Source organism: Lysinibacillus sp. YS11, assembly GCF_002896375.1.
GTDB lineage: Bacteria > Bacillota > Bacilli > Bacillales_A > Planococcaceae > Lysinibacillus > Lysinibacillus capsici.
The window spans coordinates 1870828-2094724 of sequence record NZ_CP026007.1 but is presented as its reverse complement, the minus strand read 5'-3'; the positions used below and the strand labels follow the sequence as shown (position 1 = coordinate 2094724).

General features: G+C 37.5%; 278 protein-coding genes, 1 pseudogene and 2 other annotated features (1 of these 281 cut by a window edge). Of the genes and pseudogenes, 91 read left to right on the top strand and 188 right to left on the bottom strand.

The features are described 5' to 3' along the window. Both LBYS11_RS10325 and LBYS11_RS10320 read right to left on the bottom strand, forming a co-directional pair. Window positions 1-446, bottom strand: partial view of a thymidylate synthase gene (locus tag LBYS11_RS10325; protein ID WP_048394494.1) — the start only. It extends 532 nt beyond the left edge of the window; the window shows 446 of its 978 coding nt (coding positions 1-446); its start codon is at window positions 444-446; the stop codon falls past the left edge of the window. 47 nt (window positions 447-493) lie between these two features. Then, entirely contained in the window at window positions 494-1402 is a 909-nt protein-coding gene (locus LBYS11_RS10320) for a hypothetical protein (RefSeq protein WP_048394496.1), read from the bottom strand. Window positions 1403-1592: 190 nt separating this feature from the next. Between LBYS11_RS10320 and LBYS11_RS10315 the strand changes: the two genes are divergently transcribed. The 3 genes from LBYS11_RS10315 (at window position 1593) to LBYS11_RS10305 (ending at window position 4816) form a co-directional block, all read left to right on the top strand. Beyond that, the gene (locus LBYS11_RS10315; RefSeq protein ID WP_103118056.1) at window positions 1593-3785 is read left to right on the top strand and encodes an ATP-binding protein; all 2193 of its coding nucleotides are present in this window, start codon (window positions 1593-1595) and stop codon (window positions 3783-3785) included. Further along, window positions 3760-4386 (top strand): response regulator transcription factor, encoded by a 627-nt coding sequence (locus tag LBYS11_RS10310; protein ID WP_048394499.1) that lies wholly within the window; start codon window positions 3760-3762, stop codon window positions 4384-4386. Before LBYS11_RS10315 ends, LBYS11_RS10310 begins: the two co-directional genes overlap by 26 nt. Window positions 4387-4615: 229 nt before the next feature. After that, window positions 4616-4816, top strand: coding sequence for a cold-shock protein (locus tag LBYS11_RS10305; RefSeq protein ID WP_004230248.1), 201 nt, complete (start codon window positions 4616-4618; stop codon window positions 4814-4816). 130 nt (window positions 4817-4946) lie between these two features. Here the strand turns inward: LBYS11_RS10305 and LBYS11_RS10300 are convergent, their stop codons facing one another. Further along, window positions 4947-6245, bottom strand: coding sequence for a hypothetical protein (locus LBYS11_RS10300; protein ID WP_103118055.1), 1299 nt, complete (start codon window positions 6243-6245; stop codon window positions 4947-4949). A 150-nt stretch (window positions 6246-6395) separates the two neighbouring features. Between LBYS11_RS10300 and LBYS11_RS10295 the strand changes: the two genes are divergently transcribed. Both LBYS11_RS10295 and LBYS11_RS10290 read left to right on the top strand, forming a co-directional pair. After that, window positions 6396-7925, top strand: coding sequence for an AbgT family transporter (locus tag LBYS11_RS10295; RefSeq protein WP_103118054.1), 1530 nt, complete (start codon window positions 6396-6398; stop codon window positions 7923-7925). A 13-nt stretch (window positions 7926-7938) separates the two neighbouring features. Then, window positions 7939-9129, top strand: coding sequence for an amidohydrolase (locus tag LBYS11_RS10290; protein WP_103118053.1), 1191 nt, complete (start codon window positions 7939-7941; stop codon window positions 9127-9129). 209 nt (window positions 9130-9338) lie between these two features. Here the strand turns inward: LBYS11_RS10290 and ccsB are convergent, their stop codons facing one another. After that, window positions 9339-10508 (bottom strand): c-type cytochrome biogenesis protein CcsB, encoded by a 1170-nt coding sequence (ccsB, locus tag LBYS11_RS10285; protein ID WP_103118052.1) that lies wholly within the window; start codon window positions 10506-10508, stop codon window positions 9339-9341. A 343-nt stretch (window positions 10509-10851) separates the two neighbouring features. On the opposite strand from ccsB, the gene LBYS11_RS10280 reads away from it, so the two are divergent. Then, on the top strand, window positions 10852-11589 hold the full coding sequence (locus LBYS11_RS10280; protein ID WP_103118051.1) for a class I SAM-dependent methyltransferase: 738 nt from the start codon (window positions 10852-10854) through the stop codon (window positions 11587-11589). Window positions 11590-11603: 14 nt separating this feature from the next. Here the strand turns inward: LBYS11_RS10280 and LBYS11_RS10275 are convergent, their stop codons facing one another. The 3 genes from LBYS11_RS10275 to LBYS11_RS10265 are packed head-to-tail and all read right to left on the bottom strand — an operon-like array spanning window position 11604 to window position 13107. Then, window positions 11604-12038 carry a GNAT family N-acetyltransferase gene (locus tag LBYS11_RS10275; RefSeq protein WP_054549263.1) on the bottom strand — a complete coding sequence of 145 codons (435 nt, stop codon included), beginning with the start codon at window positions 12036-12038 and terminating at the stop codon, window positions 11604-11606. After that, window positions 12035-12517: a GNAT family N-acetyltransferase gene (locus LBYS11_RS10270; protein WP_369823987.1), complete on the bottom strand. Its 483-nt coding sequence runs from the start codon at window positions 12515-12517 to the stop codon at window positions 12035-12037. Before LBYS11_RS10270 ends, LBYS11_RS10275 begins: the two co-directional genes overlap by 4 nt. 2 nt (window positions 12518-12519) lie before the next feature. After that, the gene (locus tag LBYS11_RS10265; protein WP_103118049.1) at window positions 12520-13107 is read right to left on the bottom strand and encodes an SMI1/KNR4 family protein; all 588 of its coding nucleotides are present in this window, start codon (window positions 13105-13107) and stop codon (window positions 12520-12522) included. Window positions 13108-13307: 200 nt separating this feature from the next. Here LBYS11_RS10265 and LBYS11_RS10260 point away from each other — a divergent pair, with 200 nt between their 5' ends. After that, complete coding sequence (locus tag LBYS11_RS10260; RefSeq protein ID WP_103118048.1) at window positions 13308-13859, top strand: GNAT family N-acetyltransferase; 552 nt, start codon at window positions 13308-13310, stop codon at window positions 13857-13859. Window positions 13860-13910: 51 nt separating this feature from the next. Here LBYS11_RS10260 and LBYS11_RS10255 read toward each other — a convergent pair whose 3' ends face one another. Further along, window positions 13911-14468 (bottom strand): histidine phosphatase family protein, encoded by a 558-nt coding sequence (locus LBYS11_RS10255; RefSeq protein ID WP_103118047.1) that lies wholly within the window; start codon window positions 14466-14468, stop codon window positions 13911-13913. Continuing rightward, window positions 14461-15015 (bottom strand): hypothetical protein, encoded by a 555-nt coding sequence (locus LBYS11_RS10250; RefSeq protein WP_233732687.1) that lies wholly within the window; start codon window positions 15013-15015, stop codon window positions 14461-14463. The genes LBYS11_RS10255 and LBYS11_RS10250 overlap by 8 nt, the downstream gene beginning before the upstream one ends. 518 nt (window positions 15016-15533) lie before the next feature. On the opposite strand from LBYS11_RS10250, the gene LBYS11_RS10245 reads away from it, so the two are divergent. Together LBYS11_RS10245 and LBYS11_RS10240 are read left to right on the top strand one after the other, a co-directional pair. After that, complete coding sequence (locus LBYS11_RS10245; RefSeq protein WP_004230265.1) at window positions 15534-15704, top strand: aspartyl-phosphate phosphatase Spo0E family protein; 171 nt, start codon at window positions 15534-15536, stop codon at window positions 15702-15704. Between the two features lie 172 nt (window positions 15705-15876). Further along, window positions 15877-16347, top strand: coding sequence for a hypothetical protein (locus tag LBYS11_RS10240; RefSeq protein ID WP_048394519.1), 471 nt, complete (start codon window positions 15877-15879; stop codon window positions 16345-16347). A 124-nt stretch (window positions 16348-16471) separates the two neighbouring features. Here LBYS11_RS10240 and thrS read toward each other — a convergent pair whose 3' ends face one another. The 10 genes from thrS to LBYS11_RS10190 all read right to left on the bottom strand — a co-directional run bounded on the left by thrS (window position 16472) and on the right by LBYS11_RS10190 (window position 23055). After that, complete coding sequence (gene thrS, locus LBYS11_RS10235) at window positions 16472-18388, bottom strand: threonine--tRNA ligase (RefSeq protein WP_103118045.1); 1917 nt, start codon at window positions 18386-18388, stop codon at window positions 16472-16474. Window positions 18389-18766: 378 nt separating this feature from the next. Continuing rightward, window positions 18767-18997 (bottom strand): hypothetical protein, encoded by a 231-nt coding sequence (locus LBYS11_RS10230; protein WP_048394522.1) that lies wholly within the window; start codon window positions 18995-18997, stop codon window positions 18767-18769. A gap of 14 nt (window positions 18998-19011) precedes the next feature. Further along, window positions 19012-19368 carry a hypothetical protein gene (locus LBYS11_RS10225; protein WP_103118044.1) on the bottom strand — a complete coding sequence of 119 codons (357 nt, stop codon included), beginning with the start codon at window positions 19366-19368 and terminating at the stop codon, window positions 19012-19014. An 11-nt stretch (window positions 19369-19379) separates the two neighbouring features. Continuing rightward, window positions 19380-19976 (bottom strand): hypothetical protein, encoded by a 597-nt coding sequence (locus tag LBYS11_RS10220; RefSeq protein WP_103118043.1) that lies wholly within the window; start codon window positions 19974-19976, stop codon window positions 19380-19382. A gap of 121 nt (window positions 19977-20097) precedes the next feature. After that, entirely contained in the window at window positions 20098-20604 is a 507-nt protein-coding gene (locus LBYS11_RS10215) for a hypothetical protein (protein WP_054549270.1), read from the bottom strand. 123 nt (window positions 20605-20727) lie between these two features. Beyond that, window positions 20728-21192, bottom strand: a complete 465-nt coding sequence (locus LBYS11_RS10210; RefSeq protein WP_054549271.1) for a hypothetical protein — start codon at window positions 21190-21192, stop codon at window positions 20728-20730. A gap of 47 nt (window positions 21193-21239) precedes the next feature. Continuing rightward, window positions 21240-21725: a GNAT family N-acetyltransferase gene (locus tag LBYS11_RS10205; RefSeq protein WP_103118042.1), complete on the bottom strand. Its 486-nt coding sequence runs from the start codon at window positions 21723-21725 to the stop codon at window positions 21240-21242. Between the two features lie 15 nt (window positions 21726-21740). Next, entirely contained in the window at window positions 21741-22088 is a 348-nt protein-coding gene (locus LBYS11_RS10200) for a DUF3147 family protein (RefSeq protein WP_016993931.1), read from the bottom strand. Continuing rightward, on the bottom strand, window positions 22088-22486 hold the full coding sequence (locus LBYS11_RS10195) for a MarR family winged helix-turn-helix transcriptional regulator (protein WP_036219134.1): 399 nt from the start codon (window positions 22484-22486) through the stop codon (window positions 22088-22090). The genes LBYS11_RS10200 and LBYS11_RS10195 overlap by 1 nt, the downstream gene beginning before the upstream one ends. 86 nt (window positions 22487-22572) lie before the next feature. Beyond that, window positions 22573-23055, bottom strand: a complete 483-nt coding sequence (locus tag LBYS11_RS10190) for a hypothetical protein (RefSeq protein ID WP_103118041.1) — start codon at window positions 23053-23055, stop codon at window positions 22573-22575. Between the two features lie 185 nt (window positions 23056-23240). Here LBYS11_RS10190 and LBYS11_RS10185 point away from each other — a divergent pair, with 185 nt between their 5' ends. Beyond that, entirely contained in the window at window positions 23241-23537 is a 297-nt protein-coding gene (locus LBYS11_RS10185) for a hypothetical protein (protein WP_103118040.1), read from the top strand. Between the two features lie 14 nt (window positions 23538-23551). Here LBYS11_RS10185 and LBYS11_RS10180 read toward each other — a convergent pair whose 3' ends face one another. The 7 genes from LBYS11_RS10180 to LBYS11_RS10150 form a co-directional block, all read right to left on the bottom strand. Continuing rightward, on the bottom strand, window positions 23552-24535 hold the full coding sequence (locus LBYS11_RS10180) for an HD domain-containing protein (RefSeq protein ID WP_103118039.1): 984 nt from the start codon (window positions 24533-24535) through the stop codon (window positions 23552-23554). Beyond that, window positions 24525-25172, bottom strand: coding sequence for a class I SAM-dependent methyltransferase (locus LBYS11_RS10175; RefSeq protein WP_103118038.1), 648 nt, complete (start codon window positions 25170-25172; stop codon window positions 24525-24527). Before LBYS11_RS10175 ends, LBYS11_RS10180 begins: the two co-directional genes overlap by 11 nt. Before the next feature lie 1167 nt (window positions 25173-26339). Further along, window positions 26340-27608: a saccharopine dehydrogenase NADP-binding domain-containing protein gene (locus LBYS11_RS10165; RefSeq protein ID WP_103118037.1), complete on the bottom strand. Its 1269-nt coding sequence runs from the start codon at window positions 27606-27608 to the stop codon at window positions 26340-26342. 467 nt (window positions 27609-28075) lie between these two features. Next, window positions 28076-28753: a DUF2642 domain-containing protein gene (locus LBYS11_RS10160; RefSeq protein ID WP_103118036.1), complete on the bottom strand. Its 678-nt coding sequence runs from the start codon at window positions 28751-28753 to the stop codon at window positions 28076-28078. A 13-nt stretch (window positions 28754-28766) separates the two neighbouring features. Then, window positions 28767-30119 (bottom strand): arsenic transporter, encoded by a 1353-nt coding sequence (locus LBYS11_RS10155; RefSeq protein ID WP_103118035.1) that lies wholly within the window; start codon window positions 30117-30119, stop codon window positions 28767-28769. After that, a complete protein-coding gene (locus LBYS11_RS23065; RefSeq protein ID WP_158651947.1) occupies window positions 30109-30258 on the bottom strand; it encodes a hypothetical protein in 150 nt (49 codons plus the stop codon). Before LBYS11_RS23065 ends, LBYS11_RS10155 begins: the two co-directional genes overlap by 11 nt. A gap of 116 nt (window positions 30259-30374) precedes the next feature. Continuing rightward, entirely contained in the window at window positions 30375-30854 is a 480-nt protein-coding gene (locus LBYS11_RS10150; protein WP_199768311.1) for a hypothetical protein, read from the bottom strand. Between the two features lie 822 nt (window positions 30855-31676). Between LBYS11_RS10150 and LBYS11_RS23600 the strand changes: the two genes are divergently transcribed. After that, the gene (locus tag LBYS11_RS23600; RefSeq protein ID WP_233732686.1) at window positions 31677-31853 is read left to right on the top strand and encodes a hypothetical protein; all 177 of its coding nucleotides are present in this window, start codon (window positions 31677-31679) and stop codon (window positions 31851-31853) included. Between the two features lie 493 nt (window positions 31854-32346). Continuing rightward, entirely contained in the window at window positions 32347-33000 is a 654-nt protein-coding gene (locus tag LBYS11_RS10140) for a FusB/FusC family EF-G-binding protein (RefSeq protein WP_103118033.1), read from the top strand. A gap of 82 nt (window positions 33001-33082) precedes the next feature. On the opposite strand, the gene LBYS11_RS10135 is transcribed toward LBYS11_RS10140, so the two are convergent. The 4 genes from LBYS11_RS10135 to LBYS11_RS10120 form a co-directional block, all read right to left on the bottom strand. Further along, on the bottom strand, window positions 33083-33460 hold the full coding sequence (locus LBYS11_RS10135; protein ID WP_103118032.1) for a hypothetical protein: 378 nt from the start codon (window positions 33458-33460) through the stop codon (window positions 33083-33085). Window positions 33461-33617: 157 nt separating this feature from the next. Continuing rightward, window positions 33618-34064 carry an HTH domain-containing protein gene (locus LBYS11_RS10130; RefSeq protein WP_103118031.1) on the bottom strand — a complete coding sequence of 149 codons (447 nt, stop codon included), beginning with the start codon at window positions 34062-34064 and terminating at the stop codon, window positions 33618-33620. 49 nt (window positions 34065-34113) lie between these two features. After that, the gene (locus tag LBYS11_RS10125) at window positions 34114-34452 is read right to left on the bottom strand and encodes a hypothetical protein (RefSeq protein WP_233732682.1); all 339 of its coding nucleotides are present in this window, start codon (window positions 34450-34452) and stop codon (window positions 34114-34116) included. Window positions 34453-34806: 354 nt separating this feature from the next. Continuing rightward, a complete protein-coding gene (locus LBYS11_RS10120; RefSeq protein WP_103118030.1) occupies window positions 34807-35703 on the bottom strand; it encodes a TetR/AcrR family transcriptional regulator in 897 nt (298 codons plus the stop codon). 194 nt (window positions 35704-35897) lie between these two features. Here LBYS11_RS10120 and LBYS11_RS10115 point away from each other — a divergent pair, with 194 nt between their 5' ends. Next, a complete protein-coding gene (locus LBYS11_RS10115; RefSeq protein ID WP_066036862.1) occupies window positions 35898-36311 on the top strand; it encodes a gamma-type small acid-soluble spore protein in 414 nt (137 codons plus the stop codon). Window positions 36312-36458: 147 nt separating this feature from the next. Here LBYS11_RS10115 and LBYS11_RS10110 read toward each other — a convergent pair whose 3' ends face one another. Then, window positions 36459-36959 carry an RrF2 family transcriptional regulator gene (locus tag LBYS11_RS10110; protein ID WP_103118029.1) on the bottom strand — a complete coding sequence of 167 codons (501 nt, stop codon included), beginning with the start codon at window positions 36957-36959 and terminating at the stop codon, window positions 36459-36461. Window positions 36960-37129: 170 nt separating this feature from the next. Here LBYS11_RS10110 and LBYS11_RS10105 point away from each other — a divergent pair, with 170 nt between their 5' ends. After that, window positions 37130-37771, top strand: a complete 642-nt coding sequence (locus tag LBYS11_RS10105; protein ID WP_103118028.1) for an FMN-dependent NADH-azoreductase — start codon at window positions 37130-37132, stop codon at window positions 37769-37771. Between the two features lie 14 nt (window positions 37772-37785). Beyond that, window positions 37786-38223, top strand: coding sequence for a carboxymuconolactone decarboxylase family protein (locus tag LBYS11_RS10100; protein WP_103118027.1), 438 nt, complete (start codon window positions 37786-37788; stop codon window positions 38221-38223). Window positions 38224-38855: 632 nt separating this feature from the next. On the opposite strand, the gene LBYS11_RS10095 is transcribed toward LBYS11_RS10100, so the two are convergent. Continuing rightward, the gene (locus LBYS11_RS10095; RefSeq protein ID WP_103118026.1) at window positions 38856-39401 is read right to left on the bottom strand and encodes a hypothetical protein; all 546 of its coding nucleotides are present in this window, start codon (window positions 39399-39401) and stop codon (window positions 38856-38858) included. Between the two features lie 302 nt (window positions 39402-39703). Then, complete coding sequence (locus LBYS11_RS10090) at window positions 39704-40105, bottom strand: hypothetical protein (protein ID WP_233732680.1); 402 nt, start codon at window positions 40103-40105, stop codon at window positions 39704-39706. A gap of 399 nt (window positions 40106-40504) precedes the next feature. Here LBYS11_RS10090 and LBYS11_RS10085 point away from each other — a divergent pair, with 399 nt between their 5' ends. Beyond that, complete coding sequence (locus LBYS11_RS10085; protein WP_103118025.1) at window positions 40505-42016, top strand: SH3 domain-containing protein; 1512 nt, start codon at window positions 40505-40507, stop codon at window positions 42014-42016. 360 nt (window positions 42017-42376) lie between these two features. Here LBYS11_RS10085 and LBYS11_RS10080 read toward each other — a convergent pair whose 3' ends face one another. Next, window positions 42377-42985, bottom strand: a complete 609-nt coding sequence (locus LBYS11_RS10080; RefSeq protein WP_036080766.1) for a YpjP family protein — start codon at window positions 42983-42985, stop codon at window positions 42377-42379. 776 nt (window positions 42986-43761) lie between these two features. On the opposite strand from LBYS11_RS10080, the gene LBYS11_RS10075 reads away from it, so the two are divergent. Genes LBYS11_RS10075 through LBYS11_RS10065 form a run of 3 tightly spaced genes read left to right on the top strand, consistent with a single transcriptional unit; the run spans window position 43762 to window position 45505 of the window. Beyond that, window positions 43762-43971 (top strand): hypothetical protein, encoded by a 210-nt coding sequence (locus LBYS11_RS10075; protein WP_016993944.1) that lies wholly within the window; start codon window positions 43762-43764, stop codon window positions 43969-43971. A 12-nt stretch (window positions 43972-43983) separates the two neighbouring features. Next, window positions 43984-44346: a spore coat protein gene (locus LBYS11_RS10070; RefSeq protein ID WP_054549298.1), complete on the top strand. Its 363-nt coding sequence runs from the start codon at window positions 43984-43986 to the stop codon at window positions 44344-44346. Window positions 44347-44368: 22 nt separating this feature from the next. Continuing rightward, complete coding sequence (locus LBYS11_RS10065; protein WP_103118024.1) at window positions 44369-45505, top strand: zinc-dependent alcohol dehydrogenase; 1137 nt, start codon at window positions 44369-44371, stop codon at window positions 45503-45505. A gap of 349 nt (window positions 45506-45854) precedes the next feature. On the opposite strand, the gene LBYS11_RS10060 is transcribed toward LBYS11_RS10065, so the two are convergent. The 4 genes from LBYS11_RS10060 to LBYS11_RS10045 form a co-directional block, all read right to left on the bottom strand. Further along, window positions 45855-46589 carry an SDR family NAD(P)-dependent oxidoreductase gene (locus LBYS11_RS10060; RefSeq protein ID WP_103119076.1) on the bottom strand — a complete coding sequence of 245 codons (735 nt, stop codon included), beginning with the start codon at window positions 46587-46589 and terminating at the stop codon, window positions 45855-45857. 386 nt (window positions 46590-46975) lie between these two features. Then, window positions 46976-47335: a DUF1304 domain-containing protein gene (locus LBYS11_RS10055; protein ID WP_048394575.1), complete on the bottom strand. Its 360-nt coding sequence runs from the start codon at window positions 47333-47335 to the stop codon at window positions 46976-46978. Window positions 47336-47402: 67 nt separating this feature from the next. After that, window positions 47403-48029: a nitroreductase family protein gene (locus tag LBYS11_RS10050; RefSeq protein WP_016995324.1), complete on the bottom strand. Its 627-nt coding sequence runs from the start codon at window positions 48027-48029 to the stop codon at window positions 47403-47405. 22 nt (window positions 48030-48051) lie between these two features. After that, window positions 48052-48456, bottom strand: coding sequence for an Ohr family peroxiredoxin (locus tag LBYS11_RS10045; RefSeq protein WP_004228436.1), 405 nt, complete (start codon window positions 48454-48456; stop codon window positions 48052-48054). Between the two features lie 150 nt (window positions 48457-48606). Here LBYS11_RS10045 and LBYS11_RS10040 point away from each other — a divergent pair, with 150 nt between their 5' ends. Both LBYS11_RS10040 and LBYS11_RS10035 read left to right on the top strand, forming a co-directional pair. After that, entirely contained in the window at window positions 48607-49044 is a 438-nt protein-coding gene (locus LBYS11_RS10040) for a MarR family winged helix-turn-helix transcriptional regulator (RefSeq protein WP_054549302.1), read from the top strand. A 204-nt stretch (window positions 49045-49248) separates the two neighbouring features. Then, complete coding sequence (locus tag LBYS11_RS10035; RefSeq protein WP_103118023.1) at window positions 49249-49698, top strand: SRPBCC family protein; 450 nt, start codon at window positions 49249-49251, stop codon at window positions 49696-49698. 59 nt (window positions 49699-49757) lie between these two features. Here LBYS11_RS10035 and LBYS11_RS10030 read toward each other — a convergent pair whose 3' ends face one another. The 9 genes from LBYS11_RS10030 to LBYS11_RS09985 all read right to left on the bottom strand — a co-directional run bounded on the left by LBYS11_RS10030 (window position 49758) and on the right by LBYS11_RS09985 (window position 56440). Next, complete coding sequence (locus LBYS11_RS10030; protein WP_004228443.1) at window positions 49758-50534, bottom strand: basic amino acid ABC transporter substrate-binding protein; 777 nt, start codon at window positions 50532-50534, stop codon at window positions 49758-49760. A gap of 250 nt (window positions 50535-50784) precedes the next feature. Then, the gene (locus LBYS11_RS10025) at window positions 50785-51294 is read right to left on the bottom strand and encodes a hypothetical protein (RefSeq protein ID WP_066037867.1); all 510 of its coding nucleotides are present in this window, start codon (window positions 51292-51294) and stop codon (window positions 50785-50787) included. After that, window positions 51291-51770, bottom strand: coding sequence for an RNA polymerase sigma factor (locus tag LBYS11_RS10020; protein WP_004228445.1), 480 nt, complete (start codon window positions 51768-51770; stop codon window positions 51291-51293). Before LBYS11_RS10020 ends, LBYS11_RS10025 begins: the two co-directional genes overlap by 4 nt. A 193-nt stretch (window positions 51771-51963) precedes the next feature. Beyond that, window positions 51964-52758, bottom strand: coding sequence for a nucleotidyl transferase AbiEii/AbiGii toxin family protein (locus LBYS11_RS10015; RefSeq protein ID WP_103118022.1), 795 nt, complete (start codon window positions 52756-52758; stop codon window positions 51964-51966). A 495-nt stretch (window positions 52759-53253) separates the two neighbouring features. After that, complete coding sequence (locus LBYS11_RS10005; protein ID WP_103118020.1) at window positions 53254-54015, bottom strand: ANT(4')-I family aminoglycoside nucleotidyltransferase; 762 nt, start codon at window positions 54013-54015, stop codon at window positions 53254-53256. Between the two features lie 103 nt (window positions 54016-54118). Further along, a complete protein-coding gene (locus LBYS11_RS10000) occupies window positions 54119-54610 on the bottom strand; it encodes an immunity 22 family protein (protein ID WP_103118019.1) in 492 nt (163 codons plus the stop codon). Window positions 54611-54614: 4 nt separating this feature from the next. Then, window positions 54615-55169 carry a hypothetical protein gene (locus tag LBYS11_RS09995; protein WP_103118018.1) on the bottom strand — a complete coding sequence of 185 codons (555 nt, stop codon included), beginning with the start codon at window positions 55167-55169 and terminating at the stop codon, window positions 54615-54617. Window positions 55170-55232: 63 nt separating this feature from the next. After that, window positions 55233-56021: a class I SAM-dependent methyltransferase gene (locus LBYS11_RS09990; protein ID WP_103118017.1), complete on the bottom strand. Its 789-nt coding sequence runs from the start codon at window positions 56019-56021 to the stop codon at window positions 55233-55235. Beyond that, window positions 56009-56440, bottom strand: coding sequence for a BrxA/BrxB family bacilliredoxin (locus tag LBYS11_RS09985; protein WP_004228455.1), 432 nt, complete (start codon window positions 56438-56440; stop codon window positions 56009-56011). Before LBYS11_RS09985 ends, LBYS11_RS09990 begins: the two co-directional genes overlap by 13 nt. Window positions 56441-57318: 878 nt before the next feature. On the opposite strand from LBYS11_RS09985, the gene LBYS11_RS09975 reads away from it, so the two are divergent. After that, the gene (locus tag LBYS11_RS09975; RefSeq protein WP_158539211.1) at window positions 57319-57894 is read left to right on the top strand and encodes a hypothetical protein; all 576 of its coding nucleotides are present in this window, start codon (window positions 57319-57321) and stop codon (window positions 57892-57894) included. Window positions 57895-58177: 283 nt separating this feature from the next. Here LBYS11_RS09975 and LBYS11_RS23960 read toward each other — a convergent pair whose 3' ends face one another. Then, window positions 58178-58423, bottom strand: coding sequence for a terminase gpA endonuclease subunit (locus LBYS11_RS23960; RefSeq protein WP_199768309.1), 246 nt, complete (start codon window positions 58421-58423; stop codon window positions 58178-58180). Between the two features lie 13 nt (window positions 58424-58436). Then, window positions 58437-58598, bottom strand: coding sequence for a terminase gpA endonuclease subunit (locus tag LBYS11_RS24115; RefSeq protein ID WP_115674642.1), 162 nt, complete (start codon window positions 58596-58598; stop codon window positions 58437-58439). Between the two features lie 231 nt (window positions 58599-58829). Here LBYS11_RS24115 and LBYS11_RS09965 point away from each other — a divergent pair, with 231 nt between their 5' ends. After that, window positions 58830-59573 carry a site-specific integrase gene (locus LBYS11_RS09965; RefSeq protein ID WP_103118014.1) on the top strand — a complete coding sequence of 248 codons (744 nt, stop codon included), beginning with the start codon at window positions 58830-58832 and terminating at the stop codon, window positions 59571-59573. Window positions 59574-59775: 202 nt separating this feature from the next. Here the strand turns inward: LBYS11_RS09965 and LBYS11_RS09960 are convergent, their stop codons facing one another. From LBYS11_RS09960 to LBYS11_RS09940, 3 genes are all read right to left on the bottom strand, one after another. Then, window positions 59776-60282, bottom strand: coding sequence for a hypothetical protein (locus LBYS11_RS09960; protein ID WP_103118013.1), 507 nt, complete (start codon window positions 60280-60282; stop codon window positions 59776-59778). A 1267-nt stretch (window positions 60283-61549) separates the two neighbouring features. Next, a complete protein-coding gene (locus LBYS11_RS09945) occupies window positions 61550-61951 on the bottom strand; it encodes a hypothetical protein (RefSeq protein ID WP_103118011.1) in 402 nt (133 codons plus the stop codon). Between the two features lie 668 nt (window positions 61952-62619). Beyond that, window positions 62620-64722 carry an Ig-like domain-containing protein gene (locus LBYS11_RS09940; protein WP_158651946.1) on the bottom strand — a complete coding sequence of 701 codons (2103 nt, stop codon included), beginning with the start codon at window positions 64720-64722 and terminating at the stop codon, window positions 62620-62622. Between the two features lie 649 nt (window positions 64723-65371). Here LBYS11_RS09940 and LBYS11_RS09935 point away from each other — a divergent pair. Continuing rightward, a complete protein-coding gene (locus LBYS11_RS09935; RefSeq protein ID WP_233732672.1) occupies window positions 65372-65629 on the top strand; it encodes a hypothetical protein in 258 nt (85 codons plus the stop codon). Window positions 65630-65801: 172 nt separating this feature from the next. Here LBYS11_RS09935 and LBYS11_RS09930 read toward each other — a convergent pair whose 3' ends face one another. After that, window positions 65802-66002: a hypothetical protein gene (locus tag LBYS11_RS09930; RefSeq protein ID WP_103118008.1), complete on the bottom strand. Its 201-nt coding sequence runs from the start codon at window positions 66000-66002 to the stop codon at window positions 65802-65804. A 266-nt stretch (window positions 66003-66268) separates the two neighbouring features. Here LBYS11_RS09930 and LBYS11_RS23955 point away from each other — a divergent pair, with 266 nt between their 5' ends. Next, window positions 66269-66403 carry a hypothetical protein gene (locus LBYS11_RS23955; protein WP_255409663.1) on the top strand — a complete coding sequence of 45 codons (135 nt, stop codon included), beginning with the start codon at window positions 66269-66271 and terminating at the stop codon, window positions 66401-66403. A gap of 15 nt (window positions 66404-66418) precedes the next feature. Here LBYS11_RS23955 and LBYS11_RS23590 read toward each other — a convergent pair whose 3' ends face one another. Beyond that, window positions 66419-66559 (bottom strand): DUF3953 domain-containing protein, encoded by a 141-nt coding sequence (locus LBYS11_RS23590; protein WP_255409669.1) that lies wholly within the window; start codon window positions 66557-66559, stop codon window positions 66419-66421. A gap of 233 nt (window positions 66560-66792) precedes the next feature. Here LBYS11_RS23590 and LBYS11_RS09915 point away from each other — a divergent pair, with 233 nt between their 5' ends. Next, entirely contained in the window at window positions 66793-67689 is an 897-nt protein-coding gene (locus LBYS11_RS09915; RefSeq protein ID WP_103118006.1) for a hypothetical protein, read from the top strand. A gap of 49 nt (window positions 67690-67738) precedes the next feature. After that, window positions 67739-67948 (top strand): hypothetical protein, encoded by a 210-nt coding sequence (locus tag LBYS11_RS09910; RefSeq protein ID WP_048393776.1) that lies wholly within the window; start codon window positions 67739-67741, stop codon window positions 67946-67948. A gap of 58 nt (window positions 67949-68006) precedes the next feature. Here LBYS11_RS09910 and LBYS11_RS09905 read toward each other — a convergent pair whose 3' ends face one another. The 3 genes from LBYS11_RS09905 to LBYS11_RS09895 all read right to left on the bottom strand — a co-directional run bounded on the left by LBYS11_RS09905 (window position 68007) and on the right by LBYS11_RS09895 (window position 69382). Beyond that, entirely contained in the window at window positions 68007-68567 is a 561-nt protein-coding gene (locus LBYS11_RS09905) for a DUF4256 domain-containing protein (RefSeq protein ID WP_103118005.1), read from the bottom strand. Window positions 68568-68585: 18 nt separating this feature from the next. Beyond that, the gene (locus LBYS11_RS09900) at window positions 68586-68876 is read right to left on the bottom strand and encodes an RNA polymerase alpha subunit C-terminal domain-containing protein (RefSeq protein WP_103118004.1); all 291 of its coding nucleotides are present in this window, start codon (window positions 68874-68876) and stop codon (window positions 68586-68588) included. 281 nt (window positions 68877-69157) lie between these two features. Next, on the bottom strand, window positions 69158-69382 hold the full coding sequence (locus tag LBYS11_RS09895) for a hypothetical protein (protein ID WP_103118003.1): 225 nt from the start codon (window positions 69380-69382) through the stop codon (window positions 69158-69160). Between the two features lie 306 nt (window positions 69383-69688). On the opposite strand from LBYS11_RS09895, the gene LBYS11_RS09890 reads away from it, so the two are divergent. Both LBYS11_RS09890 and LBYS11_RS09885 read left to right on the top strand, forming a co-directional pair. Then, window positions 69689-70093 carry an Rrf2 family transcriptional regulator gene (locus LBYS11_RS09890; protein ID WP_103118002.1) on the top strand — a complete coding sequence of 135 codons (405 nt, stop codon included), beginning with the start codon at window positions 69689-69691 and terminating at the stop codon, window positions 70091-70093. Window positions 70094-70169: 76 nt separating this feature from the next. Continuing rightward, window positions 70170-71075, top strand: coding sequence for an NAD(P)/FAD-dependent oxidoreductase (locus LBYS11_RS09885; protein ID WP_103118001.1), 906 nt, complete (start codon window positions 70170-70172; stop codon window positions 71073-71075). Window positions 71076-71285: 210 nt separating this feature from the next. Here the strand turns inward: LBYS11_RS09885 and LBYS11_RS09880 are convergent, their stop codons facing one another. The 12 genes from LBYS11_RS09880 to LBYS11_RS09830 all read right to left on the bottom strand — a co-directional run bounded on the left by LBYS11_RS09880 (window position 71286) and on the right by LBYS11_RS09830 (window position 84849). Continuing rightward, window positions 71286-71807 (bottom strand): GNAT family N-acetyltransferase, encoded by a 522-nt coding sequence (locus LBYS11_RS09880; RefSeq protein ID WP_103118000.1) that lies wholly within the window; start codon window positions 71805-71807, stop codon window positions 71286-71288. A gap of 510 nt (window positions 71808-72317) precedes the next feature. Further along, window positions 72318-73304: a DMT family transporter gene (locus LBYS11_RS09875; RefSeq protein WP_103117999.1), complete on the bottom strand. Its 987-nt coding sequence runs from the start codon at window positions 73302-73304 to the stop codon at window positions 72318-72320. A gap of 599 nt (window positions 73305-73903) precedes the next feature. Next, window positions 73904-76132, bottom strand: a complete 2229-nt coding sequence (locus LBYS11_RS09870; protein ID WP_103117998.1) for an MMPL family transporter — start codon at window positions 76130-76132, stop codon at window positions 73904-73906. Between the two features lie 108 nt (window positions 76133-76240). Then, the gene (locus tag LBYS11_RS09865) at window positions 76241-76894 is read right to left on the bottom strand and encodes a response regulator (RefSeq protein WP_103117997.1); all 654 of its coding nucleotides are present in this window, start codon (window positions 76892-76894) and stop codon (window positions 76241-76243) included. 13 nt (window positions 76895-76907) lie between these two features. After that, entirely contained in the window at window positions 76908-78107 is a 1200-nt protein-coding gene (locus LBYS11_RS09860; RefSeq protein ID WP_103117996.1) for a sensor histidine kinase, read from the bottom strand. A gap of 401 nt (window positions 78108-78508) precedes the next feature. After that, window positions 78509-78679, bottom strand: a complete 171-nt coding sequence (locus tag LBYS11_RS23585) for a hypothetical protein (protein ID WP_233732670.1) — start codon at window positions 78677-78679, stop codon at window positions 78509-78511. Then, complete coding sequence (locus tag LBYS11_RS23580; protein ID WP_233732667.1) at window positions 78676-78813, bottom strand: hypothetical protein; 138 nt, start codon at window positions 78811-78813, stop codon at window positions 78676-78678. Before LBYS11_RS23580 ends, LBYS11_RS23585 begins: the two co-directional genes overlap by 4 nt. A gap of 619 nt (window positions 78814-79432) precedes the next feature. Then, window positions 79433-79903, bottom strand: a complete 471-nt coding sequence (locus LBYS11_RS09850) for a peptide-methionine (S)-S-oxide reductase (RefSeq protein WP_103117995.1) — start codon at window positions 79901-79903, stop codon at window positions 79433-79435. A gap of 189 nt (window positions 79904-80092) precedes the next feature. After that, entirely contained in the window at window positions 80093-81454 is a 1362-nt protein-coding gene (locus LBYS11_RS09845) for an amino acid permease (RefSeq protein WP_103117994.1), read from the bottom strand. A 78-nt stretch (window positions 81455-81532) separates the two neighbouring features. Then, window positions 81533-81784 (bottom strand) — a binding site (T-box leader). Window positions 81785-81940: 156 nt separating this feature from the next. After that, entirely contained in the window at window positions 81941-82438 is a 498-nt protein-coding gene (locus LBYS11_RS09840; protein ID WP_103117993.1) for a P-loop nucleotide/nucleoside kinase family protein, read from the bottom strand. 200 nt (window positions 82439-82638) lie between these two features. Beyond that, complete coding sequence (locus tag LBYS11_RS09835) at window positions 82639-83544, bottom strand: NAD(P)/FAD-dependent oxidoreductase (protein ID WP_048393913.1); 906 nt, start codon at window positions 83542-83544, stop codon at window positions 82639-82641. Between the two features lie 363 nt (window positions 83545-83907). Further along, complete coding sequence (locus LBYS11_RS09830; RefSeq protein WP_103117992.1) at window positions 83908-84849, bottom strand: YolC/YozM family protein; 942 nt, start codon at window positions 84847-84849, stop codon at window positions 83908-83910. 186 nt (window positions 84850-85035) lie between these two features. On the opposite strand from LBYS11_RS09830, the gene LBYS11_RS09825 reads away from it, so the two are divergent. Beyond that, complete coding sequence (locus LBYS11_RS09825) at window positions 85036-85158, top strand: YjcZ family sporulation protein (protein ID WP_081010967.1); 123 nt, start codon at window positions 85036-85038, stop codon at window positions 85156-85158. A gap of 373 nt (window positions 85159-85531) precedes the next feature. Here LBYS11_RS09825 and LBYS11_RS09815 read toward each other — a convergent pair whose 3' ends face one another. Continuing rightward, complete coding sequence (locus LBYS11_RS09815; protein WP_103117990.1) at window positions 85532-86416, bottom strand: gluzincin family metallopeptidase; 885 nt, start codon at window positions 86414-86416, stop codon at window positions 85532-85534. A 134-nt stretch (window positions 86417-86550) separates the two neighbouring features. Between LBYS11_RS09815 and LBYS11_RS09810 the strand changes: the two genes are divergently transcribed. Next, window positions 86551-87189: a hypothetical protein gene (locus LBYS11_RS09810; RefSeq protein WP_103117989.1), complete on the top strand. Its 639-nt coding sequence runs from the start codon at window positions 86551-86553 to the stop codon at window positions 87187-87189. Between the two features lie 472 nt (window positions 87190-87661). Then, window positions 87662-88072, top strand: a complete 411-nt coding sequence (locus LBYS11_RS09805) for a DUF3888 domain-containing protein (protein ID WP_103117988.1) — start codon at window positions 87662-87664, stop codon at window positions 88070-88072. A 152-nt stretch (window positions 88073-88224) separates the two neighbouring features. Here LBYS11_RS09805 and LBYS11_RS23225 read toward each other — a convergent pair whose 3' ends face one another. From LBYS11_RS23225 to LBYS11_RS09795, 3 genes are all read right to left on the bottom strand, one after another. Then, window positions 88225-88362 (bottom strand): hypothetical protein, encoded by a 138-nt coding sequence (locus LBYS11_RS23225; RefSeq protein ID WP_199768307.1) that lies wholly within the window; start codon window positions 88360-88362, stop codon window positions 88225-88227. A gap of 139 nt (window positions 88363-88501) precedes the next feature. Beyond that, entirely contained in the window at window positions 88502-89500 is a 999-nt protein-coding gene (locus LBYS11_RS09800) for an HAAS signaling domain-containing protein (protein ID WP_103117987.1), read from the bottom strand. Continuing rightward, window positions 89487-89837: a PadR family transcriptional regulator gene (locus LBYS11_RS09795; RefSeq protein ID WP_048393791.1), complete on the bottom strand. Its 351-nt coding sequence runs from the start codon at window positions 89835-89837 to the stop codon at window positions 89487-89489. Before LBYS11_RS09795 ends, LBYS11_RS09800 begins: the two co-directional genes overlap by 14 nt. 587 nt (window positions 89838-90424) lie before the next feature. Here LBYS11_RS09795 and LBYS11_RS09790 point away from each other — a divergent pair. Both LBYS11_RS09790 and LBYS11_RS09785 read left to right on the top strand, forming a co-directional pair. Then, window positions 90425-90934 carry a YwhD family protein gene (locus LBYS11_RS09790; RefSeq protein WP_103117986.1) on the top strand — a complete coding sequence of 170 codons (510 nt, stop codon included), beginning with the start codon at window positions 90425-90427 and terminating at the stop codon, window positions 90932-90934. 11 nt (window positions 90935-90945) lie between these two features. Continuing rightward, window positions 90946-91182: a DUF362 domain-containing protein gene (locus LBYS11_RS09785; RefSeq protein ID WP_103117985.1), complete on the top strand. Its 237-nt coding sequence runs from the start codon at window positions 90946-90948 to the stop codon at window positions 91180-91182. A gap of 102 nt (window positions 91183-91284) precedes the next feature. Here LBYS11_RS09785 and LBYS11_RS09780 read toward each other — a convergent pair whose 3' ends face one another. From LBYS11_RS09780 to LBYS11_RS23575, 6 genes are all read right to left on the bottom strand, one after another. Continuing rightward, window positions 91285-92034: an ABC transporter permease gene (locus LBYS11_RS09780; protein WP_066038269.1), complete on the bottom strand. Its 750-nt coding sequence runs from the start codon at window positions 92032-92034 to the stop codon at window positions 91285-91287. Then, window positions 92024-92794 (bottom strand): ABC transporter ATP-binding protein, encoded by a 771-nt coding sequence (locus tag LBYS11_RS09775; RefSeq protein WP_103117984.1) that lies wholly within the window; start codon window positions 92792-92794, stop codon window positions 92024-92026. The genes LBYS11_RS09780 and LBYS11_RS09775 overlap by 11 nt, the downstream gene beginning before the upstream one ends. 164 nt (window positions 92795-92958) lie before the next feature. After that, window positions 92959-93300: a DUF1048 domain-containing protein gene (locus tag LBYS11_RS09770; RefSeq protein WP_036080890.1), complete on the bottom strand. Its 342-nt coding sequence runs from the start codon at window positions 93298-93300 to the stop codon at window positions 92959-92961. Window positions 93301-93356: 56 nt separating this feature from the next. Continuing rightward, window positions 93357-93677: a PadR family transcriptional regulator gene (locus LBYS11_RS09765; RefSeq protein ID WP_004228545.1), complete on the bottom strand. Its 321-nt coding sequence runs from the start codon at window positions 93675-93677 to the stop codon at window positions 93357-93359. A gap of 417 nt (window positions 93678-94094) precedes the next feature. Next, entirely contained in the window at window positions 94095-94718 is a 624-nt protein-coding gene (locus LBYS11_RS09760) for an HAD family hydrolase (protein ID WP_103117983.1), read from the bottom strand. A gap of 164 nt (window positions 94719-94882) precedes the next feature. Next, window positions 94883-95128, bottom strand: a complete 246-nt coding sequence (locus tag LBYS11_RS23575) for a pyrimidine dimer DNA glycosylase/endonuclease V (RefSeq protein WP_233732664.1) — start codon at window positions 95126-95128, stop codon at window positions 94883-94885. A 77-nt stretch (window positions 95129-95205) separates the two neighbouring features. On the opposite strand from LBYS11_RS23575, the gene LBYS11_RS09750 reads away from it, so the two are divergent. After that, the gene (locus tag LBYS11_RS09750) at window positions 95206-95667 is read left to right on the top strand and encodes a GNAT family N-acetyltransferase (protein WP_103117982.1); all 462 of its coding nucleotides are present in this window, start codon (window positions 95206-95208) and stop codon (window positions 95665-95667) included. Window positions 95668-95853: 186 nt separating this feature from the next. Here LBYS11_RS09750 and LBYS11_RS09745 read toward each other — a convergent pair whose 3' ends face one another. Further along, window positions 95854-97626: an oleate hydratase gene (locus LBYS11_RS09745; protein WP_066038265.1), complete on the bottom strand. Its 1773-nt coding sequence runs from the start codon at window positions 97624-97626 to the stop codon at window positions 95854-95856. Between the two features lie 276 nt (window positions 97627-97902). Then, window positions 97903-98163, bottom strand: coding sequence for a hypothetical protein (locus LBYS11_RS09740; RefSeq protein ID WP_103117981.1), 261 nt, complete (start codon window positions 98161-98163; stop codon window positions 97903-97905). A 151-nt stretch (window positions 98164-98314) separates the two neighbouring features. Between LBYS11_RS09740 and LBYS11_RS09735 the strand changes: the two genes are divergently transcribed. The 4 genes from LBYS11_RS09735 (at window position 98315) to LBYS11_RS09720 (ending at window position 100840) form a co-directional block, all read left to right on the top strand. Beyond that, window positions 98315-98848 (top strand): HXXEE domain-containing protein, encoded by a 534-nt coding sequence (locus LBYS11_RS09735; RefSeq protein WP_103117980.1) that lies wholly within the window; start codon window positions 98315-98317, stop codon window positions 98846-98848. Between the two features lie 37 nt (window positions 98849-98885). Continuing rightward, on the top strand, window positions 98886-99077 hold the full coding sequence (locus LBYS11_RS09730) for a hypothetical protein (protein WP_054549391.1): 192 nt from the start codon (window positions 98886-98888) through the stop codon (window positions 99075-99077). An 89-nt stretch (window positions 99078-99166) separates the two neighbouring features. After that, on the top strand, window positions 99167-100117 hold the full coding sequence (locus tag LBYS11_RS09725) for a bile acid:sodium symporter family protein (protein WP_103117979.1): 951 nt from the start codon (window positions 99167-99169) through the stop codon (window positions 100115-100117). 75 nt (window positions 100118-100192) lie between these two features. Continuing rightward, window positions 100193-100840 carry a pentapeptide repeat-containing protein gene (locus LBYS11_RS09720; protein ID WP_103117978.1) on the top strand — a complete coding sequence of 216 codons (648 nt, stop codon included), beginning with the start codon at window positions 100193-100195 and terminating at the stop codon, window positions 100838-100840. Between the two features lie 735 nt (window positions 100841-101575). On the opposite strand, the gene LBYS11_RS09715 is transcribed toward LBYS11_RS09720, so the two are convergent. Both LBYS11_RS09715 and LBYS11_RS09710 read right to left on the bottom strand, forming a co-directional pair. Beyond that, entirely contained in the window at window positions 101576-102022 is a 447-nt protein-coding gene (locus LBYS11_RS09715; RefSeq protein WP_103117977.1) for a GNAT family N-acetyltransferase, read from the bottom strand. Between the two features lie 212 nt (window positions 102023-102234). Beyond that, the gene (locus LBYS11_RS09710; RefSeq protein ID WP_103117976.1) at window positions 102235-102720 is read right to left on the bottom strand and encodes a DUF2975 domain-containing protein; all 486 of its coding nucleotides are present in this window, start codon (window positions 102718-102720) and stop codon (window positions 102235-102237) included. A 239-nt stretch (window positions 102721-102959) separates the two neighbouring features. Here LBYS11_RS09710 and LBYS11_RS09705 point away from each other — a divergent pair, with 239 nt between their 5' ends. The 5 genes from LBYS11_RS09705 (at window position 102960) to LBYS11_RS09685 (ending at window position 106970) form a co-directional block, all read left to right on the top strand. Continuing rightward, entirely contained in the window at window positions 102960-103778 is an 819-nt protein-coding gene (locus tag LBYS11_RS09705) for a MerR family transcriptional regulator (RefSeq protein ID WP_066038467.1), read from the top strand. Window positions 103779-103795: 17 nt separating this feature from the next. Continuing rightward, a complete protein-coding gene (locus tag LBYS11_RS09700; protein ID WP_103117975.1) occupies window positions 103796-104980 on the top strand; it encodes an MFS transporter in 1185 nt (394 codons plus the stop codon). A 345-nt stretch (window positions 104981-105325) separates the two neighbouring features. Then, complete coding sequence (locus LBYS11_RS09695) at window positions 105326-105871, top strand: DUF7010 family protein (protein WP_048393824.1); 546 nt, start codon at window positions 105326-105328, stop codon at window positions 105869-105871. A gap of 127 nt (window positions 105872-105998) precedes the next feature. Further along, window positions 105999-106448, top strand: a complete 450-nt coding sequence (locus tag LBYS11_RS09690) for a DinB family protein (RefSeq protein ID WP_103117974.1) — start codon at window positions 105999-106001, stop codon at window positions 106446-106448. Window positions 106449-106499: 51 nt separating this feature from the next. Continuing rightward, complete coding sequence (locus tag LBYS11_RS09685; RefSeq protein WP_054549403.1) at window positions 106500-106970, top strand: hypothetical protein; 471 nt, start codon at window positions 106500-106502, stop codon at window positions 106968-106970. 36 nt (window positions 106971-107006) lie between these two features. Here the strand turns inward: LBYS11_RS09685 and LBYS11_RS09680 are convergent, their stop codons facing one another. Further along, window positions 107007-107423 carry a GNAT family N-acetyltransferase gene (locus tag LBYS11_RS09680; protein WP_048393829.1) on the bottom strand — a complete coding sequence of 139 codons (417 nt, stop codon included), beginning with the start codon at window positions 107421-107423 and terminating at the stop codon, window positions 107007-107009. A 213-nt stretch (window positions 107424-107636) separates the two neighbouring features. On the opposite strand from LBYS11_RS09680, the gene LBYS11_RS09675 reads away from it, so the two are divergent. The 3 genes from LBYS11_RS09675 (at window position 107637) to LBYS11_RS09665 (ending at window position 109362) form a co-directional block, all read left to right on the top strand. Continuing rightward, complete coding sequence (locus LBYS11_RS09675; protein WP_103117973.1) at window positions 107637-108509, top strand: DMT family transporter; 873 nt, start codon at window positions 107637-107639, stop codon at window positions 108507-108509. 92 nt (window positions 108510-108601) lie between these two features. Next, window positions 108602-108820, top strand: a complete 219-nt coding sequence (locus LBYS11_RS23570) for a hypothetical protein (protein WP_103119075.1) — start codon at window positions 108602-108604, stop codon at window positions 108818-108820. 38 nt (window positions 108821-108858) lie between these two features. Continuing rightward, the gene (locus LBYS11_RS09665) at window positions 108859-109362 is read left to right on the top strand and encodes a DinB family protein (RefSeq protein WP_048393832.1); all 504 of its coding nucleotides are present in this window, start codon (window positions 108859-108861) and stop codon (window positions 109360-109362) included. 62 nt (window positions 109363-109424) lie between these two features. On the opposite strand, the gene LBYS11_RS09660 is transcribed toward LBYS11_RS09665, so the two are convergent. Next, window positions 109425-110225, bottom strand: coding sequence for an SDR family NAD(P)-dependent oxidoreductase (locus LBYS11_RS09660; RefSeq protein WP_048393834.1), 801 nt, complete (start codon window positions 110223-110225; stop codon window positions 109425-109427). A gap of 519 nt (window positions 110226-110744) precedes the next feature. On the opposite strand from LBYS11_RS09660, the gene LBYS11_RS09650 reads away from it, so the two are divergent. Next, entirely contained in the window at window positions 110745-110936 is a 192-nt protein-coding gene (locus LBYS11_RS09650) for a hypothetical protein (protein ID WP_048393836.1), read from the top strand. A gap of 44 nt (window positions 110937-110980) precedes the next feature. Here the strand turns inward: LBYS11_RS09650 and LBYS11_RS09645 are convergent, their stop codons facing one another. The 7 genes from LBYS11_RS09645 to LBYS11_RS09620 all read right to left on the bottom strand — a co-directional run bounded on the left by LBYS11_RS09645 (window position 110981) and on the right by LBYS11_RS09620 (window position 114896). Beyond that, window positions 110981-111193, bottom strand: a complete 213-nt coding sequence (locus tag LBYS11_RS09645) for a hypothetical protein (protein WP_048393837.1) — start codon at window positions 111191-111193, stop codon at window positions 110981-110983. A gap of 35 nt (window positions 111194-111228) precedes the next feature. After that, a complete protein-coding gene (locus LBYS11_RS09640) occupies window positions 111229-111780 on the bottom strand; it encodes a DUF1697 domain-containing protein (protein WP_103117972.1) in 552 nt (183 codons plus the stop codon). Between the two features lie 94 nt (window positions 111781-111874). Continuing rightward, a complete protein-coding gene (locus LBYS11_RS09635) occupies window positions 111875-112912 on the bottom strand; it encodes a threonine aldolase family protein (RefSeq protein WP_103117971.1) in 1038 nt (345 codons plus the stop codon). A gap of 261 nt (window positions 112913-113173) precedes the next feature. Further along, on the bottom strand, window positions 113174-113392 hold the full coding sequence (locus tag LBYS11_RS09630; RefSeq protein ID WP_054549407.1) for a hypothetical protein: 219 nt from the start codon (window positions 113390-113392) through the stop codon (window positions 113174-113176). A gap of 126 nt (window positions 113393-113518) precedes the next feature. After that, a complete protein-coding gene (locus LBYS11_RS23220; protein ID WP_227744851.1) occupies window positions 113519-113701 on the bottom strand; it encodes a hypothetical protein in 183 nt (60 codons plus the stop codon). 71 nt (window positions 113702-113772) lie between these two features. Then, window positions 113773-114327 (bottom strand): integrase, encoded by a 555-nt coding sequence (locus LBYS11_RS09625; protein ID WP_103117970.1) that lies wholly within the window; start codon window positions 114325-114327, stop codon window positions 113773-113775. 179 nt (window positions 114328-114506) lie between these two features. Then, on the bottom strand, window positions 114507-114896 hold the full coding sequence (locus LBYS11_RS09620) for a KGG domain-containing protein (protein ID WP_066038479.1): 390 nt from the start codon (window positions 114894-114896) through the stop codon (window positions 114507-114509). Window positions 114897-115122: 226 nt separating this feature from the next. Here LBYS11_RS09620 and LBYS11_RS09615 point away from each other — a divergent pair, with 226 nt between their 5' ends. The 5 genes from LBYS11_RS09615 to LBYS11_RS09600 all read left to right on the top strand — a co-directional run bounded on the left by LBYS11_RS09615 (window position 115123) and on the right by LBYS11_RS09600 (window position 117995). Further along, entirely contained in the window at window positions 115123-115743 is a 621-nt protein-coding gene (locus LBYS11_RS09615) for a hypothetical protein (protein ID WP_103117969.1), read from the top strand. Between the two features lie 165 nt (window positions 115744-115908). Next, window positions 115909-116616, top strand: coding sequence for a DNA alkylation repair protein (locus LBYS11_RS09610; protein ID WP_103117968.1), 708 nt, complete (start codon window positions 115909-115911; stop codon window positions 116614-116616). 140 nt (window positions 116617-116756) lie between these two features. Next, a complete protein-coding gene (locus tag LBYS11_RS23565) occupies window positions 116757-116966 on the top strand; it encodes a hypothetical protein (RefSeq protein WP_233732660.1) in 210 nt (69 codons plus the stop codon). A 9-nt stretch (window positions 116967-116975) separates the two neighbouring features. Further along, window positions 116976-117248 (top strand): DUF2975 domain-containing protein, encoded by a 273-nt coding sequence (locus tag LBYS11_RS23560; protein ID WP_233732656.1) that lies wholly within the window; start codon window positions 116976-116978, stop codon window positions 117246-117248. Window positions 117249-117377: 129 nt separating this feature from the next. After that, window positions 117378-117995, top strand: coding sequence for a copper amine oxidase N-terminal domain-containing protein (locus LBYS11_RS09600; RefSeq protein WP_103117967.1), 618 nt, complete (start codon window positions 117378-117380; stop codon window positions 117993-117995). A gap of 44 nt (window positions 117996-118039) precedes the next feature. On the opposite strand, the gene LBYS11_RS09595 is transcribed toward LBYS11_RS09600, so the two are convergent. Then, complete coding sequence (locus LBYS11_RS09595; protein WP_048393855.1) at window positions 118040-118324, bottom strand: hypothetical protein; 285 nt, start codon at window positions 118322-118324, stop codon at window positions 118040-118042. 106 nt (window positions 118325-118430) lie between these two features. Then, window positions 118431-119207 carry an N-acetylmuramoyl-L-alanine amidase gene (locus tag LBYS11_RS09590; RefSeq protein ID WP_103117966.1) on the bottom strand — a complete coding sequence of 259 codons (777 nt, stop codon included), beginning with the start codon at window positions 119205-119207 and terminating at the stop codon, window positions 118431-118433. Window positions 119208-119576: 369 nt separating this feature from the next. On the opposite strand from LBYS11_RS09590, the gene LBYS11_RS09585 reads away from it, so the two are divergent. Next, window positions 119577-120497, top strand: a complete 921-nt coding sequence (locus LBYS11_RS09585) for a phosphotransferase family protein (RefSeq protein ID WP_103117965.1) — start codon at window positions 119577-119579, stop codon at window positions 120495-120497. Here LBYS11_RS09585 and LBYS11_RS09580 read toward each other — a convergent pair. Continuing rightward, window positions 120483-121295, bottom strand: coding sequence for a DnaD domain protein (locus tag LBYS11_RS09580; protein ID WP_103117964.1), 813 nt, complete (start codon window positions 121293-121295; stop codon window positions 120483-120485). The two genes, LBYS11_RS09585 and LBYS11_RS09580, sit on opposite strands and share 15 nt — an antisense overlap. A gap of 162 nt (window positions 121296-121457) precedes the next feature. Here LBYS11_RS09580 and LBYS11_RS09575 point away from each other — a divergent pair, with 162 nt between their 5' ends. Beyond that, window positions 121458-121841: a VOC family protein gene (locus tag LBYS11_RS09575; protein ID WP_103117963.1), complete on the top strand. Its 384-nt coding sequence runs from the start codon at window positions 121458-121460 to the stop codon at window positions 121839-121841. A 38-nt stretch (window positions 121842-121879) separates the two neighbouring features. Here LBYS11_RS09575 and LBYS11_RS09570 read toward each other — a convergent pair whose 3' ends face one another. The 3 genes from LBYS11_RS09570 to LBYS11_RS09560 all read right to left on the bottom strand — a co-directional run bounded on the left by LBYS11_RS09570 (window position 121880) and on the right by LBYS11_RS09560 (window position 123767). Continuing rightward, window positions 121880-122299, bottom strand: coding sequence for a hypothetical protein (locus LBYS11_RS09570; RefSeq protein WP_048393864.1), 420 nt, complete (start codon window positions 122297-122299; stop codon window positions 121880-121882). 106 nt (window positions 122300-122405) lie between these two features. After that, window positions 122406-122714 (bottom strand): hypothetical protein, encoded by a 309-nt coding sequence (locus LBYS11_RS09565; RefSeq protein WP_103117962.1) that lies wholly within the window; start codon window positions 122712-122714, stop codon window positions 122406-122408. 768 nt (window positions 122715-123482) lie between these two features. Continuing rightward, complete coding sequence (locus tag LBYS11_RS09560) at window positions 123483-123767, bottom strand: DUF5316 domain-containing protein (RefSeq protein ID WP_048393866.1); 285 nt, start codon at window positions 123765-123767, stop codon at window positions 123483-123485. Window positions 123768-123883: 116 nt separating this feature from the next. On the opposite strand from LBYS11_RS09560, the gene LBYS11_RS09555 reads away from it, so the two are divergent. From LBYS11_RS09555 to csaA, 3 genes are all read left to right on the top strand, one after another. Continuing rightward, a complete protein-coding gene (locus tag LBYS11_RS09555) occupies window positions 123884-124225 on the top strand; it encodes a DUF7668 domain-containing protein (protein WP_066038486.1) in 342 nt (113 codons plus the stop codon). Between the two features lie 77 nt (window positions 124226-124302). Beyond that, on the top strand, window positions 124303-124479 hold the full coding sequence (locus tag LBYS11_RS09550) for a hypothetical protein (protein WP_004228639.1): 177 nt from the start codon (window positions 124303-124305) through the stop codon (window positions 124477-124479). 88 nt (window positions 124480-124567) lie between these two features. Next, the gene (csaA, locus tag LBYS11_RS09545; RefSeq protein WP_004228641.1) at window positions 124568-124900 is read left to right on the top strand and encodes a chaperone CsaA; all 333 of its coding nucleotides are present in this window, start codon (window positions 124568-124570) and stop codon (window positions 124898-124900) included. A 12-nt stretch (window positions 124901-124912) separates the two neighbouring features. On the opposite strand, the gene LBYS11_RS09540 is transcribed toward csaA, so the two are convergent. After that, window positions 124913-125794, bottom strand: a complete 882-nt coding sequence (locus LBYS11_RS09540; RefSeq protein ID WP_103117961.1) for an AraC family transcriptional regulator — start codon at window positions 125792-125794, stop codon at window positions 124913-124915. Window positions 125795-126091: 297 nt separating this feature from the next. On the opposite strand from LBYS11_RS09540, the gene LBYS11_RS09535 reads away from it, so the two are divergent. Together LBYS11_RS09535 and LBYS11_RS09530 are read left to right on the top strand one after the other, a co-directional pair. After that, window positions 126092-126439: a hypothetical protein gene (locus LBYS11_RS09535; protein WP_103117960.1), complete on the top strand. Its 348-nt coding sequence runs from the start codon at window positions 126092-126094 to the stop codon at window positions 126437-126439. Next, window positions 126440-126652, top strand: a complete 213-nt coding sequence (locus LBYS11_RS09530) for a hypothetical protein (protein ID WP_103117959.1) — start codon at window positions 126440-126442, stop codon at window positions 126650-126652. A gap of 37 nt (window positions 126653-126689) precedes the next feature. Here the strand turns inward: LBYS11_RS09530 and LBYS11_RS09525 are convergent, their stop codons facing one another. The 3 genes from LBYS11_RS09525 to LBYS11_RS09515 all read right to left on the bottom strand — a co-directional run bounded on the left by LBYS11_RS09525 (window position 126690) and on the right by LBYS11_RS09515 (window position 128263). After that, window positions 126690-127247, bottom strand: coding sequence for an isochorismatase family protein (locus LBYS11_RS09525; protein WP_103117958.1), 558 nt, complete (start codon window positions 127245-127247; stop codon window positions 126690-126692). Window positions 127248-127311: 64 nt separating this feature from the next. Continuing rightward, window positions 127312-127950 carry an O-methyltransferase gene (locus tag LBYS11_RS09520; protein WP_103117957.1) on the bottom strand — a complete coding sequence of 213 codons (639 nt, stop codon included), beginning with the start codon at window positions 127948-127950 and terminating at the stop codon, window positions 127312-127314. Further along, window positions 127934-128263 (bottom strand): hypothetical protein, encoded by a 330-nt coding sequence (locus LBYS11_RS09515; protein WP_048393875.1) that lies wholly within the window; start codon window positions 128261-128263, stop codon window positions 127934-127936. The genes LBYS11_RS09520 and LBYS11_RS09515 overlap by 17 nt, the downstream gene beginning before the upstream one ends. A 150-nt stretch (window positions 128264-128413) precedes the next feature. Between LBYS11_RS09515 and LBYS11_RS09510 the strand changes: the two genes are divergently transcribed. Next, window positions 128414-128614: a hypothetical protein gene (locus LBYS11_RS09510; protein ID WP_016993987.1), complete on the top strand. Its 201-nt coding sequence runs from the start codon at window positions 128414-128416 to the stop codon at window positions 128612-128614. Window positions 128615-128811: 197 nt separating this feature from the next. Here the strand turns inward: LBYS11_RS09510 and LBYS11_RS23215 are convergent, their stop codons facing one another. The 3 genes from LBYS11_RS23215 to LBYS11_RS09495 form a co-directional block, all read right to left on the bottom strand. After that, complete coding sequence (locus tag LBYS11_RS23215) at window positions 128812-128967, bottom strand: hypothetical protein (protein ID WP_016993988.1); 156 nt, start codon at window positions 128965-128967, stop codon at window positions 128812-128814. 357 nt (window positions 128968-129324) lie between these two features. Further along, window positions 129325-129945, bottom strand: a complete 621-nt coding sequence (locus LBYS11_RS09500) for an NAD(P)-dependent oxidoreductase (RefSeq protein WP_103117955.1) — start codon at window positions 129943-129945, stop codon at window positions 129325-129327. Window positions 129946-130021: 76 nt separating this feature from the next. Then, window positions 130022-130408 (bottom strand): hypothetical protein, encoded by a 387-nt coding sequence (locus tag LBYS11_RS09495; protein ID WP_103117954.1) that lies wholly within the window; start codon window positions 130406-130408, stop codon window positions 130022-130024. 339 nt (window positions 130409-130747) lie between these two features. Between LBYS11_RS09495 and LBYS11_RS23555 the strand changes: the two genes are divergently transcribed. Both LBYS11_RS23555 and LBYS11_RS23550 read left to right on the top strand, forming a co-directional pair. Further along, the gene (locus tag LBYS11_RS23555) at window positions 130748-130966 is read left to right on the top strand and encodes a hypothetical protein (protein WP_233732651.1); all 219 of its coding nucleotides are present in this window, start codon (window positions 130748-130750) and stop codon (window positions 130964-130966) included. A 20-nt stretch (window positions 130967-130986) separates the two neighbouring features. Beyond that, window positions 130987-131148, top strand: coding sequence for a hypothetical protein (locus tag LBYS11_RS23550; protein ID WP_233732648.1), 162 nt, complete (start codon window positions 130987-130989; stop codon window positions 131146-131148). 117 nt (window positions 131149-131265) lie between these two features. On the opposite strand, the gene LBYS11_RS09485 is transcribed toward LBYS11_RS23550, so the two are convergent. Together LBYS11_RS09485 and LBYS11_RS09480 are read right to left on the bottom strand one after the other, a co-directional pair. After that, entirely contained in the window at window positions 131266-131565 is a 300-nt protein-coding gene (locus LBYS11_RS09485; protein WP_048393880.1) for a GPW/gp25 family protein, read from the bottom strand. 158 nt (window positions 131566-131723) lie between these two features. Further along, window positions 131724-131924 (bottom strand): hypothetical protein, encoded by a 201-nt coding sequence (locus LBYS11_RS09480; protein WP_048393883.1) that lies wholly within the window; start codon window positions 131922-131924, stop codon window positions 131724-131726. Between the two features lie 75 nt (window positions 131925-131999). On the opposite strand from LBYS11_RS09480, the gene LBYS11_RS09475 reads away from it, so the two are divergent. Continuing rightward, entirely contained in the window at window positions 132000-132305 is a 306-nt protein-coding gene (locus LBYS11_RS09475; protein ID WP_054548743.1) for a hypothetical protein, read from the top strand. Here the strand turns inward: LBYS11_RS09475 and LBYS11_RS09470 are convergent. From LBYS11_RS09470 to LBYS11_RS09460, 3 genes are read right to left on the bottom strand one after another with little or no spacing between them, the layout of a single operon-like run. Further along, window positions 132302-132985, bottom strand: coding sequence for a DUF1963 domain-containing protein (locus LBYS11_RS09470; RefSeq protein WP_054548744.1), 684 nt, complete (start codon window positions 132983-132985; stop codon window positions 132302-132304). The genes LBYS11_RS09475 and LBYS11_RS09470 overlap by 4 nt on opposite strands. Continuing rightward, complete coding sequence (locus tag LBYS11_RS09465; RefSeq protein WP_048393888.1) at window positions 132975-133550, bottom strand: DNA-3-methyladenine glycosylase I; 576 nt, start codon at window positions 133548-133550, stop codon at window positions 132975-132977. Before LBYS11_RS09465 ends, LBYS11_RS09470 begins: the two co-directional genes overlap by 11 nt. Window positions 133551-133577: 27 nt before the next feature. After that, window positions 133578-134174, bottom strand: a complete 597-nt coding sequence (locus tag LBYS11_RS09460) for a class I SAM-dependent methyltransferase (protein WP_054548745.1) — start codon at window positions 134172-134174, stop codon at window positions 133578-133580. A 122-nt stretch (window positions 134175-134296) separates the two neighbouring features. Between LBYS11_RS09460 and aac(6') the strand changes: the two genes are divergently transcribed. Next, complete coding sequence (aac(6'), locus tag LBYS11_RS09455) at window positions 134297-134731, top strand: aminoglycoside 6'-N-acetyltransferase (protein WP_103117952.1); 435 nt, start codon at window positions 134297-134299, stop codon at window positions 134729-134731. Window positions 134732-134794: 63 nt separating this feature from the next. On the opposite strand, the gene LBYS11_RS09450 is transcribed toward aac(6'), so the two are convergent. The 8 genes from LBYS11_RS09450 to LBYS11_RS09415 form a co-directional block, all read right to left on the bottom strand. After that, window positions 134795-134986, bottom strand: coding sequence for a hypothetical protein (locus LBYS11_RS09450; protein ID WP_048393895.1), 192 nt, complete (start codon window positions 134984-134986; stop codon window positions 134795-134797). A gap of 460 nt (window positions 134987-135446) precedes the next feature. After that, a complete protein-coding gene (locus LBYS11_RS09445; protein WP_233732644.1) occupies window positions 135447-136952 on the bottom strand; it encodes a right-handed parallel beta-helix repeat-containing protein in 1506 nt (501 codons plus the stop codon). Between the two features lie 227 nt (window positions 136953-137179). Further along, entirely contained in the window at window positions 137180-138139 is a 960-nt protein-coding gene (locus LBYS11_RS09440; protein ID WP_103117950.1) for a hypothetical protein, read from the bottom strand. Window positions 138140-138210: 71 nt separating this feature from the next. After that, window positions 138211-139893 (bottom strand): methyl-accepting chemotaxis protein, encoded by a 1683-nt coding sequence (locus LBYS11_RS09435; RefSeq protein WP_103117949.1) that lies wholly within the window; start codon window positions 139891-139893, stop codon window positions 138211-138213. Between the two features lie 162 nt (window positions 139894-140055). Continuing rightward, window positions 140056-140499, bottom strand: a complete 444-nt coding sequence (locus tag LBYS11_RS09430; protein WP_103117948.1) for a hypothetical protein — start codon at window positions 140497-140499, stop codon at window positions 140056-140058. Between the two features lie 63 nt (window positions 140500-140562). Further along, the gene (locus tag LBYS11_RS09425; protein WP_103117947.1) at window positions 140563-142119 is read right to left on the bottom strand and encodes a YndJ family protein; all 1557 of its coding nucleotides are present in this window, start codon (window positions 142117-142119) and stop codon (window positions 140563-140565) included. Further along, the gene (locus LBYS11_RS09420; protein ID WP_103117946.1) at window positions 142088-142699 is read right to left on the bottom strand and encodes a DUF4166 domain-containing protein; all 612 of its coding nucleotides are present in this window, start codon (window positions 142697-142699) and stop codon (window positions 142088-142090) included. Before LBYS11_RS09420 ends, LBYS11_RS09425 begins: the two co-directional genes overlap by 32 nt. Before the next feature lie 5 nt (window positions 142700-142704). Continuing rightward, window positions 142705-143598 carry a DoxX-like family protein gene (locus tag LBYS11_RS09415; RefSeq protein WP_048390669.1) on the bottom strand — a complete coding sequence of 298 codons (894 nt, stop codon included), beginning with the start codon at window positions 143596-143598 and terminating at the stop codon, window positions 142705-142707. Window positions 143599-143702: 104 nt separating this feature from the next. On the opposite strand from LBYS11_RS09415, the gene LBYS11_RS09410 reads away from it, so the two are divergent. Genes LBYS11_RS09410 through LBYS11_RS09400 form a run of 3 tightly spaced genes read left to right on the top strand, consistent with a single transcriptional unit; the run spans window position 143703 to window position 147572 of the window. Next, window positions 143703-144317 carry a sigma-70 family RNA polymerase sigma factor gene (locus LBYS11_RS09410; protein ID WP_369823974.1) on the top strand — a complete coding sequence of 205 codons (615 nt, stop codon included), beginning with the start codon at window positions 143703-143705 and terminating at the stop codon, window positions 144315-144317. A gap of 52 nt (window positions 144318-144369) precedes the next feature. Continuing rightward, window positions 144370-145098, top strand: coding sequence for an ABC transporter ATP-binding protein (locus LBYS11_RS09405; protein WP_369823986.1), 729 nt, complete (start codon window positions 144370-144372; stop codon window positions 145096-145098). Beyond that, window positions 145098-147572 (top strand): ABC transporter permease, encoded by a 2475-nt coding sequence (locus tag LBYS11_RS09400; protein ID WP_103117943.1) that lies wholly within the window; start codon window positions 145098-145100, stop codon window positions 147570-147572. The genes LBYS11_RS09405 and LBYS11_RS09400 overlap by 1 nt, the downstream gene beginning before the upstream one ends. 124 nt (window positions 147573-147696) lie before the next feature. On the opposite strand, the gene LBYS11_RS09395 is transcribed toward LBYS11_RS09400, so the two are convergent. From LBYS11_RS09395 to LBYS11_RS09375, 5 genes are all read right to left on the bottom strand, one after another. Next, complete coding sequence (locus LBYS11_RS09395; protein ID WP_103117942.1) at window positions 147697-148428, bottom strand: alpha/beta hydrolase; 732 nt, start codon at window positions 148426-148428, stop codon at window positions 147697-147699. A 32-nt stretch (window positions 148429-148460) separates the two neighbouring features. Further along, entirely contained in the window at window positions 148461-148985 is a 525-nt protein-coding gene (locus LBYS11_RS09390; RefSeq protein ID WP_054548756.1) for a tubby C-terminal domain-like protein, read from the bottom strand. A gap of 127 nt (window positions 148986-149112) precedes the next feature. Next, window positions 149113-149829 carry a toast rack family protein gene (locus LBYS11_RS09385; RefSeq protein WP_103117941.1) on the bottom strand — a complete coding sequence of 239 codons (717 nt, stop codon included), beginning with the start codon at window positions 149827-149829 and terminating at the stop codon, window positions 149113-149115. 112 nt (window positions 149830-149941) lie between these two features. Further along, on the bottom strand, window positions 149942-150322 hold the full coding sequence (locus LBYS11_RS09380; RefSeq protein ID WP_048390658.1) for an SRPBCC domain-containing protein: 381 nt from the start codon (window positions 150320-150322) through the stop codon (window positions 149942-149944). Window positions 150323-150351: 29 nt separating this feature from the next. Continuing rightward, window positions 150352-151560 carry an MFS transporter gene (locus tag LBYS11_RS09375; RefSeq protein WP_103117940.1) on the bottom strand — a complete coding sequence of 403 codons (1209 nt, stop codon included), beginning with the start codon at window positions 151558-151560 and terminating at the stop codon, window positions 150352-150354. A 136-nt stretch (window positions 151561-151696) separates the two neighbouring features. Here LBYS11_RS09375 and LBYS11_RS09370 point away from each other — a divergent pair, with 136 nt between their 5' ends. Together LBYS11_RS09370 and LBYS11_RS09365 are read left to right on the top strand one after the other, a co-directional pair. Beyond that, on the top strand, window positions 151697-152554 hold the full coding sequence (locus LBYS11_RS09370) for a LysR family transcriptional regulator (protein WP_103117939.1): 858 nt from the start codon (window positions 151697-151699) through the stop codon (window positions 152552-152554). A gap of 109 nt (window positions 152555-152663) precedes the next feature. Next, window positions 152664-153533: a DMT family transporter gene (locus tag LBYS11_RS09365; RefSeq protein ID WP_103117938.1), complete on the top strand. Its 870-nt coding sequence runs from the start codon at window positions 152664-152666 to the stop codon at window positions 153531-153533. A 34-nt stretch (window positions 153534-153567) separates the two neighbouring features. Here the strand turns inward: LBYS11_RS09365 and LBYS11_RS09360 are convergent, their stop codons facing one another. The 19 genes and pseudogenes from LBYS11_RS09360 to LBYS11_RS09270 all read right to left on the bottom strand — a co-directional run bounded on the left by LBYS11_RS09360 (window position 153568) and on the right by LBYS11_RS09270 (window position 170673). Further along, window positions 153568-154557 carry a sensor histidine kinase gene (locus LBYS11_RS09360; protein WP_103117937.1) on the bottom strand — a complete coding sequence of 330 codons (990 nt, stop codon included), beginning with the start codon at window positions 154555-154557 and terminating at the stop codon, window positions 153568-153570. Further along, a complete protein-coding gene (locus LBYS11_RS09355; RefSeq protein WP_066038510.1) occupies window positions 154554-155225 on the bottom strand; it encodes a response regulator transcription factor in 672 nt (223 codons plus the stop codon). Before LBYS11_RS09355 ends, LBYS11_RS09360 begins: the two co-directional genes overlap by 4 nt. Window positions 155226-155227: 2 nt before the next feature. Beyond that, complete coding sequence (locus LBYS11_RS09350; RefSeq protein WP_103117936.1) at window positions 155228-156211, bottom strand: alpha/beta hydrolase; 984 nt, start codon at window positions 156209-156211, stop codon at window positions 155228-155230. 126 nt (window positions 156212-156337) lie between these two features. Next, window positions 156338-156757: a DUF1801 domain-containing protein gene (locus LBYS11_RS09345; protein WP_004228761.1), complete on the bottom strand. Its 420-nt coding sequence runs from the start codon at window positions 156755-156757 to the stop codon at window positions 156338-156340. Between the two features lie 41 nt (window positions 156758-156798). Next, the gene (locus LBYS11_RS09340; RefSeq protein ID WP_103117935.1) at window positions 156799-158610 is read right to left on the bottom strand and encodes an ABC transporter ATP-binding protein; all 1812 of its coding nucleotides are present in this window, start codon (window positions 158608-158610) and stop codon (window positions 156799-156801) included. Continuing rightward, the gene (locus LBYS11_RS09335) at window positions 158607-160340 is read right to left on the bottom strand and encodes an ABC transporter ATP-binding protein (RefSeq protein ID WP_103117934.1); all 1734 of its coding nucleotides are present in this window, start codon (window positions 160338-160340) and stop codon (window positions 158607-158609) included. Before LBYS11_RS09335 ends, LBYS11_RS09340 begins: the two co-directional genes overlap by 4 nt. Window positions 160341-160775: 435 nt before the next feature. Continuing rightward, window positions 160776-161462 (bottom strand): hypothetical protein, encoded by a 687-nt coding sequence (locus LBYS11_RS09330; protein ID WP_233732640.1) that lies wholly within the window; start codon window positions 161460-161462, stop codon window positions 160776-160778. Further along, window positions 161459-161953, bottom strand: a complete 495-nt coding sequence (locus tag LBYS11_RS09325; protein WP_103117933.1) for an ECF transporter S component — start codon at window positions 161951-161953, stop codon at window positions 161459-161461. Before LBYS11_RS09325 ends, LBYS11_RS09330 begins: the two co-directional genes overlap by 4 nt. A gap of 31 nt (window positions 161954-161984) precedes the next feature. Next, the gene (locus LBYS11_RS09320) at window positions 161985-162377 is read right to left on the bottom strand and encodes a bifunctional adenosylcobinamide kinase/adenosylcobinamide-phosphate guanylyltransferase (protein ID WP_103117932.1); all 393 of its coding nucleotides are present in this window, start codon (window positions 162375-162377) and stop codon (window positions 161985-161987) included. Further along, window positions 162329-162925, bottom strand: coding sequence for a histidine phosphatase family protein (locus LBYS11_RS09315; RefSeq protein WP_103117931.1), 597 nt, complete (start codon window positions 162923-162925; stop codon window positions 162329-162331). Before LBYS11_RS09315 ends, LBYS11_RS09320 begins: the two co-directional genes overlap by 49 nt. Next, window positions 162898-163674, bottom strand: coding sequence for an adenosylcobinamide-GDP ribazoletransferase (cobS, locus tag LBYS11_RS09310; protein ID WP_103119072.1), 777 nt, complete (start codon window positions 163672-163674; stop codon window positions 162898-162900). The genes LBYS11_RS09315 and cobS overlap by 28 nt, the downstream gene beginning before the upstream one ends. A 20-nt stretch (window positions 163675-163694) precedes the next feature. Further along, window positions 163695-164270 (bottom strand): bifunctional adenosylcobinamide kinase/adenosylcobinamide-phosphate guanylyltransferase, encoded by a 576-nt coding sequence (locus LBYS11_RS09305; protein WP_048390634.1) that lies wholly within the window; start codon window positions 164268-164270, stop codon window positions 163695-163697. Between the two features lie 12 nt (window positions 164271-164282). Next, window positions 164283-164890: pseudogene (locus tag LBYS11_RS09300) on the bottom strand (histidine phosphatase family protein). Further along, window positions 164887-165981, bottom strand: a complete 1095-nt coding sequence (locus LBYS11_RS09295) for a pyridoxal phosphate-dependent aminotransferase (RefSeq protein ID WP_103117930.1) — start codon at window positions 165979-165981, stop codon at window positions 164887-164889. Before LBYS11_RS09295 ends, LBYS11_RS09300 begins: the two are co-directional and overlap by 4 nt. Next, entirely contained in the window at window positions 165968-166924 is a 957-nt protein-coding gene (cbiB, locus tag LBYS11_RS09290; protein ID WP_103117929.1) for an adenosylcobinamide-phosphate synthase CbiB, read from the bottom strand. Before cbiB ends, LBYS11_RS09295 begins: the two co-directional genes overlap by 14 nt. Continuing rightward, a complete protein-coding gene (locus tag LBYS11_RS09285) occupies window positions 166921-167604 on the bottom strand; it encodes an adenosylcobinamide amidohydrolase (RefSeq protein ID WP_103117928.1) in 684 nt (227 codons plus the stop codon). Before LBYS11_RS09285 ends, cbiB begins: the two co-directional genes overlap by 4 nt. A 204-nt stretch (window positions 167605-167808) precedes the next feature. Then, entirely contained in the window at window positions 167809-167994 is a 186-nt protein-coding gene (locus LBYS11_RS09280) for a hypothetical protein (RefSeq protein ID WP_048390624.1), read from the bottom strand. 104 nt (window positions 167995-168098) lie between these two features. Then, window positions 168099-169457, bottom strand: coding sequence for an aspartate kinase (locus LBYS11_RS09275; RefSeq protein WP_048390622.1), 1359 nt, complete (start codon window positions 169455-169457; stop codon window positions 168099-168101). 463 nt (window positions 169458-169920) lie between these two features. Continuing rightward, window positions 169921-170673, bottom strand: coding sequence for a glucose 1-dehydrogenase (locus tag LBYS11_RS09270; protein WP_004228793.1), 753 nt, complete (start codon window positions 170671-170673; stop codon window positions 169921-169923). Window positions 170674-170875: 202 nt separating this feature from the next. Between LBYS11_RS09270 and LBYS11_RS09265 the strand changes: the two genes are divergently transcribed. Next, window positions 170876-171487, top strand: coding sequence for a TetR/AcrR family transcriptional regulator (locus LBYS11_RS09265; protein WP_103117927.1), 612 nt, complete (start codon window positions 170876-170878; stop codon window positions 171485-171487). A gap of 80 nt (window positions 171488-171567) precedes the next feature. Here the strand turns inward: LBYS11_RS09265 and LBYS11_RS09260 are convergent, their stop codons facing one another. The 4 genes from LBYS11_RS09260 to LBYS11_RS09250 all read right to left on the bottom strand — a co-directional run bounded on the left by LBYS11_RS09260 (window position 171568) and on the right by LBYS11_RS09250 (window position 175569). Further along, window positions 171568-172413: a nucleotidyltransferase gene (locus LBYS11_RS09260; RefSeq protein WP_103117926.1), complete on the bottom strand. Its 846-nt coding sequence runs from the start codon at window positions 172411-172413 to the stop codon at window positions 171568-171570. Window positions 172414-172519: 106 nt separating this feature from the next. Then, window positions 172520-174649, bottom strand: coding sequence for a type IA DNA topoisomerase (topB, locus tag LBYS11_RS09255; RefSeq protein WP_103117925.1), 2130 nt, complete (start codon window positions 174647-174649; stop codon window positions 172520-172522). A gap of 419 nt (window positions 174650-175068) precedes the next feature. Then, window positions 175069-175245: a hypothetical protein gene (locus LBYS11_RS23050; RefSeq protein WP_158651945.1), complete on the bottom strand. Its 177-nt coding sequence runs from the start codon at window positions 175243-175245 to the stop codon at window positions 175069-175071. Between the two features lie 153 nt (window positions 175246-175398). Beyond that, complete coding sequence (locus LBYS11_RS09250) at window positions 175399-175569, bottom strand: hypothetical protein (protein WP_233732624.1); 171 nt, start codon at window positions 175567-175569, stop codon at window positions 175399-175401. 251 nt (window positions 175570-175820) lie between these two features. On the opposite strand from LBYS11_RS09250, the gene LBYS11_RS09245 reads away from it, so the two are divergent. Continuing rightward, window positions 175821-176396 carry a sigma-70 family RNA polymerase sigma factor gene (locus LBYS11_RS09245; RefSeq protein ID WP_103117924.1) on the top strand — a complete coding sequence of 192 codons (576 nt, stop codon included), beginning with the start codon at window positions 175821-175823 and terminating at the stop codon, window positions 176394-176396. Continuing rightward, a complete protein-coding gene (locus LBYS11_RS09240; RefSeq protein WP_181574663.1) occupies window positions 176386-177435 on the top strand; it encodes a hypothetical protein in 1050 nt (349 codons plus the stop codon). Before LBYS11_RS09245 ends, LBYS11_RS09240 begins: the two co-directional genes overlap by 11 nt. Before the next feature lie 569 nt (window positions 177436-178004). On the opposite strand, the gene LBYS11_RS23545 is transcribed toward LBYS11_RS09240, so the two are convergent. From LBYS11_RS23545 to LBYS11_RS09180, 13 genes are all read right to left on the bottom strand, one after another. Then, on the bottom strand, window positions 178005-178208 hold the full coding sequence (locus LBYS11_RS23545; RefSeq protein WP_103117923.1) for a hypothetical protein: 204 nt from the start codon (window positions 178206-178208) through the stop codon (window positions 178005-178007). Between the two features lie 95 nt (window positions 178209-178303). Next, on the bottom strand, window positions 178304-179404 hold the full coding sequence (locus LBYS11_RS09230) for an alpha/beta hydrolase (RefSeq protein WP_103117922.1): 1101 nt from the start codon (window positions 179402-179404) through the stop codon (window positions 178304-178306). Window positions 179405-179939: 535 nt separating this feature from the next. After that, window positions 179940-180764: a copper amine oxidase N-terminal domain-containing protein gene (locus LBYS11_RS09225; RefSeq protein ID WP_103117921.1), complete on the bottom strand. Its 825-nt coding sequence runs from the start codon at window positions 180762-180764 to the stop codon at window positions 179940-179942. Window positions 180765-180976: 212 nt separating this feature from the next. Further along, window positions 180977-182092, bottom strand: a complete 1116-nt coding sequence (locus tag LBYS11_RS09220) for a hypothetical protein (protein WP_103117920.1) — start codon at window positions 182090-182092, stop codon at window positions 180977-180979. Then, window positions 182079-182576, bottom strand: coding sequence for an RNA polymerase sigma factor (locus LBYS11_RS09215; protein WP_016994968.1), 498 nt, complete (start codon window positions 182574-182576; stop codon window positions 182079-182081). The genes LBYS11_RS09220 and LBYS11_RS09215 overlap by 14 nt, the downstream gene beginning before the upstream one ends. A gap of 242 nt (window positions 182577-182818) precedes the next feature. Further along, window positions 182819-183322 carry a hypothetical protein gene (locus tag LBYS11_RS09210; RefSeq protein WP_103117919.1) on the bottom strand — a complete coding sequence of 168 codons (504 nt, stop codon included), beginning with the start codon at window positions 183320-183322 and terminating at the stop codon, window positions 182819-182821. A gap of 131 nt (window positions 183323-183453) precedes the next feature. After that, window positions 183454-183960: a GNAT family N-acetyltransferase gene (locus tag LBYS11_RS09205; protein ID WP_103117918.1), complete on the bottom strand. Its 507-nt coding sequence runs from the start codon at window positions 183958-183960 to the stop codon at window positions 183454-183456. Window positions 183961-184050: 90 nt separating this feature from the next. After that, on the bottom strand, window positions 184051-184281 hold the full coding sequence (locus LBYS11_RS09200) for a hypothetical protein (RefSeq protein ID WP_103117917.1): 231 nt from the start codon (window positions 184279-184281) through the stop codon (window positions 184051-184053). Window positions 184282-184679: 398 nt separating this feature from the next. Next, window positions 184680-184829, bottom strand: a complete 150-nt coding sequence (locus LBYS11_RS23045; protein WP_158651944.1) for a hypothetical protein — start codon at window positions 184827-184829, stop codon at window positions 184680-184682. A 78-nt stretch (window positions 184830-184907) separates the two neighbouring features. After that, window positions 184908-185158 (bottom strand) — a binding site (T-box leader). A gap of 140 nt (window positions 185159-185298) precedes the next feature. Continuing rightward, on the bottom strand, window positions 185299-185610 hold the full coding sequence (locus tag LBYS11_RS09195) for a hypothetical protein (protein WP_103117916.1): 312 nt from the start codon (window positions 185608-185610) through the stop codon (window positions 185299-185301). 155 nt (window positions 185611-185765) lie between these two features. Next, entirely contained in the window at window positions 185766-186359 is a 594-nt protein-coding gene (locus LBYS11_RS09190) for a VanZ family protein (protein ID WP_103117915.1), read from the bottom strand. A gap of 164 nt (window positions 186360-186523) precedes the next feature. Continuing rightward, window positions 186524-187018: a hypothetical protein gene (locus LBYS11_RS09185; protein ID WP_233732617.1), complete on the bottom strand. Its 495-nt coding sequence runs from the start codon at window positions 187016-187018 to the stop codon at window positions 186524-186526. Further along, window positions 187005-187220, bottom strand: a complete 216-nt coding sequence (locus LBYS11_RS09180) for a helix-turn-helix transcriptional regulator (protein WP_054548780.1) — start codon at window positions 187218-187220, stop codon at window positions 187005-187007. The genes LBYS11_RS09185 and LBYS11_RS09180 overlap by 14 nt, the downstream gene beginning before the upstream one ends. 227 nt (window positions 187221-187447) lie before the next feature. Between LBYS11_RS09180 and LBYS11_RS09175 the strand changes: the two genes are divergently transcribed. Next, complete coding sequence (locus LBYS11_RS09175) at window positions 187448-187939, top strand: DinB family protein (protein WP_048390596.1); 492 nt, start codon at window positions 187448-187450, stop codon at window positions 187937-187939. Window positions 187940-188106: 167 nt separating this feature from the next. Here LBYS11_RS09175 and LBYS11_RS09170 read toward each other — a convergent pair whose 3' ends face one another. From LBYS11_RS09170 to nagZ, 7 genes are all read right to left on the bottom strand, one after another. Further along, window positions 188107-189000 carry an SDR family oxidoreductase gene (locus tag LBYS11_RS09170; protein ID WP_054548781.1) on the bottom strand — a complete coding sequence of 298 codons (894 nt, stop codon included), beginning with the start codon at window positions 188998-189000 and terminating at the stop codon, window positions 188107-188109. A gap of 287 nt (window positions 189001-189287) precedes the next feature. Continuing rightward, on the bottom strand, window positions 189288-190226 hold the full coding sequence (locus LBYS11_RS09165) for an oxygen-dependent tRNA uridine(34) hydroxylase TrhO (protein WP_054548782.1): 939 nt from the start codon (window positions 190224-190226) through the stop codon (window positions 189288-189290). A 314-nt stretch (window positions 190227-190540) separates the two neighbouring features. After that, a complete protein-coding gene (locus tag LBYS11_RS09160) occupies window positions 190541-190819 on the bottom strand; it encodes a hypothetical protein (RefSeq protein WP_233732614.1) in 279 nt (92 codons plus the stop codon). A gap of 169 nt (window positions 190820-190988) precedes the next feature. Beyond that, window positions 190989-192170 (bottom strand): NupC/NupG family nucleoside CNT transporter, encoded by a 1182-nt coding sequence (locus LBYS11_RS09155; protein ID WP_048390691.1) that lies wholly within the window; start codon window positions 192168-192170, stop codon window positions 190989-190991. A 62-nt stretch (window positions 192171-192232) separates the two neighbouring features. Next, window positions 192233-192940 carry a purine-nucleoside phosphorylase gene (deoD, locus tag LBYS11_RS09150; RefSeq protein ID WP_103117914.1) on the bottom strand — a complete coding sequence of 236 codons (708 nt, stop codon included), beginning with the start codon at window positions 192938-192940 and terminating at the stop codon, window positions 192233-192235. 203 nt (window positions 192941-193143) lie between these two features. Further along, entirely contained in the window at window positions 193144-194580 is a 1437-nt protein-coding gene (locus LBYS11_RS09145) for an AcpB/EbpR/MafR family transcriptional regulator (RefSeq protein WP_158651943.1), read from the bottom strand. A gap of 66 nt (window positions 194581-194646) precedes the next feature. Further along, window positions 194647-196335, bottom strand: coding sequence for a beta-N-acetylhexosaminidase (gene nagZ, locus LBYS11_RS09140; protein ID WP_103117913.1), 1689 nt, complete (start codon window positions 196333-196335; stop codon window positions 194647-194649). A 192-nt stretch (window positions 196336-196527) separates the two neighbouring features. On the opposite strand from nagZ, the gene LBYS11_RS09135 reads away from it, so the two are divergent. Further along, a complete protein-coding gene (locus tag LBYS11_RS09135; RefSeq protein ID WP_048390581.1) occupies window positions 196528-196923 on the top strand; it encodes a hypothetical protein in 396 nt (131 codons plus the stop codon). Between the two features lie 209 nt (window positions 196924-197132). Here the strand turns inward: LBYS11_RS09135 and LBYS11_RS09130 are convergent, their stop codons facing one another. The 4 genes from LBYS11_RS09130 to LBYS11_RS09115 form a co-directional block, all read right to left on the bottom strand. Beyond that, on the bottom strand, window positions 197133-197912 hold the full coding sequence (locus LBYS11_RS09130; RefSeq protein WP_103117912.1) for a class I SAM-dependent methyltransferase: 780 nt from the start codon (window positions 197910-197912) through the stop codon (window positions 197133-197135). A 136-nt stretch (window positions 197913-198048) separates the two neighbouring features. Further along, window positions 198049-198264 (bottom strand): hypothetical protein, encoded by a 216-nt coding sequence (locus LBYS11_RS09125; RefSeq protein ID WP_004228847.1) that lies wholly within the window; start codon window positions 198262-198264, stop codon window positions 198049-198051. Between the two features lie 160 nt (window positions 198265-198424). Further along, window positions 198425-198958, bottom strand: coding sequence for a GNAT family N-acetyltransferase (locus LBYS11_RS09120; protein ID WP_103117911.1), 534 nt, complete (start codon window positions 198956-198958; stop codon window positions 198425-198427). Window positions 198959-199060: 102 nt separating this feature from the next. Further along, entirely contained in the window at window positions 199061-199912 is an 852-nt protein-coding gene (locus tag LBYS11_RS09115; protein WP_103117910.1) for a GNAT family N-acetyltransferase, read from the bottom strand. A 276-nt stretch (window positions 199913-200188) separates the two neighbouring features. On the opposite strand from LBYS11_RS09115, the gene LBYS11_RS09110 reads away from it, so the two are divergent. The 3 genes from LBYS11_RS09110 to LBYS11_RS09100 all read left to right on the top strand — a co-directional run bounded on the left by LBYS11_RS09110 (window position 200189) and on the right by LBYS11_RS09100 (window position 202559). After that, complete coding sequence (locus LBYS11_RS09110; RefSeq protein WP_181574682.1) at window positions 200189-201361, top strand: multidrug effflux MFS transporter; 1173 nt, start codon at window positions 200189-200191, stop codon at window positions 201359-201361. Between the two features lie 304 nt (window positions 201362-201665). After that, window positions 201666-201851 (top strand): antitoxin VbhA family protein, encoded by a 186-nt coding sequence (locus tag LBYS11_RS09105; protein WP_048390572.1) that lies wholly within the window; start codon window positions 201666-201668, stop codon window positions 201849-201851. 3 nt (window positions 201852-201854) lie between these two features. After that, window positions 201855-202559 carry a Fic/DOC family protein gene (locus LBYS11_RS09100; RefSeq protein ID WP_048390571.1) on the top strand — a complete coding sequence of 235 codons (705 nt, stop codon included), beginning with the start codon at window positions 201855-201857 and terminating at the stop codon, window positions 202557-202559. Window positions 202560-202829: 270 nt separating this feature from the next. On the opposite strand, the gene LBYS11_RS09095 is transcribed toward LBYS11_RS09100, so the two are convergent. After that, window positions 202830-203330 carry a hypothetical protein gene (locus LBYS11_RS09095; protein WP_227744841.1) on the bottom strand — a complete coding sequence of 167 codons (501 nt, stop codon included), beginning with the start codon at window positions 203328-203330 and terminating at the stop codon, window positions 202830-202832. A 95-nt stretch (window positions 203331-203425) separates the two neighbouring features. Here LBYS11_RS09095 and LBYS11_RS09090 point away from each other — a divergent pair, with 95 nt between their 5' ends. After that, on the top strand, window positions 203426-203878 hold the full coding sequence (locus tag LBYS11_RS09090) for an NUDIX domain-containing protein (protein WP_103117908.1): 453 nt from the start codon (window positions 203426-203428) through the stop codon (window positions 203876-203878). 33 nt (window positions 203879-203911) lie between these two features. On the opposite strand, the gene LBYS11_RS09085 is transcribed toward LBYS11_RS09090, so the two are convergent. Together LBYS11_RS09085 and LBYS11_RS09080 are read right to left on the bottom strand one after the other, a co-directional pair. After that, entirely contained in the window at window positions 203912-204355 is a 444-nt protein-coding gene (locus tag LBYS11_RS09085; protein ID WP_103117907.1) for a GNAT family N-acetyltransferase, read from the bottom strand. A 10-nt stretch (window positions 204356-204365) separates the two neighbouring features. Then, window positions 204366-204683: a MazG nucleotide pyrophosphohydrolase domain-containing protein gene (locus LBYS11_RS09080; protein ID WP_054548807.1), complete on the bottom strand. Its 318-nt coding sequence runs from the start codon at window positions 204681-204683 to the stop codon at window positions 204366-204368. A 79-nt stretch (window positions 204684-204762) separates the two neighbouring features. On the opposite strand from LBYS11_RS09080, the gene LBYS11_RS09075 reads away from it, so the two are divergent. After that, window positions 204763-205338 carry an LOG family protein gene (locus LBYS11_RS09075; RefSeq protein ID WP_103117906.1) on the top strand — a complete coding sequence of 192 codons (576 nt, stop codon included), beginning with the start codon at window positions 204763-204765 and terminating at the stop codon, window positions 205336-205338. A 43-nt stretch (window positions 205339-205381) separates the two neighbouring features. On the opposite strand, the gene LBYS11_RS09070 is transcribed toward LBYS11_RS09075, so the two are convergent. After that, window positions 205382-205579, bottom strand: a complete 198-nt coding sequence (locus LBYS11_RS09070; protein ID WP_054548795.1) for a transmembrane Fragile-X-F protein — start codon at window positions 205577-205579, stop codon at window positions 205382-205384. Between the two features lie 118 nt (window positions 205580-205697). Here LBYS11_RS09070 and LBYS11_RS09065 point away from each other — a divergent pair, with 118 nt between their 5' ends. The 4 genes from LBYS11_RS09065 to LBYS11_RS09050 all read left to right on the top strand — a co-directional run bounded on the left by LBYS11_RS09065 (window position 205698) and on the right by LBYS11_RS09050 (window position 208754). Next, window positions 205698-206675, top strand: coding sequence for a dimethylarginine dimethylaminohydrolase family protein (locus tag LBYS11_RS09065; protein WP_054548796.1), 978 nt, complete (start codon window positions 205698-205700; stop codon window positions 206673-206675). Between the two features lie 81 nt (window positions 206676-206756). Beyond that, the gene (locus tag LBYS11_RS09060) at window positions 206757-207002 is read left to right on the top strand and encodes a YkuS family protein (RefSeq protein WP_004228871.1); all 246 of its coding nucleotides are present in this window, start codon (window positions 206757-206759) and stop codon (window positions 207000-207002) included. 130 nt (window positions 207003-207132) lie between these two features. Then, on the top strand, window positions 207133-208299 hold the full coding sequence (locus LBYS11_RS09055) for a Ger(x)C family spore germination protein (protein WP_054548797.1): 1167 nt from the start codon (window positions 207133-207135) through the stop codon (window positions 208297-208299). Window positions 208300-208406: 107 nt separating this feature from the next. Next, complete coding sequence (locus tag LBYS11_RS09050) at window positions 208407-208754, top strand: VOC family protein (protein WP_054548798.1); 348 nt, start codon at window positions 208407-208409, stop codon at window positions 208752-208754. Between the two features lie 68 nt (window positions 208755-208822). Here LBYS11_RS09050 and LBYS11_RS09045 read toward each other — a convergent pair whose 3' ends face one another. The 3 genes from LBYS11_RS09045 to LBYS11_RS09040 all read right to left on the bottom strand — a co-directional run bounded on the left by LBYS11_RS09045 (window position 208823) and on the right by LBYS11_RS09040 (window position 211095). Continuing rightward, entirely contained in the window at window positions 208823-209983 is a 1161-nt protein-coding gene (locus LBYS11_RS09045; protein WP_103117905.1) for an MFS transporter, read from the bottom strand. 179 nt (window positions 209984-210162) lie between these two features. Beyond that, complete coding sequence (locus LBYS11_RS23210) at window positions 210163-210315, bottom strand: hypothetical protein (protein ID WP_167444836.1); 153 nt, start codon at window positions 210313-210315, stop codon at window positions 210163-210165. A gap of 126 nt (window positions 210316-210441) precedes the next feature. Continuing rightward, window positions 210442-211095, bottom strand: coding sequence for a hypothetical protein (locus LBYS11_RS09040; RefSeq protein WP_054548800.1), 654 nt, complete (start codon window positions 211093-211095; stop codon window positions 210442-210444). 199 nt (window positions 211096-211294) lie between these two features. On the opposite strand from LBYS11_RS09040, the gene LBYS11_RS09035 reads away from it, so the two are divergent. Further along, complete coding sequence (locus LBYS11_RS09035) at window positions 211295-211600, top strand: DUF3923 family protein (protein ID WP_233732611.1); 306 nt, start codon at window positions 211295-211297, stop codon at window positions 211598-211600. Window positions 211601-211907: 307 nt separating this feature from the next. Here LBYS11_RS09035 and LBYS11_RS09030 read toward each other — a convergent pair whose 3' ends face one another. The 3 genes from LBYS11_RS09030 to LBYS11_RS09025 all read right to left on the bottom strand — a co-directional run bounded on the left by LBYS11_RS09030 (window position 211908) and on the right by LBYS11_RS09025 (window position 213631). Continuing rightward, window positions 211908-212303: a hypothetical protein gene (locus LBYS11_RS09030; RefSeq protein ID WP_054548470.1), complete on the bottom strand. Its 396-nt coding sequence runs from the start codon at window positions 212301-212303 to the stop codon at window positions 211908-211910. Between the two features lie 255 nt (window positions 212304-212558). Beyond that, window positions 212559-212729, bottom strand: a complete 171-nt coding sequence (locus tag LBYS11_RS23040; protein WP_155483362.1) for a hypothetical protein — start codon at window positions 212727-212729, stop codon at window positions 212559-212561. Window positions 212730-212743: 14 nt separating this feature from the next. Further along, window positions 212744-213631: a helix-turn-helix domain-containing protein gene (locus LBYS11_RS09025; RefSeq protein WP_054548471.1), complete on the bottom strand. Its 888-nt coding sequence runs from the start codon at window positions 213629-213631 to the stop codon at window positions 212744-212746. A gap of 195 nt (window positions 213632-213826) precedes the next feature. Between LBYS11_RS09025 and LBYS11_RS09020 the strand changes: the two genes are divergently transcribed. The 3 genes from LBYS11_RS09020 to LBYS11_RS09010 all read left to right on the top strand — a co-directional run bounded on the left by LBYS11_RS09020 (window position 213827) and on the right by LBYS11_RS09010 (window position 216203). Next, window positions 213827-214048, top strand: a complete 222-nt coding sequence (locus LBYS11_RS09020) for a helix-turn-helix domain-containing protein (RefSeq protein ID WP_054548472.1) — start codon at window positions 213827-213829, stop codon at window positions 214046-214048. Window positions 214049-214122: 74 nt separating this feature from the next. Next, window positions 214123-214752, top strand: coding sequence for a hypothetical protein (locus LBYS11_RS09015; protein WP_054548473.1), 630 nt, complete (start codon window positions 214123-214125; stop codon window positions 214750-214752). Window positions 214753-214931: 179 nt separating this feature from the next. Continuing rightward, complete coding sequence (locus tag LBYS11_RS09010; protein ID WP_233732608.1) at window positions 214932-216203, top strand: Ig-like domain-containing protein; 1272 nt, start codon at window positions 214932-214934, stop codon at window positions 216201-216203. 78 nt (window positions 216204-216281) lie between these two features. On the opposite strand, the gene LBYS11_RS09005 is transcribed toward LBYS11_RS09010, so the two are convergent. The 6 genes from LBYS11_RS09005 to LBYS11_RS08980 form a co-directional block, all read right to left on the bottom strand. After that, complete coding sequence (locus tag LBYS11_RS09005; RefSeq protein ID WP_103117903.1) at window positions 216282-216719, bottom strand: hypothetical protein; 438 nt, start codon at window positions 216717-216719, stop codon at window positions 216282-216284. Window positions 216720-216742: 23 nt separating this feature from the next. Beyond that, the gene (locus LBYS11_RS23540) at window positions 216743-217408 is read right to left on the bottom strand and encodes a hypothetical protein (protein WP_233732606.1); all 666 of its coding nucleotides are present in this window, start codon (window positions 217406-217408) and stop codon (window positions 216743-216745) included. Between the two features lie 388 nt (window positions 217409-217796). Beyond that, the gene (locus tag LBYS11_RS08995) at window positions 217797-218465 is read right to left on the bottom strand and encodes a M15 family metallopeptidase (RefSeq protein ID WP_054548478.1); all 669 of its coding nucleotides are present in this window, start codon (window positions 218463-218465) and stop codon (window positions 217797-217799) included. After that, window positions 218462-218722: a phage holin gene (locus LBYS11_RS08990; RefSeq protein ID WP_054548479.1), complete on the bottom strand. Its 261-nt coding sequence runs from the start codon at window positions 218720-218722 to the stop codon at window positions 218462-218464. The genes LBYS11_RS08995 and LBYS11_RS08990 overlap by 4 nt, the downstream gene beginning before the upstream one ends. Window positions 218723-218734: 12 nt before the next feature. After that, window positions 218735-218983 (bottom strand): hypothetical protein, encoded by a 249-nt coding sequence (locus LBYS11_RS08985; RefSeq protein ID WP_054548480.1) that lies wholly within the window; start codon window positions 218981-218983, stop codon window positions 218735-218737. 62 nt (window positions 218984-219045) lie between these two features. Then, entirely contained in the window at window positions 219046-219591 is a 546-nt protein-coding gene (locus tag LBYS11_RS08980) for a hypothetical protein (protein ID WP_054548481.1), read from the bottom strand. Window positions 219592-219787: 196 nt separating this feature from the next. Here LBYS11_RS08980 and LBYS11_RS08975 point away from each other — a divergent pair, with 196 nt between their 5' ends. Together LBYS11_RS08975 and LBYS11_RS08970 are read left to right on the top strand one after the other, a co-directional pair. Continuing rightward, window positions 219788-220282, top strand: a complete 495-nt coding sequence (locus LBYS11_RS08975) for an ImmA/IrrE family metallo-endopeptidase (protein WP_054548482.1) — start codon at window positions 219788-219790, stop codon at window positions 220280-220282. Between the two features lie 99 nt (window positions 220283-220381). Further along, window positions 220382-221554, top strand: coding sequence for a tyrosine-type recombinase/integrase (locus LBYS11_RS08970; protein WP_103117902.1), 1173 nt, complete (start codon window positions 220382-220384; stop codon window positions 221552-221554). A gap of 20 nt (window positions 221555-221574) precedes the next feature. Here LBYS11_RS08970 and LBYS11_RS08965 read toward each other — a convergent pair whose 3' ends face one another. Together LBYS11_RS08965 and LBYS11_RS08960 are read right to left on the bottom strand one after the other, a co-directional pair. Next, a complete protein-coding gene (locus tag LBYS11_RS08965; protein WP_103119067.1) occupies window positions 221575-222531 on the bottom strand; it encodes a PD-(D/E)XK nuclease family protein in 957 nt (318 codons plus the stop codon). Window positions 222532-222543: 12 nt separating this feature from the next. Then, window positions 222544-223284, bottom strand: coding sequence for a sulfite exporter TauE/SafE family protein (locus tag LBYS11_RS08960; RefSeq protein ID WP_004228897.1), 741 nt, complete (start codon window positions 223282-223284; stop codon window positions 222544-222546). A gap of 93 nt (window positions 223285-223377) precedes the next feature. Between LBYS11_RS08960 and LBYS11_RS08955 the strand changes: the two genes are divergently transcribed. After that, window positions 223378-223875 (top strand): hypothetical protein, encoded by a 498-nt coding sequence (locus tag LBYS11_RS08955; protein ID WP_066037492.1) that lies wholly within the window; start codon window positions 223378-223380, stop codon window positions 223873-223875. The last annotated feature ends 22 nt before the right edge of the window (window positions 223876-223897 follow it).

The window sequence follows — 223897 nt, the reverse complement described above, 5'->3', positions numbered from 1 at the left end:
CCATAGACATTTCCGAGATCTCCATATTGCTGTGCAAAGTCATCATCTGTTAAGACACGTTCACAAAATGAGGCAAGTTCTTTTTGATACAATGCGTTAAATGACTCGTCTACTAAACAGCGTCGACCAAAATCTGTCATATCAGGACCTTTATACTCATTAGATTCCACCCATTTTTTAAATGCCCATTCATCCCAGATGTGGTTATTATGCTGCAATAGGTAACGGATATTGGTATCCCCTTTAATGAACCATAATAATTCACTTGCTACAAGCTTAAAGGGCACACGCTTTGTCGTTAGAAGAGGAAAACCTTTGCTTAAATCAAAACGCATTTGATACCCAAAGACACTGTATGTACCTGTCCCCGTTCGATCCTCTTTCTTTGTGCCATTTTCTAATATATGTTGTAGTAAATTTAAGTACGCGAATTCTGGATGCGTCATTTTTCTTCAACAGCTCCTTCAAGTTTGCTGTTGATCATTATACCATTTCACAACGAATTATTGTTGAGCTCCCTTGAAATTTCACTCTCTGTTGTGACGAAAAAAGTGGGCAGCAGGATGATATTTAATAAAACAGGTCCAACAATCACTAATAAATCAATGCCAGGACTAAAGTATAATCCAAATGCTGTAATCAGACCCGATAATACAAGGAACACGATTTGTGCGACAATGATCAAAATCGGCACCAATTGATACAGGTAATTGAGTTTACGGAACTGATGCATATTGTCTGGGTTTTTAATGATTTTCCTTTTTAACCGTCTGGATAAAATAAGACAAGCAAGCAGTTGGATAGCCATAAAGCAAAAATAAATGACACTGTATAAAAGCAACTGACTTTTTTGAATGGTGCCATCAAAATGGCCCACTCTTTGGTTTAATAACTCTTGGACTGCTCCCTCATAGACATATTCACGTTCACTTAAAAAAGTAAAGGGCTCCATAAAGCCAAGCGCTGTCCAATCCTTTGTATTGACAGTCCACTTGGATAATTTACTTGCTAAAATACGCAATTGAATAGGATCTTGCTCGCCAAACATCCCTACTAGATGACGATAGGGAATGGCTACTTTTAGCTGACCATCCTGCTTTTCTTGAAATAAATCCTGAATATAAAAGGTATAGGCAACATCGGATTTATTGGCCTCATAACGCGTCTCACCAATTTTCCAATGATTAGCTAAGGAAGCTTGAATGCCATTTTTCATTTCTGTATAGGGCATATCCTTATGTAAATGCTTCGGAATCTTATAGACAAAATGATGATCACTACCTATGAGACCAATTTCTACCTCGACTTTATCCTGATTCACCGTTTTGGCCTTCGTGGTCAATGGAATGGTGATCATAGCGATGAGAAAAAAAAGTAAAAGTGTTAAAATGCCTTTTTTCACGCAGAAGTCCCCCTATTCGTCACTAATGATTAAATTTACCCTATCATAGCCATGTCCGAAAACACTATTTCGTTATTCCGAAAAAACAATAGTGGTTTTCCGAAACTCGTTATTTCGGTATTCCAAATTTATCAATAATTAGCGATAATATATAGGAGATTATGATCATAAGCAAATTAGAGGTTTAACAATGAAAAAATGTACTTATTGTATTTTTCTTACATACTTAATACTCGGTATTTATGTGTTAGGTATTACCATCAAAACACCCTTTGTGAGTCTCACTCTCGATACGACAAACGGTCAGCCTGTTTTTGTGGATAGCTATTACCCTCTATGGGCAGAACAAAAAAATATTGAAAAAGGGGATATTATTGTGGCTATCGATGGGCAGCCAGCCATGGAGAATCGCTACGTTCAACAGCAAATGATCGTTAGAAGCGCCAATGCATTAACGATCCAAAAGGCTGATAAGAGTATTCAAACCATTGCTGTCAAACATCGAGACATGCCAGAAGAATTATATTTGCAAATTTTGTTCCCTATCTTTTATTTTTTCCTAGCTTTTGGTGTCGCACTTTATGTTTGGCGACGCAATCAAAATAATCTTTCAACGTTTTTATTGATCCTATTTTTATTAACTTGTTCGACCGCCTATATCAGTACTGGCGCATCAGCTAGAGGAAATATGATTGGGATGTTTGTCATTAGTAGCTGTATTATTTTATGCATGGTTCTCTTTATTCACTTTTTACAACACTTTTTCAAATACCTACAAATTAAGTGGACCTACCCTCACAGCAAATGGCTGTACTTATTAATACTGTTCATCCCTGGCTTTTATCTAATGGAGGAAGTTAAGCCATCATTACGTGAGTTCACACCTATATTGAACCTAAGTTTATTTGCTGTCCTGGTAGTCTATGCAATTTTTATTTTAGTAACGAGTTATTTACGTACTAAATTGGCCAAAATTCGTTTAATTGCGCTTGCCTTTATCGTGCCGTTTTTACCCTTTTTATTATTCTTCGTTACACCTGAAATATTAGGACATAAGCCGATATTACACGCTGAAATCGCCGCATTATTTTTATTATTTATTCCGTTCTCTTTTCTGTTCATTCAGGTGAACGAACGATTATTCGATATTGAATACCAATTATCACGATTACGCTATTATTCAACGCTAGCCTTTTTCAGTGCGCTTCTGTTGACAGCAGGGATTGCCCTGTTATTCATGGGGGAGCTATCCATCGTCCATGTCACAAGTATTTTTTTACTTGTCTTTATGGTGATCATTGCAAGCTTTTATATAAAAGAACGCATTGATTTTAAGTATCGAAAAATTATCTTCTCTTCTACTGGAAATTATGTACATAATTTATATGCAGCCGTTCAGCGTATGGGCAAAGCAAAAAACCAACAAGAATTATTGGATCGTTTTAAATATGAAATCACCGAGAAGCTTGGAACCACAGCGTTTCATATCCGGACAATAACAGACGATTCTCCACAGCATGTAAGCTACTATCCGCAATTACTGTTACATGATGCTGGTGAGGAAAAGATTATGTTAGAAATACGCCATGCTCTGCAAAAGGAAGAGCTGCTTTGGTTAGAATTGCTTGCACTGTATGTGTCCATGTTTATCAATAACTTACAGCAAATTGAGGATTTAGTGCGTGAAATTCAGCATATAAAAAATACCAGCGATACACCGCTTCCTTGGCTCGATAAATTGCTATGGAATATTATTGAGAAGGAAAAGAGTATTTTAGCACAGGAATTACATGATACCATTTTGCAGGAGCAGCTTCATTTAGCCAGAGAGCTTGATGTCCTAGCTGGCTCCCCTACTATTCAGAAGGAGACCGTGCTAGCTATACGCGAGCAGCTATTGAATGCAACGAAGGACTTACGAGAATATTGCGAGAACTTAAGTCCCCCACTATTGGATACCTTTGGTTTACAAATGGCATTAAAAAAACTCATTCAAAAGGTTAAAATAAGGGCTGATTTTTTATTAAGCGCCCAAATTGATCGTGTAGAATTTCAGGATGTCACCCTGCATCTCGTAGTCTATCGTCTTGTTCAGGAGCTGTTAAATAATGCAATCAAGCATGCCGAAGCAACAGAGGTTTCGCTTCAATTACAAGCAATTCCTCAAGGCTTTATCCTTCGATACGATGATAATGGTATAGGCTGCGACATTGACGATTTAATACAGTCCTCTGCATCAATGGGCATTAATGGCATTCGCGAACGTGTCCGTGCTTTTAATGGTGACATTACCATTCAATCGGGCCTTAACGAGGGCATGCATATTTATATACAAATACAAGAGGACGGGGATTCATATGATGAACATACTTATTATAGATGACCATCCTGTCGTTTTAGATGGTACGAAAACATTGTTGCAGGATTTAGCCAATGTTCAAATCGAAACAGAACAGGATTGCGCAGCCGTTTTATCAAGAATGGATACAGCTACCTTTCAGTTGTTTCTCATTGATATCAATATGAAGCCAATCAACGGCATTCAACTATCAGAGATGATTAAGAAAAAACAAGCAGATGCATTGATTATTCTTTACACAGGCTACGAACTTTCCGATTATTATGAGCTATTGATTGAGAAAAAAATTGACGGTCTATTATCAAAGCTAGCGACAAAGGAGCAAGTGATCCAAACCATTCAAGCAGCCATAAGAGGTGAGATTTTACTAGCAGCCGATTTTTTAGACTTTGTTCAGCAACGCACCAACCTGCCGAATGTGCAGCAGGAGGTTCTACTGAGCGATAAGGAACAGGAAATACTACAGCTCGTTGCCCAAGGCTGTACAAATAAAGCCATCGCCTCTGCAATTGGTGTCACCCAGCGCACGGTGGAGAACTATTTATCGAAGCTATTCGTCAAGCTGAATGTAGAATCGCGGGCAGAGGCTGTCATTGTTGCGAAGGAAAAAGCATGGATTAAATAATGAGGAAATAGCGTTTCTTTACTATTAGATTACAAATGTAAATTTTTCCTTACTAAAAACGGAATTTACTGGATATACAAACAATTCTGTACTATAATAAGGGTAATAATTACATTACTTCATTGCTATGATTAAAAACACGTATTCAAAAGTAATACGAGCTTTTGAATACGTTTTTTATATGTGATAGAAGCAATTGATTGTTGAATTTTTTTGGGAGGGTGTTTACATGACACAAGGTACAGTAAAATGGTTTAACGCAGAAAAAGGTTTTGGCTTCATCGCAGTTGAAGGTGGCAATGATGTATTCGTACATTTCTCAGCTATCCAATCTGATGGCTTCAAAACTTTAGAAGAGGGCCAAAAAGTTGAATTCGGCGTAGAAGAAGGCAGCCGTGGACCTCAAGCAACGAATGTAGTGAAACTATAATCTTCACTTAACATAGACGTGCATATAAAAAGAGACATTCGTAAATGGATGTCTCTTTTTCCTGTGTCAGGATTTATTCATCCTATCAGCTTGCACAGGTAGCCCCACCGTATGAGCCATTCCATCCTGACTAATATAAATGAATTTGATAATACTTTTTTGGACGTCCACGTGTGGTGGACGTGTTGCTTGGTAATTCGTGTGCTAAATTTTTCTCATGGAGCTGCTTTAAAATGCGGTTTGCAGAGCGTACCGTAATGCCGAGATGTGTGCTGAGCAGTTCCCCACTAACAATCGTTGTCGTTAGTTTTTCCAGCATCGCTTCTATTTTTTGTAATTGTAATAAGGGAATATCATATGTCGTACTTAAATTTTTTAGATGCTGTTGTTTTTCATCGTCAAACTGTAGCATCGTTCCATATAGTAAAGGCCCAATTTCTCGTGAATTTTCAATAATGTATCCCTGTGTTTCCTTTGAAGAGCAGAGGGTTGCGGCTTTTTTAGCAAACTCCTGACTTTCAATTAGAGAGTCACCAATTCCCCACCCTATTCTGACAGGAAACGATAGCTTCTCATTTAAAAAATCAACTAAATGACAATGTGAATAACGATTCGTTGTACTTAAAAATTGCTTATACGTCGTGATAATTGCAATAAACGATGCCTCACGATGTACGATAAATGAGCTAGCATACAGTTGTTTGAAATCTAATATAGTTTTATATAAGGCAATTTGCCGATATTCTAGGTCTTCTATATTCGATTTATCTATCGGAATTAAAATATGCACTACCACTACTTTATTTTGGTTAAGCTGTCGAATTTGCAGTTGATTGAGAAAATGATCTAATGTTAATTGCATGGCATATTGAGACGGGTAAAAAGCGATAAAGGGTATATTTTGATCAGCTAAGCGCTCACGTATTTCTGCAATGCGGGTAAAGCTCAAATCAACCTTGTTTTCCTTATGCAATTGTAGATGCCATTCAGCAGCTTTATGGACAATATCGCTACTTGCGTACTCGCTCATCGTTTGGCTAAAAAGATAAGGTTTTTTTCCTATCGACCATTCATGAATGCCCAAATAGCCGTTTTCCTCATAGCAAAAGTCGATGGCAATGCGATTCATAGCAATCTTTTTCTCATAAAAAAGCTCCGTAACGGTACGGTAAAAATCACGCTCTGAAATATCAAAATAATGCATGGGTACCGTTGCTTCTTGAAAATGCGTTTGAGCATAAAAATATGGAATTTGTCCGCTAAAAAGCGCTCCATCTCCCCCTTCCAAATACTTTTCTAAAAGCTCATTCAAATGTTCAAAATCAGTATAAGCATAGTAATGAAATTCACAAAAAGAGGGTTTAATTTTTTCAAGCTGTTGAACCCATGAAAGTGAGCGTTTAGCGGTAAAAACATTAATTTTATACATACATATAGCTCCTTAATAAAAAATAAATATTGAAAATAGTCAGAAAATATGGTTTCTTTGTATAAAGGACATAGATTTTCGATGTCTTAAAATAGAGACATTGGATTTTTAAAGGTTAAGTCTAATAAAGTATAAAAGGAGATGAAATTTATGCAAGGGAATTCACAAACAATTAAGAAAAAATCTTGGATTGACAATATGTTAGATAAAATCGAGCGTGCAGGTAATAAGCTACCAGACCCTATCACGTTATTTATTATTCTAGCAGGTATAGTACTAGTTTTATCATGGGTTTTATCCATGCTCGGTATTTCAGCAGTTCAACCTGGGACCGAAGATGTCATTCAAGTAAAAAATCTGCTAAGTCAAGAAGGACTTATCTTAATTTTAACGCAGATGGTTTCAACATTTACAGGCTTCGCTCCATTAGGGCTAGTAATCGTGACAATGATTGGTATTGGCTTAGCTGAGCAAACAGGCTTAATTTCAGCTGTCATGAAGAAAATTGTAATGTCAGCACCTACAAAATTAATTGTACCTTTTATCATTTTTACAGGTTTAGTTGGTAACTTAGCGGCTGACGCGGCATTTATCATTTTACCACCGATTGCAGCCATGATTTTTATGAGTATTGGTCGAAATCCATTAGCAGGCTTAATTATTACATATGCAGCTGTAGCTGGGGGCTTCAGTGCGAACATATTAATTAGCTCTCTAGATGTATTATTATTAGGGATTACAGAATCAGCAGCACAAATAGCAGACCCCGCGTACACTGGTCGTGCAACGATGAACTACTATTTCTTAATTGCTTCGACGTTTTTATTAGTCATTATTGGTACATGGGTTGCAAAGAAGTTTACAGAGCCTCGCTTTGGTTCGTTTCACGGTGAAATTGAAAAGCTAGAGCCATTGACAGCTTTAGAAAAGAGAGGATTAAAATGGGCTGGAATCGTAACGCTAGTTTATATTTTAGTCATTGCTTTTACAGTCATACCGTCGAACGGTCTTTTACGCGATCCTGCAACAGGTGGCTTTTTAAACTCACCTTTCATGGCAGGCATTGTACCTATCATGTTATTCTTCTTCCTATTACCTGGGCTTGCCTATGGGATAGCAGCGAAGGAGGTTAAAAACGATAAGGAAGTTGCAGAGAAAATTTTTAAATCCATTGCAGATATGGCACCATTTATTGTATTAGCGTTTGCCGCTTCACAAATGATTGCCTTTTTCAACTGGAGCAATATTGGTTCTATTTTAGCCATTAAAGGTGCAGAGCTTTTACAAGCATTGAATTTTACAGGTTTACCAATGATGATAGGTTTTGTTTTAATATGTGCCTTTGTCAACCTATTAATCGCCAGTGCTTCTGCAAAATGGGCTTTACTTGCACCAATTTTCGTACCAATGTTCTTATATTTAGACTATTCCCCAGCGGTTACGCAGATGGCCTATCGTGTAGGGGATTCGATTACAAATCCAATTACCCCTATGTTACCGTATTTCGCGATTTTACTATCTTTTGCAAAGCGCTATGATAAAAATATCGGAATTGGTACGCTTATCTCTTCTTTATTACCGTTCTCGGTGTTTTTCGCAATCGGTTGGATTATCCTCTTCGCCATTTGGTTCCTACTAGGTTTACCGCTTGGCCCTGGAGATTATATTTACTTAAAATAAGGAGTGTTAGAGAATGACAACATTACAACAACAGTTAGCAGATTTATTAAAACATTATGAAGAAGAGACAATACGGCTTCGTCGTCATTTCCATGAAAATCCTGAGCTTTCCTTTGAGGAAGTTGAAACGCCAAAAACCATTGCTGCCTTTCATCGTGCCTTAGGTCATGAGGTTCGTGAAGGTGTAGGTGGCAATGGAGTTGTGGCAAAGCTAGTTGGTGGAAAACCAGGGAAAACAGTAGCGTTACGAGCAGACTTTGATGCTTTAGCCATTACGGAAGAGACCGGCTTACCTTTCCAATCGAAAATTAAAGGGCGTATGCATGCTTGTGGCCATGATGGACACACAGCTTCCCTCTTAATCTTAGCGAAGGCGTTTAATCAAATGAAGGATGATTTAGAAGGAACAATCGTCTTTATTCATCAGCATGCTGAGGAGCTTGCGCCAGGTGGAGCTATTTCGATGATTAGGGATGGCTGCTTAGAAGGTGTAGATGTTATTTTTGGGACACATTTATGGGCACCCACTGATCTTGGCAAAGTGCAAACAGCTAAAGGACCATTAATGGCTGCAGCAGATGGTATTTATATAACGATAAAAGGCAAGGGCGGCCATGGTTCAAACCCAAGTGACACCAAGGACTCCATTGTCCTTGCAGCTCAGTTTATTACAAATTTACAGCAGCTTGTGGCACGTCGCATCAACCCATTACGTCCAGCAGTAGTATCAATTGGCCATATTGAGGCATTAAATCCATTCAACGTCATTGCTGATCAAGTGTACATGAAGGGTACGGTGCGCACTTTCCACGAGGAGGAGCGTAGTTTGTTAGAGCATGAAATCGAAGAGCTTTTAAAGGCAACTTGTTATTTAACAAAAGCCGATTACGAGTATGAATATGTGCGAGGCTATCCGCCTGTTGTGAACCATGATGCAGAGACTGAGCATATAATGGCGTCCGCAGAGAAAATTGCAGATGTTGAGACTGTTGAAATAGTTGATCCCAATATGGGCGGTGAGGACTTTGCCTATTTCTTAGAGGAAATCCCCGGTGCGTTTTTCTTCACAGGGGCGAAAAACCCTGATTGGGAGGAAGTCTATCCACACCATCATCCGAAATTCGATATCGACGAGCGCTCCTTACGAATTGCCGCCAACGTTTTAGGTCAAGCAACGCTAGACTATTTCGCAAAAAATAATTAATAAAAGGCATTACGAAGTGCTACATGCATTTCGTAATGCTTTTTTCGGTTGAATATTTTAATAAGAAGAAAAGGATGGCCAAAGCTAAGAGGTTCTCTCACTAGTTGGAGCAGTTACCTGACTAGCTTGAGCGCTCTCTCCTCACTTTAGAGCGGGCTCCTCCTCACTCAGTCAGGATCACTTAGGAGTCAAGACCCCCCTACCTTTAACTAGGCATAGGAATGTAAGCCGGCAATGACTAGATTGACAAATACTTGGTTGAACACAATAATGCCGAAGCCGATGATGGCCAACCAGGCTGTTTTTTCTCCTTCCCAGCCTTTGGATAAGCGGAAATGGAGGAAGGCTGCGTAGAATAAAAAGGTAATTAATGCCCACACCTCTTTCGGGTCCCAGCCCCAATAGCGACTCCAGGCAATTTGCGCCCAAATCATGGCGAATAGCAGGCCACCTAATGCAAATAATGGGAAGCCGATAACCACTGCGCGATAGGAAATCTCATCCATTAATTGTGGCTGTACGCGGCTTGTCCATGGCTTTAATAAGGCACTCACTGATTTTCTTGTGATGAATCGAATGACACCATATAAAATAGTACCCACGATAAATGCCCAGACAATCGAGTTTAATTTCTTGGCATCTATTTTATTTGTGATTTCGACACCACCGATTGCTTCACCATTCTCGGTGACGGCTCCTTTACTTACAATCAGGGGCATCATGGAGTAAGTGGCTTTTTCTTGCTGTCCCTGTGCATTATCGAATTGTACCTGCACCTCTTCTGTGGCAAGGCTGAAAAACGTCGATACGCCAATAAAGCCAATGACAACCACCAAACAATACAACACAAACTCAAGACCGTATGTACTGATAGTTTTTTTGGAAACATCCAGCGTTCTTAATAAGTAAATTAAACCTGTAGCAAAGGATACAGATAAAATGGCACTAGAAAAGGCCACAGTCATGACATGAATTGTTAACCAGTTACTTTGTAATGATGGAACAAGCGGCGATACTTCCTTCGCGAAAACGCTTCCATAACCAAGGATGATTAAGGATACAGGAATCGTGAATAAGCCAACCACGATTTGCTTATATAAGAAATGGATAATTAAGTAACTTCCTGTAAGCATGATGCCAAAGAACGTCATAAATTCATACATATTACTGACAGGTGCATGGTCAACCGCCACCCATCTGACAACAAAGTACACGAGCTGTAGGGCAAAGGCTATATAAGTGAGCAATAGTCCTAGCTTACCGAATGTTTTTCTCTTTGATTTGACTGCTAGCCCTAATGGCACAATAGCAATGAGTAGTAGAATAAAGGCAATAAATAAGGCATTGCTACTAATGGATAATAAACTTTCTTGATTCAATAGAATCCCTCCAACGTTTCTTTTTCGGAATATGCTTCCAAATAGTAAGAACGTTAAAGCGTGTAAGAAGTGCCATGTTTTCCCTTTAAATATTTTTATTTTTTCAAATTGTTACATTTTTATGACATGGAAATGGGGATGTGCTTGGTAGGTTCAATCATTATGTAGAGGGAACGAGAAAATATCCCATTAAATGGAAGATGACTGTATCAAAAAATGGTATGCCTCTATCTACATCTTACAAAAAATTGTAATAAAAGTCTATTTCTTTTTCTAACTACATGGGACAATAATGATGCGCACAAATAACATAACGTTATGTTTCATAAACTGGAGGCTTTTAATGAAACAAAATATTTATGATAATCCGATATTTTTTCATCAATACAAGACATTGAGACAAAAAGCATCTAATTATAACCGTCTTTTGGAGCAGCCCACGATGAAGGCTTTACTTCCTCCGTTGACAAATTTACAGGTACTCGATATTGGCTGTGGTATGGGGGATTTCGCCAAGTATTGTATCGACCATCAAGCCAAGCACGTAACCGCATTAGATGTTTCGAGCAATATGCTGTCCGTCGCTAAACAGGAGCATGCCCACTCACAAATTGACTATCAGCTACAGGCAATAGAGGATTATGAAGCTCCTTCGGCTAGCTTTGATTGTATAACCAGCTCCCTATCTCTTCATTATGTCAAAGATTTCGATGCGGTCATTGGTCAAATTGCTCACATGCTACGTCCTAACGGTGTATTTATTTTCTCTGTAGAGCATCCTATTGCTACAGCTCGTCATACAACAGATGATAATTGGGTATATGATGACAATCATCAACGTCTGCACTATGCTGTGGATCATTACCAGGAAGAAGGCTTGCGTGAGCAAACCTGGTTGGTGGATGGTGTTGTCAAATATCATCGCACTATAGCGACACTGGTCAATACATTGATTACCCATGGGTTAACCATTGATAAAATCGTAGAACCAATTCCAAGCACAGCAGCCATTCAACAGCTTCCTTCTATTGAAAAGGAGCTACGCAGACCATCCTTTTTATTCATCAAAGCAAAAAAATAAACGAAAGCCTCACCCTATGTTTGTGGTGAGGCTTGTTTCATATAAATAATTTCTGGGTCTCCCTCATCCAAGTTGTCGATAAAACCGCTTTTGACAAAGCCTAGATTATGAAAAAGCTGGTGCATACGCCTATTGGACTGATTTGTAGAGGAGAAAACCTTTGCTGTTTTAGCCATTTGGATATAAGCGGTCATTAAGGCAGATGCGATTCCCTTTCTGCGCTCGGACGGCTTGACAATGACTAAGGAAATAAAGCTATAGCCAAAAAAGTCATTGCTAAATAGCAAAAACCCCCCAATGGTATCAGCGGATTGGTATAGCAAACAGCGTTTCTCTTTGATAGCTTGCTGAATTTCTTCCGCTCTGGATGAATCTCCAATTACTTCTTGATCGATTGTACAAAGTGCTTGTAAATGCTCCATTCTTGCTTCAATTATATGATGGCTCAATTTTCAACCTCCTTCATATAATAGCTCATCACCTTTAGCTCATCTCGAAGTCCCATTGCCTGTCTGCCTTCATCGACAAAGCCACATCGCTTATAAAGTTCTTGAGCAGCTCTATTTGGTACATTGACCCCGAGCACCAGCTCATTGATGTATGGGAAATGCTTGCGAACAAAGTCAGGCAATAATTGAAGTGCTGTCTTGGCATAGCCTTTGCCCTGCTCATAAAAATCAGTGGAAAAGGAACGGATTAATAGCGCCTGTTCATTAGAGGAGTAAGGCGTCACCCCCTCTTTTTCATGTAAGACAAAGAACGTGACTAGCTTGTTACCGTCCATTGCTAAAATGGCATGTCGACTATTATCCTGCTTAGCAAGTGCAATGCTATCTTTTGGAGACTTTGTATAGCGTAGCTGCTCTTCTGTTAGGGTATATTGTTCTACTAAATTTTTTGCTTTGTCCTCATAGAACATGAGCTGCATAGTCACTCGAATTCCTCCTCGTAAATAGCGGTGAATTCATAGTCTCCCTCTATAAGTTGCTGTAAATAATCCTCAAACGAAGCTGCAATCACCTCAAAGCTATCAGGATCATGGACATAACGAACCACCTGGCCAACTTGTCCCGCTTCATTTGGCGTAAAATCAATATATAGGCTTGATGTGCCCCCATTATTCATACAATCAGCAAAGCAGAGCCGTTCATTTAACGGGACATGCATATTAATCTTTTCATCTACTTCCACATACGCTAAAAATTCCTGATAGCGCTCATAAATTGTTTCACGTTTATCATGATAATCTTTCACGATTTGCTCCACCGATTTTAAATAATACGGATAATCCCCTAAATCAGAGCCTAGGACTAAAACACAGATCGTTTCTTGCCCATGCTGACAATAATATGTACCATTGACATCCTGTAATAGCTCCACCAAAGCTTGTGGGCAGTTCGGAAATACTTCTAACAAGGCCTGAATTTGTGCCTCTGAAGCACCAAAAGCCTGTTGTAATTGTTGCTGCTCTTCTTGTGGTAAGTATTGTAATAAATTCGCAAAATATGTTGTGCGCATCTTAATCCCTCTCTCTCTCTAACTATGACATATTTTAACATAATTTCTTCCATTCTCTTAGTCCCTCATGCTACTATGGAAGTATGCACAAAAAAGGGGTGGGTTTATGAGTGTAAAAGATGCAGTAGACGTGAAAATATTACCAACAATCGTAGGGTTGTAACGCTACTTGCAGCCCTTCTATAAGGGAGAATACAATAATGGAACATTATTTGAAAACATTTTTAACAGGTCAATCGATCACTTTACAACAAATGACTACTGCTGACCTAGAGGCTTTTATAGCAATCGAAAGCGAAATCACCTCTTTGCTACTTGCTAATGATGAGATTCCCTTTCCACAAACTGTAGAGGATCACACAGCTTTCTTTAACAGTATCAGCGGAAAGAAGGAGGAATACTTTTTCGGTATCTATGAAAAAGCGTCACATCAGTTAATAGGCTCCTGTGGCGTTTATGCAGTGAATTGGCAAAATAGCACTTGCTCAGTGGGCATTTCAATTGGGAAAGAGTGGCACGGCAAGGGCTATGGCACGGATGCAATGAAAACGCTTATTGATTTTATCTTCCAATATATAGCTGTTCAGAAAATCAAGCTTCAGGTTTTTAGCTTTAACCCAGCAGCTATTCGCTCCTATGAAAAATGTGGCTTCACAAAAGAAGGCATTTTACGCCAAGAAATTTTCCGCTTCGGTACATTCCATGACGTAGTTTTATTTGGCCTCTTACGCTCCGATTGGGAGAGGGATTAACAGAATAGCACAAGAGAGATACTATGATTGCTGTAGTATCTCTTTTTTTGTTCAGTCCTCTTGCCACACGCGTGTTACTTCCTGTAAGGATAGACCTTGAAATGCTAATCGATAGATATCTGGCATACTTAACGCTTGCCAAAATGCATAATCGTACTGGGCATCAAAATATTGCATCATCAATGCCATGATATTGCCATGTGTACCGATAACGACAGACTGCTGTGGATGCGTGAGAAGGATGTTTCGCAAACTTGGAATAGCGCGAGCCATTGCCTGTTGATTGGACTCCCCACCTGCCCATGCAAAGCTTGGCTCCTGCCACACCCGTTGAACTGCTGCATGAAAATCCTCCAACTTCCCAGTAGCAAGTTGTCTTTCTTTTAAAGCATCTATCGTTTGGATGGGTAAATGACGCGCCTGTGCAATCCCCTCCACTGTTTGAATAGCTCTTCGATAGGGACTAGCATAAACGGCATCGATTCGATAATGCTTCAAAAGATTTGTGACACACTCTGCATCCCTTTGTCCCTGAGCAGATAGTGGACGATGATATTCATCCTCTGAATAATGAGCATGTGCGTGTCTAACAAAATAAATTTCAGTCATCTGTTTCTCCTCTTTGATCTTTAGCTAAATGAACCTTCCAAATCCCCTCTTGCTGTTGCAGAGCGTATGTTTTTATGTAGAGCTGACTCCCAACGGAAATTTCCAGTTGAACGACCTGTAAATCAGGGGTGCTCGATTCATTAATCACTATTCGATCATAAAATCTATACATGAAATAGGTAACAAGCAAATCACCTGCAAGTGAATCGGTATAGTATTGCTCAAACAATTCTTTTGTGGGGAATGCATCATTGCTGTAAGTAATCGCATACAATGCATCCATACGAGGTTCCTCCACTAAATCAAACATAATTAGCAGCATTTCCTCTGGCGAAAAGGTCTGCAAATGACGAATTTCTCCATCGTTTAAAAATGCTTGATAGGCCTCTCTATTTTCCAAAGATAAATCCGCTACATAGCTAAATTCAGTGGATGTCGATGTCGTATCCATGTCATACACAATGGTCGGTTCCTGTAAGGGCTTCTCCCTTTCACATGCCGTTAGTAAACTTAAAAAAGCAATGATGGAAACCAGTTTTTTCATCATGCGCTGCATCACCTCATCTACTATCCATTATTCCATTAATTTCAAAAATTCTCAACATTTCACCATAGACAATGAAATGTCCCCATTTCTAAACAACAAAAAAGGGAATTTGCTAAAATGTGACAAGATATGAATTCTGCGCTTAATTATCGGAAAATTCAATCTCTAATCACAACTTTTTTCTTAGTATAAAAGACTTAAGACTTCTCCATTTTCCCCTTAATATTTTCTAAAACAAAGAACGTGAATAACCCTATCCAGTACATGAATAGGGTTTTAAGTCATATATTAAGTTCTATAAAAGGGGAATTTTACAGTAATTTTTATCTATAATATATAAAAATTTTCAACCAGGCTAAATAGGATGAAGTACCCTATCTATGACTAAATTACGAATTTAAGAAACGATACACAATGTGACATTTTTTTTAATATAAGTGATATACAATGAAAAAGTTGAATCGAGGTCATAAAAATTTATTTCAAGAATATGGATAAAAAATTAGGAGGAAAATATCTTGGTTAACTTATTACTTAAACAATTCTTGAAGGCGGAAATTGAGATCAAACGAAGAATTATGTATAAAAAAGCAAAGGATCTTGGTTTCACCCACCCTATTGTAGTAGATTACAGTCAAGAATTGGATGTCTTACTTAATAGATATTTAAAACAAGCACAAGCTTCCTAATCATAACGAGGCATATAATAGAAGAAAGTATAGATATGATAAAGCCAGGCCATGTTTTATTGGCTGGTTTTATCGGGGATGATACATGCATTCACCTAGCCATTTCTCAGAATGTATAGAGAATGAAAAAGTAGGCGATGTTTTTGATAAGAAAACATTTGGAGGTTGAATGATGCACGTATTCATCTTAACTTTTATGGTTGTTTCCAAAATATTATTGCCACCTCAACATTCAGTAGACCATACATCACCCACACTTTGCACACCAACTGAAATAAATACACTATATCAATACCCAAACAACCAATTTCAATCGTTTCGTGATGAGGACACATTTTATCAGCAGCTTAATCGTGCGATTTATGAGGAATATACCAATGCTTCATTGAATATTCGTCAAAAGATGGCTTTTAAAGATGTAGCAAATGCGACAAAACGTTTTTATTTACAAACAGATGGTAAACAGGAAACAATAGACCTCTCTCAACATACTTTTATTCATCCCAATCGACAAGTTTATTTTTTAGCATCCTTTCAGCACAATACCGATGAATCCTATCGCAAATTTCTTGTCATCGACGCTGAAACACAAGAAGTAATACTGGGACATTCGCTTTTTCAAGAAAGTTCCAAGCACCTTTAATTCATTGTATGCACACCATGTAGATTCTAGTAGTCATTTCAAAAAAATAGAAGTAAAAATTTCTTAACAATTAAAAAGCTTGCGATGAATGACGAACATTCATCGCAAGCTTTCTTTACTTAAATTAAGCTAAACTTTTTTGTTGAATGGCTGCTGTGACTTCTTCTATTAATTGCTGTAGTGACTTATCAGTGGAATTTTGCTGACCATGTCTGCGAACAGCTACAGTTTGGTTGGCAACCTCACGATCACCAATAACCACAATATATGGTATTTTTTGCAATTGGGCTTCTCGTATCTTTTTGCCGAGCTTTTCTTGACGGTCATCTAATTGCACACGGATGTCTGCCTGTTGTAAAGCTTCAACAACTTGCTTGGCATAGCCTTGATGTGCCTCAGCTACTCCAATCACTTGGACTTGCTGTGGTGCCAGCCAAGTTGGGAATGCTCCGCCAAAATGCTCGATTAAAATACCTAAGAAGCGATCAATTGAGCCAAACACTGCACGATGGATGACAACAGGTCTCACCCTTTCATTGTGCTCATTAATATACGTTAAATCAAATTTCTCTGGTAGCTGGAAATCAAGCTGAACCGTTGCACATTGATGACTGCGCTGAATCGCATCTTTAATATGGATGTCAATTTTCGGTCCATAAAAAGCCCCGTCCCCTGCATTAATTGTATAGGCAATACCTAAATTGTTTAGGACATTTTCAAGTGCTGCTTCTGCTTGATCCCACAGTGCCAAATCACCCATATAATCATCTGGTCGTGTCGATAATTCAATCGTATACGCAAATCCAAAGACGTTGTACACTTCATCTATAATCTTTAAGGCCAGTGCAATTTCATCCTCAATTTGCTGTGGTGTTGCAAAAATATGGGCATCATCCTGACAAAAAGTTCGTACACGTAACAGACCATTCAAGGCGCCACTAAATTCATGTCGGTGCACTTGCCCAAATTCTGCCATACGTATAGGTAAATCCCGATAGGAATGTAAGGCATTTTTGAAAATCAGCATATGCCCAGGACAGTTCATCGGCTTTAAGGCAAAGCTTTGGTCATCCACCTGTGTGAAATACATATTGTCCTTATAATGATCCCAGTGACCTGACTGCTCCCATAAGCGTTGGTTCATCATCAGCGGTGTTCGTACTTCCCTATAGTCATATTTTGCTTGTAAATGTCGCAAATACGATTCCAGTTCATTGCGTAAAATTTGACCATTGGCTAAATAGAAGGGCATGCCAGGTGCTTCCTCTGAAAACATAAATAACGATAGCTCTTTACCTAGCTTGCGATGATTTCGCTTTTCTGCTTCCTCCAAGAAGATAAAATGATCGCGCAGTTCCTCTTTTGTAGCAAAGGCAACGCCATAAATACGCTGAAGCATTTGATTCTTGCTATCGCCTCGCCAATAAGCGCCTGACACATGCATTAATTTAAAATGCTGTAATTTGCCTGTAGACGGGACATGTGGACCACGACATAAATCATAAAAATCTCCCTGCTCATAAATCGTAACTAGCTCATCTACAGGAATTGCCTCCAACAGCTCTAGCTTTAACGCATCATGGGCGAATAATTGCTTTGCTTCTTCACGTGAAACCTCGCGTCTATGAATCGGGATATTTTCCTGTACAATTTGTTTCATTTTCTTTTCAATTTGCTGTAAATCACTCGGTGTCAGTGTATCAGCAATATCTATATCATAATAAAAGCCATTTTCAATGACTGGTCCTACTCCAAATTGTGCATGTGGATAAAGTCGTTTAATTGCCTGAGCTAATAAATGGGCCGTAGAATGGCGAATGACCTCGATCCCTTCCTTTGAGCTTGCATCGTACAATGTAATTTGTGCATCTTCCATAATCGGGCGCGTCAAATCAATGATGGTTCCGTTAACACTCCCTGCGACTGCCTTTTTACGAAGCTCTGGACGAATCGCTTGTGCAATATCGGTTAGTGTCACACCTTTAGTAAATGCTTGTTGTTGACCATCTGGAAATTGAATGTGAATACGTTGATTTGACATGTTTCTCTACTCCTTTTAGTAATAAAATCAATTACACCTTGGCATAATTGTGTAGATAAAAAAAACACATATCCGCCCCTAAGAAGGGACGAGTATGTGTTGATTACCCGTGGTTCCACCCAAATTCCCACTAGTTTATAAGCTAGTGGCTCATTGATTTTGCTGTAACGCCGCAAAAAACGGTGCAAGTTTCCAAGCACGGCTCCAAGGTAGTAAGATGGGAGTACGACATTAGGAAGCTTGCAGCCAAGGCCCCCCTCTCTATAAATGGTTAATCGCATCTCTTGTCCTTATCATTGCCCATTTCATTTTGTATGAAATTGTTAATTACTATAACGAATAGTGAATTCTTTGTCAAACACTAAAAAAGAAAAAAATTTAGCGACGGACTTGCAATGGGCGTTCTGGACGTTGAACACAATAGTGACAATGCGGGTCATCACATGCCTCCTCTTGCCACTCATTACACATCGCACAAAAATAACTATCAAACGTGTCATCATAGATGATGGAATTTTGACAACTCGGGCATTGTTGATTTTTTTGAATCGTACCGATGATTTCTAGCCCATCAATAATCACTATATCTTCGCGCTGTTCAATTCGCATTTTATTATTATCTCCTAATGATTTTTCACTTCTAAGGTCTCATCTTCAGATTGCCATTCTACATGGATCATTGGCTTTGTTTCTCGTTTAAAGATTTTCTCACTTTCTTTTTTTGTGAAGGAATAATAGCCATCTTTATTTAACTGAACATCACTTAAATTTTGGGATTCTTTTGTCCCCTCAATTGTAATTTCTAAAGGCCCCAAATCATCATCATCTCCCAGATAAAATAAGCGTAAGCCCACCTCACCATTACTATGATAGATGGCTTTCCAATGCTCACTTTTGGCGATATAATGTATCTCCTGCTTGGGAATTTGACAAGCTGTCAATAGGATGATGAGGGCAAGTGGAAACATCCATTTTTTCATTAAATATCCCCCTAACCTTGTATGGTGATAGCCCACCCTGTCGGCTTTTCTTCAAAGGCATCCTCGTATTCTGTAAAAACAAAATGAAGTCCACTTAAATCATCTGGCAAGGGTGGTGTCACCACATACGTACTGCTTTCATGTCCATTTGAGCCACCTGTACCTTTACTTCGGCATTCATAGGACGCATCAATGTATAGACCAAAATGTTTTCGTTCTAATTTTTGCTGAATCGTTAGCTGAGGTTCTTGCTGCTCATCCCAATCGATTAATAATTGCACTACACTTGCATTGTCATATTGACGAACATAAGAAACCGTATACAAACGCTCTCCCTTTGCTACCGTTTTCAATACAGGGATATAGTGACGGAAGCCTGAAGGTTCTACCTTTGAAGTATAGTATTTTTCTGATTTAATCAACTGGAAGAACAACGCTAAAAAAGTATCATCGAAACCATATTGCTGTGCCCATTTCGAAATGGTATCATCCGAAGGCAAGCCTGGAGTAAGAGCAGTTTGCTCTTTTCGTTGCTGCAAAAGTGCACATATTTGCTCATCTATTGTGACAAGCCTTGAATCATTGTATTTGCTATGTTGTTCGGACATCTATATCCTCCTTCCTCCTGCAAGTCCTTCTTCTTTCTATACGTTATTTTCCGCAATTGGTTCCATAAACAGCCTATTTTTACTTGTAAATACCAAAAAAGCTATCCAATACATTGGATAGCTAGTTCGCTAGCATATCATTGTGCCAGCTAGTCGAGTCTGATAATTGATATGTAACCATATTGGCTGTCACAGCGAGAATAACACCCGCTCGGGACATATGAGAGGTATTTGGCTTTTCTAATACAAGGACCACGTAGCCCTCTCCACGTCCTTGCTCGTCAAGCGCATTTGTCGCGTTGATTTCAAAGGTGGAATACGTTTGCTCATTCGTTGCATACAGAAGTCGTTCTTCATCATACACGCCATGTTCTTTTAAATTATAGCTGACAGGCATCCACCCTTCAGACCATTCAATACTGCCTATCATTTCTCGTTTCCTTCTGGCAAGACGTCCAATGGAATACCTAAAATATATCTTCATAATCGCTTGATTGTCTTCATTTTTTCCTTCACAAGTGGCTGTCACTTCAAGCATAATATCATTTTTTAAAAGCTTTTTCATAAACACTAATGTCACAGTGATAACACAGATAAATAGTACTATACCCAAGATGATAAATGCCATTAGGTCCCTCCTAGTATCACAATTGCTGTTAATACAATATTACCATGTTCTAGGAGGGATAGGAGCTTTTCACCAAACAATCTTAGAAATTGACACAGGCATAAAGGATAAGACAAAAAGTGATTATTTGTTGGCTTGAAGCTCAACTGTAAGCGTAAAAGGTATTTTTAAGTATTCATAGTGTATCGTTACTTTCTGGTTGTTAGATGCTAGAACTTGTACTGCATAATGCTGTGGCTGCTCGCCAATAGCTTGTTGATTTATGTATCTTTGAGGTACGATCGTTCGCTGTGCTAATTTATGAAAAGATAGTTGATCATTTCCCTCTAGCTTTGTTTCCGCCTCAAAAGGTTCTGACATACTTATTACAAGCTTCGTGTTATCAGGACGCTGATCATTCACCAGTATTTGCTTTAGCTTAATTTCACGCAGCCCTGTATTTTCAAGTGCGATGATTTTGATTGCTTCATTGCCTTGTTTGCTGCTATAGCTTTGAATAACAAGTGGTGGATTGCTCTTGAGATAAATCATAAAGATTGCCCCGACCACTAGCACACTCAGTACTAAAATAAATAGTATTTTTTTCATACTTTCCCTCTCTTTCCTCCCAACTAGTATAACAAAAACAACCTGACTTATTGACAGTCAAGTTGTTTTTGTAACCGTAATTCATCTCGTATTGGAATACCATCATTACCAATGAGTGGGATAGAAGGCTTATAGGCTCTTGCTTTTTCCACTGCATTACGCAGTATTTCTATTAAACAATAGCCTCGTTTTTGATAGAATTTCAATGCATGTAAATTATCGTTTGTTGTAATAAGTGATATGCTTGTACAGTCCTGCTCCATTGCTGCTTGTTCTACCGCTTTCACAAGAGCAGAACCAATACCTTTCCCCTCAACCGTACTATCTAACGAAATGATTTCACAGTCCTCTTCCCGCATGATATAGGTGATTAAACCGATCATCATTTGTTGCTCATTCATAAAAGCAAAGCCCGCTAATTCACTACAATCATAAATGCCACTGGAAATGACCATCTCTGTCGTACCCCAATGTTCCTGAAAAAATTCGCTTACAGTTCGTTTTGGTAGTTGATGTATGGCAATAATCGTCATTTTATAAACTCCTTCTTAAATGGAAATATGAAAAACCCCTGCAATCGCTTTTTGTATGCCTAAAAATACAGCCCAGGATAGCACACCAAGTCCAATAGCTAGTACAATATGTACAGAGGATTTCATCGCCATGTAAATCACAAATAGCATGCACATCGTTGCGGGCAAGCCAACGATAACGCCTACCGTAAAGCGTTGAATATGCTCACTCGACTCACTTTGCACTGTCAGCCAAATAATGCTTAAAATACTCACCAATGGCAACGCAGCAATAATGCCTCCATAGGTAGGGAACCGTCGTGCAACCTCCGTCACAACGCCAATGATGGCTGCTGAACTCAAAATTTTAAAGAATGTATACATTATTTTGCCACCTCACTTAGACGTCGAAACGCCTGTAGAATGGCTTGCTGTTCCTGCTCAGTTAGCTGATTAAGTGCATGCTGTAGCTTATCATCATCTAGCTCCGAGTTTTTCTTCAACACTTGTAGCCCTTCTGCTGTCAAATGTAGCATGACCTTACGCTGGTCGTCACTTGCACGCTCCTTCATCACCCAGCCATGACGCTCTAGCTTTTTCACATGCTCTGATGCCGTATTAGGAGAAATATTTAGTAACCCTGCTATATCACGCACCGTCACTTCCTCTTCCTTTTGTATCATTTGCAAAATACGCACACTCTGATGGGAAATAACATCTTCATGGGTTGTATGTAGATGATAGAATATCGTTGTAAAATAATCATTTATATCTTTAATCATTGTAATAACCCCTTTAATATATCGTTCAAAACGATTATATCGTATACAACGATATATTAAAAGTGACCTCGTTAAAGTTTTTATTTTCAGATATTTTTCTTCAGTAAGCTTAGCATCTGATAGCCATCTGAGGGTAAACCTGCATAGGGCTTATACCATTTTGGATAAATTAGCGGGACTGCTGTTGCAAGAAATTGAAAAGTATTCAAATAAAAAAGGCTATTGAAAAAATAGTGTATCCCTGCATAAGCAGCAAAATAACGGGCTAGATAGCTGGCAAAAAGTAATACTGCTAAAGTCATGATAGGACCACCCGCTATAAATCCGAGCGACTGCTTGCGCGTTAAGCTACTCCCTTTTTGTGGGGTACAGAAGCCAAACAATCCCCATCGAATATGTAAATGTATACGACCTATACGCAAGTTTTCAGGAAGATTTTTTGCACCTAAATAAACATGGGCTCGTTCCTTTGAACATACTATAACACCCAATGCATGCCCAATTTCATGCAGCAGCGTAGAGATTGGTATGCCTACTACATATAAAAGCATAAAGGATAGAATGGACATTACTACTCACCCCCTCCCAAAAATTCTATCTATTTTCATAAACATCTATCTTTCTGCGCTTCTCGCTAAATAGTATCAATGGGTACTTGTGAACACTTACGTTCTACAGTATTATTACTCTATTCTGAATTTAATTGAGGGCATCCCATGTTATACTTTCTCTATTTTTAGTAGGTGGCACAATCATGGTGCTCGCGCTACTACTTAACCAATCTAAGTATTTATTTTTATCAGGTATTATTACGGCCTTACCGATATTGACGCTCATTAATATGGGCATGCAAATGAAAAATATGAAAGAAGATACCTTTCATGCTGTTCTTCAAAACACAGTATTTGGAGCGGTTGGCATGCTGTTATTTACCGTGCTCGCGTTCCTCCTAACAAGCTGGTTTAAACCAGGCATTTCCGTTATGAGTGCGCTCGCTGTCTATGCCGTATTTATGCTTTCTGGCAAATATATTTTATCCATGTTTGCCTAAAGAAAGGAGCTGCCCTATGACAGCTCCTCATTGATTATTTTCACATAAACTCCCTGCTCAAACCTTTCCAAAGCAGAGACATTCATTGCTTTGACATAGTTAGATACCTCGCTCGCCTTCCATAGTCGCTGTTGATGATAGATAGCTGGATCGATGAGTCGCACTTTATTGCGAAAATGAATGTCATGATTCTCTTGTTCTTCTCTTACCTCTACATTTTCATGTAATTGTTGTAAAAGAGCTTGAACGTCTCGATCATGTGAAGCCTTCATCTGCTGCAATACCTCATGATCAGTCTTTAGGAAATCTTCAAGCGTTAGAATTTGTTTTGCTAGCGACAGTTTTAATACATTCGCTAACGAACTTGTCGCATAGATATTTAAAGGGTGCAAGAAAAAATCTAACACTTCCTGATAATAAATTTTTACAAACCATTCTGCACGCTCAATCGTTTTAACACACAATTTTCCCTGAAAAACGAATAAGTCCTGTAAAAATTTTTGGATATCTTCAAGGGCTAAATTTCCATAAAAATACATATCTCTTAATGTATAATCTATACGATCCGCACACAATGCTGGAGCAGGTTGTTCAAGTAACGACCATCTGGATGTATCTAGTATGTTCTCTACCTCGTAGCCATATTTTTCAAGAATCGCAGGTATTGAAGACTGTTTGATAACATCCATGAATATCGCTTCATGGTAATCTTCCGCCTCATTTTCAAGGACCACATCCACCACATGGGAAAAAGCGGTATGGGACACATCATGTAATAAGCCTGCCACCTGCTCCTGCAATGAACCGCCAAGCTGTCTAATAAGCAGCATGACACCTACAGAATGCTCAAATCTTGAAATAGTCCACTTGCTATTTACTAGAAAGCCTGCCCCAGCCTGATGAATTTCCTTTAAGCGTTGAACTGGCTTACTTACAATCAATTCCTCTAACAAACCATCTATCTCGAACTCCCCATATAAGGGGTCACTAATCAGCATTTATATTCTTCCGACTAATCACAAAGACTCCACCACAATGCGATAGTGGGTAAAATGTTAACTCACAAATTTCCTGTAAGGCAACCTTTAGCTCCTCATGGACAAAGTAAAATTCATCCTCATCCCAGTATCCCTCGCTATCTTGACGACATTGCTCCAGCTGCTCTCTTGTCTGGAAAGCTACATCGCCAATTAAAATTTTCCCTGTTGGTGATAGGTGCTGTAATAATTGTGTGATATACAAAGCCTTTTGCTCATCTGTAAAATGATGGAGCGCATACGTACTAATAATCGCATCATAGGGCTGCTGTAATAGCTCCTGTGGCAAGCCATTCATTAAATCCCACTCCATTAAGTGAGCCTCTGGCATTTTTTCCTTGGCAATGGCAATCATGTTCGCAGAAAAATCAAAGCCATAAATCGAATGCCCCTGTTCATAAAGCTTTGCCGTTAATACCCCTGTTCCAAAGCCAATATCTAAAACAGTGGAAGCCGGAACAGCCATCACTTCATTGAAAATTTTATTTAAAATCTCTTTATAGCCTGCAAATGGGTATTGATACTTTTCCTCACTGTGTTGTACCGTTTGGTCGTATCCATCGGCCCATAAATCAAAACCTTCTTTATTTAATAGCATAGCGCCTCCTACAATGTATAAATTCTCCAAGCATTCATTAATTTACGTTCAGTCATCTGTTTCATCATAAATCCCCCTTCATTAACCAATTCAGTCCATTATACCAATTTATTACCTTTCCAACAATTCAGAAAATAAACAGTGCATTATCAATTTTCAAATTTTCATAAGCTGTTATAATATCAATATGTATAAAAATTACAATAAACATTCTGGATAATATTTTATTATAAATTACCAAAATATTACCACATTCAACTTTTTACGATATTATAATACTGGGTAGTTAAAATATAAAAGGAGATGACTTAATGCAAGGTACAAACAAAAAGGCGTTGTTATGGATTAGCATTATAATGAGCTTAATGTCCATTTTCTTTGCATCTTTTGGTTCTAACAAATTTGGAGCCCCATTCCCCTTTATAAGTTACATCGGTGAGAATGAGTTATCATCCGCAATTGCTCTATTTACTAAAAATGGCATTACTCAAATTAACTTTAATATACTTTATTTCTTTATAAATGTTACACTAATTTACTTTATTCTTTTTTATGGTAGAAATATAATTAGTTCATTAAAATTAATTAAACAATCCTAATTCTTATACATCAAGATTACAAAAATTAGCCTAACAAAAGAAAAATAAATAGTGTCTTACATATAATGAAGATGGAAATGTTGATTATAGACAAACAATTTCGTCTAATAAATTTGCATGAACCTTTGCATCTTATCCCATTGTAAAGGGAGTAAATTTCAAAACAATTCAAGAGCAATTAGGGCAATCACATGTTACTATATCTATAGACACTTATAATTTTTAACAAATTAATGTAAATTGGTTGTCTGTTTAATTCAACCAATTATAAAACCCATATAAATCAACGTTTCCTTTAAAAGAGGGATCTAAATGATCGCATTCATTTATAATGCTCATTAGTGGTTATATAGGATTTTATGAAGTTTTTAAGGGTTGATTATTCCTTGTGAGAACGCTTTTAATATATTTTTTTTACTTGTTATAGATTGTTTAAACTTATTTCAAAAGGTTAAGTTGGTCGCTACTTATTATAGAGACTGATCAAAAGGATTTAGCCAATGAAAGACCCGAACTATATTACAAAACTCTAATAAGTGTTTTGTAATAGTTCGGGTTTTGTTAGTTATTATTCAATTCTTTTCATCCTTTGATGTAATAAGCCATCCGTACTGTTATTTTCACCATAGTTAAAATCTTTCATGTAGTAATTCAAATATTTCCCATAATCACTTTGCTTATTTATTAATAATTCATCGACATAATAAACACCTAAAGGAATATTATCTAAGATTAAACTCGCAGTTCCAGCATATATTCCACAGGCAACTTGAAAGTAAGTCGCGCTAGTTTTATATTTCGGGTATATATCGCTACTTTTCATTGAATTATACATATAAATTTCCTTATCATTGTATACTAATAGAACACCGACAAGATCCTCTCCCTCAACCTCTCCATCAGATGGATCAATAAGTTTTTGTTTCCAATTCCAAAGATCATCTACATTACCTAGATTTTTTCTAATTAATTCTGTTGTATATTCATTGACTCGATAGATAAATCCTATTTCAAAATCATATTTTTCACCTAAAGTTAGCACTTCTTCATGAGGCATAAGACACCCATAAAATTCCTTTTCTCCTAATTTCACCTTAAATTCAGTAGCATAAACATCATCGTATAAATAAAGTGGTAAATGATGTTGGACAAACATTGGATAGCTTAAAATTGCTTCATCCAGAAAACATTCTACAGACCAAGTAGAATAAATAGTTTTAGGTAGTATAAGGTTTTTGTCTTTATAAAAAGAACTGTCATGCTCAATAATGTAACAAGCTAGTGGTATATTATTAGAATTTTCCTCCAATAATTTAATTGCCATCCATTGAACGACCCCAGGGTTCATACCAGAGCCAATAATCGCCCTTGTATTATTAAGTGTTTCTTTCTTATCTTCAAATCGATAATAGCGTTCAGTCAACGGGAAACCATATAAACTCTCATCAAGATCAACCGCAGTGTTTTCTAAAGCAGAGTTAATATAATGAACTCCAAGTTTATTACAGCATTCTAACATTTCAATTGTATCAGCCCATGATACATCAATAACTAATTTAGTGTTTGTTGATTGTAAATGTTCAGTAAATTTGGCTGTATCACTTAAATCAAATTGTAAGAGGGTTATTTTATCTATTAAATTTGGTAACAATGAATGATAATAATCTATTTTCTTTTGATCGATATCTATTAAAAAAAGCTTTGATTTTGTAATAACATGATGGATAGGATCATTTTTATCTTTAACGCTATGATTTAGAATTGATAGGATTGACTTTGCAACACCACCCTTACTTCCAAGGATAGTGATAGAGTATTGGTTAAGTTGTTGTTCCACAGCAAAACATCCTTTTCTTGTAATTAACATAACTTATGAATTTTCGTATGAGTATGCTTGTATGAAACAACTAATTTCAATAAATAATTAACATATGTACATTATGAAGGGTTAAATGTCTTACTTAATGAATTACCTATCTAATTATATGTAATTAACGTTTAAAAATTATTTAGCTTAAACCAACTTTCCATTGCTGGAGGTTTATCGACGTATAAATTTTTTTATTTTAACGATAGTAACTTCTGAACCGCCCTAAGATGCATTTGGCCTAAGCTATCGCAATAATACGATTAAATGAAAAACAAAAGACCACACAGAATATCAAAATTTTTGTGTAGTCCTTAATTCTAGGTAATTTTTTCTCTCATACTCTTTATATATTTATATAATTTCAAACTGTATATTTGGATATAAATAACTTTAATGGAATTAAAAATAAAAATATCGTTTTTTCTAATTCAGAATCAAGGAGTATGAATAGTTTTTATATGTTGGAGATTATAGTAGATGCTATCCTTAGCTGTTCGAAATTCGATGATTGATCCTTTTACTTCAGTTATTACACCTGTAAAATTATTTTTTTCATTTATGTTTAATACTGCAAGTTTATTTCTTAAATTTTCAATTTGTGCCTCAAAAGTTTTTGGGAAATTTTCATTACATGCATTGATTAATAATTCTTCGTCAGATAATTGATACGGTTTCTGATTAAGACTATAAGGTACTATTGTTTTTATATGTTTGATGGGGATATACATTTTTTTATAAATGGGAGATTGGAATACAATATAATCATCTAGAATACTGGAGATATAACCATGTAACGGCTGATTATTTAACACTTGAATTTCTAAAAATGTCCCTAAAGATTTTGTAAGAACTTTTGCAAAAGTCATTTTTTCATTTGTATCGTTAAATATTTTATCCTGTGTTATAGATGATGGTATTTTGAGACCATCCTCGTTATAATAATCTATTTTTATCTCATGAATATGATTAACAGGAATATAAAAAAATTCTTTACCGTTAAATAAAACAACCAACTCACTACTGTTATCAATAATTATTCCTTTGAGTATTTTTTTCCCTGTTAATTCTAATTTAACAATTTCTTTATCAAAATCTTGAATCAAATTCTTCAATGTCTCCCCTCCTCTATTCAAATATTAAAGTGACCCATAAATATAGACTAATTAAGCTTACAATTAACCCAATAGGAATAACAAGTATTGTAACTTTCAGATAATTCCCCCAAGTAATTAGGATTCCATGTCTTTTTAAAATAAACATCCAAATGAGAGTTGCTAAAGTGCCAATAGGTGTTAATAGGGCGCCAATATCACTTCCAATTACATTTGCTAAATAAGCGACTTGTAAGAATAAAGGATCGAGTCCCATTTCCATAATGGACAATGTACCGATCATCACTGTGGGAAGATTGTTAAAAATATTTGACAAAAATGTAGATAATAGACCCATAATCATGGCTGCGTTCAAAATATCATGTTCTACTGAGGTCTTAAAAGTTTTTATGATAATATCATTCAATCCTACATTTTTAAGACCATATACAAGCACATACATATTGAATGCGAATAAAAAAATATACCAAGGCGAATTTTTTATGATATCTGAAAGTCCCGTTTTCATTCTTAGCCATCTAACTGCGATTAAAATTGCTGCACCAAGCAAACCAATAAATTCTATTGGAATACCTATTGGAGATAGTGCAAAGAAGCTTGCCCTCGTTGCAACAACAATAATTAAGCATACCTTAAACATTTTCCAATCTATCTCCACATAATCTGTGCGAATATCCAGCGGGTGTGAATACAAAAGCTGTTCATTTGTATTCACATTGATTGGGATAGATTTAGTTCTTTTTGGGATTGATCTTTTAAAATAAAAATATAACAAAAACGTAATAGTAAAGATTCCAATCATTGATGGAACAAATACCATTTCTACGTAACTATTCAAACTCAGCCCAACAATTTCTAATGCAATCAGATTAGAAATATTACTTACCGCAATAGGTGCGCTGGCGGCCGTAGCTATAAGTGCTCCTGAAATTAAATACGCAAAAGCTTGATGGGGTTTAAAGCGAAGGAGCTTGACTATGTGTATAATTATTGGCGTTGTAATTAATATACTTCCATCATTATTAAAAAGCATTGTCATTAAAAAGCATAGTAAAATAATATATATATAAAGTCTGACACCTGATTCCTTTGATTTAATGACGATATTATACGCAATCCAACGAAAGAAACCTATACTTTCAAGAACGATTGACATCATAATTGTAGAAAGTATTGTCAGTGATGGACCACTGACAATACCCAATATCCCTAGGACATCATTCCATGATACAATACCCGTTATCAACACAATTACTGCACCGATAGTTGTTGGAATAGTTTCGTTTATTCCAAATGGCCTCCACAGCATGAATATAATAGTAAAAATAAATACAACCAACATGATTGTAATTGAACTATCCCACATTCACATCAGCCGCCTTATGTTTAGTAATAGTTGATGTGGTAGAATTTATTGTTATTTCCGTGGTACGATCTTCAGGTGACACAATAAACAATTTATAAAATAATCCACCAACGATAGAGAAGTAAAGGAGCATAACCACAATCCTTCCTCCTTTCTTTAGCTAGACTCTGTATAAAAAATATTATCTTTTTCGATTTCTTGCATTTCTTCCCTTATTATTGGCTGTATTATTGTTGTTCACTGTATTATTGTTGTTCATTGTATCATTGTTGGCATTATCTTTATTACCTTCACTTTTCTCTTCCTCAGCTTTTTACTAGTTCCTAAACTAATATTACGAACGTGATACATGGCAAGTCGGACAATTTCATCTTTTGCAAAAACGGTAATATAATCATCTGTGACCTCTTCCATTATTCCCTCTAGCATTTCTGGTCCACCACGATTTACTTTAACCCAATGGTGAAGAAAATTACTAACAACTGTTTTGAAATTATTTGGGAGTAAGTAGGAATCATCTTCTGGATCTTCAACATTAAATTCCATCCCATCTCTTGAATTAACCGTAATACTTTTTATGTGCTGCGTTTTATAATAAACCATACCGTCTTTTTCTGTTAGTAAAACAAAATGATCGTCTCCAGCATGCAGTAACTTTCCAATTCGTGATTCAGGACCTCCCCGATCCACCCTCACAACTTTATCAACTAAGGAAATAAGCAGATTTCTATTCATTCTTTCAGCCTCCTATTTTTATTGTCTTGCTATCTATATGTGTACTTGCATAATTAACCTATTGAAAATGCCTATTTAGGTAAAAATATACTTTTTACTTTCTTACACCTCTTCTTACATAGGTAAAGTCACAATTACCGTTATAAATGAATTATTTATTATTGAGACAGACGATAAATAATTTCGTCTGTTTTTATTTTCTTTTCATATGTACTTTCTATATATTATAATGTAAACTATTATCTCGATTTGTAAAAATTAATTAAATAAGGTGAATAATGTAATGAGGTTTCTCGGTAAAAGTATTCGTTTTGTTGCAATACCTATAATGGTTATAGTGGCATTTTGTTTGTGGATTGGTTTCTTTTGGGAGCCAGCATGGTACGTTCCAGGAGTTTTCTTTGGTTTTATGATTCTGGTATTTATTATTCTTAACGTTTATACTTGTATACTATCTTTCATTAAATTTAAGAAAAATTATAGTACGAACTCGCAGTATACTCGAAAAAAGTATTTAACAACATTTATTTCTATTACTGTTTTAATATTTATAATTGTCAGCTCAGTTATAATATAAAAATACTTACGATAAGTTAAGTCGTTCCTGTCGAGACTATTCCTAGTAATTACATATTAACTTTAGAAAACATCGATATTGAAAATAATTCAGTAGGACAAGATTTTGATTTAGAAGCTGTTATCGATCATAAAGAATCCACTTTATTCAATGGTTCTCAAATTATGCTGGATGGTGCTTACACTCCCTCTTTCATACGTTTTCAATTATAGGCAATCGAAAAAGATTCAATCCCCGAAGTCGGCTTGATTGATGAGGAATTTACTATACAAAAAATGATGATGGATGGACAATTTTATTTACAGGTATTTGTAGAGGAAAACAGAGGTTGTTATACTGGAAATGTAGCTACTGTAAAATTCTATTTTGATATAAAACGAGAGGTTGAATCAAGCGAAGTTTGGTCACATATTTTTAATTGACACAAAAAATACCCAGGCTCGAGTGGTAACCTGCTTTTGGGAAGATGGAACAGAAATGGACTTATTATATAACAACAATTTCGGTTATCCTGTACTTCCCAACTCGTTATCCAGAACATGGTCAAAGTTTGTGATAAATTTGCATGACTTTCGCATCTTATGCCAATGTAAAGGGAGTAATTTCAAAACAATTCAAGAGCAATTAGGGCAATCACATGTTACTATATCTATAGACACTTATAATTTTTAACAAATTAATGTAAATTGGTCGCCTGTTTAGTTCAACCTATTATAAAACCTCATGTAAAACCCATATAAATCAACGTTTTCTTTAAAGGAGGGATCTAAATGATCGCATTCACTTGTAATGCATGCTCTAGAACGACTTCTTTAGGTCAAAGAGGTCAAGATTAAGTTATAAACTAACAGAAATTGAATGATCTCTTTAGGCCAAAAAGTAATCAAATAGCCTAATAAACAGGAGAGATTTCAAATGGAACAACAAACAATTCAGCCGTTTTTAACGGTTGCCAACTATCATTTACTAGAACAGCAATTAAATAAAATTTTACATGCACTGACAACAACAAAGGATAAAAACGTTATCCTAGCAGTACGTGGCCTTGTTGATACGGAGGTAACGACAAAATTAGCATTATCAGCAGCAGAAACAGAGCTGATTGACCAGCTTTTTGCTGTCACAGATCGTGCACAAGGTGATGCATTTTTAGAGCAATTAAAACCATATGTCATCCCGTTCAAGCCGGTGACCGCTAGTACGCTTAAAGCCTTATTTAAAAAGGAAAAGAAGCTCAAGCTACCAAATCTAGAAGCACTCGATTTTCAGCAAATTTGTTATCTTGCTTGGGATGATGCTGGCACACATCGAAAATATGTTGTCCTTGAGCAAAATGGGCAGCTAAAAGGGATCAAAGGGATATTTGCCAATAACACGGTTCGCGGCATTTGCGCTATCTGTAATCGCCATTCAGATGTAGGCTTATTTACTACGTCCATTAAAGGACAGGTGGTTGGCACGTTTACCAACCACAGTAATTACATTTGTGCAGATAGTCAAACATGCAATGAACATGTTACGGATATGAACAGAACACTGGAATTTTTCGAGCGTATTACACAAAAATAAATGAACGAAGGCAGAAATGTTGTGCAAACAACATTTCTGCCTTTTAACTTTAAAAGATTAACTTTTCGGGTTTAGAAAAAAGTTATCGGTTGGGATTACGATCAATAAATTCCTCTATTTCATCGGCTAATCCGTACACAAGATGGAAATAGTGTTTCTCTGTCATGACACCCTTTTGTCGCCATTTTTGCATTTCTTCATAATGAAATTGATAAAAATAGCCTTCTACATCTCTTCTAGCAATTCCTTTTTTCTCCGCCATCTCTGCAATCGAAAGACCTTTCCTCCACTCTTGGTCGTATTCCTGCACTGTCATGCCCAAAAATTCACTTATAGCTTCATAATCATATTTCACATGGTATACAAGAATACCTTCCTTATTTTCTTCTGCATATACGGTTGAAGAAAATGAGAAAACTACGATAAATAAAAGCACATACACTCTATTGGCATTTTTCATTTTGGAACCCCCATACTTTTTGAGGTTAATGTGTGTGGTTCTCATCATTACTATGTATGAAGGAAATCGTGGAAGTGATGAAGAATGTTAGCGAAGAAGAGAAGATTTTTTATTCATCCTTCGTGAATGATTTAGTCCACAATACCAGGGCTTGTCATTAGTCATGTAATACAAAATGAAGCATGATACTATTCACGCAAATCTTCAATTCTACGTTCTTATCGATCGATATCTCTTGTCTAAAATCGATTAAGTCCTTTTCCTCTACATGAATCATTTTCGCGACACTAGCCGTTGAAAACATGTAATCCTTAATGAGGTCATTCAAAAGCAATGCGGCTCTTTCCCTTGCATCAAAGCCTTCAAAGCCAACACATAACATAACTATTTTTCGTTCAATCTTATCTAGCTGCTCTGTCGTGATGCTGCCCTTGTTATTCAATAAACTATCCAGCTCAGTCATTGGTAAATCAAATATTTTCGCAAGTTGCTGATGATTGAAACTGAATTTTTCAGCCACTTCTTGAATTTGCTGTCTCAGGTAATCGAATCGGGAAATCTCCGTGACAAAAGATACTTCTGCCCTATCCTTCCATTCTTTCACAGTAGTAACCCTCTTTTCATTCTTTTTGATGTATCAAATTTAAACTATATTAAAAATGAGGACGCCAAAAAAGTGGCAGTATTAATAAAAAAACGGAAATCGTAATAAAAATGGTAGTGGTTGTAGGGGATAATTTTTGGCGATATGGACCATTATAAAATCCCGAAAATTGCAGTTTATTACGATAGAGGACAAACAATAAACTATATATGGCGATTCCCCCCAGCCACCCAGCGTATGAACCATCAACATTTATTCCAAAAGAGGTATACATAAGCCTGGCGCCTCCCCACATCACGCATCCAATAATGGAAAAAAGGATAATAATTCTTATTAATTCTAAAAATATTTTAAATGTAATCATCCATAGTTCTCTTATTTCCTTCACAAGCTCTCTCCACCTCCACAATATGTAAAATTATTATAACACTTCCTGAATTAGTAATTCACTTAAACCGAGAATGTATAGTCGTCTATGGTGAGCTTACTTGTTGTTTCTTAATACGGGTTTCACCATGAATCAAGCAGAAGCAGGAATTATAGATCAAATTTTAATTGGTGGAAAATGTATACTTTTATTATTTCCGCTTTATGAAAAATGACACGATTCCACCAAGTATCAAATATTCACTGACAAAAGAATGAAAAAACTTAATGCCCTCACTAGTATTAATGGCCAGCGAATACAAAAGAAAAAACCAACTTTATGCTAAAAAGCTGGTCTAGTTATTCAATCATTCATTTATGACTTGCTGTTTTGCATCTTCATAAAGAGCCAGAAAAGGTTGGCTATTTCTTCAGCTTCATATTTATAAATCGTTTCAGCGAAAGAAGCACGAAATGGCTGTAGCATGATCTCTAAAACACTCATGCGGGGTGTTTCTCTCTTCACTTCATCCAAAAGTAAGCTAGAGAGTTCGAGTGATTTTTGTGGAAGTTCGATTGTCGAGATTTTTTTACAAAATTTCTCTAATTTCTCTTGTATTTCTTTATTAGTAATGGACTTATAGGCTAGATCCTTTTCTAATAAAAACATTTCCTGTGGCTCTAATAGAATTTCTCCACTCTTAATCATTTCTGGCAGAAAACTTTCTACATATTTCAATGACCGAGTAACCACTTTTTTTAGATCTATCGTCATATTAGTAGCCAAATTCCAATAAAAAGATAAATATTGGAATGTGCCAAAAAAGACGACCGCACACTCATAATAATAGTGCTTTCCTTCTTCTCCATAAATATCATAGAATCTGTTTTTTAACCAGGTGATTTCATGGAAGCGATGTTCCGCAAGAATTTCTTGCAGCTCTTCATCATGCAAAAAGGAGATTTCTCGAAATAAAGGCATTAAATTATATTTTTCTTTAATTTTTAATGTGGCGATTAATTGTTCAATTAAAACGTCTACATCATCTTTTTTCTTACCAACTAAAATTTCCTCTTTTAAAACATTTCGCTCTTGGCGATTTTGCTCTAATACGGCTTTCAGGCATTCGTTTTTAGATGAAAAATAATTATAAAATGTACCTTTCGAAATATTTGCCTTATCTAAAATATCCTGAACCGATGTATGCTGATATCCTTTTTCAGTAAATAATTGTAATGTTGATTCGATAACGATTTGTTTACGATCTTTCATACATTTCTCCAATCTCTAAACACAATAACGAACTTACTACAATTATACTAGGAAAACTAGATTTCTTAAACTATGCAAATTTGATACTAGAGGTCCTCACTCTGTAGTGCCAGTCCAAATCGGTTAGGTTTTTCTAAAATGTATGGATAGTAAAAAACCTTCTGCACACACTACTTTTCAGGAGGTGATATTTAATGGCGAATAATAACAACAACCAAAATTTCAACTCAAAAATTCCTAATGCAGCTCCAAACGCAATGAATTCAATGAATGTTGAATTCGGGAACGAGACTGATGTTAACCAAATCAGACAACAAATTCAACAAGCTGAAGCTAAAAAGCAACAGGCTTCTGGTTCTATGAACGCAATGAAGTCAACGAACGTTGAATTTGGGAATGAAACTGATGTTAACCAAATCAGACAACAAATTCAACAAGCTGAAGCTAAAAAGCAACAGGCTTCTGGTTCTATGAACGCAATGAAGTCAACGAACGTTGAATTTGGGAATGAAACTGATGTTAATCAAATCAGACAACAAATTCAACAAGCTGAAGCAAACAAAAAATTTGCTTCTGGTAAATTTGCTAACGAAAATAATTCAAAATAGCTTTCATTCAACATCCGCAGCCGGCATCCTTGCCGGTTTTTTGTTTTTCACAATTTTGGTTAATTCCTTCAGGATAAAATTCCCGCTTTAGATTTTCATTCAGGTAAACCGAATTTACATACATCCAAAATGATTCGATTCAAGTTATCAATTTGTTTTTTTAAAAAAATTTTTTGCTTCTTCTATTTGCTCCTTTGGTAGAGTCCGCAGTAATTCTTCTTCTAACCACGCTATCGTTTTGCTTCTTAAATAATTTCGCATGTGTTCTTCCGCTTCCAGCATGACACTATTGATCGTACAGTTCGATTGACTTGAACAAGACTCACACTTTTGTTTTTTATTTTGATAAGCAAAATTCGCTTTAATATTCTTACACTGAAATATCGGATCTTCACCTTCAACAGCTCGCACAACATCCCAAAATGTAATATCTTCAGGTTTTCTATTGAGTCGATAACCCCCTTTTACACCAGATACCGAGCTAACAATGCCTTCCTTGGACAATTTCCCTAAAACTTTTGAAAGATAGGTCTCCGATAATCCTTGAAATTCTGATAAATCCTTTATTCCTATACTTTCATTTTTTGGTACATCAATTAAATAAACAAGACTGTGTAGGGCATATTCAACCATCACACTATATTTCATTATTCCACCCTCTTAAAACATTTTGCTTACCATGATAGTAACACATTTTAGCTATACATAAATGAATCAGTTTGACAAACGAAAATGAAAAGTGTATATTGTAGACAAAGTTAATCAACGATTAAATTAATCGACGATTAGTAACAACTTTATTTAACTGGAGGATTTTTATGCGTAAACTACTTGTGATAAATGCACACCCTAAAGTGGAGTCAAAGACATCTTTGAGCCTTCAAGTATTAGATCATTTTCTAGGGAAATACAAAGAAAATAAACAGGATGATGAAGTAATTGAGCAAATTAATCTATATGAAGACGTTGTTCCGATGATAGATAAGATTGTTTTAAGTGGCTGGGAACATTCACGAAATGGAGATCCTTTAACACACGAAGAAAATGAAGTTTTGGAACGCATGAATGAAATTTTAGTTCAATTTAAAAGTGCCAATAAATATCTAATTGTAATGCCTTTGCATAATTTTAATATTCCTTCAAAGCTAAAGGATTATATGGATAACATTCTAATTGCGCGAGAAACATTCAAATATACGGAAAATGGTTCTGTGGGCTTATTAAATGATGGAAGGAGCATGATCATCATACAGGCAAGTGGTTCAATTTATACAAATGGCGATTGGTATACCGAAGTGGAGTATTCCTACAAATACCTTAAATCAATGTTTGCCTTTCTTGGAATAGAAGATGTTAATATTCTTCGTGTCCAAGGAACAGCCTTATTGAATACAGAAGATGTCTTGCAAAATGCACTTTATCAAGCGGATCAATTATCCGTTGAATTAGCTAATAAATAATGGAGGGATTCACAATGACACAACGTATGAATTATTATGAAATTGCACCAGATGCTATGAAGATAATGACGGAAATGGAAAAATACACTAAAAAAAGTAGTATTGAGAGAAAGCTTCGTGAGCTCATTAAAATTAGAGCTTCTCAAATTAATGGCTGTGCCTATTGCATCAACATGCACACTGCTGATGCGAAGAAAATGGGAGAGACTGAACAGCGCTTATACTGCATTAGCGCTTGGAGAGAATGTACTTTTTATTCAGATGCTGAAAAAGCAGCATTAGAATTAACGGAACATATTACGCTTATTCCAGAAAAACGCGTTCCTGATGAATTATATGAGCGTGTGCGCAAGCATTTTGATGAAAAGGCTTATGTCGATTTGGTTATCTTGATTAATCAAATTAACAGTTGGAATCGAATTTCTATTGCTATGGGCAATGTTGCGGAATAATAAATGGCTGCCTTAACAGGTAGCTATTTTTCTTATAGTAGTTGGATATCAATTGGAGTCGTACTTTCATTTGGCAGTCCCCCCTAACTCCCTTTAACAAAATGTTCAAATGTAAGTTTAGGCAATAAAAAAATTTCCCGGGTAAGCGCAAGAAAAGACAAATTCAACCCCACATTCCTCCATCAAGCGACTGATTTCTTCATTTTCCTTGCCTTTTGAAATACTGGCAGAAGTCAGGGGCTATAATTATTTCCTGTTAAATGTCTTCTATGACCATGCAATCTTAGAAAATTATTAGTGTACATACTTTCACTTACCTCTCTCAGTATTGTGTTTTCGCACAAAAAACACTCGTCATGTAAACGAGTGTTTCGTATTTATTATGACAACCACTTAGGTACTGTGTTTGTTTTTAAGGTTTTTTAAATTCTTGCAAGTTTATTAAGATTGGGGTTAAATATTGAGTGGTCTTTCACTTGTTTCCAACATACACGTACAGTGAACATGTTTATTTTGTAATGGAAATTTGATTAGCGTATTTCCGTATGCTTTTGATAAAACTTAATAATATCAACTTACACCGTTTTTTAGCGTAATTCTCTATATCGCATAGTTCATTGTATTTGTTTAACCTATGCAACTTTTGTTACTACCAATGCAGCATTATCATAAGTTATGAGTCCCGTTGAACTTACTATGGCAACTCGTATAACATCACCCTGGTTTAACGCTAATTGGTCTGTTCTTGATACTAAATCTACTTCAATATTAGCAGCAGTTACAAAGGTTTGATATTCAATCTGTTTTGTTGCAAGAGGAGTCCCATTTATAGAGAGGCGAAAAATAATATTATTCGATATTCCTCCTGAACTTGCTCTTAATTCAATTGTAAACGTAACAGTATATACCCCTTGACTATTAACAGTAATAGAATCATCAATTGTACTTGGTGTTGTTCCACTGGAAGGTCCGACTGTGTCGAAATTAACATTTGGATCAATAGTAGGATTTCCTCCAGCTACGTTATATATTGAACCATAAGCTGGGATAAATTGTACTGCTTCTTCTTGAGTTGGCACATTGGGACAACTAGAAACCCTAAACTTGGAGAAACTTTTACAGTCTTCACACCCCTCGCAATCATTGCAAAGCTTATTGAATCCATGATTATTAGACAAATGTATCCTCCCTTCTATTATTTCGATTAGAATATTTTATGTTTTTTAGGTCATATTCGTTTGTACATAAGAAAGGAGTTTGCCCATGACATTTTTCCTTTTAATAAATACTAAGTCCATCCCAGTCATTTAGCTGTTTCATCAATCAGCATATTTCGTTTAACTAATACCTTTTGTACTGAAACTCAGACAAAAATGGTTTGAGTTTTTTTGTGTATGTGAATCCTTTAATTTATCAAAATATTATAGGTGTGTAACTTTTTCTCCAAAAATGAGCATCAAATGGCATAAGCTAAATACTATTATTTTATGTCAACAATTATTCTCGCTACTCTATATTCACCTTCTATCTCTATCGCCATATTGCTATCAATATCATTCGTAATTTCCACAGCCCTTATTTTATATATATTCGTTCCGGTATTCAGCCTGTAACCCTCTTCGTGTTTTGTAGGTAAATCTGTTGTTTGTTCTTTTATTTCTCCGACTTTTTCTTCTATTTTATCATTTGGGATCGGTTCATTAGTAACAATATAATTATGACCATTCCAATTAAATACAGGGAAAGAAATATTGTCTTGATTTCGTTCATTGCACCCAGTTAACAGAAGGAAAGTAACTAAAAATAACAAAATTGATCTTTTTATCATATTTGTTCCTCCACCAAAGAAGATGAGGGTATTTAACCAAATCTTCTTTTGCATCTTTTTATTTTTTAGTATTCATATAATATTTTTTCATAAGTTCTATCAGCCTATGGATAGTTTTTATAAGTTGTTGAAAAAATTTTCCAGCAACGTTGTATTTTACTTCTTTATAATTTGTCACCATATATACGACTCCACCTACTATAATCTGCATGAATATAAAAACCCGTAGAAGCAGATTCGGCTGACTTACTGATACATATACTCCAAATGACAGGTTTTGTTACACTAACACCCCTTTCCCCGAATCATATGTTAGGGCTATCATTTATCACTCTACCCTGTTAAATGAAAGAAACATTGAATATTACCCCTATCCCAAATATTGGGTTTATGATAACATATATCTGAATCTTTTAACTTTGGAAAATATGAAAGGAAGTGTAATAAACAGATATGAAAAAGATATTGAAACCATTGATTAGTGGTATTGTCATTGGTGCCCTCTCTCTAACTATAAATATAGATAAAAATGTATTAGCTAATGATATTGCAAATACATGTAAGTATGATTCGGCATCGAAGGTCAACCCTGATTATTCCACAATGAACTGTTTGTTAACCGAAACAGCACTGAGTTATAATGTTCCTCCTGAAATTGTGAAGGCAATAGCGGAAGGTGAAAGTGGAAATTGGCGTCATTTCGATATGAATGGTAAAGCGATTGTGACAGCTGATAATGGAATTGGCATTATGCAAATTACCAATCAAGCTGACTACAATCAAGATAGACTAAAAAGCGATATTGTCTATAATATTCGAGCTGGTGTGGAGACTCTAGATGATATGTTTAAGCGTAAGGATTTGCCTAGCATCAACGGTGGGAAAAGAGATATATTGGAACATTGGTACTTCGCTATCATGGCTTATAACGGTACTAAGCCGGTAAATAGTCCATTTGTCCAAGCAACTGGGGAAAGAAATGCAAATGCCTATCAAGAAAAAATTCTCCAAATTATTGAGAGATTAGAATTAATAGACTTAACAGAGCTGCCTTTTACACGCGAACATTTTCAATATGACTCTAACAGCAGGGAAAATATTAAATTTTCAGTGATGAACTACGATTTTGATTTACCATTAACAAAATCAAAGTACTTTTTTAAAACAAATCAAAAAGTTAATGCAACAACTAATGTAACAGTTAGGACAAAACCTACTACGGATAGTCCTTCTATGGGTACTTTACGTAAAGGCGAAATTGTTACCATTACGGGCCCTTTTGAATATGAAGCCGTATCAACTAAGAAAAACCATTTTGTTTGGTATCCTGTGAAAAGAAATGACGGGACAGAGGGGTATGTAGCATCAAGTTATTTAAACTACTCAGCTTCAACACCTACAACTCCTACAACTCCTACAACTCCAGTAGGTAGTATAGATGTATCAAAGTTCGCTGATTACAAGGCAGACCAGTACTGGGCAGAGGATTTTCAATGGGCAGTAAACAAAGGACTTATCAGCGGTTATCCAAACGTATACAACCCTGCAACAAAGAAATACGAAAACTTACTGAAACCAAACACGAATTTAACAGAAAATCAGATGTTATCTGTACTTTTCCGTTACTTTAAGTCTGATGAATTAGCTTCAACAAAACCTAGTTCTTCATGGAGTGCAGATGTAAACTATCAACTAGCAAGTAAGTACGCTCTACCAACGCTTGGTGGTATATCAGCGTCTAAACAGGTATATGCAGTCAAAGACATCACACGTGGTAATTTTGCTCGTATCCTAGCATCTATGCATTATGGAAAAACAGTATCTCAGCCAGAAGCCATCCAGTTTCTACGTGACTTCGACTTAACAACTACTAAAACGGATGCAGAGTTTAAACCAAATGATTCTCTAACAAGAGCGCACGCTGTGGCATTCTTCCACCGTTATGAGCAAATATTCAATAAATAAATTGCTATCTATAAGTGGTGCTATAAAGCCCTATGTGGAGTTACGGGAGAGGCTGTGAAAGCATAACAAAAGGACTTGCATATAGGGTAATCAATCATAAACAAAAGTCCTGTTCATATTGATGGAAAGCACCTTCAATCGAGAGTGCTCAATGTAGCTATTGATATCAGCTATCGCTACAATTCAATTGATAAATCTAAGAAAATCAAAAACTTAAGAGTTTGGGGTACTTTTTAGGGTACATGCTTTCCCCTACCTCCCCCACTCTGAAAAATTAAAAGTTATAACTCAATGACATTTTACAAACGCTGAGATATTCACAAAAAAACACTCGTCATGTAAACGAGTGTTTCGTACTTATTATGACAACCACTTAGGTGGTGTGTTTTTTTCCCAATAGATATCGCCAAGGTTGTTGTGTGCCATGAAGTTGTCCTCGACACTGTGGTAATGGAAGTTGTAGTAGTAGCCTTCCTGCGGTCTTTTTTCTGTGCGCACATGGAAACGAATTAAATCTGTGCCTGTTTCATTGTTGATGACATTGAAAATTTTCTCACCGTAATTACCACTTGGCCTTTCAGAGATGGTTAAAGATGCAGCAGTTTGATCATCAAGATTAGCCACTGTCATTGCAATAGCTTCCTCCATTTTTGGGAAGATGATGCTGTCGAATTCATTGCTAATTTTTGGACCAATTTTTGTGCCAAATTTTATGTACGATTGTTCTCTAGCTGCATCCACCAGTAAGGCATTATAATCAATCGCTTCCTCTTGTATCTGTAGCTGCTCGTCACTGCTGTCATCATGCTCAGCCGCTAAAGCAGTGCTTGTCCCTGATGAAGGGCCGATAGATGCACGGTTCGAGGGATTTTGATCAAATGCTTCCCAAATCTCATGTGTAGGCGTTATTAAACCAAATGTTAAAAACGCAACCATGATGACTATACTTTTCTTAACCCACGTTTTCATTTATTGTCACCTACTCTTTATGTACAAATTGGTAATTCTCCTATTATTATATACGTTCTCGCCATTAAAAGGTTTCATATTTCTATAATTCATTGTACAATATTTATGAATAATGTGTCGTTTTTTTAAAGGAGGTACAAAGCATGAGCATCGCAATGGGTATTGGTCTTTTATTAATGTTAGGTTACTTATCATCTTTATGTTTCACGGACTAATTTTTATATTTTGTAATATGTACCCTACTAAGCCCTAAAAGCCTGTTATATGCAGCTTTTGGGGTTTTTTATTTTTCTTTACATTACAATGTATAGTAATGCATGCACACAGTTGGCTTGTTGGGACTAATATAATATTAATAATTCTTGGCGGCGTGTTAAGCAAATTTATGGTTGCATTCAAAAGATGATGAACCATTGAAGCTAAAAGCGATATATCCAGAGTTATTGGGCTTGTTTGTTGTCTTGAAGTTTACCAAAGTAGAAGATATTAAAAAAACAAATGAAAAAGTATAAAAAATAAAGACCTGACAGCTATAGAGACTGAAGGTCCTTTTTTATAACCAATTTTGAATAAATTTATCTAAAAAAAGTGTTGCTCCCTTCTTCCATCACATAGGTAATGTAATAAATGGGTTGAGTGAAAAGAATGGAGGAAATTCAACTTTAAATCAGATTCTAGCTATCAATACAGTCTTAGATTTAATCCAATGCGAATTTGCATAAATAGACTTGCTACAGGGAAGACTTTTTAAAGAAAATTATGGAGGTGCGAATTACGTGTTTGAGAAAAAATTAGCACTTCATGAAACCATGGAATTTCATGAAGTCATTAACTTTATGACAACTAGTTTACTTAAATCGAAGCTGAGTCAAGGTGTGGTCTTTGATGATGATTTAAGAGCGTTATTGGACAAAAATGTAAAATTATCTACCCCGGCACTCACTGCTATGGTTAAGCTCTACTCAAAATCGGAATTGGAATATTAGGAGGACAATTGTATGCAAGACTATTTAGATCCTATAAATTCAGTTGGAATGCCTGAACTAACTGATTCGGGGATTGCTCTTGAGTTTTTACTTACAACCAAAACAGGTATTCGTAATCTTTCAATTGCCCTAACAGAAACAGCTTCTCCTGCTCTTCAGAAAATCTTGAGAACTCAGCTGGATGTCATGGTCGATTTATATTTCGAAATTTCTGAACTGATGGTAAAAAAAGAATGGCTGAAACCTTATGATCTTGCAGGTCAAAAGGAACTGGATATTAAATCAGCAGAAAATGCGATTAATATTGCCCAGTTGGATTTATTCCCTAAAGATATGAATCGAAAAGGAATGTTCCCTACCCCACCGAAAAAATAAACGAAAATGAGGGATTTTTTTAATGAAAGCTGTCACTTTTCAAGGTGTAAAAAATGTTGAGGTTAAAGAAGTACAAGACCCTAAAATAAAAAAAGCCGATGATATTATTGTTCGTTTAACCACTACTGCCATTTGCGGGTCAGACTTGCATTTAATTCATGGTATGATTCCGAATCTTGGACAAGATTATGTCATTGGTCATGAACCAATGGGTATTGTAGAAGAAGTTGGAAAAAATGTGACGAAGGTTAAAAAGGGTGACCGGATTGTCATTCCTTTTAATATTGCATGCGGGGAATGCTGGTACTGCAATCATGATCTGGAAAGTCAATGTGATAATGCAAACGATAATGGCGAAATGGGTGCCTACTTTGGTTATTCAGACACAACAGGCGGTTTTCCAGGAGGACAGGCAGAGTTTATGCGAGTGCCCTATGGTAATTTTATCCCTTTCAAAATTCCAGAGAAATCAGAAGTTCCTGATGAAAGTCTTGTTCTCCTTGCTGATGCCGCATCTACTGCTTTTTGGAGTGTAGATAATGCTGGTGTAAAGAAAGGAGATACTGTTATTATTCTTGGCTGCGGACCTGTTGGACTGCTAGCACAAAAATTTGCTTGGCTGAAAGGAGCAGAAAGAGTAATCGCAGTTGACTACATCGGGTATCGTCTTAAACATGCAAAGAAGACAAATAACGTGGAAATCGTTAATTTTGAAGACCATGAAAATTGTGGTGAATACTTGAAAGAGATTACCAAGGGCGGTGCAGACGTTGTCATTGATTGCGTAGGGATGAGCGGAAAAATGACACCTCTAGAATTTCTTGCAAGTGGGGTAAAACTTCAAGGTGGTGCTATGGGAGCCCTTGTCACAGCCAGTCAAGCTGTACGTAAAGGAGGAACAATCCAAATTACCGGTGTATACGGCGGTCGATACAACGCCTTCCCACTTGGAGATATATTCCAACGCAATGTAGCGATTCGTACTGGACAGGCTCCAGTTGTTCATATCATGCCCCATGTCTATAACTTAATGGCTGAAGGAAAAGTGAATGTCGGTGATATCATTACACATGTACTCCCCCTTGAAAAAGCAAAACATGCTTATGAAATATTCGATACAAAGCAAGAAGGTTGCATTAAAGTGGTTTTAAAACCCTAATATAGAAGTTTTCAGGTACTTTTGTCTCTGCATTGCAAAAGTACCTTTTTCATTGACCTAGGGGTACATATTTATATGTATTACATCTGAAAGTGATTCTTCAAAATGGCATTAATATTTGAGCACCAAGCCTCTTCGACTGGCGAACTACATTTTGATCAACAGAACTAACCCCTCCCTAACCAAAAATCATTATGTAACGATTCCTTTCATTGAACAACTTCTAATGAACAACTCAACATCCCATTTGTTTTATTTCCATGAGGAAAGACGCTTTCCTTATTTGAGAAAAGCGCCAAATTTCTGAGTAAATAATTAGTTTGGCAAAACAGTTGAATAAGTTTTTGAACTACCTTAGATATCCACCATTATTAATATCAAATGTCGCACCTGTGTAATGCTTTGATCTATCTGACAAGAGGAAAATAACAGTATCAGCAACATCTTCAGGCATTACAGGTGTATCGATAAGCTGATGATTTAAATATTCCTCTTTTCTCCAAATAGGTATTGCATCCATCATAGGAGTGTTTACCATTGTAGGGGCAATGGCATTAACTCTGATGTATGGTGAGAAATTCACTGCACAGCTTTTAGTTAATCCCAATATAGCAGCTTTTGAGAGTCCATATATTGCATCTGAACTGCCTTCCATACCTGATACAGAAGACATATTCACGATGACTCCTGTACGTTCGCTCTGAAGTAGATATTTCCCGAACATTTGAGAAAAATAAATACATCCCTTTAAGTTTATATCTATGACTTTATCAATTTCCTCGGTTTGATAATCCAGTATATTCTTACCCAAATAAATCCCTGCATTATTAACTAAACTATCTACATCACAATGTTCTCTTTCCAAATTTCCAAAAAAATTGACTACTTCTTCATAAATACTTACATCTAATTGATATGTATACAAATCTGAGGGGACATTCATTGATTGTTTTAATTCCCTTAAGGCGTCTTCATTAATATCACAAGCAAGTACTGAAGCACCCTCATCTAAACATTGTTTAACAATTTCTTTCCCTATACCAGAAGCTGCACCTGTTACTATTACTTTTCTATTTTTAAGCATCATCTATTTTACCCCTTTATTAAAAAGTTAGGATGTTATGAAAAACTCTACCTAAATTCTATCTTTGGCGCAAGAAGAACATTGTTTAACCTCTCTTTATAAAAGACCTGTTTTTTTAACTTATTACAAATTTGATTGATTTGTTGTCTTGGTTTAATATCCAATTTTTCAGAGAGACAATCATCACAATATATATTATTTTCACTGTTAATAAAGTTTTGGACAATCTGTATATTAGACGTAAGCTAATTATCTTCCTTAAAAAGAAATCTTTGCTCACAACTATATAAGCCTTCCACTATACTTCCATTAGAACAGAGATAATGTATAATGTCTGTTGTTGAGTTTACATTAACTTCAATCTTTTTATTATTGTAGAGATTCCTTTAGAAAAATAAACTAATAAGTGCTAAAATAGCAGGTCCACCTTGTTTTAATAGAATCGATTTAGAGCTTGTTAAGCTACCATACAAAGCGACAATGATTACAAAGATTAAAAAAATGGCAACAATTTCAGTTTGCTGATGTGACAAAAATAATCCATACAATAAGGCGATCGCAATCAGACCATTATAAACGCCTTGATTTTTGAAAAGAACTTGAACATTTGCATTTTCTAATGCTTCTTCAGAAAGACTAAATGTTTTTGCTGTTCTTTTAGAAGTAGTTGCAAACGTTTCTAAATACATAATATACAAATGCTCAGCTGCTACGACTAAGCTTAAAATAAAAGTTAATGAAGACATCCTATTCCCTCCTAAAAAATCTTTAAAAAAGCAATGTCCTCAAGTGTATCAAGGACATTGCTTGAAACTATTTATTAAAACGAACAATGCGGTCTATTGGTAGGCGTGAAGAACCATATGCTGGGGCTGCCGCTTCACCAATGGCTAATAATAAAATAGGAATTTCATTTGCTGGTAATTCCATGTATTCAGCGAATTTTGCTTTATCAAACCCACCCATCGGAACGGTATCATAGCCCATTTCCTTCGCTAATAGCATGATTTGCATCGATACTAAGCCAGCATCAAAGTGTACGATATTTTCTAATGTTTTTGTTGGTGCTGAACCATACATTGTCAGCGCATCTTGTGCAAGCTTATTGGCAATTGGTTCTGGCATATAGCCCAGCTCCACGTTTTTTGCATAGATTTCCTCAGCATTTACATACATCTCTATATCACCAATGACAGCAATAATGGCAGAGGCTGTTTCGATTTGCTCTTGATTAAATGAAAAGAAGTTGATATTCTTCTGAATTTCCTTATCATCAATGACAAGAAAGCGCCATGGCTGCATATTACTTGAAGAAGGTGCTGAAGTAGCATCCTGCAGCAGCTGCATGATTGTTTCACGCGGAATTTTAGTCTCTGCATTGTATTTACGAACAGATTTACGCATTTGCATAATTTGTTTTAATGGTGTATTTGATAACATGTAGTTTCCCTCTTTTCACAATTTAAACTGCTTTTATTGTTACATTAATATTGCCCATTGTTGCTTTTGAATATGGGCATACCGTATGTGTGACCTCTAATAATTCCTGTGCTTCCTCCACTGCTAGTCCTTCAATATGCCCTTCGATTTCCACTGCAAGCACATAGTCAAAAGAAGCTTGCTCCATTAATTTCACTGTTACTTTAATGGTTGATGCATTTTTTAGTTTCTTTTGGCGTTTGATTAAATCTAATGCACTATTAAAGCAAGCACTATAGCCAGCCGCAAATAATTGTTCTGGGTTTGTAACATCCGCTAATTTGGAGCCTGGTGGTGCAATTTTTAATGATAAAGATTGATCTTCTGCATAGGATGTGCCACTACGGCCACCTTCATTAATCATTGTAGTTGCGTATAATTCTTTCATAACTGAAAACCCCTTATCTTTTGTTATTAATTAAATTGCATACAATCTAATTTTTACAAATTGAATTGTACACAATTTAATTGCGTTTGACAAGTAGGAACTTTATTTTTAATATAAATGGTAGTAGAAGAACTTTAAGAGGGGATTTTTATGCCTAATCATTTAGATAATCAGCTGTGCTTTCTTTTGTATGCAACATCTAAGGAAATCACTCGGCAATATACATTATTATTGAAGCCTTACGATCTTACTTATACAGGCTATATCACTTTATTAGCTTTAGAGGAAAACGAACAGATAACGGTGAAAGAATTGGGCCAACGTTTATTTTTAGATTCAGGAACATTAACACCGTTGTTAAAAAAATTAGAGGCAAAGAATTACATTTGTCGTGAACGTTCTAAGGAGGACGAACGATTAATGAAAATATATTTAACCAAGGAAGGCGTAGATGTAAGAAGGAAACTACCTGAAGTGTCCCGCCAAGTGATGAAGCAATCTAATATCTCAGAGCAGCAATTTGTACAACTGAAAAATGTACTTCAAGATATCGTTTATAACGATTGGAAAATAAAAGATGAAAACTAACACATAGCTATTCCATTAATAGGATGAATATGTAAATAAGAAGGATTGGAGCTACATTGGCTTCAATCTTTTTTTGTTTTTCTCTCCCTTATCTCCTCAAATGTTAATAATCATGTGGCTACCGTTAAAATTTAGTATACTTACATTTATTAATTAGTTTAATTTACAGCATAGATAAGTAATTTTGAAAGTAGAGGTGTTTGGATGAAAACATGGACAAAGACTATAAACATAAATGCCCCCATCGAAAACGTTTGGAAATTACTTGATGGCTCTTTAGCTGATATGCAGAAGATTATGCCACAGGTAATTGAAAACAAGCCTGTAAAAGTAACAGAAGAAGGGGTTGGCAGTATTTATCGCCAAAAATATAAAGAAGGAAAACGTATCGAAACGTATGATGTAGAAACATTGGAATATTCGAATACACCTGATAAAAAAATATTGAAAGTAGGCTTTGTACTCGCTAATTTGTTTGAAATTACGGCTTACTATGAATTAAATAAAATAAATGAAACAAAGACTTCCTTTACTTATTCCGTAACAAATAATGCGTTAAAATGGTTCGTCAAATTATTTTTATTGTTTGCATCGGACAAAGTAGTCGTACAATTTTTAGAACGGGTCAAAACAGTTGCTGAAGCGCAAGACTAGCACCTAAAAAATAAACCGTAGAACTCCCCTTGAGGTGAGCTTCTACGGTTTATTTATTACTAAAAGTCTGAACCTGTAATTTCTTTTAACTTACCGTTTTCTTTAATCTTTTTAAGGCCTTCATTTAACTTATCTAAAAGCTCTTTGTTCCCCTTTTGAACCATGAAACCATAGTATTCTTTTTCGAAGGAATCATCTTTAATTACTTTGATTTTGTCATTTGGATGTGCCTTGATATATTCATAAACAACTGAATTATCTCCAATCGCCGCTTCTACGTTGCCATTTAGCATCTCTTGAATAGCAATTGGTTGATTTTCGAAAGCAAAAATGTTGGGACTAGATTCACCCTGTAGCTTCTTGGCAGCCATATGACCAGTAGCATTAATTTGTACAGAAATCTTTTTATCTTTTAATTCATCCAATGATTGGATCTTTGAATCTTCTTTCACCACGATTAATAATTGAGATTCGTAGTACGGCTCAGTAAAATCAAATGTTTCCTTACGCTCGTCCGTAATTGTAATCCCTGCACCACCAATATCTGTTTCACCATTTTTAATTGTTTGGAATACAGGCTCCCAACCAATACTTTCCCACTTCACTTCAAAATCCATTTCATCCGCGATTGCTTGTAACACATCCACATCAATCCCTACAATATTCCCTTTATCATCAAGAGATACGATAGGTGCAAATGTAGCCTCAGTACCTACCTTATAAACTTTTTTACTATCTCCATCACCTGATGATGTATTGTCTTTCGAGCCGCAACCCGCTAAAACTAGCGTGAAAGCTGCCATAATTGTAAGCAACACCATTAAATTTCTTTTCATAGCCCATCCCCCTAGTATGATATTTTTTCCATAATGCGTATTATTTTTCGCAATTCGGAAATGTAAGACTATTACGTAAATTATAGTGACAATATTCTCTTTAGACAATACTTTTTTGTATAAAAATAATCATTTCTTTATAAATAGTATTATTCAATCTCGTTTTTAGGATAAAAAGGAATAAATAGTTAACCAGAAGCTATAAAAAAAGAATCTCCCCTCGGAAATTCTTTTTTGCGCATCTAAATCTTTATCGTATTGGATGTTCAAAATTCCAATTTGTATAAATGGCAGCAGCCTGAACTGGGTTTGAGGAGGTATCTTCTGTATAGCCGCCAATTAAATTACCTACTCTAAAAGTAGGCTCAAATAGCTGTTCCTCCTTAGGTGGTGCTGTCGGTCCATCTATTCCTATTTTGGTTTTATCTGTCACGACTACTTCCATACCGTTATCCAATGTAAAGCTCAGCCCATCTTCTCCGACTTCTGTAATGGTCCCTTCGATATTTACTAGCGCACTTGCCGCAGGAGCTGAATGGTCCGCAACAATTCTCTCCGTCAAATCAATTGGTGTATCATGATTTATATTTACCATAGCAAGGACAGCAATCACTGCACAGGCTACTAAGCTTCCAACACTAATTCTTACTTTTTTCATAAAGGACCTCTTTTCATATTTCATCATCTCTTCCTGCATCTTACGCTTAAATTCCTCAGAAGCATGAATCTGCTTCATCACATTCTTATAAGCATTCATCATACTTTGCTCCCCTCTTCTAGAATCGTTTTCAGTTTCATTCGTGCCCTTCTGAGCTTTGAGCCTACTGTATTTACGTTGATCTCTAATAAATCAGCAATTTCTGCCGTTGTATAGCCCTCGTAATAATGTAAATAAACAATGACTCTCTCTTCTGAAGGAAGCTCAAAAATTTCAGTAAGAACCATCTGCTCCTCTTTTGCAATAAAGGCCATTTCGTCTGTAATGGGTACCGTCTTCTTCACACGTGAGGACTTAAAATAATCCTTGCACTTATTAAATGTCACCTTTATGAGCCAAGCCTTTAAATGTGCTTCATGAGCAAAGGGCTTGTTCTGCCTCATCAGTGTCATATAAACCTCCTGCACAATGTCCTCCGCCTCAGCCATATTTTTGGTCTGTTGCACAGCAATTCGTATGAGGGTGTCACTATATGTTTGGACAATTTCTTGCACACTTAAGCCAGCAAACTTTATCATATTTTTCACCTAACCTCCTTCATGACATAATACGATTCAACTTTATTTATTCGTGCAACAGATACACTTTAGCTACATTTTAATAAAAAGAAGAAACCATTCATGAGACATACAAATGTATCCCCCTAATAAATTACTGAATAATAGCCATGCAAAAACCCGCAAACCGTAGATGATTTGCGGGTCCCTCTCTTCATTGCCATGCTCGATTGTTCCATTGCTTGAAAAATTCGTCCTCAGCCAAAATCGCTTCATAAATAGGGATAAAGAATTGTTTCAGAATCCCTGTCATCTCGAGTGTAGAAGTTAGCTCGATTGTAAAATGATGACGATCAAATAAGTCCACAATATACGCCTGCAATCTTCGTCCTTCAATAGTTTGCGTTTGTAGCAATTGTTGTACTTCATTTATTGTTTTTTCAGTCTTTTCTAATGCTGGGTACTGGTAAATTTCGATAAATTTTTGTGCCAGTACGAATTCTGTTGGATATGTATAAACCACCGCAGCCTTATTGTCTAGCAAGCTTGGAAAATTAATGGTCTTTGGTGTTATTCGCATGTTTTCTTTAAAGGTAATCCTAACTTCTATGTATACAGTCATTTTGCCCAATGTAGCTGGTATGCTTAGTTGAATATTGTCATTCGATACAGACGATTCGATCCGCTGTGCATCCCATTCAATACCATCCGCTGGTATTGCTAGTGAGCAAATTTCTTTAAAGGCCTGTTTCACTATATCATGTTGATGAACGCTTGCTTGCGCAGTCAGCGTGACTTCTTTGGAAGGCTTCACCAATCCATTTGTTAAAGCAAATAATAATAGATCCCCATCTAGATAAAATTGATCTTCATAGGAGGATATGGATAGACGATAAAGCAGTCTTTCTTGGCAATAGCGTGATACTAGCTGATCCATATTGTCTTTCCGTATAGCCATTTCTTCTAATTGTGTCACGACATTCGTCGATAGTGTGTCGATATTTCCCATTGACATCCCTCACCTTTTTGATTTTTCTGATTTTTTTATGCAGAATTTAGATTTTTACTAAAATTCATGCTTTTATTATCACTTATTTATGGAAGAGAGTAAACGGTAATGTATACCAAAAAGGCCTGTCATGGTTGGACATGACTGGCCTTAAAATTAGACAAGGGGCAGCCTCGCTGTTGCGAAACTACCCCTTTAGTATTTATAGGTAACATTCTCGTAAATTGTAAAAGTCTCAACCCAATCGTCTGGGGAATATTATCTTGAAACCAGATTCGTTTCATCACCGCGGTAAAATTCCACTGTGTGCTTTCTAACTTAAGCAACGCAAACCCTACCATCTTTTGCGTCCTTGCAGCCCCAAAGCATGCGCCAGTGTGAATAAGTATCTACAAAAACAAAAAGCAGAATGCCAGATTACGGAAATATGCTACCTAAAATAGCACGTGTTCTATTATAGCACCTTATACTACAAAAGTAAAGGTCTATAAAAAATTACCAAGGAATCTCCTTAGAGCATTTAATCTGATAACCCTTTTCAGTTGTCCATTGGAGAAGTGTTTGCCAAAAGTTTTCACAGGCAGCTATGATTTGCTGAGGATTCGTTAGATTGCCTGTCATGACCATTTCAGCTAATGCTTTTAACCCGTGTGGCTGATCATCCATCGCTAAAGCCTCAGGTAATACTTGTGCAGATGTTGTATAGCACTGCCTATGGTGTAATCCTACTATCATGGCACCAGTCATCGCTATTTTCATCGCCAGTATCGGCAAAAATGTGGTGGGACCCTGAACAGCTATGTTCCTTAATTTCCCCATGTATTCATACATTTCTTCTACAATGGTTTTGCAAATTGCTTCCTTAAATCGGGCATTCTCCACAGTGGCCGCTTTGTCTTTGAGTTCTAGAAAAAAGCCAGAAGGATCGTAAAGTGGCTGTAAATCGAAAAACTTCCCATTGGTTAATGGCCAATCTTCCTCAACCGTTATTGCCTCTTCGATAATCACTTCTGCTTGATCGAAATTAACCTCTGCCTTCCAATCTCCTGCTGTCCATTCATAGCTATAGCTGTGATCTAATTGATGACAGACACACTTAAGCTCAATGTCAGAAAACGGACCATCTGATTTTCTAGCCAACGAGCCATAAATACCAATTGCTCGAACATTTCCTCCATATTTTGCGAGAACTTGTTGCGCAATCGAATGGGCAATCTGCATGCGTTCATCACTTGTCTTTTTTCTTGGTCCAATCATTTACATCGCTCCTTTTATAAGTAAGATCGTTGTTATTGAACCAAGGTGGACCACGGGCTTAACGAGGAATTTTTGCTGGTAACATCATCAAAACCTCCTTTCATCACATTTCCTGTAATTTAATAGAGCATACAAAATCGATATGAAACGCTTCATGGCTTACAGATTGAATGTGACCCTCATATTTCATGTCATATAGTAAAATTATTGCATTATAAGCTTTCTGTAGTTCATTCCTCATTTTGGCTAGCACTTGATGTTTAAATTGCTGCGAATAGGAAAATTCATCACAAAGCAGTTGCTTAAGTTGGTTTGAAGCTGCTTCGTAAAATAGCGCTTCACAAAAATCCTCGTCGAAGGTTAAGCCGAAATCGTATTCAAATTGATTGTAGAACTCATCATAAAGTGCTTTAAACTCTTCCTCACAAGTACGGTGCTGATTTTCTGGTAAAAAAAGCTTTGCTAATTTTTGTGAAAAGGCTTCGTCCGTTTCATCTTCTCCCTGATAGACAGTGGCAAGATATGTATGTAACTGTTCTTCGCTTGTAAAATTACCAGCCCATATGGAAACATAGCCATTTTGTTCATCATCCATGACCTCATCCCTTTCTCGAATAAATCAATGCACCGCCTGAGCCCATTATTATTAAATGCTTGCCAGATGGCGAAAATCCACATTTAATCATGCCATCCAATCGCTGTAAATCAATAGCTGTCGCATTTTTTAAATAAGTATAATTAGTTGTATAAAGATAATCGAGTACTACTGTGGCACGTGGCCACCAAGGATAAATAACTTCAACCTGCCAGCCATCTGCTGTCATATGAATCCCATCCCCAGCTTCAAAGCCGAAAATAGATATTGTCCCCTGAGGCAATTGAAATGTTAAACGGTCATCACTCATTCTGTCGTAGGTTTCATCCACATCTCGTTCTCGATGAAGACGACGACCTGTTATAGGCTCAGTGATACTATAGCCAGAGCCACTAATTAACACAATGTTTTCCTCATGATCCCAACCGCAAGCCAAAACACCATTGGCAGCAATGCTCGTTTCATACGCCCATGGAATAGGAGGTTTCGTGCAGATCAACGACTGTGCATTCGCCAGCAAGTCTAGCTCAAAGGGAGTTCGTTTATCATTGTTCACCATATTATTCCACCCTCCTCTTTTATTACCATATACTAAAAAAAGGCTTGTCACAAGAACAAGCCTCTATACCTCTAACACACCATAATGAAATTTTGCAGTTATCCGTTCATGCTGCTGAAAGTCATAGGTCGCAAACCACTCTGAGCGAAAATGTGCCTTTAACACCACACGCTTTTTCGCTACACGCTTGGCTTCATAAACCCATTCATCGGTTAATGTGACGTGCTCCCCTGCTAGCCGTAATGCCTGAAAATTATTGGCCTCTTCTATAACCTTCTCAAACATTGGATCCATATAAACCACATCAAATGCGTTGTCTGATAGGGTTTTTAAATAGCGAACAGCCTCAGACTGTATTACCTCGATGTGTCGCATACAGGCAGTTAACGGTAGCTCGGATGTATCATAGGCTTGCATCCCCTGTCTAACAATAAACGCTACATTTGGATTTGCTTCCAGTCCCACAACACGACCTGCTTCACCCACTGTATAAGCCGCTAACATGGCATCTGACGCTAAACCTAACGTACAATCCAACACCGAATCCCCCACTTGAAGCTGTGCCGCTTCCAAAAAAGGCTCTGCCTCACCACGGGCCACACGCTTTAATCGAAACGCCGCAGAATTGGGGTGAAAGAAAAACGGCTCCTGCGCCCCATAGGCATAATACTCAAAGCGATTCTTCCCAGCGACCATCACATGTGCCTGCAACTCCTGCGAAATTTTGCGAACAGAGCGCTTGTTTCGTGGCTCAAACGCAGCACCTAATTCTTGACACGCAAAAGCAGCGAGCGCCATCGATACATCGTCTGGTCTGCCCGCTGTCGTCACAATCGTTTTTAGTTCTCGCATGTTTGCTCTAACACGCCAGTTAAATGAGAGACAATCTGCTCCACAGGGAATCCCTCAATTTGTTCACGTGGGATAAAGTAAGCCAACTCCCCATCCTTTAAAATCGCCATAGATGGTGAGCTAGGTGGCACATCCTCAAAATAACCACGCATCGCCGCAGTCGCTTCTGGATCCTGCCCCGCAAACACCGTCACAAGATGATCTGGCTTCACCGCTGCAATTGCCTCACGCGCCGCTGGACGAGCAAGACCTGCCGCACAACCACAAACCGAGTTAATCACCACTAACGATGTTCCCTTTGTCTCCGCCATAAATTCATTCACCGCATCCGCAGTCGTTAGCTCCGTAAAACCAGCCTCCACAAGCTCCTCACGCATCGGCTTCACAACCTGCTTCATATATTCATCATAAGCGTTCATGCTTTTACCCTCTTTCCTATGTATTCGCAAACCTTATTATAGCAAGGTTTTCTGTGAATGTACAAAGACATGCTTTTCGCCTGATTTCGTGGGTTTTCGGGGGGAATGTGACTTTTTTGTGTAACGGATAGTGGTTTTATTTGGGGTCGTTACACCTAAAAAATGAAATATATACAATCATAGTAAATTATTTTATGGAAATATAAAAAGCCCAGGCTCAAATTAATGAGTTCTCGGGCTTTTTCCAGTTAGTTTGCTAAAAAAAATAAAAGAAAAGCTAAATACTATTCATTTACATTCTTCTAAGAGAATATTATATAAACTTCAAAACTTACACAAAAAATAAATTATAAATTGCAATACTCACGGATAGTAGAAATACAAATATTCCTGTGCTTAAAGACTTAATAAAGTTTCTTTTATTTTCACTTTTAAAATCGAAACTTTTATTAATTACGACTAACCCTAAAAGTGCAAATGCCAGATTAATATATATAGGATTGAATGCACTTGGTATAACTAACAGGACCATTATCAATAATAAAAATTTGCTGATGTATTTCCTTTTTTGGGAATTCAATAACAAAGCCCCCTTTAATTTATATCAATAGGAAAATATAGTTGAATATTCTCTTTTAGCAATATATATTATTATATGTTATACCAATTAATTGGAAAACAGGGAAATAAATAAAGAAAATAATTACTTATGGTCTTAGTGCAACACTTGTGCTTTCTTCAATTACACCAGCTATAGCACAAGCTGAAGAAAACAGCGCGTACAGCAATCAGTTGACTCTTCGGAAAATTCAATTGTTGAAACTTTCGAGAACTATACAATTGAAGCTACAAAAAATGGTGATATATCAAAAGTATTGTTGAATGATGGAACAAAAACAGACGAAGTAATACATAACGCTTCCAACGGCGTAGTATTCCTCAATGGGGAAGAAATTTCTGCAGAAACAATGGAATATATAAACAACTTAGTAGAAGAAGTTCTTAGGAATGAAACTATTGTAATAGAAGAGCCCAGTGCTCCAACCTTTGAAGGCATACTTATTGGAGGACCTAATTCAGGTAATCCACAAATTGCTCCTGCAGCAGTAGTTGTAGATGCAGGATTTGGAGGTTCTGAATGGAAATACATTGCAACTCATGAAGGCTCTTTTAATGTAGCTGGCGCTACAGCAACTACTTTGGCAATTGCCATGGGAATTGTATTCTCTCTAGCCGATAAAAAAATTGATGGTGCTGTTACATTAACAAGTATTGCAGCAGGCATTTTAGCAAGTATATCAAACTCATGGACTACTGTTTACTATAAGAGAAAACACTATACTAGACCTCATCCAGATTGGCCACTTTTATACACACAAGATTTATCTGAAGTTCATATTTATAAAGACTCTGCATATAAAAATAAAATTACTACTTTCAATCTTCTTCATTAATTCTCAAACAATGCCCAGGTCCAAGATTATTAAGCACCTGGGCTAAAAAAATTATTTCATACAATTTTGTTGTTTTGCTCTCATTTTTTTTAACAAGTTATAATCCTAAAAGATCGGCTAGCTCTCATACTTGAAACGTGTGTCCTACCATCTATAATCACTGCTGGAATAGTTTTTGTATCACTAAGTATAACTTTCGCTTCTGTAATTTCCGTCCCTTTTACTTCCTCCAAGCCATTAAAAATGTCTAGCTTGAATTGTGCCTCGGAGATTCCCATACTCGCTAAATAAGAATACGGATCTCTATTGTTGTACCTTTTAAATTATCTGTATAATTCAGTTCTAATGCTGAACCTATCTGACGACAAACGGCTATTACAAAAGGATTAAAAGAAGCGTTACCCACAACTTCTACTTCTAATCGGTCATCTTGAACATCAACTCCAGCCGTCAATACTAATACGTCCTTTGGTACTTCGCATTCATAGCCAATACGTCGAGAAATAGGTTTATCATGATCTTTGATCATTCGTCTTTTTTTCTCACGACTCACCAAGCGTTGTATTAACCCTCGTTTTTAAGGTTTCTATACCTTTACGCTTTGCTTCATTAAATTCATCTAAAATCTTTGCCCATTTCTCCCAAGGAGATGCAAGGGCGTTTAAATGAAATCCACTTTTCTTTGCTTCAGTATTTCGAGCAATCCATTTCCCCTGACACGATTTCCATTCAACTTCTGTATATAGATATTAAATAGTAAATATACGAGAATATTAGAAGTTAAAGGTACCTATTGCATCTCCCTACTCAATCGCTATTTGGCGAAAAAGAAAATAACCGCAATCACGTCTATCGAATTACAAGGATAGCTCAATCATCTATTTGATAATGGAACAGCCTATAATACGCTACGCGGTACTCATAATACAGCCAAAATGTTATTTTCCTATGCCAAAGAATCTGGATTGATTGAAATGAATCCTGTGGAAGCTACTTTTGTGCCGAAGAAGAAAATGACGTTAGAGGAAGCAAGCAGTGAGGACACAGCGAAGCTTTATTTAGAAACCAATGAACTGAAGGAATTTTTAAGTTACGTGGACAAACATCGTAATATCATATATCGCACGTTAATCTACGCTATCGCTTTTACAGGAATGCGACCAGGCGAAGCTGTTGCCTTAAAGTATGAGGATGTGGACTTGGAGAAGAAGGTCATACACATCAACAAAACGGTGTATGCAAAGAAAAGTATAAGGGGTGACTTCGAGCTCACTCCACCCAAAACTGCAGGCAGCATCCGCTCCGTCGATATTGATAATATTGTAGTGGAGAAATTAAAGCAGCTTTACAAATGGCGCGAGTATCGAGAATGGGCTAAGTCCGACTTTGTTTTCGGCGATAAGGAGGGCATCCCCCCTATCGTCAAAATGCTCAACCAAACCGTCCGGCGCATCGGTGCACTCACCGACATCAACAAACAATTCCGCACCTACATCCTCCGGCATACACATATTAGTCTGTTGGCAGAGGCTGGGGTGGATTTGAACTTTATTATGAATCGGGTTGGACATAAGAATTCTGATACAACAACGAAGATTTATTTGCATGTTACATCTGGGATGCGCATGGCCGCTACTGAGAGGATGCATGATAAGTTTACTGAGTTGTTGGAAGAGTGAAGATAAAAATGGGGATACTAATTTCTTAAAGAGTATCTCCACATTTAAATTATTATGGTTTATTTATCTTTATTAGTGATAAATGATAAGAAATCAAATATATTATGTTTTTTAACAATTTTCTCTTCAACTATTTTAAGATATTTATGAATATAGATTTGAAATTTAATGCTATTTAAAATACATTTGCTAAATTTGTCAACTAAAAACTCATCGTTTTTTGAAAAATAAAACGTATTAAAGGATTCTTTTGTAATAAAAATACTTTGCAGTATTTCTGAAATTTCTTTTCATCCATTTGTTTAGAAAATTCTCTTTCTAAATCATAACAAACCTTATGACTAATCCCGAAAGTAAATAGTTCCAAATTGGAATTTTCGACTTTAAAATTATTGATTGCTTTTGCCAATAATGAAATTTCATCAATATCAAGTAAATTTTCTAAATAAAAAGCTTTTTTATGTATTCTATTTTCAATAAAATCCTTCTGATTATTAATAATATATCCTACATTTTGGTTAGCAGTACGTAACGCCCTATAAAATAACCCTTTATGTTTAAAATGAAATTCAATTTGCGTTTTTAAATTATCTTTATGAACAGCTTTTTTTGTAGTTCTTATTAATCCAGATGGGCTTAAAAAATAAAATGCTAGAACAATTATTAAAATTACTATTAGTGGTGAGGCTAAACTTATCCAAGTTTTCAACTCTTTGAATGTTGGTAAATTAATATTAAATATGTAACTAACTATCGGTATTTCATAAAATAATTGTAATATACATAATACTATTAATACGTTAAAAATATTAATAGGTAAGAACTTAATTAAATAAAATTTATAGTATTCTACATTTCCATTTATAAAGTATGTAGTTTCTTCATTTGTGTAATTCTTTACCTCTTTAGAGGGGAAACCTTGAATAAATTTATTAAGTATATTTAATAAAAAAAGTTCTATTTTATAGTTTTAATGAGATTTTTTAATTGTCTATTATTTAAGTAGTTCAATTGTTTTCGATTTAAAAATTCTTTTAATTTATTTTGTACCTTTAGCATAACAAAACTAATTTTTTTCAAAATAAGCAACATTATACCAACTGTTGCTAAATACATAATAATTCCATTTACAAGTATCATATTCTATCTCACTCGCTTCTTAAAGTGTTTAAATTAATTAGTAAAACCCATTTATTACATATATTATACTTTATTTTTAATGTTGCTCTAAATTTTTTTTAGACCTAAACTTTATTCAAAAAGAACTTAAGAATAAATGTTTACTTTCCGTGACTTTTTCTAAAAAACCAACCTCAAAAAACCCCTATAAACGTTGATATATCAAGACAGCATGAACGCATACATTCATCATAAGCATTCATGCTTTTACCCTCTTTCATATGTATTCGCAAAGAGGTTTTGTGTGTATGTACAAAGACATGCTTTTCGCCTGATTTCTTGGGTTTTTGAGGGGAATGTGACTTCGTGATTGCTCAATTTGAACAACCAAAGCTTTCATTATGTTTCATCGCTTCTAGTATGTATTCATATAAAGTAATATTTAATTACTAAATATACCAATAATACAAAAGGAAAAAGCCCAGGCTCAAAATTATTGAATACCTGGGTTTATCACAAAATTATTTACTTTTGGACTTTCTTATATTTCTTACATAATCCATTATTAGAAATACAACCATAGTGATAATACCGTACATTATCGTCTCTTTACTATCAAAATAGTAGTCCTCTTTATTATAAATAAACTTAGAAATGTTTATAATTATCGCACCGACTATAAAATAAATTAGAAAGTTTCTGATTAATTTCATATTTTATTTTTCCTTATTCACAATTAGAACTTCCTGGGAATAGTTTGTTCATCTTAGTAGAACAGCTTACTGAGATAACACTAAGATTTATTACTAAACCTGGAAGTGTTGCACCTGCAACTTTTTTAGGAAACTCTTTTAAAATTAATTTTGCAGCTTGTTTGAAAAAAATTCCATTGTTTCTCTTTTACCATGCCATTCACAAGCTACTGCAAATAGTGTAATTTGTGGTTCAGAAATTATATTAACGTCTTCAGAAGAAATTAGTAGGTTTTCTACTTCTAATCCCTCAATGATCGCCTCTTTCATAGAATTACCTTTTAATTCTGTCTCTATTATTTCTCTATCATAACCTACAATAACTTCTTTATTATTTTTTAAAACTGCTTTGTCAAATATCAATTCAAGTGCTTCCGCTAAATCATTTTCTAATTTTTGTTCTTGATTCATACTTTCAACAGTACTAATTGCATACGAACTAGAGACCCCTGAAAAAAGTAACGTTATTGTGATCATTAAAATAGTCATTAATTTATATTTTCTCATGAAATAAACTCCTATTGTAATCTATTTAGTAATAGTTGTTGTTTACTATAGTAAATATCCCTCGAGGTAATTTTATCCTAACATTCTTAACTTTTCTAAATCAACACTCAATCAACGCCATTTTTTTGGCGTTTATTATGTATATTTTGGTGTAATTTATAAATAAAAAACAAATCACGCCAAATCACGTCACTTATCCTTCCTTATTATTGGCGTACAAGGCATTACTTGTACATCTAAAGTAATATTTACTGTGAATTTTCTTCAAAAACCCTTGAAAACAATTTAAAGTTAGTTAGGTAAAAATATTCACATAATTGTCAAAATGAACAACTGTAAGTAGACAGGACTCAAGCCGTTCAAACGTTTCTGCTAACGGTATGCTTATAATATTTACATAAGTCATGCTTTTGCACCAAAATGCTTCAATCGGTCCGTATCATTACATTGACCAACACGCGACATGCTTTGTATCAAACTGGCTTTGTTTTCGCTTCGCTTAATTTACTTGGAGGTTCACTATATATGAATGGATGCTCGCCAAGCTGTGATGATTTTATTGCCGACTTTATGCTGAAAAAAGAGGGAATGATTAGTCAATGCCTCTTTTGAACGACACTATAAAAGGACACGTCCATAGACGCATCCCTTAGCTTGTAAAATTAGTTCTATTGGAAATTAAAAATCCATGTCATCGACCCAGTATTATTGTTAATATCTGTGTAATCAAATGTTATCTGAGCTTCTCCTGTACCAATCTTCTGCACATTTAAAAAAACATGTCCAGAAGGATTTGGACCCGTAATCGTTGCAGTGGCAATATTGTCATCATTACTTCTCGGATTACTGAAAATGACAGTTGAATTGTTTTCCCCTGTTATGGCAACCGTCAAATTCACATTAGTTGACATGGAATAAGGTCCACCAAATGTCCCACCATCAACATATGGTGGTGAAATATTAACTCTTGGTGTATCTGGAATTGTTACCGTTACGGGTGCTGACTTGTAAGCTACTACTCTAGTGTTATTATCTACTATTTTATAGTTTACCGTTACATCACCAGCTGTAACACCTCTTATAGCCCCTGTACTTTGCTGAATTGTTGCAGCTCCTGTACCATTTGTTACAGTCCAGATGATGGATTGTCCGACTCCTGGAGGCGTAAAATTAGTTGCTGCTGAGCCCCAGCCAATAACTGAATAAGGTGCTGGCACCATGGGTATTGCTGCTACTGTTGCTTGTGGATGAACTGCCACAGTTGTCGTACCTTTTTCAATTACTACGCCATTAGCATCCATTCCTACATACGTAATAACTGAGCTACCTGCACTTATAGCTGTTACTTGGCCAGTTGTAGCATTCACTGTCGCTACACTTGTTGGTTCAGCTACAAAACTTTTGTTTGTTGCTGTTGCAGATAAGCCTGCTCCTACTGAAGCTGTTATTACTTCATCCATTTGCAGTACTTGCGAATATGTTGGGCTTTTTGCTGTTGCCTCATCATATACAGTGAGACTCACAGAATTCATTTTACCATTACTACTTGTATACGAAATGGTTGTGTTGCCTGGTGTGTGAGCAGTAATTTCACCTGTACCTGAATGAACTGTTGCAACACCTGTATTGCTTGATGACCACGTTATTGTGCCTGATTCGGTTGTTTCTGCTGTTCTACTAGTAGTTTCTCCCAGTTGTAAAACAGATGATGACGTTCCTACGCCAGTAATCGCTGCACCATTGCTATGGGTCACTGTGAAAGTAACTGAAGCCGTTTTTAGTCCATCTACCGTTGTTGCTGTTATGGTCACAGTACCTATACCAGTCGCTATTACTTTCCCCTGCCCGTTAACAGTTGCAACGTTTAGATCTGAGGAAGTCCATCTCACAAGTTTATTTGTCGCATTTGCGGGTACAACATTTACTGTTAATATCTTTGTTTCACCAATTTTAAGATTTTCTATCACCTCATTCAGTGTAATCCCGACTACAGGAATTACACTTGGTGTTGGTGATGGAACTGAGTCTGAGTCTGAGTTTGGTTCTGGCTTTGGTACTGGTTTTGGTACTGGTTTTGGTTCTGGCTTTGGTTCTGGCTTTGGCTCTGGTTTTGGTTCTGGCTTTGGTTCTGGTTCTGGTGTTACTTTATCAATCTGCTTTAAAAATCGAGAAGCAACAAGGGCAACTTGTTGTCTTTCAGCTATTCCTTGTGGATTGAAACGATTTAATGTATCGCCTGTCATTAGGTTTGATGCTACTGCAAAACCTACCGCATCCCTTGCCCAAGCAGAAATTTTATGCTGGTCAGCAAAAGTAAGTTGTTCGCCAAGGCCATTAGTTTCACCACCTAATGCTCTAGCAAATAGAGTGGCCATTTCTTGACGTGTTAAACCTGAGCCAACGCCGAACTTCCCATCACCTATCCCATTTATTAATCCGGCTTTAACTGCTGCTTCGATAGCTGGATAAGCATAATGAGTTGTTGGAATATCTGTAAATGTTGGAGTACTTGGAGAGTTAGTTAGATTCAAATTCAGTGCTTTTGCTAAAATTATAGCAAAATCTTGTCTTGTAATTGCTGATGTTGGTCTAAATTCACCATCTGGATAACCATTTATAATGCCTTTTTCAACTAACTCGTTGATAGCATTTTTTGCATAGGAATTCTCAATATCAGAGAAATCAACTGCAGCAAAGGTGACTGTATTTATTGAAAGAAATGAAACGACAAAGCTTAATAAGAATACTATGCTAATAATAATATTTTTCAAAATAACACTCCTTAGTTTAGTTTGGAATAAGTATCTTTCATCTTCACTTATAATTTTTATAGCCATTTAATGTCGTTTCTATTAACAAACGTTAATAGTACTGTTAATTGTTTAATTATTAACAGCTTAGAATTATTCTTTGCTTGTACAGCGACTTCTCACTTTACTTAGAGCTCTATTTCACATCACAAATTACTTGTTAAATTGTATCCCTCCTATCAACAAACTCATCTAGTTTTAATAGGGTCTTCCACAATAAATATTCTTTACCTATTACTTTTTTTCCTTCTGTAATTCAATCCATCCGTTCAATATATATTGCAAATTTTTCATATTCAATATATGCTTCTTCGGCAGTGGTAGTTATGATAGTTTATATCCAACTGACTTAATACTGTGTTCTTAATAGTATTTCTCCACGTTTTTTCAATGCTTACTGGTGCCATCATCTGGTCTGCTTAAACCTGACAATCAATTACTAAAAAAAGTAAATATACTAAATCTTTTCAAGTTCAGTACGATAACAACTATGGAACTAAAAATGTGATTAGGAAGGTGATAATTTATCATGATGACGACCAATTTCTCTACTATGCAATATTTAATGTCACGAAAGTCCTCGTCTAAGTATTATGGGTTGACGCGACAAATGAGCAAGGAAGTTAAAGCTACATCAAAAGAGAATCAAGAAAAATTAAATAATGTAAATAAAATTCTTGAAGAAAGTAAAACTTCTAAACTATCTAGCAAACAAATTGAAACGTTAAAAAGCGCAGTAAAGCAAGGGTTATTAGGATCTAGTTCTAATCATTTAAGCCCATTAGGTATGTATAACTATAAAAAATCAATCTCAAGTTCGAATTCAAACTTACATTCAACTTTGAGAGCTTATCGAAATTCTATCTAGTTTTTAAACACCCTTTAACCTATTAGAGGGTGTTTTGTCTTGTAAGACAGCTTTCATATCATGGTATTCAATTAACCAGGTTCGAACATATGTATGCTTTTAAATCCTTTTCCCCTTTTAAACCTCCACTATATAAAAAGGATCACTTTCCTATCAGTGACCCTTTCAACGATTATTTAAAATTCTGTGGTTTTACCACTTTAAATGAAGCAACTTCCCCGCAGTTTTTACAAAAAGTCATTTGGAGTGGTGACCCTACCGCCATAATTGCGCCAATAGGTCGTATATTGCCTTGGCTTGTAGTACCACCCACCTGTCCAGTCGTAAAGGTATCCCGCCCACAAGCTTTGCAAACTAATTTTTCATTCTCCATTATATCACCTCATTTTATGTAATTTATGTAAATTATAACATATAAATATCTGGTATGAGCGATGAGCGGGTCTGACCCATCAAATCTATAAAATATCTAGGAAAATAATGAAGAAAATATTCTTATTATTTATTTTGTTATTGCTGGTAGGGTGTAATGAAATCAGTTAAAACGGAGGAAAAAACATTTGCATTTCCTGATGAAATCCTAAAAATAATAATGATGGGACAAGGGGCAAATCGTGAGGTAAAGACGAACATTTGAACATGACATCGACAGAAAAAAATGCCATGCAAATTTTAACTGAATCCCATCCAGATGAAGGGCCATTATATACTTTGGAAGTGATTTACAAAAATGTCTGGAAGGACTTGATTGATGTATGGTATTACGAAAATTAACAGTGGTTGCTTCCTTTAAAGCAAGACAAAGCTCTGAACGGACACATAGATTGAAAATATAGATACCCCCATTAGGAACCAACCATAAACTGTTCGCTGTTTTTGAAATTCTTGAATACCTAAAGTGAACATGAAAAAGCCTAAGAACAATATCATGAGGTAATTCAATTGGAAATCTCGTGTGATTAATCCGTAAGCTGCTAAAGATATGCCTGTGATGGAAAAAATAATTTTTAAACAATTTAACATAAATTCCCACACCCTTTTTAGTAACTACAATATAAATTATTTCGTGCAGTGTCAATATACTTAGCTACTTCTTTTCATTTTCTGTATACATCTACCTATACTTTCCTATATAGTAATATAAAAGGAGGTTGTATGGAAATATGTCGTTATTATTGGCATTTTTGGGTTTTTTAGGTTTTATTGTAGGTCTCGTATTAATAGTGATTGGACTTATTAAAAAGAAAAAAATGAAGGGCGGACTTGTATTAGGTATCTCAGTTGTTATATTTATTGTTGGATTCATATTAACGCCTGTTGATGGAACAGAATCAGGTAAACAAGCTGACACCCATGAAAAAGTGGAAACTGTGACAAAACCTAAAGAAGAAACCCCAGAAGAGAAAGCTGCTCGTGAAGCAAAGGAAGCTGAAGAAAAAGCATTGGCTGAACAAAAGGCAAAAGAAGAAGCTGAAGTTCGAGCAAAAGCTGAGGCCGAAGCAAAAGCAAAAGCTGAAGCTGAAAGAATCGCTAAACTAGAAGCTCTAAAAATAAATGGCTCTGGTGATACAGCTACGAAGAAATTCAAATTAGAGAAGGGTTTCGTTATTGTAGATGCAACTCATCAGGGGTCTAGCAATTTTGCTGTTAAACTATTAGACGCTAATGCTAACATGATCAAATTAGTTGTTAATGAGATTGGTAACTACACTGGTAAGAAAATTTATGCTGTACCCACTGGTGAATATCAGTATGAAGTAACAGCAAGTGGTCCATGGACGATTAATATGTCCCAAGAGATTCCTGCTGAGGTTGCACCTGAAGGCAAAGTTACAGGTACAGGTGATAGCGTAGTATTTATGAATATTTCAAAAGGTGCTAAAACCGTTGCTTTCACGCATGACGGCTCTAGGAATTTTGTAGTGAAAGCTAATGACAGCGTTTTATTAGCTAATGAAATTGGTACTTACAGTGGCTCAAAAGTTCAAAAAGTAGAGGATACTTCAATTTACTACTTTGATATAACGGCTGATGGGAATTGGTCTATGACATTTGAATAAATATCTGTTTAAGTAAATTTATCGCCAATACAGAAAGGAAGCGTCGTAAATGAAACAGTGGCGACATAGTAAGAGTTTTGTTATCTCTTGGTATGCTTTACTTTTAATTTGGATTATCATGCCAATTTATTTGTCGATTCCAAGTATCATCACTATTTTATTCATCATGTTTTCAGCATTTGGAGCCTGTGTGAATCACATTAAATATATCAAAAGAAGTAAAAGGCCATATGTCAAAATTATTGATTTAAACAAATAAAATTCTCTATAAAAAAAGGCATATGCTCATCCACAGATCGGACATATGCCTTTATTTCTTAAACTCTTAACGATCCACGGAAGCCTCTTGCTGCGTAGTAGGATTCTGCGCCATTGTGATACATAAAGACCATGTCATAGCGACGGTCGCAGAAGATGGCACCGCCTAGTTTGCGAATGTTGTCAGGTGTTTGTACCCAGCTTGATGTTTTTAAATCGAACTTGCCAAGCTCCTGTAGTTGGCGATATTGCTCCTCTGTTAACAGCTTAATGCCCATTTCCTTGGCAACATCCATAGCCGTATTTTCAGGCTTGTGATTTTTTCTAGATTCCCATGCTTCACGGTCATAACATAAACTTCTGCGACCTTTAGGACTTTCCGCAGAACAATCATAAAAAATGAACTCGTCCGTGTTTGCATCATAACCTACTACATCTGGTTCACCGCCTGTTGCCTCCATTTCGTGGAGCGACCATAGTTTCTCCCTATTAGCCTCTAGCCTAGCTTGGACATTTGCCCAATCAAGCCCTTCATGACGAGATGTATTTTTCTCGAAGCGAACTTGCAAAGTATTGATTAGTTCCTCGGTTTGCTCTTGTGATAATTCTTTCGTTGACATTGTTGTCTTCCCCCTCACTTATTTAAATGACAAGCCTTCTTCTTTCAATGATGATTTCATAATCGGTAAGGAGGCTGGTCCAATACCATGCAATTTTAAGATATCCTTTTCCGTATACATAGATAGTTTTTCCAACGTATCAATACCTGCGTGTACTAATGCATTTCTTGCAGGTGAACTCAATTTGGAAAGGAAACCACTGCTAGGTTTATTTTCCTGATCACAGGTAGGGCAACTTGGACAATCTGTGCTTTTGTAAAATGGATGTCCTTTTTCACAAACTTTTAACCTTTTTTCTGCCAACCTCATCCCTCCAAACCTTATGCTTTTGTTCATTTTACCATATTTCCTCAAAGGGATTGAAAAGGGACACTTGAATTTTTTCATCAATTCATGCTCTTTTAAAGTTGGTGCTACATTTACTGACTTAGCAACTTTTCATAGGAATTGCATCTGATAACTTTTCGCACCAACTTTTTGTTTCTATCATTTAATATTCTCCAACTCCTCAAACAAGTCAGCTATATCTTTGTCCTCTTGTATTTCCTCATAACAAAAGAAGGAATTTTGACAATTGCGACTTGATTTTTTTACATTTTCTTTTTTGAACCTCGTTTTTTAAGGTACTCTTCTTCTTGCTTCTTCATATTTTCCGTAAATATATCGATTGACTTAACAGCCTCTTCCACAGTAAAAAAATGTTCGTAAACGTTCCATATTTCTTCTCCACTTCTCCATGCCATATACACAACAAGCTCAGCCATTTTCTGAGCAAGTTGACCCTCAGATTGTGATGTTTCCTTAATCAATCTCATTCGATTTGTCACATACCAATGTCTTGCTTTTTGAGAATAAAGGCTTAAACCCTCTTACTTCATAGCTTTGTTCCAGTGTCTATACCAAGAGTGATGTGTAAGAGCAAGAAGAATCCCTTTTGAAAAAAGTTTGATCAAAAGGGATTCTTCTTTAGCAGTTTTAAGTTAGGTTTTTATAAAAACGTTTGATTATTTTCTACCTGTGTTGCTCCACAATAGCGCCCGATTGTTGAATAACCTAGTATTTGACTTTTAAAAATTAAGTAGATATTATAGATATATTAAATCTATAATAGGAGTAATCATATGAAGTTAACAAAAGCAACTAACTACGCTCTACACACCATGCTATTTTTAGCTGTTAATCCCCCCAATGAGCATATTGGTGTGGCAAAATTGGCTGAACGCCAAGAAGTTTCAACAACATATTTATCTAAAATACTAACAATGTTAGTAAAGTCCGGTATGATTGAATCTGTCACAGGTGCAAATGGTGGCTATAAATTAAAACCGGGTTGGGAAAAACTTTCTTTACTCGATGTTATAAAAGCTATTGAAGGTTTGACGCCTATTTTTGATTATTGTCTAGGTCATAATCCTGATTGCTTAATTCAGAAAGCGATCGAATCAGCGGAGGAAAAGCTTTTAAATGAATTGAATCAAACACGTATAGTTGATTTGGCTAACAAAATGAATGAGAAATCTATGTAAATCATGATTTCTTTTACCCTAATTATAGATATTACAACTCTACAATATACATTATAGAGGAGGAGGAAAATAATTGATGAATAAATATGATTGTATTGTAATTGGTGCAGGACCAGCTGGATTAGGTGCAACCTTAACTTTAGGGAGAGCACGTAGAAAAGTTGCCATATTTGATAATGGAACAAATCGAAATCGTGTAACGCAAGAGTCACACGGTTTTTTAACAAGAGATGGAATTAAACCACAAGAATTCAAAAATATTGCAATTAAAGAATTAGAATCTTATCCTTCTGTGTCAATTTCAAATGAGACAGTTATAGAAGTAAATAAAGATGTACAAAATAATTTATTTTTAGTCAATACAACGAACAATAAATCTTATATAACAGAAAAAATACTGTTGGCTACCGGTATTCAAGAAGTATTTCCCTTGTCACAGATTAGGGAATATTACGGTAAAAGTTTATTCAGTTGTCCATATTGTGATGGCTGGGAGCTTAGAGACAAGCCGTTAGCTATAATTGCAGAAAATGATGACCACATTATTCATATGACTAAATTGGTTTATAATTGGTCAAAGGATTTAATCGTTTTTACTAATGGTCATCAACTATTCAATAAAATACGAAATGATTTTGAAAGTAAAAAGATTAATGTTTATACAGAAGTTATTAAAAACTTACATGGAGATAATGGTTACTTAGAAAGTATTGAATTAAAATCAGGTGAAAACATTCTAAGAAGTGGTGGTTTCGTAGTTCCTAGTTTTTATCGCCCAAATAAATTTGCGGAACAATTAAATTGTCAATTTGATGAAAACGGAGGAATTATCACAGACGGTGCTGGACGAACAACAGCAAATGGGGTTTATATTGCAGGTGAAACTGAAAAGGCAGGCCCCTCTTCTTTGATGATTGCTGCAGCCGACGGCAATAAGGTTGCTTCAAGCATAAACATGGATATAACAATAGATAGATTTTAAAGTATAAGCTGTTGAGTTATAAATGCAAACTCATCAGCTTTTTTATTATTAGGTCTAATAACTTAAAAGACTTATTCCGTTAAATGGGTATTTAATAAAAAAAGCACTATCCTTATTACAGGAAAGCGCCCGTTAATTGAATAACTATAAAGCTTATGAAGCTTTTTTAAAAGCTGAGTTATATAAAGGTGAGGTGATGTAATTCTATTACTACAAATCGGAGGATAACATTCCATAGACAAGGCTATCAGTCCATTCATTTTTATTCCAATAATTTTGGATGAAATGGGCTTCCTTTCTCATACCTATTCGTTCACACAATTTTTGTGAAGCTGTATTCCGTGCATCAAGATTGGCTTGTATACGATGTACATTAAATTCACTAAATAATTTATTAACCAAACTACTAACTGCTTCTGTTGCCAAACCTTTTCCAGCTACTTCATTAGAAAAACCATAACCAATCTCTACAGTGTCTTTCATATCTGTATACCATACGGATAGATCACCAACTACTTTAGTCTCGTATACAACTGCCAAACTTAACATTGATTCTTTAGTGAGTGCACTGTTTGCTAGCTTCTTATTAAATCTTTCCCGCATATCTTCTTGAGTCCATTTATTATGTAATAAGAATTTACATGTATCCTCATCATTATAAATAGCAAATACATCCTGTAAATCCGTACTCTTAAAAGGTCTAATTGTTAATCTTTCTGTTGTGAATTCCAAGTCAACTTTCCTCCCTTATATTCATTCTACAAAACAATTTTTCATTAGTATGTAACCCCTCCTTCTTAGATTTTACTTGGATTACATATCATTGTAAATTAACATCCTTCTCCCTCTAAACTGCGCCGTTAGTTTAAGTACTTTTCTCGACAATCTCCACATTCAATTAAATGGCCCGTTTGCGGAATACTGACTTTTTATAAAAATCCTTTAGTCTAAGCGTATCTAAAGGGGTATAACTTCGCGACTTTGTTTTAAACATCGTGTCTTTTTTATAAACATCGCAACTTTATATCAAAACCACATCTTATTTATGTTAAATGATAGCTGAATAAGGGCTGCTCCATAACTTAGTTTAAAAAGAAAAGAGATGGGATTCCGTGGAACCCCATCTCTTAGTAAATCCCCCATTAGCTTAAGTAGAAAATTAATAGGGTTAACTGATTCATTACTTTTGTTTGTTCGCTTTAGGAAAAGAATCTGTTTTTTTTGTCTCCAACATGCATATCATTATTTGAAAATCGTATCATCAAAAGGTTCCATCATAATTTCTTCTTTTATTTGAATTTGAGTATTTTCCTTTACATATTTTGATTTGTTTGAATTTGAGTCATTATGATCTCCCTGATTATCTTTTATTACAATTAGTACTCCTAAAAAGATTAAGAAAGATCCAATCCAAAAAGTGATACTAATAGTTTCACCCAAAATTAACCAACCCAATAATGTTCCAACAACTGGTTGGAAAAAGAAGAATATCCCTCCGCTAGAGGCATTTAACATTTGTAGACCACGATTCCACAATAAAAATGCAATAGCTGTAGATACTATTCCTAAATATAGCAACCCTCCCCATATCGTAGGGTTAGTTATTTCGTTTATGTTTAATTTAGGTAATCTTGTGATAACAAAAGGAGTTAAAACAACAAAAGCAATTAAAGTAGCATAAGTAGTTACCACAATTTGCGAGTAACCACTAGGTAAACGTTTTATAAGCACAGACATTAATGCCCAAGTTAATGCAGCGATAATAAGCGAGATTCCGCCTAGTAAACTAGACATGTCAATATTATCTATCCCAACAATAATGATTACACCAATAGTGGCTAAACTTACAGAAATAGCCTTTTTAAAAGTTAAACGTTCTTTAAGAATAAAGCTAGCAAACACAACCATAAATGCAGGTGTTGTAGCAGTTATAATAGCTCCCATTTGTGCGCTAGAAAGCATGGTACCTGTCTCTTGGGTAACAATTGAAATAGCGTATCCTACAATTGAAATTGTAATTATTAAACCCCAATGTTCTCTTTTAATTTTCCATTTTTGTTTAGAAACAAATCCAATGAATGCTAACGCAACAATTGCGACAAGGTAACGTAACCATACAAGTTCTAATGGTGGTATGACGTCTACGACTACTTTTACGACAACATACATACCTCCCCATATACTTGAAGCTATTATTAAAAATATAGAACCGAATATTGTATTTTTCATATTTATATACCCTCCGTAGTTTTAGGCTTGTTATGCCCTAACGGAGAGAAATATTATTTTTGTTCTCTCCGTTAAGATTGGAAGAGTACATTTGGTACATCGTTTTCAAATAATGGAGCAAAAAACATATAAACCACCTCACAATAAAAATATCTGCACCTATTGTAACAAATGCAAAGTTAATTAACTATGTTTCTTTTCGGTAATTCAAGAATATGGCCAAATAGCTGAATAAGGGAAAATCTTGCTTATAAACATAATTTTTTATCCAACCCTTTAAAATACCCCGCAAACCCTTATTTTATGATAAATAAGAAGAATCCCTTTTGAAAAAAGATTGATGAAACTGGATTCCTCTTTAGCAGTTTTAAGTTAGGTTTTTATAAAAAATTTGATTATTTTCTACCTGTGTTGCTCCACAATAGCGCCCGATTGTTGAATAATAAATTAGTACTTATACTTTTAATTGCTATCTAAGGATTTTTCTCTTTATAAATTCGCTCATTGAGTAAATTTTTAATAAAATAACCCGATATCTAAAATATCGGGTTACTGTTCGTTAATAAGTTGTATGGTTATTTAGAAAGGTTCTAGCTTACTTATTCAGAAACTCGTTTTTCTTTGATTCGTGGGGAATATTTCTTTTTATTGCTAGTCTTACTTTCAGCTTTCTCTTTTTGTATTGAAGTACCTTCAACATCAATATTTGGCAGGATTTTATCTAACCAACTTGGTAAGTACCATGCCGCTTTCCCCATCAACGTCATTACAGCTGGTACGATTGCCATTCTCACGACAAATGCGTCAAAAATGATACCAAACGTTAATGCGAAGCCCATGGATTTAATAATTGGGTCCGGAGCAAGCATAAATCCTGTGAATACTGCAATCATAATTAGACCTGCAGCCGTTACTACTCCCCCACTATCTTTTATCCCTGCAAGAATTGCCTTTTTGGCATCTTTGGAATGTGTAAATTCTTCACGCATTCTACTTACCAAGAATACCTCATAATCCATTGCTAGCCCAAATAGGATACCTATGACGATAACGGGTAAAAAGGCTAAGACAGGACTTGCAGTTGGGAAACCAAATAAACTATAGAAGTTTCCATCTTGGATGACAAAAACAACAAACCCTAAAGTGGCTAAAAGTGAAAGCAAGAAACCTAAAACAGCTTTTAATGGGACTAGGATTGATCTAAATACTAAAACTAATAGAATAAAAGCAAAACCTACAATAAGAGAAGCAAATAAAGGTACCGCATTATTCAACTTTTCAGATATATCAATATTAACTGCAGTTGCTCCAGTAACGTACAATTCTACTTGTTCTTTATTTTTATTGGATAACTCTCTTATTGAGTGTACCAAATCGTTCGTTTCAATATCATTAGGTCCAGTTTTTGGCGTAATTGAAATCATGAAAACATTTCCTGATTTACCCGGAACCGGAGGACTTACACTCTTTACATTCGGTAGATCTCCTAATTCCTCTGTTACTTTATTGATCTTCGGCTGAATATCTTTACTACTTTTATCTGTCTCAGCCAAGACTACTAATGAGGAATGATATCCGGGACCATATGCTTCACTTAGTAAATCATATGCCCTTCTTTCTGTTGTTTCATCTGATTTTGTTCCATTATCAGGTAGACCCAGTTGCATATGGAAGAATGGAATACTAACTACTACAAGAAAGAGAATCCCTAAAATCGTTACTGTCCAGGGTCTTTTAGTAACAAAGTTCCCCCATTTATTTGATTCTTTATTCTCCTTTTTCCTAGTGAATCTTGCTAAAAATTTATTTTTTCTTGAAGGGCCAATTTTATGGCCAAATACCACCAAAATTGCTGGTACAAAAATAACCGCTATTAAAATCGCAAACAATACACAAATTGCTGCAGAGATTCCCATCATTGTTAAAAACGGAATTTTTGCTACTCCTAAACCTAGCAATGCAATAATAACTGTTATTCCAGCAAATACAACCGCACTCCCGGCAGTTCCATTTGCAATAGCTATTGCTTCTTTCACACTATGCCCTTTTGCTAATTCTTGTCGGAATCTTGACATAATAAATAAAGCATAGTCAATTCCTACTGCAAGTCCTAACATGGCAGCTAATGCAAGTGCGAATGACGGGATATCAAAATAATTAGTTCCAATTAGAATAGATAAAATTCCTATACCCAAACCCATGACTGCTGTGATAATCGGCATTCCAGCTGCCAAGAAGGATGTAAATGTAAGTGCAAGAACAACATAAGCAAATGCTACCCCGATTACTTCTGAAATCCCTCCAATTTCTAATTCAGAAAACGCAACCGTCCCTGCTAACTCCGTTTGAATGCCTGCATCTCTCGTATCTTCAATACTCTCTAGAATGATTTCCTTTGATTTCTCTGTTACCTTAAATGCTGGTACATCATAAGTCACTACTGCATAACCAATTTTTTTATTTTCATTGTAATTACCTAATTCTGCAGGTGTAGCAACAGAGACAACAGATTTGTCCTCCTTAATTTTATCAATTGTCTCATTAATGGCATCCACAACTTCACTAGACTCTAATGTTTGGCCTTTAGGTGCTTTTAGTACTAGATTTACAGTACCAGGTGTGGGCTCATTTGTTGCCTGAAATTCTTTCTCTAGAATTTTACCTGCCTCGGCAGATTCTGTATCTGGAATAGACATCTCGTCACTAAAAGCCGGACCCATACTTAATGCAACAGCCGCTATAATAATGAGAATACCTAAAGTTCCTCCAATAACTTTCTTGTTATGATTTACAACCCATCTTCCAAGTTTATATAAATACTTCGCCATACTTAACTCCTTTCGAAAGCTTCTTTATTTCCTTACGTTCTAATCATAAAGGAGTGAGAAAAAAAAAATCGTACATACGGGTAAGTCCCCTATGTACGTTTGGGCAATTTATTTATCTAGCAAGCGGAATAAACCTTGGTCAATTGCAATTGCAACGGCTTCAGCTCTGGAGTTAACACCGAGTTTATTGTAAATATTAGTTAAGTGCGCTTTTACAGTACGTTCGGCAATTCCCATATCAAAAGCGATTTCCCTACTTTTAAAACCTTTTGCAACTGCCTGTAAGATGAATAGTTCTTTATCTGTTAAAGAAGCTGATTGCTGAGTATGACTATTCGATTTTTCCTGCTTGTATTTTAAAATTTTCGCCATAACATCAGGCTGTAAAAGAGTTTCACCTCTGATTGCGGATTCTAGCGTCCTAAACAGATTTTCTCTACTTGTATCTTTCAATAAAAACCCCTTAGCTCCTAACTCTATTCCTTTCACCATCAAATCATCTTCATTATACGTAGTTAATATAATAACCGGAATCGTCATACTCAATTCGCTCATTGTTTTTAATGTATCTAATCCACTCATTTCGGGCATATTTAAATCCAGCAAAATAATATCTGGCTTTGATTTATCAATCATATCCAGTGCGACTTTACCATTATTGGCTTCACCCATCACTTGGAAAGAATCATTGGTCTCTAAAATTAATTTTAGCCCTTCTCTTACTACTAAATGATCATCCACAATTAGTACTTTATATTTCAATGCTTATACCCCCCTAATCAATAGGAACTGTTATAACCAATTTCGTCCCTTCCCCTGGTACACTCTCTATTGTTATTTTTCCTCCTACTAACCTTACACGTTCTTGTAAGCCTATAAGGCCGTATTTCCCAGTTTGTTTTCCAATATTTTTGGTAGAGAATCCAATTCCGTTATCAGTGACTTCCATATATAACTGGCCATCTTTTGATTTAATCTTTATCCTTACCTGATTTGCCTGTGAATGCTTCATTATATTGTTCAAGGATTCACGGATTATATAGATACCATATTCCATTGATAAATTAGATAAAGAATAAACCTGATTGATATCTTTTTCCACATCGATGCCGGTTATTTCTTCGAATTTCTTTATTTCCTCTTGAACGGCCCTATGGAAATCCGCATCCTCCAATGCCCCTGTTCTCAAGTTATCAATCACTGTTCGGGCATCCTTCAATGTTTCTCTTGCCTGCTGCATTGAATTATGAATAATTTCATTAGATCTAGCAACATTTCCATTCTTTATATGAACACTAACAGCTTCTAATTGCATAATGAGACCTGCTAGACCTTGTGCTAATGTATCATGTAAATCCCTGGCCATTCTCTGTCTTTCATTTGACAAAGTGAGTTCCTCAACTTTTTGATAGGCTATTTCTAATTGCTGCAAATAAAATTCCATCCGCTCTCTTGCACGAACTTGGCGGTTATAGCTAACCGTATATACTATGACGATAAGCAAAATAACGAAGAAGATTGGAATAAAAATTGGAAGCTCACTTGCTCCGTAATTTATTGCCATAGCAATACAATATAATCCATAAGATACTATAAAAAATAAAATAGCCTTTCGTTTGCTATTTAGAATAATGATGCTTTGTGCTATTAATACTGGCAGTAAACCGATTAAGACGACAGGAGACCCTTTTGGTAATATAAAAGCTGAAATAAACAACAAGCTAGCCTGTGCAAAAAAGTAATACCAACTCTTACCCAAGCTAGAGGAACTTGTGAAAAAGTATAACACTACATGGACCGCTAAAATTAAACTAAAGATTAAGCTAGATATAAAAGTTGGTTGTTGAATATTTTGCAGTATTAATGCACCTACATAAACTAAAAGAATCCAAAAAATATTAGACAACTGCGAAAATATTATTCCTTCATTTGGCTCATGATCGAGCTTTTTCGATAATGGATGCGGTTTCTCCAAATCCTTTCACCACCTTACTACTAGTTTATACTACATCATTAGTTTATTAACTGTCCTTTCGTACAGGTCCTAAAGGGCAATTAGTCTAGTCCTTTTCACTAGGTTTCCTTTAACTATAAGAGTAAGAACACCCCGAAGGATGCATCTTAGTTAAAACCAAGTTTCCTTTTCTGCATAAGTACTTACTCAACAATATGGCCCTATAATGAGATGCTGATCCTTATTACAGAAGGTACTGCACCCCAAAAGTTAGAGTGAAAACTAACTTTTGGGATGCAGTACCGAATCGCGCCCGATCATTGAATAATGAAAATGCATGCAACCAAAGGGGTGTTTGTTTGGGTGCATTTTTAAAACACTTCTTCACAAAAAAATCCACTAGTTTAAAAACTGACTATATATTAATTCATCAAAATATTTATCTGATTTAGAAACAGTGTATCAATAAAAAGCTTAGCGTGATGCTTGAACATATCAATATAAGCGTCTTTACCCATAGCTAAGTCGCCTAATTCATCGACGTTGCCTTGTACGCTTACGATATCATTTTTGACATCTACAATTACCGTCATATATGTTTTTCCTTATAGACAACAATACAGGTTACTTGTTGTTTAACTAAATCGATAAGAGGATATTTGTCACGTACTCCCGTTGGTTTAAAAATCGTATGACCAATATTAGACTTATTTATATCGTTACCCATTCTCGCACCTCATTTCTTTCATAACTTTAAAAACATTTATTTTCCTTAATGTAAAAAAAGCTGCTGTGTCAAATATAGTATATCCTTCCTCAACCCTTGTTTGGTAACATTTCTTAAAACCTTGTTATTCCGCAATATGGCCCGATTGCTGAATAAGGAAAAATCCTGCATATAACAGGATTTTTGTTCAAACTTTTTTAAATTATCATTCTAAGTTCTAAAAAACAGTTCATCTTTTTATAAACGGTTAAATTTTGTTTAAAAAATACAAGTGGTCTACAAATAAAAAAGTACATCACTATTATCTTAGTGATGTACTGATTTGATAATACATTGTTCAACATTATATACCAATTCACTATTTTTCTAATTCTAACTATCATTAATAGGAATAATGTTTACAAATAGCTGTCTCTCTTATTTTACTTGAATGATTCCGTTTGGAAAAAGCCTACATTCACTTATTTTTCATTTACTGAGTAGAACGGGTTTAGCTACACACGCACTAGCCCTTCTTACGCTACTGATCATTTCCTTCTAATTTTCTGCATTTTAGCAAATACATAACCTGATAATCCAAATGACGCACTAATAACATAGAAAGGTCTCGTGAATTCCGTTATTTATATTTATTTAAAATTTCTGCGGGAATATGACAATAATCATTTGGACATCTGGTTAATCTATCTTGATGTTCCTCTGCACTTCTGACATAGTTTGTAAGGGGCAATATTTCAACCATTATAAGCTCGTAATCATTTTGCTCTCTAAGAAATGCCTTCGCCTCTTTTAAATGCTCAGGATTTTCACTATATACGCCCGTTCTATATTTCTCGCCAACATCCTGTCCTTGTTTATTCAAACTGTAAGGATCAATGATTTCGAATAAATAGCCCATTAAATCCCGAATGGTTACAACTGTTGGATCAAACCCTGTTTTTACACATTCAGCGTATCCATCATAATCGCCCTCAAGCGTACGACTTGTTCCATTCGCTCTTCCTGCTTCTGTAAACGTAACTCCTGGTAGCGTTTTTATAAAAGCTTGTACGCCCCATAAACATCCACCAGCCAAATATACTACTTCCATCATGCCCCTCCTTTTTTGTCTAAATACAGATCAATTTTATTATGAACCTATTCATAAAGGAAGGCACTCATCACATTCTTTACTAATGGCTAAAAATTATTAAACCTTAGATAAACGTAACGAATCGAGTATACCAAAATGATTTTTTAACAATTTGCGCAGTAGAAGTATCAGTATAAAAAGATGTAACTACTTTTTAACATGTATTACTTTGTAGCCAATAAATAAGATGAAAAACCAAACTGGTGCCACATATAGGGCAACACGCATATCTGGAATAAACGCCATTAACACAATCACCATTAATAAAAATACAATAGCAATATACGTAGAAAGTGGGTAAAGCGGAATTTTGAATTTCAGTTTGGCTACTTCCTCTTTCGTTTTTGACTTCCTAAATTTCAACTGTGCTAATAAAATAATCATCCAGCTTGTAATGACTGCAACCGTCGCAACAGCAGAAATATAGATGAACACTTTTTCAGGTACTACATAGTTTAAGACAACCGCGATTAATAACACAGCTGACGAAAATAATATCCCTCGACTCGGACTACCGTTTTTGCTTACTGTTTTAAAATATTCTGGACCATTTTTTTGAACCGATAAGTTGTGTAGCATACGTCCTGAACCATATAAGCCACTATTAAAGGCAGACATTGCAGCTGTAATGACGACAAAGTTAATAATGTGAGCCGCAGCAGGGATACCAACGTAATCGAAAATTTGAACGAACGGGCTACCTTCTGAGCCAACTTCGTTCCAAGGATAAATAACCATCATAACGCCTAGCGCCCCAATGTAGAAAATTAAAATACGCCAAACGATGTTGTTAATCGCTGATGGAATGGACTTGCTAGGATTTTTTGCTTCTCCTGCAGAAATACCCACTAATTCAACCCCACCGAATGAGAACATAACTAATACGAGTGACATTAAAATACCATGGAAACCATTTGGCATGAAGCCACCATGTGCCCATAAATTATCAAAGCCAATTGCTTCACCGTGATTGCCGACACCTAAGAAAATAATGGCTAATCCTAGAACGATCATCCCGATAATTGCCACAACTTTAATCATCGCAAACCAGAATTCGAATTCTCCATATGCTTTTACATTTGCTAAGTTTACAAGCGTCATCATCACAAGTACGACAAGGGCAGTTACCCATTGTGGAATATCTGGAAACCAGTAGTTAATATATACACCGACAACTGTTAGTTCTGCCATGCCCACGACAATCCACATGAACCAATATGTCCATCCAGATAAGAAGCCAGCAAAGCGCCCTAAATATTTATTCGCGTACATACTGAATGAGCCTGATACAGGTTCTGCTACTGCCATTTCGCCTAATGCACGCATAATGGTGAAAATAACTAACCCGCCAATTAAATAAGCTAGTAAAATAGATGGTCCCGCCATTTGAATGGTTGAACTAGAGCCATAAAATAAACCGACCCCAATGGACCCGCCAAGTGCAATTAATTGCATGTGACGAGTACTTAATTCCCGCTTTAGTTGTGAATCTTGATGATTATCTTTCATAATGCTTACTCCTCATACGTTTAGATTTTCAAATACTTGCTCAAAAAAGGAATAAAAAAAACGCCCTTTTGGATTAACCAAAAGGACGATTCAACTCGTGTTACCACCTTTAATTTATAAGCAATTCACATTACTTACCTTAAGAAGTACGGTCATTTGACGATACTCTCGCACATGATTACGGGTGCTTACCGGCGTAGCCTACTTAGAATAATCCTTTCGGTACACAGCTCCAAGATGAATTCTCAATCGTTTTACATGCACCTCTCATCGACCGGTAACTTTCTGTTCGTAAAAATAATTGATACTACTTCTTTTCATAGCCTTTGTTCTATACAAATATTTTTGAATTGTTTTTCATTTTACAGAAAAAAAATAGTTTGTCAATATAATTTTCAAAAATTCTTCATAAACCGCATAAATTACATATGACAATTCTATAGGCGGTTTAGTCCAGCTAATTTTTCCTGGTGCTAAAATTCTGTGTTATTCTTTCCCACTAAACTCCCATATATTTAAACCCTCGAAAGCTTCTGGTGCTTCAAAAAATTTAGTAACTTCAATAAACGTCGCTTCCGTGTCAAAAGCTGCTCTTTCGGGTTGTTCGTTACGCCTTTGCGCAATTTGACGCAAGCATTGCTGGTTATTTAAATTAAGGTAGATTAGTTGATGGTTTGCATTGACGTCTGACGCTATATCCAAAAACCACTTTCGCTGTTTTTGAGTGTTACCTGGAAAATCCATTACTACATGTGTACCAACACTCAAAATGTTTTGGACATGCTTTTTCACCATCGGCTTGAGCTGTGCTGATAATTTTAGATAGTCCTCAAATGATGTGATCTGATTGGGATAAAAAGAGGAAAGCCATTCATCCTCAGATAAAAGTACCGCATTTTTTTCTTTAGCCAATTGTTTTGATTTTGTTGATTTTCCTGCTCCCATTTTTCCACAGAAAAAGTATAGAGTCCCCACTTGTTTCATGTTTTTCTTCCCCCGAGCTTTTTTATTGGTTTTAGTTGTTACCCTACCCTTGTAAAACTATAATTTTTGGAACAACAAAAACGGATTCTACAAGCAAAATCCGTTCTTCGTCATTTCTTATAGTAACTCTAACACAATATTTGAGAATACATTAGCTGATATGTTATTGCTAAGATCCTATTCCAAGTGTTTTGGCGTCATCAAAAGCGTTCCATCGTTAAATCAGTATTTACTGAAACAGCAGCTTTATTACCTTTGGCAGCTGAAATCATTAAAGTGGAAGGTTTAGATCTTTCGGTTTCCCCTGCAATATATACATTTTTTTGAGTTGTTCTACCAACACCATCTGTTATGACTTTTCCATCTTCGTCAATATCACAGCCAAGCTTCTCAGCAAACTGATTGGGGCGATAATAAGAGGGGGCCACAAATCCACCCGACCTTATAATGGTGGCTCCTGATTCAAACTCTATTTTTTGCAAGTACCCATCATTACCTATGAGATCTTTTACCTTTTCTGATATTATTTTGATATTGTGTTTTTGTAACTCCATTTCACCTTCTTTAGATAAGTGAGCTCCATTCGTTAAGACAACCAAATCCTGTGACCAATTATAAATCAACTTAGTCAAATGCAGTACATGCTCTTCTTTTTCTGCCATCACCACTAATGGCTTATCCTTTTGCTCCCAGCCATCACAATACGGACAACTAAATAGACTTTTTCCATAAAACTTTCTTATACTTGGTATAGTAAATATTTCTTGAACACCGGTGGCGAGGATGATTTTTTCTGAAACAAATTCCTGACTCGTAGATGTTTTGACAGTAAATCGCTCATTACCTATATCCTTTATAATTTCAGTAACTGTCGCATTAAGATAGGAGACGGACGGGTAATTCACCAACTCTTTTAAAGCTATTTCTTTAAATGCTTGTGGTTTTATCCCATCACGCGTAATAAATCCATGTGACGCCTGTGTCACTCTATTCCTATTTGTCCCATCATCCATTAATGCAATATTTCTCCTAGCTCTTCCTAAAGTTAAGCCAGCACTTAACCCAGAAGGACCTCCGCCTATTATGATACAATCAAGAACAGTCATTTTTACCTCCGTATTGATTTGCTTTCTTTTGAATTGTAATTTGCATTCGAGAACTACATTATTTCCTACATCATGGATTTCCATTCTTTACACACTAATAACGCGAAGTTTTTGTTTATTTCGTATTAAAAAAGACGCATTCCTTTTTAAAGAAATGCAATTGTGGAAGATTTTTTAAGATAAATTTGATAATAGTTGTTCATAGCTCCTGAGTCTTTTGGGTATGTATGAATAAATTTTGAAATTTCATTGCTATCCTTTTTTGTGTGTTTCCAATTGTATTTGGAAAAGTTATTAGGTTTATTTATGTATACGTTGCACTCCTTCCCTCTTAAAGAACTTAACTTGTTAAAGGCTTTCTAATTAGTTCAAAGGAACTTCAGATCTACTGACAAAAACATCACCTTTAAAAATCCTTCCATCAGATGTTGTGACCACTATTGTATGGTCACCAGAAGAAGCAGCTGATTGGATCCATGTAGTAGAATCATTAGCCGCTAAATTATAAGTTTTTGTGTGACTACTCTGTTGAATTTGCACGGTTACATTTGTCCCTGTATTGTTTGTAACATGAAATTTATATTCCTTCGAATCTGATGGTTGCGCCCAGGACATTTTATAGATACCATTTCCTTTAAAAATATCTTTATCAGAAATGATTAAATGGTTTTCTGTTCCTTCCAAATCTTCAACAACATCACTGATTAAGGCATCTGACTCAATAGTACTCTCATCAATATGCTCAACCACCTGGATTTCATAGGAAATATCTTTGTTTGGTAGTTTAGCGCTCTTGGAAGCTAATACATCTTCTAGCTCTTTTTTTATGTTTTCGCTAGAACGTGTACTGGACTTAGGAATCGATATTTTTAGTATCGGTGAAGGTTTAATTGAAGGGACGTAAATGTCCACATCGTGATAATTATTTTCTTGTAAATAATCAAATACAATACCTGAAACCTCCATCATAAAACTCTCGGTCTCAACTTCGTGTAAACTTTTCTTAGTAATTTTAATATTGTATTGATTCAAATCTGTTTTATTTATATTTTCCTCTAAATACTTTATCAATTGTAATTCACTTTTAGTTTCATCCATTTCAATAAAAATTGTTGAATCTGGGGTTGCTTGAAAACTAAATAAACCAAAATCATCCCACGCATTCTCAAGGACAGATGCAATACGATCCCATTTTTTCTCAACATCAACATTCTTATTAGAGAAATTATCATTTTTATCGATGTTTACGTTGATTACCAATATGACTATAACAATTATTATGAAAACAGAAATAAAATTTCTCACTACATTCACTCCCCTCTGAATCTATTTCACTAATTTAATCGTCTCTTTTTTGAACTAATTACAAGAATGTTTTCAGCATTTTTTAGAACCATAGGGTAAATACCATTTCTCCTTTCTGCAAGCATACATATTATAGGTTGTAGAAAGGAGGGATTTTCAGTGGGATACAACGGAAACGTAGGTAACATGAACAACAGCTGCTATTACGGCGGCGACTCTGGCGGTGGCGGCTATTACGGTTCAACATTCGTATTAATCGTCGTTCTATTCATTCTTTTAATTATTGTTGGCGCTTCTTTCTTGTACTAATCATCCCAATTAGCACCTAACCCTTTTACAGACTTTAGGAGTCTGTAAGGTCAAGGGTCACTTTACCAGCCTAGTGACCCTTTTCCTTTTCAGATAATCGTGCGATAATCAAATTTGAGGTGAATTCTACATGTTGCGAGTAATTAAAGCATTGCTAGGCATCGCATTGATTATGGTTGGCCCTATGTTGATTGTCATTACGGTTGACGATACTGTATTTCTCAAAAATATATTATTAAGAATCATTGGTGGTCTGTGCGTTTTACTGGGCGTTCATTTATTACATAGACAGTTTCATCCGAATTCATACACAAGTAAACCCACGAGCTCCAAATAAAGAGCACTTGGGTTTACTTAAATATTTAGAAAAAAATTATTCCTTGGCAAAATATTTTGGATCTATTTGAAGAAGAATTGTGTTCATATCATAAAAGAATCCCGATTTTAATTTTTCCTCATGAGTAAATCCTTGTTGTTGTTGAATAAATGCTAACCATTCCTTTTCTAACTCACTACTACTCTTTCCGTAAACTTCCTCTAATTTTTGCGCTAGTTCTTTCTCGTTATATATATGTTCAAACTTTTCGAGTCCGTAGGTATCAATTAAGTATTTAACAAATGATGCCGCATGCGTGTAGCTCATCTCCATCATGACTCGATTCTGTTCTTCAGTTGAAAGTGCTGGGCGAAAATAGACATCATCTTGATTTGGATCAATTAACTTACTAATAGGAATTAACTTATCTGAATCCAGATAATGCTTCATGAATTTTTCAAAGGAAAATTGTTCTTTTTTCCCATATTGTTCTTCCATATAACTCGCAAAACCCTCTTGTGTAAAATAGCCATGGTCTGATTCGAAATTGTTGCCATAGCCAAGTAAAGAATGGGTCATTTCATGGACTAGTGGATAGATATCTTCTTGAACACCAGTTAGTTCGATTTTCGATGCAAACCCCCAGGATAGACCGTCTTCCTTAAACCATACGTTGATATGCTCAGATGGCGTGTAGGAAGTATGTATAGAATTCTTTATGTGGTCGTATGCTGTCACAATTTCATCCTTTATAGCCTCTACTTTTTCTTGTGGAACACCAATCTCATTCTTAATTTCAAAGGTTATTTTGCCATCCTTTGTGACCACAATATTTTCATCGTTTTTCTCTTCCTGTATTTGTTCTTTAGGTTGAACGGTTTCTGCTGTACAGGCTGTTAATAGCAACGTACAAAGAAGGATTGCGCCTCTCCATTTAGCCATAATTACCTCCTAAAAAAGTATTTTCCAGTTTATACGAAACTTAAAATCCAAAAGTTTCATTTTTAAAAGAAAAATAAGGAAAATTAGACAAAATTATTTATAATGTTAGTAGACATGGCAAAAAGGAGGTCGCAATGAACAAAAGTACATGTATTCATTACAATCCACGCTATGGCTGGGATTTAAATAGTGATGCAAATTTAGAAATGCGGTTATTTGCCAAAGCACAACGTAGACAAGTAACTATTCTCAGCTATGGATGTGACTTAAATCATCACACCATTAAAAAAATTGCTCGGCACTACCTCACTAGGAAAAAATCTGACGAAACCGAAGAAACATTAGAAATAAGATATGATACATATGATGCTAATTCAAGTAAACATGAAGAAAGTCAATACTATTGGAAAACCTCTTTCATTAGTGAAAGAACATTAGCTGCTTTCCTACAAGCGCTACGTCGATTATCTGGTACACATATTCACTGTGAATTTAATGTGCGGGGACATTTTGAAGTAAACCTAAATGGTGTGGAATTTTCTACACGTGTATTAAAAGCCCTTGATTATCCATCTATGTATAAGGAAGATTTAATCGGACGCTATCTTTTATTTATCGATACAGAATCACCTGACAATGAAATGATACGCCATAAAATACACTTGCTCCCTAAAGAGCTGCAAAGTCTTTCTCTTCCCTTAGATAGTTCACAGCTCCAATGGCAACTATTAGTAAAGGACTGGATAACAGCTATTCTTCGCTACAATGTGTAAATTTTAGCATATGCAAGATGATGGTCTATAAAACCAAGTAATCTTATCATATAAATAGAAGTAGTGTTAAGCGAATTCGTTTAACATGGCACCTCCCGATTTGTTACTAAGGGGCACTTCCATCTGTGCCCCTTCTATTTTTTGCCTATTGCACACTTCATCGCCATCCCATACATATAATACTTTCGTTATGATGGAACGCAGATTTATGTTAGAGGTTATTTTAAATTTTTTATCGAATACCTATGTTGGTCAAAGTATAGCAAGGCCCCGTCAAAATGATTGGTTCCACACCATTTATTGTGATGAACCGTATCGCAGCTTATTTTTTGCAAATCGTCATGTTAGAAAATATCTTCAATTATTTGTATAACCTATACTCGAACACCTTTACTTCGATCATACATACTTCATTCCATAAAGGTAACAATACAATGCATTAGGGAAAGATCACAAAGAGGTGTAGAAGAAAATGAAAAAGATGTTACTCGTCTTTATATTCCCCCTTGTACTAGTTCCTTCATTTCAAACAATATCCGCTTCAACAGCTGAACCAACACAGGATTCTAACGAGCTGAGATTGCAGGATATGCTCATGCTTTTGCTTACTCCTTATATTGAAGAAGATTTGACCAATTATTATTCAAAGATTAGAAAGGATGTTTCCCCTCATATTACGCCTTGGAAAATTGAAGTAATTGATACAAAAAGAAATCATTTCCGAGGCTTTCAAATGCAAATTACATTTGAAATTGAACCTACGGATGGCGGACAATGGATTCCTATTGGAAAGGATCGAATGACCTATGAAATTTCTTCAGGACCTGATGTTAAATTGATTCATCACACACATCTCAAAACGTATAAATATCCGCCTGAATAATACCTTCCCATTAAAATTGTAAGCTTGTCCCTTTATTGAATGTCATGCGATTTTTTTATCTGTGAATCATAAAAGCACCCCATCAAAGCTTGTCTTACTTTGATGGGGTATTTCATTGTTATACTAAACTTCGTTGTTCATAGACGATCTATTTATTTTCTATCTCTTATTTCTGCTAGTATTTCTATTATGCGATTGTTTTGCCTTTCAATCGATTTTAACTTTCTCTCTATTATGCTTGAAGAGAAAAACACAATTAGTACAATTGCTATTCCAATTAGTAAATCCATTTTACTTCCCCCACTGTTTATTTATGTAATTTCACTTCATCCTACATAGATTTCAAAAGAAAAAGATGGCTCTATACGGAGGCCATCTTTAAGTAAAGTATCCATGGTTGCGTACTAATTAATGCTAAACAACGATGAATTAACGGATTCGAGCCTTGCGGAAGCCGTCGAATATACTGATTGCCGCAGATACAACAAATATAATAATTATGCCGCCAATTAGCCATATTTCAAATTGATTAGTAGAGGTGGTAAATAAATTACTCATGTACGCGATACTTTCTTGGTTCATTAAATTCGGATTACTTACTATCACAATGAATACTCCGGTTGCGAAAAGCTCCACAATTGTATTAAAGATTGCCACCTTTTTCGTCCATTGACCTTTCAGTAGTTTGTAGAGAGCTAACCCAATTTCGAGAGCAATGACAACGATCACAATGGGCCAATAATGAAGTAAAACATCCTGATTTAAAGCTGGCATTACGAATTCGAGACCCTCTCCACCATCTTTATATATACCTAAAAGATGATTTGCATAAAAATAAAAAGTTGCCCAAATGGCCGTCCACATTAAATAGCCAAATACTTCAAGCTTGGTAATTGCCTTTTTCTTAGGAATATAAATGACGGTTTTCAGATCTTCGGGAGTCCATTTTTTTAGGCTTGCTGATAATGGATGCTGCTCTTTTCCTTTATCAGTACGTTCCAAAATGACGAATACGACCGTTAGCCAGAAAAAGACATGTATGCCTACTTCAATGATTCTCCATATTCCTTCACCCATCATATTGAGGACAGCATTCATAACCGCCTCTTCCCCACCAAAACTAATAAAATATTCAGCAATCATTGAGATTACCGCAATGACAGCGGCAATGGGAATAATCATTTTTAGTAACGAGAGGTATACATCAAAATAGCGAGGGCCGATTAAATGCATTGGTTGATCACGATAACCGCTCGCTAACGCCGCTGGATTCCCTAACTTTTCCAGCACTTCCTTTACATCATGCTCATGGTAATCATCAGGTAACATATCCTCAATAGTTGATCGTAACTCAAGTGCGATATCCTCACGATTTTTTTCAGGTAGCCTCCGCGTGACTTCTTGAATATAAATTTCAGTCAGATTCATCTTTATCCTCATCTCCTTTTAGTAGCTCATAAAGTTCTTTTGAATTATTAATCCATTCTCGTTTCAATTGCAAAAAGACGTCTAATCCAAATTCACTTAATACATAATACTTGCGGGGTCTACTCTCAGAGGTTTCCCAGCTACTTGTCACTAACTCTTGTTTTTCTAAACGGCGAAGCAATGGATATAAGGTACTTTGATCAATGTTAATGCCCGAATCTTCCAATAATTGAACAAGTGAATATCCATACTGCGGTGTTCGTAATTGACTTAAAACGGCTAATGTCAGTGTTCCTCTCCTAAGTTCTGTCATTAATGAATTCAGTAACGTACTCATTCACTCACCTCAATTTCACTTACTATATGACATACACTGTATAACTTATACTATGTATCGTACACTATTGTTGTTACAACAACAAGCAATTTTATTGTCCTTTATAGAAAAATTAGCTGTTTTCAGGAGTCTTAGTCCCTTTTTCAGCTGCTTGGTTTCTACCAATTAAATCGGAAAGGCAAAATTTATAGCAACAACCTTCTGCTAATTAAAGGTCCAATCACTGTATTATCGTCAAATTTCCAATACATAACATTTCAGACATTAGTCTGAAGACAATCATTGATGTTAGACGTTATATTGTATTTATACTTTTTAACGATAAAAGTATAAGGAAAAATCCTAGACAACCATTACGTATAGAAAAAAATTACTACTAAAACGTTCAAGTATCTTAATTTATAAAAACTATACGTAATGTGTTTGTTAGATTTGTACTTGAAAAATTACCAACAGGTAGAACATCTTGTACAACGTAGCGTACAGTGATGTTTTTTTTATGCGTTTTTGCTATGAGCAAAAACTGTATGTTCAGACCGATTAACTATTTATTAATAAGGAAATACAAATGTGTCGAGGTGACTTCTATGAAAGAGAAAATGCATTTTACAATTTTAAGTAACGATTCAACTGACGGAGATGGAGGTTACGGAGTAGGTACCCTTGATCTAAATAATGTAACGTCAATTATTATAGATTGTGAAAAAGAGCACGTGTTTATAGATTTAGAAGCCTTACACGGACGAAGTAAAATTGAAAAAAAAGTTCGTTTTTCACCTGATCTAGCTCATGCTAGTAGCGATTATTATCGTTATTGGATAGTTTGGGTAGCGATTCAGGTTAATCAAAATGGCCCCTATTATGCGGGATGTACCGCAAGTGAAGTACGGGTATCAAAAGAAGAACGTCGTATTAAGCTTGGCTATAAATCTTTGCCAGAGCAGGTAAATTATTTAGATAAGGCACTGAAAGGGAAATTTCTCTTGCAGCATATGGATAGTCATTCTAAAAAGCTACTTTTTCAGTTTTTATCTAAATTTAATGAAGCGTATTGGAAACACTCACCCGAAGAATTAAAACACCAGTTGTCTGTATAGGAGGATTTATAATGGCATTTGTAATTACAGAATTATGCAGGGATGAAAAAGCGGCTGTCTGTTTGGATGTCTGTCCAGTAAATTGCATTGTTATGACAGATACCCAATATGTAATTGATCCAGATCTTTGCATTGATTGTGGAGCTTGTGAATTAGTTTGTCCAGTAGAAGCGATTTATTTTGAGGATGATTTGCCTTCTGAATATCAGTCAGCAACCCTTCTAGTACGAAATCATTTTCGAAATTAGCATTGTCTTTATCCATATAGATTGAATAGAAGCGAGAACAAGTCGATTTCCTATACAATAAGAAATCGACTTTTTCGTATGGCTTATTTGATAATGACGAATTTAGCCTAACTGGCGTTTAAATTGTTTAATGGCGAAAAAATATGCGATGACCATGATGCCGATGCACCACATAAGAGCGGGCCAGATATCATTACTAACAGAGCCTTCATATAAGAGAGCGCGAATTGCATTGACGATTGAGGTAACGGGCTGGTTCTCAGCAAACGCACGGATAATTTTAGGCATGGTTTCCGTGGGAACAAAGGCCGAACTGATAAAGGGCAGGAAAATTAGCGGGTACGAATAGGCTGTTGCCCCCTCCATAGACCCTGCTGCTAATCCAGGAATGACTGCCAACCATGTCAGTGCTAGCGTAAACAGCCCTAGTATGCCAGCTACCGCAAACCAATCCAAGAGATCCGTACTAGAACGGAAACCCATCAAGAACGCAACAAGGATAACGACTACAACAGTAAGTGCGTTGGAAATAAGCGAGGCCAACACGTGAGCCCACAATACAGACGACCGCTTGATGGGCATGGTGATAAAACGTGCCATCAGCCCACTCTTTCTATCTGTAAACAGCCGTGCGGAAGTGTAAGCGCAGCCCGATGCAATGGCCATCAATAAGATTCCTGGCAATAAATAATTGACGTAGTTGGCTGTACCTGTCTCTATTGCACCACCAAATACGTAGACAAATAGTAGCATCATCATAATTGGCGTAATCGCCACCGTAATTATTGTATCTGGGCTGCGCATAATGTTACGCATTAAACGCCCTAGCAATACCCATGTTTTACTCTTCATTTAAATCCTCCTTTTTGCCAATGATGGCGAGGAAAATGTCCTCAAGTGTTGGCTGCTTCTCAATGTACTCTACTTTCGCAGGTGGGAACATCTCTTTAAGTTCTAGAAGGGTGCCTGTCGTTATAATTTTTCCTTCATGTAGGATGGCAATACGATCCGCCAGTTGTTCGGCTTCCTCCAGATACTGGGTCGTTAGCAAGATGGTCGTGCCACCATCCGCAAGCTCCTTGACTGTTTCCCAGACTTCCATTCGTGCTTCAGGATCAAGCCCTGTCGTTGGTTCGTCTAGAAAAATAACCGCTGGCGACCCAATCATGCTCATGGCAATGTCAAGTCGGCGCCGCATCCCGCCAGAAAAATTGTCTGCCCGACGATTGCCCGCATCTGTCAGGCTGAATCTTGCGAGTAGATTGTCTGCTGTTTGAGCGGGATTGGAAACCCCTCGCAACTTGGCAATCATGATCAGGTTTTCCCGCCCTGTTAGCATACCGTCTAAAGTGGCGAACTGCCCTGTTAGGCTGATGCTCTGACGAACATGATCTGGTTGGTGCTGGACATCAAAACCGCAAATCCCTACTTTGCCACCATCAGATTTCATCAATGTGGAGAGAATATTGATTATCGTCGTTTTCCCTGCTCCATTTGAGCCTAACAATGCGAAAATTTCGCCACGCCGCACCTCAAAATCCACGCCCTTTAAAACTTCCTTTTCTTTAAAAGATTTTTTTAACCCTTTTACAGAAATCGTATCTTTGCTCATCCTTTTTCCTCCCTTTTTAAAAATCTCTTTGCAGAGTTAGATTACCCTTCCTTAACTACTTAGTCTGACTGATAATCTGTATAACTTAGTACCGTTTAAAATTAAAACTGAATAGCGAAGGCAACAATGAACAAGTAGCTATTCAGTCGGTATTACTGACCCATTTATTTTTTTCCTAATCGATTCAAAATACTTTGATTTAAATCTTCACGATACTTGGCGATATAGGTTTTTGCGTTTGCCACTAGCTCATCAGCAAAAGACGCTACATCTTCGCCAGTGATTTCCAGCACTTTCCTGCCTTCTGCTGCCCCAGCCTCGAACAACTCGATCAATTCATATTGCATATGCAGCATATCCATCCCATTACCCACTGTGAAATTCCACATGTAGTTTTGAATTTTTTTAAACACAAATTGGTAATCCTCTGGTAGTTGTTCGACCCGTGCCATCATCATCTTGTACTCTTTTTTATCACCCATCATTTTTTTGAACAATTCGATCACGTTATTTTCCTCCTTTGTATTATCAAACTAAAGTTCAGACGCATTATCATATGAAACTAAAAAGACTTTAGAGCATTGATTTTTGACGAGATAAAATCCCACTTTTCCCAAAATAATTTTAGTTCGTCACGTCCAGCCTCATTAAGTGAGTAAAACTTGCGGGGCGGTCCCATATCTGATGGTTTCTTTTGAATATTCACCAGTTTTTTTTTCTCTAAACGCACGAGGATGGTGTAGACCGTCCCTTCCACGACTTCAGTGAACCCTAACTCGTTCAGGCGTCGGGTAATTTCGTATCCATAGGTTTCATGACGGCTAATGATTTCCAGTACGCAGCCTTCCAGGGACCCCTTCAGCATCTCCGTTAAATTTTCCATATGCAGAACCACCTCTATTTGCTTTACTATTCTGTACAACTTAGTACTTAGGTAAAATTTTTTCGCTTTCGAGAAGCTATTAAGTATTACTTATTACAACTACATAGTAACACCGAGTAGTTTGGGTGTCAATTACTTTTCTTATAAATTTTTTGATGCCACTATTCAAGAAAGAAAAACAGAGCTGCCTACGCAACTCGCAACTCCATGTTCCTTCATTAAGTTTTCACATTCTTATGAAGCGACTGTACTTATCCATATCAGGTGAGCCATTTATTTACGTTCAATATCCTATCCCATGTGAGTGTAGATTTAAGGAATTTGACTGTCTTAATCTTCTTAACTATTTACCTTCCTCCTACCATGTAATAGACAAAGATGGTGTGAAATATAGGACACCATCTTCTATTTTTCATGCTACTTAACGATTGCTAAAATATCCTTTGGCTCATAAAAAACGTAATCTGCCTCCTCAAAGCCAATGGTGGATTTGGTTCCCCAATGGGCAAGGGCAAATTTAGCGCCTGCTTGCTTTGCGCATTGGAAATCATAGATAGAATCACCAATATAGATGGCCTCTTCTGGTGCTACCTGTAATGCGTCCAGACATTTTAACAGCGGCTCTGGGTGTGGTTTATGCTTTTCCGTATCACTGGCACTTACAATATGCTGGAAATACTCACTTAACCCAAACGGCTCAAACTCATCCACTACCTCTTGCGCTGTTTTAGAAGTGACAATCCCTAATTGTAGTGGCTTTGTTGCAAGGTGCTGAATAACTTCCTCTAGACTTTCGAAAACAGCCACTTCATGTGAAAAATCAAGCACAGCCGCAGACCATTTCTGATGCACAGCCTCTATGTCATCCACATTAAGCCTCTGCAATGCATCTTTTCCTGGGATGCCTAAAGCAAATCGTAATGCCTCAAAGGGATAGTCCTGTTTTGTTTCTTCTCGTAAGGTTCTTTGCAAAGACTGTAAAATCGCTTGCTCCGTATCCAAAATCGTTCCATCTACATCAAATATAATCGCTCTTAACATGTATAACCCTCCTAGTTAAAGCACGTTATTTATATATGTGCATAATTGCTGATACAATTCCTCTTCATAATCCTTCTGGCCTCTTATAAATTTCTCCTTTAAATTATAAAAACATATTTCAAGATATTCCTGATTATGATGCTGTTGAAAGGGTCTCCTATCCTTTACTGGGCCCAAACCCTTAAAGTAGTTATTCTTTTTTCGTAGGTTCGAATTTGATAACCCCGCTTCTTCATTTCATCCATGACTTTTTCTGTATACAAATACAAATCTTCTTTTGGGTATTCGTATATATAATTAATCAGTATATGCTGATCCTCTTTCGCAAATATGCTATTTAGCTCTCTCCACTGCGACAGTAGTTGTCCTTTTGGTAGATACGCAATTAAATCTATATGCCATAACCTCATGTGCCTTCTCCTTTCTATTAATCAACCATTAATGTAAAATATTACTTACTATGATACTAAACTGACGGAGGGATAGTATGGAAATAAAAACTGCAACGCTCGATGAAATTCCACAAATTGAGCGTTTATACCAAGAGCTTTTTTTAGAGATGTCGATTCTTCAACCTAAATATATCAAACCTGCCAAACAAGATGCCAACTTTATCAGGTTTACGATCATTGAGGATGATTCAGATATTTTAATCGCAACATTCGAGAACGAAGTAGTAGGCTTTTTGCTTATTAAAGAAACGACGACCCCACCCTATACTTGCTTGGTTGAACACAAATATGCTTTTATTGTGGATGTGATTGTTGGCAAGTATTACCAAAACAAAGGAATTGGGTCTGCTTTATTAGATGAAGCGAAAAAATGGGCAGCCTATCGTCACTTGGACTATCTGGAGTTAAATGTATTGACTGAAAATAAAGGCGCTAAATCCTTATATGAAAAACACGGGTTCAAGGATACGAACCAAACGATGCGCTTAGAATTTTAAGTATGTGATGGGAAAGAAGGGATTTCAATGGAAGAAATGAAAACCGTACACAAGAAAGCCAACCTCATAGTGCCTGTCTTTATTGGCATGGGGTTAGGTGCGTTTATCGGTTTACTTGCCTATGTAAAAGACTGGCTATAAAAAAAGAGACAAAGCCCCTCAAACTGCTTTGTCTCTTTTTCAACACTATATTAGTTTACTTTCTTTCAGTAAATCATAAATGATTGTATCCTTTGTTTTATGAATACCCAATTTACCGATTTGCTTTAAGATAAATGGTGCATCAATATCTGTTAGTTTTTTACCATCCAGTAAACGAGCCGTTGATGCTAATAATGTGCGAACATCAAAGGCAGACGCAAACACCTCTGGCACACCTCGGTCAATCGTTAATAGTTGATAGACTGCCTCCATCGCCGTTCTTACGGAATATTCAGTAGTAAAGACTGTATCTTTTGCTGTTTCGCTGAAGTTGCCAATAAAGGCTAAATTAGCTGATCCTTCTGGCACAACAAGTGGACGATCACCCATTGCTCTTGGCATGAAATAAGAAGTGATGTAAGGCATATAGCATGGAATCGTATTGCAAGAATTTTGTGCAATGTCTGGAATTTCATCCACTGGTACACCCATATGGTATAACCACTCTTGTGCAATCTCAATACCTGTACATTCCGTAATACTTTTTTTAATAAAATCACCTGGCTTGTTTGATAGTAAGCCATAAATCCAAACAACTAATTGGTCCTTTGGTTGATTTTTAAAGTGAGGTTGTCGGTTCAATGTATAGCTTAGCATCCAATTAGAATCAGTAGCTGTAACAATCCCTCCTGTTACGACCTTACCAGCGTATGGGTCCCTTTTACTGATTTTTTCAATATATGGAGCCACACGATCATCTAATGTTGTAAGGGTAGCTGAAACAAACCAGCTTTCCTCTGGTAGATTATCGCAGAACTTTTCTGGTCGACCAAACTCTTCACCTTGGGCAGCGATATTTTTCCACAGGGACCAGCTGCCACCTAAATCTTTATTGATAGGGGCTGGCGTATTATTATCCCCGTATGTTGTACTTTCTGTAATACTACCATTTGTCACAAACACTAACTCATTTTCTGTTAGTTCAATATTCTTTTTCACACCATCTTTTCGTAACACCAATGTATGAGCTACTTTTTTGTCTCCTACCTTATCAACTAAAACATTTTCTACAACCGTATTATATTGGAAATCAACATCATGACTTTCTAAGTATTTAATCATTGGCAGCACGAGCGATTCATACTGATTATACTTTGTAAATTTTAAGGCCGATAAATCTGGTAATCCGCCAATATGATGAATGAAACGCATAATATAACGACGCATTTCCATCGCAGAATGCCATTTTTCAAACGCAAACATTGTGGACCAATAGAGCCAAAAATTCGATTCAAAAAATTCATCTGAGAAAACATCTGTGATTTTTTTGTCCTCTAATTTTTCCTCAGGCGTAAAGAATAATTTAATCATTTCTTCTGAGGATTTGTCTGATAAAGTGAACTTGCCATCATCCTCAAGTCTTTGGCCTCTATCCTTCATTAATCGACATTTTGAATAATTAGGATCCTCTTTATTAAGCCAATAAAATTCATCTAAAACGGAAGCATTTTCTACTTCTAACGAAGGAATGGAACGGAATAAATCCCATAAGCATTCAAAATGATCTTCCATTTCTCGTCCACCGCGAATAATAAACCCTCTCGTCGGATTAAGTATGCCATCTAGACTTCCTCCTGAAATATCTAACTCTTCAAGAATATGAATGTTCTCACCTTTCATTTGGCCATCACGAATTAAAAAACATGCTGCTGAAAGTGAGGCTAGTCCCGAGCCAATCAGATAAGCAGACTTTTTATCGACTCCCTCAGGTTTTTTAGGACGTGCGAAAGCTTCATAGTTACCATTGCTGTAATACATATTACCGCCTCCTAATTTATTATTCTAATATAGAATAACACAGGTTATCGACAAAATGGTAAAATGAGCTAATAATTAACAAAAAATTCAAATCCACTAATTGTGCGTTAATTTATCTTCCCTTCTCATTGGACAAAGCAAGTGCTTGTATTTTTATAAAAGAGAACCATACAGTAAATAATCGTAATAACCCCCTTAACGCCTGCCTTAAAAAGGAAAAACCAATTCAATAAGTTACTATTAGCTTTGCATAATTATTATCTCAATAAATCTTTTTTAACCTTCATTCCCTTTTTGAGGTTTAGCCAATTTCTCGTTACCTCGTTTAAAATTACCCGTAATTTTAGCTAACAATAGCTGGACTTCCTTTATCTGCCCCTCCACCTGCTTAATTTTTGCTAGTAGACGCTCAGCCTCTTTCTCCTTGACGATTTTAATTTGCTTGCCTTCATAATAAATAACGACAGTCCCCTTTTTTGTCGTTTGATATGAGAATGGTTCCTTGTTTAGTCTATTACGTTTATCGATTTCACTCACAGCTTCATCCCCGATTTCTTAATAATTAGATTCAATAATAAATGAATCTTAGCTTACAACTTTTTCTAATATGTTATTATTAACATATATTATATAAATATGGTATTTCTAGTAACACTTCCAGCATAGTGATAAGGAGAGAGGTATTCATATGGAATGGTCGAATGTTCAAACACTAATTTGGTTGTTTCCTATTTTATTTATTATTCATGATTTTGAAGAAATTATTATGGTAGAGAAATGGTTACATCATAATCGTCATAAGCTGTATGAAAGATTACCTCAAAAAATAGCCGATAAAGTGGTGAAACAATTTTCAATGAGCACCGCACAATTTGCTGTTGCTGTCTTATTTATCTTCTTGTTTGTCAGTCTCTCTACCATTCTGGCTAACTACTATTTTCTAAATGGAGTCACTTTTACTATCTATTTTTTCACAGCTGTTACACTTGTTTTCTTTATCCATGCTTTTACCCATATTGGACAATCGCTCTTATTTCGTTCTGTTACACCAGGAGCTATAACATCAGCCATCATCATTATTCCCTATAGCATTATTTTATTTAAATCTTTGTTTACTAGTGGCATCCTTACTTGGCATATCGTTTTGATAAGCCTGCCTTTTGGCATACTATTTTTCCCCATTGTCTTTACTGCGCATTGGATAGGTAAAAGAGTGATATAGATATATATTCATGAAAAGATAGAAAGGAGGCAGGAGAATGGCAAAAACTCCGATTTATTTAAAATTAATGATTGGTATTGGGATGGTTATTATCCTAGCTTCGTTGTACTTTTTAAAAGACCAGCCTTATTATTTATGGGTTAGGTGGACAGGTAATATTTTATTGATCGTAGGCATTGTATGGATGCCGTTCACTAAAGAAACCAATAAAAAACATGTAAATTCTTAGCAGGAGTAAATCTTCTGCTTTTTTTGTGGTAAATTTACCTACGATTATAATAAAAGTGATAAAATCAGATAAAAAAAGAAGGTCTTTGTATGTTAGAAAAACTAAATGTATTTCTCCAAAAATACATTGCGATCCTGACACCATTAAGTTTAATTGTAGGTGTATTCTTAGAAAGTATTGGACATCATTTATTATTCCTCGTCTCCTGGCTATTTGCCTTCATGACATTCTCAGGAAGCTTACATATGAAATTTAAAGATGTAAAAATTTTCATGAAGCATCCAGTTCTCATTTTATTCTCCATCCTTTTTCTTCATCTCTTGATGCCTTTATGGGCTTATTTCTTATCCACTGTTTTGTTTGATGACCATTTGTTGACTGTTGGTTTTGTCTTAGCAGTTGCACTTCCAACAGGTGTAACGAGTGTTATTTGGATCAATATTTGCAAAGGGAACTTACCGTTAGGCTTATCAATTATTTTAATTGATACGCTCCTTTCTCCCATCATTCTCCCCTTCATCCTCTATATCGTTTCGGGTGAAAAAATTGAGTTGGATGTGGCATCCCTGATTCTGAATTTACTATGGATGATTGTCTTACCCACGATTTTAGGTATTTTAGTGAATGAACTTTCGAAAGGAGCCATCCCCAAAAAAATCGGTAAAAAACTTGCTCCTTTTTCAAAGCTTTGTTTATTTGCGGTCATACTGATTAATAGCAGTGCCATTGCTCCCTACTTAAAGGATATCAACATGCATCTCTTCTTCGTGGTGCTTTTAGTGTTCTTCCTTGCAGTATCAGGCTATCTATTTGCTTACGTCATTGGTCGATATCTGTTAAAAGACGGTCCACAAATGGCAACCTTTGTTTTTACTGGTGGCATGAGAAATATTGCAGTCGGTGTCATCGTGGCCACAACGTACTTTCCAGGTAAAGTCGCCATGCCTGTTGTGTTCGGTATGCTGTTTCAACAGGTACTAGCCTCCGTTTTTAGTAAGATGGTGAATCCTTTGTATAAACCAGATAAGAGCACCGTATAGACGGTGTTCTTATTTTAGGTTTGCACTTATACTAAATAGAAGAAGCTTTTATTTATATTTGAAGGGTGTGCTAATATGTCATACAATTTCCAACTTATATCACCAAAAATATCCCCGAATCTTGACAAAGCAAATTTTCAGGATATTTTTTATGAGGAGGAACCCTATTTAACAAATTGCAAGATTACGGATACGGTCATTGCTCACGAGGATATTGAACGATTAATCGTCTCTAATGTTATCTTTAAAAATGTCACATTCATCGATTGTACCTTTCAAAAAATTGATTTAACGGACGTCATTTTTGAAAACTGTGATTTATCTAACACTAACTTAAGTGAAGGCATCATTCATAGAGTGGTCTTCAAAAACTGTAAATTATTAGGGTTGAATTTAACTGAAGCAAACCTCGGCAATGTTTCATTTGAAAATTGCCTTGCAAACTTATGTAATTTCCCCGAAGTGCGCTTTAAACAAGTGCTATTTGATAGCACCTCCCTGCAAGGTGCGAATTTTTATGATTGTTTACTTAATAAGGTGGCGTTTCAAGAAAGTGATCTAAATGATGTGGATTTCTCCCAAACTTCCTTAAAAGGAATAGACATCAGTACATGTAAATTTAAAAGACTTCAAGTAACTCCAGAAAGTTTAAATGGGTGTGAAGTCTCTACTGAACAAGCCATAGGTTTTGCTTCATTACTAGGGTTGAAGGTTAAATACTAGTTTATGGGCTTAAAAGTTCAAGAAAAAAATAAAGCGCTTATCCTTCTGCTCGGATAGCGCTCAATTTTTACAATTTGTTAATCTGCTATTTTATCGTCTTTTAGAATTCTATCCTCCTACTTGAGGGCTATCCTCCACTTTAAGCGTTCTATCCGCTACTTTTTCAGTGTTATCCTCCACTTTTAGAATTCTATCCTGCTATTCGAGGGCTATCCCTCACTTTGAGCGTTCTATCCGCTACTTTTTCAGTTTTATCCTCCACTTTTAGAATTCTATCCTGCTATTTGAGGGTTATCCTCCACTTTAAGCGTTCTATCCGCTACTTTTTTAGTTTTATCCTCCACTTTTAGAATTCTATCCTGCTATTTGAGGGCTATCCCTCACTTTGAGCGTTCTATCCGCTACTTTTTCAGTATTATCCTCCACTTTTAGAATTCTATCCTGCTATTTGAGGGCTATCCTCCACTTTGAGCGTTCTATCCGCTACTCCTTCAGTTTTATCCTCCACTTTTAGAATTCTATCCTGCTATTCGAGGGCTATCCTCCACTTTGAGCATTCTATCCGCTACTTTTTCAGTTTTATCCTCCACTTTTTGAATTCTATCCTGCTATTTGAGGGCTATCCTTCACTTTGAGTGTTCTATCCGCTACTTTTTCAGTTTTATCCTCCACTTTTTGAATTCTATCCTGCTATTTGAGGGCTATCCCTCATTTTAAATGCAAGGTGTCTGATAATTACAGCCTTTTATATAGCATTTCTACATGTTCTATTCCATCTTCTAAATATACTTCTGATGTCTTTTCAAATCCGAAGCCCTCATAGAATTTTAGCAAATATGCCTGCGCAGAAATGCGGATTGCGTCTTCTCCAATATCATCTAGAATATAATCAATTGCTCTTTTAACCATTTCCAGAGACAATCCCTTTTTTCTGTATGTTTGCTTTGTTAACACTCTTCCGATTGCTGCTTCTTGATATGCTATTCCTTTGGGTAGAATTCTTAAATACCCAACTACCTCTCCTTGGTCTTCACCAAATAAATGATAAGCATTTTCGTCTTTTGAATCTAGATCCTGATAGACACATTCTTGCTCTACCACAAAAACTTCCGCACGAACCTTCAGTATCTCATATAGTTCTTTTACTGTTAATTCATCAAATTTTTTTATCTTCCAATCCACTTTTATTGCCTCCTATACTATTCAATTTCATAAAGTATAGCAAAAGTAGAATAAAAGTGGATCAGCCCCCTTAAAAGATTAAACTACATATCTATTTAGAAATTTTCTTGCGTTACTATTAAACTTCCATAGGATACCGAATTCTAACTGATAGGTTCTCCATCTCTTCTATGCGCAGTTTTCGTTTGGCTAATATCACCATATCATCCATCTCAGACCGTTAAATCATTTTCTAATTTTATATTCGTCACTTCTTGTAGAAGCCGCTGGAGGACAGTCGCAAAAATGGCGATAACTAGTGAGACAAAAATGATGAGGAGTCCCACTATTCCAAAAGGAGGATCCATTTTGTTTGTTATAAAATGAAAAAGTGGTGAAGCTAATAGGTGCAAGCCAGTGATTATTATTGCACACCACTTTATGTACTTTAACGCTTTTACAGATAATTCCGAGAACGCTGTATTCGCATCAATGTACCGTAAAAGATTAAAAGCCTGATAGAGAGCAATGTAAAAAGGTACAGCCGATCCATACATCACAATGAAAATGAGATAATTCATTGGGTAAAAATTCGGATACAAACTCGATGCGAAATGAGCCATAGGAGGTACAAAAAATATACATAGGGCAAGAATGGCCATCCCAGCCAGAAGAATTATTACCTTTAAAAAAGATGTTAAACCTGGTTTAACATTCATTGAAAGCACCTCACTTATTTAATGACACTATAAATTTAACACTAAATTTATTGATTAACAATAAATAATAATTGTTTTTAATTATATTATTATTGTTATTTGTATATTTAACATTCATTGAAATATTCACAAGCTCCTTACTACATTAGATTGTAGTAAGGTTATTTAAAAAGCATTTGACTTTCCCCTGCACAGGAAACTGTATACTTGCATTAAGTTATTAGATTGGAGGTGATATTTTGTTTAAAATCAGTGAATTTTCTAGGCTAAGCAAAGTATCCTTAAAAACATTGCGCTATTATGATCAGATTGGCATATTAAAGCCGAGAAAGGTGGACCATGATACTTGCTACCGATACTATTCAGCAGACCAGCTACTAGAGCTCAATCGGATCTTTCTCTATAAGGAATTGGGGTTTACCTTGCCACAAATTATACGTTTGCTCCACGAAGATATTTCGTTAAAAGATATACAAGGGATGTTTAAGCTGAAAAAAAGTGAGATTCAACATATTATCCAGACGGAACAGGCCAAGCTTGCACGAATTGAAGAACGTATGCAACTTTTAGAACGAGAGGGTCAGGTGGAATCAGATCAAGAAATCCGCATCAAGGCAGTGGATGCTCAGCAATTCCTTTCTTTGAAAGCACGCGGGAGAGAAGAAGATATTCCAGATCTGTTTCGTACATTTAATCAATTACTAACAAAGGAAATGCGCCAATTAGCTCAAAGTCCTCAGGTTGTTTTATGGAAAGAAATAGAGGAGAAAGAAGACGAGTTCGAATTTGAAGTCGGTTATTTTTTAACCAAGGAGCTTTCATCACTCCCTGATACATTTCAACTACGGACTCTTCCTCCTGAGCCAATGATGGCCACAATGACCTTTCGTTCAGATTCTAACTTTGCTTGTACAGCCTGTGTTGATTTAGCTAACTGGATTGTAGAAAATAACTATCAAGTCAAGGAAAACGAACCAGGTAGAGAAATCTATTTACCATTATCTACAACCCAAAACGTCCAATTAATGGAGATACAAATACCTATTATAAATAGCTGAAGGAAGCGTGAATTGAGTTGAAAAATAAGCTGATTATCTATGTTTTATCACTCATTGTTTTTCTAATCGGAACCGTTGAGTACATTATTACAGGCGTTATTGAAATGATTGCCGTCGACTTTGGAGTAACGATTTCAGAAGCTGGGTTATTAGTGACTTTATTTGCCCTAGCAGCAGCCATTTTCGCTCCAATTCTCATTGCGCTCACGATCAATGTGGATCGCAAAAAGTTGCTTATGGCTACCGTTAGTGTGTTCATTATTAGTAACGGATTCATGTTTATCGCCTCTTCTTTTGAGTACGCACTAGGGATACGAATTATTCAAGGGGTTAGCGGAGGAATTGCTACAGTGGTAGCCATGGCAGTAGCTACTCGATTAGTTGAAAAAGAACGAAGAGGCCGTGCTATCGGCATCATTTTGATGGGACTAAGCAGTTCGCTCGTGCTGGGTGTTCCAATTGGCACATTTTTTAGCGAAATATTTGGATGGAGAGTTTTATTTATGTTGATCGGTTTATTAACTATTCTTCCACTGCTTATCATCTATAAAAAAATTCCAGTTATCAAGGAGGAAGAAGCTGTTACACTCAGGTCGCAGCTTTCGATTTTAAAAGATTCAAAAATTCTAACTGCCCTGACGATTACTTTATTTTATGTCGGTGGCTACGCTACCCTATTTACTTATATTACGCCTTTCTTGCAAGCCACATCCCCTCTTTCTATGACCGAAATTAGTGGCATTCTATTTTTAGCTGGCATCTGTAGCTTTCTTGGCTCAAAAGTGGGCGGGCAATTGGCTGATGCAAAGGGTTCGCGTTTTACCATTTGTTTTGGATTGCTGTTACAAGCAGTAACGCTCCTCTTATTCGCACTAGCTGGTATCAATCTCTTTGTATTGATCTTGATTTTAATGATTTTTATGGTAGCAACTTGGAGTATTTCTCCTGCCCAGCAGCTCCTCCTTGTTACACTAGTACCTCGAAATCCAGACATTGCCCTAAGCATAAATACCTCCTTTATCCAATTCGGTTTTGCACTGGGGTCTGCATTAGGCGGGTTTGTCATCAGTCATACCTCTGTCCTAAATTTGAATTGGGTCGGTTTTGGTACTGTAAGCATGGCTTTATTCCTTGCTATCTGGCTATTCCAAAAATTGAATAGTAGAGTTGAAACCCCTATTATCACTAAAGTCAAATATTAATTTTTTTATCCTACCTTTATATTGAAAATGGCATATTCAATATGAAGGTAGCTTTTCTAAATATGTACTCTTGATTAAAAACATTTATATTTAAAAAATAACAGGTAAAAGCCCGATTGGATATACCTGTGGCAGCTTCCACATGAATGCCATAGAGTGAGCAAAAGTTTCGGCTCTCTGCTATTCCTTCCTTTTTAATAATAATCTTGGTCTTCAAGAATTTTTTAGGCAATGGATCGCAAACTTTTCTTAAAAATTCCATTTAAAATCATCTGTGGTAAAAATAGAAATATACTGGTATATTATAGGTTATATTCTATTTATTTCATGAAGGATGGTGCGTTGATGGATAAAACACTGGAAGATTTACAAAAGGAAATGATCGTTGAAGTAAAAAAGGGATTTCCCATTTTACTTTCTGGTGCGGTTGTCTTTTTACTTTTTACTCTAATGCCCTTAGTTTTGCCAATCGAAGCAGTTCGTTTAAGTTGGATATTTGGCCTAGGTGCCATTTTCCCTATCGGTTTAGGTATTAGTAAAATTCTTGGGATTAATTTAAACGCTACTGGCAATCCTTTAGGGACGTTAGGAGGAATCGTTGCCGCTCCTCAAGCTTTTTACATACCTGTATTTATCATTGTGTATATGAATATACCTGAATATCTTCCCTTTACAATTGGTTTACTTGCAGGCTCTCATTTTCTGCCATACATATGGATTTATAAAAGTAAGGCTTATTTATTTGTGACTCTAGGCGTCTGCTTTTCTGCTCTGATTTTAGGTGGCTTCTTTGTCGATCAAGCCTTCACACTTGTACCTTTAGCCATTTCTATTGTGTATGGAATGGGCGTTCTTTTAATTCTAAGAGAACTTAAAGTCAATCCGATTTAATCACCTTCCTCTAGGTGATTTTTTTAATATTCCAGACCTCCTTCAACCGAAGAAAAAAGGATTCATTTCCTATCCCGTGCTTGTTCCTATACAATAAACCTATTAATAAATGAAAGGATGTATAGATGTGCTATATCCATATCGTAATGATCTTAGGAAAACGTTAATACCTTACCTAAGCACACTTGATGAGACGTTTTGGTTTAAGACATCTGAGTTTTATCCAAATAATGTAGCATGGATTATTTCTCATTTATCAAGTAGCGAAGACTATTGGGTGAATGAAATTGGACTTAAAAATCCTTGTATATTAAACCTTCACGATGATTGTTCGCCTAAGGAAATACTAGATAGCTATATTCAAATTAGAAATTATACGGATGACATTCTACATACATTAGACGAATCGCAGCTCAATGAAATAGTCGAGGTGCCGAAGTTTTCCGATGGTTGGACGCCACCTTCCGTCCCTACACGTAACTGGTTGTTTCATCATGTTTACTCACATGAAGCTTACCATATTGGGCAAATCTCTGTTATCGCGCATCTTAGTGGATTGCCAAAGCCTTTATTTTAATAAAAGGCAACGCAATGAAAGGAACAGCTTTTTAAATGGAGGAACAGTAATTTGAAAAAATTTCGTGGGAAAAGGCGTTATTTCCGTAACTTATGGCGACAAACAACCACAGAGCTATCTATTGTAGACTTTGACGAAGAAGGTTGGTTTAATTTGTGGCACACTCACCTTGATTTTTACGGGTACGGCAATGATGGTTTAAAGATAAGAAGAGAGCACATCAAAGCACATATAGCCCTATATAACCGCTTATCAGAAAGGCTCTCGACATTCGGAAAACCTTATCAAATATGGATGGAGTTTGTAGAGGAGGATGCTGGTTTGGATTCAGTTAATATCCATACACCTAATCCGGCTGAGGATAATTTCCCTCTAACAATAGCAAATGTAGATTGGAATTGCCCTGTCCCCAAATTCCTTAAGGATTTAATCAACCTGAATGAGTGGAATGTAGGGCACTATAAGCAGGTATCCACTAACAGCTATTTCATCCAGTCTAATTATAATGAAATAAAATTGTAAGGTCGGAAACCATTTGTGGGTTTCCGACCATTTCCTTTAATCCAGATATTCTTGAGCTAGTTGCTGATTTTTATAGATGGCCATACCTGTTTTCAATTTTCTAAAGCCCATTTTTGCATAAAACGGTTCATTCCCTGTTGTGGCGATTAACTGAATGCAGGATACCTCCCTTAACTGTGCGATCATATCCTCCAGAAGTAAACGAGCAATCCCTGTGCCTTGATAGGCTTGATGCACAACCACATCGTAAATGGCGGCATTAAATACGCCATCTGACAAAGCTCTAGCAAAGCCCACTATTTTTCCATCAACCACGGCGAAAACTTGATGTGTGCTTGCATCGAAAACTTGTTTGATAATCTGTTCATCATGTTTCATCCACCCTACAGATTGATAGACCTCCTTTATGGTTGGCAAATCCTTCTCTTCCATCTCGTATTGAAGTATTACCATTTTCATCCCCCTCTTTTTGCTTTCATGAAATCTCCCTATGAAAACGATTTGTATTCTATTATACTAATAAAAAATGACTTGAGGATGGTGGGATTATTATGATGTTTGCTCCATTATTTGAACAGGACGTACCAGCACTTCTTCTTCCTTAACGGTAGAAGCGCTTTTTCTCCGTTAAGGGCATAGGTATCTATGAAAACGGAGGAAAAAAACATGAGAAATCTAATAATCGGTGCTATCTTTTTATCGCTTGCTGCGAGTATTTGGGGTGCCATGTATGTAGTTGTTAAAGTAGTGGTGGAGGTTGTGCCACCATTAGAGCTTGTTTGGATGCGATATTTGATCGCGGTGATTGCACTCGGGATCATTGGAATCATGATGAGGCAATCCTGGAAAATAGCTAAAAAAGATTGGCTGATCATTTTTCTTGTTGGCCTTATTGGGAACACGATTTCAATTGTGACACAGGAAATGGGCACAATGCTATCCACCGCGCAGATGGGGGCAATTATTACTGCTACAACCCCTGCTTTTATGGTTGTCTTCGCCCGTTTGATTTTAAAAGAAAGCATTACGCTGAAAAAATGCTTGTCTATCGCTCTTGCCACGATTGGTGTCGGGATCGTTGTAGGCAATGGTCAAATCGATGTGACACAGCAATTAGGTGGACTCTATTTACTGCTTGCTGCCTTAACGTGGGCATTGATGTCGGTATTCGTCAAAAAGGTACCAAGCCATTACTCACAAATTGTTGTCACAACCTATACATCTATGATTGCCGTGATGTTATTGACCCCTTTTGTCCTTCCAAGGCTAAAGAATTTAGATCTGGCAAGTGTTTTACAACCGACCATTTCAGGGGGCTTGCTTTACTTAGGCATTATCTCAACAGCTGGTGGTTTTTTATTGTGGAATAAAGGGCTTCAACTAATGAATGCGTCTAGTGGCGGCTTATTTTTCTTCTTTCAACCAATTGTTGGCACATTTTTAGGCTGGCTCTTATTGGGAGAGACGATTGGGCTTTCCTTTTGGATAGGCTCCCTATTAATTTTTAGTGGCGTTTTTATTGTCATTCGAGACGAATAAATCGAAGTGCGTTTCTATGTTAGATAGAGACGCACTTTTTATGTTGGCTCAGCTTATGGTCATTGAACGTCTTGTTGACACATATATTGCAAATGCCTAAAGGAGTTGATATTCTGAACATCTTTTTAGATAACTTAAAGGATTTTACTTTATTAATTTTTTTACTTGCTAGTATGATCTATTGTCGACAGCTAAAATTAACGAGGTGGCAACGAAAATTATCGATTGGTGAATGGAGCATGTACCTCCTGCTCTCTATTGCCCTTCCCCTTTATGCAGTACTTTATCTTGCTTTTCTTTTAGGAGCATAGGAAAATAAGACATCATAGGCTATTTTTGGAGGGATTTCATGTTTCAAACAATCGATCATTTTTTACAGTCTTGGGCATTTGAAGCCGCTGCTACGCAAAAATTACTTAATCACCTTACAGATGAATCGCTACATCAGGCAATCACTCCCGAAAACTGGACTTTAGGACGGGTTGCTTGGCACACGGTTACTGCAATTCGAATTATTACCTCGAATTCGAATTTAGCGTTTGAAGCCCCAGCAAAGGATTTTCCAGTTCCTACTTCTGCTCAGTTCATTGCAGATGGCTATCACCAAGCGAGTGAAGCCTTTGTGGAAGCGATACAATCGCAATGGACTGACAAGACAATGACTGAAACGATTGAATTTATTGGTCAACAAATGCCCAATGGTTCCCTGTTATTATTTTTACTACAGCATCAAAGTCATCATCGCGGTCAAATGACGGTTCTGATGCGTCAGGCTGGTTTAACTGTTCCAGGTATTTATGGTCCAGCGAAAGAGGAATGGGCTCAGTTTGGGTTGGAAGCTCCTCAAATGTAGCTAAGCTTGTGCCAAATAATAAAGAGGTTGTCTATTTTAAGACAACCTCTTTTATTTATTAACTATAAAGATGCTAGCCAGTTATTAGTATCAGCGATGGTTGGGTTAGCGAGGTAATGTCCGCCTTCAATTTGCAGTGTTTGGCCCGTCATAAATTTTGATTCGTCAGAGGCTAAAAATACAACTGCATGACCAATATCATCCGCTTCCCCATGATATGGTAGCGCATTAAATTTCGCATAAATGGCCAGCATTTCTTCTGGCATATTGTTTTTCGCGGCAGGTGTTAATATAAGACCTGGTGCAACCGCATTACAACGGATATGATCCTTCCCAAATTGTGTGGCAATGTTTCTCGTCATATTCACCACACCTGCTTTTGTTGCCCCATAGGCTGTACGTATTTGGTCACTGGCGAATGCAGCCATAGAAGCCGTATTAATAATTGAGCCCCCGCCCGCTTTTTGCATATGTGGAATGGCAAAACGACTTCCTAGTAATATGGATTTTAAATTCACATTGACTAAGCGGTCCCACTCATCTAAATCAATATTTAATATATCTAAATCTTTCTTCAGGTTAGTTAGACCAACATTATTAAAGAGCACCGTTAATGAGCCGTATCGTTCTACAGTGAAGTTCACGGCCGCTTCAATGGAGGAAGCATCCCCTGCATCAAGGAAAACGGCTGCTGCCTCATACCCATTATTGACTAAAGTTGCTGCTGCTTCTTTAGCACCCTCTACATTAAAATCAGCAATGACTACTTTTGCGCCCTCTTTTGCTAACAAGCTAGCTGCTGATAAACCAATACCAGAAGCTCCACCTGTCACTAATGCCACTTTATTTTTTACTCGATTCATCTTCAATTCCTCCTTCAAATTACACGAAAAAGAGCAAATCAGCTCTCCTGACGTAAAATAGTTTAACATTAAACTATTTATTTTTAAACTAATATCCACTTAGCATTTTTATAGCTCTACTGTAAACTTGCTAATTTTACAAAGATCATGAAGAGGGCATACATGATTCATTAAACATTCTCTATGTTCATAACGCAGTTAAATAGCATATTTTCAGGAAAAGAGTATACACTGCAAGATGGTAGTAAAGGGATTTATTTTGATATCTTCTTGGCATTTATAAAGATAGCACGAATCAGGAAACACCCAATCTATTCGTTCAAATAGCCAATTCGATAAAGTCAAATGAAGTCGCAACATTTATATATTTTCCTTCATCTATACAATGAATAAGTTGTTATGCTATAATACTTTAGAAAACCTCAAGGGGTATCAACCAATTCTGAGCTACAGTGATGCATATCGCTGTAGTTTTTTCTATGCTATAATTTCCTTAAACTTACATTACGAGGTGAGACTATGGAAACAAATACATATAGTTGTAAAGCCTGTGGCAGTCAATCTTTTTCTGAAGGGAAATTAGATGGCTATGCTGCTTTAAGACCCGTGAATACCATCTTTTCCTCAGGTTCACCCCTTATTTTCACTGTCTGTACCCAATGTGGAGAAATTGCCTCTATTAAAGCCACCAAACCTGAAAAGTTTAAGTAAAAAAAAGAGATCATCATTTCAATAATGAAATTTGCTCTCTTGCTTTATGTTTCTTTATTATTCTTCTTTCTCCATTGATACGGCTTTTTGGACCAATTCCACATCCAAACAAAGAAATAGATGATGACCATTGTGATGACCATCATCGTCACATTTTCTCCCCATGCAATCGGCTCATGCTTCCTCCATTGATTCATTGTTCTAACAATGAAGTACAAAAAAGGATAAATAAAATAACCTACTTGATCCCGTCGCATTCAAACACGCCTCCTTATAGAAAAGATGAGTTTCCCTACTCACCAATCATTGTCGCAAGCTTCATCATCGTTTTCCAATTGCGAGCTGTAGCGGGCACCTCTAGCTTAGGCAGTTGTTGACTAAGCTTGGCATTGCGAATGCTATCGTGAAATAACAGATAGACATCTCTCCCCTTGATAATGCAGCGCTCTTTTTCACTTACATATTGTAATAACTTAGCTCCGTTCTCTTCAGTTGGAACTGTTGAAAGTAGTGCAACATGGAGACTTTCCCCTGTAGCTGTAGCACTTGCATCTGCTAAGTCTTGTTCTGAGAAAGGACAATTGTTCACAATAGAGCGGAATTCTTCAGCTGTACGGATAATTACTGTACTCGTGATAGTGAAGGTACTTTGGATGGTCTCTTGAATTTGCTGTTGCAAAAATTCTTCTGATTCACTCGATTCAAACAGGATATTGCCACTTTGAATATATGTCCGAATGTTTTGGAGCCCCAGTGGTTGCAGCGCGTCTCTCAATTCAGCCATTTTTAATTTATTGTGCCCACCTACATTAATACCTCTTAAAAGTGCTACGTATTTAGTCATTCGCTTCCACCTTTCCTGTTATCTATAGTATAGCAAGAGTTAGGGAATAATAGGAAAAAACTGCACCCTTTGACGGAAGGTGCAGCTTGATTGATTATATTAAACGGTAGATGTCGTCTATTAAACGATCCACATTTTCTTTGGTCGTAGCCCAGCTTGTGCAAAAGCGCACAACCGTATGGGTATCATCGTATGCTTCCCAAATGGAGAAGGAATATTTTTCTTCTAACGTTGGAAGTAGATGGTTTGGTAAAATTGGAAATTGCTGATTTGTTTTTGAATCATAGCGCATTGCGAAGCCTTTATCGAGAAATGCCTGTCGTATAAGCATTGCCATATCTACCGCATGATGCGAAATATCCATATAGAGCGTATCTTCAAATAGCGTTTCGAACTGAATGCCTAATAATCGACCTTTGGCAAGTAGCCCTCCTCTTTGCTTAATCATGTAGCGGAAATCTTTTTGGTACGCAGGATTCACGATGATGACTGCTTCTCCAAACAATGCACCCATTTTAGTACCACCAATATAAAATACATCACAAAGCTGAGCCATGTCAGCGAGAGATAAATCACTGTCTTGTGCCACTAGACCATAGCCTAAACGAGCACCATCTATAAACAGTGGTAAGTCACAGTCTCGGCAAACTTCACGTAAGGCTGTTAATTCTGCCTTACTATAGGTCGTGCCATTTTCTGTAGGGTGTGATATGTACACTAAGCCTGGCTGCACCATATGCTCATGAGTGCTATCCAGCCAGTGCGCATCATAGGAGGCTTTCACCTGTGCCGCAGTTAGTTTGCCATCATCGCTAGGTAATGTCAGTACCTTATGACCCGTTGCCTCAATAGCTCCTGTTTCATGCACCGCAATATGTCCTGTACTCGCAGCAATGACACCCTGATGAGGACGCAAAATAGATGCTATCACGGTTGTATTCGTTTGTGTACCACCAACTAAAAAGTGAATGTCTGCCTGCTCCGCTGCAATCGCTTTTTTTATATAGGCTCTTGCTTTTTCGGAATGCTCATCCATACCATACCCTGGAGATTGTTCTTCATTTGTAGCCACTAACCGCTGCAAAATTTGTGGATGGGCACCTTCTGCATAATCATTTTCGAATCGAATCATATCAACTACTACCTCCAAATTCTCTCTATCTATTCCTCTATCTTACGCCTGTTGCTTCATTTTCGCTATATCTTAAAGAACAGTTCACAGTAGTTGTTAATTATGAGGTGATGAAATTTTACATATGTACTTCGGAAGAGATCGTGCAAAACAGACCTCCTCCGCTTTTGAGCACGTTATAAAAAATTTGCTCTTAGTTCGATTACTTTGAATCCTCGCCAATTTACTAGCAATATCTCCATAATTCAGAATGGGCCACCTTCATTCCCCACCAGAGCCACAGGATGAGTCACTCGTAGTAGCACTAGAATCAGCACACTGTTGGCTGTCCTGGGAGGAAAGATATGCATCATTTGTTGAAAATTCGTTAGTGGAATGGATATGGTGATTGTGCTCATTTGATTTGCTGTGATTTTTATTTGCATTACTGACGATGCCTATGACAACGACAACTCCAACAAATACGATAAATAAAATCATTTATTCCAGCCCCTTTCATTCATTCTATAAATTGTAACATTAAATCAACGCTCAGTAGTACAGTTCTATGTAAAAGTGGCAATAGATAAAATAACACCACAATCGGAAATGATTGTGGTGTTTACGTTATGATTGCGATTTGCGTGTGGCAGATTTTTTTGAACGATTTCCTTCGCTCGAATTTTTCTTTTGCTCTTGTGTTAAAGCATTTTCTTCGCGCACATCTAAATCATCTGGACTTAAATCTGTCGCTAATTCCGCCAACTCTGACTGACGTTTATATTGCTTGCCCTTTGTCAAAATGATCACCTCCAAGTAGTATTACATTGCCCTATTTGGTTTGATCTATTCCCGCGACGGTATGAAATGATTATTTCTAGCTAAACTAATTGCACCATCTGCTGGTTCAAAAGATGGTGATAAGCTTGTAAATCTTGCTCATATAAACGCTGATAGGTCGCTAGGCTATGCTGTTTGATATAGTCAAAGTCCTTTTCAGGAACTAAGTGATGTGTATGGTTAAGCATCCATGCATTTTCCCAAGCCGTTTGCTCAAATTGAATATTCATTTCATGTTCTTCAATCAGCATGGCTAGTAGTTGTTCCTGACGATATATTTCTTTTAATGCGTGTTGCTTTTTCATCGTAAAGATTTCAATTGTACGTGGAAGTGACGCCTGTAATGCTTGTCGATCCACTGCATGACCTAGCTCATGAAGGGTCATTGTTTTGACATAAATTTCAAGTGAAGTTGGAAGCATTAGTTCATTTCTTGCCTCTACTAATCGTTTCGCATCAAATCCTACATAATCCCCAATAAAGTTATAGCTCATATTAATACCTGAATCATCTTGTTTTATCTTGACCGTCATGTTCACAGCCTGCACGACGGATTGAATTACATGAAATAGTTCTTTATCTTTAAATAGTGTCATTCTCTCTATCCTCATTTCCTCTAAAAACAAATAGAAGCGGATTAAATATATACTACAATTAGGAGAAATTCAACAAATTTATCCTGTGGATTGAGAGGAACTTAACAACAAAAAAGGCGCCTGTAGTTTAAAACTACAAACGCCCTGTGTGTGAAGGGTTTCAAGCTATTTAAAAGTGATTAGTTATTATTGTTATTTCGACGATTTTGATTGCCGTTGGAGTTGTTACTACGCTGTTTACTGCGTGCTTCTCCACCTTTACGTCCTATTTCTTCATAAAAATCGTCGTCGTGCTTTTCAGAGGTAGCTTCTCCGCCTTTGCGGCCAATTTCTTCATAAAATTCTTCGCCGTGGTTTTCAGCCGTAGCTTCTCCACCTTTGCGACCAATTTCTTGATAAAATTCATGTCCATGATTTTTAGACGTAGCCTCTCCGCCTTTACGTCCAATTTCTTCATAAAAATCACGGTCATGATTTCTGGAGGTAGCTTCTCCGCCTTTACGTCCCGCTTCTTCGACAGTCATGTTTTCATTGTTGTTTCTGTTGCGATTGTTTTGCTTGTTAGCCATTTCTATTCCTCCTAAATATTTTTTTGAGCTTTTTACTAGCTCGCTATTTATATTCCCAGTCAAAACACATCTAAACATATTTTTTTAAAAAATTGATTTTCTTATTGTAATAGAATACTGTTAGGAGCTGATTGTTAACAAGCCCATCAATCATATACATGTACCCTTTCCAATATAATACTAATCTATAGTATGTCATCGATGATGAAAGAAGGGTGATGGAAAAATGACGACGCTCACAAAGCCATCTATTGGTTTAACACAATTTACAGACTTCACAATGAAGGGAAGTGCAGCAAAGACAAAGTTTGTGAAGGATATAAAATATCAGGGAGAGTACCATCCAATAAAAGATTATTGGAAAGCCTTGCGTGATGGATTAAAAAAATACCATGAGCATCGTTTTAATGATACCTATTTACTCGACATCGTGGATAACGCCCTTCCTGCACGCCAGAAAAATTACCAAGAAGCCGTCAAAGCCTATATAAGATTCTTAAAAAATAAAAACGTACAGTGGTTTGAACCAGGTAAGGCGAATTGGTATTGTGACGATTTAATTGTGCGTTCCAATCCTGAGCTCGGTTTAATCATTGACGATGTGCCCTATTTAATTAAGCTGTATTTTAAAGGAAAAAATGAGCGCATCGATAAACATAAATGTCGATCTGCCCTCACTCTTCTAAAAGACTCCCACTATGCGATTGAACATCCAGACTCTGTTCAACATGCCATTTTAAACGTGCAAAAAGGTCGCTTGATTACAGATGATGATTCAACAGACTATCATCAAATTGCCCTTGAATCGGATGCAGCTCAATTTATGTTTATTTGGAATAGGCTCTAGCTAATTGGAAATAGGTACTTCCTTCAATATAAAATGACTGACAAAAATATATTCAGATATGATATTTTATATTCTAATATGATATGCTTTTAATCCATTACAAAAAGACATTCTTTATAAGATAATAAAAATAATCTAGAAAACAGAAAAAAAGGAAGTGCTATTATGAATGCTGAATTGGTGATGCAGGAGCTAGAGGCTCTTGGCAAGGAACGGACGAAAAAAATGTATATGTCAAATGGCGCGCATGAGCCGTTATTTGGTGTGGCAACAGGTGCTATGAAGCCTATTGCGAAGAAAATTAAAATCGATCAGGCTCTAGCAGAAGAGCTTTATGCTACTGGCAACTATGATGCGATGTACTTTGCTGGCATCATAGCAGATCCAAAAGCCATGACTGTGGAAGATTTTAATCGATGGATGGAGGCAGCTTATTTTTATATGCTGTCGGATTATGTAGTAGCGGTTACTTTAGCAGAGGCACCGATTGCTCAGGAGGTGGCGGATGCGTGGATTGCCAGTGGTGAGGAACTGAAAATGTCTGCGGGCTGGAGCTGCTATTGCTGGCTATTAGGGAATCGCAAGGATAGCGAATTTTCCGAGAGCAAGCTGGCTAACATGCTGGAAGTCGTGAAAAATACCATCCACGACGTACCCGAACGTACAAAATCGGCCATGAATAATTTTTTATATACAGTGGCTATTTCCTATGTGCCGCTCCACGAACAAGCAGTAGCAACCGCACAAGCGATTGGTCCTGTAGAAATGAAGCGAGACAACAAGAAAAGCACACAGCTAAATGCTTATGAAACAATTCAAAAGGAAATAGAGCGAGGCAGAATTGGCTTTAAACGTAAATATGTAAGATGTTAATCATCCCACTTAAAAGGCATCTATCCTATAAGGATAGATGTCTTTTAAAACGAAAAAAATCAATGAATAATAATATATTTTTATTGAAAATCGATAATTTTTTTTAAAATCAATATATCATTACCAGTGAGGTGTTTTGTATGAAACATAAAAAGGGGTCAACCATTTTCCTAAAGAGTGTGATTATGCTGCTAGGTATCCCTGTATTAGCTTTAGGACTATTTTGGCTACCTGGGATAGCCAGTAGAGATGCAGCGGCACATCCCGAATCCTCCTATTTGTCTTATCTTTTTTTACTCTATGTGTATGCACTATGCATTCCCTATTACACGGCGTTGTATCAGGCCTAGCGCCTCTTAATGAACATCGACCAGCATAAAGCGTTCTCCAAATCATCTGTACGGACTTTGAGAGCGATCAAAAATTGTGCTCTTACTATTGTAGCCGGCCTTGTGCTAGGTATTGCATCAATTATGATAATGTTTACTGGCAAGGAAGATATTACAGGAATTATTACGCTGACACTTATCAGCATCTTTGTAACCAGTACGATTGCAACCTTTGCAGCCGTTCTGCATCGACTGCTCCAAAAAGCCATTGATCTCCAAAACGAAAATCAATTAACCGTATAACAAAATGGCACTACCAATCTTGACTGGTAGTGCCTTTTAATGGGTTAAAACTAATTTCCTATAAAAACATATCAAAATTCTCTTTTCAATAGTATAATAATTACATATTTTGATAATTGGAGGATTTATATGAAGAAATTGGTTTTGTTGATGGCGATGCTTACATTATTTTTCACCACTGCCTCTATTGCGAGCGCACATCCAGGGCGTTTAGATAGCAATGGCGGTCACAACTGTTCTGACAAATCAAAGGCTAAAGGGCTTTGTTCTGGCTATCATTATCATAATGGCAATGGTGGCAATAATGCAGGGTCTTCTTCAGGCGGTCAAAGTTATTCTGCGCCAGCCCCTAAAGCAACTGTAGCACCTGTAGCACCTGTATTAACGAAGGTTGCTGTCTATTTAAATGACGTGAAGCAAAATTATACGCCTAGCGCTTATATGAAAAATGGCACAACCTTAGTGCCAATGAAGGCAATCTTTGAATCTCTTGGGGCAACGGTTAGCTATGATAATGCAACGAAAAAAGTAACGGCAACAAAGGACAGTAAAAAAATTGTGATTGGTGTGGGGAATAAAACGGCTTATGTTGATACAAATGGTTCTGCATCAACAATCACACTCAGCCATCCTGCTGAAATATATCAAGGTACAACAATGGTGCCTTTACGCTTTGTCAGTCAAGCACTTGGCGCAAATGTAACATTTGATGAGGCAGCACTTGTTGTTTATATCTCAACTAAATAATGGACAAGCCTTAAGCAGTATGCTCCTACAAGGTGCTGCTTTTTTTATTGTTTCTTAAAGTTAAAATCATACTTCTTGTTGATTTTACCAGCAATCGTTTCTAGAAATAAAGCCACTGTCATATTCTCGACTTCATTTGTATACCATGCTAGCTTTGCACCATAGTTCTTTTTATTATAATTCACTTCTAATGGCCAGAAATTTTTTGTTTTATACGTATAATCAAATTTTACATAGAGTTGCTTACCATCGGGACATTCCATCACCACCTGGTATAATGGATTTTTTCTTTCCTGTTCAAATTTTACTTTTCTTATTTTGGTTAACATCAAAACCCCTCCTCTCTTCTACTACATTCGACAAAATTTTGAAAAAACCTTTATTCAATGAAAAAGGATAAAGCTCGTGATGACATAGGAGCTTTATCCTGCACAATTAGTTGGCTATAAATTTGTCGTAATAGCGTTTCAGCATGGTCGCCATTTGCTCTCTTGTTAAGGCGCCTGCTGGATTCATGTTCTTACTTCCATCGCCTCGGATAATGCCTTCGCTAATAGCCCACTCCCAAGCCTCTTTATGGGCTGCTCCCACTTCTCTGCTTGTTTGTAAACTAGCTTTTTCAGCTAGTAAGCTTTTCAACGTCTCTATTTCTTGTTTTAGCTCATTATATTGTGACACAGTTAATCCCTCCTCAAGCCCATTTTTAATATCTTGCTGGAACTGTGCTTCTGTAATCCCCATACTTTTTAAATAGTCAAAAGGATCTTTGTGCGTAGTGCCTCCTAGATTTTCCGCAATCCATCGATGTGACTTAATGCCGTTGCCGCTACCATCTAAAACAGTGGGAATCCCTGCCTCTATCGCAAGCTTACGTAACAGCCAAATATAAGCCGCATAGTCCTTTTTAAATTGTTCCTTATCAGCAGTCCGTGCCAATTCCACCTGGGCATAGCTATACGGATTTCCCTTTGGTCCACAGCCATATTGCACGAGATTGACTGGGGCTACTTGTACGATTCTTCCACCACCGCCTACCCAGTGAGAAACAAAGGCATTGGCTTTATTTCGATTCATATAGGCAATTTCGTTTTCCAATGCATTTGGACCTGTATTGCTGCCATTACCTGATTCATGCGCCACAACGTATTTGACTGCCGTTAGCGCTTGATTCGGTAGCCCTGACATCATCTGTTTTTCAATAACATAACTCATGTTGCACCGTCCTTTCCTATTATTTTTAGCGACTGACGCTATGTTATTCTTTTCTTCTTTTTGGTTTTTTTAGGGTAAACAACAGATAATTAGAGGTTCCTTTTGAGGCTTATTAGCTTCTTTTCGCGCTTAAGGCTACTGCGATCGTTTCACCTCTCTTTCCTCGAAGCTATGAAGTGTGAATGTCACAAGGACATCCACTTACTATTAGTAAATGCGCGCACAAAAGTGTTTTCTAGTTAGTTGTGCTCTTTTACTATTTTTTCATTATGATTTTATAACCTCTTTTCTCGCTTCCAAGCATTGACAAAGTATTGTTTTCTGTAGTATTTTAGTTCTTCTAAAATATTGAAAGCGAGGAAAGAAAGTGTGCAGGCAGTAGAGATTATTCGTCAATTACCAAGCTTACACGGCTTTACACAGCTAGTGAAAATTAACAAAGGCAATTCACCTGATAGCAAGTATCTGGTAACAGTTGGTGAAACGCGCTATTTGGTGCGCTTGTCAGATCTAGCACATCATGACAAACGTGCAGTAGAGTTTTCCTTGCTCCAAGAGTTAGCAAAGCAGGGTGTAAGAACACATAAAGCCGTTGACTATACCTTGTTTCAGGAAGCCAATATATCCGCAATGGTCGTTAGCTTTTTAGAAGAAACACCAGCAGATGAAATTATTCAGGAACTTTCTGACTCTGAGCAATTCCACCTTGGGCTTGCGGCGGGGAAAGAATTAAGAAAAATACATCAAGTGAGCCCTCCGCAAATAATTCATTGGGAGACAACACAGCTCAAAAAGTTTTCTACCTATTTGAAGGCATACCAACAAGATGCCTATCAACTTCCACAAGAAGCTAAACTATTGCGCTTTATTGAAACGCACTTACCACTGTTAAAGCAACGCCCCATCACCCTGCTTCATGATGATTTTCATCTCGGTCACATTATTTGTAAAGGACATACTTACAATGGGGTGATAGATTTTAATGGCTATGATGTGGGTGATCCTTATCATGACTTTTATAATCTTGCCTTGTTTAGTAGACGACAAAGTATCCCCTATTGTATTGGGCAGATTGATGGCTATTTTTCATCTTCACCAGACGATATGTTTTGGCGGTTATATGCCCTCTATGCAGCCATGACTGTCTTTTCAACCATTGTTTGGACTCGTCACTATGACCCACGCTCCTTTGACGATGCGTTGGAAAGAATTCACATGATTTTACAGGATCATGATAACTTTTCATCGATTAAGCCTTTATGGTATGCGGAGAATTTATTCACTCCGTAAGAGGGCTAAAATTTTTTGTCGTTCTGCTGCAAAATCAATTGTTGGCTGAGATTCTTGTTCCTGATCACCACGCTGCTGAAACCACTGCGGAATGATTTCCCGTCGTCTGGCTTTAGAATGTGATGACACTTGCTGCTTGCGGGCTTGAAAACGCTGCTGGTCGATAGCAATATCTGCAAGACTCTTTATGTTCTGATGGCACCAATTTTGTAAGATGCTCTCTACATACCGCCAGCGTAAAACATTATGCTCCACCGCTAGCTTCATCGCATAGATGACCATGTCCTCTGAAAAAATAGTGAGCCAGTGACGAATTTTACTAGCAATATAGGCTGTTTGTTTGCCAAAGCCTTGGTGCCCATAAAAGTGGTAGGCAGTGTTAGTAGACTCCTTATCATCTTTATCTTTTAGTAATTGATTATTTAGTAAATTATTATTTAGTAGTGTGGGCTTTTCCGTCGATGGTACGACCGTTGACGAATTTCCCGTTGACGGTATAGCAGCACGTTTTGATGCTTCATAGACGAAAAATTCTACCCTACCGAACTTGCCGTCTTTTCCTCGTTCCTGTACTTTTTGAAGATAGCCCGCCTCTATGAGTTCATCCAAAATTTTGGCTGTCGCTTCCCGCCCACATTTACTACGTATTGCTAAATCTGCAAGACTAAATGACCAATCATCTGGCAAAGACAGCATATAGGCAAGCAGACCCTTTGCTTTCCAGCTTAATTGCTCATCATTTAAAAATGCTTTATCCAAAACCACATAATTCTCCTTTTTGGCTACTCGATAAATCATGACGATCCCTCTTTCCATCTAAATGTCCTTTCTAACTATATAAAGAAAATTTTTAAAAATGGGACATAAAAAAAGAACATGCCATGAAGCATGCTCTTTTAAGCAGGTGAAAAAAATTTTTTAGCGAATTCCTATCATAACAAGCGAAAGGTGGTAGAAAGAATGAATTTTGTAACGTCCCCTCTTACCAAGAAGGTGAATAATGTTTTTATTCATGTCCGGGATTTACGTCAATCAGCAGAATGGTATAGCCAACTTCTTGGTCTGCCCTTTTGTGAAGAGAAGGTAGTTTCGCCTGTCTACAATTTACCCATTTCCTCTGAGACGGGAATTACCTTAGACGATCACATATTTGATCCTGGCTTTCAATTACAGCCGTCCAAGCATGTGTTGTTTAATTTCTACACAAACAATATTGACGATGCCTATCAGTCTATGAAAGACAAGGGCATTCCGATTGTTCGGCCTATAGAACGTTTTGATGACTTTGCTTACTTCAACATTCAAGATTTAGATGGAAATATAATCATGATCTGTAATGGGTAATGCAAGCAGCAGAAGCAAACAATTGCTTCTGCTGTTTGTTATTCATAAAGCTCTTTATAGACAATGACTTTTAAAGCTGCAATCTCTTCATCGGATAATTTGCCTTCCACCATTTGTAGAGCTTCTTCCTGCGTCATCGAGCCGTCCTGCAATTTTACACGCATGTCGTTCAAATCGGTAATGCCCACTTTTTGAATTAAGACTTTCGTTGCCTCTTCTTTTGTCGTAAACGGTAATGTACTGCTATCGACCGTTTTCGCCTCTTCCATATAGGCTTTTAATTGTGGGTCATTTTCAATGGTATTTTTGATTTCTTCCTTTTGTCCGCTATTTTCTAATTCTGTCGACAAGGTATCTACAATTTTTTCAGAGGCAAATTTTGTGCCGAAATGTAGTACACCATACCCCACTACACCAACAAATATAGCAATTACCACTAGAAATTTAATCAATCTCAACTACGCTCACTCCTTTATACACGTTCATCATACTATATGGAGCGGTTGTTGAGAAACAATTCTCCCTAGAAATTATGTAAAAAAACCCCATCTTTGTAGATGAGGCTTATTTAACGTATTTCAAATACTTCCGCACAAATTCAACAATGTAGATAACTTCCTCTTCCGTCATCGTTAGCAGCTTGCAAACACGTTGTAGTCTAGCTGGTAATGCTAATTGCTGACGTACCTGATGAATATACATATATTTGCATTTCCGCGGATTTACTTTGTCTCGTATTTGCTTATATCGTAGGTATGCATAGCGGGCAAAGGCGTTGAGCATCTCCCGCTCCTGCTCATCACGCTCCCTCTTTTTAGCAGCCTCATCAATGATGTCCGTGTCAAATATCTGTGTACCATCTGTTAATTGCATAGTACCACCTCTCTATTGCAAATGTACTCCTCTCTATTAAATGCAACAAAAAAAGCCACACCTAGGGTAGATGTGACACTTTTTATGATTTTTATATGTAATGATTGGTGGATAGAATTCTAAATGTGACGGATACACTGTCTAATTTGACGGATACAATGCTTATTTTGATGGATAGAAATGCTTAGAATGGATTGCTCATGCAAATCGGTGGATAGAATTCTATATTTGACGGATACAATGCTTATTTTGATGGATAGAAATGCTTAGATTGGATTGCTCATGCAAATCGGTGGATAGAATTCTAAATGTGACGGATACAATGTCTAATCTGACGGATCCAATGCTTATTTTGATGGATAGAAATGCTTAGATTGAATTGCTCATGCAAATCGATGGATAGAATTCTAAATGTGACGGATATACTGTCTAATCTGACGGATACAATGCTCATTTTGATGGATAGAAATGCTTAGATTGGATTGCTCATGCAAATCGGTGGATTGAATTCTAAATGTGACGGATACCATGTCTAATCTGACGGATCCAATGCTCATTTTGATGGATAGAATCGATTAGAATGGATTGCTCATGCAAATCGGTGGATTGAATTCTAAATGTGACGGATATACTGTCTAATTTGACGGATACATCGCTCATTTTGATGGATAGAAATGCTTAGAATGGATTGCTCATTTCAAATCGGTGGATTGAATGCTAAATGTGTTGAATGCAAGGCTTATTCTTAATTGATGGCTGCTATTAGCTTCATAGATAATACACAAAGATTGCTACGATAATGTTTGGTATTGCTAATAGTAACGCATTATTCATGAGAAGATTGCGTTCGTTTCTGTCTTCATTGGTTTCTGTTGCGAAATTGGCTCGCATTCTATCTCCGCTTGCGATGGCTCCTGACAATAACATGGCAGAAACGATGAAAATTCCACCGAGTAGCCCTGAAAGCAAATGGGCTTTCTCTGTACCCCATATGAGAATGGAGCATATAACACCTAGAATGGACAAGATGGTGCCAATGCCTATATACTTCATTTTCAGCCCCCCTTCGTTTATTATACGGCTAACCGCTCTTTTTCGTTTCAATAAATCCCTATTTACCTATACAAAATTTTTCCTTTTCCAGTAAAATAACTATTAGGAGGGAGGCTATGCAAATGAAAGACAAAATAAGAGCATTAACGAAAATGACCTTAGATGATTTAGTACATAATAGATATGAAAAACTTCAACAGGAGAAGATATTAACAGAGGATACTGCTATATTTCTGCAGGAGGTTTTCGCCTTGCAAGGTACCTTAACATGGCCGCTGGATGAAGCTTCCGTAGCTATTGATGTGTATGAAATGAATGACCAAAGTTGTTTTACAACAGAAATTCGCTATTTATGGTTTGATGATGAAGAAAGTGCTGTGGTTCTTTTTTGCAAGGCCTATACAAATGCAGATCAAACGGAGATCACTGCTTTCATGATTGATACGGTTGATGCCTAGTATAGTATCCGCGCCAAACGTTCATAGTAAGTATGGTGTGAAACTCACGCCGAATCATACGACGGAGGGATCAATTTATGAATGGAATTCGTGAAGGTTTAATCCCCACTATACTCGGGTCAGCTGTTACGGCGGCAGGCTATGCAATGAAGCAAAAACATGGCTCTAACAAAATGGTGGCCAATACGATTTTTGGCTTTGGCTTAGCACATATTGTGTTAGGTGCGATTGACCTGGTAGAGCATCGTCGTTAACGAGAGAAGGGCACGCAATGTGCTCTTCTTTTTTGTATTTTTTTCTATTAAATGCTAACATTGTCATAAAAGCTTAAGGAGTACAGTGATGGCGACAATAGAAGATTTTATAGCACTTGATATACGAATTGGCACGGTTTTAGAGGCGGAGGAACTGCCAAAGGCTCGGGTTCCTGCGATTAAAATGAAAATTGATTTTGGTGAAGAATTGGGCATTAAACAGTCTTCCGCACAAATTACGAAGCGTTATACACCCGAAGTCATTATTGGGAAGCAAGTAGTGGCGATTGTTAATTTCCCGCCACGTCGCGTTGCGGGTTTTAAGTCAGAGGTATTAGTCATTGGTGGTGTACCTGTGGAGGGAGATGTAATCCTGTTAACGCCCGATCAGCAGCTGCCCAATGGAACGAAAATACAGTAAAAGCCTCTCGCATTATGCAAGAGGCTTCTTTTTCTGAAGTGGTATCCAGATTTCACTTGTAAAGGTTGGTGAGGAAAAATCCGTGCTTGTATGGCGCACGATTTCTGGACCAGCAACCTGTTCATAGCCAGATAATGGGAACCACTCCGCATAAATGCGCCCCCATGTTTCCTGCAGTGTTTGTGGGAATGGTCCAACCGCTTCAAAGACAGCCCACGTACAAGCGGGTACATCCAACTGTGAAAAATGGTGAGACGTTTCGGTTGTGGCTACGCCGATATAATGATCAAGCTCGCCCTTTTCCTCCATTCTGCCCTCAGAAAAGTTTGTGGAGGCTTGGATGATTCCTGTTGGTTCTAGATTCGACAGCTTTTTTAGTTGCCCAATATCCTCCATTGTTAATGCACGTGCCATTTCAGTTATCGCTTGATTTTCTCCTTGAAAGACGATAGGTACTCTTTTCATAAGACCCACGATGTGAAACGCTTCTTTTTGTTCGAGTCGGTAATTCATTTCACAACCTCCTTGTATGGTAAGTTGGAAGGTCATTCGTGGAAACGATTTTAGGTGCTGACCATTTTGCCTCGCCTCCGATGGTGTGATGCCATGCATTTGCTGAAAGGCTCTTGTAAATGCATCTGCAGAGCGATAGCCATAACGAATCGCGATATCGAGAATTCTCATAGATGAATCTGATAGTTCCAGTGCGGCAAGCGTCAGACGCCTACGACGAATATACTCTGATAGCGAGATGCCTGCTAGAAAGGAAAACATACGTTTAAAATGGTATTCCGAGCAATAAGCTAATCTCGCAGCTTCTTGCACATCAATTTCCTCTGTTAGATTGGCCTCGATATACGTAATCGCCTTATTCAACCTTGTTAAAGAATCCACTTCTTTCACCTTCCTTATCTTTACTTTAGCAGGAATAGTAGCCCTTCATCCGACAATTGGTGCCCCATTTAGTCGCCTTCCAAAAAATAATCTATCGAGCAGGCAGATAACTAGCTTTTGAAGCTACTTTCACATACATATAATAGTGTAAAGCTAATTTTAGCCTTACACCTCCTGACTTGATACTTAGGGTCACTGCTCGCACAGTGGCCCTATGAAAATAAAAGATCATTGTGTCGGATCATAATTTTCGTTACAATATTTGTAAAAATAGTCTATTGAGCTGGAGGCAGCAACATGGATCGTCTTTTCCAGTGGTACAAGTATTTAAAATACATACTCATTCCTATAATTATTTTAAAATACTTTCATAATGGGGATATACCGAATGCGCATCCTCTAATCATTCTTGAATATACTCTCCTATTTGGGGTGAGCTTTTTACTCATTATTCTACAGGATTTTTTCGCCATTCGTAAAAAAACAAAATTCCTACTACGTCTCATCATACTGATTATTTTACTGTTTTTGGCTATAACTGCCATTGTCTATCAAGCGACAATGTCTATTATTTTTTCAATCCTACTACTAGGCGTGTTAGGTACGGTACTTTATTTACATAGAAATGATGAAGGAGAACAATAAATGGTTAATAGTAAGCGATTACTTTTAATCATCGGTTGGGTCAATGTGGTAGCTGCCCTTCTCCTATTCCAAGCTTTTTGTGGGCTCATGGCTATCTGTATGGGGATTGTACTTAAAAAGGATTATCAAGCACCAACCCATGGGCTGGTCTTGATAGTAGTTGGTATCTTGAGTACTGTTATAGGTTGGTTGCTCAATCACTTCTATATGTAAAAATGACCAAGAACCTTGATTCTTGGTCATTTTACAATTAACGATAACTATTATGTGTGGGTTCAAATAATGCTTCGTCGGCGTTTCGTACAAGTGAGAAATGATCCACATTGTAATGGCCATGTAGGATGTCGTTATGGTGTGCAACCGTATCTTCTGGTGATAAGTAGTCGGAACCATTTGTTGAATGGCCATCTCCCACTAAAGTGACATCAAAGCCCTGTATAGTTGCTGCTCTAACTGCTGTATCCACGCAATGCTCGGTTTTGCAGCCCATCATCACCAAATGCTCTACCTCATTGGCCTGTAAGTAATCGAGTAATCCCGTCCTATAAAAAGCGTTTGTAGCCAGTTTATCAAAATAAACAGCGGTAGTAGGTACTTGGATCGCTTGATGTACCTGAAAGCCTTCCCCTTCTCCACCCGCTACATCCTGATCACGCACAAAGATAATATGTGCCTCTACCTCAATAGCTTTTTGAATAACGGCATTGATTGTTTTAAGCAATTCATCCTTGCGATAGATGGCTTGTTCATCCTGATTTCCCTCGATTAATTCTTGCTGTGCATCAATGACCACTAGTGCTTGCTTCAAAAGCATCTCTCCCTTATCGTTTGCTAACAATATTTTACCATTAATAGTTAATTTCTGATATGCATTATTTTATAACTTTTGAAACCGTCATACCATCCCCAACGGGTAAAAGAATCGAATCCAGCTGCGGATGATTAGCCACTGTGACATTGAACTTTTTCATGATGGCTGTATAGCGCTTGGGTGTCGCCATAGGGTCTGCTACACTGCCTCCTGCTAGGACATTATCTGTCACAATGAATGCACCAGGGCTTGCTAGCTGTATGCAATAGGCTAAATAATTTTCATAGTTATCCTTATCAGCATCAATGAAGAAAAAATCAAAACACTGTCCCGTTGCCACAAGCTTTTCAAGGCTATCCAATGCAGGACCTGTCATATACGTTACCTGCTCGGCAAAGCCTGCCTTGGCAAGATTTTTGGCGGCTAGCTGTGCATATTTATCCTCTAACTCTAGGGATGTCAGTTTGCCTTTCCCTTCCATTCCTCTCGCCAGACAAATATCACTAAAGCCGCCAAGAGCACCAATTTCTAAAATAGCCTTTGACCTAGTAATCGATACAAGCATCGTCAACAGCTTTCCTGATGATCGAGAGACAGAAATAGCAGGCATACCATTTTCGGCAATAGAGGACAGGACATCCTCTAATAGGGCATCGTCCTGATAAAATACCTCATCTATATAGTTATTCATTTGTTTCATGTGCGTTATCTTCCTCTTGTAGACTGTCGTTGGTTTCATTTTCTTGAATATCAAACAACTGGCAAAATTCTTGGATAACTAGATCGATGGCTTTTAATTCACCGACTAAAATTTGCTGAATCGATTGAAATTCTGGCTGTTCTAATTGCTGTTTAATGGTAGCTCGCTTCACATGCAGCATCTCTAAAAATGAAATCGCTTTGCCGCGTCGGAACGTTTTTGCTCCTCGCTGTGGCGCGCCTTCCATGCCTCTGTGGCGTCCTCCACGGTGATGTCCCTCTCTCATATGCTCTCTAAATCCAGATCCTCTCATTTCTAAAACACTCCTTTTGTATACGTTTGTATACATTAATTTAAACCAATTGTATACATATGTATACAAATTGTCAATTAAACATAATGCTTTCATGCTTCAACATATGTTAGACAGTAGGGTAAACGTATCGAAATGGAGGTTAGACGAGTGAAAAGGGTTATAAAATATGTGTTGGGCATCGGTACATTATTGATACTGTCAGGCATATTTTTGATTGGGGCACAATCTCACTATAATCAGAAGGAAATTAAAATTGCCAGTAAGCTATGTCTTGAAAATGGCGGACAGCCTACTATCATCCGCGATTATTTGGCTTTGAATTACTCCTTTTCATGTCAGAAGAACTGAGGTAGTACATATATGGATAGTGAACTGAGTTGCTAGAAAATCGAGTAAATTTCATCTATCTTTCAGGCAAATGGCTAGCTAACAAGATTACTTTTACATACAAATAGTAGGGTAAAGCAAATCTAGCCTTTCCACAGCTCTCCTGTTTTGAGGTCACTTTCCTTGGAAGGTGGCCTTTTTTGGCATGAAAAAAGACGTCATGTCGACGTCTTTAATGTTTGATCGATATCCTCAATCAACCTATCCACTTGTTCCTTTGTTATCTTGATGACATATAATTCTGTCGTTTCGATTCCATCAAGGCTTGTTAGGTGTTTAGGATATTGATAGTTATTTGATATCTCCTTGTCCATACAATCACCTCTTCAATAGATATATTCGACATAAAGTATAGCAAACCTTCTATAAAAAGGAAAATAACAGTATATTTTTTCACTAAAATAGCTATCATTTGGACGATTTAGGATAAAGAATGGTTAAAGCGATAAGTCCATTTAGACTATCCGTGTGTAAAAGTGCTTATTGCTTACCAAATTTCGCAATTTTTTTGAGGTAGAAAACCCGATGGAAACAATGATAGCTCCATAGACTTTCAGCATCACATTTCTAACAGGCGCCTCCTCTATGGTTGTACTGAGAAAGGCACATCCTACGACAATGATTACCATCCCGATGATGGCATGAATATATTTCACTATATTTCCCCTTTTCTAGTAGGCAAGTCCGACGCGTGTTCTCAAAAATTCCTCACTGAAGATTTGTTGGTAGGCAAAATCTGCTGTATCCGCTACTGAAATTTCGCTACCTCCCTCTGGCAAGAAGTTGCGTTCAACGCGGTAGTTTCCTGTCCAGGCCCCATCAGGTAAATAGGTAGGACAAACAATTGTCCAATCCATTGCAGATTGCTGTAGTTGTTCGAATACACGTTGGTGCTCCTGTGCAGCAAAGGTCGATTTTCGTTTCGATTCCGTTGATTGGTAACGAAGAAGAGTCGGCGTTACACGACTTTGTAGAATCCCTGCTGTTCCAATCGTAATGATTCTTGTCACCCGTTGCTTTGTCATCGCTTCAAGAATCAATGGTAAGCTAGCCGATAATGTAGTGCCTCCATCTGTATTTAATGCACTCACTACCACATCCACATGATGCATTGCCTGCTCGATATCCTGCTTGTTTAAAACATCCCCTTTCATTACACACAGCTGTTGATGATGGTGCGGTAATTTATCGGGATTTCGGACTAATAGGGTGACCTCATGCTGATCCTTTATTGCTAGTTCTACCAAATGGCTGCCGACACGTCCACTCGCGCCTAATATTAATATTTTCATTTCTCTCACCTCATTATCATTATATTACAATTCCCTTTATATGTAAAAAGGCACAGATCACAGTGCCTCCCCTCTACTATTCACGCTCTAGTAATTGAACATCAACCATAAATAGATGCATATTATTCTTTTCAGCTAGCTCATCGATAATCGATTGAATTTCACTTTCTGTACTTACATCAATTTCTTCCCCATCGTGTAATTGAATAGTGATGACTTGATGCGCTGGAGAGTCTATTAGATAACCAACTGTACTATCAGGCGAGTAGCCTGCCGACCGTATCGCCTGTAACACTTGTTTTGTAAAATTCGTAGCTTGTAATTTTTCGCCAAGCTCTTCAGCATAGGGAGTTGCTCTTTCGGTGCTCGGAGCTATAGCTAAAGGCTCCCTTTGTGCCATCCACAATGACATCACAACCAGTAAGCACATGAATAAAAAGAAGATTTGCAGGACACTTTTCATACACTCGCTCCATTTCTCCATGAAATTTACAGGCGGAAGTCTAGCAATCTTTTGCCCTGAAATTGTTATTATTCTCACAGCTATGTATGGCTATTTCTCTCTTTTTAATTATTAAAAAATAATTTTCTTTTTGTACAAAGGGCAAATTACCAAGAAGTTTTGTTTGTGGCTTCATAGATTAGAAATGTAAAGGTTAGCGCTACCATTACTAAAAAACTAACAAAAAGGGAGATTAAAAGATGCAGGATAGTAGATATAGTCAATATATGAATTGGAATCATAAAAAAGAAAAGTGCTGTGAACAATATGTAAAATGCTATTGTCATTTAGAAAAAAAATGTGAACACAAACAAGAAGGATGCAAATGCAAACACAAGCATGAGCATTGCAAATGGGAACAGAAGCACCAGCGATGTAAGTGTCATGAAAAGGATGACCATTGTAAATGGGAACATAAGGAGGATTCTTGCTCTTGCAAAAAAGAGGAGGAAGATTACTACTACGAGAAGGATTATTCCAAAGATCACAAGTGTAAAGGCTGTATTTGTCATCTATTAAGATGCTTATCTCCTGGCACTTTGGTTGATGTTATTTTAGCAGGTGGCGGTAGCTTTGCAGGAATTTTATTCATCAGCTTAGATCCTAAAACTTGCTGTGCTACATTCTTAGAGGTAGATGCTGCAGCAGCAACACCACTTATCATTGATTGCCAGCAAATTATTGCCATTAGAAACGCGTAACTGTTCCATTATCCTACTTGACACCAATTCATATACCATAATCCTACCACTATAAGGGCACATTTAATCTTCTGCCAGGTTCGTGAAACCATACCTGGCAGAATTCATATTTTTCAGCTATTCATTGACAATGACTTTGACAATGGGCTCTAATTTCCCTCTATTCACATCGCCAAGATAATCAACATCTACTACGACAGCTCGTGGCTCAAAACGTTGGATACATTCTATGAGGCGTTTTGTGTTTATTTTCTTCATACGCTGGAAGGGTTTACGAATATCAGACCTTGTCACATATTCGCGGAGCGGACAAGGAATCGTAAACGTCGATAAAATAAATGCTACATTTTGTAATATACCTTCCACGCCTGTAGCATTACCATTAACATTACTTAAAGCCGTTACTTGATGTGTCATTCTATCAACCTTTCTTCTACGTTCATACAATTGGTACTTTGGAAAAGAGCACTTTGTTATTTATGCTTGCTCATTAAAAATTATGAACGCTTTGTTTTTATGTACCCAATGTTATTTTTATTCAAACAACATCTTAGTTGATAGGCTGACCTACAAGCTTAGCGCATGATGGCGTAGTAAATAACATACAGCCAGCTAAAACAGCCATGGATGATTGCCCAAATGATGGAGTGATGCACACTCCAGGAGATCGTAATCGCTAAAACCGAACCAAAGCCAATGCCATTTTTGACCACCGTTTTATGCTCCACTTTTTTCACCTTCCTAGTGCTTTTTAACTCTCCTTCTTGCCATCGCAATCGGTTTCCCTCCTATCGTTTTCTATGTTTATGCAGGAACGAACAAGGGCAATCTGAAAGAAAGGATGTGATGTTATGACAATTGTCATGCTGACTGCCACGATTGGTATCCCCAGCCTTATGGCATATCTTCAGCACAAATGGGCTAGCTTTCGCCTTCTTTTCAACATACTAGGTGTCCTTGCTGCGATTCTGTTTAGCACGATTGCCGCTACAGCTATAACGAACATTATTCTTGAGGATGTAGTCTTTATGACAACGATCCATGCTGTGTTCTTAAACCCTGTCTTTCTAATTACAGGGGCGTACCTTGGCTTATATCTGATTTACCGGTTCATCATGATGACAATTCATGAAAGAGACAGGCCGCCATCCCTTTAGTAGAAATCACAATAGACGTGCCAAGTCTGGATTGTTGGATTGTAGAAAAAATAAAAATTACCATGATCCACGATGTTCAAACGCGCTTTTGCATCGGAGGCAATTTGGAGGACAAATGGCGCATCGTCACCGAAATCAACGCCACTTTGACAAAAGCTTGGATAGCCACCAATTTTATGGAGTGGATAGAGGTCTTCAACAATATCCTCAAAATAGTCGAGCTGCTCTTCATGCTCCAACGTCAAAATCTCTTCCTCCAATTGAGCAGGAATACCGCCCCCATCCCATGTTGGATAGTCGTTCGTGATATGTTGTGGTATGAGTGGAAACGCGCGAATTTGTTCATGCTGCCATTCGCGCTTTACTAAGCCTTCCAAAGTGGTGTACGTTCTAATATCAAAATAAGAACAAAGATCATCCTCCATCAGATGATCTAATAGACGTTCATCGACAAAGACTGTGACTAATTGAAAAGGCTGTAATGCCATCGGTACATAGGGTAGACCTTTTAGAAAAAACGTAGCGAGCGGCTGATAGCCAGATGGTGGCTGCTCTTCTGGTAAGGACCAGCCCACATAGCCAATCCAGCTTTCCAATAAATCATGTGTAGGTCGAATACCACCCGTTTGAAAAATCGTGGCCTGCGTGGCTAGTTGAGCCCGAATTTGTTCAATTGCCATCCGCTAGCTCCTTTTGTCGACAGCAGCAATCTGTTGTATGGTCGTTTACCATGCCCACTGCCTGCATAAAAGAATAACAAATTGTACTACCGATAAATTTAAAGCCATCTTTCTTCAATTGCTTGCTCATACGATCACTAATTTCTGTCGTCACAGGCACCTCTTTGATGGATGCCCACTCATTCATAACTGGTTTGTGATCTACAAAGCCCCAAATATAATCTGAGAATGAGCCATGCTTTTCCTGTATTTGGAGATATGCTTTAGCATTTGTCACCACGCTAGCTATTTTTAATTTATTGCGTACAATCCGTGTGTCTTGCTGCAATTCCTCTAGCTTGTCTGCTGTATAATGAATAATTTTTTCCACATCGAATTGATCAAATGCCTCACGATAGCCTTCACGCTTTTGGAGAATCGTCCACCAGCTCAAGCCAGCCTGTGCCCCCTCCAAGCAAAGCATCTCGAATAAATGCTGGTCATCATAGACCGGTACACCCCACTCCTTGTCATGGTATTCCACATACAAAGGCTCATCTAGCTTGACCCAATCACATCTTTTCATTTTTATACCCTCCATTTTATGTATCCTTTACTTAATAGCTGTAATGCAAAGCCATCCTTTACTTGATTTTTCGGTGACATACACGGTTTGAAAACCGATACGTTCTAATAATTGCTTCGTTGCCTCAGGAGTTTGATAGGCTTTCATATGATAGTTCATTTTGTAGAGCTCTGCTATAATAATAAATTTCCCACCGTTTTTCAGAACCCGCCATACTTCCTCTACATCCTGCTCCAAGGATGGCCAAAAATAGTGCGTTTGAAAGGCTGTAATCCCATCAAAAAACTGATCATCGTATGGAATGCTTGAAACGCTTGCCTCTTTCACAATGACGCTACCCCTGGCAACATTTGCTTTATTCAATTTGATTGATTCCTTCACTGCCTGTGTGGAAAAATCTATCCCATATATTATACCATTTGGATTCAATTTGGATAAAATTTGGAGCGTTTTCCCACCACCACAACCTATGTCTAACACACGATCACCGTCATTGATAGCTCCTTGCCTGATGAACCATGCATTCATACCACGATGGGCAAAATTCATAATTTGTAGCATCGTTGAGCCAATCCATCCATTTGGCTTTTTCGCTTGTTCAATTAACGTTTGTAAGAGTGACATGATTGGATTCCCCCCCAAGTAAGATTGTTAAAATAGAATTAGAGCTTTAAAATAAAAACGCTTACTAGTTTGTACGTACTTCAAAACAATTTGTTTCATTTTTTACAAAGGAGGAAGATTTTATGATTCAACAAGCAAACCAGAAGAACGCTCATGCTGCAGCCTCATTAGCCTTACTGCTCTGGCCCAATCATACACTAGAGGAATTTACCGAAGAGATGACACAGCTGCTAAAGGAAGAAAACGCAGCTATTTTCCTTGCCTATGACGATGACGAAGCAGTTGGATTTGCCCAATGCCAGTTAAGAACAGACTATGTAGAAGGGACTGACTCGAGTCCAGTCGGCTATTTAGAAGGCCTTTTTGTGAGAGAGGAATATCGCCAGCAGGGCTATGCAAGACTGCTTGTGGAGAAATGTGAGCAATGGGCAAAGCATAGGGGCTGTCTAGAGTTTGCCAGTGACTGTGAATGGGACAATGACGAAAGCCTAAGGGTTCATCTTCAGCTCGGTTTTACAGAAGCTAATCGCATCATTTGCTTCACGAAAAAATTATAAAAATGGCTGACAAAAAAATCACAGGCGTTGCAAACATAGCACCTGTGATTTTTCGACATTTTTTTAGTTTAGATATGTATTGTTGGAAATATTTCGTTCGCGCTCATCTATGATTAAATGGATCATTAATGCGAGTTGTTGTTCGATTCGCATATTATTTAGATGTAAGATATCAGCAATCACATTCTTGTGCTTCTCTGCTAATTCCATCTCCTCTAGCATTAACATAATTTCCTCTTTTGTCAGCCCAAACATACTCATATCACCCCAATACTCTCTCTATTTATTATTGTAAAATCATTACTCCCATTTCATAATTAACGAAAATTTATCTTATTGCATGAACCATTTTTACTAATTATAGGTTTAAACATAGAAAATAATCAATCTATTATCCACATTTATTTAATATTTATTTTACATTAAGTAAAAACTTTTATTATGTAGGTTATAACTTATACAAAGATTGTATAAGTTTTCCTGTGGAATATTTCAAAATATTGCAGTAATTGCAACAAGACATCTATACCATTATAAAAATATTCTTGCATTTTGTCGAATTATAGATTTTTTTGCACAAATTAAAATTAATTAACAGCCCAAACGTATTCCTTTACCCATTTTTCACATATATGAAATATCAATACACGAATCCATAAAAAAAGTAATTTCAAAATTGAAACTACTTGTCTTATTTGTATAATCGGCTTTTATATTATTTTTTAATATCATATTTCACTATTTCTAATTTCATGTCCTCAATTTGAGAAACCTTTGATGCTGTATCCTTCTGCCATGTCGCTGTCTGCACATGTCCTTGTACAAATAATTGGCTGTTTTCCTGTACCACCGCTGGAGCCTTTACTGCGGCTATATCAGTATGACGCATTTCCAATAATGATTTATTGGACAGCGCTAAGAATGGTCTAGCCGCCTTATCCACCCTACAATTTTCAATACGCCCCATTGATTGATCTGACCAAATCATGGCATAAGAGCTTTCTTGACCATCTTTAAAATAGCTATTAGCTATCTCAAAAATTGCATCAATGCAAGTAATTCCGTTTCCTTCCATTTGTTCAAACGTGCAATATTGTGTAAATAATCGGGCATTGTTGATATAGATATGGTGGCTTTGCAGCTCTCGAATCGTTGTATGATGCATCATGATTTTGGCATGTTCATTACCATAAACACCACCTGATTGCCCAAATTGAATAATCGATTGCTGTAGCTTTAATCCACTAGCATCAACAATAATATGAAATTGCTGATGGTTTTGAATTTTACATTGGTTCATCGAAACATTTGCCTCATCCACAATGGTAAGCCCGACAGCCATGCCATTACGAACATGACATGTATGAAATTCCACCTTGCTATTTTCTATCAACACCTGTGCCTTGACATGCCGAGAAACTTGACAATCATAGAACTTGGCTTCGGTTTTTTCTCCAAGATACAACCCATGACTTTGACCATCTGAAAAAATAGAATCAGATACCATTAGTTCACTGCGATGAACCACCATATTCGTATCAAGATGCTCTTTTATTTCACAGCCATCCATCCTGAAAGTCGTGCTATCAAACAATTGAATGCCTACCCCTTGCCCTTGGTGCACTAAACAATTGGTCATCGTCATCTCACTCGACGCAGCTATTACTTGTGCCTTGTCATGCCCATGAATTTCACAGTCCTCCATTGTCATCTTGACATGGCGAATCGCAAAAATACCATGCTTCTTCCCTTCCAACAGCATACAATTCGTCAAGGTCAGATCACAGTTTTGAGCGATAATCTGTGCCTTCCTATGATGCTCAAATGTCGTGTCGACTAGAATAACACTGGATCCATTCGCCACACGCAAACCAAAATGATTCAGTGGCGTAGCAAGCACTGCACAATTTTTCATCAGCAAACTACCATAGCTCACCATCATCTGCGTTCGAATCAATTGCTCCTCAATGACACAATTCTCTAGCTGTAAATCACCTTTCACATATAGCCCTTGCCCTTGCCGGAACCGTAAATTACGCATCGCGACAGGAGTTTGATAGCGAATAAATACACCACCCTTGATGGTCACATTGCCAACCCCATACAACGTCAGCCGCTTAGCAATATCCAAGCTTTCCTCATAAATCCCATCCCGAATTTCAATCATATCCCCAGGCGCCGCCTCTTCAATCGCCTGCCCGATACTTTGATAACGATGCATTATGCTCCTCTTCACCACAAGTACAGCCATTTACACACTCCTAACCAAAAAATGTTCGTACCCTATTTATATACCGAACATGCTTGTGCTTATTCAATTTTGTGTAAAATTGCTGGAATATGCAGGTGTTTATTTGGAATGTTTGACGGTTTAATGAAAGTGGGGAAAAATGAAAAAACCAACAACAACCGAATTCCCTCGGTCATTGCTGGTTTTTTTCATTTACATTATTTCTTGCGTTTCACAAATACAATAACAAAAATAGCGGCTAGTGCTGCTAGAATGGCGATCATCCATACTGTGTTTGAGTTGGATGCTGTGTCATCTGCTGCGGCTGCTTGTTGCTCTTCTCTTGGTGTAGCGTTCGAAGACTCCATTTCTTTGGCATCCTCTTTCACCACTTGTGCAGTGCTAATTTGCACATATTGTAGTGTTGCTTCATTCGAGTCGGATGCTTCATGCTCGTGGCTGTCGCCATGGCCTTCTGCATGATCCCCGTGGCTTTCCTCTTGCCCACCGTCATGACCATGATGGTGATCCGCTGCTGTTGTAAAAATAGAACGTTCTAGCTGTTGCCCTACCCAGCTTTTGGCATCTGTTGAATCGGCAAAGATGCGAGGGTGTCCTGACAGCATGTATGTTTTACCGTCGATGATGATTCCTGTTTGGTCACCTGTGACAACGTCTTCAATCGTACCCGTTGGTCCTTCTGCAAAGCCGCCCATTTGAATAAGCGTATGTCCGCCCATATCAAATGTTAGGTGCTCTGTTAAGAATGCAATGTACTCTTCTTTCGTCATGGTTGCGTCAGGATTGGCTAGCTCAAGTTTATGATGAAAAAGTGCTGTATTTATTTCCTTGTACGTAATATCTCCCTCTAGCGAAGACACGTAATCCTCTTTTTGAGCTGCTTGTGCTAGCTCATCCACTGTTGCTCCCTCAAGGCCGAAAAAGCCACCTACCCAGCCTGCAAAGTCCTTGCGTGAAAGATTGTCTGTTGGGTTTAAGGCCATATCTTTGCCATTGTACCCAAGAAGCCCAATACTGTGTAGTACCATAATGTCCTGAATATTGGCGGCTGTTTCAGGGACATCCGTGAATAGTGTACTTTTATCCATCGTATGGGCGTAGGCAACGGGTGCCATGAATAAAGTACTCATCAATAATAAAAGTAAATATTTTCTCAAAATGATTCCACCTTCCAATGCCTTAGTATACAGATGAAATGTGAGGGAAGTTTGAAATCCACAGGTATTTTCTATAGCTTAAATTGACGAATCAGGGCATTTAGTTGTTCAGCCATTTCTGCTAAATGCTCGGCACTATGTTTAATTTCCGCCATGGAGCTTGCAGTTTGCTCAATGGTAGCCGATGTTTCCTGAATGCCTGCCGCTGATTGTTCGGAGACAGCAGCAATTTCATCGACTGCTTTATTAATCGTGACAGTATTGTGAACAACCTCAGCTAGCTCCACTGACATACCTTCAATGCCTGTCGCAATGGCCTCAATAGCATCCGCAATTCGATTGAATGTTGTATTGGTTGCGGCCATTTGTGTTGTGCCCTTTTCGACTTCCTCATAGCCTTGCTCTAGCGAGGAGGTTACTGTATCGGAATCATCCTGAATTTTTCTGACAATCGCTGTAATATCATCGACGGAGAAGGCGACCTGTTCGGCTAATGTTCGAACCTCGTCGGCCACCACGGCAAAGCCTTTCCCCTGTTCCCCAGCTCTAGCTGCTTCAATCGCTGCGTTCAATGCGAGTAAATTAGTTTGGGCAGCAATCGTTTGAATGACCGCCACAAGCTTAGAAATCTCCTGTGTTTGCTTACTTAAGCCATTTACCTGATTCACTGCGTCCTTCACTGTATGCTGGATGGCTTCCATTTGTTTTGTGGAAGTGGTCATTAAGCTTCTACCTTCTTGTGTTAAAGCCTTCACATTCTGCGAATACTGTTGAACATCTTTACTGCCGTGATGAACCGTAGTGACTTTGCTAGTAAAATCATTCATGGCGGAAGCGACATCAGAGGCATGATCTGCCTGTAATTCTGTCCCACTTGCCATTTCTGTAACCGTATGAACAATTTGCTCTGTCCCCATTTTGACCTCAGAAGTCGACTGAAGAAGCTCCTCACTATGTGCCGCTACATCATTGGACACCGTTTGAATGTGCTTTAATAGACGATTTAAAATATCTGACATCGTATTGGTCGCTTCCATCAGTTGCCCTACTTCATCCTTCGATTGAACCTTCAAAGGCGGCTCACTTAAATCACCATTGGTCATTTGTTGCATACGCTTGGTTAACGTCACGATTGGTCTTGAAATACCACGAGCACTTAATAGCTCAATTATCACTGCTAGAAGAACAATCACAATACCTACGATAATGGCGATTCGCTGTTTCTGCTCTCCAGCAGCAATACTGTCCGTCCCTACCTCATTAATGGCTAGCTTTCGTTGCGCCGCTAAGTCTTCGTAGCCTTCACGAATGGTCGTAGCTGTGTCATCCATTTTTGTGAGGTTTTGGGTAGCCAGCTCGGTGTTCCCTTGATCATATACCGCAAATACCTCTTGCTCAATATAACGGTTCCATTCCTTAGACATTTCCGCAAATTGTCCGAATTCGCCTGAGGAAGATAATGCTGATCGCTTTTCTTCATTGCTTAGTTCCTTTGCAACATTATCCTGAAATATCTCTTTATACTTTTCTCTCCCAGAAAGCACATAGCCTCTAGCTGCCGCTATTCTTAAATCAATGGACTGTGCCTGCTCGTAATCGATAATTAATAGTTGTAATTCTTGCTGTACAATTTGCTCTATCGCATCATTGCTTTGCTTGATGGCAAAGTAATTGTAAACAATGTATCCTATCATGATTGCAATCACAATGCTAAAGGAAAAAACAATGCGTCTACTGATTGTTTTGAACTTCATTTGCAAAAACCCCTTATTTTCCTAATCTATTCCATCCTTAAAAATCTACCATTTAATTAGGACGATTAGAGGTTTTAGGAATTTTTGCTATATTTCCAGAAATAACTTGGTCAATATAATGTTTTTTATAGCATCTTTTATCGCACGCCTATAGTACTATCCTTAATCCCAGCCATTGAACATTACATCGCCAATTGTTTGACTATTAAAATAAGAGACGTATTTCCATTCTGTAGCAGATAGGCTATGGAACGCCTCATCCTTTGTTAGTAATGTTGTAAGTGTCTCCGCTTCCAAGCATTTTCGCATAGGAAAATATTTATGCAGGTGAGGCTTGGATAAAAAGGTAAAGCTATTCACCTCCTGCTTGGCAAATGCGATGTACGGCATCAAACGATGATGAAGAATCGTCAGTGTTTCTCCATCGATTTCAATCACTGCCTGCATATAGACAAAGGGCGCTTGATCAATAAATTGCCTTACTTTCGCTCGTTGTTCGCTTGTCACTAAATGGTACACCATCGACTGAAACATGCGCATGTCCTGCTCAATTAAATGCGCTGCATCGAAACCAGAAATTCCTTTTGTTAAACGCAAGCCTTCCATCACTCCTTGTTATTTGTCTCTATAATAGGACCTTCTCGTTCGGTTGAGGAAATTCCTGCCAATCTATGCATTTCTTTTAATATGATAATCAATTTGTAGGAATGGAATACCAAATAACGTCATCTGATGGCGTGCTGACAATGTCTTGTCATCTACCGCAGAAATTTGAAAATCCTCCTGTAGGGGTAGCCTCATCACATTTTTTCCTATCGCCAAATAAATTCCTGCATCTCCATCATGGCGACTTGTTAGGTGTAGCTGACCATTTTCTTCATAGGCATACAAAATGCCAACCATTGTTGAGAACGGGAGTGGTAAGGCTATATTCATATAGGTCGTTTCGTCGCTTGTGTGCTTCGAATAAATCGCGACAAAAACGGTTTGCTGATGAATTGTCCGAATCCATGCACGTGGAGACGGACGGCTATCTCGTGCAGAATCGACCTGAACAATGCTACCCGTCATCTCAACTGGCTTACTGGAAAAGGGTAAATTGAGCTGTTGGAGCAAACGGCTCATTCCTTGATACAGAAAGGCAAAAGGTCGAAACCAAGCCTTCCATTGCACCGTCGAAAGCAGCCGATAGGTCGTCGTATACTCATAAAAATGTGGAATGACAGGCGGTAGCTTTGCTGTATCGACAAAATCCTGTAAGGCATCGGCCAAGCCAGGGTGTGGTATATTCTCATGATGTAGCTTCCCACGAATTTGGCTTACAGGGAACTCAAACGGACGCTGTGTTGTTGGGGGGACAGCCATTAGCCAGGCGATGACCCCTATCCCCCCAAAGAAAACACCATTGATCACACCATGGAATTGAAGCATTTCTGGAATGCCGATGGAAACGTTTCCGCTGACACGACTGTAAACATACAGACAAGACCCAAGAATCGTCAGACAGAGCGCTCCATAGGAAATCCTCAGCAATAGCCCCTGTCCAAACGGAAGCTTTGTTTTGAGCGCTACGAAAAATAAGCCGTAAATGGCGAAAATATAAAGAGCGACTGCGATGATTTCGATGAGAATGGAAAAGGCAATACCTACCGCAACAAGGATTGGTCCTGCCAGCAACATCATCACCATCACACGGTAGCCGCTACTATCATGTAATCGACCTAAAAGCCCGACTGAAATGGGTAATAAACAAGCCGAATAATGAAAGTGAATGGCCGTTAACCACGTTATTAATGGTGAAAAACCAGTATCCATGTTGGTGACATAGGCGAAAAACCACAGTCCACCGAGGGATAGGTAGAAAAGCCCCATGTCGATAGCAAACTCCGCAATATTCGTAAAACCTCGTTGTAAAAATCTTTTCACGCCTTGTATGGCGATATAGAAGGTATACAGTAAATACATACCTGCCAAGATATTAGCCAAAACGCCATCCGTCGACCAATGCAGCAGTGTAACGGCTAGCATCATCCCCATAATAATGGCTGTGCCGACTTTCTGAACATCCACAACCATTGATACCATGGTGGGAACGAAAACTAGTTGAGCAACAGTTAGTAGCCATAAGTAATTGGGTTGCCCACTAAGCACAAAGCAAATCACCGTGAACAAAATCCCTAGTAAAAAAATAAAATTACTTCGATTGTTGTGTAAATTCACCAGCATACATCATGAGCCTCCCTATGAATGGATTATGGATGGAGACATGAATGGTAAAGACATTTTTCGATTCATCAAAGCCTTCCTCTACAATGACTCGACCCTCTAACAGTCTAGGCATCGGGCATTCGAAACGCGAGAGGACAAAGCGCTGCTTACCTGAACGAATGACCAATGTCCCCGCTCGTGTCACCGTAAAGTGCAAATCGGAATAAAAAAGAGCGGGTGTGCCTAAATAATCTTTCACAATTTTTTGGATTGGATTAATGGTCATCCTTGCATCAAAATGCCTTGTTTTCTGCGGGAAATAAAAGGTGCGCTCCCATAGTACCTCTAGTTCCCCACTTGGCAGGGCTCTGCATGTATTCGAAATAGTAAAGGGGATATCCTCCCCTGACTCTGGGAACAGAAATCGCGTTTTCGCTGCCAGTGTATAGAAGGGACACATCCATTTAGCACCAGATTTTATTTGATGCATCACGCCCTTAGCAAAAAATGGTTCATCAATTGGTAACGCATAACGCTGTTGTAGCATCGGATGAAGTCTTGCAAAATCATCCCCTAATAATGTTTGATAGATCGTCATCCTTGTTATCCTCGCTTTCTTTTACAACTTTTAGCACTCGGTACATCCTTACTTAAGCTAAATCCGACAATCGACAACACCCATAAAGCACTATTAAAGGTAAGTGGATTAAAGGGTGCTTGTACACTTGTCGGGTCCGCAACAATAGCAGCTATCGTCAAGAGCGGAAAAACGATGATTTGCATGCCAAAGAGCCAGCGTTTTCCTCGCGGGTAAAGCCAACAAAAAGCAAAGAGAATTTCCGCAACCCCTATCCACATAACTAGCTGATCAGCATGTTTTAGTAATGAAGCGGTCATCTTTAATTCCTGCGGATGCATATGGATGATCTTCGGTACAAGACCATGATAGAACCAGACAAAGCAAAAGAATAGACACAGAAGCATCGTTAAAAAGAATCGACTATACTGTGCGGTAGGATTTTCTCCTTTTTCTAGCCATCTTTTTAAAACGTCAAAGCTGAGTGCCGTCGCCCACCCCATTAATGGACGAAAAAATAAATCAAAGAATACGCCAAGCTTGCCATAGCGTGTATCATAATCATATTGGGTCAGAAATGTCAGCCCCTGTTGATGCGGGATATATTGCCAATAGCCTTTTCCCTCCGCTATGGGTGAGCGCTTTTGAGGCGTACCAAAATGCAGTGAGGATGTTCGCGTGCCATTTTCTTTATGATGCTCCCCCTTGCTTTCTCCCCAGCCGCTTACCTGTAAGCCTGGCATTACCTTCGTTTCATAGGTAAAACGCTGTGGCTCCTCGGGTGCTTTTTTCGGAATATATGTAATCGATGTAAAACGTAAATCCCATTGCTCATGCAGATGAGGATTTTGTGTATAATCCCACGCTTTCTCTATAGGAGCCTGAATGTCTATCTCGACATAAATAGGCTTTCTGCTCATAAACTCACTCCTTTTTTGATGAAGCCATTATCATTATAGCAGTAAATTGATAACCTTCTATTAAATGGGTATGCTTATGACGTTTCTCAATAAAAATAAAAAACTTGAATCGAAATGATGACTTGCTGAGTCTAATGGTCGAAAAGGAGGCGATTTTCATTACGAGCACCCAACAAACTCTTGTAGCCTTAGCCCAACAAGGTGATGAGCAGGCGTTTTATCAGCTCATTGAGCAGGAGCAGCATAAGCTTTACCGAATGGCCTATGTCTACGTACAAAATGAAAACGACGCCGTAGAAGTTTTTCAGCAAACCATTATTCGAGCCTATGAGGGGCTACCGCAATTAAAGGAGCCTCACTATTTTGCCACTTGGCTTACCCGCATTATGATAAATTGCTGTAAAACCTATATTGCGAAGAAAAAAACAGTTATGCCTTTTGAACCACAAACTTTCGAGGATTTAACAAGTGCATCTCCTACATACATCGAAGAAGAGCTGGATTTATGGCAGGCTCTTTGCAGGCTTGAGGAAAAGTACAAAACGGTGCTATTACTACGATTTTATCAAGACTACTCTGTCAAGGATATTGCGGCGATTTTGCAATGCCCTGAAGGTACCGTGAAAACACATATTCGCCGTGGCTTGCATGCATTACGACAACAATTAAAGGGGGCATATCTCGATGAGTGGGTTCAATCCGCTGAAAGAAGTCATTAATGCAATACCCATCCCTGAAGGACGTTTAACAGAGGTGCTACGTGTTGAAGGGATGTCCAAAATTTATCAGCAAAAGCATCATACTGTGAATGCCTTGAAAAATATCCATTGCACCATTTATCAAGGAGAAATGGTGGCGATTATGGGGACAAGCGGCTCTGGTAAAAGTACTCTTCTGAATATGATCAGTGCCATTGATGAGCCAACAGATGGAGCATTATTTTTATTTGGCAGGGAAGCTCAGGCTATTTATCAAGAGCCAAAAGCATCGCAATTCCGAAAAGAAAATATCGGCTTTATCTTCCAATCCTTTCATCTGCTAAAGGATTTAACCGTCGAGGATAATATTGCACTTCCCCTTATTTTAAATGATATTCCTAGCAAGGAGATTAAGGTGCGTGTGCAGCACATGATGGAAACCTTAAACATCGCTGCTTGGGCAAAGCATCGACCACATGAGCTTTCTGGTGGACAGAAGCAACGTGTCGCCATTGCGCGAGCGATTATTGCCAATCCTCCTATTTTACTGGCAGATGAGCCAACGGGGGCTTTGGATGTTCATACAACAGATGAAATTTTAGAACTGCTTGTTGCTCTGCAAAAAAAGAACCAGCAAACGATATTACTTGTCACACATGACCCCTATGTGGCTACCTATGCCAATCGGGTATTGTTCTTCCATGATGGGGCGATTGTGGATTCCTATCAAAACCGGCAAAATGAAGAGGATTTAGATTGTATTCTAATGAAATTCAAGGAAATAACGAGGGGGGATCGCTAATGTTTACGATGCGCAATATTGCCCTCAAGCTTTTTCGTGCCGCTTGGGCAAATGTCCTAACGAGTATTAGTATTATTACGATCTCGATTTGCCTGGTGATGACGATGACCGTCTACATTTGGAATGCGAATAGCCAGATGAAGGCAGACATCCAAGCGTTGTATGGGGAAATGGATTTAATGGTTGGTTATAATCCCGATCAGCAAAAATTGTTGACGACAAATCAAATAGAGGAGCTTTCTACTCTAGCCGGTGTCACACAAGTGTCCCGCTTATCTATAGCTCATACAATCGTTGAACATGAAAAGTACACCGCATTTTATACCGTTGGCGTCGAAAATGATGACCTTGTGAAAAGTCGCTACCATTTTGCGGTCAATCTTGGACCGAATGATGCCATTCTTTCGGAAAATGTTGCCCGTCTTTTCAACAAACGAGTTGGGGACTCCATTCATATTCAATCAAAGGATTTTATCGTGCAAGAAATTTTACCGACAATGAAAGGCACTGACAGCCCTAATATCATCCTCTTAGCGAATGACGTAGTTAAGGCATGGATGAACAACAGTCAGCCACAAACGGCAGGCATATTTGCGCTCATTAAAACTGATGAGGGGCGTGCCAAGGCTGTAGGCGCAGAAATCAAACAACTGGATGAAACATTACGTGTTGATGTCATGAGTGATTACGATGTCATTAAAAGAAATTTACAGAGCTTAATGGTTTTTATGATTGTACTATCCGTTTTTATTTTACTCATTTCAAGTGTCCTATTGCTGTCCACATTCCAGCTATTATTTTATAAAATTAAAGAGCAGCTCATGATCTTACGGGCTCTCGGGGCATCCGTGAAACAGGTTGGACGTATAGTCAAGCTCCAACTATCACTGATCATTAGCTTTGGCGTTATGCTTGGAACAACGCTGAGCCTTGTGATAATAAAAAGCTGGCTACCACAATTAATTAGCTTTTTGCATTTACCCGAAGCTAAAACAGAGCTTCCTATTGTGTTTATTCTTTTAATTGCCCTTTCCAGCTTCATCATTCTTCAAGTGATGACAAAATGGCAAGTAGCGAAAAGTTCTCGACTACTGCCATTACAAATCGCGACAGATAATGAAAATTTAGAGCTGCGTTGGACAAAATGGAAAACAATTATTGTCAGTATTGTAGGTGTGTCAGCTACCTTCTTCTTTTTACAAGCCTATTTAGCTGGGACAGGAAGCGATCAAGGTGCCTTATTTATTTTACTCGGAACACTATTTGTATGTGGGATTTTACTGTTACTAATCCCCTATCTATTTACAGCCATCCTTCATCTGGCTTTAAAGCCGATTCGAAGGGTACTTGGCAAGGAAGCCTATTTAGCATGCCAGCAGCTCATGCCACAAGTACGCAAAAATATGCCCGTGGTGCTCAGCATGATAGGATTAATGGTTATTTTAACCTTTGGAAGTTCATTAATGAAAACCTTACAACACAATGACCTTGCCTACACAGAATCACAATACGAAACAGCCATAAAAATCAATAATGAATTAAATGATCCAACTATCACGCCTGCAATTATAGAGGAAATAGAAGCATTGCCAAGTGTACAGTACGCGTATACACAAAGTAATAATGCGTATATTGCTCTACAACTCGGTGATGAATGGCTACCAGAGAACTATACAACCATTGATATTAAGAAATTTATGCAATTAAAGAAGTTGCCTCAAATTGAGGAAGGAAATTTGCAAAATGGCCTTGTCGTGACAAAGGGCTTTGCCGAGCGTTATCATTTGGCAGTGGGTGATCGTGTAACGATGGGTACCTATGATTTTACTGCCCAGCAGGATATGCCTACTGGTGAGTTACAAATTATAGGAATTACTGATACACCTATTCACCGTGCTGATTTAATCGTTGATTGGTCATCATTCCTCACGGCACAGGATCACCCAATTATCGAAGACATTATGGTCGAAACATCCCACCCAGAGCATGCATTGGCGGAGCTGTCATTCTTGGAACAGCGCTGGCCAGCCCTGAAGTTGACAGATAAAGCGACCATATTAGCACAATCCAATGAAATGTTCTTCCAACGGTGGAGCTTATTTGTTGGCGTCTTTGTTATTTTAATAGCTGCCACGGGGCTTGGTGTCCTTCAAACTTTACTGCATGCGATTTATACAAAACGCAGCGACTATGCCATCCAACGATTAATTGGTCTGTCACCAAATGGCTTAATGAAGCTTATATTGACACAAGTCCTATCGTTTGTCCTTTATGGTCTCATAGTCGGTACATTTCTGGGGTTCGTCTTAACGAGGATGCTAGGCTTCATTGATGATGGCTCGCCGATGTCCTATGACTTCCTAACATTGGGCCTCACAAGTATCGCCTTCCTAGGGTCAACACTTATTGTCTTTACCCTCCAAGGCTACTGGATGAGCAGACAAAAATTAGCGAATGAGATCGTGGAAATATAAGTAAAACAGCCCCTCTATGGATAGAGGTGGCTGTTTTTTTAGAAGCGGGGCTCTCTCTTGAATGAGCGCTTTTACCCCTCTTTGGAGTGGAGTACCCCCACTCCTTTTATAAATGAAATTCTCCCTAAATTTGAAGAAATTCTATCATTTCCTTTATGATAGCCTCTTGATCTCGTCCTAATGTCATGAGATGCTTAGAATTTCCAAAGCCTTTCTTCTGCTTTCTAGATGAATGAACATGTTGAGAGATCATTTCAGCACTTTGCGCATATAAGGCATCGTCCTTTTCACCATAGTAGATAGCGATAGGAATGGTAATTCTATCAAGCTGCTCCATCGTTGCTTGGATAAATGTTTGGAATGCGTTCATTGCATGTAATGGCATGTTCTCAAATGGCTCCATTTCCTGAGCGATTTGAAGTGGTGGCTTCCCCTCTATTGTTTTGTAATTATGGGCATAGTCAATAATCCTTTGTTTTAATTGCTCTGGCTCCTTATCAAACGGCACAGATAAGACAATGATTTGCTCGAGCCTTTCTAATTGAGCAAGCTTCAACGCGAAAATTCCCCCGATGGATAGACCAATGACCGAAATCTTTTGATAGCCTTCATCCAATAAAAATTGATGAGCATTCACTACATCCTGCCACCAGTCGTCTACCTGATAGTGTAATAACTGTTCTGGATGAGTGCCATGTCCACGATATAGCGGCGCATAGCAAGTATAGCCTTGGTTATGTAGTGCAGTGGCTACTGTCTTCATATCTCTTGTATGACTTGTAAAGGAATGTAAAAGCAATAGGGCATGCTCATTTCCTTGTAAATAAATCTCTTTTGCTGGTAATATGTTTAGCATTTCATCAAGCCCTTTCTTCCATCTACCTTTATTTAAGCCCCAACAAACAGCACTGCCTGTCCGATGGCAATAAAAAAGGCTTCCTGCTGAATGGGACTGCTGTCTTCAATTTGTAGTGTAATGTCAAAATGCGTCTCGCAGAAAGTCGCTTGCCAGCGTGCGATAGGCTGCTCATTCACAGTAAAAACAGACCAGTCCTCCATTTCTTTGTTGAGCTTGATCTGCTGTTCGCCATCGGTAATAACTAAATCAGGAATCATAATTTGCCAGCCATCATAGGCAATCATATAGTCTTTACCTGTTACCAAATCCTTGCCACGGAAATGCACGCGCCCGCGACGGGATACTTTTTTACACGTAAAAAGCGGCTGATCATTGCGATCGTGAACATCAAAACGAACGAAATAACGATAGTCCATCGTTTTATCGAATGCTTTTTTTAGTGCATTGGAATACACGCGTTGAACGGTGGATGATACCTCCCCCGCTTCATTTAAAATAGTAACGGTGTCTGTTGACTCGATGGCCGCTGGTTGCTTGTATGTATAGGTCTTCATCTATTCGCTCCTTTGAAACATTGCTTTCTTAAAACTACCATAAAATAAGCGTCAAATACAAAGGATGTATTTGACGCTCCTATTATGGTTATTGCGGTTATTTCAATCAAGTAGCCTACTCCATTTTCTATCGATCTAACTTAAAGGTAATTTCCCCGATGCCCAATTCCGAATTGACCTCTAGCACGACATCCGCCTTGTCGTAAGCTTCGTTGACATAGACACCATTCCCTTTTGATATAAGGCCCTCCACATTAGACGAGCCAATGCCTTTTTCTGTCGTTAATTTCACGCCAACCTTTGAAGGTAAAATAACTGTTGTTTGACCGACACCTGTTTCAATAGTCGTTGTAAAGCTCTTTTTCCAGTCGCCACCTAGGTTAACCGTTAGATCACCGACACCCGCTTCAATATCGAGCTTTTCCAGCTGAAGACCCTGTAAATCAAGATTGGCAAGTGAGGCACCCGTTTCCACATTTAGATTCATGGGGATGCTGTCGTTCAGTTGAATCGCCCATGTGTTTTTAATATTCGAGAGCCCCAGCCTTGTTGAGCCCTTATGCTTGATTTCCACTTCTCCTGTATCGCCATGTAGATCATAGTCTATCTGAGGGGCTAGCTTTTTTACATTATATTCTGCGTTGCCCTCAACCCATTCCTTTGCACCACTCGATACATTCATTTCGCCAACACCTAAATCAATGTCTACCTCTAATACTTTCGCTTTATCCTTTTCCACCAAAATGGCTTCCTCTCGCATTTTATTTGGAATAAAGGAAAAGCACCCCGATAATACCAATGCTGACGTGCCTATCACGACACCTAAACCCACTAATTTTTTCACTATTATTTCCTCCCACCGTATAATCTACCAATAATTTCATTATATAGAAGGGAGGAAATTAAAATACGACCCTCCGCTCGAAATTCATCTAAGACCTAAGACGTAGAGAGGCTTACTGATAAGGAATGTCATGCCCCTCCAGCAATGCCTTTAAATTCGCAAGAGAGGCATCATAGCCTGACGAATTAAAGCTCACCGTAGTGCCATTACCCTGTTGGGCTAGCGTAATAGCAATCAATGTTTCAGGAACTTCTAGATAGAAGGAAAATTCCTCATTTTTCTTCACTTGTTGAATCGTTAGCTCCATCGGCAGTTTTTCAGAAAGCTGGTTATGCGCATTTGGCATTAAGGTAAATGTCATCTTTTCCCCAGCTGTTAGTATAGGGATGTCCCATATGGAGCCTGGTGCGTACCATCGGGAGAGGGATTGCTCCTCTGTAATCGCCTGCCATACTTTATCAATCTTTGCCTCAATCCAAATCGAACTGGTCATTCGCAGCAACCTCCATTTCCTCTTTTCCATTATTTTACCGAACTTTCAGAAGTTAGACTACCTTGGGATGTTCTGTATAAGTGAAATGCCCCCAGTATAACCATCACAGCGATAACATCCAAAGCGAGCTGATAGCTGGAAAAAACAGTAACCAATAAACCATAAACCGTTGGTGCCAAGACAATAAAGAACTGATTAATCGTTAACGCTGCACTAACAGTTAGTCCTACTGCTTGCGAATCGGATTGCTCCGTGACACAAGTGATATATATGGAATACCAGCCAAGCGCTAAAAACCCAAATAAACTGCAAAATAAAATCATGAGGCCCTTGCTATGTATGACAAAGGGCAAAAAGCCAACCATCAGGAATGTAGCGACCATGACGAGCACTAATAATGGCTCTCGTTTTTGAGCGAAATAATGATCACTCATCCAAGCAAGTACAATTCTCCCAAACATCCCACCAAATAAAATCAGACTTAAATAGCGCCCCGCCTCGGTTAATGTATACCCACCTTCATGATGTAAATAGCTCATAAAGTGAGCAATGATAATCATTTGGAGGGACATCATGACCATGCCCACAAAAAATAAAGGATAGAGCGCTCGATTGTGCCGAATAGCACGCATCTTCTCTTTAAAAGGAATGAGAGGTGCCGTAGCGGTGTCATACTGTTTTGGTTCTTTGTACAGCAATAAAAATAATAGTCCCCCACCAACCGCCATCAAGCCCTGTGCTAAATGGACAGAGGATAGATGATGATGTTGATACAAATAGGTCAGCAAAGTGGAAGCCAATGCACCACCAATCGGAATACCTGTTTGGCGTATCCCAATAGCAAGTCCTCGATGCTTGTTAGGAAACCATTTCACAATAGCAGTACTGCCACCTGTTTGCGCACTGCCATACCATATCCCCACAACTATTAATACGAGAAGCAATGTCGTATAATGATTCACGGGTATTAGCAATAAGGCTGACATGCCTAGTAGTATCGAGCCCCATCCAATAATCTGCTTTTCTCCCTTTTTATCCATGAGATAACCAAATAGCAGCATGGAGAAAATTGGCCCTATATTGACGGCTGAAACAATTAGCCCTGTCTGGAAGGACGTTAAGTGCCATTCCATTTGATAAAAAGAGGCAACTGGCCCCATTCCGTAGGTCACAAAGGTTGCGGCTGTTTGCGAAAGTGTAGCCACAAGCAAGATGACCCATCGATAATATGTATGCATAAAAACCCTCCATCAGGTTACTGCTTTTGCAGTCTACCTTTTCATTATCTAGAGTGTACGTGGACAGCTAGCGAACGTAAAATGGAGGAAAATGATAGCGGCTATTAAAAAAATCTATAGGTATGTGAGGAACAACATGAACATTGAAGAAATTGCCTTAAAAATGGAGCTTTTAGAGAGGCAAAACTTGAGTAAATCGGCTGAAATCACCAATTATACACAATCTGCCTTAACAGCAAAGGTGAAAAAAATGGAGCGTGAAATTGGGCAGGACGTCTTTAAACGAACACCCCAAGGCTTAAAGCTGACAGAGGTAGGTCAACATTATTTACAGTTTTTAAAGAAAGTTGCCGAGCAGTATGAAGACTTTTTACATACCATCGGCCCTACACAAACGAGCATTTTGGTTGGTACATCTCATACAACCATTAAAATATATGGACCATCCATTATGAACGCACTGCAAACTAGTCGAAGTCCGATAGATGTTGATTTCACTGTGGAATCAAGTACAGCCTTAAATCACAAAGTCCATCTGGCGGAAATAGATTGCGCATTGACAAGTAATCCAATCAAGCATTATAGCGATCTACACTATGATGTACTAGCCACAGAGACGTTTGAAGTTATCTCAAGCTCCGCTCATATCATTGACTTTGATCAACGAACACCTGTCACATTGCTTGTGTTAAGTAAGGGCTGCATGTATACCCATGCATTAGCACAATGGCTCACTGACAAGCAGGTACCTTTTACGATGAAGGAAATTAAATCAGTTAGTAGTATTTTAGATTTTCTTGAAATCGAGCATACATTGGCTGTATTAAATACCAAATTACTAGCACTTTATCCTTGTCCCGACATGCATTTTTATGATTTAGATGGGCTTCACAGTGTGATCGAAACAGTTTATATCTATAAAAAAGATGACAGTAAGCAGCCCTTCATCCTGCAATTAAAACAGGTCATTGAATCCTTGCTTGAGCAGAATTAGCACCATAAACCTATTTTGTGCTAATATTCTAAAAACCCTATATTATTCATGCGGACTACACTATAATAGGTTTGTCATTATTAATCTTGTAAATGCTTAGGAGTACATCATGTTTTATTACATCTCGTTATTTTTTGCAGTATTTGCATTATCTACCTCAGCAATCTTTGTTAAGCTAGCTGATGCACCACCAGCGATTACAGCCTTTTATCGACTATTTTTTGCGATGCTAGTTCTTCTTCCATTTTTATTGGCACAGAAGAGCTTGCGGCAGGAGCTTACAAGTCTCTCGAAAAAACAATGGGGACTCGGCATTTTATCAGGCTTATTTTTGTCCTGTCATTATGTGTTATGGTTTGAATCATTAAACTACACATCTGTGGCTAGTTCAACCGTCATTGTGACACTACAGCCACTATTCTCTTTAATAGGCAGCTATTTTTTATTTAAAGAGCGATTTTCAAAAGGAGCGATTGTTGGCTGCTTCGTAGCGATCATCGGCTGCTTCATTATTGGCTGGCAAGATTTCCAGATTAGTGGACAAGCCCTTTATGGCGATATTCTTGCCTTTATTGCGGCAGGTATTATTACAGCCTACTTTTTTATTGGGCAATCAGTGCGCAAGGATTTATCGCTCATTCCCTATTCTATTATCGGCTATGGCAGTAGCTCGATCTTTTTAGCCGTTTATGCCCTCTTTATGAAAGAATCGTTTTTCGAATATTCAGCCTCCACCTGGTGGTCCCTTGTAGGGCTGGCTGTCATTGCAACGATTTTCGGGCAAACCATTTTTAATTGGCTATTGAAATGGTTAAGTACAACGGTGATTTCCATGAGTATTTTAGGCGAAACAATCGGCACATGTATATTAGCTTATTTTATTTTAGATGAGATGATTTCCGTTCAACAGGGGATCGGTATTGTGGTCATTTTACTAGGACTGGCCCTGTTCTTACTACAGCAACGAAAATCTGTGTAAAAGAAAAAACAACGGCAAAGGCTGCCGTTGTTTTTTATTGGTGTGTAAAGTAGAAGATCGTGCCATTTTTGTTTGATTGTAAGGAAGCTTCGATATTCAATGTTTTAGCAATATCCTGAATGATTTTAAGCCCAAGTCCGCCATGCTCATCTTCTGTCGTAAAGCCAATACCATCATCACACATGACAACTTGCCCGTCCTTGATCGTCACCTCTAGCTTGGATGCTTGGGCATGCTTTAATGTATTTTGCAAGACATTATCGAATAAACGCTGTAGCCACAATTCATTGCTAAGCCAAGTTGCTTGTAAATCATCGTGCTGAAAATGCAGCGTAATATTCTGCATGCGATATAGATACTGCCACTTCTTTATCATCATTTGTAACAATGGGACAAGTTGAACCTCCTCCTGCATGACATAGGACTGTTCACCCGTATCAAAGGACTGTAACTGAAATGCATTAGTTAAATTCGTGATATATTGAATTTGTGCATGTAAGGATTCCACCAATTTGGGCTGCCCCTGTAGCTGATCCTCTAGATAAAACAGCTGCAAACGGATAGCCGTTAACGGCGTATGAATGTCATGTCGCAACTTTTGTAGCAGCTCTTTTTGAAGCTCCTGCTGCTGAGCAAGCTCTAACTCTCGGTAAGTTGTACGCTCAATTAAAAGATTGACAGATTGGCTAAGCTGTCCAATTTCATCCTCACTTTTTATCGTTAACGTGTCAGGTATTCGCTCATTACTTGCTAGTTCTCGTATTGTTTTATTAAGTAGTGTAATTTTGGATAGTAACGAATGAATCGATGTGGAAAATAGCCATGCGAGCATTCCTAACGCTAGCACAAACGCAATCAGCATCACAGGATAGGCATAGGACTCATGAAACGGAATGCCGTCATTTTTCATTTTAAAGGCCTTGTCATACAAAATTGACATGGCCACACTAATGCCTAATAGTACAACAGGCACACTCCCAATGGCTACAAATAACAAAGTACGGTATTTTGTTTTTAAGGTCATTTTTTATTATAGGTATTTAAACGATACCCTTCTCCATAAATATTTTGCACAATAGTGCCTGCTGGGTCTTGTAGCTTTGTTCGAATTTTTTTAATATGGACATTCAAAATATTATGATTGCGTTCATCGAGCGGCCAAAGATAATCAAAAAAATGTTCCTTTGTTAATACTCTGTCTCGATTGTCAAATAAATAAAAGAAAATTTTTCGCTCAATCGCTGTTAGGGCGATTTCATCATGGATACTATGATGAAATACTTGACGGCGCTCCCCATCAATCAATAAATGCTGAATTTGCGTAAGTGTACCATACTGTTGTGCTAGCATTTTTTGCATTCTTAGCAACAGTTCTCGCGGATCAAATGGCTTTGTCAGGTAATCCTCGCCAACCATCAACCCCTCTAGCTTACTTTCAATATCATTACGTGCCGATAGAAAAATGATTGGAATATTTAAGCCTAATCGTTTAATATTTTTGCTCAATTGATAGCCATCCTCTCCTGGCAGCATAATATCCATTATGACTAAATCCACCTGCTGAATCAGTGCCATCATATCCTTGCCGTCTGTTTTCCAGATTGCCTCATAGCCCTCACGCTGTACTATTTTTTGCAGTAGATCACCAATCATGTGATCGTCTTCTATAATTAAGATTCTAAATCCTTTCATACTTATCGACCTTTCTCATCACCCGTTGTTTTCATAAATTCCATTGCCAGTTGATAGATTTCATCTGGCTGATAGAGATAAATACTATGTGTCCCACTGACCTCTTTCACTTGTGCATTAGTGAATTGCTTTGCAAAGTCAGCATAATCCTGCCGATTTTGCTTCGTATATTTCGAATGTTTATTTTCTTCCGCAATCGCATCAATCAGTAAGATAGGCGTGTCTTGCGGCTTTTTGAGCTGTTCTGATTGTAAACTATTTTCGTAGACCTGCAACAGCTCATTTTGCATATCTTCATTAAAAAATTGCTTAAAGGACAACGCCTGATAGATTTCCTTTTCCTGTGCTGTTAAAAACGACATTTGAAGTACTTGCGGATTATAGACCTGTGTTGGCAAAAGTCGATGTAAGCCGAGTTTAGTAGCGAGGTGCATGCCTCTCACCATCCAACGATCGACCGTCCCCATTTTATGCTTTACATATTGACTAGGTAGGCCAATGTCTAGCGCGATGATGCCTTTTACTTCCTCTGGGTATTTTTGCGCCCAGTAAATGGCCTCTAGCCCTGAAATGGAATGTGGCACAAGAACATAGGGCGGTTCTAGCCCACTTTGCAGAAGTGCCTGTCGTCTTTGCGCTAAAATCGTATCGATTCCTCTATCATCATGGGCTACGTCGCTATAGCCATAGCCAGCTCGATCCACTACTGCAATTTGATGATGCTGTGAAAACTTACGATACAGCCCTTTTAGCTCATATACGGGTGCTGCGATACCTGAGCCAGCCATAAAAATATATGTATCCTCGCCAGCCCCCTCCTGATAAACATGGAGATTTTGACCATCTACATTATTTAATGTGCCGTTAGGTTGTAAAATAGCTGACTCCTTCTGTATTAAGCTATAGTGATAAATACAAATTATCACCATTCCAAGCACAATCAATGCCCCCATATAGACAATCATTTTCTTTGCTTTCTTTTTCATACGTATCTCCTCTTTTCGTTGATACTTGCAAGGATACACGGTAAAAATAAATTTCTACTAAACTTTTGAAGAAAATAGATAAATTTCATACAAAAAAGCTACCTAACTAATAGGCAGCTCTCTTGATTAAGCATCTGGATAGGTTTTTCGTAAAAAATCGATCGTTTGTTGTATAAGGGCTTTTAAGATGTCTTCATTCACATCAGCTAGCTTATTAATATAAACGCAGGCTTTTCCTGTTGTGTGTTTACCAAATTGTTGTAATAGTTGCTCTCGTTCATCCCCTGGAGCAAAATATAAGCTAATTTTCGCTTTGCGAGGGGAATAGGCAGCTAGTGGGGCATCCCCTTCATGGCCTGTTTGATATTTGTAATGATATTTACCAAAGCCTATAATACTCGGTCCCCACATTTTGGCTTCATAGCCTGTGACCTCTGTAAAAATGTCCAATAATCGATAGGCGTCTTCTCGCTTTTTTGGATGGTCTACACTTTCAATAAATTCAATGACACTTACATCGGTTTCTTTGGTCTTTAATTCATACATGTCAATCCCTCGCCCTCTGGAAGATGTACCTTTATTATTCCCTATTCTACCTGCTCTAACAATAGTTTTTGTTGAAGATGACGATAGATCCCCTGCTGCTGCATCAGCTCTTGGTGATTGCCCTGCTCGACAATTTCTCCCTGCTGAATCACGAGGATTTGATCGGCATTTTCGATTGTTTTCAGACGATGGGCAATGACAAAGCTTGTGCGTCCCTGCATTAAATGCTGTAAGCCTTTTTGAATATCGACCTCTGTTTGGGTATCCACGCTAGATGTGGCTTCATCCAAAATTAAAATATCGGCATTCTCTAAAATTGCACGGGCGATCGCAATAAGCTGACGCTGCCCCTGACTTAAATTGGCTCCTCCTGCCTGCACGGGTGTTTCGTATTGGGCAGGTAAATATTTTATAAAATGATGGGCATTCGCGATTTTTGCCGCTTCCACAACCTCTTCATCTGTCGCATCTAGCTTACCAAAGCGAATATTTTCACGAATCGTTCCCGAGAACAAATAGGTGTCCTGTAAAACCACACCAACTCTTTGGCGAATCGTCGCCATCTGATAGTGTTCAATATTATGCCCATCAATTAAAATCTCACCTTGATCGACGTCATAAAAACGTGTTAATAAATTGATAATCGTTGTTTTGCCTGAGCCTGTTGGGCCAACAAGAGCAAATGTCTCTCCTGCCTTGGCATGGAAGTCAATGTTTTTTAACACAGGCTTATTTGGCTCATAGCTAAATGATACTTGCTTGAAAACAACATCCCCCTTGAGCGATGCTGTCTTGATAGCATTAGGCTTGTCGGCTACCTCTGAGGGTTCATCTAGTATCTCAAAAACACGCTCTGCCCCAGCAATAGCAGACTGGAAGGTGTTTAATAGATTAGATAGCTGATTAAGCGGACGGAAAAATTGCCGTGTATAGGTCACAAAGGCGGCAATAATCCCCACTGTAACAATACTCTTTACTGCTAAAAAGGCACCTGTTCCGATGACGACAGCAAGGCCTAAATTATTCATAAAGTTATTAATCGGACCTAGTAAGCCAGAGGTAATTTCTGCTCGTTGGGCAGAGTTTCGTAGATTTTCGTTTTGCTGATGGAACGTATCAATCGTTTGCTGCTCCCTACCAAAAAGCGTAAGTACCTCCGAACCTGTAATCATTTCCTCAATATAGCCGTTCAGCTTCCCAAGATCCCGTTGTCGTGCTGCATAATTTTTACTGCTGCGTTTAATGATTTGCTTGGTTGTGAAAACGATTAGCGGAATAATAATCAATGTCACGATTGCTAATTGCCAGCTTAATGTAAACATGGCAATACTGACACCGATTACAGTTAAAATGGACGACACGATTTGCGTAACACTTTGCGCAAGTGCTGTATTTAAATTATCAATATCGTTGGTCACACGGCTCATTAAATCCCCAAGTGCACGCCGATCAAAGAAACGTAATGTCAGTGTTTGAAGCTTTTGAAATAATTCCAGACGCAATGTCCGAATGGTTTTCATCGCCACATGAATCATGACATAGGTTTGCAGCCATGTCAGAATAGAGGCTACTGAAAAAATAACGGCCAACAGGATGCCTAAACGAATCGTTCCGTCGATATCCTTTTTCATAATGTAATCATCAATAATATGCCCAATCATATAGGGCCCTGCAAGGCTTAAAAAGGTCGAGGCAATGACAAAAAAGATAGAGAAAAACAGCCCTATTTTTTGTTGCTTGACATAATGCCACACACGTGACAATGTCTCCCTTTGATTTTTCGCCTTTTCAGCTGGTCCCCCCATACGCGGTCCACGTCCAAAATTCATTTGCTTTGGTTGACCTTGACTCACCCTTGTTCACCAGCCTTTTGCTGTGACGCATAAATTGCTTGATAATGCGCATTTGATTGTAGAAGCTGCTGATGGGTTCCTTGCCCAACAATGTCGCCATCCTCTAGTACCAAAATAACATCTGCCTGCTGAATGGAGGCAATTTTCGACGCTACGATGAAGGTCGTTGTGTCTTGATAATAGGTGGCAATAGCTCGCTGCACTTGTTGTTCTGATGCACTATCTAACGCTGACGTTGTATCATCCAACACCAAAATAGCAGGCTTTCGAATAAACGCACGACTCAATGCAAGGCGCTGCTTCTGCCCACCCGAAAGATTCGTAGCACCCTGTGATAATTCATGTGCTAAGCCCTTATCAAGTCGCTCTACAAATTCACTGGCGCAGGCCGCCTCTAATGCCTGTTGTATGTCCTCAGCTGTAGCATCATCCTTACCGAGACGAATATTTTTTTCAATCGGTCCAGAGAACAATAATGCTTTCTGTGAGGTAAATCCGATATGCTCACGTAGTGTTGCGAGTGAGTAGGATTTTAGCGGTTTTCCGTCTATGCGGATTTCGCCACCAGAGGGATCAAATAAGCGAGGTAATAGCTTCACCAGCGTCGATTTACCACTACCTGTTTTCCCAATAATGCCGACCGTTTGCCCTGGTTTCACCGAAAATGAAATCTTTTTGAGGACATCCTCAGCTGTTTCATAGTAACGATAGCTCACCTGATCAAAGTCAATGGCCCCTTTTATTGGATCGGTCAGCACATGTTCCGCTTCCTTAACAGCAATCTCTTTGTTTAACACGTCCACAATGCGTTCTCCTGAAGGCAAGGCTCGCGCTATTTGCATCAGCACCATACTAGAGGACATCAGTCCATTTAAAATAATCGTTAAATAATTGATGAATGCAAGAATAACGCCCACTTGCAGCGTACCCGCGTCTACCTTAATGGCTCCAAGCCAAAGCGCAGCTACAATCCCTAGATTGACAACAAACATCGTAAAGGGTACAAGCACGCCGACAATTTGCTCAGCTGTAATAAAACGTTTCGTCAACGCCTCATTTAATTCTCCAAACTGTGCTACCTGCTGTGTTTCACGGCGAAAGGCTTTAACTACACGAATACCCGCCAAATTTTCCTGTAGCTTCGTATTGACGGCATCAATGGCCTCCTGAACACGACGATACAATACACCCGAATACTTCGTAAAAAAATACATCGCTATAACCAACAATGGTACGATAATGAGCAATATGGAAAAAAGCTCACGTGCTGTGACAAACACAATAATCACTGCGCCGATAAAGAGCAAGGGCCCACGCACAAAAATACGCAGCGTCATCATAAAGGCACGCTGAATACTTTCCACATCACTCGTTAAAATCGTAATCAGCTTCCCCGTTGTAAAAGCATCTCGCTCCTTGGCTGAGTAAGTCATCATCTTCTCATAAAGAGCCTGTCGAATATCCGAGGCAAAATGAATCGCCGCCTTCGAGCTATAATACGAGCAACCAACCCCACCAATAAGTCCAAGCACTGCACTGCCAAGCATCCACACAAACATATTCAATACGTAACGATTATCCCCATTGGCAATCCCCGTATCAATCATATGTTGCATGATGGTCGGCTGAATTAAATCCATCGTCACCTCTAGCACCATCAATAACGGTGCAATCAGCGTGAAAAATTTATAAGGCCCCAAATACTGCCCTAATTGTTTAACTGCCTGCATACATTCGTCTCCGTTCTATTTAAATCCCATTCGTTCCTTATTATAACTGAAAATCATTCCCATTTGATAAATAATTTTTCGGGTCTCGTAATATTATTGGGGTGGTTTGATTGTGGTGTAGTGTCTTCATAAGGAGAAAAAATCTAATTTCTAAGCAGATTTTGGAGGGTGGTGACTTTTTAGAGCGAAGTTCCACTTATTATGAGCGGCTTTCATTTACTTTGGAGCGGGTTGCTCTGCTTAAGAGCGACTTCCTCACCTTTCAGAGCGGGCCTATTCCTTTACAAGCAACAGCCAGCTACTTTAGATTCAGCGTCATCCTGTCAATAAGTAAGGAAATACCCAGAGCAAGAATCATATCGAAGTAAAATAACACTTGCTCTGGGTTATCTAGCCCTGTCCCAAGATGCGATCATTTGCTCAAAACAAGCCCCATCACTTTTCAGAAATGCGTAGTTTCTCAAAATTTCGCAGGAAAATTTTTTGTGCCTGTGACTCATTGTCTGGAGAAATGCCTAGCAAAATGACTGTACAGGGGCCTGCTGATTTTGCACCATCAAGGGCGCATTCCACATGTCGCTCCCCAAACAGACGGGCAAATTCTCCTTGCACCCCCCTCGATCCGACTGGCCATACTTGCTGAACAATTTCTGACTGCCATGCCTTGAAAACAGGCAGCAACTGCGCCACATCTTCAGGCTGTGCCAACACCTCTTCACCCACAAGCGGCAGGCCATAGGTGTACCAGCTAAGCTGATCGTGGTCAAATGCTCGACGCTGCTGCTGAATTTCTCCAAGCATCGTAACAGCTAAGCCTGACTGCAATGTAGGCATATTGGATTCCGTACTCCCCGTAATGGCTGGGCATGTAAGACCTGCCTCTGCAAACACTTGCTGTATACCTTTTTCATAGCGAGACCATGCGGCATCTCCAGAAAAATTCGCAAGTAGAACTTGAATAGGTAGTGCCTGTGCAGCAAGCTGTTCTAAAAACGTTACACGGGCTGTCATGTAGGCTGTCAATTGGTCTGGTGCCGACACAACATCTTGCGGTTTTTGTCCGATGGCTGCGGCATTATCCATGGTCGCAATGAATGCCCCTACTTTCATCGCATTTCTCACTGTGCACGACCTTCCTTACGCACAAAAACCTTTGAGAGGACGGGCATTACTACCGCAACAATGATTAAATTGATCACCGTTGCCATTAGAATACTACCTAAAGCACCCCAGAAAAATGCTGGACTAATAATAAAATAAAATGGTAGTGGCGCAACAATACCATTTAATACTAAGGCAACTGGCCATTTCCAAAAGTGCATGCCTTTTTTATGCATCATTCCGAAGACCCATACGACAATCAACATTTCTACCGCAATAATAATATGTAAAGGTCCTAGGGGGAATCCAGATGTTAATGCTGTAATAAAATGGCCGATTAATCCAGCAACCCCTGCTAAGATGGGGGATAGAAAGACAACACCTAAAAAGGCAGGAGCCGAATCCAGTGCAGCCGTTGAAATAAACGCTGGTACCTTAATCATTGCTCCTACTGCACAGATGGCCGCTACCATCGCCGTCAAAATCAATTTTCTTAATTTTTGTCGTTCCATTTCATTCCCTCTTTTCTGTTGAATGTCAACTTTACTTCAATGGCTCAGCTATTCCATACCAAATCCGTACAACTTGCTCCGCTTCCTTGAACAAAGCTTGGTATAGTCGACCACAGGTATCGCGTAGCTGTCGGGCTTGTTTTTCCATTGGCACAACCCCACGCCCCATATCCGTCACAATAAGTACGAGTGTACAATGGTGTTCAAGCTCTTGTAATGTGGCTAGCACCTTTTGTACGATTTGTTCATCTTCCTCCAAGTTTTGTGTCACAAGCCATTTTTCTAAGTTCTTTAGGACAAGGACATCACAGGCGGGCGCTACCTCAGGTAGTTCGCCAGCAATCATAACCATCTGTTGCGGTTCATACAAGCGCCTCACATAGTCGGTTTTGCCGTTATAGGCACCTCCGATAAAGACATGCATCGTGCTCCCTCCTCCCAAGCCTTTCTAGTAAATGTTAAAACAAATTGTTTATCATGTGGCACTTGATAGGACCAAAAGGGCTGTTCTGTTGGCGCAAAGACAACAAGTAAGGCACGAATAACCCCACCATGAACCACTAAATAATAGCTATCCTCATTTTTCGGTAAATAATGAAATCCATCTACAACACGTTTCATAAAATCATCGAATGCCTCACCTTGTGGAGGGGGTGTACGGATTGGATCATCTATCCATGCCCGATAGTGAGCATCCATTTTTAGCTCCTCATAGGTTTTCCCTTCGAATGCACCAAAGTTCGTCTCTCGAAGGGATGCCTCTGCCTGGTAGCTAGCATTGGGAAAATAATGAGCAGCCGTTTGTCGACAGCGCTTTAGATCACTGCCATATACCTTTTTAACCAATGCATCTACAACAGCAAGCTTGGCTGTATCTGCTAATGGTGCGTCCGTCCACCCAAGGTAACGCTTTTCAAGATTCTCTTTTGTAGGCGCATGCCGTATTAAGCACACAGTAACAATGTCACCCATAGCACAACCTCCATCCCTTCAATGGAGGCACCCAATAAATCGCCAGATACTCCACCAAAATTACGCAACGTAAATTGTCGAAAAATAAAAAGTGCAATGGCTAAAACGACGACTAGGACAACAGGAAGAAGTAAGAACTGCGTGCTGATAAAAACAAACGTCATCGCCAATACGAGCGATAACAGCATGATCACTTTTAATCGATTAGCATTCATATGAGACTTAAAAAAATAAGCAAGACCTTTTTCCTTTGAGCACTGGAGTGACATAAAATAAAAGCTCATGCCCACCCTTGTTAGAAATGGAACGAATAGTACCATCCACAAGTCGAACTTCTGCTGCACAAAAAGCTCATGTAGAATAACAAATTTCCCCATTAATAAAAACACCACAGCCAATACTCCGAACGCTCCCACACGGGGGTCATCTAAAATCTCCAATCGTTTTTCTCGATCTCGATAGGAAAAATAGGCATCGCCCATATCAATAAAGCCGTCTAAGTGCAAACCACCTGTCCATAAAGCAAATAGCCCTATCACAGTGAAAGCTAGCATCACTTCACTGCTGGCTGTCCACTGCATAAGACTATAAAGCACAGCTGCCACCGTTGTTCCCATTAAAGCACCTATCCACGGTAAGCAAGCAAACATGCCTGTGATGGTGGACCTTGTTAGCGGAAGCTCTTTATGTACTGGCAATACCGTAAAAAATTGAAATGCCAGTAGGAGGCTATGCCAAAAATTTTTCATCCTCTTGCCTTCCTTCTTGATTATTTCCATCTCTTTACAATGCCATAGTTCATTTCATAGGCCTCCTGTGCCATAGAAACCAACCATTGATGGAACTGTCCGAGCGTTCGTCGGTATAATTCTACTTCATCACTAGCATAAGGAGGTTCATCAAACAGTTCATTGGATACCACAAAAAAAGTCAAATCCTTCTTCAGTAGTGATTGGATCGCCTGCTTGACGGCCTGTAGCTTCTTAGCTAAACAACCAGGCTGTTGTAAACAGGGTGTCCCCTTGTCATAGCCTTCGTAAAAAGCATTGGTCAGCCAAGTTGTCACGCAATCCCACAGCACCACATCTCCATCCTGAAGTGTCTCAAATACTTCAGAAATTGCATAGGGAGCCTCCACCGTCAGCCATTGTACAGGCTGTGCCTGGCGATCTGCCTGATGCCGTAAGATTCTTTTTTCCATTTCATGATCTAAGGCAATACCCGAAGCCAAATAGAGCAAGCGTTTCGCTGTACATGCCTGTGCCTCATAATGCTGAAGCGCTGCTTGCTCGGCAAAATGGGATTTACCACTACGTACACCACCTGTAATAAAAATAAGCGCCATGTAGGACACCTCCTATTGTAAATGATGTAAATTACCAATATCCTTCACAAGCCATTGTTGACCTTGCCGTTCAATCACTGTCACACTTGTCCCATGAATGTATGGGGCCGCCCATAGCTCACTAATACTGCGCTGTAAAATAGCATTGATAATGCATTTAATCGTTACAGCGTGGGAGACAATGAGGATCGTTTCATTGTGATGTTGGGCTGCTATTTTTTTAATGTAAACATCGCTCTTTCTGTTACAGCTCCAAAGCTTTCTGTATGACTCGCCACAAACTGCGCAGGGTAGTTCGTATATAGCTCATAATCAAGCTTATGTGTCGCCAGTATATCGTCGATTGTCTGCCCCTGCCATTTCCCTAAAAAGATCTCCCGTAAATCATCTTCATAGGCAATAGGCAGCTTGCGATTGGCCATCAAAATAGCCATCGTCTCTCTTGCACGACCACTTGAACTACAATAAGCAGCGGTAAAAGGAATCTGTTGCAGTTGCTTGTGAAGTTTTTCAGCCGCTGCTCTACCGTTTTCCGTTAATGGAGAATCCAGCCACCCCTGTAGTCGATGCTCCTGATTCCATTGTGTTTCCCCATGTCTTACTAGATAAAAAGTTGTCACTTTTCTCTCCCCTTATTTAGGTTAAACCACGTTTGTAGACAATTATGTAAAGATGTCATGGCTGCAATGTCTTTTATGCCAATACGGAACCACTCACCCTGCAAGCCTTGAAAGTTTTTTGTGTGACGCAGCACAACACCCTGTGCAAGACAATAGGTGAAAAAGGCGTCCGCTTGCTGTGTTTTCGGTAAGGAGAAGCACACATAATTCGTCACACTATTCGTTACTTGGCAGCCATTGTCCTGTAAGTAACGATGCAGCCATTCCCTTTGCGCTGAGGCATAGGTAATTGCCTGCTGACAATAGTGCTGCTCGTCTAAACAGCTTGCCCCAATTACAAGCGCAAAGGCATTTAAATTCCAATGCGGTAGCATTTCTTTTAAGGCGCTCACAATTGTAGCATGCGCAACCAAATACCCAAGTCGTAAACCTGGAATCGCATACATTTTAGTCATCGAACGAACGACAATAACATGTGGGTTTTGTGCACTAAACTGAATCAGCGAATGCGCCTCATCTACCCAATCCATAAATGCCTCATCGATAACAAGCTCACAGTTAACGATTGCTCCGTGTGCGATTAAGGCAAGTAAATCTTCCTTATTTGGCAGTACGCCAGTTGGATTATTAGGTGTACAAAGATATACAGCATCTGCCGTCAACATTTCCTGCTGTAGCTGCTCTAATGGCAATGTGTAATTGATAAAATCTGTCACGACAATAGGAACGATCGTAGCACCTGCTGCACGCAATGTTCGCTCATACTCTGAAAAAGTTGGATGCACAATGATAACACGCTTATTGGTATAGCGTCTTGCTAGTACACTAAAAAGCTCTGAAGCCCCATTGCCTAGTAAAATCGTATTCTTTGCTACTTGATGAAAAGCAGCAACCTTCGTTAAAAAAGGCTCCCCATCTGGATCTGGATAGCGCTGAATTAGTGGATAAAAAGTACGCCAACGTGCCTCCACAAAGGCTGGTGGTCCTGCCGCATTGACATTTTCGCTGAAATCATACACCACCTCAGGCATCGTTAAGCCTAATTGCTGATAAACATTTTGCGGATTTGCTCCGTGATTAGGTAACCGCATAAATTAACACCTCCACTGCTAACATAACAAGCGCAAACAGCACTGTGGCAATACGCATATGAATAATGGACGTTGCAATATGCTCTTTCGTTAATGGCACTAATTTTTCCCCCATAATTGCTCGATGAGAGACAACGCCCTGATACGTATTTTTCCCTCCTAGCTGTACACCAAGCTGCACTGCAGTCGCTGCCTCTAAATAGCCACTATTTGGACTAGGATGCTTCTTAGCGTCCTGTACCCAACGCTTTAAGCGCTTGCCAAGCGAACGATCTGTTTCATTTTTCGTACCAAGCACGATCAGTAAGCCTGTAATGCGACTTGGAATAAAATTCAGGACATCATCAAGCTTGGCTGAAAACATACCAAAGTCTTTATATTTTTCATTTTTATAGCCCACCATCGAATCTAAGGTATTGACAGCCTTATAGCCCCATAAACCAATTGCCCCAAATAGAAAGGCATAAAAGAGTGGAGCTGTCACACCATCACTTGTATTCTCAGAAACCGTTTCTACCACACCACGCACAATTTCATCCTCACCTAGTTTATCGGTATCACGTCCGACAATCCAAGATAGCTTAACTCGTGCTTCGGCAAAATCCCCTTTGACAAGCGGCTCATAGACAGCCATCGCCGCCTCCTTCAAGCTCCGCTGTGCCAGTCCGATACCAATCAGCAGACCCTCTACAAGGATGCCAAAAATGATACTCACCTGATAGCTTAGTAATAGAATTAGCGTCACCACAAACATGGTCGTGCCAACAACAGCAAGTGCCATCACTGTCCCACGTAGCTTGCGCCATTTGCCCTTATTCCATAAAGCTGTTTGCGATTGAATCAAGTGTCCAATCCAGCGTACAGGATGAGGAAGCTTCGGAGGGTCCCCTACTACTAAATCAAAAATAAGCCCTATGATGCAGGCAATCACGATAGCAATCATTTAGACCTCTCCTCTTTATCTTTTTTGTATTTCCTAACCGCCTCACACATCGTTTCATAAACACCATAGCCAATGACCTTACCAAGCATAGTGATGGGACCTGCATATTGATGGAAGTCCCCTTCTTCAGTCGAGGCAATAAGCAAGCTATCAGTAGATGTACCTGTAGCTAGCGTGCCTGTCGTAGGATCTGTAACACCCTCATCTACTAAAGCCTTGACCTTGGCTTCCGTAGTTGAAATCATTGCCTGAAAAAGTGCCTCATCAGACAGCTTGCCATTGATCAGCACCCAAGTATTAATGGTGCCTGCATGGTACTGCTCCTCTCGTTGAAAAGCACGGGTAATATCCACCGCATTGCCAAGCCCTGCGGTAATCATAATGACAAGGTGGATTCCCTCATATGTAAAGTCACGAATAGTCGCAAACTTGGCTTGGACAGCCGTCATCATAGCCACTGTATTGTCATGCGGGAAATGCTGTGCCTGCAAAAACTGCAGCAATTCCTGATGTGGCTGTCGTTCATCATAGGTAATAGGCACCGTTCGATTCATCAGATGCGTATAATGACCAAAGCCTGGGTTATGCATGGCTGAGGATACAACCTTCATGGCTGAAGCTGTTTGAAGGGCAACATAATTGTCAAAAATATGAATGCAATCCTTAGTAAGTATAGGCAATCAATCGCCTCCTCGCGATAAAGTTATGACGGAACATAAAAAAACAAATTCTTACAAAGAAGAATTTGTACGGTCGATTCTTTATTAAAATTTGAACCTTCTGAACATTTGTACAGAATAACAACTTCATAATACTCAAATTATTTATTTTCTTTGAAATTGTATCATAACTTTGGCTATTGTCACAATTCCATTTTCAAAGTGTTATTGCTGCTTTTGTTTGAGATTCTTAAAGCGGATGACAGAGCCGACGATAATAAAGACCCACCCAATGCCTATGTAAACAATTTTCATTGTTTTTGTCGATGACGGTAAAATATCCATAATCGTTAAACAGACAAAAAGTATCCCGATGATTGAAAAAAGCATACCGATTGTTAAATTCTTCACGAATAACCCTCCCAACTATGTACGCCCTCGATTTTACCGTATTCTCGGCAAAAAGAAAACACTAATCCAAGCAAGAAACACTTGGATTAGTGACGATTGTGTCATTATGCTTTTGCATGGGCAAAAAACTCTTCATATAACGCTTGTAAAATGCGGTTTTCATATTCCTGAAGGACACCAAACACGAGGCTCACTTCAGAAGAACCTTGATTGATCATTTCAATATTTGCGCCAGTTTTTGAAATCGCTGTGGCAGCACGGGCAGCTAATCCTGTGTTATGACGCATCCCTTCGCCCACAATCACGATCATGGAAAAACCGTGACGCATTTCTACATACTCTGCATGTAGCTCTTCTTTCACACGACTAAGAATGCGTGCTTCATTTTCTGGTGTTAGTTGATTCGAACGCATGATGACAGAAATATCGTCTAAACCAGATGGTGTGTGTTCATAAGAAATATTTTCATCTTCTAAAATTTGGAGTAGCTTACGTCCAAAGCCTACCTCACGATTCATCAAATATTTAGAGACATATAAAGTTGAAAAGCCACTGTCTGCCGAAATACCTGTAACTGGACGACCTGTTGCAGGACGGCTTGGTACAATACGTGTACCTGGGGCTGATGGATTATTTGTATTTTTTATGTTAACGGGCACCCCAATCTTGTAGACAGGCATTAACGCTTCATCATGGAACACTGAAAAGCCTGCATATGATAATTCGCGCATTTCGCGATACGTAATTTCTTTAATTTCCACTGGATCGTTGACGACTTTCGGATTCGCGGAGAACACACAATCCACATCCGTAAAGTTTTCATACAGCTCCGCTTCAACGGCTGCTGCTAAAATAGAGCCTGTAATATCAGAGCCACCGCGGTCAAATGTTCGCAATACGCCCGCTTTAGTGTAACCGAAGAACCCTGGGAACACAATAATTTCTTTTGTGTCTTTTAAAGGGGCTAAATTAGCATACGCTTCAGGTAATGCAAAGGTTCTTTCTGGTAAATCATTGACCACTAAACCTTCTTTAGGACTGACATAGCGTGCGGGCATACCAATGGCATTAAAGTAAGCTGCAATAAGCTTGGCGTTATTATCTTCACCTGCTGCTTTAATACTATCGATGAATAATTCCACATTTGTTTTGTCACCTTGTACACGTTCACGTAAATCTTCTGCGATTACGTCACAAATGGCATTATCTAGCCCCAAACCATCAGCAATCGCTCTAAAACGATCCACAACAGTTTGCAATTTTTCCTCTGTATTCTCTTGTAGTAACGCTGCATTTGCTAATTGTATTAATAGGTCAGTTACTTTTATATCGTCACCAGAACGTTTCCCTGGTGCTGAAACGGCAACAATCTTACGCGCCGGATTAGATTTTACAATGTTTGCTACTTTTTGTATTTGTTCTGCACTTGCTACAGATGTTCCACCAAATTTACACACGATCATATCTATCAAATCCTAACTTTTTCAAATTAATTGTATTCCTCCACAAAACAATTGACTGTACACAGTGTACAAATTATCGTTTCCTACGTCAATACAATTTAAAAAATTCACGCAATTTTTCGAGAAATATGGACAATTTTCGTACTGTTTGATTTATTATACGGATTTCACATGAAATAGTTAAGGTTTTTGTGAATTTTTTTTCGTGACGTTGACATAATCGTGAAATTTTCGATTTTGACTTTCTTCTATATAAATGAAGAAAACGCTTACTCCATTTATGATATGCACAAATATGCACTATGTCTGTGCTATTTTTGTATGTATCGTTGATTCCTTCAGCAAGGCTTTTTCTTTTATTTATGAGGTTTTTCGCTCGTTCCTGAGGCCTTTATGGAGTGACTGTGGATATAAAAAACTAGGCTCACGTCGAGTGATGCCTAGTTTTGATTTTGCTATTGGATTAAATGGCTGTCCAGCCGCCATCGATTACGAGCTCTGCGCCTGTCATAAAGCGGGATTCGTCTGACGCTAAGAACACTACGCCATAAGCTACATCTTCAGGTTCACCGAAGTATGGTAATTGCGTGTAAGCTTGATAGTATGGCAATGCACCGCCCTCTTCCATCGTGGGCGCTGTCATTGGTGTTACAATAATGCCTGGATGAACAGAATTCACACGAATTTTATCTTTACCATATTCAATCGCAGCCGATTTAGAAAGCACACGAAGCGCTCCTTTTGCTGCTGTATAAGGGCTTGTACCAGCCATTCCCACGATTCCACCGATCGAAGAAATATTGATAATTGAACCACCGCCAGCTTTTTGCATTTCAGGAATCACATATTTCATGCCAATGATACAACCATTCAGGTTAATATCCATAATTTTATTCCATTCAGCCATTTCCATGTTGGCAATTGTTTTAGGTGATGAAACGCCCGCATTGTTGACGAGGATATCCACTTTGCCATATGCCTTTACAGCCTCGGCAATCACTGCTTTCCACTCATCCTCAGAAGTAACATTATGTTGAAGACCAATAATGTCCCCACCATTTTCTTTAATTTCTTTTACTAAATTATTCAAGGGCTCGATTTGTACATCTGTTGCAATGACCTTTGCGCCTTCTTGTGCAAATAGTTTTGCCTCAGAAGCGCCCATTCCCATTGCTGCTCCTGTAATAATTGCTACTTTCCCATTTAAACGACCCATCATAAAACTCCCTTTCTTCTATATAAATGAACAATTCGTGAACACGTTAACAACTAGTTGTATTATCGACACGGTGTCGTTAATATAATTATAACGCGCAATTGAAAAAGGGCAAACAACACCAAAGCCCATAATGATGCTTTCACAACACTTGCAATCGGACTGTTGTTTAAATAGAAAATTTAATACAAGGAGCTTCAAAATGTCGAAAAAAATGGACCCTCGTGTCATCAGAACGCGCCAATTATTAAGAGATGCACTAGTGGCATTAATTGATGAACAAGGCTATGAAAAAATTACGGTACAAGATATTACACAACGGGCTACATTAAACCGTGCCACTTTTTATTTACATTACCGTGATAAATTAGACCTTCTCTATCAAAGCTCAGAAGAAGCCTTGCATGAGCTTGTAAGTAGCATCCATCCACCCTTCGAAGAGAAGAAGGATTTTGATTTATTACCAAATTATGACCAGCCACATGAGACATTTATGCATTTATTTGAACAAATAGCGCTGAATAGTAAGCTATACAAGGTCTATCTCACAGAAAAAAATATCCCTTATTTCTCCGATGGCCTTAAAGACATTATTATCAATTTTGTCTCGAGCGGCATTCAAATGATGGAGCCTGACGACCAAAAGCTGACCGTGCCGCGCGAAATGGCCGTCCGTTTTTATGCAGCCGCCTTTCTTGAAGTAATCGTCTGGTGGTTAGAAAATGATATGCCCTATACCCCCAAATTTATGGCGACCCAGTTAATGCGTATTACCCTTAAAGGCCCTTATATTGACAACCCTTTTGAAAGATAAAGCAAAACACCAAATTTCAATTAACAACAAAAGGTAATCACAACGCAAATGTGATTACCTTTCTCTATTTGTCTCGAAAGTTATACGATTTTCATGTTTAATTCTCTAGTAGGGTTATAGAATTGTAACCATTTATCCGCTTCACTGACCATCCACGTTCCAAATTCATTTAAAAACAATAACAAAACGTTCGTATCGATTATGGGTGTTATTGCATATTCAAGTGCCCTTCTCATGTCGCTTTCCTTGTCAGGGAAATATTCTGAGAACCGTTTATAGGCGGGGTATAAATCCCTTGTATAGGTGTTTTCCTTTGTTATGACAAGTGCAAGCCCTGCTCTTACTATAATTTTCATAATCCACTTACAACAATCTTTAATATCCTCTCTATCCGAATTATCTTGAAGATCATCACAGGCATTTTTTATTTGCCCCTGCAAATGAATAAGGTGGTCATTCGCTAAAGCCTCGTTCGCTTTATATCTTGGTAATCGAGGTATTAAATCCTCTCCAAAGACACATATACTATGGGTTTGGAGGATGAAACTAATGATTGAAAAAGATGTCGTATTTAAAATATCTTCTTTGCCGAATACACTTAGCTCAATCCCATCTACACAATGATGGTTTTGAGTTAACGCTTGTTCTACTTCTTTTATCCGCTTTACCTGCTGTTTTTTAGGCTTATGCTTCGTGACCGCTATCGTGTCTAAGTCAGCTACTCCTTCAATACCTATACCCTTTGGAATCGATCCCCTTATATAAATGCTATGTAAGTCATCTTGGAGAAGGGTGCGATAGGTATGAACCACATCGTTGATGACAGCAAGAAAAATGGGGTTGATTTTATTCCAATCTGCATGATTAATTATGTATCCATCACTATCCGTCAGACATAAGCTGCCAATTTCTTTTATAGTCGTCATTACATCGCTCCTTTTAGGTGACTGATTTACTTAATAATGGATAGCATGTCCTATACAAACACACTATCCTACTTTCATGTTGGAAGTCCTTTGAAACTAACAGCATTTACTTTTCTTTAAATTCAAATTCAATTTTTCCTTCTACCAAACGTAGGGCTGCATTAAATTGTTTGCCATTCTTTGATTTAAAGCCTTTCATCATAGCAGTTTTCCCACTCTTACATAAATCAAGGATGTTTTTTTCCGTTAGTTTTTTTCCTAATAGCCTTTGTGGGAACGTTTGCTTACAACCATTTTTATAATTCGAACATCCGTAAAAGCTTTTACGCAAGCCTATTTTCCCTTCCTTGCATGCTGGGCACATGGCAATATCTTTGACCACAGCTGGTTTAAACTGCTCTGCTTCAATTGTCAGTGACTCTAACTGTTTAGGCACCTCTGCTATTAGTTGATGAATAAACTTGCCTATGCTCTCAATAAAATGCTTGGCAGAGCCTTCCCCATGGCCAATTTTATGTAAGTAAATTTCCCATTTGGCCGTCATGGAAGGACTTGACAGTAATGTTCCTTCAATTGCCTGACATAAAAGCTGTCCTTTCGGTGTAATGCTCACGATATTTTTTCGTACTTCAATAAATCCATGCTTCTTAATCGTCTCGATAATGCCACTTCGAGTTGCTTCCGTCCCAATCCCTTCAATCGATTTCAGCACCTCGATTTCCTCTTCATCCTCAACCGATTTACCACAGGTTTTCATCATCGTAATGAGTTGACCTTCTGTATAGGGCTTCGGAGGTGTTGTCGTGCCTTCTAGTATAGCAATCTTACTTTGTACCAGCTCATCTTGGAAGACAACAGGTAAAGACTCCTCACGCGCCTGCACCTCTGTCTCATTTGAAAATAATTCTTTCCAGCCTTTGACAAGCTCTGTTTTCCCTACTGTTTTAAACTCTACATTTTTGACATTCGTGATAATCGTTTTTTCATCGTATTCATAATCCTGATGAAACATAGCGAGTGTCGTATTGAGGATTTCAAAATAAATATTTCGTTCATCAGCATTCATGGATTGCAACGCTTTGGCGGTCGGTATTTTTTTCGTTGGAATTATCGCATAGTGCTCCCCAACATTGGCACTGTCGACATAGCGCTTGTTCTTCCCTCTATTGATTGGTTGAAATGCTTTTCCCACGAGCTGCTGATAGTTTCCTAATGATTCATTTAAATAAGCAAACTCATTATGCGTAATGAGCTGTGAATCGGTACGTGGGTAAGAAACGAGTTTTTTCTCATAAAGTGATTGCGTAAGTTTCAACACATGTGATGGACTGTATTTCCAACGTTTATTGGCAGCCGCTTGTAAAGTTGATAGCGCATGTAGTTTAGGTGGTGCCATCCGCTTCGTTTTGTTCGTGACACTTGTAATGAGACCTGTATCATTCGGTTCAATCCCATGCTGTTGCAATAACTGCACTGCCTCAGCCCGCTCTTTTGTCTTTAGCTTCGCCTTCCCTTTATATACACCATGTTGAGCTTTAAATACCCCTTCGATTTCATAAAATTTTTCAGGCTTGAACTGTTCAATTTCCTGCTGTCTTTTATAAATTAAATAGACGGTTGGCGATTGTACTCGTCCGATGGAGATACTGCCCTTGAAGCCCTTTTTCTGCAACAGTAGCGTATAGAGGCGACTACAGTTCATACCTACTAGCCAATCGCTAATTTGACGCGTTTTGGCTTCTTGGTACATAAGCAAATCACGCTCATTACCTTGCATATGATTAAAACCTTTTCGGATTTCCTCCACTTCTAATGAATTGATCCATAATCGTTTAACTGGCTTATTTACTTTTGTCATTTTCAAAAGGGAGTAGAAGATATTTGAACCCTCACGTTCACTATCACAGCAGTTATAAATCATTGTTACTTGGGGATCACTAAAGATTTTTTTGACTGCATTGAATTGTGGATACATTTTAGAGACCACTTTATCTTCAAATTTTTGCGGAATGATCGGTAATGAAGCAAGCGACCACTTCTCCCATTCCTTTTGATATTCTTTCGGCTCCTTTAATTCAACAAGATGACCAACCGCCCAGGTAATAACTGCACCATGAGGAAAAGTAGCACAAGGTTCCAGTTCAATAAAGGTTTTCTCTTTTTGCTTCACTTTAAAGGCGTCTGCATATGCTCTTGCTTGAGATGGTTTCTCTGCTAATATAGCAATTTTCCCCATTAATCATCACATCTTCTTTACAATATTTTAGTAGCTTTTCTATAAAAACATAAAACTCAACTAATCAGATTAGTTGAGTTGATGGTGAAATACCTAACTACTATTTTACTTTAAACCATATAAAATAGCACTTACTAAAATCTTTGTACCAGGAACTTTAGATTCCTTTGTTGAGATTTGTCTACTTATTGCTACAGTAAATATAAGATGTTGCTTTAAAATAAAGTTTGAACAAAAATACCTCCCCAACTCTTATTTTACAAACTAATCATACCTTCATGAATATAGCTAATATTCCGAGCCATTTCTCTAGTACTCTCCTAATCTGTTGCAATGACCCAATCAATTAGCCTTCGCTCGTAATAAACTCGTTCAATCTAAAACTTTTCAATAACTCGTTGTTATAACAATCGTTGTCTTTACACTGGCTCATTCGTTTTAGAGTCTGGAGGATGTTTTAGACCTAATTCATCAGCAATGACAATTGTTTCTTCCAACAGCAATAAAGGAGATTGTTCTGGATTATCAACAACAAAAACCGAATATTCAAATAAATAAAAGATAAATTTTATTATTTCAATGCAAGATTTTTTCATATAAGGATATTCAACACCCTAAAAAATAGTGATAGTTTCGAACTCTAATTAATCTAAAAGGAACTTTCTTGTTTCCAGGAAAGCGGCCGATTGTGGAAGATCATTATTGACTAAAGCCCTTATTAGTTCAAGAATCAATATTAGGAAATTTATTTACTTCAAACAAGAAAAAGCCAGTAAAATCGGAATTCCTTGTCTTCTAATAAATTCTTCTTCACTACTAAAATGTTCACGCTTTGGTGTACCTTCACGTAAATCTAGAATTGAAAACCAACTTGTGTAAGTGCTATTAAAATAATGTTCGATTGTACGATGATAATTCACCACTATTTGGCCAATCCAAGCTCTTTTCTTTCCCACTCACAGAAATAGTCATTGATGATCCAATTATCACGTTTATCCCCTGATTGCTTATTAGCAAATGAACCTCGGCTGGCATAGAGTCGTTGTACTCCTGATTGTCTTCCTGATTGATGGCCGCCGACACTCAGCTGTTTGCAAAAAAACAAAGAACCGAACCTTTTTTTGATAAAGAGACAATATAGTGTGTAAGCTTACTTAGGAGGATCCTCTGAATGCAAAATGAATATATGTACCAATTACTCCAAAAAATGAAGGAAGGTGATCAACAGGCGTTTCGTACGATGTATGATGCCACCTATCAGGACGTCTACCGGACAGTCTCCTTTCTGGTGGATCATCAGCAGGATCGGGAAGATGTCATGAATGAGATATATATGCAAATGTGGACATCACTTGCTAACTACGATACAAACAGACCTTTCCACTTCTGGCTAAACGGCTTGGTAATCCGTCAAGTGCAGAGATTTCGTGTCAAGAGCTGGCGGAGATTCCGAATTTTTGAACGCATCCGTGCCTTTTCTCAGGAAGAGCCTCATTGGGATCAACCTTCTGTGTTGATGGATGGGACGAAGCAAATGATAACACAGGCAATCCAAAAACTGACCGATAAACAACGATCGGTGATTGTCCTCCGCTTTTTTCACGACTATAAACTTGAGGAAATAGCGACATTGCTCGAAATTCCGCTGGGTACAGTCAAGTCCAGGTATCATGCTGGCCTTCAGGTGCTACGAAAAAACTTAAGTAATCTCCCCCCAGAAAGGATGGAAGAAATCAATGCCAATTGAACGTAAAATCCGTGAATATCTGCACAAAGAGGCAGAAACTATGGAATGCCCTCCGGCCATTTCCAAACGAATAGAACAATCCTATTCTCAATATTTCCAACGAAAAAGGAGCGAAATAAATATGAAAAAACGATTAATTAGTGGATTAGTTGCTACTGCGATTTTGATTCCAACCGCAGCATTTGCGGCCCCTAACCTGATTGAAATGCTTACTAGAACACCAATGACTGTTGAACAAGTCAAGGTGGATGAGGTTGGCAAAGCAACACTAGAGAAGCTGTATAACGCATTTCCCGAAACAAAATCATTTGAGATTATCAATGCAAGCAAGGTTCAAGGTGTCCAAACAAGCATCATACTGCAGGAAAAAGGAGGAATTGGCAAAAAGATTTCCCTTCATACAAACGGTATTACAGGTGCGCTTGAACACGTGAATCAGGAGAATTGGGAGCCAAAGGAGAAACCACTCACTGCCTTAACCGATCAGGAAATCAGGTCGAAGGTAGATTATCTAATTGATAAAATGTTTGGCAACATCGAAGAGTACGAGTTTGCTATGGAGCAAATGGAGAACCCGAATCAAAAAACGTTTATGTTGAATTACACCAAAAAGGGATCAAAAACACCTTTCTACCAGGTATTTGTTCAAGACAATACAATCAGTGTTTCTCTAATCGGAGGTGAGACTACACCTTTAAACAATAAAGTAGAAGGTTTTTTCTCTACAAATGGTAAGCCTGATTATACTGCTGATTCTTTTTTAAACGATGAAAAACTGTTTTCTTTACTAAAAATTAGCCCAACAGAATTAAAACAAGAATTAGCAAAAGGTAAATCTGTTGTCGAGATTGCAGCATCTAAAAATGTCTCTAAACAACAAGTGATTGATGTGATTGCAAATACACAGGCTGAAGGACAAATTCAAGGTGAAAATAATAATGATGTTCCTAAAAGCAATCGTTCAAGTGAACAAATGTTAAAAGCTGTTGAACCGAAAGTAGTACAAGTTATTGAACATAAAACTGAAACACCATGGTAGAAATAATAAATCCTAGACGGATGAGGTTGCAAAATATCGCTTGAGTACATCTAATTCAATGGTTGCTTCTTAAATATGAATTTGAATGGTGGCATGAGGTGCTTTTAATCAAACTTTATTACAAACCTGTACTTAAACAAATTGGCCAATAGTACAACTAGGGTTTAAAAAATAATTAAACTTTTTTAGATAGATTTTAATCTGCTACATTAAATAAGAGCATGTTTTGATCAATATTTTTTCAAAACATGCTCTTTAGATCTATTCTCATTTCAAAGTTGATATCCATTAATTTAATCAAACTTTATTACAAACCTACAATTGTATTTTATTCAATTAAATGGCCCTTTAATGAAAACGAGCGCTGATCCTTGCTACAGAATCGCGCCCAATTGTTGTTCATCCTGTCTGATAAAATTCCTGATTCTTTTTGCTACAATCCTATTTAGAAGTTACAATTCCAACTTTTAAACTTTATAGACAGTACGACTTTATTCTAAAACTACTTAGTGCTTTGTACTGAAAAAGCACAATTCAAGGAAAGCGCCCGATTTGTCGAAGACCGTTCTTTATTCATGAGGTATAAATTCAACTGATTTTACTTGATACATTTTGTCTTTGAATATATAGGTGATTTGAATATCCCCTATATATCCTCCTACAGGAGAGATTTGTCCTCCGAGCTTTGCAACAAGTTGATTGTTTTCTATTTCAAAGTTGATAAGATTACCAAAATATATCTCATCAAATAAATGTCCAGGTTGGATACCCAAAGGTTTAATATCAACTCTATATTTCCTTACTACTATTTTACTTTAAACCATATAAAATAACACTTACTAAAATCTTTGAGCTCTTTTAAAGCAAATTATAAAGAAGCAAAAATTTTCTTTACCCATTCAAGATACGCTCGCATATAGTATTCCTGCTTAAAGCCATGATTCTGGTCCTCTGCTACTATCACAGTCACATCCGTGTCTGCGTTTCGTGCAGATTGGATATATTCCTGTGGACCTTTTACCCCGATTGCTAAATCCTTTGTCCCATAAGCTATAAACTGAGGTATATGAGCTGTTCTGAAATGCGTAGATAAATCTGTCTGCTGCAAGAGCTCTTCACGTTTTTCTGGATTTCTGACATCTTCATCATTAAAAGAAGCAAAGAGCATGGGCACATTATAGCGATACGTCAATGCAGGGTAAATCATAGCAGCAGATGCTACTTGATCATCAACAGCATCAATGGCATCAGGCTGATAACTAGCAGGAAACAGATTTTCTCCCTGAATAAGGTTAATAAAGCTACCCGTTTGATAGCCTCCAGCACTAAAACCTATTAAACCAATTCGATCTGGATGGAGACCATAATCATTGGCATGATAACGTAGAAATCGGACGGCACGCTGAACATCTAGCTGTGGAATAGGCCACTCATAGGGATTGGAACGATAGTGGAGAACGAATGCATTAATACCTGCTTTATTTAATGATGCAGCTACTTCCTTTCCTTCCGCTGTTCCTCCATCCATTTCCTTAAAGCCATAACCACCACCTGGCATAATAATGACGGCACTGTCACTGTTCGCGACCGTATAAGGAATCAGATAGGGCTCATCTTCATAGGTTGATTTTTCATAGCCCCCTTCAATTTCATGGACATAGGTAAAGGTATCAATAGCCGCTTCATTGTCTTTATAGTCTTCTCCCACAATGCCAGTGGAAAATTTGAATGTCGCCAAAAGTCTGTTAGGATTGCCCTTAATATTCATATCGTCAAGCTTACTTCCCGAATGATTACCTGCCACTTCTTCTCCCCAAATCTCCACCTTGTCTTCAATATCCGCAACTGGCTTGCCTGGTTTATTTCCGAACGGATTAATCACAAGAATAGCGTATCCAATCCCCATAAACAAAGTTAGTATAACTAGAAGGATTCCTGCTATCTTGGCTATTTTCTTCGCTACCCTCATCATCATAACCCCCATTAAATTTACTTATGTATCGTTTACTATTTATTATCTCGGGTAAAGGATTATTAACCTTTAGCTCATTCTTTAGCAAATAACGATTGAAGATCTTGTATAGCATCAATACAAGGTTGTATTCTTCCATTTTCTAAAGGATTAAAGTGACCCTTTAGAGGAAGCATGACGCATTCCTTACTAAAAAAATGCCACAAATTTTTTAAAAACTGCATACGTACCTTGTAATGACGTAAACTATAAAAACACAACAATAATTCTTTCGGAATATGAGGTAGGTATTGTAAAAAAGAAGGAGGGATACGATGTTTGATGAAGCTGCATATTTTATTTTTAGAGCACTGTTAATTTTAACTGTTTTGGTTGTTGTGGTTGGAATCCCAATTGGTGAAACACTGATTAGAAAAAAATAAAACTGCATCTAAATGGATGCAGTTTTTGATTTTTATCCTACTTTGTGTCGATAATATTGGAATTGGTGAATTAGTGACCATATAGAACCCCGTTTATACTATCATCCACCTTATGGAACTGTATTACTCATAACCGTCACAAAGCCGTTCAACGAGGCTGTATCAATTAATTGAAGTATTCCCAGTCTTGCGGTATCACTGTAGACATACCAATGATTTGCAGTAGTATCATGCACCAAAACTCCGCCCAAGTCCCCCGTGGAAAAATAAATATCAAACCGTTTGATACTGTTCGAGTCTTGGTCTAAAAAATCAAATTGCGCAGTTTTATCATAGTCTCCTACTGGAATGGGATGAGAATTCCAAGGATTATAAGTAGGTGCTTCGATTTTACTTCCATTATTTTTTATAAAAGTATTATAAATAGCTTCGTTATAACCATTCCCATTGATTTGCTGTACGACTCCGCCTAATGTCATATGATATTCGTATTGCAATGCTTTTACTTTTATACCATCAATAAAGAGAGGATGTGTCTCAACCGTTACTGTACCGTTTTTGTAAGTGATATTGCTGCCAAATGTTTCGGCAAGAAAACGCATCGGAACAAAAGTACGATTATTCTTCATATATGGCTCTACATCAAGCAGTTCTGTTTTACCGTTTTTCACCACTTGATTACGATTAAGTTTTAGTGTTACCTGTATATCGTTTTTAGTAAGGGTGATTTGGGCATCCGTCCATACAACATTTACCCCTAAATTTTCACTAATTACACGTAAAGGAACCATTGTCCGATTACTTTTAACTTCTGGATTTACATCAGATGCAATTGTAACACCGTCAACTTTTATTTGAAAATCGGCTGCATATGCCGGTGACGAAGTCATGATTAGAATCAACCCAAGAAAAATTCCTGAGAACACTTTTTTCAACTTTGAACACTCCTTTTCTTAAAACTCACTATTCTCCCCAAAAATACATTCCACTAAATATTTTACCATAAAAATCCACCTATATCGTTAAACTATCATGCTCTTTATTCAATCTACATGACCCATAAAAGAAGACGCGTTTCGAAATAAACGCGTCCGATTGTTAGATAAAGATACTGGTGAAAATTAGAATTGATGTCCTTTCTAAAAACCTAATAAATTCCCCAACTAAAGGCTGGCTGCCAAATTCCTTGGGCATTTTTCTCCATACCTAGCTCTGTTGGTCCTTCAAGTGAAATAAATTTTACAACCCCTGTTGTATCTGTTTGTTGCTCAAACTCCGCATGTTCTAGCCCAGCAAAGAGGTTTGCAATAATAAGGCGATTTATTTCCTTTGTAAACAACTCCTGACGTACGATTTTCGTTTTCTCATAATATCTTCGAACACTTTCTGTTTCTTCGTTCTTATTTGTTGTAAACAATGCTTCATATGTTTCATAATCTTTCTCAATTTCACTCAATAAAAACATTTTAGTAATCGCTTGGGGTGTCATATTTTTTAACTTTTCAATATTATAATCCTCTTTAAAGGCATCAAAAACTTGCTGCTCCTGTTCAGACAATTCAAATGTTAGCTCAAAATTTTGGAAGCCTACGACCTTACCGACTAATTGCCCCTCACTAATTTTCATAATCGTATGGCCTTCGTCACTGTCATAAACAACCATTTCTTTTTCTTTCGCAGAAATCGATTTGTCATTGAATGGCGCTGGTCTTGTTCCATAATTATGAAAAAAGTAAGGATTCTTAAATGGGTCATTAATTTCCTCTTTTTTTATTTGCTCATTTAATCCATGTACTTTTAATGGGGTATCCTCTACTAAAATTTGCCCTTGCTTCATTGTTACATGATCATTCCCTAATCCTAATACAGTTGAAACGACAAGCCCATCCGTTCCATAAAAAGCAATATAATCTCCATACGTAATGGGGGCTTCCTTATCGATAATCATTGGTAAAAAATGCAGCATCCATTGTTTTCCAAGTAGATGGGCATATTTAGGTTGAATGATGTCTAACGAAGAAACATCATCGACAATCGGTAGTAGCTCATTTTGCTGACTTGCGGTTTGTAGGTTATTCTTTTGAGAAAACTCAACGAATAGCATTAACCCAATAATGAAACAAGCTGCAATAGATACGGTGACAACCTGCCAGTTAAACTTTCTTTTTATGGGTTTCTTTTGCAATATACGTTGCTTGATGTCGTTTGTAAATGGGGCATCTTGTCGCAATTCTTCTTTTAGCTTGTCTTTAAATTCCTTCATAAAATATTGCCTCCAGTTCCGGATTTGTTTTCAACAATTCTCTCGCTCGACGAATCCTTGTACGAACGGTGTTTTGTGAGACGTTTAATAAACTAGCAATTTCAGAAACATCAAATTCTTCATAATAAAACAGTACAATGACTTCCCTATAATGAAGTGGTAATGCAAAGACAATTTGCTTTAAAGTTGCAAAATCTTCAGTTGCTATATATGTTTGCTCTACGGAGGGTTCAGTTCTACCTAGTGGTAAAAGCTTTGAAATAAATGATTTTCTCTTTTGTTTACGTAGTTCATCGTGACAGCAATTAATAGCGATACGGGTTAAATACGTTTTCAATGAAGCATCTTTTCTAAAATCGTCTTTATGTAATAAGTACTTCATGAGTACGTCCTGTGTAATCTCCTCTGCAAGCTGAAAATCCTTCATATATAAATAGCTAAGATGATACAAATATTCACCATATTGTTCTACGATTTGTTCCAACAACAACTCACCTCGTTTCAATCCTACTACTTAGACGCTCGTTTTCTAAAAAATTGTTCAATCTCCTGGAAATATTTTAGAATAGCCTTTTTATCAAGATTGCAGTAGTATGCAATGCACTTCTAGATGATGCAACAGTACCTATGTATTAGATGGGCTTACTGATAATGGCCTTTTCATGAAGAAAGACGCTTTCCTATTATTTCAGAAAAGCGTCCGAGAAGATCGTTATTCAACTTTACCTATAGTTCTTTCAAGAAGGACTGTTCTTTTTTCGATTTGTTAAATAAATCTATTCTTTCTTTTATACTTTCGTTCTTACTAGTATCCCACCATTCAACGACCACATAAATCTCATGTATATCTTTCAGTGTAATAAAGTCACCATTTTTATTGATGTATGGCCCTGCAATAGCACCAGTTGTATATTCTGCTATATTCGTCGCACCAGTAACTGAATCAGTATGAACTACTGAATCATCACTCTCGATAACCACATGCGTTTCAAAGTGGAAGAAATCTGTCATATACGTATTGACGTTTTTCATTTTTAAGGTCCCAAATCCTGCTTTAAAGTCTTCTGGTGTTATAACAATTTCATACCCAGTTAGATTCCAGCTTTCACTTTCACCCATCAATAATAAATAATAAGTATTACCACTTTTTTGAGCATTGCAGCCAGATAGTACAAAGAACGACAACATCAAATAAATGCAAGGCACTAAACCTTTTATATATTTCTTCATTCAATCCCCCTTATAACATTCCTTCTATAAAATAAATATCTAATTCCATGCTATTCAACTCTTTAAAAGAAAAAGACACGTTCCTATATTAACGCGCCCTTTTCTGGAATAAAAAATGAGTCACTAACTATTCATAAACTTTTGTAGGCAACTTGAACGATTTGTTGTTCACCATTCTTCTCAAAAATCTTATAATTTTTCATCCCGATTTTTTCCGCAACTTTTTGGGATGGGATATTTTTTAAGGTCGTGTATGAAAATATTTCAGGATAGCCCAGAACATTCCATGCATATTCCTTACAAGCAGATGCCGCTTCTGTCGCATACCCCTTATTCCAATACGCTTTAATAATGTGAAAACCGATTTCAGGTAACCATACACCGTCAATGTTTTGCATGGTTATTCCACAATCACCGATAAATAGATCTCCTTCTTTTAAAACAACTGCCCATAGTCCGTGATTATATTGCTTATAATTTTTCTCATTCCATCTGATCCAATTTTTAACCTCTTCTTGATTAAAGGGATGAGGGTAATATTGCATAGATTCAGGGTCGGAAAGCACTTTTGATAATTCATGATGATCGTCCATTTTTAACGCTCTAAGGTATAATCGTTCCGTCTCGATTATCTTCAAAATGCCCACCCTTTGCTTTTAATATATTTTGCTACAATATTTCATTTAGAAATGTGCAGTACCTGTTTTTACCCATTTGAAGCCAAAAAGTTACCCAAAGTAATGATGGACACACCAAACAACAAGAAACAGACTTACTATCCCCCAAGCAGTGGTACTCCATATCCACCAAACTACAGCTTTAGCTTTTGATGAATTTCCCTCTTCTTCCATATTCAATTTTATAAAAGCGACCTTACTTTCCATATCTTTTTTCATAGAAGCGAGCACAACAAATCCAATTATTATGAAACCAATAGTTACCCAAAGTAGTAGGTCCACCTTTACACTCCCTTTATAGAATTGAATTCCACCGCAATTTATTATAATAATTAGATTCTACAAAGATAACAATATACCTTGTGTTAATTCAAGTGCGTTTAAGTATATCATGTATTAAAATGCTGAAACTTAAAGTGCCAGAAGCTTTGTTTGGAAACTTTACTTAAAAGAATGTTATTCAACAATTGGACCCAATATATGCCCCTTAAATGAAAAGGAGCAAAATAGATGGCCCTATCCCTCACTTTGCCTACTCTATCCATCACTTTTCACGTTGTATCCGCTACTTTTCATGTTTTAACCGCTACTTTAGAGCCTATTCCTCACTTTGCCTGCTCTATCCATCACTTTTCACGTTGTATCCGCTACTTTTCATGTTTTAACCGCTACTTTAGAGCCTATTCCTCACTTTGCCTGCTCTGCCATTTGAGTGGTTGAACTAGAGTCATAAAATAAACCGACCCAATGGATCCGCCAAGTGCAATTAATTGCATGTGACGCTTACTTAATTCCCGCTTTAGTTGTGAATCTTGATGATTATCTTTCATAATGCTTACTCCTCATACGTTTAGATTTTCAAATACTTGTTCAAAAAAGGAATAAAAAAAACGCCCTTTTGGATTAACCAAAAGGACGATTCAACTCGTGTTACCACCTTTAATTTATAAGCAATTCACATTACTTACCTTAAGAAGTACGGTCATTTGACGATACTCTCGCACATGATTACGGGTGCTTACGGGTGTAGCCTACTTAGAATGATCTTTTCGGTACACAGCTCCAAGATGAATTCTCACTCGTTTTACATGCACCTCTCATCAACCGGTAGCTTTCTGTTCGTAAAAATAATTGATACTATTTTTTTCATAGCCTTTGTTCTAGCCATCTCACGAGAAAGAGTAGATTTTCGCTAAATAAAGCGCCCGATTGTAAAAGGCCCAAAAATTACCATTCTCTTCATTACACTCTCTGAAAACCAAAAATAAATTTCAATCATACGAACAGGCAACGAATATCTTACTTTTTGTTCTTTTGATATACAATAAAAGTAAGTCCATTTAATATAAATGTAAAAATGAGAAGAACTGCTGTGGCTATCACGACTGCACGTGTCGTGTCCATGAGTGCCGTCCAATCCTCAATTTTTACTAAATGATAATTATAAAACATCTGAAAACTAATTGAAATAGCGCAGGCACTGATGCTGAGAACGGCAAGGATACCCCAATTAGAATGTTCATGTTTTTTATTTCCCATTAGATAGAAAACTGGAAGTATCCAAGCGACTAGTCCAAGTAAGAGACTGCCAATATTAAGCCAACCAATCATAACGAATCCCTCTTTCTATTTGTATTACCATTTAACAATACTTAACGGTAAATTGTAGGAAAGGTTTCAAATAACTGTATTATTCAACAATATCGACCTTTAAAAGAAAAAGACACGTTTATAAATAAACGCGCCCAATTGCCGAAAACTATTATTCAATTAAAACTACCATTATAAACTTTATCTTTTCGCTTCATTTGTATGTGCATAAATATTTTCACTATTAATATACCAATTATTCCACCAAGTATATTACATAACAAGTAGATAGCATCTATAGAACTAATGTTCCTAGGAACTAAACTAAACGACCCTAATAGTAGACGTAAAAGCTCTGTACCTAAACAACACGATATCACTAGAAAAATGGCTTTATTTCTATTTTTAAAATGGAAAAGAACGCATAAAAATATCCCTAAAGGAAGTAATAATAAAAAATTATAAACTATAGATGAATAGCTCCACAAATACATATTGAAGTGGATACTATCAAAAATTCCAAACCAATCATTAGCTGTAATAAAACGTCTACTCTTGTCTTCTGGATTTAGATGTAAAAGTGTTATTCCCCCTACTTTAATTTGAAGTAAACATAGTAAATAGAAAAGAAAGCTGTATAAAGTAACACGTCTTTGATTACTCTTGATTTCTTTTCTAAAGTAATCAAGAAATACATCTATAAAAATATAGACCAACAACACTAAAAATCCGAAAGGAACAATATTATATAGAACATAGTTTGTATGCAAGTAAACACCTCCCAAATTCTGTAACAACTATCATTTTACTTATTTTAACAATGTTAGTCAAAACCATTTTTCCATTTAGATGCTTTTAATGTCATATATAAAAAAAACACCCCTATAGACCACCATATCTATAGGGGAAAAAACGGTACGATATTAAATGAAGTTTAGTAGGTTACCTCGGAATCTTTTCGCTTCGGAATAAGTGCAGTAAAAAGTGCAATTAAATTAGGTGGAATGCTAAATAATAAAAACAGCCAGTTTGTCGTCAGGATCGAGATGATCGTGAATACAATAATAGACGTCATGAAGACGAATAGGCCCACCTTCACACGCGAGGGCTGTAACGGGGCTGCGCTGGACATATTGATGGTCATCATAATTCCGATGATTCCCCAACTCGCTACTTGTGTTAATAAAAGGATACCTAAAACCATGGCAGTGCTTAATTCAATCCCAAAACTGAGTAACGTAAAGAAAACATACAGCGCTCCTAATGTCACATACCATGAATAGGATCTCGCCTTTTGCCAAATATGATAGTACAGCTCGTCTAAACCTCTATTTTTTCTAGCTTTCTGTCGCCCGAACCACCATCCAAGGAGTCCACCAATCACTCCCCCATACAATCCAATCATACCCCAGATATTAATCTCCATCATTCATTCTCCCCTCTTCAAATATAAACACTTCTTCAATTGTGCTATTGAACGCTTTGGATATGTTGTAGGCAAGCTCTAAGGATGGATTGAATTTGCCTGATTCAATAGCAATGATTGATTGCCGTGAAACGCCAACTTGTTTCGACAACTCTTCCTGCGTAATCTTGTTCAATTTTCGTAATTCTCGAATTCTGTTTTTCATAATGCCTCCTTTATAAATGTAAAGCAAACTATACATTTAATGTTAAGTAAAGTTTACTTTACATCACTACGTATGTCAAGCAAACTTTACAATTTGATTTTGAGTTAGATGAAATGGCAATGTCGAGTAAAGAACAACAAAATTCTATTACTATGTACTATTTTCGGAAAATTTGATAAATTAATAGTAAGGAATGTTTTGAGCGTTACAAAAAGGAGGTTATCCAAATGAGTAAAAAAGAGCTCTTGCAAAATGGAGTCAATCAGGTTTTTTACGAAGAGGAATGGTACCCACCGTTATCAGAAGCATTAAAGAATCTCACTGCTGCGCAAGCTAGTTGGCAACCAGAAGGAAATGCCGCTAATACGATATGGGAAAATGTAAACCATTTATTAATCTTTAAAGAGCGCTTACTTTCTCGCTTACATAAAGATGAGACATTTGTTGCTCCACAAAATAATGATGAAACGTTTGTCCAAGGCGGTGCTCATGATGAAGATGCTTGGCAAGAAACAGTGAATCGAACCCTTCACGTACATGATGCCCTACAATCTTCATTAGCATCCTTGCAAGAAGAGGCATTAGATCAACCTAGTCCCGCTCTTCCAGTTTGGCAACAATATCTAAATATCCTTTTGCACGACGCTTACCATACAGGACAAATTGTTCAACTTCGTAAACTACAAGGTTCATGGCCAGCTAAGCGCTCCTACTTATAAACGAGGATTCCAATTGGTGATTGAAAAGCAGATGCCCCCTTAAGTTAGAGACAAACTACTAACTTATAGGGGGCATATCATTTAGTTCGTTTTCATTATCTATCTTAAGCTGTTTCTCCACCATAGCCAGTGGAACATCCCTGATGTCGAGAGTGGTTTTAGTAAGTTTATAAGTCTATCGGCTTACCACCTGTCACTCCATAAATCTGACCCGTGATATAACTTCCTTCATCCGAGGCAAGAAGAACATAAACGGGTGCAAGCTCTACTGGCTGTCCCGCACGGCCGAGAGGAGTATTTTGACCAAACTCAGGTATTTCTCCTTCTAATTTCCCGTTATCTAGCTGAAGCGGCGTCCAAATCGGGCCAGGTGCAACACCATTGACACGGACACCTTTAGAAGCAAAGTACGAGGATAGGGATACCATAAAGTTGCTTATTGCACCTTTTGTCGCGGCATAATCCATTAAAGATGAGGATGGATCGAAAGATTGAACCGATGTGGTGGTGATAATTGCACTTCCTGGTTCCAAATGTTCTTCAGCAGCTTTTACGGTCTCGAACATGCTGATGATGTTTACTTTGAAAGTGTCTTGCACTTGTTTAATTGTTAAGTCACTTAGGGATGGCTGTGCGATCTGTTGCGCAGCATTTAATACAAGAATGTCCAATCCGCCAAAGGCTTCTACGGTTTTTGTAACAATCTCTGTCGCTGTGCCGTCTTCTCGCAAGTCATACGGTAGCAGTAATGCTTTTCTTCCTGCTTTTTCAATTAATTCTTTAACGACGTTGGCATCTTCCTCTTCACCAGGGAAGAATTGTATGGCTACATTGGCTCCTTCACGTGCATAGGCAATAGCGGCAGCACGGCCAATCCCAGAATCGCCTCCTGTAATTAAGGCATTGCGCCCTTCTAAACGATTGTATCCTTTATATGATTCTTCTCCGCAGTCAGGTTTGGGGATCATTCCATGCTGTAGCGCTGGCGTGTTCTGTTCCTGATTTGGGAATTTTTCGGTATGAAATTTTTTACGTGGATCGGTTAGATGTGGGTTTCCCATCAGCTATCATCTCCTATTTTGATTAATTAGTGACAAACACTTTGTGTGCTTACACTGTTACATTTTGTTGAATACCCTCTGAACATTTACTTTAAACAGCATCAGATTTCTTCCGCCCTTCCACCAATGATGGAGTCATTTACATTTTCCTTACAAAAGAAAAAACACCCTATATAAGCGAGCAGACTAGTCCACTGTTGAAATGGATAGTTTGAACACTTACATTGAGTGTTTTAAGAACCTCTATAAAGTAGGTTATGAAAGATATTTAATAACGCTTTGTTTGTTTAAATTAACGCCTCAATTGCTTGAGCTACTTGCTCTTCTGTTAAATTGTGACGCACGATGTAGCGATTGCGCGCATGCTTTGTACATTCGATTGTACAGCCACCTAAATGCTTTGCTTCATTTTCTTCAGATGCGATAATTTGCTTGTTACATTCAGGATTTGCACAGTTAATGTAGCGTTCACAAGGTTCACCGTCATAGTGATCACGACCGACAATCACATGCTCTACTTGATTGATTGGCACCGTTAAACGCTCATCGAAAACGTACATTTGCCCATCCCATAATTGACCTTTCGCCACAGGATCTTTTCCATATGTTGCTACACCACCATGTAATTGACCGACATTGCCAAAGCCTTCACGTTTCATCCAACCCGAAAACTTCTCACAACGAATACCACCCGTGCAATATGTTAAAACATTTTTCCCTTCGAATAGCTCACGGTTTGCACGGACCCATTCTGGTGTATCACGGAAATTTTTTACCTCTGGTCGAATCGCGCCACGAAAATGGCCGACATCGTATTCATACGTGTTACGCACATCTAATACTACTGTATTTTCATCTTGCATTTCAGCAAGGAATTGTTCTGGTGACAGGTAGCGACCTGTTAATTCATGTGGGTTGACGTCTTCTTCTAAGCCTAAGTTGACTAACTCAGGACGTGGGCGAACGTGCATTTTTTTGAATGCATGTCCTTCTGCCGCATCAATTTTAAAGACAATGCCTTCGAATAATGGGTCTGCTTGCATGTTTGCCATATATTGCTCTGTTTGCTCAATCGTCCCCGAAACAGTCCCGTTAATGCCCTCATTGGCTACTAAAATACGACCTTTTAAACCGATTTCTTTACACATTTCTAAGTGCGTTGCTGAAAACGTCTCTGGGTCTTCAATCTTCGTGTAATGGTAATATAATAAAACTCGATAATTCATTGTTTTCCACCTATCATTTCAATATTTGCAGGATATTCCTGATAGTGTCTTTTACGACCTATTAACCATAAAGGATAATCCGTTAATATGCTATCGGTAATTAGACTGAAATGAGTAGAAATAATTTTCCATATGCCGCTAGATAAAAAAAGACACATTCATTCGTTAAACAAATTTTATATTTTTCTTCACCGCATTTTCTACTAAAGCATAGAGTAAACTCGCAATACCAAAAATAAGCATCGAATTGATAATACTTAAATTATATTCTTCTATAAATCGCGAATCATAAATGATTACGAAAGAAAAAGCCCCTATTGCCCCACCAAATAAAGTGAAGGTAACCACTTTAAACAGCCAATTTTCATAAAACGACTCACAATAAATGTTAGCGGTAAAAACGAAATCGGATAGAGAATAAAAGCAAAAGAGCCCATTAAGAACATATAGCCAACGCCTAAATCACGAAATCCCGTCATATATTCTGATGTCCTGATTTTTCTTCCTTCTAAAACTTCTAAGCCAAATCCAGCTAAGGCAAACAGCACTATAAAAGGTATCCACATGATTAAACAATGATAAAAAGTTTTCATTCTTATCCTTCCCCTTATGAATTTTTACTGCTGGTACAATTCAACCTCTTAATAGATCAAACGAAAATCATGGAAGAAAGTTACAATGTTTCTCACCTGACAAAAGATCAAAAAAAAGCATATTTTAGGGATTGATACGCCTAAAATATGCACCTCTCATTTCTTCTCTTTAAAACACAATCCCAATAATGATGGCTGATAGAACACTTACAAGTGAGGCACCGTATAGCAATTTTAATCCAAAGCGTGCCACTACATTGCCTTGCTTTTCATTTAACCCTTTTACGGCACCTACAATGGTACCAATTGAGCCAAAGTTAGCAAAGGATATGAGGAATACAGAGACAATCGCTGCTGTACGCTCACTGAAGCTATCTTGGATTTTAACGAAGTCCAGCATGGCAACGAATTCATTTGCCACAAGCTTTGTCGCCATGATACTCCCTGCATTCACAGCTTCATGCCAAGGTACACCCATGACAAACGCAATTGGGGCAAAGACATAGCCTAGGAAACCTTGGAATGTGATACCGAAAATGCCATCAAACACACCATTAATGAGGGCAATTAACCCTACAAAGCCTACTAACATAACCCCGACGATGATGGCTACCTTAAAACCGTCCATAATGTATTCGCCTAGCATTTCAAAAAACGTTTGCTTTTCACCTTCTTGCACTTCGATTATATCTTCCTCCGCTTGTACTTCATACGGGTTAATGATTGAGGCCACGATAAAACCACCAAACAAGTTTAATATGAGAGCTGCCACTACATACTTTGGCTCTAGCATCGTCATATAAGAGCCCACAATGGACATCGATACCGTTGACATCGCAGAAGCACATAAGGTATAAAGCCGATGCTTTGGTAAAAAGCCGATTTGATTTTTCACTGAAATGAATACTTCATTTTGCCCCACGATTGCCGCTGCAACCGCATTATAGGATTCTAGTTTTCCCATGCCATTGATTTTACTTAATACGAAACCTATATATTTAATCATAAACGGTAGAATTTTATAATGTTGCAATATGCCGATGATGGCTGACATAAATACGATTGGCATTAAAACATAGAGGAAAAATGTATGTGCACCCTCATTCGCCATCCCACCAAATACAAAATTTGTGCCCTCATTGGCATATTCAAGTAGTTTTGCAAAGCTATCAGCAAATCCTTTAATTAAAAATTCCCCAATACCTGTTTTCAGTAATAGAAACCCTAAAACAAGCTGGATAACAATCATCACAATGATTGGGCGGTATTTAATCTTTTTCTTATTATTACTTGCAAGCCATGCTAAAAATAGCACGAGTAGTAGACCTACTATCGAAATAATATAATGCATGTTGTCCCCTCCGTAACGAACAATGTTTTCAAATGCTTTTTCTTCCCATCCCTTGCAATCCCTTACGCATCGATGATTGTATGAAGAGCAATGTCCACCATATCAAAAAAGGATTTTTCACTTTCCTCGTGCGTTAAGCTTTCATTTGTTAATAGTTGACTACCTACCGTCAAAATAGACAATGCCTTTACTCCATATTTTGCGGCTAACGTATAGAGGGCGGTGCTTTCCATTTCTACCCCTAAAACACCGAATTCCATAAACTTATGAAGCCTGTCTAATGTTTCACGATAAAATTCATCTGAATTATAAATATTGCCAACAAAAACATTGCCTTTTTTCCCTTGCGCTAGTTGAAACGCTTTCATTAATAAGGAAAAATCCGCAATTGGTGCGTAATTATTGCCGTAGAAAATTTTCTCCGTCAAATTGCTGTCTGAAGACACTGCTTGGGCTAGAATGATATCGCGGATTTGAATGTCCTGTTGCATCGCGCCACATGTGCCAATACGAATCAATTTTTTCACGCCATAATCGTTGACCAATTCAGTACCGTAAATACTCATCGATGGATTCCCCATGCCCGTCCCCTGCACGGAAATCGGTACACCTTTGAACGTTCCTGTATACCCATACATTCCTCTTACTTCGTTATAGCAATAGACATTCTCTAAAAAATGCTCTGCTACAAATCTTGCACGTAAAGGGTCTCCAGGCAGCAAGACACGCTCAGCTATTTCTCCCTTTTTTGCTCCTAAATGTCTACTCATTTTCATTCCTCCAAAAACTTGTCATTTATCTCCAATCCAATTAGGTAACCGTTTTCATTTATCAATAAAAAATACCCACAGCCATTTCCAAAACTACTTCTTTTACAAGAAATCTGTTCAGAAACTACTATGAGTATAAGGTTTAATAATCCTGACAAACTAGACCAGATTATTACGTTGTGTACGGGAAATAATTGACCAAATTACCGAAGCAATTCTTGACGAATATTATCTAAGTCCCTTTTGGTAGGAATCGTAGATATAATAACAACCGGCACTGTCGTTAAGGCAACGGGAAAATTACTTATGACAAAATCAATGTGATGCTGCTGTACCATCTCATCCGTTAACCCCTTCATAATAGAGGTATTAATAATCAGCTGGTCCCCAATTTCATTCTTGATTAAATTGGCGATATAATGGCGGATTGAAAATTCCTCTCCAATGACCAAGAAGGCTCGTTTACTTTTATAACGTAACCCTGAACGAACAAGCAAGGTAAGCTTGGTTAAATGAAAGTCATTATACAGGATAGAAGGGTACGCTTTTTTCCATGTTTGCATACAGACCTGCATATCTTGGTAAATTTGCTGACATTCAATTTGAACATAGTTTGTTAAATTACTTTTTGAAATCATCAGCCATTCAGGGATGGCATTATCGATTAAAAGCTTGTCTAAAAACTCATATACCTCCAAGCTAAACCGCTCATTCATATGTAGATTAGGGTAAACCTTTGCCAATAAGGTGAACAACTGCTGCGCCATTTGATCAATTTCTTTATTTTTATATAATTCGATTTCCTTCATTGGCGTCATGTCTGATCCTTCATAATAATGATATTGGCTTAGACTAAATAGAGATTGCATAAAAAAAAATTCACGCTTTGGTAATTCAATCGAAAATTTTTCTTCCAGTGCCTGTGCAAAGTCTTTTACTGGCAAATAGAACATTCCTCTTTCCCAGGCGTAATCATCCTCCGTAATTTTGACATAGTTCCCCTTTCGTACTCTTTCCAAGACAATCGCCACTAAAAAGGATAATTTCCTCTTGGAGTTAATAAAATAAACAATGTTTTGCTCATGCTCTATTTGCGTGATGCATTGATTGATAAAATCAAAGTCACTATTGGTAAATGGCCATCCTGTATACTCATAGGCATCACCATATAATTTCCAATAAAAATAGCGGATATTCAATTCATTTCCCTTTACGGCGGGCGTCGAGTATGTAATGCGTAGCTTATACGGCTTCAAATCATGATTATTTAGTTGCGTAATCAGCTTCTTCAACGAGGAAGTGCTCATAAACATCGCCTCTGCTAGCTCCTCCATCGAATAAGGTTGCCCATTGATAAACAATAAGTGCATGAAGCGATAGAAGATGGTTTGCCTGAACATGCTCGAAAGCACTTCACTAACGGTTGTACTTCGCCCATCTCGTTGTAGAAAAATTCCCTTTCCTCTAGATACGTCAATCGTCATTGTTGCTGGTAATTGCCGATTGATCTCTTCTACGAGCTTCCGTATGGTCTTATCTGAAATATGTAAGCTTTTTTCAACCTCCCCTAAAGTAAACCATCTTTGTTCAGAATCTAGTAACAGTAATAATTGACTAGCTAATTTGAATTCCTTATCCACGTTCTCACCCTATCCATCATTCACAAAAAGGAACATACACTGGTAGCTGTATGTCCCTTTTTGCGTTTATTTCATATACGTATTCAAAACTTTTTCGATGTCCGTATTAAGCTTGTTGATATCAACTGCTGGCACGGGCTGATTGACAAGCTGATATTTTTCTTTTAGTTTTAGGATTCTTTGGACACTTTCATTGATGCGTTCCTCTGTTATTTCCCCATTGCTGACGGCTACCTTCACCGCTTCTATCGCTGCTGTAATATTGGCATATTCATGAGCGATTAAAATAATATCACTACCAGCCTTGATTGAATCGACAGCTGCTTGCCCGATCGCATAATGATTCGTGATGGCCTTCATCGTCATATCATCAGTCATCACAACACCGTCAAAGCCCAGCTGCTTTCTTAGCATACCCGTGATAATTTCCTTCGACATGGAGGAAGGATACTGTGGATCAATTTTTGGCAATAAAATATGTGCGACCATGACGACATCTGCACCATTGTTAATGGCCTCTTTAAATGGGACAAGCTCTAGCTGATTCAAGTCGTTCAAGCTTTTTGTCACCTTTGGCAATTCTAAGTGGGAGTCCACAGATGTGTCACCATGCCCAGGGAAATGCTTCACGACAGGAATAACCTGCTCCGACTCCAGACCCTTCATTGTTTGAATGCCCAATTTGCTGACAATAGCTGGATCATTGGAAAACGAACGATCCCCGATAATTGGATTATTCGGATTGCTATTGACATCTAATACAGGCGCAAAGTCCAGATTGAAGCCAAATGCCTTTAATTGCTCCCCTAATAATTGGCCTACTTCAAATGAAAACTTGGATTGGTTAATGTCCCCAATTTTTTGGTTCGTTGGGAAATTTTTTAAAGCGCCTGGTAATCTGACTACTTTTCCACCCTCTTGATCGGTGCCAAGGAAAAGTGGTAGCTGATTATTCGAATTGGCAGCCATTAAGTCATTCATCAATGTGACCGTTTGCTGGGGTGTTTCAAGATTATTGCCATAAAGAATTAAACCACCTACTTTAGCCTTTTGAATAAGGCTTATTGTCTCCTGCTGAAGCGTCGTACCTGAAACACCTGCAAACATCATTTGACCGATTTTCTCGTCCAATGTCATTTGTTCCACCGTATCTGGCGCTTGTGGCTTCAGTTCCGTATAGACCGAAATATGATGAACAGTAGGATTGGCATCACTGTCAATCGGTTTCGGTAAAATCCACTTTAATTGATAGCTGGCATTTACTTGGTAGACAAGAATAATTTGATCGGTTGAAGGATCCTGATAGTAACGAACTTCATCAGGTTCACCCAACTTATTTTTAATATCTGCTAAACGAATGCTTTTGATATTCTCTTTCGATGAACGGATATCGAAGGCCTGTGAACCTCGATAACCAATCGTCACATCCTCATAATCTTCATATTGTCCATTGGCGGATTCCGTGACCTGCTGCGGTTCTCCCCATTGCTCACGAACCGCTTGTTGTTCTGTATCTCCTGCTGCAAATGGCACATCAGGTACTTTTCCTTCTCGCGCTAATTGAGCAATATCCTGAATGAGGACCTCTATATTGTCTGAACCACCTTCCTGTTCGGACGCATCCTCTTGAATGGGCGTTGTCTCAGGATTTCTAGTCGGTAGTGTGACTGGCCTCATTTTCATGCCGATAAAAAAGGCTAGACCCATTAACATCAGCACAAGAACTAGCAGCACACCACGTCTTCTTTTATGCATGTAAAAACCTCCTTCACCAAGCCATTTGGCGACATCGAAACAAATCTATCAACTAACGTTATCATAACTGCCACCTGAATTCAAAGCTCACGCTGTGAACAGAATCGCAGCCTTCAATAGAAAATATTATCGTAAGCTAGCAAAAATGCAAAAGAAGATGTTAAAATATTCACATAAAGGGGGATATAACACATGGGGAAATTAAGTAAAAGAAATATACTGTGGATTGTGCCAATCGGTATCTTAGCGGTATTTTGGTACTTCTATGGTCCACAAAAGGATATTACAGACAATGAATATATTACATACGTAAAAAACTATTCCTATGAAAATAGCGCAAAAACTTTGGAGAGTGCCTTTGCCTCTGCCTGTGAAAATCCATATTGGGTCTATTTTGAAACACAAAAGGGACAGGATGTTGTAGAGTTTGAGGGTGATTGTACGGTTAACAATGAAGTAGCCAAGGTCAATGTACAGTTTCTGGTAGACAACGACATCACAAGTGTTCAATCAGGTGCAATGCTTGTCGATAGTAAAATGCAGGAAGAAGCAGACCGCGATGAATTTTTGCTAGCACTTGCTAAATAATCCCTTGTAGTGATGCTATGAGGGTTTTTTCTGGGAAAGCGGATAAAATGTGCAAAGTAGTGGATAGCAATCCTAAAGTGACGGATAGAAAGTTAAAAGTGGCGGATAAATCCTGTAAATTGACGGATAGCTCTGTGAAAGCGGAGTAAGATTTTGATGCTGTAATCGAATAAAAATGGAGAGGGTTGATCCTCTCCAGAAGGTGGTTATTATTTTTTCTTGGCGATCCAAATCGTCCATCGATCCTTTTCAATGATGGAACCTTCAGTGGTAATTGCATTCCTTATATGTTCAAGAAGAGTCGATAATTGGTTGTCATTCAATTCATGCAATAGACTACGCCCCACTCTACCTTGTAAATCAGCCAATAATTGCTCCTTATTGGCATAGACCTGTCTCGTCTCCCATAGTTTGAGTTCACTAATTTCTTGAAAGCCTACTTCTTGTAAGCTTTCTGCCACCAACTGACTAGTGTGTCTGCGCTCTACTTCCTTTTGAATAAGCGAAGGAAAACTTTCAAAGAAATAGCCCCTTATATGATGAGCATCCCCTGGAAGTAAGCAATCCTCTGGGGTGCGATCCTGTACGATAAAATAACCGCCTTGCTGTAAAAGCCGAAATGCCTCTTGAAAGCATGCTTTGACATCTTGTATATGATGAATTAAGGCTCTTTCAAGCACGATATCAAAAGTATCCCCTGCAAGCCCTGTATTGAAAGCATTTCCTTGAACAAATGTGATTTGCGGATATGCTCGACAATTTTCTTTCGCTCCGTCTAGCATGGCTAGTGAAAAGTCTACACCTGTTACAGATGCCACCCCCATATCGACAAGTGCCTTGGCATAAATCCCTCCGCCACAGCCGATATCTACTGCCTTTCCCATACTATGAAAAGGAATATGTTTCGCTAACGCTGCCTTCCATGAGCTATCTGCCTGTCTAGTTGTATAAGACGTACGATGTTGCTGATTATGGAAATCAATCCCCATTCTCTTCACCCTCCCCTTTTATTTTAGTGTACAAGTAGATCACCCATAAGAAAAATCTATAATTATTATAAAAATACATAAGCTTACCTTATCAAACGAAAAACCCATGCTGGGATCTGCATGGGTTGAGCTACCATTAACTATTTCTAGTAGGATGGGAGGACTTTAATATGGTCCGTTCAATTATTCTAATTTCGTTATTTAGTTTTGTAATCGCCGCTTCAATTTGTTGATAGCGCTCCATTCGCTTGACCTTCTCTGTTGGAATGGAATCCTTTAAAGCAGCCTGTCCCGCGTATAAGCTAGACAGTAAATCTAGCTTTTGAAAATAAGCTGTGCTATATTGCTCCATAACACCCAGCCCCTCATCTGTTACTTTTTTACACGAACTTATGAATTGTTGTTCATATAAGAACTATAACCGAAAAAAGCAGCCTCAAAACTCCATCTAAATTATTATTTATTATCCATTTCCAAGTAAATGATTATTCTATAAAAGCGCTAAAGCTATGTTATTCATCTTTTTTTAACAAAGAATAGATAAATGTATCATGTGCTTGTCCCTTTTGATACATATAGTCCCTCAATATGCCTTCCTGTTGGAATCCAAGCTGAATTAAAAGCTTGGAAGATGCCTCATTCTCTAAAAAAACAACGGCTCCAATCCGGTTTAAGTTCATATCCCCAAAACCATATGCAATTACTTTCTGCACAGCTTCTTTTGTATAACCCTGCCGCCAGTAATCAGGGTGAATTTCATAGCCAATTTCTGCTCGTTGATGTGCCGCCGACCATAAATGAAAGCCAACTGTACCAATCACTTCATTCGAATCTTTTCGTTCAATTCCCCAACGAATCCCACGCTTTTCCTCAAAATTTTTAGCAAATTGCTTAATTAACTGCTCAGCCTGCTGTGTGTCAGTAAAAGGCTCCTGCCCATAATAGCGTGTTAAAGCCTCATTGGAAAAGCAACGAAAAATCGCAGGAACATCCTCCTCTGTGAGCTCTCTTAACCTAAGTCTTGCTGTTTCTAATTCTGGAAACATGCTGTTCCCTCCTCTACCATCCATATCATTCTCTACTCTTCCTTCAAAATCCTTTTTTGACAATACAAACGTGCAAACCCCAAAGTAGGCTTGCACGTTTGATTACCCGAAGGCTTGTGCTGCTAGAGCATATAATGTTTGATTTCTTGTAGGTATTTTTTTGGCATTACGGATCATGACAGGTGGTGTTGCAGCCATCGTAAAGCCACTTTGTTGTAAGATTGGAGCAAGCTCCTTTTGAACAGATGGGCAGTCGATACGTAATTTCCCCTGATAGCCCTTAGCCAATTCATTGATAATATGATGCGCTATTTCTTTACTTGGCGCGACGATTGGTCCTAAAAGTAGATAAATTGGCCCCGCGATTGTTAAGCCATAGCCAATCATTTGGTTGTCTTGATTTTTGACAACAACACAGCGCTGTGACTGCTGTATTCTTTTACGCAAAAAGATTCTTCTACTATCCCCAAAGGCTGCTGCGTCAAGTTGGGCCAGCTGTTCAAAATCCTGTTCTTGAAATTCTTTGATGGTACCTAAAAAATCGGCTTCGCTGGTCGTCTCAACATATTTGTCTGCCAAATATTTATGTACATGCTCAACAGTTGTGAAGCCCATTTTTTGATATAAAGGTTGTCCTTCTTTTGTAGCTACGAGCATAATCGCTGTTTCCGCTGAAACACTATCGATACAGGCTTGTGTAACGATTCTACCTAAGCCAAAACCTCTGCATTGCTCATGCACAATCACCATGCCAATGGAAGCTACATTTGTGTCGTAGGGAATAATGGCTGCACTGGAAACAATTTTTCCTTCCATATTTTTATGTCCAACTATTCTACCTGCTGCCATAATCGTTTCAATTTCGTAGGCATCGTAATCCCATCCAACGGAAGCTGATAGCTCGATTAATCCCTGAATATCACTAGAAGTAAATAAAGTTAGCTCAAAATTCAATTAGATACACCCTCTCAAAAGAACATATGTTTCATTTTACAAAATCCCCCTTCCATATACAAGCAATATCTCTTAGCTTTAGCAATTATTACTATATAATTATTGTAAAATAGCCTATAATAGTTGCTAGACTATGCACTCCTACTTCAAGCATATAAAGGTGATTTCAACATGACATCCTATGAACGTATTCTTATAATGGTCCCGCCGTTTCCCTAGCTACGCAATCTACTTGAAACTAACAAAGTAGAATTTTGCTTGTAGGAGGGCAATATGTTGAAAAAACAGGCAGTACCATCTTTATTATTAATGATTGTTCTTGTGGCTTTTCCACAAATTAGTGAAACAATATACACACCATCACTTCCGGATATTGCCGCTGCACTTGATGTAGCCAATAGCTCTGTCCAATTAACATTAAGTATCTATTTTATTGGCTTTGCGTTCGGCGTTTTCTGCTGGGGATGGATTTCTGATTTTATTGGCCGTAGACCTGCCATGCTAGGTGGTTTAATTTTTTATGGAATAGGTAGCCTACTCTGCTTTTACGCAGAGACAATCCCTTTTCTATTAGCAAGTCGATTGCTACAAGCATTCGGCGCTGCAACTGGCTCCATTATTACGCAAACCATTTTGCGTGAAAGTGTGACGGGAAGTCAACGCCATGCTATGTTTGCTCAAATTTCAGCCGTCATTGCCTTTACCCCAGCTATAGGGCCGTTAATTGGTGGTTGGGTGGATCAAGCACTGGGCTTTCGAGCCGTGTTTTTTGTCCTTGTCATCATGAGTATCCTGTTGTTTATCTATGCTTATTGCAGACTTCCAGAAACAACCAATCCTGCAACAAGACAAAGAACAGCGATTTGGCCTGTCGTCAAACGCATTTTTGCTTCACCCATCGTGCTTGTCTATGGGCTACTAATAGGAGGCATTAATGGTGTTCTATTTAGCTACTATGCCGAAGCACCCTTTATATTCATCGAGCATTTCCAGCTGTCACCTGGCCTGTACGGATTTCTTGGCATTATCGTTGCCCTTGCTTCCATAATTGGGGCTATGATTTCAAAGCGACTCGTCATCAGCCATTCGCCACAAAAAATCATCCATGTTGGCTGTTTGGTAATGCTTGGTGGCACTTTGCTTTTGACCATCGTTTGTACCCTGCCATTGCACGCGAGCATGATGGCCATTGGTATGCTGATTACTATTTTTATCACACTGCTAGGCTCGGGCATCGCACTTCCTAATTGCTTAAGTTTAGCGTTAGTAGATTTTCAGGATGTGATTGGCACAGCAGGCGCTATCTTTAGTCTCGGCTATTACTTACTCGTCAGTGCCATCACATCTGGTATGAGCTTACTGCATAACGGTTCTTTACTGACAATGCCACTTTATTTCTTAGGTCTATCCTTGATAATGTGGCTTTGCGGGAGAAAGTTTATTCGATAATGGAAGAAAGCGGGCTTCCAATCGCTATCGCTTTTAGATAGATGAAAGACTAGAACAAAACCTCTTCTCCGAATAGAAAAAGTGGGTGAAATTTTACTCTTCGTAAAATTTCACCCACTTTGATTATAGGATAGCCTAGCTCTAAATTTTTCCCACTGGCACCTATTGAATTTTCTCACTCAAAGTGTAAATACTTAATGACAAAGATTGAACTATGTCAGTAGGCATCGTGCAGTGATCTAACTATCTCCTGATGCATAAAACTGATATAATAGATATACCATTAAAGTGAGGGGTGTTATTTATGAAAGAAAATTCATCCTTAGAACGTAAAAAGCAAGTGCAATTCGCAGTTGGTATGGCTGCCATTGACGGTGGAAAACCGAGCGCATTTACACAGAACCTCTTAAACCAATATGAAAATGGTCAAGTATCATCCAGCCAATTGAAACAAGCGATTGTTGAAAAATATACAAGGGCTTCACAGTAGTTTATGGATCCATATATTTATCCTAATACAAATGTCTTAATCAACAAATTAAATATTCGAGATGAACAACAATTGATTGACGTTGAAGCACAACTGTTAATCGCTGGGATTATAGATATTTCTTCTATCACGCATGAGATTGACTTCCAAAAATATAAAAGTCTCCAAAAGATTCATCACTTCCTTTTTCATGAGCTATATTTATGGGCAGGAGAATTCCGCACAGTCAATATTTATAAAAGCGAACATGTTTTAAGTGGATTATCTGTTGCTTATAGTGATAAAGATCACATTGTATCTGATTTAAAAACTATTTTCAGTTGGTCTAAATCTAAGCAATGGAAGTATTCTAATCCTCTCCTTGTTGAGGACTTTTCTTCATTTATGACAAAACTTTGGCGTGTTCATCCTTTCCGAGAAGGAAATACACGAACGGTATCGATTTTCATGAAGCTTTTTGCTGAAGCAAATAGGCTAGACTTCAATGCTCAATTGCTCTCACAGTATGCAGGATATTTACGAAATGCACTAGTTCTTGCAGCAGTAGAAGAAGCTCCGGAACCACAATATTTATTGAAGATGATGACAGATGCTCTGGATGTAGCTGATTTCAATAAATTCAAGGCTGACGATGAAACGTCTAATTATCAAGTAATTGGGCGTTATGATGTTTCCAAGTATAAAGAAAAGCCCTTTGAAACGGATTAAGGAATGATTTATTTACAGATTTAATACGCTAAAAAGGATGGTGATTTGTAATTGAATCATCATCCTTTATATATATATTTCGCAAATGGGATCAATTAATTCATTTAAAACCTTTTACTCTTAGAAAAATCACCTCCTAATTGAAATTTAGTTTTTAACCCCATATTCAATCGAAGGTGTATTTTTTTATTTGTCTATACTGTTGAGGTCAGTCCTCAACATCAATTTTCCACTTTTTATACACCTACTAGTTTTTTCTAGCTGCTTCTCCTATCCTTGAAAATAATAATCCAACACTTCCTGTGGGGTATGAAAAACTTTGTTGCTTTGCGTTTTATAAAGAAATTTGGGATTCGTACAGGCTTTCTCTAGACTTTTTGCTTGCTTTAGCTTATCCGTCATTTGCTCTATAATATCTGTGTAGCCATCGAGCTGGTTTGAAATTTTCGGTAGCATCGTTGGTGAGATATCGAGTACAATAGAGACTTGATCCTCAGCATAACTATTTAAATTGATAAAAAAGCATTCTTCCAAATGCTTTGAATGTTTATCTACATTAATGACAGCCTCTTGATAATTGGCGATTAACCCTGTTGATGTATTCGTAATTGTAAAGCCTTGCTGTGTCAAATGCTGTTCAACTAGCATTAAAAACTGCTCGACCTCTGCATCTAGCTTTGGTGTAACAGTTGATTGAATTAAATCATTACATTTCTGATAAATGGTATCAATTTCGGTCTGTTTTTCGACAAGTAATTTAAAATTGGACATTGAATACACGCTTCATCTCCCCTTTTTACTAAGGTAGACATTCATGAAGCGTTTTAGTCATGATCACGAAAAATAACAATTAAAAGGAGAAGTCCATGATTAGAAATTCTGTCAAAGCCATCATCATCGTGGATGGGAAACTATTGCTAACAAAAAATCAAGATATAGAGGGCTACTTTTACCTTTGTCCAGGTGGTGGACAGGAGCATGGAGAGACCTTTCACAAGACGTTGCAAAGGGAATGCCTGGAGGAAATTGGCTCCTCCGTTCACATTGGAGAGCTGTTATTTATCCGTGAATACATCGGACAAAATCATGAGCATGCCGCCTTTGACGCTGATGTACATCAGGTAGAATATTATTTCCTCTGTCAGGTAAATGCGCAAACTTGTCAACCAACGAATCCTGATAGTCTTCAAATTGGGACACAATGGATACCGATTGAAAAGCTTCATACATATAGACTTTACCCCAAAGCGCTTACCCAACCATTACAGAAATTTATACGAGGACAACAGACAACAATCTATTTGGGCGATGTCAATTAAAACAGGCTGTCTATCTCCTTAGACAGTCTATTCTTAAGGAAGCACTTTCACCATCGTATAGTAGCTACTGCCTGGTGGATAATCTTTAATTTCTCCCACTACTTGATAGCCATGTGCCTCATAAAAGGTACGCGCTTGAAACTCGTAGGTTGTCAGTAGAGCTTTTGTTGCCCCCATGTCCTTGGCTACTAACTCTGCCTGTGCTAAGAGCTTTGTGCCAATTCCCTTTCCACGATATTCTTCACTAAACCAAAATTTATGTATTTCTATCCATCCCCAGTAGACTTCAGCTGTTATACCACCTATCCATTGCTGCTGTTGATCTGTGACGATTAACTGTAAAGGAAGAATCGTACCCTTCTTTCTACTTTCGCGATGATAAGGAGATTGCTCATTATTAAAGGCACGAATTTTTTCGCTTAAAAAATTTGTAAAATCCTCATGCTGTCCCCGTAAAACCTCTACTTGATATTCCATCTCGATCCTCCTATTCCTGGTAACGCTTTATCAGCTTGTCTTGATGAGCTGCAAATATTTCTTCTAATGGAATATCGTACTGATTGGCAATCACTATAAGATTTCCTAAGACATCCCCTAGCTCTTCAATTAGCTCCTGCTTATTTTCTTCAAAGGATGGTGTTTTTTCATCTGGTCGATCTCTACCAATCTCGATTGCTCGAATCGCCCTGGCTACCTCACCTGTTTCTTCTGCCAAGAAGCCAATACGTGTAAAAATATTAAGCTCTGACCAGCCACGTGCTTCATAGTAATCCTTTACCCAGCGTTGAAATTCATTTAGTTCCAATTCAGTTTCCTCCATTTCCTTCCTCTTCAAAATAAATTATACTATAAAAGAATTCGATCAGATATGGAGGAAATCAGCTATGAAAAGTATTGCCTTATTTTGCGGATCCAGTCTAGGCGCTTCCGATGCTTATCGTCAAGGAGCGATTTTACTAGGAAAAGAATTAGCCAAAAGACAAATTACTCTTATTTATGGTGGTGCTTCTGTAGGCATCATGGCAACAGTAGCGAATACAGTGCTAGAAGAAGGCGGCAAGGTCATTGGGGTGATTCCGACATTATTAGAAGAACGTGAAATTGCGCATCAACAGCTGACAGAGCTGATTGTTGTAAAGACAATGCATGAACGTAAAAGTAAAATGATGGAATTAGCAGATGGCTTTATTGCCCTTCCTGGTGGACCTGGAACATTAGAGGAATTTTTTGAAGTATTTACGTGGAATCAAATCGGGCTGCTTCAAAAACCTTGTGCTATTTTCAATATGGAAAACTATTTTGATTTATTAATATCTTTCTTTGACCATATGCAAAATGAACAATTTTTAAAAGCACAATATCGTGATGCACTTATTGTTGATGAGGACGCAGCAGCACTATTAGATAAATGTGAAAGCTTTGTTCCTCCAGCTGTGAAAACTTATGAATTAAGCAAATAATAAAATGGTGAGGGTGGACCTAATTGGACTATCCTCACCTTTTTCATAATTCTGCTTTCTTTTCCCGCCTTTTCACTGCTACCACAGCAATCAATACCATCCCAAGCTTCACCAGCCCAATAATGGCATACAGACTAAATGAAAGAATCGCTGGTAATAATACCAGCCACCACGACCATGTAATGACATTTGTTAGCTTTAATACGACAAAGACAATGGTCAACACTTCTGCAATGCCCATCATTTCACCACCTTACAGCCCATCCTTGACTATATAGTAACTATATATCTTACGATAAGGAACATTACAGGAAAAATTTTCACTACTTTTTCTAAATCATACAACAGGAGGCAGTAAGATGACGAATATTTTTGTAAAAAGTGAGTTTGCTCCTTTAAAACGAGTTGTCATGGCGCAATCGGAATTTGCTTTTCCAGCTAAGGAGGCTCCAACAGATGATGAATTTTTAACAGAAGAAACACTAGCACTTTATGCAAGCGTAGATACACTCGGTAAAAATTTTAAAGATGTCTTTCCAGAAAGACAGCAGCAATGGGAATTGGAACGAGCAAATTTAAAAAAAGTATTAGAAAAATACGGGGTAGAAGTACAAGTACCAAGACGTTTAACAGACTATGAAAAAGAAGTAGGAAAAGAAGATGGCTATAGCAATTTCTTCGTTCGCGATCCCTTTTTCACTATCGGCCATTTTTTAATCGAGGGCTCCCTTCGATTCCCACATAGACGCAACGAAGTTTTGCCCGTACGTAATCTTTTAGCACAGGAAGCAAATGAAAATCAATGCTTCTATGTCTCCATTCCAAAGCCTGATATGGCAGATGGTTTAGATTCTGAAGTTGGCCCGTTCTTAGAGGGCGGTGATGTGTTAGTGTTAGATAAAACGATTTTTGTCGGGAATTCAGGACTAGCCTCCAATAAAAATGGTGTGCAGTGGCTGCGTAATTTAGCGAGTAACTTTGATTATACGGTGGTCGAAGTGCCGCTTCATCCAACCATTCTTCATCTCGACTGTGCGCTTAGCCTCGTTAGAGAGGGTCTAATGATTGTCTGCGAGGAAGCACTCATTGATGGTATTCCCAAACAGCTAAAAGATTGGGATAAAATTCACGTTTCCCTAGAGGATGCCGCAAAACTTGCTACTAACGGCTTACCTATTAATGAAGAAGTCTATATTACAGACAAAGAATTTACATGGATTGGCGAGCAACTAGCGAAGAGAGGTATCACCGTAGAATATGTTGACTTTACGATTTCTCGAAGCTTTGGCGGTTCTTTTAGATGTAGTACACAACCCCTATTACGCACGGATCTCTAGAAATTATCTCTCCCCACTAAAAAATAGTATGAATAATGAGCAACCTGAAATGGCACATTATTTGTAGGAGGTGGACAAGAAATGTCTAGAATTATTGGTGTGGAACAATCATTAACGAATATCGAAGATGCTTTAAAAGCACAAGGCTTTGAAGTCATCCAGCTTCGCAATGAAGAGGATGCGAAAAAATGTGATGCTTGTATTATTACAGGTCAGGATCGCGATGTCATGGGAATTAGTGATCCAGTTATGGAAGGTCCTGTGATTGATGCGAATGGACTATCGGCAAACGAGGTCGTTGAACGCGTCCAAAAATATTTCCACTAAAATCATTAGTGCTGTCTCTACGTCATTTTGACGAGAGCAGCACTTTCATACATACAAATGGTCTCTACTTATAATACCTTGCGTTCTTGTACAAACTAATATACACGAACTTCAAAAAGTAGGGAGATATATGAGCCAAAAACAAATTGCGATTGTTATTTTAATGCTGACGACTACACTACTGCTATCAGGCTGTTGGGATGTAACAGAGCCGCAACGCATGTATTACGTACAAGGTGTGGGGGTTGACTACAAGGATAATGAATATACAGCATACTTACAAATTATCAACTTTGCTAACGTAGCGAAAACAGAATCAGCTAACCCTAATGCAGCGCCTACCGAAATTGGTCAAGCGAAGGGTAAGACAATAGAAGAAGCCATTTACAAATTGTATCGTTCAATGGACCAAGAAGTATTTTGGGGACATATGACCTTTCTTCTCTTCTCAGAGAGTGCCATGAAAGCTGAACATGCGATTGCGGTTATTGATACTTTTCTACGCTTTCGAGAGACAAGATATCATATTTGGGTTTACTGTACCCAAGATCCTATCGAGGATGTTTTATTAGTTTCTCCATTGTTAGAGAAATCACCAACTGCCACCAAATTAAGTAATCCTAAAAATACAGCGAAGCAGGAGTCATTTGTAGAGCCTGTTAATTTAAGACAGCTCGTCATTGGCTTAAATGAGCCCAACCACGAAATGAAAATTCCTTATGTAACCGTCAACGAAAACTGGGAGACAATGGATGGCCCCAAAACAGAAACCTTTTTTGCTGGCGTTGGTATTCTTTCAAAGGATAGTTTTAAAGGCTATATTAAAGGCAAATCTGCACGTGGAATAGAGTGGATGAATGATGAAACAAAGCAAGGAGAAATCACCGTCGAATTAGAAAATAATGAAAAAAGTGATTACTTAACCGTCGATATTAAAAAGCTAGATGTTAAAGTCAAGCCAATTGTGAAAGGTAATGATGTAAAGTTTGAGGTAAATTTAAAATTCGATACGATTTTAAATGGTTTTAAAGGAAAGCTGACACCCAATCAGGTAAGAAAAAAAGTAGAAAAAGCCGTCAAGGAAGAAATCCTAACTACCTTTGAGGAAGGACTAAAAATGGATGCGGATGTCTTTCGTCTGTCCGAATATCTCTATCGTAGTAATGTAAAGGCTTGGAAGAGATTAGAGAAGGATGGCAAAATTCCTTTAAGCAAAGATTCCATCAGTAAAATCGATATTCATATTAATAAAGTAAGCCCTGGCCGTAAAACATTTGCAGAAACGATTACCGAATAATAGGTAGAGATCATCCAAAATGGCATGGTCTCTTTCTTATGGCCACCTTGTCATGCTATAGTAATGGAAAAGATGAGGAAACGTTAAACAGACAGGAGATCGAGACGATGATAAAAGGCTTTGGAGGTATACTTTGGCGAACAAAGAATCTAGATTCTGTAAAAAAGTGGTATAGCGAAACCTTGATGCTAGAAATAAACGATTGGAATGGGACAATCATTAAACCCCAAGAAGGCAATGAAACGATCCTTTCTTTTTTCACTGAACAGGACAATTATTTTCCAGCAGAACAGCAAGTGATGTTAAATTTCCAAGTTCATGATGTAAACGAGATGATAAAGCATCTTGAACATCTTGATGTCCCACTCGCAAAACCTCTAGAGTGTAACGAATTTGGAAAGTTTATTTGGATTAAAGATCCAGAAGGTCGACTGATTGAGCTTTGGGAGAAATAGTTTACCCTTGCGTTATATAAGTCAAAGAAAAAAGGACCAGACACTTGAGACTGGTCCTTCTTCCTATATTAATGGTTTGTTTTCTTATTAAGAATGTAATCCCGATAGACTAACAGAGCGACAAGAAGAAAGCTAAGGCTAACAAGTCGGAAAATCATTTCTATACTTATCCATTCAGCTAAAATTCCTAAGATAAATGCGCTCATACCTACTCCAACATCAAAACTGGAAAGAAAAGTGGCATTGGCTGCACCACTTTTGGCTTCACTTACTTTTTGAACAGCCCAGGTTTGTAGGCACGGCATAACGGTGCCATAGCCTGCACCAAATAAAATCGCAGCGATAATCAATGTGAAATTATTTGTAGTATAGGATAACACGATTAAAGATAGAAAACCGAAAATCGCTGACACAATAATGATCGACCATGGTCCATGCTTATCAAACCATTTCCCTGTAAAAGGACGTATTAAAGTGGAAACAATTGCATTGATAAGAAAGAATAGAAAAATATGCTTTAATCCCTTTTGTTCACCAAAAAGGACTAAGAATGTAATAATAGCGCCAAAACCAAGCGTCGTCACAACAGTCAATACTGCTTGAAACCTTACTTCTTTTTCAAATATCGCTTCCATAAACCGAAATGGCTGCTTGTCATTTTGAATAGGTGTTGTTGCATGCACAAAGGAAAGCATTATGATCGCAAATAGGCTTAGGAAGGCTGACGACCAAATCAGCGTGTGAAAAGAAAAGGTACTGTAAATAAGGATACCGAGACTTGGTGCAACAATCGCTCCCACGGTTGTGGATACCGAGAAATAGCCCATTCCCTCTCCTAATCGAGCTTTAGGGATACTATCTACAGCCATTGTACTATTGGCTGTCGTGGATACACCCCACGCTGTTCCATGGAAAAGTCGGAGTAATAGGAAAATCCAAATCGTGTTAAGCAATGGATACAGCATTGTAATTATGAGTAATGCTATACTTGCCACAATTGCTAGTTTTTTCCGATTATGATCCATTAAATAGTACCCTACAAAAGGTCTTATCGTAATGGCACCTAGTGTAAATACCGTCGTCACCAAGCCTACTTGCATCGGATTGGCGTTTATGCTTAATAAATAGGCTGGTAAAATAGGCAATAGCATTTCAAATCCTATAAAAATAAAAAAATTACTTATGAATAGAAAAAGAAATGATGAAGTAAAAATTGGTTGTTTTTTCATAGTAAATTCCTCGCTTCTAATTATTTTTCTAAATTAGAAGCGCTTGGAACACTGCAACATTCCTTAATTGTCTTAGTTTTTTTAGCAATTCACTCACCCTCTCTCAGTTTTATCACAACAAAAAAGACGCCATAAAACCGGCGTCTACCAATTACTTTGTATGGTTAAAAAGTCATTTTTCACACATGACTGACAAAAGCAAAAAGCTTCCGGTTACTACTTTCACTATGCTGTTTTCTTAAAAAACCACAGACTGGTCCCTTTGAGCCTAAATCATCTAATTGTAAAAATGTCTTTACCTCAATCGCCGTTCTTCTGAAAATAGTTTCCATGACTTTTTGCCTCCTCTCTCAAGATCAATTCATAGCTTACTATAATTTAATACAAGTTTACCACAAAAGCAAATACAATGTTGAAACTATGTATAAGACGCAAAATATTTTCCACGCATGGACTATTTATAAAGTTCTTTCCTTGTCACCGTCTATTAATTGAACATGCACCTTGGAGGAGCCACCTCCCTCTATATGATTAGGAACATTTGTTAAATTGAGTAATTCCTTTAGATGAATAGCTTTTTCACGATTGGCCTCGATGGTCACATGATATGGCCCTGCTATATTCATCAGTGAATTCATCCGCTTATCGCCTTTAAAAAAATTCGTATCGATAAATTGTAAATCAAAGGACACAGCTTCATTGCTTCGATTATGTAAGACAATGGTACATTCCCCATTCATTAAGTCTTTTCTCACCATATCAAAACGACATTCTCCATCCCCTTTGTATGAAATGGCCATAATGCCACTAGCAAAGGTTTCTTGATACGCCACGATAAGCAAATGAGGTAAAAATGAATAAATTAATACTACAATAACAAATGTTCGAAAATGATATTTGTTGATGCTCCTAAGTAGTAAAATCATAGCAATTATAAATAAAATCGAGCCAAAGATGCCAAGTAACACGTATCCATCTTGTGTTTCGATAGGAATTGACATGAATGTAGTATGTGCCATACTTGCTTCATTGTAAGGATACGGAAAAAACAGACACATACAAATACCCAACATAACGATTGATCCTATAAACGTCTTTTTATTGTTCATCATATGCTGCCTCCTTTCTTAGGTAATACATAATATGCACATACCAAATTTACCATATATACCCTAAACAAGGAATGAAGCCTATGAAAAACTTCTATTTTTAAAATAGTCAATCCGTCTGTAGGCTGAGATGTAGGACCGTCTATAGGACATTTCCAAATTTAAGGTAAATTGCTATAATTAAGAAACGCGAGGGAATTACATGAAGAAAGAGGGTGCCATAGTGGGTATGAAAATAATTTGGTGGGCTGTAAATATTGTATGGTTATTGATCTTTTCTGGCATCGCCGTATTTATTGGGGCAAGAAATGTTGATGGTGCAGGAATTGTGCAAACACCTGAAGTAAAAATGGTTTCATTCGTTATTCTGGGCCTCATGTTTCTGATCGTTTTGCTTGTGCAATTAATTTTTCTTTACTTTATTAAAAAAGCACACAAGCTCACTTTACGAAAATCACTTAAAAAGAAGCGAGAGGCTATATTAGCACTCGCTTCTTTTTCACCTTGATGCACATAACTCCCTAAAATTACAGCCACGACAATGCCATTTTTCTTGTGTTTGTTCAAAGTCCTCGATGTCCACGGGCTCGTTGGAAAAAATATCAGCCTGATAGTTAACTATAACTTTCATAAAGTTTCAGTGTAAATCAAAAGCTGTATTTATTAACGATTTTCAATCATTGTGTTTTCATTATTAATCACCAACTGTTACTAAAAGTCATTTGGGGTCACCTTTTGGTCACTTTTTAGTCACTCGAAGTCGCTTGTTTTTATGTATAAGAAATTAAGACCACCCATCACGGAGTGGTCTTATTTTATAATTTTTTATCTTCTAATAAAGTTTTTAAAACCACACTGCCAGCACCCAATGATATTGCACAAACAAAACCAAAAATAGCTTTGATGTGTTTTCTTTCTTTTTCCTCTCTATTAGTTTGATAAGTACGTTGATTCTCTTTTTCCTCTTTCATTCTATTTAAAATATCTTCTCTTTGTTTGTGTAAACGAGACTTTTCCTCTGAGGAATCACTCTCTAGAATTTCTTTATTTACATTACTAAGTGTTTCACCAAGACTGCCCATGTATTCTGAAGTTGAGATAGTATCATTTTCTGTTATTTTTACACCATTCGTATTTCGTACTATTTCCTTTGCTAATTCACTAATATTTTTTATTACATCTGAATTGAGTTTAAAATCGTTTTTATCCATAGTAAAACACCTCACAAGAATTATTAGATAATCAAATTATACACTTTCATTTCTAAAATAAGGTATTTATGTTACGTTTCATACACTATATTTTTCATTAATTTGACTGTTAAAATTATATAGCATCTCTAATCGTTAAAGTATCTATAAAAATAATGGAGACATTTGAATTAATACATAACCTAATCCAGTGTTCATAATGTATTACAAGCACTCACTATTACGCAACATCGGGTATACAAATGGACATAAAAATCACTGAACAATATACACTCTCCTACGAGGCTCTATATACATCTTTTTATCATTATCAACAAGCTTATTAACATTTGTGGATGGCTTCTCGAACTGCATCTCCTCATATTGATCCAGTAAATCAAAGATTGTTAATTGACCTTGTTGTTGCATGTATTCAAAATGAGTCATTTCTCCATCTCCTTTTACCACAACAACCAGTTATCGATTGTTGGTACTGTATTTGATTGTGGATGGCTATCTCGTTCTGTTAACCAATTGTAGAAAGGCACTGGACGCTCTCTATCTGCCTTTTCTTCTATAGATGATGAATTATTCACCTTCTTATTAGAACGCTCTATAGCCTTGTTATACGACCCTACAAATACGGCTCTTAATGTACTAGTGATAGTTAATGTACCGTTCGCAATATCACGGATAATGTTAGCTAAAACGTCCTTAGCATTCACAAAATCACGTATATCGTTCATTTTTGTAGCCAAGATACATTTGTGAAGTTGATCTTTCAATTCATCTTGTAAAGGCATCGAGTGCATGAAATCGTATAGCATCACTTGGTACTCGTTCATGTACTCCTTTTTCTTTTCAGCTTGCAAAGCTAATTCATTGCCAAGACTCATAATATTATTTGCTTGTTTAGAACTAAAAAGATTAAAAGATTTAGATGCTTGGTTTTCAGATTGTGGATGGCAAACCGCGTCATCACTGACTTCATCGACTGTCTCTCGTTGGGACACGCTCGATGGGACATAAGGTAAAATGCGATAGATACTAGCCCCTTTAATGCCATTTAATTTAGTGCTTGGTACTTTTTCGATGATGCCTAACTCTGCTAATTTCTTCATTGATCGATAAACAGTTTTTGTACTGATTTCCAATGATGCAGCAATAGTACTTGCTTTTAAATGGCATACTCCTGCGTGTTCTAAGCTGTGTGAGGCAAGTTTGAATACGATTGCTCGTTCTGATTCTGTTAAGTCGTAATAATGAACCGCCATGTGGTCCTCCACACTCTTATCCATATCTGCTACTGAATCGAATGTTATGTATTGTGCTAGGTATTCGAATGCCATTTGTGTTTCACCTCACTCAGAATTTACTTAAAAGAAATCGAAGTATAAAAAATATAAAAAATATAAATTAGTGCTTAAATAATTTCGATTAAGTAAATCATAATTTCGTTTAAGTAAAATGTCAACATTTAATTTCTTTTAAGTAAATTATGGTTTATAATAAAAATAACATAATAACATGAGAGTTGGTGAATAATGGGCGCTGAATTAAAATCTAATCTTGGAGAACTATTGAAAAAACGAGGTTGGGATCAAAAGAAACTTGTGGAGATTACAGGTTTAAATCCTCGCACCATAAGTGAATTAGTTAATGACAAAACAATTCGTATAAATAAGAATGCACTAGAAAAAATAGCCGATGCCCTAAACATTGAGGATATTTCAGAAATAATACAATTTACGAAAACAGATGACTAAGTAATGTTGTCTGTTTTTTTATATACAAATTATACCGAATTACCTAAAATGGAAATGAGAGGAGAGATTTCAATATGTCTGAAGAAAAAGAAAAAACTGTAGTGAAAAAGGAAAACACTGAAACTCCTAAAAAAGGAGGTTGCCTAAAAGGTTGTTTAACCTTACTAATACTTTTCGTTATTCTTGGTGGTTTGATTGGTGCTTGTTTTGGTGGGGAAGATGATAATGATAAAGAGGCAAAAAAAGAAGAAGTACCTGTAACTACAGAGCCGAAGGATAATGAAGAAAAAGAAGTTAAAGAACAAAGTTTGGCTGAAAAAACTGAAAACGCAATTGTTGATGCGATAAAAGCTAAAACTAATATGAAAGAAAAGCGAATAGTATCTATTGAAGGAGATGCTAATCTTTTAAAAGTTACAATGAATGCTGACGAAAGTCTTTCAACTAAATCCACTAAAGAAAGCATGTGGATAGACACAGCAGATGCTTTAGAGGCTGTACATTCTATTGAAGAAATTAAGCAAATCGCAATCATATGGAAGTTCCCTATGGTTGATACTTATGGTAATACTGAATCACTAGAAGTTATGCGTATATTTGTTAATCGAGAAACATTAGATAAAATTAATTATGAAAATTTCAACTATCAAAAAATACCTGATATAGCCTTTAACTATTATATGCATCCAGCATTTAACGAATAAAAAATAGGTCACACAATCGAGTGGCTTTTTTTATTAAATATGTAAGAAACTTATCATGGTAAATAAGTACCATATTGGTTAAAGTTGTTTTTATAGGATATTTATAATATCCTTGTTAATTTAAAGGAGGATACATAAGTGGTAAATTTTTTAAGAAAAGTTTGATTTATTTAGCGTTAATGCTGCTAGTACTAGTTAGCTTTAATGTTGAAAGTGCATCAGCAGCAGAAGTAATAGATTATGAAGAAGGAGTAACTAATTTAAATAATACTCCTGAAAATAGTGCAGTAATAGGTAGTCAAATTGTTAAACCAGAAATCGGTTGGAAGCGATACGATGGAAATAACCCTAAAATATTAATAGCTAATCCTTCAGATCATTATGATGTTTTAGTTAACGCGTATTATAACGGTATTTCATCTTTTTTTACTAAGAGCAGTACAGCAACTTTCTATTTCAGCGGAACTAAATTTAGGATTATTGGCGCTATTTTCTCTAAAAGAAGTGACACTATTGATGTAAGCATTGATGGACATTCAGCTGATATTTTTTCACAAAACATATCAAATCTAAATATAAATCAAACACAAAGATTAACTTATGAAAAAAACAGTTTATCTCAAGGTATTCATAAGGTAGTTATAAAAAACTTAAATATGTACGAACCATTTGAAATAGATGCAATAGATGTTGATGGATTTTTGCTATCTGAAAATGATGTACCAAGTACTGAATCTATTACATTAGATAAAAGTAATCTAGAATTGTTTGAGGGAGATTCCGCTAAGTTAACTGCAACAGCCACTCCAAACAGCGCAAATATTATTTGGACAAGTAGTGATAATAGTATTGCAACTGTAAGTCAAGACGGTCATGTAACTGCTATAAAGGAAGGGACAATAACTGTCACGGCACAATTAGCAAATACAAATTTAACTGCAAACTGCATTATAACTATTAAGAAGAATGGAAGTCTAGAAACTAAAACTATCACATTAGACAAGAATGCACTTGAACTACTAGAAGGTAATAAAGATAAATTAATTGCTACAGTCTTACCTGAAGACTCTTTGAATAAAAATGTAATTTGGTCAACAAGCGATGAATCAATAGTCAATGTAGACCAGAACGGTAATGTAACAGCAATTCGTGAAGGCGAAGCAATGATTACCGCTAAGGTCGAAAATACAGAATTATTTGCGACCGCTACAGTTATTGTTAAGAAACCAAACAATGAATCTTCAAGTGCAATTTTGAGTATTACTTTAGTAAACGGCATGACAAAAGAATATGATGTAACCAATGCTGTTTTAAACAATTACTTAAATTGGTTCGATACTGCAAAAGGTACTTCAACATTCAAATTCTCAAAAACAATTTCACCTTATAAAAAGGTAACAGAATACATCGTACATGATAAAATTGCTTCATTTGAAGTAAGAGAATATTAATCAAAAAAGCCCAGGTACTCACTTTTGAATGAGCGCCTGGGCTTTCATGGTTTAATTTATAAACAAAATTTTTTCACATTAAATCTCCAAATTAGGCATTGTTATCCTTACAGCTAATTCTACTATTGGTTTTGAGAATGTACTTGGAATCATGGGACTTGGTAAATCTCCATCATGATTGGCAAGTCCAAAAGATGCTTCTCCTATATGAATCCAATCTATATCATCCGTACCCTCTATAAAACCTATAAAATGATAATCTGCACTATAAGTATCATATCCATCCTTATTGGGGATTGCTCTCCAAACTTCGGCTTCTTTTGTAGGATCTACTCCAAATTGTTTAAAGAAATTTAAAATTTCTGGACTAGTGAGCTGAATTTGTTTCGCGTAAAGTTGACAATCTTCACAACCACAATGAGCTTTTTCAGAAACCTTCGGAAGTGTTTTGTATAATTCTAAAGTTTTCTCTTTATCTACTTTTACAACATAATCATTTATCTTAATTTCTTCCATAATAACTCCTCTTATTTAGATTATTATTGTGGAATTAACCAAATCACATTACCTGCATCTTTACTTGAATGATCAGGAAAAGCATTGAAACTTAATAATTTTCCATCCTCTATATAGAAACGGATTTCTAATTTTTTATCTCCTTTTCCGTAATACGTTTTGATTGAGTTCCAACCATCTTTTACTACATTATCTTGATCTGATCTACGTATATCTTCTACAATATATTTTACAAGTTTGTCCATATCACCATAATCTTTGAACCGATTACCAGCATTTATATGTTTACTAACATCTACTTCTAATTTCCCGTTTCTTACATCCTTTATTTTATTACCTTTACTAGTTACTTTAACTACGTAATTAACGCCACTTCTCACTACTGAAAACGCAAGTCTAAAAAGATTGAATTGCTCTACAGAAGGATGATCATTTGAATATTGGTTTTCCAGAATTTTATTATTAAATATTGCTAAAGACTCTTCATCTGAAAGAGGGTCTTCAAAATCTCCTATTCCAAGTAAGAAATTATTAGTTAATTCATCAAAATCAGTTTCTTCGTGATTTAAAGAATCATTAGTTGGTAATTCCTGAATTTCACTAGCATTTGCAAGTGCTGGTGACATTACACTAAATACTAACATAAAGCTTAACATAAAGATAAAACCTTTAAATAGGTTATTTTTCATAATTAATTTACCTCCAAAATTTTGTTTAAACCTACTATAGTAAATTAAGTTCCCTCGAGTTATTAATATCCTATCATTGGAAACTTCCCAAATCTATTATTGAAGAACGCCATTTTTTGGCGCTGAATTTACATTAAATTTACAATAACCGCCACATCCCCCCATCAATAACGCCATTTTTTGGCGGTTCTCGATTAATTTTGCTATACTAAAGTTACATTTCCAACGTTTTATAAACATATTATTTGACATTAATTACATTGTAGTAACTATTCATTTTGTAATCATAAATTAACAATTTGTACTTAAATATCTGTTGACAGTAAATTGACTTTCAGATACTCCAAATATAAAAAGCCCATTACCAATTTAGGTAACAGGCATTTGATTACACACTACGTTGTGCAATGATAATTTCTAATCCTTTTAAATCGCCATTTGTTAATGTACCAGCGTCAAACTTTTCAAGGTGGGATTTATCAATAAGTTTTTTATCCACTGCTTGCTTTAGATAATCCCGTACTGCAGCTTTAAGTGTTTCATTTGTAAATTGCATTTTATCATCATCCTTTACAATTGGTTTCGTTGCATTGCCTTCCACAATTAATTGCACTTGGTATTTGCTATTGGTTGGAACAATTACCTGTCCTTCAATTTTGTATCCCTTTGGCATAATCCAAGTTGGTTTAACTTCGAAATGAGGACGATCAATTTTCGCTTTCCAATCTCCACCCCATGTAATACCAAGTTTTTTTGCAATAGCTCCTACTCGACTTAGTGTAGTTACATCATACAAAGACTGTGGAGGACCAACAGCAATATCCCATGCTAATCGTGACTTGTGATTGCTATCTAATGTCCAAGTAACAATCTGCCCTGGTCGAGTCCTGCCTTGTGCATATAAGTATTTCTGTCGTTCCTGTGAGCGATATGTTTCAGTAATAAAGATGTTCTTAATCCCTGCTTTAAAACACTCCTGAAACAATAAACGACAGGCTGTTTGTGCAGCAGGTAATAGTTCTGATATATCACGACATGTTGTAGTAATGCTTGTCATTTCACATCATCCTTTGGCTTGTCATAATTCAATGCTTGAAGGCTGTCTGAAGCACCTTTTGTAGTTGGGTCGATAATAATACCAAGCAAACCTAAAATGCTTAAAACAGTCTCTGAAATGGCTGTAATTTGAGCATTGTAAATCGTAATATCGACATTAAAAATGCCCGCTGTTTGATTAGCGAGCACTAGTAATAATGCGATTAATGAAACCCAAAATTGTTTATGCTGTAGACGTACTTTCCAGTTGATTTTCATTTATATTTCCTCCTAAAAGATGTGTTTTTCCATACGATCCATACGACCCTCAAGTGACGTTAAGCTTTTACTGATCTCACGCATAGCATTGGCTTGTTCGCCTTGTGCTTCGGTTAATGTTTCTAAGTTTTTCATTAGTCGTTCCTCACGTTTGTTTGAATTCCAAAAAACATATACAACTAAGCAAATACATAAAATCGACCAAACGACTTGAGAATTTGCAATGTTACTCGCTGCTGTTACTGTGGCTACGATATCCATTTAATCACCGTTCCTTTCCCAATATAAAAGCCCTTCACAGATGATTGTGGAAGGCTTATGGTTTATTTAAATTTGTACATTATATATTTATCTGTTTGGTACTCAATAGTTGTATTATTTTTTGATAGAAACTCTATTAAATCTTTATTTTCTTTCGCTATGACCGCTTTATTAATATCATAGTTTTCTATTAAAGCAAAAAAATTAGTATAGTCCATTATATTTCCATTAATTATTTCATACAAAACTACACGATCATTAAACTCTGAAGACTCACCTAAAAATCCTATCATATAAGCATATCTTGTATATAATAACTCTACATTACTAGCTATACTACGGATATACATCGATACTTCTTCACTTGCTACTATTTTTATTTTTTCTTCGTTTTTTAAGTAGTTACTTACCTCTACTACTTCTAAAGGAATTTTATAAGGATTCCACTCAGCGATAAATTTATTTTCTTTAGAATATATAAAACTTCCTGAAAAAATTAATAAAAGCGAAAATAAAAGTACACTAGTATATTTAAGTATTTTATTTTTGTTGATCTGAGTATAGATAAGCACGCCTGCTAAAATTATAATTGTCCCTAATGGAATCAACCAGAATATTCTCCAATATGTTTGCGCAGAAGTGAAATATTCTGACAGAACTTTTGCAGAAAAAGGATTAATAAATAGTACGAATAAAACTATTGTATAAATAGACAATACTCTAATGTTTTTCTGTTTATTTTTCAATAGCAGTATAGGTATTAACAGTAAGAAATAAAAGTAATACCCTTTAGGGGAGTAGCCCATGCAATTATATGATGACTTACTGATTGAATGTGACAACTTGGATGTAGAGGTAAATGAAAAAGATGATATGAAAAGCAAAGGTTTATATGCTGATAACATCATTTGGGTAAATAAATTATTACCTTCTATCATCGAAAAATACTGCGTACTCACTGAGGAGATAGGACATCACTACACAACGGCTGGTGATATCCTTGATCTAACCAGTATTGCAAATCGTAAACAAGAGTTGAGAGCACGTAGATGGGCTTACATGAGACTTGTTCCCTTTTCGAAAATAATACAAGCTCATAAATTATATATAGTGAATCGTTATGAATTAGCCGATTTTCTTAATGTAACAGAAGACTTTTTAGATGAAGCTCTTGAGTGGTACAAGAGTAAATACGGTTTATATGTATCTATTGATAATTTCACAGTTTGCTTTGAACCCTTGGGCGTCATAGAAATGTTTGAATGGCTTGAAACATCTTTTAATCGTTATGGAACATAAAAATTTTTTGCCCATAAACAGAACGTATATTCCCTTAAAGGTGGTGGTTATTATTTAAATTTAACAGCAACTATAAGAATTTAAGAAAGGAGAATAATTATGGCAAGTTATACAGTTTTATCACCTACCAAGAAAGGAGAACCTCGAATAAAAGTTACTGTTGAACATGGGTATGATGAAGATACAGGTGAACGACTTAGATATACTAAAACCATACGTATGAAATCCATGTCTGATCGTGCAATAAAGAAAGCTATTACAGATTTCGAAATCGAAGTATCAAATAAAGAAGATGAAAAGTTAAAAAAAGTTGAAAATATTAAATTTGCAAATTTCATTGATCAATGGATGGATTTGTATGTTAAAGCTGAATTGTCTTTTAAAACACGAGATACTTACAAAGTGAGCTTAAATAACGGTATTATAGAGGATTTAGGTGACTATAAACTTTCTAACATTAAAACTCTACATTTAGTGGAATGTCTAAAAAGATGGCGAGAAAGATGTCCTAGTGTAGCAAAAGGACAATATACAGTTTTAAAAAGCATCTTCTCTAAAGCGATTGAATGGAAATTAATTAAAGATAATCCTATGGACAACATTAAATCACCTCGTTTGGACCCTAAAAAGAAGGACTTAGAATTTTACGATGAAGAACAGTTAAAACATCTTTTTAGAGTATTAGAAAACGTAAATCCTAAACACAAGCTCCAGATTAAGTTGGCAGCAATGGTTGGACTACGACTAGCAGAAGTAGCAGGATTATGTGTGGAATCCTTTGATTTTGAAAATAATACTATCTATGTAGACAAAACCCTTCAATTTGACATTGAAGTTAGAAAACTAAAAATTTTACCTCCAAAAAACAAAAAGTCTCGATTAGTTAACGTCCCAAAGAGTTTAATGCGTGAACTAAAGTTATTTGTAGATGGTTATTTGGAACTTAAAAATGAAATGGGTGATGCCTGGAATCCGATAAAAGATGATGATGGAACTCCCTTAAATTTAATCTTTACAAAATCCGATGGTTATCCATCAAAACCTGCTGCTATAGATCTTGCTTGGAGAAGAATTATTGAAAAGTACGGTTTACCAAAGTTGAATTTTCACGCTTTACGACATTCATATGCCTCATTTATGGTCAGTCGGTATGTAAATTTTAAGATCATACAGGAGCAACTCGGTCACTCTGATATAAAAATGCCAATAAACACATATAGTCATTTAACCAAAAAGGATAAAATGAAGCAAGTGACCATTTCGATGATTTAAATTAATTGGTCACTTTTTGGTCACTTGCTCATTTTTTCATCATATTTCTGCGCACATAGCTCCCTAAAATTACAGCCACGACAATGCCATTTTTCTTGTGTTTGTTCAAAGTCCTCGATGTCCACGGGCTCGTTGGAAAAAATATCAGCCTGATACTTTTTCATTTCTAAAACACTGCGCTGAAACGTATACAAAATGTTCTCCATATCGATGTCTGTAAAACTATATTTCTTGCGCTTGCCTGTTAATAAATATTCATTATAGACCTCGATTTGCGCTAGAGACACACGGTATTTTTGCTGAACATAGTAAGCGTAGAGGGCTAATTGCTGACGGTCATCATCAGATTCTCCACCGGTCTTCCAGTCAACAATAATCCATTTATCCCTCAGTTCATCATAATAATGAAAGTCCATAACAACGAATACCTGGACATCTTCTATTTTCATGGAGCGGAATTGCTCTGGTTCTCCGATACGAAGAGAGCCTTTTTGTGAGGTGATTTGCTGGAATGTTTCACTCATTAAAAAATGATTAAAAACAAGTCGTAAACGTTCTTTATAGTCTTGCACAAGCTCAGGAGAAAGGGTGCCATGATAATAGATTTCCTGCATCATATAATACTTATTTGGTTTTTGCCTCCAAAATTCAAGACGACGAGTGGAGTCAATAAAGGCTGCATTCAGCTGTCCGCGCCCCAATTGAATTAGCTCCTCTACAGTTGGAGCTTTTCCTGTTTGTAAATAATCATTAATGGCCTGCTCAATGTATCGATGGACAATTTGCCCAAATAAAATAGGCATCGATTGCAGCTTTTTTAAGCGATACACCTGTTGATGATATGGCTCCACATTGTAACTGAGCCACCCGTTATGTGAAAAGTAATATTCATAGCCGTATTTGCGGGCGCAGCTTGTCAATGTTTTATGACGCGATAGCGACCACGAAAAGGTTGGATAGGGTGAAATTTCAAACAGGACAATCACCTCCTAAAGCTGATGGATGAAATCATAAACAAGCTGTATAATCAGCACAATCGTTACAATACGCAGTAAAAGCTTTACCTGATGTGCCTTCACTTTTCTGGCTAGCACAAGCCCAATTTGTGCACCAATCGTCGAGCCAATCATTAAAATAAGCGTTAACGGCCATTCGATTTTCCCTGTAGCAATATAGGTAATCGCTGCTCCTGAGCACATTGCAAATACCCCTACCCGTGATAGCCCCACGGCTTTAATATAGGAAATCTTCTCATGTGCATATGTATAAAGCGCCAATGTACTACTGCCCGGACCAAACATACCGTCATAAAAGCCAACTCCAAGAAGGATAGGACCGTTTTTTCGATTCATCGTAAAACGTTCCTTGTCGCCAAAATCAGCTCCCCCCATAAAGGACATGACAAGCGCAAAGCCAAGTAAAATAATAGCAATGAACGTTAATGATTGACTACTCATGAATGAAGCGAAAAGTCCCCCCAATGTACCTCCGATTAAAGAGACAAGTAACACCGAACGCATTTCGTTCCATGCTAATTCCTTACGTTGATAAATTGTATAAAAGCTTGAAAAAGCACTCACCATATTGGACACTTTATTTGCGCCAATAGCCGAATGGACGGGTACACCCATTAGCATCATCGTTGGCAAGGTAATTAAGCCACCACCCCCAACTAACGTACCAATGACATTCCCAATGATGCCAATAAGTAAAAACAACAAGTATTCCATAATATCCTTCTTTCCCTAACACAAAAAGCAATCATTCTATGATACAGTATAACAGATTGTTATTATCAATGATGATGGAAATGAGGAGCAAGGATGCATATACAACAAAAAACACCTACACCACGCTTTTGTCACCAGTTAACGGTTATTGTGGCGACTATTTTTCTAGCTGGCATTACAGCGACACTCATTCAATACGGCAAGCTCCCTGCCATGATTCCTGTCTTGCAAAGCTTCACGAGTGAACATGCCCAATTCGGTCCGAAAATTGCTATTTTTTATTTACCCTTTGTCGCTCTTATGCTCTTTCTACTTTTACACTATTTAGAGATAAAGGCAGCTTATCCTGTGATGCGTAAAAATAAAGCACCTCTCTCCCATAAACAGCGACAAAATGGCATCCTTACGTTTTGTCTCATCAAAAATAGTATTCTATTGTATTTTACCTACTCCCTATTCAATGACCTGACGGTAGCTCTAGGTCGTGAACGTATTTTACAACAATGGCATGCTTACTTATTTTTACTGCTGTTATTTGGCATCTTCATGATAGGGATTGTGCGAGGCATTTTGTTGGCTAAAAAAAGTTAATGTAAAAAAAGAGAGCATGTTT

What these genes read in the sequence shown, in the direction of transcription:
- LBYS11_RS10250 (WP_233732687.1), bottom strand. Translation starts at nt 15,015, where the DNA reads ATGATGAAAAAACTGGTTTCCATCATTGCTTTTTTAAGTTTACTAACG.
- LBYS11_RS09765 (WP_004228545.1), bottom strand. Translation starts at nt 93,677, where the DNA reads ATGGAAAATTTAACGGAGATGCTGAAGGGGTCCCTGGAAGGCTGCGTA.
- LBYS11_RS09635 (WP_103117971.1), bottom strand. Translation starts at nt 112,912, where the DNA reads ATGATTCGATTCGAAAATGATTATGCAGAAGGTGCCCATCCACAAATT.
- LBYS11_RS10025 (WP_066037867.1), bottom strand. Translation starts at nt 51,294, where the DNA reads ATGATGAATGCTTATAAGAATGTGATGAAGCAGATTCATGCTTCTGAG.
- LBYS11_RS09870 (WP_103117998.1), bottom strand. Translation starts at nt 76,132, where the DNA reads ATGGCGAAGTATTTATATAAACTTGGAAGATGGGTTGTAAATCATAAC.
- LBYS11_RS10150 (WP_199768311.1), bottom strand. Translation starts at nt 30,854, where the DNA reads ATGAATAGAAATCTGCTTATTTCCTTAGTTGATAAAGTTGTGAGGGTG.
- LBYS11_RS10225 (WP_103118044.1), bottom strand. Translation starts at nt 19,368, where the DNA reads ATGAAAAAATGGATGTTTCCACTTGCCCTCATCATCCTATTGACAGCT.
- LBYS11_RS09900 (WP_103118004.1), bottom strand. Translation starts at nt 68,876, where the DNA reads ATGAGGTTGGCAGAAAAAAGGTTAAAAGTTTGTGAAAAAGGACATCCA.
- LBYS11_RS10080 (WP_036080766.1), bottom strand. Translation starts at nt 42,985, where the DNA reads ATGAAAACGTGGGTTAAGAAAAGTATAGTCATCATGGTTGCGTTTTTA.
- csaA (WP_004228641.1), top strand. Translation starts at nt 124,568, where the DNA reads ATGGCGACAATAGAAGATTTTATAGCACTTGATATACGAATTGGCACG.
- LBYS11_RS23040 (WP_155483362.1), bottom strand. Translation starts at nt 212,729, where the DNA reads ATGACTCATTTTGAATACATGCAACAACAAGGTCAATTAACAATCTTT.
- LBYS11_RS08985 (WP_054548480.1), bottom strand. Translation starts at nt 218,983, where the DNA reads ATGGATATCGTAGCCACAGTAACAGCAGCGAGTAACATTGCAAATTCT.
- LBYS11_RS09395 (WP_103117942.1), bottom strand. Translation starts at nt 148,428, where the DNA reads ATGCTAAACATATTACCAGCAAAAGAGATTTATTTACAAGGAAATGAG.
- LBYS11_RS09520 (WP_103117957.1), bottom strand. Translation starts at nt 127,950, where the DNA reads ATGAAACAAATGAATAACTATATAGATGAGGTATTTTATCAGGACGAT.
- LBYS11_RS09565 (WP_103117962.1), bottom strand. Translation starts at nt 122,714, where the DNA reads ATGCAATTAACAGATGGTACACAGATATTTGACACGGACATCATTGAT.
- LBYS11_RS10105 (WP_103118028.1), top strand. Translation starts at nt 37,130, where the DNA reads ATGCGTAAACTACTTGTGATAAATGCACACCCTAAAGTGGAGTCAAAG.
- LBYS11_RS09390 (WP_054548756.1), bottom strand. Translation starts at nt 148,985, where the DNA reads ATGAAGACCTATACATACAAGCAACCAGCGGCCATCGAGTCAACAGAC.
- LBYS11_RS10070 (WP_054549298.1), top strand. Translation starts at nt 43,984, where the DNA reads ATGCAAGACTATTTAGATCCTATAAATTCAGTTGGAATGCCTGAACTA.
- LBYS11_RS09915 (WP_103118006.1), top strand. Translation starts at nt 66,793, where the DNA reads ATGTCGTTATTATTGGCATTTTTGGGTTTTTTAGGTTTTATTGTAGGT.
- LBYS11_RS09735 (WP_103117980.1), top strand. Translation starts at nt 98,315, where the DNA reads ATGGAATGGTCGAATGTTCAAACACTAATTTGGTTGTTTCCTATTTTA.
- LBYS11_RS09270 (WP_004228793.1), bottom strand. Translation starts at nt 170,673, where the DNA reads ATGGGTCGTTTAAATGGGAAAGTAGCAATTATTACAGGAGCAGCAATG.
- LBYS11_RS09380 (WP_048390658.1), bottom strand. Translation starts at nt 150,322, where the DNA reads ATGACCAGTTCGATTTGGATTGAGGCAAAGATTGATAAAGTATGGCAG.
- LBYS11_RS10200 (WP_016993931.1), bottom strand. Translation starts at nt 22,088, where the DNA reads ATGTATACATTCTTTAAAATTTTGAGTTCAGCAGCCATCATTGGCGTT.
- LBYS11_RS10045 (WP_004228436.1), bottom strand. Translation starts at nt 48,456, where the DNA reads ATGAAAGAATTATACGCAACTACAATGATTAATGAAGGTGGCCGTAGT.
- LBYS11_RS10295 (WP_103118054.1), top strand. Translation starts at nt 6,396, where the DNA reads ATGCAAGGGAATTCACAAACAATTAAGAAAAAATCTTGGATTGACAAT.
- LBYS11_RS09840 (WP_103117993.1), bottom strand. Translation starts at nt 82,438, where the DNA reads ATGAAACAAGTGGGGACTCTATACTTTTTCTGTGGAAAAATGGGAGCA.
- nagZ (WP_103117913.1), bottom strand. Translation starts at nt 196,335, where the DNA reads ATGCATAAAAGAAGACGTGGTGTGCTGCTAGTTCTTGTGCTGATGTTA.
- LBYS11_RS10020 (WP_004228445.1), bottom strand. Translation starts at nt 51,770, where the DNA reads ATGATAAAGTTTGCTGGCTTAAGTGTGCAAGAAATTGTCCAAACATAT.
- LBYS11_RS10015 (WP_103118022.1), bottom strand. Translation starts at nt 52,758, where the DNA reads ATGGGAAATATCGACACACTATCGACGAATGTCGTGACACAATTAGAA.
- LBYS11_RS09165 (WP_054548782.1), bottom strand. Translation starts at nt 190,226, where the DNA reads ATGAATTATCGAGTTTTATTATATTACCATTACACGAAGATTGAAGAC.
- LBYS11_RS10185 (WP_103118040.1), top strand. Translation starts at nt 23,241, where the DNA reads ATGGTGCTCGCGCTACTACTTAACCAATCTAAGTATTTATTTTTATCA.
- cbiB (WP_103117929.1), bottom strand. Translation starts at nt 166,924, where the DNA reads ATGATTGCTATCGTGATTGCCTGCATCATAGGGCTTATTTTTGATTTA.
- LBYS11_RS09420 (WP_103117946.1), bottom strand. Translation starts at nt 142,699, where the DNA reads ATGACGATCTATCAAACATTATTAGGGGATGATTTTGCAAGACTTCAT.
- LBYS11_RS09680 (WP_048393829.1), bottom strand. Translation starts at nt 107,423, where the DNA reads ATGGTAATACTTCAATACGAGATGGAAGAGAAGGATTTGCCAACCATA.
- LBYS11_RS09075 (WP_103117906.1), top strand. Translation starts at nt 204,763, where the DNA reads ATGAAAAGTATTGCCTTATTTTGCGGATCCAGTCTAGGCGCTTCCGAT.
- LBYS11_RS10175 (WP_103118038.1), bottom strand. Translation starts at nt 25,172, where the DNA reads ATGCTATTAAATAAAGAAGGTTTTGATTTATGGGCCGATGGATACGAC.
- LBYS11_RS09600 (WP_103117967.1), top strand. Translation starts at nt 117,378, where the DNA reads ATGAAGAAATTGGTTTTGTTGATGGCGATGCTTACATTATTTTTCACC.
- LBYS11_RS09895 (WP_103118003.1), bottom strand. Translation starts at nt 69,382, where the DNA reads ATGAGATTGATTAAGGAAACATCACAATCTGAGGGTCAACTTGCTCAG.
- LBYS11_RS10055 (WP_048394575.1), bottom strand. Translation starts at nt 47,335, where the DNA reads ATGTCTTCATTAACTTTTATTTTAAGCTTAGTCGTAGCAGCTGAGCAT.
- LBYS11_RS09090 (WP_103117908.1), top strand. Translation starts at nt 203,426, where the DNA reads ATGATTAGAAATTCTGTCAAAGCCATCATCATCGTGGATGGGAAACTA.
- LBYS11_RS09180 (WP_054548780.1), bottom strand. Translation starts at nt 187,220, where the DNA reads ATGAAAAACAGAATTCGAGAATTACGAAAATTGAACAAGATTACGCAG.
- LBYS11_RS10065 (WP_103118024.1), top strand. Translation starts at nt 44,369, where the DNA reads ATGAAAGCTGTCACTTTTCAAGGTGTAAAAAATGTTGAGGTTAAAGAA.
- LBYS11_RS09125 (WP_004228847.1), bottom strand. Translation starts at nt 198,264, where the DNA reads ATGGAGCAATATAGCACAGCTTATTTTCAAAAGCTAGATTTACTGTCT.
- LBYS11_RS10000 (WP_103118019.1), bottom strand. Translation starts at nt 54,610, where the DNA reads ATGGATGATGAACAAAATGGCTATGTTTCCATATGGGCTGGTAATTTT.
- LBYS11_RS09100 (WP_048390571.1), top strand. Translation starts at nt 201,855, where the DNA reads ATGGATCCATATATTTATCCTAATACAAATGTCTTAATCAACAAATTA.
- LBYS11_RS09220 (WP_103117920.1), bottom strand. Translation starts at nt 182,092, where the DNA reads ATGAAGGAATTTAAAGACAAGCTAAAAGAAGAATTGCGACAAGATGCC.
- LBYS11_RS09745 (WP_066038265.1), bottom strand. Translation starts at nt 97,626, where the DNA reads ATGTATTACAGCAATGGTAACTATGAAGCTTTCGCACGTCCTAAAAAA.
- LBYS11_RS10230 (WP_048394522.1), bottom strand. Translation starts at nt 18,997, where the DNA reads ATGCGAATTGAACAGCGCGAAGATATAGTGATTATTGATGGGCTAGAA.
- LBYS11_RS09800 (WP_103117987.1), bottom strand. Translation starts at nt 89,500, where the DNA reads ATGAATCTGACTGAAATTTATATTCAAGAAGTCACGCGGAGGCTACCT.
- LBYS11_RS09305 (WP_048390634.1), bottom strand. Translation starts at nt 164,270, where the DNA reads ATGGCGCTTATTTTTATTACAGGTGGTGTACGTAGTGGTAAATCCCAT.
- LBYS11_RS09315 (WP_103117931.1), bottom strand. Translation starts at nt 162,925, where the DNA reads ATGGGTGACATTGTTACTGTGTGCTTAATACGGCATGCGCCTACAAAA.
- LBYS11_RS10140 (WP_103118033.1), top strand. Translation starts at nt 32,347, where the DNA reads ATGGAACAACAAACAATTCAGCCGTTTTTAACGGTTGCCAACTATCAT.
- LBYS11_RS09710 (WP_103117976.1), bottom strand. Translation starts at nt 102,720, where the DNA reads ATGAATGTTAAACCAGGTTTAACATCTTTTTTAAAGGTAATAATTCTT.
- LBYS11_RS09905 (WP_103118005.1), bottom strand. Translation starts at nt 68,567, where the DNA reads ATGTCAACGAAAGAATTATCACAAGAGCAAACCGAGGAACTAATCAAT.
- LBYS11_RS10310 (WP_048394499.1), top strand. Translation starts at nt 3,760, where the DNA reads ATGATGAACATACTTATTATAGATGACCATCCTGTCGTTTTAGATGGT.
- LBYS11_RS23540 (WP_233732606.1), bottom strand. Translation starts at nt 217,408, where the DNA reads ATGAAAAATAACCTATTTAAAGGTTTTATCTTTATGTTAAGCTTTATG.
- LBYS11_RS09365 (WP_103117938.1), top strand. Translation starts at nt 152,664, where the DNA reads ATGTTTTATTACATCTCGTTATTTTTTGCAGTATTTGCATTATCTACC.
- LBYS11_RS08990 (WP_054548479.1), bottom strand. Translation starts at nt 218,722, where the DNA reads ATGAAAATCAACTGGAAAGTACGTCTACAGCATAAACAATTTTGGGTT.
- LBYS11_RS09195 (WP_103117916.1), bottom strand. Translation starts at nt 185,610, where the DNA reads ATGATTGGTTGGCTTAATATTGGCAGTCTCTTACTTGGACTAGTCGCT.
- LBYS11_RS09590 (WP_103117966.1), bottom strand. Translation starts at nt 119,207, where the DNA reads ATGAGTTATGTTATTGAAAAACAGATGATGTCAGGGCTACCGAATCAA.
- LBYS11_RS23215 (WP_016993988.1), bottom strand. Translation starts at nt 128,967, where the DNA reads ATGGACAAGGAGATATCAAATAACTATCAATATCCTAAACACCTAACA.
- LBYS11_RS09265 (WP_103117927.1), top strand. Translation starts at nt 170,876, where the DNA reads ATGTCGAAAAAAATGGACCCTCGTGTCATCAGAACGCGCCAATTATTA.
- LBYS11_RS08955 (WP_066037492.1), top strand. Translation starts at nt 223,378, where the DNA reads ATGCATATACAACAAAAAACACCTACACCACGCTTTTGTCACCAGTTA.
- LBYS11_RS09065 (WP_054548796.1), top strand. Translation starts at nt 205,698, where the DNA reads ATGACGAATATTTTTGTAAAAAGTGAGTTTGCTCCTTTAAAACGAGTT.
- LBYS11_RS09030 (WP_054548470.1), bottom strand. Translation starts at nt 212,303, where the DNA reads ATGGATAAAAACGATTTTAAACTCAATTCAGATGTAATAAAAAATATT.
- LBYS11_RS09275 (WP_048390622.1), bottom strand. Translation starts at nt 169,457, where the DNA reads ATGATCGTGTGTAAATTTGGTGGAACATCTGTAGCAAGTGCAGAACAA.
- LBYS11_RS10155 (WP_103118035.1), bottom strand. Translation starts at nt 30,119, where the DNA reads ATGTGGGATAGTTCAATTACAATCATGTTGGTTGTATTTATTTTTACT.
- LBYS11_RS09450 (WP_048393895.1), bottom strand. Translation starts at nt 134,986, where the DNA reads ATGTTTGGGCTGACAAAAGAGGAAATTATGTTAATGCTAGAGGAGATG.
- LBYS11_RS10305 (WP_004230248.1), top strand. Translation starts at nt 4,616, where the DNA reads ATGACACAAGGTACAGTAAAATGGTTTAACGCAGAAAAAGGTTTTGGC.
- LBYS11_RS10085 (WP_103118025.1), top strand. Translation starts at nt 40,505, where the DNA reads ATGAAAAAGATATTGAAACCATTGATTAGTGGTATTGTCATTGGTGCC.
- LBYS11_RS09260 (WP_103117926.1), bottom strand. Translation starts at nt 172,413, where the DNA reads ATGACGACTATAAAAGAAATTGGCAGCTTATGTCTGACGGATAGTGAT.
- LBYS11_RS10110 (WP_103118029.1), bottom strand. Translation starts at nt 36,959, where the DNA reads ATGAAATATAGTGTGATGGTTGAATATGCCCTACACAGTCTTGTTTAT.
- LBYS11_RS09040 (WP_054548800.1), bottom strand. Translation starts at nt 211,095, where the DNA reads ATGATGAACAATAAAAAGACGTTTATAGGATCAATCGTTATGTTGGGT.
- LBYS11_RS09530 (WP_103117959.1), top strand. Translation starts at nt 126,440, where the DNA reads ATGGTTAATAGTAAGCGATTACTTTTAATCATCGGTTGGGTCAATGTG.
- LBYS11_RS09580 (WP_103117964.1), bottom strand. Translation starts at nt 121,295, where the DNA reads ATGATTTATCGAGTAGCCAAAAAGGAGAATTATGTGGTTTTGGATAAA.
- LBYS11_RS09085 (WP_103117907.1), bottom strand. Translation starts at nt 204,355, where the DNA reads ATGGAATATCAAGTAGAGGTTTTACGGGGACAGCATGAGGATTTTACA.
- LBYS11_RS09160 (WP_233732614.1), bottom strand. Translation starts at nt 190,819, where the DNA reads ATGAAAACTTTTTATCATTGTTTAATCATGTGGATACCTTTTATAGTG.
- LBYS11_RS09630 (WP_054549407.1), bottom strand. Translation starts at nt 113,392, where the DNA reads ATGATTTTATTTATCGTATTTGTTGGAGTTGTCGTTGTCATAGGCATC.
- LBYS11_RS10050 (WP_016995324.1), bottom strand. Translation starts at nt 48,029, where the DNA reads ATGTTATCAAATACACCATTAAAACAAATTATGCAAATGCGTAAATCT.
- LBYS11_RS09785 (WP_103117985.1), top strand. Translation starts at nt 90,946, where the DNA reads ATGGCATTTGTAATTACAGAATTATGCAGGGATGAAAAAGCGGCTGTC.
- LBYS11_RS09910 (WP_048393776.1), top strand. Translation starts at nt 67,739, where the DNA reads ATGAAACAGTGGCGACATAGTAAGAGTTTTGTTATCTCTTGGTATGCT.
- LBYS11_RS09730 (WP_054549391.1), top strand. Translation starts at nt 98,886, where the DNA reads ATGGCAAAAACTCCGATTTATTTAAAATTAATGATTGGTATTGGGATG.
- LBYS11_RS09810 (WP_103117989.1), top strand. Translation starts at nt 86,551, where the DNA reads ATGAACAAAAGTACATGTATTCATTACAATCCACGCTATGGCTGGGAT.
- LBYS11_RS10190 (WP_103118041.1), bottom strand. Translation starts at nt 23,055, where the DNA reads ATGTCCATTCTATCCTTTATGCTTTTATATGTAGTAGGCATACCAATC.
- LBYS11_RS23565 (WP_233732660.1), top strand. Translation starts at nt 116,757, where the DNA reads ATGAAACATAAAAAGGGGTCAACCATTTTCCTAAAGAGTGTGATTATG.
- LBYS11_RS09050 (WP_054548798.1), top strand. Translation starts at nt 208,407, where the DNA reads ATGATAAAAGGCTTTGGAGGTATACTTTGGCGAACAAAGAATCTAGAT.
- LBYS11_RS08975 (WP_054548482.1), top strand. Translation starts at nt 219,788, where the DNA reads ATGCAATTATATGATGACTTACTGATTGAATGTGACAACTTGGATGTA.
- LBYS11_RS09435 (WP_103117949.1), bottom strand. Translation starts at nt 139,893, where the DNA reads ATGAAGTTCAAAACAATCAGTAGACGCATTGTTTTTTCCTTTAGCATT.
- LBYS11_RS09360 (WP_103117937.1), bottom strand. Translation starts at nt 154,557, where the DNA reads ATGACCTTAAAAACAAAATACCGTACTTTGTTATTTGTAGCCATTGGG.
- LBYS11_RS09790 (WP_103117986.1), top strand. Translation starts at nt 90,425, where the DNA reads ATGAAAGAGAAAATGCATTTTACAATTTTAAGTAACGATTCAACTGAC.
- LBYS11_RS09020 (WP_054548472.1), top strand. Translation starts at nt 213,827, where the DNA reads ATGGGCGCTGAATTAAAATCTAATCTTGGAGAACTATTGAAAAAACGA.
- LBYS11_RS09240 (WP_181574663.1), top strand. Translation starts at nt 176,386, where the DNA reads ATGCCAATTGAACGTAAAATCCGTGAATATCTGCACAAAGAGGCAGAA.
- LBYS11_RS23570 (WP_103119075.1), top strand. Translation starts at nt 108,602, where the DNA reads ATGCCTAAAGGAGTTGATATTCTGAACATCTTTTTAGATAACTTAAAG.
- deoD (WP_103117914.1), bottom strand. Translation starts at nt 192,940, where the DNA reads ATGAGTAGACATTTAGGAGCAAAAAAGGGAGAAATAGCTGAGCGTGTC.
- LBYS11_RS09295 (WP_103117930.1), bottom strand. Translation starts at nt 165,981, where the DNA reads ATGCGGTTACCTAATCACGGAGCAAATCCGCAAAATGTTTATCAGCAA.
- LBYS11_RS09535 (WP_103117960.1), top strand. Translation starts at nt 126,092, where the DNA reads ATGGATCGTCTTTTCCAGTGGTACAAGTATTTAAAATACATACTCATT.
- LBYS11_RS09575 (WP_103117963.1), top strand. Translation starts at nt 121,458, where the DNA reads ATGAATTTTGTAACGTCCCCTCTTACCAAGAAGGTGAATAATGTTTTT.
- LBYS11_RS09850 (WP_103117995.1), bottom strand. Translation starts at nt 79,903, where the DNA reads ATGGAAGTAGTATATTTGGCTGGTGGATGTTTATGGGGCGTACAAGCT.
- LBYS11_RS09335 (WP_103117934.1), bottom strand. Translation starts at nt 160,340, where the DNA reads ATGCAGGCAGTTAAACAATTAGGGCAGTATTTGGGGCCTTATAAATTT.
- LBYS11_RS09550 (WP_004228639.1), top strand. Translation starts at nt 124,303, where the DNA reads ATGAATGGAATTCGTGAAGGTTTAATCCCCACTATACTCGGGTCAGCT.
- LBYS11_RS09245 (WP_103117924.1), top strand. Translation starts at nt 175,821, where the DNA reads ATGCAAAATGAATATATGTACCAATTACTCCAAAAAATGAAGGAAGGT.
- LBYS11_RS09350 (WP_103117936.1), bottom strand. Translation starts at nt 156,211, where the DNA reads ATGAAAAAGAAAGCAAAGAAAATGATTGTCTATATGGGGGCATTGATT.
- LBYS11_RS10195 (WP_036219134.1), bottom strand. Translation starts at nt 22,486, where the DNA reads ATGATTAAAGATATAAATGATTATTTTACAACGATATTCTATCATCTA.
- LBYS11_RS09210 (WP_103117919.1), bottom strand. Translation starts at nt 183,322, where the DNA reads ATGAAGAAATATATAAAAGGTTTAGTGCCTTGCATTTATTTGATGTTG.
- LBYS11_RS23580 (WP_233732667.1), bottom strand. Translation starts at nt 78,813, where the DNA reads ATGGGTAACGATATAAATAAGTCTAATATTGGTCATACGATTTTTAAA.
- LBYS11_RS09885 (WP_103118001.1), top strand. Translation starts at nt 70,170, where the DNA reads ATGAATAAATATGATTGTATTGTAATTGGTGCAGGACCAGCTGGATTA.
- LBYS11_RS23960 (WP_199768309.1), bottom strand. Translation starts at nt 58,423, where the DNA reads ATGATCAAAGATCATGATAAACCTATTTCTCGACGTATTGGCTATGAA.
- LBYS11_RS09175 (WP_048390596.1), top strand. Translation starts at nt 187,448, where the DNA reads ATGAGTAAAAAAGAGCTCTTGCAAAATGGAGTCAATCAGGTTTTTTAC.
- LBYS11_RS09515 (WP_048393875.1), bottom strand. Translation starts at nt 128,263, where the DNA reads ATGAGAGGATCTGGATTTAGAGAGCATATGAGAGAGGGACATCACCGT.
- LBYS11_RS09625 (WP_103117970.1), bottom strand. Translation starts at nt 114,327, where the DNA reads ATGACACTATTTAAAGATAAAGAACTATTTCATGTAATTCAATCCGTC.
- LBYS11_RS09460 (WP_054548745.1), bottom strand. Translation starts at nt 134,174, where the DNA reads ATGTCACTCTTACAAACGTTAATTGAACAAGCGAAAAAGCCAAATGGA.
- LBYS11_RS10260 (WP_103118048.1), top strand. Translation starts at nt 13,308, where the DNA reads ATGGAACATTATTTGAAAACATTTTTAACAGGTCAATCGATCACTTTA.
- LBYS11_RS09930 (WP_103118008.1), bottom strand. Translation starts at nt 66,002, where the DNA reads ATGGAGAATGAAAAATTAGTTTGCAAAGCTTGTGGGCGGGATACCTTT.
- LBYS11_RS09995 (WP_103118018.1), bottom strand. Translation starts at nt 55,169, where the DNA reads ATGGTGAACAATGATAAACGAACTCCCTTTGAGCTAGACTTGCTGGCG.
- LBYS11_RS10115 (WP_066036862.1), top strand. Translation starts at nt 35,898, where the DNA reads ATGGCGAATAATAACAACAACCAAAATTTCAACTCAAAAATTCCTAAT.
- LBYS11_RS09025 (WP_054548471.1), bottom strand. Translation starts at nt 213,631, where the DNA reads ATGGCATTCGAATACCTAGCACAATACATAACATTCGATTCAGTAGCA.
- LBYS11_RS09780 (WP_066038269.1), bottom strand. Translation starts at nt 92,034, where the DNA reads ATGAAGAGTAAAACATGGGTATTGCTAGGGCGTTTAATGCGTAACATT.
- LBYS11_RS09475 (WP_054548743.1), top strand. Translation starts at nt 132,000, where the DNA reads ATGACAATTGTCATGCTGACTGCCACGATTGGTATCCCCAGCCTTATG.
- LBYS11_RS23585 (WP_233732670.1), bottom strand. Translation starts at nt 78,679, where the DNA reads ATGACGGTAATTGTAGATGTCAAAAATGATATCGTAAGCGTACAAGGC.
- LBYS11_RS23050 (WP_158651945.1), bottom strand. Translation starts at nt 175,245, where the DNA reads ATGAAAAAATCTTGCATTGAAATAATAAAATTTATCTTTTATTTATTT.
- LBYS11_RS10215 (WP_054549270.1), bottom strand. Translation starts at nt 20,604, where the DNA reads ATGGCATTTATCATCTTGGGTATAGTACTATTTATCTGTGTTATCACT.
- LBYS11_RS10290 (WP_103118053.1), top strand. Translation starts at nt 7,939, where the DNA reads ATGACAACATTACAACAACAGTTAGCAGATTTATTAAAACATTATGAA.
- LBYS11_RS09695 (WP_048393824.1), top strand. Translation starts at nt 105,326, where the DNA reads ATGGATAAAACACTGGAAGATTTACAAAAGGAAATGATCGTTGAAGTA.
- LBYS11_RS10265 (WP_103118049.1), bottom strand. Translation starts at nt 13,107, where the DNA reads ATGCGCACAACATATTTTGCGAATTTATTACAATACTTACCACAAGAA.
- LBYS11_RS09470 (WP_054548744.1), bottom strand. Translation starts at nt 132,985, where the DNA reads ATGGCAATTGAACAAATTCGGGCTCAACTAGCCACGCAGGCCACGATT.
- LBYS11_RS23575 (WP_233732664.1), bottom strand. Translation starts at nt 95,128, where the DNA reads ATGAGGTTATGGCATATAGATTTAATTGCGTATCTACCAAAAGGACAA.
- LBYS11_RS09640 (WP_103117972.1), bottom strand. Translation starts at nt 111,780, where the DNA reads ATGACTAAATACGTAGCACTTTTAAGAGGTATTAATGTAGGTGGGCAC.
- LBYS11_RS09005 (WP_103117903.1), bottom strand. Translation starts at nt 216,719, where the DNA reads ATGGAAGAAATTAAGATAAATGATTATGTTGTAAAAGTAGATAAAGAG.
- LBYS11_RS09675 (WP_103117973.1), top strand. Translation starts at nt 107,637, where the DNA reads ATGAGAAATCTAATAATCGGTGCTATCTTTTTATCGCTTGCTGCGAGT.
- LBYS11_RS10280 (WP_103118051.1), top strand. Translation starts at nt 10,852, where the DNA reads ATGAAACAAAATATTTATGATAATCCGATATTTTTTCATCAATACAAG.
- LBYS11_RS09825 (WP_081010967.1), top strand. Translation starts at nt 85,036, where the DNA reads ATGAACAACAGCTGCTATTACGGCGGCGACTCTGGCGGTGGCGGCTAT.
- LBYS11_RS10210 (WP_054549271.1), bottom strand. Translation starts at nt 21,192, where the DNA reads ATGAAAAAAATACTATTTATTTTAGTACTGAGTGTGCTAGTGGTCGGG.
- LBYS11_RS09345 (WP_004228761.1), bottom strand. Translation starts at nt 156,757, where the DNA reads ATGTATGAATTAAAGACCAAAGAAACCGATGTAAGTGTCATTGAATTT.
- LBYS11_RS09055 (WP_054548797.1), top strand. Translation starts at nt 207,133, where the DNA reads ATGAGCCAAAAACAAATTGCGATTGTTATTTTAATGCTGACGACTACA.
- LBYS11_RS09010 (WP_233732608.1), top strand. Translation starts at nt 214,932, where the DNA reads ATGCTGCTAGTACTAGTTAGCTTTAATGTTGAAAGTGCATCAGCAGCA.
- LBYS11_RS10135 (WP_103118032.1), bottom strand. Translation starts at nt 33,460, where the DNA reads ATGAAAAATGCCAATAGAGTGTATGTGCTTTTATTTATCGTAGTTTTC.
- LBYS11_RS09485 (WP_048393880.1), bottom strand. Translation starts at nt 131,565, where the DNA reads ATGACACATCAAGTAACGGCTTTAAGTAATGTTAATGGTAATGCTACA.
- LBYS11_RS09130 (WP_103117912.1), bottom strand. Translation starts at nt 197,912, where the DNA reads ATGGGGATTGATTTCCATAATCAGCAACATCGTACGTCTTATACAACT.
- LBYS11_RS10120 (WP_103118030.1), bottom strand. Translation starts at nt 35,703, where the DNA reads ATGAAAGATCGTAAACAAATCGTTATCGAATCAACATTACAATTATTT.
- LBYS11_RS09355 (WP_066038510.1), bottom strand. Translation starts at nt 155,225, where the DNA reads ATGAAAGGATTTAGAATCTTAATTATAGAAGACGATCACATGATTGGT.
- LBYS11_RS09465 (WP_048393888.1), bottom strand. Translation starts at nt 133,550, where the DNA reads ATGAAAAGATGTGATTGGGTCAAGCTAGATGAGCCTTTGTATGTGGAA.
- LBYS11_RS23955 (WP_255409663.1), top strand. Translation starts at nt 66,269, where the DNA reads ATGACATCGACAGAAAAAAATGCCATGCAAATTTTAACTGAATCCCAT.
- LBYS11_RS23045 (WP_158651944.1), bottom strand. Translation starts at nt 184,829, where the DNA reads ATGAAAGATAATCATCAAGATTCACAACTAAAGCGGGAATTAAGTAAG.
- LBYS11_RS09370 (WP_103117939.1), top strand. Translation starts at nt 151,697, where the DNA reads ATGAACATTGAAGAAATTGCCTTAAAAATGGAGCTTTTAGAGAGGCAA.
- LBYS11_RS08995 (WP_054548478.1), bottom strand. Translation starts at nt 218,465, where the DNA reads ATGACAAGCATTACTACAACATGTCGTGATATATCAGAACTATTACCT.
- LBYS11_RS09045 (WP_103117905.1), bottom strand. Translation starts at nt 209,983, where the DNA reads ATGAAAAAACAACCAATTTTTACTTCATCATTTCTTTTTCTATTCATA.
- LBYS11_RS09425 (WP_103117947.1), bottom strand. Translation starts at nt 142,119, where the DNA reads ATGCTGGTGAATTTACACAACAATCGAAGTAATTTTATTTTTTTACTA.
- LBYS11_RS09170 (WP_054548781.1), bottom strand. Translation starts at nt 189,000, where the DNA reads ATGGGAAACCCACATCTAACCGATCCACGTAAAAAATTTCATACCGAA.
- LBYS11_RS09070 (WP_054548795.1), bottom strand. Translation starts at nt 205,579, where the DNA reads ATGGGCATTGCAGAAGTGTTGACCATTGTCTTTGTCGTATTAAAGCTA.
- LBYS11_RS09185 (WP_233732617.1), bottom strand. Translation starts at nt 187,018, where the DNA reads ATGATGGAGATTAATATCTGGGGTATGATTGGATTGTATGGGGGAGTG.
- LBYS11_RS09760 (WP_103117983.1), bottom strand. Translation starts at nt 94,718, where the DNA reads ATGTTAAGAGCGATTATATTTGATGTAGATGGAACGATTTTGGATACG.
- LBYS11_RS09120 (WP_103117911.1), bottom strand. Translation starts at nt 198,958, where the DNA reads ATGTTTCCAGAATTAGAAACAGCAAGACTTAGGTTAAGAGAGCTCACA.
- LBYS11_RS09935 (WP_233732672.1), top strand. Translation starts at nt 65,372, where the DNA reads ATGAGCAAGGAAGTTAAAGCTACATCAAAAGAGAATCAAGAAAAATTA.
- LBYS11_RS09135 (WP_048390581.1), top strand. Translation starts at nt 196,528, where the DNA reads ATGGGGAAATTAAGTAAAAGAAATATACTGTGGATTGTGCCAATCGGT.
- LBYS11_RS10255 (WP_103118047.1), bottom strand. Translation starts at nt 14,468, where the DNA reads ATGACTGAAATTTATTTTGTTAGACACGCACATGCTCATTATTCAGAG.
- LBYS11_RS09775 (WP_103117984.1), bottom strand. Translation starts at nt 92,794, where the DNA reads ATGAGCAAAGATACGATTTCTGTAAAAGGGTTAAAAAAATCTTTTAAA.
- LBYS11_RS23225 (WP_199768307.1), bottom strand. Translation starts at nt 88,362, where the DNA reads ATGGATTTACTAATTGGAATAGCAATTGTACTAATTGTGTTTTTCTCT.
- LBYS11_RS09875 (WP_103117999.1), bottom strand. Translation starts at nt 73,304, where the DNA reads ATGAAAAATACAATATTCGGTTCTATATTTTTAATAATAGCTTCAAGT.
- LBYS11_RS09375 (WP_103117940.1), bottom strand. Translation starts at nt 151,560, where the DNA reads ATGCATACATATTATCGATGGGTCATCTTGCTTGTGGCTACACTTTCG.
- LBYS11_RS09645 (WP_048393837.1), bottom strand. Translation starts at nt 111,193, where the DNA reads ATGCGACGGGATCAAGTAGGTTATTTTATTTATCCTTTTTTGTACTTC.
- LBYS11_RS09230 (WP_103117922.1), bottom strand. Translation starts at nt 179,404, where the DNA reads ATGAGGGTAGCGAAGAAAATAGCCAAGATAGCAGGAATCCTTCTAGTT.
- LBYS11_RS09060 (WP_004228871.1), top strand. Translation starts at nt 206,757, where the DNA reads ATGTCTAGAATTATTGGTGTGGAACAATCATTAACGAATATCGAAGAT.
- LBYS11_RS09620 (WP_066038479.1), bottom strand. Translation starts at nt 114,896, where the DNA reads ATGGCTAACAAGCAAAACAATCGCAACAGAAACAACAATGAAAACATG.
- LBYS11_RS09835 (WP_048393913.1), bottom strand. Translation starts at nt 83,544, where the DNA reads ATGACTGTTCTTGATTGTATCATAATAGGCGGAGGTCCTTCTGGGTTA.
- LBYS11_RS09965 (WP_103118014.1), top strand. Translation starts at nt 58,830, where the DNA reads ATGTTATTTTCCTATGCCAAAGAATCTGGATTGATTGAAATGAATCCT.
- LBYS11_RS10220 (WP_103118043.1), bottom strand. Translation starts at nt 19,976, where the DNA reads ATGTCCGAACAACATAGCAAATACAATGATTCAAGGCTTGTCACAATA.
- LBYS11_RS09845 (WP_103117994.1), bottom strand. Translation starts at nt 81,454, where the DNA reads ATGAAAGATAATCATCAAGATTCACAACTAAAGCGGGAATTAAGTACT.
- LBYS11_RS09320 (WP_103117932.1), bottom strand. Translation starts at nt 162,377, where the DNA reads ATGCATGTCTTTATCGGAGGTGCCTATAACGGCAAAACCGACTATGTG.
- LBYS11_RS09035 (WP_233732611.1), top strand. Translation starts at nt 211,295, where the DNA reads ATGAAGAAAGAGGGTGCCATAGTGGGTATGAAAATAATTTGGTGGGCT.
- LBYS11_RS09095 (WP_227744841.1), bottom strand. Translation starts at nt 203,330, where the DNA reads ATGTCCAATTTTAAATTACTTGTCGAAAAACAGACCGAAATTGATACC.
- LBYS11_RS10030 (WP_004228443.1), bottom strand. Translation starts at nt 50,534, where the DNA reads ATGAAAAGAAATTTAATGGTGTTGCTTACAATTATGGCAGCTTTCACG.
- LBYS11_RS09725 (WP_103117979.1), top strand. Translation starts at nt 99,167, where the DNA reads ATGTTAGAAAAACTAAATGTATTTCTCCAAAAATACATTGCGATCCTG.
- LBYS11_RS08970 (WP_103117902.1), top strand. Translation starts at nt 220,382, where the DNA reads ATGGCAAGTTATACAGTTTTATCACCTACCAAGAAAGGAGAACCTCGA.
- LBYS11_RS09610 (WP_103117968.1), top strand. Translation starts at nt 115,909, where the DNA reads ATGAATGCTGAATTGGTGATGCAGGAGCTAGAGGCTCTTGGCAAGGAA.
- LBYS11_RS10240 (WP_048394519.1), top strand. Translation starts at nt 15,877, where the DNA reads ATGCACGTATTCATCTTAACTTTTATGGTTGTTTCCAAAATATTATTG.
- LBYS11_RS09650 (WP_048393836.1), top strand. Translation starts at nt 110,745, where the DNA reads ATGGAAACAAATACATATAGTTGTAAAGCCTGTGGCAGTCAATCTTTT.
- LBYS11_RS23210 (WP_167444836.1), bottom strand. Translation starts at nt 210,315, where the DNA reads ATGGAAACTATTTTCAGAAGAACGGCGATTGAGGTAAAGACATTTTTA.
- LBYS11_RS10100 (WP_103118027.1), top strand. Translation starts at nt 37,786, where the DNA reads ATGACACAACGTATGAATTATTATGAAATTGCACCAGATGCTATGAAG.
- LBYS11_RS10040 (WP_054549302.1), top strand. Translation starts at nt 48,607, where the DNA reads ATGCCTAATCATTTAGATAATCAGCTGTGCTTTCTTTTGTATGCAACA.
- LBYS11_RS09400 (WP_103117943.1), top strand. Translation starts at nt 145,098, where the DNA reads ATGTTTACGATGCGCAATATTGCCCTCAAGCTTTTTCGTGCCGCTTGG.
- LBYS11_RS10205 (WP_103118042.1), bottom strand. Translation starts at nt 21,725, where the DNA reads ATGACGATTATTGCCATACATCAACTACCAAAACGAACTGTAAGCGAA.
- LBYS11_RS10060 (WP_103119076.1), bottom strand. Translation starts at nt 46,589, where the DNA reads ATGCTTAAAAATAGAAAAGTAATAGTAACAGGTGCAGCTTCTGGTATA.
- LBYS11_RS09890 (WP_103118002.1), top strand. Translation starts at nt 69,689, where the DNA reads ATGAAGTTAACAAAAGCAACTAACTACGCTCTACACACCATGCTATTT.
- LBYS11_RS10005 (WP_103118020.1), bottom strand. Translation starts at nt 54,015, where the DNA reads ATGATTGGACCAAGAAAAAAGACAAGTGATGAACGCATGCAGATTGCC.
- LBYS11_RS09405 (WP_369823986.1), top strand. Translation starts at nt 144,370, where the DNA reads ATGTCCAAAATTTATCAGCAAAAGCATCATACTGTGAATGCCTTGAAA.
- LBYS11_RS09720 (WP_103117978.1), top strand. Translation starts at nt 100,193, where the DNA reads ATGTCATACAATTTCCAACTTATATCACCAAAAATATCCCCGAATCTT.
- LBYS11_RS09015 (WP_054548473.1), top strand. Translation starts at nt 214,123, where the DNA reads ATGTCTGAAGAAAAAGAAAAAACTGTAGTGAAAAAGGAAAACACTGAA.
- LBYS11_RS09665 (WP_048393832.1), top strand. Translation starts at nt 108,859, where the DNA reads ATGTTTCAAACAATCGATCATTTTTTACAGTCTTGGGCATTTGAAGCC.
- LBYS11_RS09750 (WP_103117982.1), top strand. Translation starts at nt 95,206, where the DNA reads ATGGAAATAAAAACTGCAACGCTCGATGAAATTCCACAAATTGAGCGT.
- LBYS11_RS09325 (WP_103117933.1), bottom strand. Translation starts at nt 161,953, where the DNA reads ATGGAACGACAAAAATTAAGAAAATTGATTTTGACGGCGATGGTAGCG.
- LBYS11_RS10180 (WP_103118039.1), bottom strand. Translation starts at nt 24,535, where the DNA reads ATGCTGATTAGTGACCCCTTATATGGGGAGTTCGAGATAGATGGTTTG.
- LBYS11_RS09615 (WP_103117969.1), top strand. Translation starts at nt 115,123, where the DNA reads ATGACGACGCTCACAAAGCCATCTATTGGTTTAACACAATTTACAGAC.
- LBYS11_RS23560 (WP_233732656.1), top strand. Translation starts at nt 116,976, where the DNA reads ATGAACATCGACCAGCATAAAGCGTTCTCCAAATCATCTGTACGGACT.
- LBYS11_RS09595 (WP_048393855.1), bottom strand. Translation starts at nt 118,324, where the DNA reads ATGTTAACCAAAATAAGAAAAGTAAAATTTGAACAGGAAAGAAAAAAT.
- LBYS11_RS09815 (WP_103117990.1), bottom strand. Translation starts at nt 86,416, where the DNA reads ATGGCTAAATGGAGAGGCGCAATCCTTCTTTGTACGTTGCTATTAACA.
- LBYS11_RS09155 (WP_048390691.1), bottom strand. Translation starts at nt 192,170, where the DNA reads ATGCATTATATTATTTCGATAGTAGGTCTACTACTCGTGCTATTTTTA.
- topB (WP_103117925.1), bottom strand. Translation starts at nt 174,649, where the DNA reads ATGGGGAAAATTGCTATATTAGCAGAGAAACCATCTCAAGCAAGAGCA.
- LBYS11_RS09805 (WP_103117988.1), top strand. Translation starts at nt 87,662, where the DNA reads ATGAAAAAGATGTTACTCGTCTTTATATTCCCCCTTGTACTAGTTCCT.
- LBYS11_RS09945 (WP_103118011.1), bottom strand. Translation starts at nt 61,951, where the DNA reads ATGAGAAAATATAAATTAATGACTATTTTAATGATCACAATAACGTTA.
- LBYS11_RS10300 (WP_103118055.1), bottom strand. Translation starts at nt 6,245, where the DNA reads ATGTATAAAATTAATGTTTTTACCGCTAAACGCTCACTTTCATGGGTT.
- LBYS11_RS08960 (WP_004228897.1), bottom strand. Translation starts at nt 223,284, where the DNA reads ATGGAATACTTGTTGTTTTTACTTATTGGCATCATTGGGAATGTCATT.
- LBYS11_RS09105 (WP_048390572.1), top strand. Translation starts at nt 201,666, where the DNA reads ATGAAAGAAAATTCATCCTTAGAACGTAAAAAGCAAGTGCAATTCGCA.
- LBYS11_RS10315 (WP_103118056.1), top strand. Translation starts at nt 1,593, where the DNA reads ATGAAAAAATGTACTTATTGTATTTTTCTTACATACTTAATACTCGGT.
- LBYS11_RS09990 (WP_103118017.1), bottom strand. Translation starts at nt 56,021, where the DNA reads ATGCGAGAACTAAAAACGATTGTGACGACAGCGGGCAGACCAGACGAT.
- thrS (WP_103118045.1), bottom strand. Translation starts at nt 18,388, where the DNA reads ATGTCAAATCAACGTATTCACATTCAATTTCCAGATGGTCAACAACAA.
- LBYS11_RS09430 (WP_103117948.1), bottom strand. Translation starts at nt 140,499, where the DNA reads ATGGAAGGCTTGCGTTTAACAAAAGGAATTTCTGGTTTCGATGCAGCG.
- LBYS11_RS09660 (WP_048393834.1), bottom strand. Translation starts at nt 110,225, where the DNA reads ATGAATCGAGTAAAAAATAAAGTGGCATTAGTGACAGGTGGAGCTTCT.
- LBYS11_RS10090 (WP_233732680.1), bottom strand. Translation starts at nt 40,105, where the DNA reads ATGCAAAAGAAGATTTGGTTAAATACCCTCATCTTCTTTGGTGGAGGA.
- LBYS11_RS10270 (WP_369823987.1), bottom strand. Translation starts at nt 12,517, where the DNA reads ATGCAGCTCATGTTCTATGAGGACAAAGCAAAAAATTTAGTAGAACAA.
- LBYS11_RS23590 (WP_255409669.1), bottom strand. Translation starts at nt 66,559, where the DNA reads ATGATATTGTTCTTAGGCTTTTTCATGTTCACTTTAGGTATTCAAGAA.
- LBYS11_RS09500 (WP_103117955.1), bottom strand. Translation starts at nt 129,945, where the DNA reads ATGAAAATATTAATATTAGGCGCGAGTGGACGTGTCGGCAGCCATTTG.
- LBYS11_RS09985 (WP_004228455.1), bottom strand. Translation starts at nt 56,440, where the DNA reads ATGAACGCTTATGATGAATATATGAAGCAGGTTGTGAAGCCGATGCGT.
- LBYS11_RS10035 (WP_103118023.1), top strand. Translation starts at nt 49,249, where the DNA reads ATGAAAACATGGACAAAGACTATAAACATAAATGCCCCCATCGAAAAC.
- LBYS11_RS09445 (WP_233732644.1), bottom strand. Translation starts at nt 136,952, where the DNA reads ATGCATCGTTATCAAAGTATCGGGCAGGCGATTGAAGAGGCGGCGCCT.
- LBYS11_RS09495 (WP_103117954.1), bottom strand. Translation starts at nt 130,408, where the DNA reads ATGAAAAGTGTCCTGCAAATCTTCTTTTTATTCATGTGCTTACTGGTT.
- LBYS11_RS09415 (WP_048390669.1), bottom strand. Translation starts at nt 143,598, where the DNA reads ATGAGCAGAAAGCCTATTTATGTCGAGATAGACATTCAGGCTCCTATA.
- cobS (WP_103119072.1), bottom strand. Translation starts at nt 163,674, where the DNA reads ATGAAAAATTTTTGGCATAGCCTCCTACTGGCATTTCAATTTTTTACG.
- LBYS11_RS09560 (WP_048393866.1), bottom strand. Translation starts at nt 123,767, where the DNA reads ATGAAGTATATAGGCATTGGCACCATCTTGTCCATTCTAGGTGTTATA.
- LBYS11_RS09555 (WP_066038486.1), top strand. Translation starts at nt 123,884, where the DNA reads ATGCAAATGAAAGACAAAATAAGAGCATTAACGAAAATGACCTTAGAT.
- LBYS11_RS09795 (WP_048393791.1), bottom strand. Translation starts at nt 89,837, where the DNA reads ATGAGTACGTTACTGAATTCATTAATGACAGAACTTAGGAGAGGAACA.